This window comes from Xanthobacter variabilis (assembly GCF_043831965.2).
Lineage (GTDB): Bacteria > Pseudomonadota > Alphaproteobacteria > Rhizobiales > Xanthobacteraceae > Xanthobacter.
Window position 1 is genome coordinate 959567 of sequence record NZ_CM195533.1, and the last position, 230184, is coordinate 1189750.

192 protein-coding genes, 3 tRNA genes and 1 pseudogene (2 of these 196 only partly in view) are annotated in these 230184 nt (G+C 67.5%); 112 read left to right on the plus strand and 84 right to left on the minus strand.

Translation table 11 applies throughout. From position 1 onward, the window contains the following. The 11 genes from trmB to V5F26_RS04235 all read right to left on the minus strand — a co-directional run. A protein-coding gene (gene trmB / locus V5F26_RS04185) for a tRNA (guanine(46)-N(7))-methyltransferase TrmB (RefSeq protein WP_394947847.1) crosses the window boundary here: on the minus strand, positions 1–116 show its 5' end (the start). It extends 595 nt beyond the left edge of the window; only the first 116 of its 711 coding nucleotides appear in the window; it begins with the start codon at positions 114–116; its stop codon lies beyond the left edge, outside the window. 235 nt (positions 117–351) lie between these two features. Next, entirely contained in the window at positions 352–1545 is a 1194-nt protein-coding gene (gene metK / locus V5F26_RS04190; protein ID WP_234052806.1) for a methionine adenosyltransferase, read from the minus strand. Between the two features lie 105 nt (positions 1546–1650). Next, entirely contained in the window at positions 1651–2058 is a 408-nt protein-coding gene (locus V5F26_RS04195) for a helix-turn-helix domain-containing protein (RefSeq protein WP_234052805.1), read from the minus strand. Positions 2059–2156: 98 nt separating this feature from the next. Then, positions 2157–3872, minus strand: coding sequence for an apolipoprotein N-acyltransferase (gene lnt / locus V5F26_RS04200; RefSeq protein WP_394947846.1), 1716 nt, complete (start codon positions 3870–3872; stop codon positions 2157–2159). 23 nt (positions 3873–3895) lie between these two features. Further along, positions 3896–4870: a hemolysin family protein gene (locus V5F26_RS04205; protein WP_234052803.1), complete on the minus strand. Its 975-nt coding sequence runs from the start codon at positions 4868–4870 to the stop codon at positions 3896–3898. A 15-nt stretch (positions 4871–4885) separates the two neighbouring features. After that, a complete protein-coding gene (gene ybeY / locus V5F26_RS04210) occupies positions 4886–5422 on the minus strand; it encodes an rRNA maturation RNase YbeY (protein WP_234052802.1) in 537 nt (178 codons plus the stop codon). A 3-nt stretch (positions 5423–5425) separates the two neighbouring features. Continuing rightward, the gene (locus tag V5F26_RS04215; RefSeq protein WP_509210538.1) at positions 5426–6511 is read right to left on the minus strand and encodes a PhoH family protein; all 1086 of its coding nucleotides are present in this window, start codon (positions 6509–6511) and stop codon (positions 5426–5428) included. 3 nt (positions 6512–6514) lie between these two features. Further along, complete coding sequence (miaB, locus tag V5F26_RS04220) at positions 6515–7903, minus strand: tRNA (N6-isopentenyl adenosine(37)-C2)-methylthiotransferase MiaB (protein WP_394947845.1); 1389 nt, start codon at positions 7901–7903, stop codon at positions 6515–6517. A 163-nt stretch (positions 7904–8066) separates the two neighbouring features. Next, complete coding sequence (gene cobT, locus V5F26_RS04225; RefSeq protein ID WP_234052800.1) at positions 8067–9092, minus strand: nicotinate-nucleotide--dimethylbenzimidazole phosphoribosyltransferase; 1026 nt, start codon at positions 9090–9092, stop codon at positions 8067–8069. A 149-nt stretch (positions 9093–9241) separates the two neighbouring features. Continuing rightward, the gene (locus V5F26_RS04230; RefSeq protein WP_370640751.1) at positions 9242–9748 is read right to left on the minus strand and encodes a PadR family transcriptional regulator; all 507 of its coding nucleotides are present in this window, start codon (positions 9746–9748) and stop codon (positions 9242–9244) included. Between the two features lie 883 nt (positions 9749–10631). Further along, on the minus strand, positions 10632–11741 hold the full coding sequence (locus V5F26_RS04235; protein WP_394947844.1) for a DUF2778 domain-containing protein: 1110 nt from the start codon (positions 11739–11741) through the stop codon (positions 10632–10634). 932 nt (positions 11742–12673) lie between these two features. Here V5F26_RS04235 and V5F26_RS04240 point away from each other — a divergent pair. The 8 genes and pseudogenes from V5F26_RS04240 to V5F26_RS04275 form a co-directional block, all read left to right on the plus strand. Continuing rightward, positions 12674–13594: an AAA family ATPase gene (locus V5F26_RS04240; RefSeq protein ID WP_234052877.1), complete on the plus strand. Its 921-nt coding sequence runs from the start codon at positions 12674–12676 to the stop codon at positions 13592–13594. A gap of 24 nt (positions 13595–13618) precedes the next feature. Then, the gene (locus V5F26_RS04245; RefSeq protein ID WP_394947843.1) at positions 13619–14626 is read left to right on the plus strand and encodes a DUF58 domain-containing protein; all 1008 of its coding nucleotides are present in this window, start codon (positions 13619–13621) and stop codon (positions 14624–14626) included. Further along, the gene (locus tag V5F26_RS04250; protein ID WP_394947842.1) at positions 14626–15135 is read left to right on the plus strand and encodes a DUF4381 domain-containing protein; all 510 of its coding nucleotides are present in this window, start codon (positions 14626–14628) and stop codon (positions 15133–15135) included. The genes V5F26_RS04245 and V5F26_RS04250 overlap by 1 nt, the downstream gene beginning before the upstream one ends. Then, positions 15132–16151 carry a vWA domain-containing protein gene (locus tag V5F26_RS04255; RefSeq protein WP_394947841.1) on the plus strand — a complete coding sequence of 340 codons (1020 nt, stop codon included), beginning with the start codon at positions 15132–15134 and terminating at the stop codon, positions 16149–16151. Before V5F26_RS04250 ends, V5F26_RS04255 begins: the two co-directional genes overlap by 4 nt. Next, positions 16148–18352, plus strand: a complete 2205-nt coding sequence (locus tag V5F26_RS04260) for a VWA domain-containing protein (RefSeq protein WP_394947840.1) — start codon at positions 16148–16150, stop codon at positions 18350–18352. Before V5F26_RS04255 ends, V5F26_RS04260 begins: the two co-directional genes overlap by 4 nt. Further along, on the plus strand, positions 18339–20111 hold the full coding sequence (locus V5F26_RS04265) for a BatD family protein (protein ID WP_394947839.1): 1773 nt from the start codon (positions 18339–18341) through the stop codon (positions 20109–20111). Before V5F26_RS04260 ends, V5F26_RS04265 begins: the two co-directional genes overlap by 14 nt. Before the next feature lie 83 nt (positions 20112–20194). Next, positions 20195–20509 (plus strand): hypothetical protein, encoded by a 315-nt coding sequence (locus V5F26_RS04270; protein ID WP_394947838.1) that lies wholly within the window; start codon positions 20195–20197, stop codon positions 20507–20509. Between the two features lie 265 nt (positions 20510–20774). Further along, positions 20775–21014: pseudogene (locus V5F26_RS04275) on the plus strand (type I restriction endonuclease); the annotation flags it as partial. Positions 21015–21827: 813 nt separating this feature from the next. Here the strand turns inward: V5F26_RS04275 and V5F26_RS04280 are convergent. The 5 genes from V5F26_RS04280 to fabI form a co-directional block, all read right to left on the minus strand. Continuing rightward, positions 21828–22526 (minus strand): 3-oxoacid CoA-transferase subunit B, encoded by a 699-nt coding sequence (locus V5F26_RS04280; RefSeq protein ID WP_394947836.1) that lies wholly within the window; start codon positions 22524–22526, stop codon positions 21828–21830. Then, complete coding sequence (locus V5F26_RS04285; protein ID WP_234052791.1) at positions 22526–23179, minus strand: CoA transferase subunit A; 654 nt, start codon at positions 23177–23179, stop codon at positions 22526–22528. Before V5F26_RS04285 ends, V5F26_RS04280 begins: the two co-directional genes overlap by 1 nt. A gap of 57 nt (positions 23180–23236) precedes the next feature. After that, the gene (locus V5F26_RS04290; RefSeq protein ID WP_394947835.1) at positions 23237–24448 is read right to left on the minus strand and encodes an acetate/propionate family kinase; all 1212 of its coding nucleotides are present in this window, start codon (positions 24446–24448) and stop codon (positions 23237–23239) included. Positions 24449–24450: 2 nt separating this feature from the next. Next, positions 24451–25848: a bifunctional enoyl-CoA hydratase/phosphate acetyltransferase gene (locus V5F26_RS04295; RefSeq protein ID WP_394058315.1), complete on the minus strand. Its 1398-nt coding sequence runs from the start codon at positions 25846–25848 to the stop codon at positions 24451–24453. A 107-nt stretch (positions 25849–25955) separates the two neighbouring features. After that, positions 25956–26720: an enoyl-ACP reductase FabI gene (fabI, locus tag V5F26_RS04300; protein ID WP_234052789.1), complete on the minus strand. Its 765-nt coding sequence runs from the start codon at positions 26718–26720 to the stop codon at positions 25956–25958. A gap of 324 nt (positions 26721–27044) precedes the next feature. Between fabI and V5F26_RS04305 the strand changes: the two genes are divergently transcribed. Further along, the gene (locus tag V5F26_RS04305; protein ID WP_394947834.1) at positions 27045–27809 is read left to right on the plus strand and encodes an SDR family NAD(P)-dependent oxidoreductase; all 765 of its coding nucleotides are present in this window, start codon (positions 27045–27047) and stop codon (positions 27807–27809) included. 321 nt (positions 27810–28130) lie between these two features. Further along, positions 28131–28206: transfer RNA gene (locus V5F26_RS04310), tRNA-Lys, on the plus strand. Between the two features lie 367 nt (positions 28207–28573). Here the strand turns inward: V5F26_RS04310 and V5F26_RS04315 are convergent. The 11 genes from V5F26_RS04315 to V5F26_RS04365 form a co-directional block, all read right to left on the minus strand. Further along, positions 28574–29434 (minus strand): PAN domain-containing protein, encoded by an 861-nt coding sequence (locus V5F26_RS04315; protein ID WP_394947833.1) that lies wholly within the window; start codon positions 29432–29434, stop codon positions 28574–28576. Beyond that, complete coding sequence (locus V5F26_RS04320; RefSeq protein WP_394947832.1) at positions 29434–30999, minus strand: formylglycine-generating enzyme family protein; 1566 nt, start codon at positions 30997–30999, stop codon at positions 29434–29436. The genes V5F26_RS04315 and V5F26_RS04320 overlap by 1 nt, the downstream gene beginning before the upstream one ends. Further along, on the minus strand, positions 30996–32177 hold the full coding sequence (locus V5F26_RS04325) for an ABC transporter permease family protein (protein ID WP_394947831.1): 1182 nt from the start codon (positions 32175–32177) through the stop codon (positions 30996–30998). The genes V5F26_RS04320 and V5F26_RS04325 overlap by 4 nt, the downstream gene beginning before the upstream one ends. After that, the gene (locus V5F26_RS04330) at positions 32174–32983 is read right to left on the minus strand and encodes an ATP-binding cassette domain-containing protein (protein WP_394947830.1); all 810 of its coding nucleotides are present in this window, start codon (positions 32981–32983) and stop codon (positions 32174–32176) included. Before V5F26_RS04330 ends, V5F26_RS04325 begins: the two co-directional genes overlap by 4 nt. A gap of 69 nt (positions 32984–33052) precedes the next feature. Continuing rightward, positions 33053–34999 (minus strand): vWA domain-containing protein, encoded by a 1947-nt coding sequence (locus V5F26_RS04335; RefSeq protein WP_394947829.1) that lies wholly within the window; start codon positions 34997–34999, stop codon positions 33053–33055. Next, on the minus strand, positions 34996–36075 hold the full coding sequence (locus tag V5F26_RS04340) for a hypothetical protein (RefSeq protein WP_394947828.1): 1080 nt from the start codon (positions 36073–36075) through the stop codon (positions 34996–34998). The genes V5F26_RS04335 and V5F26_RS04340 overlap by 4 nt, the downstream gene beginning before the upstream one ends. Before the next feature lies 1 nt (position 36076). Further along, positions 36077–38806, minus strand: coding sequence for a virulence factor SrfC family protein (locus tag V5F26_RS04345; RefSeq protein ID WP_394947827.1), 2730 nt, complete (start codon positions 38804–38806; stop codon positions 36077–36079). 8 nt (positions 38807–38814) lie between these two features. Further along, a complete protein-coding gene (locus V5F26_RS04350) occupies positions 38815–41913 on the minus strand; it encodes a virulence factor SrfB (protein ID WP_509210539.1) in 3099 nt (1032 codons plus the stop codon). Positions 41914–41937: 24 nt separating this feature from the next. Then, entirely contained in the window at positions 41938–43278 is a 1341-nt protein-coding gene (locus V5F26_RS04355) for a hypothetical protein (protein ID WP_394947825.1), read from the minus strand. After that, a complete protein-coding gene (locus tag V5F26_RS04360; RefSeq protein ID WP_394947824.1) occupies positions 43275–45236 on the minus strand; it encodes a trypsin-like peptidase domain-containing protein in 1962 nt (653 codons plus the stop codon). Before V5F26_RS04360 ends, V5F26_RS04355 begins: the two co-directional genes overlap by 4 nt. Positions 45237–45552: 316 nt before the next feature. Further along, positions 45553–46656, minus strand: coding sequence for a peptidoglycan-binding domain-containing protein (locus V5F26_RS04365; protein WP_394947823.1), 1104 nt, complete (start codon positions 46654–46656; stop codon positions 45553–45555). 327 nt (positions 46657–46983) lie between these two features. Between V5F26_RS04365 and V5F26_RS04370 the strand changes: the two genes are divergently transcribed. Both V5F26_RS04370 and V5F26_RS04375 read left to right on the plus strand, forming a co-directional pair. Next, entirely contained in the window at positions 46984–47661 is a 678-nt protein-coding gene (locus V5F26_RS04370) for a response regulator (protein WP_234052776.1), read from the plus strand. Further along, positions 47658–49031 (plus strand): sensor histidine kinase, encoded by a 1374-nt coding sequence (locus V5F26_RS04375; protein ID WP_394058297.1) that lies wholly within the window; start codon positions 47658–47660, stop codon positions 49029–49031. Before V5F26_RS04370 ends, V5F26_RS04375 begins: the two co-directional genes overlap by 4 nt. A 9-nt stretch (positions 49032–49040) precedes the next feature. Here V5F26_RS04375 and V5F26_RS04380 read toward each other — a convergent pair whose 3' ends face one another. Genes V5F26_RS04380 through V5F26_RS04405 form a run of 6 tightly spaced genes read right to left on the minus strand, consistent with a single transcriptional unit; the run spans position 49041 to position 53942 of the window. Continuing rightward, positions 49041–49736, minus strand: a complete 696-nt coding sequence (locus V5F26_RS04380; RefSeq protein ID WP_394947822.1) for a class I SAM-dependent methyltransferase — start codon at positions 49734–49736, stop codon at positions 49041–49043. After that, entirely contained in the window at positions 49733–50410 is a 678-nt protein-coding gene (locus V5F26_RS04385) for a tetratricopeptide repeat protein (protein WP_394058294.1), read from the minus strand. The genes V5F26_RS04380 and V5F26_RS04385 overlap by 4 nt, the downstream gene beginning before the upstream one ends. A gap of 48 nt (positions 50411–50458) precedes the next feature. After that, positions 50459–51229, minus strand: coding sequence for an SDR family NAD(P)-dependent oxidoreductase (locus V5F26_RS04390; RefSeq protein ID WP_394947821.1), 771 nt, complete (start codon positions 51227–51229; stop codon positions 50459–50461). Next, positions 51219–51887, minus strand: a complete 669-nt coding sequence (locus V5F26_RS04395; RefSeq protein ID WP_394947820.1) for an iron-containing redox enzyme family protein — start codon at positions 51885–51887, stop codon at positions 51219–51221. The genes V5F26_RS04390 and V5F26_RS04395 overlap by 11 nt, the downstream gene beginning before the upstream one ends. Beyond that, positions 51884–53359 (minus strand): AMP-binding protein, encoded by a 1476-nt coding sequence (locus tag V5F26_RS04400; RefSeq protein WP_394947819.1) that lies wholly within the window; start codon positions 53357–53359, stop codon positions 51884–51886. The genes V5F26_RS04395 and V5F26_RS04400 overlap by 4 nt, the downstream gene beginning before the upstream one ends. Continuing rightward, positions 53343–53942 carry a thermostable hemolysin gene (locus V5F26_RS04405; RefSeq protein ID WP_394058287.1) on the minus strand — a complete coding sequence of 200 codons (600 nt, stop codon included), beginning with the start codon at positions 53940–53942 and terminating at the stop codon, positions 53343–53345. Before V5F26_RS04405 ends, V5F26_RS04400 begins: the two co-directional genes overlap by 17 nt. Before the next feature lie 307 nt (positions 53943–54249). Between V5F26_RS04405 and V5F26_RS04410 the strand changes: the two genes are divergently transcribed. The 4 genes from V5F26_RS04410 (at position 54250) to V5F26_RS04425 (ending at position 65752) form a co-directional block, all read left to right on the plus strand. Then, positions 54250–56283: a sensor histidine kinase gene (locus tag V5F26_RS04410; protein WP_394947818.1), complete on the plus strand. Its 2034-nt coding sequence runs from the start codon at positions 54250–54252 to the stop codon at positions 56281–56283. 153 nt (positions 56284–56436) lie between these two features. Next, complete coding sequence (locus tag V5F26_RS04415) at positions 56437–57186, plus strand: response regulator transcription factor (RefSeq protein ID WP_394947817.1); 750 nt, start codon at positions 56437–56439, stop codon at positions 57184–57186. A gap of 544 nt (positions 57187–57730) precedes the next feature. Further along, positions 57731–64447 (plus strand): autotransporter outer membrane beta-barrel domain-containing protein, encoded by a 6717-nt coding sequence (locus tag V5F26_RS04420; RefSeq protein WP_394947816.1) that lies wholly within the window; start codon positions 57731–57733, stop codon positions 64445–64447. A 126-nt stretch (positions 64448–64573) separates the two neighbouring features. Beyond that, complete coding sequence (locus tag V5F26_RS04425; RefSeq protein ID WP_394947815.1) at positions 64574–65752, plus strand: TIGR03032 family protein; 1179 nt, start codon at positions 64574–64576, stop codon at positions 65750–65752. A 53-nt stretch (positions 65753–65805) separates the two neighbouring features. On the opposite strand, the gene V5F26_RS04430 is transcribed toward V5F26_RS04425, so the two are convergent. Then, complete coding sequence (locus V5F26_RS04430) at positions 65806–66903, minus strand: GGDEF domain-containing protein (protein ID WP_394947814.1); 1098 nt, start codon at positions 66901–66903, stop codon at positions 65806–65808. 661 nt (positions 66904–67564) lie between these two features. Between V5F26_RS04430 and V5F26_RS04435 the strand changes: the two genes are divergently transcribed. Next, positions 67565–68116: a hypothetical protein gene (locus V5F26_RS04435; RefSeq protein ID WP_394947813.1), complete on the plus strand. Its 552-nt coding sequence runs from the start codon at positions 67565–67567 to the stop codon at positions 68114–68116. Positions 68117–68287: 171 nt separating this feature from the next. Here the strand turns inward: V5F26_RS04435 and V5F26_RS04440 are convergent, their stop codons facing one another. Further along, complete coding sequence (locus tag V5F26_RS04440; protein WP_394947812.1) at positions 68288–71542, minus strand: UvrD-helicase domain-containing protein; 3255 nt, start codon at positions 71540–71542, stop codon at positions 68288–68290. Then, on the minus strand, positions 71532–74204 hold the full coding sequence (locus V5F26_RS04445; protein ID WP_394947811.1) for a PD-(D/E)XK nuclease family protein: 2673 nt from the start codon (positions 74202–74204) through the stop codon (positions 71532–71534). The genes V5F26_RS04440 and V5F26_RS04445 overlap by 11 nt, the downstream gene beginning before the upstream one ends. Before the next feature lie 577 nt (positions 74205–74781). Between V5F26_RS04445 and V5F26_RS04450 the strand changes: the two genes are divergently transcribed. Then, a complete protein-coding gene (locus V5F26_RS04450; RefSeq protein WP_394947810.1) occupies positions 74782–75807 on the plus strand; it encodes a helix-turn-helix transcriptional regulator in 1026 nt (341 codons plus the stop codon). Positions 75808–75818: 11 nt separating this feature from the next. Here V5F26_RS04450 and V5F26_RS04455 read toward each other — a convergent pair whose 3' ends face one another. Then, positions 75819–77771 (minus strand): AAA family ATPase, encoded by a 1953-nt coding sequence (locus V5F26_RS04455; protein WP_394947809.1) that lies wholly within the window; start codon positions 77769–77771, stop codon positions 75819–75821. 842 nt (positions 77772–78613) lie between these two features. Between V5F26_RS04455 and V5F26_RS04460 the strand changes: the two genes are divergently transcribed. The 11 genes from V5F26_RS04460 to V5F26_RS04510 all read left to right on the plus strand — a co-directional run bounded on the left by V5F26_RS04460 (position 78614) and on the right by V5F26_RS04510 (position 91395). Further along, the gene (locus V5F26_RS04460) at positions 78614–79132 is read left to right on the plus strand and encodes a hypothetical protein (RefSeq protein WP_394058268.1); all 519 of its coding nucleotides are present in this window, start codon (positions 78614–78616) and stop codon (positions 79130–79132) included. Positions 79133–79670: 538 nt separating this feature from the next. Continuing rightward, positions 79671–81287: an arylsulfatase gene (locus V5F26_RS04465; protein ID WP_370640753.1), complete on the plus strand. Its 1617-nt coding sequence runs from the start codon at positions 79671–79673 to the stop codon at positions 81285–81287. Positions 81288–81384: 97 nt separating this feature from the next. Next, the gene (locus V5F26_RS04470; protein ID WP_394947808.1) at positions 81385–83934 is read left to right on the plus strand and encodes a fused MFS/spermidine synthase; all 2550 of its coding nucleotides are present in this window, start codon (positions 81385–81387) and stop codon (positions 83932–83934) included. Beyond that, positions 83931–84908, plus strand: coding sequence for an AAA family ATPase (locus V5F26_RS04475; RefSeq protein ID WP_394947807.1), 978 nt, complete (start codon positions 83931–83933; stop codon positions 84906–84908). Before V5F26_RS04470 ends, V5F26_RS04475 begins: the two co-directional genes overlap by 4 nt. Before the next feature lie 113 nt (positions 84909–85021). Next, positions 85022–86008 (plus strand): DUF58 domain-containing protein, encoded by a 987-nt coding sequence (locus tag V5F26_RS04480; protein ID WP_394058264.1) that lies wholly within the window; start codon positions 85022–85024, stop codon positions 86006–86008. Then, entirely contained in the window at positions 86001–86531 is a 531-nt protein-coding gene (locus V5F26_RS04485; protein WP_394058263.1) for a DUF4381 domain-containing protein, read from the plus strand. The genes V5F26_RS04480 and V5F26_RS04485 overlap by 8 nt, the downstream gene beginning before the upstream one ends. Next, positions 86528–87520 carry a vWA domain-containing protein gene (locus V5F26_RS04490; protein WP_394947806.1) on the plus strand — a complete coding sequence of 331 codons (993 nt, stop codon included), beginning with the start codon at positions 86528–86530 and terminating at the stop codon, positions 87518–87520. The genes V5F26_RS04485 and V5F26_RS04490 overlap by 4 nt, the downstream gene beginning before the upstream one ends. Next, positions 87513–89048 carry a VWA domain-containing protein gene (locus tag V5F26_RS04495; protein WP_394947805.1) on the plus strand — a complete coding sequence of 512 codons (1536 nt, stop codon included), beginning with the start codon at positions 87513–87515 and terminating at the stop codon, positions 89046–89048. Before V5F26_RS04490 ends, V5F26_RS04495 begins: the two co-directional genes overlap by 8 nt. Before the next feature lie 137 nt (positions 89049–89185). Further along, on the plus strand, positions 89186–90490 hold the full coding sequence (locus tag V5F26_RS04500) for a BatD family protein (protein ID WP_394947804.1): 1305 nt from the start codon (positions 89186–89188) through the stop codon (positions 90488–90490). A gap of 360 nt (positions 90491–90850) precedes the next feature. Continuing rightward, positions 90851–91066: a hypothetical protein gene (locus V5F26_RS04505; RefSeq protein WP_394947803.1), complete on the plus strand. Its 216-nt coding sequence runs from the start codon at positions 90851–90853 to the stop codon at positions 91064–91066. Between the two features lie 17 nt (positions 91067–91083). Further along, entirely contained in the window at positions 91084–91395 is a 312-nt protein-coding gene (locus V5F26_RS04510; protein ID WP_394947802.1) for a hypothetical protein, read from the plus strand. A gap of 503 nt (positions 91396–91898) precedes the next feature. Here the strand turns inward: V5F26_RS04510 and V5F26_RS04515 are convergent. Then, on the minus strand, positions 91899–92624 hold the full coding sequence (locus V5F26_RS04515) for a hypothetical protein (protein WP_394947801.1): 726 nt from the start codon (positions 92622–92624) through the stop codon (positions 91899–91901). A 55-nt stretch (positions 92625–92679) separates the two neighbouring features. Continuing rightward, on the minus strand, positions 92680–93513 hold the full coding sequence (locus V5F26_RS04520) for a restriction endonuclease (protein WP_394947800.1): 834 nt from the start codon (positions 93511–93513) through the stop codon (positions 92680–92682). 881 nt (positions 93514–94394) lie between these two features. On the opposite strand from V5F26_RS04520, the gene V5F26_RS04525 reads away from it, so the two are divergent. Further along, positions 94395–95642: a site-specific integrase gene (locus V5F26_RS04525; protein ID WP_394947799.1), complete on the plus strand. Its 1248-nt coding sequence runs from the start codon at positions 94395–94397 to the stop codon at positions 95640–95642. Between the two features lie 126 nt (positions 95643–95768). Here the strand turns inward: V5F26_RS04525 and V5F26_RS04530 are convergent, their stop codons facing one another. Next, entirely contained in the window at positions 95769–96215 is a 447-nt protein-coding gene (locus V5F26_RS04530) for a hypothetical protein (RefSeq protein ID WP_394947798.1), read from the minus strand. Positions 96216–96268: 53 nt separating this feature from the next. Between V5F26_RS04530 and V5F26_RS04535 the strand changes: the two genes are divergently transcribed. Next, positions 96269–96388, plus strand: coding sequence for a helix-turn-helix domain-containing protein (locus V5F26_RS04535; protein ID WP_394947797.1), 120 nt, complete (start codon positions 96269–96271; stop codon positions 96386–96388). A 334-nt stretch (positions 96389–96722) separates the two neighbouring features. Then, positions 96723–97346, plus strand: a complete 624-nt coding sequence (locus V5F26_RS04540) for a DUF4760 domain-containing protein (RefSeq protein WP_394947796.1) — start codon at positions 96723–96725, stop codon at positions 97344–97346. A gap of 50 nt (positions 97347–97396) precedes the next feature. Here the strand turns inward: V5F26_RS04540 and V5F26_RS04545 are convergent, their stop codons facing one another. Next, complete coding sequence (locus V5F26_RS04545; RefSeq protein ID WP_394947795.1) at positions 97397–97591, minus strand: hypothetical protein; 195 nt, start codon at positions 97589–97591, stop codon at positions 97397–97399. Then, positions 97588–97833 (minus strand): helix-turn-helix domain-containing protein, encoded by a 246-nt coding sequence (locus V5F26_RS04550; RefSeq protein ID WP_509210540.1) that lies wholly within the window; start codon positions 97831–97833, stop codon positions 97588–97590. Before V5F26_RS04550 ends, V5F26_RS04545 begins: the two co-directional genes overlap by 4 nt. A 120-nt stretch (positions 97834–97953) precedes the next feature. On the opposite strand from V5F26_RS04550, the gene V5F26_RS04555 reads away from it, so the two are divergent. The 16 genes from V5F26_RS04555 to V5F26_RS04630 all read left to right on the plus strand — a co-directional run bounded on the left by V5F26_RS04555 (position 97954) and on the right by V5F26_RS04630 (position 109752). Further along, positions 97954–98478, plus strand: coding sequence for a hypothetical protein (locus tag V5F26_RS04555; protein ID WP_394947794.1), 525 nt, complete (start codon positions 97954–97956; stop codon positions 98476–98478). Next, positions 98478–98735 (plus strand): hypothetical protein, encoded by a 258-nt coding sequence (locus tag V5F26_RS04560; RefSeq protein WP_394947793.1) that lies wholly within the window; start codon positions 98478–98480, stop codon positions 98733–98735. The genes V5F26_RS04555 and V5F26_RS04560 overlap by 1 nt, the downstream gene beginning before the upstream one ends. Positions 98736–98967: 232 nt before the next feature. Then, a complete protein-coding gene (locus tag V5F26_RS04565) occupies positions 98968–99738 on the plus strand; it encodes a hypothetical protein (RefSeq protein WP_394947792.1) in 771 nt (256 codons plus the stop codon). 12 nt (positions 99739–99750) lie between these two features. Beyond that, a complete protein-coding gene (locus tag V5F26_RS04570) occupies positions 99751–100038 on the plus strand; it encodes a hypothetical protein (protein WP_394947791.1) in 288 nt (95 codons plus the stop codon). Between the two features lie 4 nt (positions 100039–100042). Beyond that, a complete protein-coding gene (locus V5F26_RS04575) occupies positions 100043–100249 on the plus strand; it encodes a hypothetical protein (RefSeq protein ID WP_394947790.1) in 207 nt (68 codons plus the stop codon). Next, complete coding sequence (locus V5F26_RS04580; RefSeq protein ID WP_394947789.1) at positions 100246–100533, plus strand: hypothetical protein; 288 nt, start codon at positions 100246–100248, stop codon at positions 100531–100533. Before V5F26_RS04575 ends, V5F26_RS04580 begins: the two co-directional genes overlap by 4 nt. Then, on the plus strand, positions 100533–101777 hold the full coding sequence (locus tag V5F26_RS04585; protein WP_394947788.1) for a DUF927 domain-containing protein: 1245 nt from the start codon (positions 100533–100535) through the stop codon (positions 101775–101777). Before V5F26_RS04580 ends, V5F26_RS04585 begins: the two co-directional genes overlap by 1 nt. Beyond that, entirely contained in the window at positions 101770–103131 is a 1362-nt protein-coding gene (locus V5F26_RS04590) for a DUF927 domain-containing protein (RefSeq protein WP_394947787.1), read from the plus strand. The genes V5F26_RS04585 and V5F26_RS04590 overlap by 8 nt, the downstream gene beginning before the upstream one ends. Next, positions 103131–103424 carry a hypothetical protein gene (locus V5F26_RS04595; RefSeq protein WP_394947786.1) on the plus strand — a complete coding sequence of 98 codons (294 nt, stop codon included), beginning with the start codon at positions 103131–103133 and terminating at the stop codon, positions 103422–103424. Before V5F26_RS04590 ends, V5F26_RS04595 begins: the two co-directional genes overlap by 1 nt. A gap of 93 nt (positions 103425–103517) precedes the next feature. Further along, on the plus strand, positions 103518–104726 hold the full coding sequence (locus V5F26_RS04600; protein WP_394947785.1) for a phage portal protein: 1209 nt from the start codon (positions 103518–103520) through the stop codon (positions 104724–104726). Beyond that, the gene (locus tag V5F26_RS04605; RefSeq protein ID WP_394947784.1) at positions 104723–105073 is read left to right on the plus strand and encodes a phage head closure protein; all 351 of its coding nucleotides are present in this window, start codon (positions 104723–104725) and stop codon (positions 105071–105073) included. The genes V5F26_RS04600 and V5F26_RS04605 overlap by 4 nt, the downstream gene beginning before the upstream one ends. Beyond that, a complete protein-coding gene (locus tag V5F26_RS04610) occupies positions 105073–106674 on the plus strand; it encodes a phage major capsid protein (protein ID WP_394947783.1) in 1602 nt (533 codons plus the stop codon). Before V5F26_RS04605 ends, V5F26_RS04610 begins: the two co-directional genes overlap by 1 nt. 315 nt (positions 106675–106989) lie before the next feature. Next, positions 106990–107289: a head-tail connector protein gene (locus tag V5F26_RS04615; RefSeq protein ID WP_394947782.1), complete on the plus strand. Its 300-nt coding sequence runs from the start codon at positions 106990–106992 to the stop codon at positions 107287–107289. 65 nt (positions 107290–107354) lie between these two features. Next, positions 107355–107645, plus strand: a complete 291-nt coding sequence (locus V5F26_RS04620; protein WP_394947781.1) for an endonuclease — start codon at positions 107355–107357, stop codon at positions 107643–107645. Between the two features lie 102 nt (positions 107646–107747). Further along, positions 107748–108155, plus strand: a complete 408-nt coding sequence (locus V5F26_RS04625) for a P27 family phage terminase small subunit (RefSeq protein ID WP_394947780.1) — start codon at positions 107748–107750, stop codon at positions 108153–108155. After that, positions 108127–109752 carry a terminase large subunit gene (locus V5F26_RS04630; protein ID WP_394947779.1) on the plus strand — a complete coding sequence of 542 codons (1626 nt, stop codon included), beginning with the start codon at positions 108127–108129 and terminating at the stop codon, positions 109750–109752. The genes V5F26_RS04625 and V5F26_RS04630 overlap by 29 nt, the downstream gene beginning before the upstream one ends. A gap of 101 nt (positions 109753–109853) precedes the next feature. On the opposite strand, the gene V5F26_RS04635 is transcribed toward V5F26_RS04630, so the two are convergent. Then, a tRNA-Ser gene (locus V5F26_RS04635) sits at positions 109854–109943 on the minus strand. A gap of 246 nt (positions 109944–110189) precedes the next feature. Here V5F26_RS04635 and V5F26_RS04640 point away from each other — a divergent pair. The 5 genes from V5F26_RS04640 to V5F26_RS04660 all read left to right on the plus strand — a co-directional run bounded on the left by V5F26_RS04640 (position 110190) and on the right by V5F26_RS04660 (position 116372). Further along, positions 110190–110885, plus strand: coding sequence for a GntR family transcriptional regulator (locus V5F26_RS04640; RefSeq protein ID WP_394947778.1), 696 nt, complete (start codon positions 110190–110192; stop codon positions 110883–110885). A gap of 177 nt (positions 110886–111062) precedes the next feature. Beyond that, positions 111063–112673, plus strand: coding sequence for an ABC transporter substrate-binding protein (locus V5F26_RS04645; RefSeq protein ID WP_394947777.1), 1611 nt, complete (start codon positions 111063–111065; stop codon positions 112671–112673). Between the two features lie 58 nt (positions 112674–112731). Beyond that, positions 112732–113757, plus strand: coding sequence for an ABC transporter permease (locus V5F26_RS04650; RefSeq protein WP_394947776.1), 1026 nt, complete (start codon positions 112732–112734; stop codon positions 113755–113757). Between the two features lie 5 nt (positions 113758–113762). After that, a complete protein-coding gene (locus V5F26_RS04655) occupies positions 113763–114650 on the plus strand; it encodes an ABC transporter permease (protein ID WP_394058246.1) in 888 nt (295 codons plus the stop codon). A 57-nt stretch (positions 114651–114707) separates the two neighbouring features. Further along, positions 114708–116372, plus strand: a complete 1665-nt coding sequence (locus tag V5F26_RS04660; protein WP_394058244.1) for a dipeptide ABC transporter ATP-binding protein — start codon at positions 114708–114710, stop codon at positions 116370–116372. 63 nt (positions 116373–116435) lie between these two features. Here V5F26_RS04660 and V5F26_RS04665 read toward each other — a convergent pair whose 3' ends face one another. The 7 genes from V5F26_RS04665 to V5F26_RS04695 all read right to left on the minus strand — a co-directional run bounded on the left by V5F26_RS04665 (position 116436) and on the right by V5F26_RS04695 (position 126228). Further along, on the minus strand, positions 116436–118283 hold the full coding sequence (locus V5F26_RS04665) for an aminopeptidase P family protein (RefSeq protein WP_234052678.1): 1848 nt from the start codon (positions 118281–118283) through the stop codon (positions 116436–116438). A 263-nt stretch (positions 118284–118546) separates the two neighbouring features. Beyond that, positions 118547–119584 (minus strand): hydantoinase/oxoprolinase family protein, encoded by a 1038-nt coding sequence (locus V5F26_RS04670; RefSeq protein ID WP_234052677.1) that lies wholly within the window; start codon positions 119582–119584, stop codon positions 118547–118549. Next, positions 119581–120546 (minus strand): ATP-grasp domain-containing protein, encoded by a 966-nt coding sequence (locus V5F26_RS04675; protein ID WP_394947775.1) that lies wholly within the window; start codon positions 120544–120546, stop codon positions 119581–119583. The genes V5F26_RS04670 and V5F26_RS04675 overlap by 4 nt, the downstream gene beginning before the upstream one ends. Before the next feature lie 10 nt (positions 120547–120556). Beyond that, positions 120557–121471, minus strand: coding sequence for a RimK family alpha-L-glutamate ligase (locus V5F26_RS04680; protein ID WP_394947774.1), 915 nt, complete (start codon positions 121469–121471; stop codon positions 120557–120559). Between the two features lie 9 nt (positions 121472–121480). Beyond that, positions 121481–122464 carry a methenyltetrahydromethanopterin cyclohydrolase gene (gene mch / locus V5F26_RS04685; RefSeq protein WP_394058238.1) on the minus strand — a complete coding sequence of 328 codons (984 nt, stop codon included), beginning with the start codon at positions 122462–122464 and terminating at the stop codon, positions 121481–121483. 172 nt (positions 122465–122636) lie between these two features. Beyond that, on the minus strand, positions 122637–123530 hold the full coding sequence (locus V5F26_RS04690) for an NAD(P)-dependent methylenetetrahydromethanopterin dehydrogenase (RefSeq protein ID WP_394058237.1): 894 nt from the start codon (positions 123528–123530) through the stop codon (positions 122637–122639). Positions 123531–123765: 235 nt separating this feature from the next. After that, positions 123766–126228 carry a TonB-dependent receptor gene (locus tag V5F26_RS04695; RefSeq protein WP_394947773.1) on the minus strand — a complete coding sequence of 821 codons (2463 nt, stop codon included), beginning with the start codon at positions 126226–126228 and terminating at the stop codon, positions 123766–123768. A 304-nt stretch (positions 126229–126532) separates the two neighbouring features. Here V5F26_RS04695 and V5F26_RS04700 point away from each other — a divergent pair, with 304 nt between their 5' ends. The 9 genes from V5F26_RS04700 to V5F26_RS04740 all read left to right on the plus strand — a co-directional run bounded on the left by V5F26_RS04700 (position 126533) and on the right by V5F26_RS04740 (position 135591). Beyond that, complete coding sequence (locus V5F26_RS04700) at positions 126533–127540, plus strand: ABC transporter substrate-binding protein (protein WP_394947772.1); 1008 nt, start codon at positions 126533–126535, stop codon at positions 127538–127540. Continuing rightward, positions 127537–128301, plus strand: coding sequence for an ABC transporter permease (locus V5F26_RS04705; protein WP_234052670.1), 765 nt, complete (start codon positions 127537–127539; stop codon positions 128299–128301). The genes V5F26_RS04700 and V5F26_RS04705 overlap by 4 nt, the downstream gene beginning before the upstream one ends. Then, a complete protein-coding gene (locus tag V5F26_RS04710; protein ID WP_394058229.1) occupies positions 128270–129013 on the plus strand; it encodes an ABC transporter ATP-binding protein in 744 nt (247 codons plus the stop codon). The genes V5F26_RS04705 and V5F26_RS04710 overlap by 32 nt, the downstream gene beginning before the upstream one ends. A 214-nt stretch (positions 129014–129227) precedes the next feature. Then, positions 129228–130205 (plus strand): quinoprotein relay system zinc metallohydrolase 2, encoded by a 978-nt coding sequence (locus tag V5F26_RS04715; RefSeq protein ID WP_394947771.1) that lies wholly within the window; start codon positions 129228–129230, stop codon positions 130203–130205. A 424-nt stretch (positions 130206–130629) separates the two neighbouring features. Then, complete coding sequence (xoxF5, locus tag V5F26_RS04720; protein WP_370640758.1) at positions 130630–132375, plus strand: lanthanide-dependent methanol dehydrogenase XoxF5; 1746 nt, start codon at positions 130630–130632, stop codon at positions 132373–132375. 186 nt (positions 132376–132561) lie between these two features. Next, positions 132562–133107, plus strand: coding sequence for a c-type cytochrome, methanol metabolism-related (locus V5F26_RS04725; protein ID WP_394947880.1), 546 nt, complete (start codon positions 132562–132564; stop codon positions 133105–133107). Beyond that, entirely contained in the window at positions 133076–133987 is a 912-nt protein-coding gene (locus V5F26_RS04730; RefSeq protein WP_394947770.1) for a substrate-binding domain-containing protein, read from the plus strand. The genes V5F26_RS04725 and V5F26_RS04730 overlap by 32 nt, the downstream gene beginning before the upstream one ends. Then, on the plus strand, positions 133984–134610 hold the full coding sequence (locus V5F26_RS04735) for a PQQ-dependent catabolism-associated CXXCW motif protein (protein ID WP_394947769.1): 627 nt from the start codon (positions 133984–133986) through the stop codon (positions 134608–134610). The genes V5F26_RS04730 and V5F26_RS04735 overlap by 4 nt, the downstream gene beginning before the upstream one ends. Before the next feature lie 144 nt (positions 134611–134754). Further along, positions 134755–135591 carry a quinoprotein dehydrogenase-associated SoxYZ-like carrier gene (locus tag V5F26_RS04740; protein ID WP_394947768.1) on the plus strand — a complete coding sequence of 279 codons (837 nt, stop codon included), beginning with the start codon at positions 134755–134757 and terminating at the stop codon, positions 135589–135591. Positions 135592–135746: 155 nt separating this feature from the next. Here V5F26_RS04740 and V5F26_RS04745 read toward each other — a convergent pair whose 3' ends face one another. From V5F26_RS04745 to pedA1, 5 genes are all read right to left on the minus strand, one after another. Beyond that, positions 135747–136385 (minus strand): hypothetical protein, encoded by a 639-nt coding sequence (locus V5F26_RS04745; RefSeq protein ID WP_394947767.1) that lies wholly within the window; start codon positions 136383–136385, stop codon positions 135747–135749. 49 nt (positions 136386–136434) lie between these two features. Then, the gene (gene pedC, locus V5F26_RS04750; RefSeq protein ID WP_394947766.1) at positions 136435–137289 is read right to left on the minus strand and encodes a lanthanide ABC transporter permease protein PedC; all 855 of its coding nucleotides are present in this window, start codon (positions 137287–137289) and stop codon (positions 136435–136437) included. After that, positions 137286–138038, minus strand: coding sequence for a lanthanide ABC transporter ATP-binding protein PedB/LutE (gene pedB / locus V5F26_RS04755; RefSeq protein WP_394947765.1), 753 nt, complete (start codon positions 138036–138038; stop codon positions 137286–137288). The genes pedC and pedB overlap by 4 nt, the downstream gene beginning before the upstream one ends. Positions 138039–138060: 22 nt before the next feature. Then, positions 138061–139059, minus strand: a complete 999-nt coding sequence (locus V5F26_RS04760; RefSeq protein WP_394058218.1) for a YVTN family beta-propeller repeat protein — start codon at positions 139057–139059, stop codon at positions 138061–138063. Between the two features lie 84 nt (positions 139060–139143). Next, complete coding sequence (gene pedA1 / locus V5F26_RS04765; RefSeq protein WP_394947879.1) at positions 139144–140361, minus strand: lanthanide ABC transporter ABC transporter substrate-binding protein PedA1; 1218 nt, start codon at positions 140359–140361, stop codon at positions 139144–139146. Positions 140362–140657: 296 nt separating this feature from the next. On the opposite strand from pedA1, the gene V5F26_RS04770 reads away from it, so the two are divergent. Genes V5F26_RS04770 through V5F26_RS04780 form a run of 3 tightly spaced genes read left to right on the plus strand, consistent with a single transcriptional unit; the run spans position 140658 to position 142674 of the window. After that, a complete protein-coding gene (locus V5F26_RS04770) occupies positions 140658–141095 on the plus strand; it encodes a DUF3280 domain-containing protein (protein ID WP_394947764.1) in 438 nt (145 codons plus the stop codon). A 59-nt stretch (positions 141096–141154) separates the two neighbouring features. Continuing rightward, positions 141155–141694 (plus strand): SRPBCC family protein, encoded by a 540-nt coding sequence (locus tag V5F26_RS04775; RefSeq protein ID WP_234052656.1) that lies wholly within the window; start codon positions 141155–141157, stop codon positions 141692–141694. Positions 141695–141717: 23 nt separating this feature from the next. Continuing rightward, positions 141718–142674, plus strand: coding sequence for a beta-propeller fold lactonase family protein (locus V5F26_RS04780; protein WP_394947878.1), 957 nt, complete (start codon positions 141718–141720; stop codon positions 142672–142674). Between the two features lie 860 nt (positions 142675–143534). Here V5F26_RS04780 and fae read toward each other — a convergent pair. Together fae and V5F26_RS04790 are read right to left on the minus strand one after the other, a co-directional pair. After that, positions 143535–144041 carry a formaldehyde-activating enzyme gene (gene fae / locus V5F26_RS04785; protein WP_394059588.1) on the minus strand — a complete coding sequence of 169 codons (507 nt, stop codon included), beginning with the start codon at positions 144039–144041 and terminating at the stop codon, positions 143535–143537. A 327-nt stretch (positions 144042–144368) separates the two neighbouring features. Next, positions 144369–144566, minus strand: coding sequence for a DUF1674 domain-containing protein (locus V5F26_RS04790; RefSeq protein WP_394946826.1), 198 nt, complete (start codon positions 144564–144566; stop codon positions 144369–144371). A 131-nt stretch (positions 144567–144697) separates the two neighbouring features. On the opposite strand from V5F26_RS04790, the gene secB reads away from it, so the two are divergent. From secB to V5F26_RS04865, 15 genes are all read left to right on the plus strand, one after another. Next, the gene (secB, locus tag V5F26_RS04795; RefSeq protein WP_234053297.1) at positions 144698–145180 is read left to right on the plus strand and encodes a protein-export chaperone SecB; all 483 of its coding nucleotides are present in this window, start codon (positions 144698–144700) and stop codon (positions 145178–145180) included. Positions 145181–145346: 166 nt separating this feature from the next. Beyond that, a complete protein-coding gene (locus V5F26_RS04800; RefSeq protein WP_394946827.1) occupies positions 145347–146939 on the plus strand; it encodes a sensor histidine kinase in 1593 nt (530 codons plus the stop codon). After that, on the plus strand, positions 146936–147637 hold the full coding sequence (locus tag V5F26_RS04805; protein ID WP_394057415.1) for a response regulator transcription factor: 702 nt from the start codon (positions 146936–146938) through the stop codon (positions 147635–147637). Before V5F26_RS04800 ends, V5F26_RS04805 begins: the two co-directional genes overlap by 4 nt. Before the next feature lie 254 nt (positions 147638–147891). Further along, a complete protein-coding gene (gene pqqA / locus V5F26_RS04810) occupies positions 147892–147969 on the plus strand; it encodes a pyrroloquinoline quinone precursor peptide PqqA (RefSeq protein ID WP_370640776.1) in 78 nt (25 codons plus the stop codon). Between the two features lie 162 nt (positions 147970–148131). Further along, positions 148132–149031, plus strand: a complete 900-nt coding sequence (pqqB, locus tag V5F26_RS04815) for a pyrroloquinoline quinone biosynthesis protein PqqB (protein ID WP_394946828.1) — start codon at positions 148132–148134, stop codon at positions 149029–149031. Between the two features lie 14 nt (positions 149032–149045). Continuing rightward, entirely contained in the window at positions 149046–149843 is a 798-nt protein-coding gene (gene pqqC / locus V5F26_RS04820; RefSeq protein WP_394947086.1) for a pyrroloquinoline-quinone synthase PqqC, read from the plus strand. After that, positions 149840–150115, plus strand: a complete 276-nt coding sequence (gene pqqD / locus V5F26_RS04825; protein ID WP_394946829.1) for a pyrroloquinoline quinone biosynthesis peptide chaperone PqqD — start codon at positions 149840–149842, stop codon at positions 150113–150115. The genes pqqC and pqqD overlap by 4 nt, the downstream gene beginning before the upstream one ends. Before the next feature lie 29 nt (positions 150116–150144). Next, the gene (gene pqqE, locus V5F26_RS04830) at positions 150145–151296 is read left to right on the plus strand and encodes a pyrroloquinoline quinone biosynthesis protein PqqE (RefSeq protein WP_394947087.1); all 1152 of its coding nucleotides are present in this window, start codon (positions 150145–150147) and stop codon (positions 151294–151296) included. Further along, positions 151296–151994: a hypothetical protein gene (locus tag V5F26_RS04835; protein ID WP_394946830.1), complete on the plus strand. Its 699-nt coding sequence runs from the start codon at positions 151296–151298 to the stop codon at positions 151992–151994. Before pqqE ends, V5F26_RS04835 begins: the two co-directional genes overlap by 1 nt. Beyond that, positions 151975–152322 (plus strand): hypothetical protein, encoded by a 348-nt coding sequence (locus V5F26_RS04840; RefSeq protein ID WP_234053304.1) that lies wholly within the window; start codon positions 151975–151977, stop codon positions 152320–152322. Before V5F26_RS04835 ends, V5F26_RS04840 begins: the two co-directional genes overlap by 20 nt. 366 nt (positions 152323–152688) lie before the next feature. After that, a complete protein-coding gene (locus V5F26_RS04845) occupies positions 152689–153996 on the plus strand; it encodes a formylmethanofuran dehydrogenase (RefSeq protein ID WP_394946831.1) in 1308 nt (435 codons plus the stop codon). Further along, entirely contained in the window at positions 153993–155660 is a 1668-nt protein-coding gene (locus V5F26_RS04850; RefSeq protein ID WP_394946832.1) for a formylmethanofuran dehydrogenase subunit A, read from the plus strand. The genes V5F26_RS04845 and V5F26_RS04850 overlap by 4 nt, the downstream gene beginning before the upstream one ends. Beyond that, positions 155657–156592 (plus strand): formylmethanofuran--tetrahydromethanopterin N-formyltransferase, encoded by a 936-nt coding sequence (gene fhcD, locus V5F26_RS04855; protein ID WP_394057405.1) that lies wholly within the window; start codon positions 155657–155659, stop codon positions 156590–156592. Before V5F26_RS04850 ends, fhcD begins: the two co-directional genes overlap by 4 nt. Continuing rightward, positions 156589–157395 (plus strand): formylmethanofuran dehydrogenase subunit C, encoded by an 807-nt coding sequence (locus V5F26_RS04860; RefSeq protein ID WP_234053308.1) that lies wholly within the window; start codon positions 156589–156591, stop codon positions 157393–157395. Before fhcD ends, V5F26_RS04860 begins: the two co-directional genes overlap by 4 nt. 57 nt (positions 157396–157452) lie before the next feature. Then, a complete protein-coding gene (locus tag V5F26_RS04865) occupies positions 157453–157908 on the plus strand; it encodes a c-type cytochrome (RefSeq protein WP_394057403.1) in 456 nt (151 codons plus the stop codon). Between the two features lie 522 nt (positions 157909–158430). On the opposite strand, the gene argH is transcribed toward V5F26_RS04865, so the two are convergent. Further along, on the minus strand, positions 158431–159816 hold the full coding sequence (argH, locus tag V5F26_RS04870) for an argininosuccinate lyase (RefSeq protein WP_394057401.1): 1386 nt from the start codon (positions 159814–159816) through the stop codon (positions 158431–158433). Between the two features lie 15 nt (positions 159817–159831). Here argH and tlpA point away from each other — a divergent pair, with 15 nt between their 5' ends. From tlpA to V5F26_RS04895, 5 genes are all read left to right on the plus strand, one after another. Further along, positions 159832–160644: a thiol:disulfide interchange protein TlpA gene (gene tlpA, locus V5F26_RS04875; protein WP_394946833.1), complete on the plus strand. Its 813-nt coding sequence runs from the start codon at positions 159832–159834 to the stop codon at positions 160642–160644. Between the two features lie 324 nt (positions 160645–160968). After that, positions 160969–162168, plus strand: a complete 1200-nt coding sequence (gene wecB, locus V5F26_RS04880; protein WP_394946834.1) for a non-hydrolyzing UDP-N-acetylglucosamine 2-epimerase — start codon at positions 160969–160971, stop codon at positions 162166–162168. A 64-nt stretch (positions 162169–162232) separates the two neighbouring features. After that, the gene (locus tag V5F26_RS04885; RefSeq protein WP_394059739.1) at positions 162233–164386 is read left to right on the plus strand and encodes a hypothetical protein; all 2154 of its coding nucleotides are present in this window, start codon (positions 162233–162235) and stop codon (positions 164384–164386) included. Between the two features lie 19 nt (positions 164387–164405). After that, positions 164406–166520, plus strand: a complete 2115-nt coding sequence (locus tag V5F26_RS04890) for a glycosyl transferase family protein (protein WP_394057393.1) — start codon at positions 164406–164408, stop codon at positions 166518–166520. A 147-nt stretch (positions 166521–166667) separates the two neighbouring features. Beyond that, the gene (locus V5F26_RS04895) at positions 166668–167525 is read left to right on the plus strand and encodes an alpha-amylase family protein (protein WP_394057391.1); all 858 of its coding nucleotides are present in this window, start codon (positions 166668–166670) and stop codon (positions 167523–167525) included. 17 nt (positions 167526–167542) lie between these two features. Here the strand turns inward: V5F26_RS04895 and V5F26_RS04900 are convergent, their stop codons facing one another. The 5 genes from V5F26_RS04900 to V5F26_RS04920 form a co-directional block, all read right to left on the minus strand. Beyond that, entirely contained in the window at positions 167543–168460 is a 918-nt protein-coding gene (locus tag V5F26_RS04900; protein ID WP_394947088.1) for a hydroxymethylglutaryl-CoA lyase, read from the minus strand. Then, positions 168460–170466 (minus strand): acetyl/propionyl/methylcrotonyl-CoA carboxylase subunit alpha, encoded by a 2007-nt coding sequence (locus V5F26_RS04905; RefSeq protein ID WP_394946835.1) that lies wholly within the window; start codon positions 170464–170466, stop codon positions 168460–168462. The genes V5F26_RS04900 and V5F26_RS04905 overlap by 1 nt, the downstream gene beginning before the upstream one ends. After that, the gene (locus tag V5F26_RS04910; protein WP_394946836.1) at positions 170463–171263 is read right to left on the minus strand and encodes an enoyl-CoA hydratase/isomerase family protein; all 801 of its coding nucleotides are present in this window, start codon (positions 171261–171263) and stop codon (positions 170463–170465) included. The genes V5F26_RS04905 and V5F26_RS04910 overlap by 4 nt, the downstream gene beginning before the upstream one ends. A 226-nt stretch (positions 171264–171489) precedes the next feature. Further along, positions 171490–173097, minus strand: a complete 1608-nt coding sequence (locus V5F26_RS04915; RefSeq protein ID WP_394946837.1) for a carboxyl transferase domain-containing protein — start codon at positions 173095–173097, stop codon at positions 171490–171492. A gap of 315 nt (positions 173098–173412) precedes the next feature. Beyond that, a complete protein-coding gene (locus V5F26_RS04920; RefSeq protein ID WP_394946838.1) occupies positions 173413–174150 on the minus strand; it encodes a TetR/AcrR family transcriptional regulator in 738 nt (245 codons plus the stop codon). Positions 174151–174459: 309 nt separating this feature from the next. Between V5F26_RS04920 and V5F26_RS04925 the strand changes: the two genes are divergently transcribed. From V5F26_RS04925 to V5F26_RS04955, 7 genes are all read left to right on the plus strand, one after another. After that, complete coding sequence (locus V5F26_RS04925) at positions 174460–175311, plus strand: ABC transporter ATP-binding protein (RefSeq protein WP_394057382.1); 852 nt, start codon at positions 174460–174462, stop codon at positions 175309–175311. Between the two features lie 8 nt (positions 175312–175319). Then, positions 175320–177284 carry a long-chain fatty acid--CoA ligase gene (locus tag V5F26_RS04930; RefSeq protein WP_394946839.1) on the plus strand — a complete coding sequence of 655 codons (1965 nt, stop codon included), beginning with the start codon at positions 175320–175322 and terminating at the stop codon, positions 177282–177284. 127 nt (positions 177285–177411) lie between these two features. Continuing rightward, the gene (locus V5F26_RS04935) at positions 177412–178305 is read left to right on the plus strand and encodes a branched-chain amino acid ABC transporter permease (protein WP_234053321.1); all 894 of its coding nucleotides are present in this window, start codon (positions 177412–177414) and stop codon (positions 178303–178305) included. Positions 178306–178309: 4 nt separating this feature from the next. Next, positions 178310–179380: a branched-chain amino acid ABC transporter permease gene (locus V5F26_RS04940; protein WP_234053322.1), complete on the plus strand. Its 1071-nt coding sequence runs from the start codon at positions 178310–178312 to the stop codon at positions 179378–179380. 60 nt (positions 179381–179440) lie between these two features. Continuing rightward, complete coding sequence (locus V5F26_RS04945) at positions 179441–180730, plus strand: ABC transporter substrate-binding protein (RefSeq protein ID WP_370640771.1); 1290 nt, start codon at positions 179441–179443, stop codon at positions 180728–180730. 63 nt (positions 180731–180793) lie between these two features. Next, the gene (locus tag V5F26_RS04950) at positions 180794–181633 is read left to right on the plus strand and encodes an ABC transporter ATP-binding protein (RefSeq protein ID WP_234053323.1); all 840 of its coding nucleotides are present in this window, start codon (positions 180794–180796) and stop codon (positions 181631–181633) included. 53 nt (positions 181634–181686) lie between these two features. Next, positions 181687–182931 (plus strand): phenylacetate--CoA ligase family protein, encoded by a 1245-nt coding sequence (locus V5F26_RS04955; RefSeq protein ID WP_394946840.1) that lies wholly within the window; start codon positions 181687–181689, stop codon positions 182929–182931. 24 nt (positions 182932–182955) lie between these two features. Here V5F26_RS04955 and hemH read toward each other — a convergent pair whose 3' ends face one another. From hemH to cpdR, 3 genes are all read right to left on the minus strand, one after another. Continuing rightward, a complete protein-coding gene (gene hemH / locus V5F26_RS04960) occupies positions 182956–184008 on the minus strand; it encodes a ferrochelatase (protein ID WP_394946841.1) in 1053 nt (350 codons plus the stop codon). A 117-nt stretch (positions 184009–184125) separates the two neighbouring features. Continuing rightward, positions 184126–184200, minus strand: a tRNA-Val gene (locus V5F26_RS04965). A 160-nt stretch (positions 184201–184360) separates the two neighbouring features. Continuing rightward, positions 184361–184723, minus strand: a complete 363-nt coding sequence (gene cpdR / locus V5F26_RS04970) for a cell cycle two-component system response regulator CpdR (RefSeq protein WP_370640772.1) — start codon at positions 184721–184723, stop codon at positions 184361–184363. Between the two features lie 187 nt (positions 184724–184910). Between cpdR and V5F26_RS04975 the strand changes: the two genes are divergently transcribed. After that, positions 184911–185798, plus strand: coding sequence for an N-formylglutamate amidohydrolase (locus V5F26_RS04975; protein ID WP_394946842.1), 888 nt, complete (start codon positions 184911–184913; stop codon positions 185796–185798). A gap of 1166 nt (positions 185799–186964) precedes the next feature. After that, positions 186965–187747 (plus strand): histidinol-phosphatase, encoded by a 783-nt coding sequence (gene hisN / locus V5F26_RS04980; protein WP_234053327.1) that lies wholly within the window; start codon positions 186965–186967, stop codon positions 187745–187747. 12 nt (positions 187748–187759) lie between these two features. On the opposite strand, the gene V5F26_RS04985 is transcribed toward hisN, so the two are convergent. Then, the gene (locus V5F26_RS04985; RefSeq protein ID WP_394946843.1) at positions 187760–188704 is read right to left on the minus strand and encodes an alpha/beta fold hydrolase; all 945 of its coding nucleotides are present in this window, start codon (positions 188702–188704) and stop codon (positions 187760–187762) included. Between the two features lie 143 nt (positions 188705–188847). Next, positions 188848–189252 carry a hypothetical protein gene (locus V5F26_RS04990; RefSeq protein WP_394057368.1) on the minus strand — a complete coding sequence of 135 codons (405 nt, stop codon included), beginning with the start codon at positions 189250–189252 and terminating at the stop codon, positions 188848–188850. Positions 189253–189498: 246 nt separating this feature from the next. Here V5F26_RS04990 and V5F26_RS04995 point away from each other — a divergent pair, with 246 nt between their 5' ends. The 7 genes from V5F26_RS04995 to V5F26_RS05025 all read left to right on the plus strand — a co-directional run bounded on the left by V5F26_RS04995 (position 189499) and on the right by V5F26_RS05025 (position 198975). Next, positions 189499–189978 (plus strand): Hsp20 family protein, encoded by a 480-nt coding sequence (locus V5F26_RS04995; RefSeq protein ID WP_394057366.1) that lies wholly within the window; start codon positions 189499–189501, stop codon positions 189976–189978. A 149-nt stretch (positions 189979–190127) separates the two neighbouring features. Further along, positions 190128–191114 (plus strand): phosphoglycerate dehydrogenase, encoded by a 987-nt coding sequence (locus tag V5F26_RS05000; protein WP_394946844.1) that lies wholly within the window; start codon positions 190128–190130, stop codon positions 191112–191114. A gap of 111 nt (positions 191115–191225) precedes the next feature. Then, positions 191226–192068 (plus strand): amino acid ABC transporter ATP-binding protein, encoded by an 843-nt coding sequence (locus tag V5F26_RS05005; protein WP_394946845.1) that lies wholly within the window; start codon positions 191226–191228, stop codon positions 192066–192068. 41 nt (positions 192069–192109) lie between these two features. Next, positions 192110–193699 carry an ABC transporter substrate-binding protein/permease gene (locus tag V5F26_RS05010; RefSeq protein ID WP_394057362.1) on the plus strand — a complete coding sequence of 530 codons (1590 nt, stop codon included), beginning with the start codon at positions 192110–192112 and terminating at the stop codon, positions 193697–193699. Positions 193700–193757: 58 nt separating this feature from the next. Further along, positions 193758–194417 (plus strand): TetR/AcrR family transcriptional regulator, encoded by a 660-nt coding sequence (locus V5F26_RS05015; protein ID WP_394946846.1) that lies wholly within the window; start codon positions 193758–193760, stop codon positions 194415–194417. Positions 194418–194605: 188 nt separating this feature from the next. Continuing rightward, the gene (locus tag V5F26_RS05020; protein ID WP_394946847.1) at positions 194606–195814 is read left to right on the plus strand and encodes an efflux RND transporter periplasmic adaptor subunit; all 1209 of its coding nucleotides are present in this window, start codon (positions 194606–194608) and stop codon (positions 195812–195814) included. 71 nt (positions 195815–195885) lie between these two features. Beyond that, the gene (locus tag V5F26_RS05025; protein WP_394947089.1) at positions 195886–198975 is read left to right on the plus strand and encodes an efflux RND transporter permease subunit; all 3090 of its coding nucleotides are present in this window, start codon (positions 195886–195888) and stop codon (positions 198973–198975) included. Positions 198976–199077: 102 nt separating this feature from the next. Here V5F26_RS05025 and V5F26_RS05030 read toward each other — a convergent pair whose 3' ends face one another. Then, positions 199078–199653 carry an HdeD family acid-resistance protein gene (locus V5F26_RS05030; protein ID WP_234053335.1) on the minus strand — a complete coding sequence of 192 codons (576 nt, stop codon included), beginning with the start codon at positions 199651–199653 and terminating at the stop codon, positions 199078–199080. 527 nt (positions 199654–200180) lie between these two features. Continuing rightward, the gene (locus V5F26_RS05035; protein ID WP_394057355.1) at positions 200181–201317 is read right to left on the minus strand and encodes a L,D-transpeptidase family protein; all 1137 of its coding nucleotides are present in this window, start codon (positions 201315–201317) and stop codon (positions 200181–200183) included. Positions 201318–201569: 252 nt separating this feature from the next. Between V5F26_RS05035 and V5F26_RS05040 the strand changes: the two genes are divergently transcribed. From V5F26_RS05040 to metH, 3 genes are all read left to right on the plus strand, one after another. Beyond that, positions 201570–202619, plus strand: coding sequence for an ArsR/SmtB family transcription factor (locus V5F26_RS05040; RefSeq protein ID WP_394946848.1), 1050 nt, complete (start codon positions 201570–201572; stop codon positions 202617–202619). Beyond that, complete coding sequence (gene metF / locus V5F26_RS05045; protein WP_394946849.1) at positions 202619–203587, plus strand: methylenetetrahydrofolate reductase [NAD(P)H]; 969 nt, start codon at positions 202619–202621, stop codon at positions 203585–203587. Before V5F26_RS05040 ends, metF begins: the two co-directional genes overlap by 1 nt. A gap of 114 nt (positions 203588–203701) precedes the next feature. Further along, on the plus strand, positions 203702–207430 hold the full coding sequence (gene metH / locus V5F26_RS05050) for a methionine synthase (RefSeq protein ID WP_394946850.1): 3729 nt from the start codon (positions 203702–203704) through the stop codon (positions 207428–207430). On the opposite strand, the gene V5F26_RS05055 is transcribed toward metH, so the two are convergent. Then, a complete protein-coding gene (locus V5F26_RS05055) occupies positions 207393–207929 on the minus strand; it encodes a methyltransferase family protein (protein ID WP_394946851.1) in 537 nt (178 codons plus the stop codon). The genes metH and V5F26_RS05055 overlap by 38 nt on opposite strands. A 211-nt stretch (positions 207930–208140) precedes the next feature. On the opposite strand from V5F26_RS05055, the gene V5F26_RS05060 reads away from it, so the two are divergent. From V5F26_RS05060 to V5F26_RS05070, 3 genes are read left to right on the plus strand one after another with little or no spacing between them, the layout of a single operon-like run. Beyond that, complete coding sequence (locus tag V5F26_RS05060) at positions 208141–208668, plus strand: YeeE/YedE thiosulfate transporter family protein (protein WP_234053341.1); 528 nt, start codon at positions 208141–208143, stop codon at positions 208666–208668. 24 nt (positions 208669–208692) lie between these two features. Further along, positions 208693–209319 (plus strand): YeeE/YedE thiosulfate transporter family protein, encoded by a 627-nt coding sequence (locus tag V5F26_RS05065; protein ID WP_394946852.1) that lies wholly within the window; start codon positions 208693–208695, stop codon positions 209317–209319. Positions 209320–209324: 5 nt separating this feature from the next. Further along, on the plus strand, positions 209325–210494 hold the full coding sequence (locus V5F26_RS05070; RefSeq protein ID WP_394946853.1) for an NAD(P)/FAD-dependent oxidoreductase: 1170 nt from the start codon (positions 209325–209327) through the stop codon (positions 210492–210494). On the opposite strand, the gene rsmA is transcribed toward V5F26_RS05070, so the two are convergent. The 8 genes from rsmA to V5F26_RS05110 form a co-directional block, all read right to left on the minus strand. Then, a complete protein-coding gene (rsmA, locus tag V5F26_RS05075) occupies positions 210472–211359 on the minus strand; it encodes a 16S rRNA (adenine(1518)-N(6)/adenine(1519)-N(6))-dimethyltransferase RsmA (protein WP_234053344.1) in 888 nt (295 codons plus the stop codon). The genes V5F26_RS05070 and rsmA overlap by 23 nt on opposite strands. Then, positions 211356–212393: a 4-hydroxythreonine-4-phosphate dehydrogenase PdxA gene (gene pdxA, locus V5F26_RS05080; protein ID WP_394946854.1), complete on the minus strand. Its 1038-nt coding sequence runs from the start codon at positions 212391–212393 to the stop codon at positions 211356–211358. Before pdxA ends, rsmA begins: the two co-directional genes overlap by 4 nt. Further along, positions 212393–213313: a peptidylprolyl isomerase gene (locus V5F26_RS05085; protein WP_234053346.1), complete on the minus strand. Its 921-nt coding sequence runs from the start codon at positions 213311–213313 to the stop codon at positions 212393–212395. The genes pdxA and V5F26_RS05085 overlap by 1 nt, the downstream gene beginning before the upstream one ends. A 284-nt stretch (positions 213314–213597) precedes the next feature. Next, complete coding sequence (locus V5F26_RS05090) at positions 213598–216075, minus strand: LPS-assembly protein LptD (RefSeq protein ID WP_394057339.1); 2478 nt, start codon at positions 216073–216075, stop codon at positions 213598–213600. A gap of 80 nt (positions 216076–216155) precedes the next feature. After that, entirely contained in the window at positions 216156–217247 is a 1092-nt protein-coding gene (gene lptG, locus V5F26_RS05095; RefSeq protein WP_234053348.1) for an LPS export ABC transporter permease LptG, read from the minus strand. Positions 217248–217266: 19 nt separating this feature from the next. Then, entirely contained in the window at positions 217267–218424 is a 1158-nt protein-coding gene (gene lptF / locus V5F26_RS05100) for an LPS export ABC transporter permease LptF (protein ID WP_234053349.1), read from the minus strand. Positions 218425–218569: 145 nt separating this feature from the next. After that, a complete protein-coding gene (locus tag V5F26_RS05105; RefSeq protein WP_234053350.1) occupies positions 218570–218935 on the minus strand; it encodes an ArsC family reductase in 366 nt (121 codons plus the stop codon). A 40-nt stretch (positions 218936–218975) separates the two neighbouring features. Next, entirely contained in the window at positions 218976–219656 is a 681-nt protein-coding gene (locus V5F26_RS05110; RefSeq protein ID WP_234053351.1) for a TetR/AcrR family transcriptional regulator, read from the minus strand. 702 nt (positions 219657–220358) lie between these two features. On the opposite strand from V5F26_RS05110, the gene V5F26_RS05115 reads away from it, so the two are divergent. The 3 genes from V5F26_RS05115 (at position 220359) to V5F26_RS05125 (ending at position 222604) form a co-directional block, all read left to right on the plus strand. Further along, positions 220359–221333 carry a lipid kinase gene (locus V5F26_RS05115; protein WP_394946855.1) on the plus strand — a complete coding sequence of 325 codons (975 nt, stop codon included), beginning with the start codon at positions 220359–220361 and terminating at the stop codon, positions 221331–221333. Beyond that, the gene (locus tag V5F26_RS05120) at positions 221333–222073 is read left to right on the plus strand and encodes a TerC family protein (RefSeq protein ID WP_234053353.1); all 741 of its coding nucleotides are present in this window, start codon (positions 221333–221335) and stop codon (positions 222071–222073) included. Before V5F26_RS05115 ends, V5F26_RS05120 begins: the two co-directional genes overlap by 1 nt. Before the next feature lie 135 nt (positions 222074–222208). Then, positions 222209–222604 (plus strand): hypothetical protein, encoded by a 396-nt coding sequence (locus tag V5F26_RS05125; protein WP_394946856.1) that lies wholly within the window; start codon positions 222209–222211, stop codon positions 222602–222604. Between the two features lie 57 nt (positions 222605–222661). Here the strand turns inward: V5F26_RS05125 and V5F26_RS05130 are convergent, their stop codons facing one another. From V5F26_RS05130 to V5F26_RS05140, 3 genes are all read right to left on the minus strand, one after another. Then, positions 222662–223954: an NAD(P)/FAD-dependent oxidoreductase gene (locus V5F26_RS05130; RefSeq protein WP_394946857.1), complete on the minus strand. Its 1293-nt coding sequence runs from the start codon at positions 223952–223954 to the stop codon at positions 222662–222664. Positions 223955–223992: 38 nt separating this feature from the next. Next, entirely contained in the window at positions 223993–225396 is a 1404-nt protein-coding gene (locus tag V5F26_RS05135; RefSeq protein ID WP_234053356.1) for a glutamine synthetase family protein, read from the minus strand. 327 nt (positions 225397–225723) lie between these two features. Next, positions 225724–226569, minus strand: coding sequence for a DUF3108 domain-containing protein (locus tag V5F26_RS05140; protein ID WP_234053357.1), 846 nt, complete (start codon positions 226567–226569; stop codon positions 225724–225726). Positions 226570–226946: 377 nt separating this feature from the next. Here V5F26_RS05140 and infC point away from each other — a divergent pair, with 377 nt between their 5' ends. Beyond that, positions 226947–227471 carry a translation initiation factor IF-3 gene (gene infC / locus V5F26_RS05145; RefSeq protein ID WP_234053358.1) on the plus strand — a complete coding sequence of 175 codons (525 nt, stop codon included), beginning with the start codon at positions 226947–226949 and terminating at the stop codon, positions 227469–227471. A gap of 606 nt (positions 227472–228077) precedes the next feature. Here the strand turns inward: infC and V5F26_RS05150 are convergent. After that, positions 228078–228737 carry a BA14K family protein gene (locus tag V5F26_RS05150; RefSeq protein ID WP_394946858.1) on the minus strand — a complete coding sequence of 220 codons (660 nt, stop codon included), beginning with the start codon at positions 228735–228737 and terminating at the stop codon, positions 228078–228080. A gap of 209 nt (positions 228738–228946) precedes the next feature. Here V5F26_RS05150 and V5F26_RS05155 point away from each other — a divergent pair, with 209 nt between their 5' ends. Continuing rightward, positions 228947–229441: a BA14K family protein gene (locus V5F26_RS05155; RefSeq protein WP_234053360.1), complete on the plus strand. Its 495-nt coding sequence runs from the start codon at positions 228947–228949 to the stop codon at positions 229439–229441. 48 nt (positions 229442–229489) lie between these two features. On the opposite strand, the gene V5F26_RS05160 is transcribed toward V5F26_RS05155, so the two are convergent. Then, positions 229490–230184: the 3' portion of a phosphoenolpyruvate carboxykinase gene (locus tag V5F26_RS05160; RefSeq protein ID WP_394057325.1), read on the minus strand. Its footprint extends 919 nt past the window's final position; only the last 695 of its 1614 coding nucleotides appear in the window; its start codon lies off the right edge, out of view — the gene reads right to left on this strand; it ends in the stop codon at positions 229490–229492.

A 230184-nucleotide genomic window follows, 5' to 3' on the forward strand; every position in this document is an offset into this window, starting at 1 on the left:
AGGCGGCCCATGGCGTCCTGCTGGGTCGCGCGCAGGGCCTTGCCGATGCGGCGTCCATAGAAGGCGCCGGGGCTCAAGGGGTCGGCGGCGGAGGGGCGGATATTGGGATTGGCCAAGCTGGAGCACTCGTCATGCCGCAGGGCATGGAAGTTTGCGAGGATGCCCGCGGAGCCTCCGTTCGCGACTCCACAAGCGGTCAGGGTTGAAAATAGCACCGCGCCGGTTTCGTTCCCGATGCCTGGGTAGGGCGTTGTGGGGAAGGCGCAACCGCCGGGCTGAAAAGCACATGGCCGGGATGGACCCGGCCATGACACGTTTGGCATCGCGCGCCTGTCACCAGACGCTTCGCGCTCAGGCGAAGGCAGACTTCAGGGCGTCCACGATGTCGGTCTTCTCCCAGGAGAAGCCGCCATCGGCCTCCGGCGGGCGACCGAAATGGCCGTAGGCCGCGGTGCGCGCATAGATGGGCTTGCACAGGCCGAAATGCTCGCGGATGCCCCGCGGACGCAGATTGACCGCCTCGCGCAGAACCGTCTCCAGCTTGGCCTCGTCCACCTGCCCGGTGCCGTGCAGGTCCACATAGACCGCCAGCGGGTCCGACACGCCGATGGCGTAGGCGAGCTGGATGGTGGCGCGATCGGCAAGGCCGGCGGCAACCACGTTTTTCGCCAGGTAGCGCGCGGCATAGGCGGCGGAGCGGTCAACCTTGGTGGGATCCTTGCCGGAGAAGGCGCCGCCGCCATGGGGCGCCGCGCCGCCGTAGGTGTCCACGATGATCTTGCGGCCGGTCAGGCCAGTATCGCCATCAGGCCCGCCGATCACGAACTTGCCGGTGGGATTGACGTGCCACACCGTGTCCTTGGAGATCCAGCCATCGGGCAGGGTCGCGCGGATGTAGGGTTCGACGATGGCGCGCACGTCCTGAGAGGACAGGTGCTCATCCAGGTGCTGGGTGGAGAGCACGATCTGCGTCACGCCGGCGGGCTTGCCGTTCTCGTAGCGCACGGTGACCTGGCTCTTGGCATCCGGGCCCAGCGCGGTGGTGGCACCCGAATGGCGCGCTTCCGCCAGGGTCTTCAGGATCTTGTGGGCGTAATAGATGGGAGCGGGCATCAGCTCCGGGGTCTCACGCACGGCGTAGCCGAACATGATGCCCTGGTCGCCGGCGCCTTCGTCCTTGTTGCCGGCGATGTCCACGCCCTGGGCGATGTCGGCCGACTGGGAGTGCAGCACCACGTCGATGTCGGCGGTCTGCCAGTGGAAGCCGGCCTGCTCGTAGCCGATGTCGCGGATGGCAAGGCGCGCCACATGGGCGATCAGGTCATGGGTGATGGAGGCCGGGCCGCGGGTTTCGCCGGCAATCACCACCTTGTTCGTGGTCGCGAGGGTCTCGCAGGCGACACGGACCTGGGTGGGATCAAAGCCTTCCGCTTCGGCAGTTCGGAAGAACGTATCCACCACCTCATCGGAGATGCGGTCGCACACCTTGTCCGGATGGCCTTCGGAGACGGATTCACTTGTGAACAGGTAGGATTGACGCGCCATGTTTCGGCCTTTCTTGCGCCCGCACCGCGTTACGGGTGTTGCTTTTCGCAACGCGGCGGGGTGCGGTCAAGATCACCGAGGGAACAGCGTTCGTCAAATCGAACGTCAGCCTTCCGCCTCGCCAGCGATGGCGATGACGAGATCCACGATGCGGCGACGAACGCGGGCATCCTGGATGCGCATGAAGTTGCGGGTAAGGGCAAGTCCATCCGAAGTGGCGAGAAAGTCCGACACGTAAGCGGGGGACTGGGCCTCCGCAAAACCGTCGGGTTCCGGCCCCACGGTGGGAGCTCCCTCGAAAAAGAACGCCACGGGCACGCCCAGCACTATGGAGATCTGCTGCAATCGGCTCGCCCCGATGCGGTTGGTCCCCTTTTCGTACTTCTGAATCTGCTGAAACGTGATGCCGAGGTGCTCACCCAGTTTCTCTTGGCTCATGCTGATCATCATGCGACGCATGCGTACACGTGAGCCAACATGCTTATCGATAGGGTTCGGCGCCTTCTTGGCCATGGTCTCTCCGGCTATGTCGGAAAAGAGTATTGTTACTTCGCGATGCGAAGGCTGCCCTGATTGAGCGCGAACATAGGCATACAACGGGTGAGCGTCGATCAACTTTTGCGTGTAATACGCCTCGCAAGAGGTAATAGCGCAAGGAGAAGACTGAAAAATTGCACCCAAAACAGGAACGATCCTGCATGCAGTGCAGCAAGGGGAACCGTTTCCAGCGGTTGGGGCAACGGCCCGTCCACCACCACCCGCTCGCCCAGTGCTCCGTATGCGACGATTCGCCCCACTGGGTCGACGATGGCGGAAATGCCCGTATTGGCTGCGCGTACCAGAGGCAGGCCTTCCTCAACCGCGCGCAACCTTGCCTGGACAAAGTGCTGGTAGGGTCCCGGCGTGGTGCCGAACCATGCATCATTGGTCAGATTCAGCAGCAGACGTGGTCTTTTGCCTTCCGGAATCACGTTTCCAGGAAAGATAATTTCATAACATACCAGCGGCGCTGCGAGGGGCAGGCCGGGGACCTCCAGCGCCCGCAGCGACGCCGCGGAGGAAAATCCGCCGCGCACACGCGTGAGTTGTTCTATTCCTAAGCTCTCCAGGACATCCTGGAACGGCAAGTATTCACCGAACGGAACGAGGTGGGACTTGTCGGTGCTCAGCAAGACGTTCCCGTCATGGTCGATCACGCGGACAGAATTGAAGAAGGGCGAATGCTGGCCCCTGGGCGGGGCGCCATAACGCACGGCGCCGGTCACCAGCGTGACATTCTGCGGCAGGGTGGCTGCAATCGCCGCGCCGGCCCACGGCTCGCGTTCATAGATGAAGGGCAGGGCGCTTTCGGGCCAGATCAGCACGCTCACGTCCTTCAGTCCGCCCGGATAGGTGGGCGAGGCCTCCGCGCTCTGCTGCAGGTAGCTCGCGAAGATCTCCTCGCGGCGTCCGTAGTTGAATTTCTGGTCCTGCGGCAGGGCCGGCTGCATGATCCGCAGATGCGCATCCGCGACAAAGCGGCTGGGGTTGGCGTTGAGGCGCGCCTCGCCCCACACGGCGGCACCCGCGATCACCAGCGCCGCCGCGGCGATGCCCATGAGGTTCCGGCGCCCGCCAGCAAGGCCAAGAACAGGTGTCGACAGCAGCAGCAGGGCGAAGAAGGTGAGCCCGTAAACGCCGATGAGCGACGCGCTCTGCATCAGCGGCAAGGATTGCGCGAAGGCGTAGCCGAACGTGTTCCAGGGAAACCCGGTGAGCACGTGGCCTCGCAGCCATTCGGCAGCTGTGAACGCGAAGGCGAACGCAAACAGCCGCAGCGGCCCGTGCGACCACAGCAACCGGGCCACGACCGCGCCGAACGCGGTGAACAGGCCGAGCCCGGCCGGCATGGCGAGCACCGCGAATGGCAGCAACCAGGCGAACACGTCCGCTTCCACCAGGAAGGCGGCGCCGATCCACCACAGGGAGGCCAGGAAATAGCCGAAGCCGAATGCCCACCCCACGGCGGCGGCCGTCCGCAGGCGCGCCCATGGACCGCCCTGAATGCCGTCAATCATCAACACCAGGGCCGGGAAGGCGAGGGCGAGCACGGGCCACAGCCCGAACGGCGGCATGGCCAGGGCGCCGCTGGCCCCGGCGGCCATCGCCGCCAGCAGGCGCCGCCAACCGCTCAGGTCGCGCAGGCTCCGCAGGCGTTCGGCAAGACGCCCGCGCCAGCTGCGCGCGCGAGGTGACCCCAGAGGCGCGGCCGTAGAGGTGGATGTCATGGGAGACCCTGAATGGGCCGCAGGCGCGGCGTGGAAGCCGGCGGCGATGGCTTCAGCCAACCCCGCCGGGCTGCCGCCGCCGGTTATGCCTCTCCGGCGGCGACGGTGTCTTCAGTGCCGCTCGATTTTGGCGGCGGAATGATGCGGAGCTTCTTCACCCGGCGCGGGTCGGCCTCCACCACTTCCAGTTGGTACTGCCCGGGCAGGGTGATGACCTCTCCCGTTTCGGGAACGCGCGCAGCCAGGCGCACCGCCAGGCCGCCCATGCTGTCGACCTCCTCCAGCTCGTCTTCCGAGGCGAAGCCGGGGCCCAGGACCTCGACGATGGATTCAAGCGGGGCACGGGCATCGACCAGATAGCTGCCGTCCTCCTGGGCTTCCAGAAGGCTCTCGGCGGCCTCGTCGTGCTCGTCCTCGATCTCGCCGACAATCTCCTCCACCACGTCCTCGATGGAGACGAGGCCGTCAGTGCCACCATATTCGTCGATGACGAGGGCGAGGTGGGTGCGCGCGGCCTGCATGGACACCAGCAGGTCCACCGCCGGCATGGAGGGCGGCACATAGAGCAGGCGGCGGGTGAGGCCGGCCTCTTCCAGGGTGCTGTCGAGATCGACACTGGACAGGTCCAGCTTGGCGCCGGGCGGGCTCGAGGTGATGCCGCTGGCCAGGAAGCCGATCAGGTCGCGCAGATGCACCATGCCCACCGGATCGTCCAGTGTGTCGTCATAGACCACCAGCCGGGAATGGGCATCTGAGACGAACACCTTCAGGAGCTCGCCCAGGGAAATGTCCTTGCGCACGGCGACGATCTCGGCGCGGGGCACCATGATGTCGCCGATGCCCACTTCCTTCAGGTGAAGGATGTTGCGCAGCATCTTGCGCTCAGCGGGCGTGAATTCGCTCTCCTCCCCGGGTGCGCTCGACGCGTCCAGCACCTCCGTCAGGTCAGTGCGGAGCGAACCGTGCGGTCGGAACGTGCCGAGGAGGGCACGCAATCGATCGAGAAAACTTTGCGGCTCCGAGGAGCTGGTCTCGGTCGGTTGGTCGGTATTGGCCATGGCCTCTCTTCAGCTTCAGCCACCGTCCTGCGGCAGGCGATAGGGATCATCGATCCCAAGCCCGGCGAGGATCTGGCGCTCCAAGCCCTCCATTTCTTCTGCTTCGTCGTCTTCGAGGTGATCATACCCTAGCAAATGCAGGGTCCCATGCACCACCAGATGGGTGAGATGGTGCGCGATGGGCTTTTGTTCCAGCTCCGCCTCGCGCTTCAGCGTTTCATAGGCAACGATCACGTCGCCTAGGGGCTGGGCGGCCTCGTCAAGGTCCTCCGGCAGCTCGGGTGCCGGGAAGGAGAGCACGTTGGTGGCCTTGTCGATCTCGCGCCACTCGCGGTTCAGCACCTGGATGTGGGCGTCGTCGGTGAGGGTGATGCTCATTTCCGCCGGGGAAGGCACTTCCTCACTCACGGCCGCGAGGGCCGCCAGCGCGGCGCCCACGGCGATGCTCTCGGCGTCGGGCAGCTCGGACCAGAGGGCGGCTTCCACCTGCACGTCAATTTCGATGGCGTCGGGGGGCAGGGCTGCGGCCGTGAGCGTGGTGTCGTCCGGCATGGCTCAGCCCTCCGCGCGCAGGCTGCGCTGCGCGCCCGCCTGTTCATAGGCGGCGACGATACGCCCCACCAGCTCATGGCGCACCACGTCCTCGGCCTTGAAGGTGCACACGCCCACCCCTTCCACATTGCCGAGCAGGCCCACCGCCTCGGCAAGGCCCGAGGTTTGGGCGCCGGGCAGGTCGGTCTGGCTGGGATCGCCGGTGACGATCATGTGGGAGTTCTCACCCAGGCGGGTCAGGAACATCTTCATCTGCATGGAGGTGGCGTTCTGTGCCTCGTCCAGGATGACGGCGGCGTTGGAGAGCGTGCGCCCGCGCATGAAGGCGAGCGGCGCGATCTCGATCTCGCCCGATTGCAGCGCCCGCTCCACGAACGGCCGGTCCATCAGATCATAGAGCGCGTCATAGATGGGGCGCAGATAGGGGTCCACCTTGTCCTTCATGTCGCCGGGCAGGAAGCCGAGCCGCTCGCCCGCCTCCACCGCCGGCCGCGACAGGATGATGCGGTCCACCATGCGGCGTTCCAGGAGGTGCACCGCATAGGCCACCGCGAGCCAGGTCTTGCCGGTGCCCGCCGGGCCCACGCCGAACACCAGGGTATGCCGCTTGAGCGCGCGGATATAGGCATCCTGCGCGGGCGTGCGGGCGCGCACCGGGCGGCGGCGCAGCTGGATCTCGTCAAAGGTCTGGCGCTGGGCGGCGGGGTCGAAATCGAACAGCGAGCCCTGGGACGTGACCTCGCGAATCGCTCCGTCCACATCGCCCTGGGAGATGTCGCGGCCCTTCTTCAGGGCGTCGTAGAGGTGCTCCAGAACCGCTCTGGCCTGTTCGCAGCCTTCCTGGCCCCCTTCGAGGGTCACGTGGTTGCCGCGCGAATCCGCCTTAACGCCCAGCTTGCGCTCAAGCAAAGCGAGGTTGCGGCCATAATGGCCGAAGAGCTGGGTCGCCAGCCGGTTGTCATCGAAGGCGAGCACCACATGGGTGGGGGTCTCGTCTTCCCTCAGGGCCCAGGGGGCGGTCACCGCCGCGCGGGCGGGGCCGGGCGCGGGTCGGTCCGGACGATCACGGTCGCTGCCGGGTCTGCGCAAGCTTCAGGCCTCCAAAGGCGCCAGGCTGTCGGTGGGGGCGCGGGAAGGGGCGACGCCCTCGCAACGCCCGGCGAGGCTGTTGGGCCCCACGTCGGTGATGGTGACGGTGATGATGTCGCCGATGCGGGCTGGCGGATCATTCACAACCACACTCTGGAGATAGGGCGAGCGGCCGATGAGCTGGCCCGCCTGCCGCCCGGGCTTCTCCAGCAGAATATCGAAGGTGCGGCCCGCGCACGCCGCGTCGAAGGCGGCCTTGGAGGCCTCCAGCTCCTTCTGGAGCACGGCGAGCCGCTCGCTCTTCACCTCTTCCGGCACCTGGGCGTCGCGGTCGGCGGCGGGGGTTCCGGGGCGGGGGCTGTATTTGAAGGAATAGGCGCTGGCGAAACCGATGCGCCGCACCAGTTCCATGGTGTCCTCGAAATCGGCATCGGTCTCGCCCGGGAAGCCGACGATGAAATCCGAGGACAAGGCCAGGTCCGGCCGCGCGGCGCGCATCTTCTCGATGATGGCGAAATAGTCCTCGCGCCCGTGCTTGCGGTTCATGGCCGCAAGAATGCGATCAGAGCCGGACTGCACCGGCAGGTGCAGATAGGGCATCAGCTGCGGCAGATCGCGATGGGCGGAAATCAACCCATCGTCCATGTCGCGCGGGTGAGAGGTGGTGTAGCGCAGGCGGGCGAGCCCATCGATGTGCGCCAGCCGCTCCAGCAGGCGGGCCAGCCCGTAGGTGGACCCGTCCTCCCCCTCGCCATGGAAGGCGTTGACGTTCTGGCCGATGAGGGTGATCTCGCGTACGCCCTGGTCCACCAGCCGGGCCGCCTCGTCGAGGATGCGGGCCACCGGGCGCGACATCTCGGCGCCGCGCGTATAGGGCACCACGCAGAAGGTGCAGAACTTGTCGCAGCCCTCCTGCACCGTCACGAACGCGGCCGGCCCGCGGGAGCGGGTGGCGGCCAGAGTGGGCGCGGGCAGGTGGTTGAACTTGTCCTCCACCGGGAATTCGGTGTCCACCATGCGCTTGCCGGTCTTGGCCTCGGCCAGGAGCTCGGGCAGGCGGTGGTAGCTTTGGGGGCCCACCACGAGGTCCACCACCGGCGCGCGGCGCATGATCTCGGCACCCTCGGCCTGGGCGACGCAGCCGGCCACCGCGATCATGGTGTCGCTGCCCGCCTCCTGCTTGGCTTTGCGCAGGCGGCCCAGCTCCGAATAGACCTTCTCTGCGGCCTTCTCGCGGATGTGGCAGGTGTTGAGGATGACGAGGTCGGCGTCGGCCGGGTCCTGGGTCTCCTCATAGCCTTCGCGCGCCAAAGTGTCCGCCATACGCTGCGAGTCGTAGACGTTCATCTGGCACCCGAAGGATTTCACATAAAGCTTGCGGGGCTTCTGCATTGTCGCGTGTTCTGCCGGGTCAAGTCATCGCACATGGGCGCGACGTGATCGTGACGCCGGATCGGTTCGCCCCCTGGTTGACGTTGGATGGAATGATCCTACCGGCAAACAGGGGGTTTGGGAACTGCGGACCTGAGGGGCGAGGGCGGTGATCAGCGCGCGATCACTCCTCGCCGGAAACGCCGGCTTCCGCGAAGGTGGCCATGCCGCGATGGCAGGCCACCGCTGCCTTCACCACGCCAATGGCTAGTGCCGCGCCGGAGCCTTCCCCGAGCCGCATGCCGAGATCGAGGATGGGCTTCAGGCCCAGCCGGTCCAGCACCGCACGGTGGGCCTTCTCCGCCGACACGTGGCCAGCCAGGCAGTGGTCGAGGGTGGTAGGGTCGATGGCGTGGAGCACGGCGGCGGCGGCGGTCACCACATAGCCGTCGAGGATCACCGGCACCTTCTCGTGCCGGGCCGCGAGAATGGCGCCCGCCATGGCCGCGATCTCGCGCCCGCCGAGCCGGCGCAGCAGTTCGAGCGGGTCCTTCAGGTGGTCCTTGTGCAGGGCCACCGCCTCGCGCACCACCTCGATCTTGCGGGCCAGCACCTCGCCGGTGGAGCCGGTGCCCGCGCCCACCCACTCCTCGGCCGTCCCGCCATAAAGACCATGGCAGATGGCGGCCGCGATGGTGGTGTTGCCGATGCCCATCTCGCCCAGGCACAGCAGGTCCGAGCCGCCGGCGATGGCCTCCATGCCGAATGCCATGGTGGCGGCGCAGGCCTTCTCGTCCAGCGCCGCCTCGCGGCTGATGTCGGGGGTGGGAAAATCAAGGGCGAGGTCAAAGACGCGCAAGCCGGCGTCGAACGTGGCGCAGATCTGGTTCACGGCGGCCTTGCCGGCGGTGAAGGTGTCCAGCATCTGCCGGGTCACCGCGCCCGGATAGGGCGACACGCCGCGATCGGCCACGCCGTGGGTGGCGGCAAACACCGCCACCATGGGCCGGTTGACCTGCGGCATGGAATTGCCCTGCCAGGTCGCCACATGGATGGCGATCTCCTCCAGCCGGCCCAGCGCGCCCGGCGGCTTCACCAGCTCGCCCTGGCGCTTCAGCGCCGCGCCGCGGGCCCCCTCGTCGGGGCCGGGCATGGTGGCGATGAGGGCGCGGATGTCGTCGAAGGGAAGGCCGGTCTCGGGAGGATACATGGAAGGGTCCAGGAGCAGCGCGCGGAAAAAAGCGGGGCGCGGAACCGCGCGAACATGCGCGCTCAATAAAGCCCCGCGCGCCACATCGCAAATGGCGCGCGGGGCGTTTCACGGGCGGGGAGCCGGAGCAGCCGGCTCCGGACCCCGCGTCAGGCCTCGCGAATGTCGTTGGCGGCGCGGGCCAGGATCTCAACGATGCGGGTTTCCGCCGAGCGGCTTTGCCCCAGCTTCTGCTGGGCCACGTCCCGCAGGTTCTCCACCGCCGCTTCCACCAGGCGGGGAAGCTCGGCGCCGCCATTGGGGCCGTTCTCGCTCCAGCCCATCCACTTGCGCACGCGGCTCATCTTCTCGCCGAGCTGGGACAGCCGGGCCAGGATGGCGTCGGCGAAGTCGCGGTTCTGGTCGAGATAGGCGGTGCCTTCCTCGGTGATGGAATAGAGCTTCTTGGCCCCGTCCGGCGTCGCGGTCACGTAGCCCGCCTCCTCCAGGAAGGTAAGAGTGGGATAAACCACGCCCGGGCTCGGGGAATACCAGCCGCCGGTCTTCTCCTCGATCACCTTGATGATCTCATAGCCGTGGCGCGGCTGCTCGGCGATGAGCGCGAGCGCCAGAACCTTCAGGTCGCCATGGGCGAGCATGCGGCCGATGCGGAACATATCGCCGCCTCCGCCGCCCCCACGCCCCCGGCCGCCGCGCGGCCCGCGCATCTCACCCCGGTCGCCCATGTCGGCGAAACGCGCTTCGGCAAAATGGTCCTCACCAAAGCGGCGGCCTTCTCGATGGGATCTGCATCCAAACATTTTTAGACTCCTAAGATGTATCTTCCGATATGATCTGAGCCGTTTGTATCTTTAGATATATCTCGCGTCAAGCGTTCACGACCCGCCCGCGCCCAAAATCCGGCGCCTGCCCACCAGCCTGAGCCGGATAATTTTGATTTTATTAAATAATCTCGCCCCGATTGCCCGACGCCAGCTGCCGGGCTCGGGCACACCCGCCGGTCGCAACAGCGCCGCGGCGGGGATGAAATTGCCGGCCGCCGCGCCTGGCGAGGCTGCTGCCAGGCGCAAAGGGGCGCCACGTGCCGCAGTTCGTGCTGACGGGGAGAGCGGGGGGCGAAGCATTGGGGGCGGGGCCGGGCAGCGCGTTGGCGGGCAACGCTTTGAACACCGGTGCTTCGCAGCCGGAAAGCCGTCCAGCCGCCTTCTCAAGCCCAAGGAGGAGTGAGGACGCGCCTCCGGCCAGCTATCATGTCTTGGGTGTGGCTCGCCTTCGGAGCACGACCGTGTCACCCGCGATCGAGGGACCGGCGCGAGATCGCGGAACGCATGCGTGTGCGCCATGCGCCGGTATCCGCGTTCGGCAGCGCTTGACGGACGGCGCATCTCGCCCGCACCTGCGGCGCGGATGAGATGCTGCAGCGTATTGATCTTATGTGCGTTTCTGGCGCGAACCGTGCCCACGCCACTCGCAAACACGCAGCGGCGGACGCGCCTCAGACGCAGGACGCGCGGAGAGAATGCGGGTGCCGCGCCGCGCCTATTGGGCCGGCGTTTCGTTCTGCTGCTTGGGCAGGAGCCAGGAGAGCAGGTTCGGCGCGGGCTTCTGGCTGTTGGGCAGGCGCGCGACCACCACGATCTTCTTCAACTCGCCACGGCGATAGGCGGCCAGCACCTTCTCGTGGTCCTTCACCGAGACGCAGCCGTTGGAATCCCCGCGCGGTCCCATCATGAAGGGGTGCACCAGGAAGCCGTCGCGGCCGTACATCTTGCCGCCACCCACCGGTGACATGCGCAGCGTTTCCACCCCGTGGAACAGGGCTTCACGCGGGCGCAGGGTATAGACGTTGGGCGGCGTGGGGCCGCGCATCTTCAGCGCAACCTGGCGAATGTCGTCCATGGCCTCGCCGTAGCCGGAATGGGCCTCCAGCTTCTCGCCATTGGGCATGTAGAGGATACGGCCCTCGATATCGTACAGCGCGAAGCCGCTGCCCGGCGTGGGCAGGGGCACCTCCTGGGCGGCCGAACTTGGCGCGGAGGGCGCCTGCGGCGCGGGCTCGGCCGGCCGGCTTGCCGGCGGCGGCGCCACTGACGGCACGTCTGTGGGCGTGAGGGATGCAAGCTGGCGGCGGCCCCGCAGCAGGGGATTGCCCAGGGGCAGCGGCACCGCGCGCGGCTCCACCTCCGGCAGGCGTCCGGCCATCAGCGGATTGCGCGAGGGCGTCGGCACACTCTCAATGATGATGGCGGCAATGCGCGCATCGCGGTCGGGATTGGAGCTCACCGCTCCGCCAGCCATCGCAAAGCCCTGCGGCGCCATGGCGAGGCGGGGGCTCAAGATCCAATAGGAATCCACCGCCAGCGAGCCCGATGCGGGCAGACGATCGGTCCGGCTCATGGTGTCGGCGGCGCTGGCGAGGTTGAAGCTGCGCGGCCCGGTGCTCAGGGTGGTTCCCGTTACCGGCGCGGGAATGCGGTCGAGACTCGGGGCCGGTCCGCTCGGGCCGAAGCCGGTCGTGGCCGCGATCGCCGCGGCGCCAACCACCGAAAAGCCCAGCAGACCCGCCGCCACGAAATGGGGCGCGCGCCACCGCCGGCGCGGTTCCGTATCGTCAAAATACGGGTCTGTTGTGTAGTCCGGTTCCGCCATGACCCTCGATGCTCGAAACGCTGCCTCGTTTTGCTGCCGGTCCCGGTCTTCCGGGTACCCGTCATTCATGCCGGGATGGTTCAGGTCAGCCGTCTCGAAGGCGGCCTCGCCGGAAGCCTCCGCAGATTGCGGTCCGTTGTTCTGACGCCAGCCCACGATCACCACACCCGATCCGCTCGGACGCCCGCCGAATCTCGTGATGCTCTTCCCTCGGGCCAGGGAAGGGCCGTGCGCCTGAAGTCCTGCCGCAATGCGGCGGGCCGCTTCGACGTTTCGACCGGAACCCTAGGCCGGTTTCGTAACCAATGTCTTTACGGGCACCGGAACAGATTGAAAAGGCAAGATTAAGGTGCGATGGCGGCGGTCCTTGGCCGGTCCCGCTTCCGGCGCTGGGAACCGGCTACCAGCCGTGCCGCGCGGCCTGTGGCATTGCACCATCTGGTTAACGTGACGCAAGGTCATCCCCGCACGCCTCCGCTGCCTTGAGGGCTGGCTCCGCTCCCAGGGCGAGTCATACACGCCCGCCTGTCGCCGAAAGCTGCCTTCAGCTTCACAACTGGGTGTGCGCGTGCGCCTCCACAAGGCGTTCTCCCCCGCGGTAACCGTCCCGGAAGCAGCAGGGCGCCGCGGGGAAGTGCGCGGCCATGCGGGTTTGCGGCATGGGCTTGGGCCCGTGCGGGCGGCCCATGCGTACTCTTGCCGCAGGGGGGGTGCGCAGCCATGCCGTGCCCCTTTTCACGCGCGAAGTATGACGAACACAACGATGCGTATTGCGCCGCACTGGCGCTATAAGGTCCCATCAGACGGCCCGAACTGGAACCGACCCCGCGATGTCCTCGACCCCCGAAGCCGCTTTCGACATCAGTGCCCGTGCCGCCGCGAGCCCCGCCGCTCCGGATCTCTCCGGCGCCTTTGCCCGCCTCGCGGACTATATGAACACCGCCATTCTGGGGCAGCCGGCATTCGTGGACCTGCTGCTGGTGGCGGTGCTGGCGGATGGGCACCTTCTGGTGGAAGGCGCGCCGGGCCTTGCCAAGACCAAGGCCATCAAGGCCCTGTCGAAGGCCATCGACTGCGACGAGCAGCGCATCCAGTTCACGCCGGACCTTCTGCCCTCCGACCTCACCGGCACCGACATCTTCCGGCCGGAGGATGGCTCCTTCCGCTTCCAGCCGGGCCCGGTGTTTCACAACTTCATCCTGGCGGACGAGATCAACCGCGCCCCCGCCAAGGTGCAGGCGGCGCTGCTGGAGGCCATGGCCGAGCGGCAGGTGACCGTGGGCGGCGTCACCTATGCCCTGCCCAAGCTGTTCCTGGTGATGGCCACCCAGAACCCCATCGAGCAGGAGGGCACCTATCCCCTGCCCGAGGCGCAGCTCGACCGGTTCCTGCTGCATGTGAAGATCGACTATCCGAACCTGGAGGCCGAGCGGCGCATCCTGCGCCTGGTGCGCGGGGAGGCGAATGGAGAGACGGTGGGCTTCGGCGAGCCGCTCTCCCAAAGCACCATCTTCGCCGCCCGGCGCGCCGCGCTCTCCACCTATATGTCGGACGCGGTGGAGGAATATCTGCTGCAGTTCGTGTTCGCCACCCGCAACCCCACCCTCTATGGCGACGATCTGGAGGGCTTGGTTTCGTTCGGCGCCAGCCCGCGCGGCTCCATCGCCCTCGACCGCTGCGCCCGCGCCTATGCCTGGCTGCGCGGCCGGGACTTCGTGACGCCCGAGGATGTGCAGGCGGTGGCCAAGCCGGTGCTGCGGCACCGGGTGCTGATGACCTTCGAGGCCGAGGCGGACGGCATGGGCACCGACGATTTCCTGGATGCCCTGATCGCCCGCGTCCCCGTGAGCTGACCTTCGAGAGTTGACTGCCGTCCCATGCCGCAGAGCCCCGCCACACCCGCGACCGATCCCCTTTATGGCCTCGTCGCCAGCCTGGAAGAGCTGGTGGCGGCGCGGCCCGCCGATGGGGTGGGGGGCTTCGCGCCCGGCGGTAAGGTACGTACGCACCAGTTCGGCGGGCACCGCTCCTCTTTCCGCGGGCGCGGCATGGAGTTCGACGAGGTGCGCGCCTACCAGCCCGGCGACGACATCCGCACCATCGACTGGCGGGTGACCGCCCGCACCGGCAAGGCTCACACCAAACTGTTCCAGGAGGAGCGCGAGCGGCCGGTGCTGTTGCTGGTGGATGCGCGGCGCTCCATGCGCTTCGGCACCCGCGACTGCTTCAAGTCGGTGCTGGCGGCGCGGGTGGCGGCGGTGCTCACCTGGGTGGCCATCACCGGTGGCGACCGGGTGGGCGGCGTGGTGCTGACCCCGTTCGAGATCGCCGCTTTCCGGCCCGAACGCAGCCGCCGGCGCATCCTGCATTTCGTGAAGGCAGTGGCGGCGGCCACCGCCGATGGCCTCGGCGCCGAGGGGGAGGAGCCGGAACCTAGCCTGACCGAGGCCCTGGCGCGCCTGCGCAGCGCCGCCCGGCCCGGCACGCTGGTGTTCCTCGCCAGCGATTTCGCGGATTTCGACATGGCCGCGGCGCGGGAGCTGAACCGCCTTTCCCACGCCAGCCAGGTCACGGCCATCTTCACCTACGACCCCTTGGAAGCGCGCCTGCCGCCGCGCGGCAGCTACCGCATCAGCGATGGCGAGGATGTCGCGCGGCTCGACACCGGGCGCGGCGATCTTGTCGCCAGCTATGCCGAGCGGTTCGCGGCGCGGCGGGCGCGCATCGAGCTGTTCGCCCGCCAGCACGGCATGGCCTTCGTGCCGTTGCAGACGGGCCAGGATGCCTCCGACATCCTGCATCCCGAGCGGATTGGCAAGGGGCGGGCTTCGCGGGGCGATGGGGGCGGCACTTCGGGGCGCAAGGCGCACCGGGCGGTGGCCTGATGGCGCAGGATCTCGTTCTGCCGCAGCACGCGCCGGTCACTCTCGATCCGGCGGCGGACCCGCTGGCCACCCTGCGCGACATCCATTTGCCCCACGCCGTGGCCTTCTGGCCGCCGGCGCCGGGCTGGTTCGCTCTGGCCGGCCTGGTGGTGGCCCTGCTGCTGGTCGGCCTGTTCCTCGAATGGCGGCGGCGGCAGACCCTGGCCTATCGCGCCTTGCAGGAATTCAAGGCCACCGCGGGCAGCGGCGACACCCGTGCCGTTGGGGCCGCTGCCGCGATCCTGGTGCGTCGGGTGCTACTGAGCCGGGATCCCCACGCCGCCGCCGCCGCCTTCACCGGCGAGGCCTTCGCGCGTTTCATGGCGGCCGGGCCCAAGGGGATGCCGCCGGAGATCGGCCGTTTCCTGGCCATGGCGCCCTATCTGCCGCCCGGCGCGCCGGAGGCAGATGATGTGGACCGGCGGGCCCTGGTCTCCGCGGTGCGGCGCTGGATCCGGAGCCACGCATGATCACTTTCCAATGGCTCTGGGCGTTTGCCTTCCTGCCGCTGCCCCTGGTCGCCTGGCTGCTGCTGCCGGCCGCCCCCACCCCCAAGGCGGGGGCGCTGAAGGTGCCCTTCTTCCACGAGCTGGAGGATGAGGGGCTGATCGGCGGCCGGGGCCGCCACGGGCGCCTGTGGCGGGTGCTGTCGCTGGCGCTGATCTGGCTGTTGCTGGTGACGGCGGCGGCCCGGCCCACTTATGTGGGCCCGCCCATCGCCGTGCCCGTGGAGGGGCGTGATCTGATGCTGGCGGTGGACCTCTCCGGCTCCATGGCGCGGCAGGATTTCGCCGTGAGCGGCATCCCCATGGACCGCCTGTCGGTGGTGAAGGCGGTGGCCGACGACTTCATTGCCCGCCGCAAGGGCGACCGGGTGGGGCTCATCCTGTTCGGCACGCGGGCCTATGTGCAGGCGCCGCTCACCTTTGACCGCAACGTGGTGCGCGAGCTGCTGGCGGCCTCCAGCATCGGCATGACCGGGCAGGAGACCGCCATCGGCGACGCCATCGGCCTCGCCATCAAGACCCTGCGCAACCGGCCGGACGATCAGCGGGTGCTGATTTTGCTCACCGACGGCGCGAACACCTCGGGCATGCTGGACCCCATCCAGGCGGCTGAGCTGGCGCGGCGGGAGCATGTGAAGATCTACACCATCGGCGTGGGCGCCGACCCGCGCACCATGAATCCCTGGATGCTCAACACGCCCAGCGATCTCGACGAGGACGCCCTGCGCAAGATCGCCACAATTACCGGCGGCCGCTATTTCCGCGCCCGCGACGTGCAGGGCCTCGCCGGCATCTATGCCGACATCGACCGGCTGGAACCGGTGGCGGGTGATCCGCTCTACCTCAACGCCACCCAGGCCCTGTTCCAGTGGCCGCTCGGCGCGGCGTTGCTGCTCTCCCTTCTCACCGGCGCGGCGCTGCTGCTGCCGGCCCGCCCCGCCCGCGCCCCGAAGGCGGTGGCGGAGGAGGCGCGGCCATGAGCGGCATCGCGGCCTTGGGCGATTTCCATTTCCTGCGCCCGCTGTGGCTGCTGGCGCTGCTGCCGGCGGCGGTGCTCGCGCTCATGGGCTGGCGCGCGCTGCGGGCGGGTCGCGACGATTGGCGCGGGCTGGTGGATGCCCACCTTCTGCGCCACCTGGCGGTGCGGGGCGAGAGCGGCGGCCAGCGCGGGCCGCTGCTGCTGTTGCTGGCCGGCTGGGTGCTGGCGAGCCTCGCCATGGCCGGTCCCACCTGGCAGCGTCTGCCGACCCCGGCCCTCGGCCGGCTCGACCCCACGGTGATGGTGCTCAATCTCGGCCGCTCCATGGATGCCACGGACCAGGCGCCGAGCCGTCTCACCGCCGCCCGCCACAAGATGGACGACGTGCTCGGCCGGATGCGCGGCGGGCAGGTGGGGCTCATCGTCTATGCCGATGTCCCATTCGTCGCGGCGCCGCTCACCGAGGACGGGCGCATCATCGCCCAGATGCTGCCCGAGCTTGCCACCGACCTGATGCCGGTGGCCGCCAACCGGCCGGACCTCGCCATTCACAAGGCGATGGAGCTGCTGCAGGGGGCGGGCGCGCGGGAAGGCCGCATCGTGCTCGTCACCGATGGCCTGGGGGATGATCCCGACAAGACGCTGGCTGCTGCCGAGGCGGCCGCGAAGGCGGGCTACCGGCTGAGCGTGATCGGCGTCGGCACCGTCACGGGCGCGGCGCTCAAGGGGCCGGACGGCGAGGTGGTGCGCGGCGCCGGCGGTGCCCCCGTGCTCACCCGCATGGACAAGGCCCGCCTGACCCAGCTGGCCGCCGAGGGCCATGGCGCCTTCACGCCGCTGAGCGTGGACGGACGCGACCTCGACGCGGTGCTCGCCTCCGCCATCGACCCGCGCGGCCGCAACCCGGTGCAGGACAGCGGCATGACGGCGGACCAGTGGGCGGACATGGGTCCCTATCTCCTGGTTCTCCTGCTGGTGGTGGCACCGCTGGCCTTCCGGCGCGGCCTCATCCTGGCACTGCTCGGCGCGGTGCTCGCCGCGTCGCACGAGACGGCGCGGGCACAGGATTTCGACCCGCCGCCCTCGGCCGCGGCCCCCGCTTCCGCCCCCGCCGAGAGACCCGCCTTGGCCCCGGCCGGCGACACGCGGTGGGCCGACCTGTGGCGGCGTCCGGACCAGCAGGGCGCGGACGCCTATGCCGCCGGCGATTATGCGGGCGCGGCGACGCGCTTCGAGGATCCGCAATGGAAGGCGAGTGCCCTCTATAAGGCCGGCCGGTACGAGGATGCCGCGTCCGCTTATGGCGGGGTGCCGGGCGGCGACTATAATCGCGGCAATGCGCTGGCCCGCGCCGGCAAGCTGGAGGACGCCATCTCCGCCTATGACGCGGCGCTGAAGGCCGATCCCGCCGACAAGGACGCCCTCTTCAATCGCGATCTGGTGCAGCAGATTCTCAAGCGCCAGAAGGACGAGCAGAAGAAGAACCAATCCGGTGGCGGCGCCGGACAGGGTGGCGGCGGCCAGGGCGGGGGCCAGCAGAACGACCAGAAGTCATCCGGCAAGGGCCAATCCGGTGGCAAGGGCGACAACACGTCCGAGCAGAAGCCGGATTCCGGCAAACAGAACGACGCCAACAAGCAGAACGACGCGAAGCCGAAGGACGGCAACAAGGATCAGGCCAAGCCCGATCAGGGCAAGCAGGACCCGAAGAAACAGGATTCCGGCAAGCAGGAGCAGAACAAGCCGGACGACGGCAAGGGCCAGGGCGAAAAGCCCAATGCCCCCAAGCCCGAATCCAAGCCGGACAGCGGCCAGGATGGCAAGGCGCCCAAGCCCGCGGATCCGTCGCAGGGCGCGCCCAAGCCGCAGCCGCCGGCCGCCCCTCCGCGCCAGCCTTCGGCGCCTGCCCGCCCGGAGCCGCCGAAGGACGAGGGCGCCAATGCGCCCCAGGGCCCTGGCCATCAGCCGGCTGCGCCCAAGCCCGAGCCGGCCCGGCCGGTGGGGCCGGGCTCCGGTGAAGAAGCCGGCAAGGATGATGAGAAGGGGCAGCCCGCCACGGCGCTTCGGCCCATGAGCGAGCAGGATCAGAACAGCGAGCAGGCGCTGCGCATGGTGCCGGACGATCCGGCCGGACTGCTGCGCGCCCGCATCAGGGCCTATTATGGCGGCAATGGCGCAGCGGTGCAGGATGAAGACAATTAGCCGCCTCTCTTTCCTCCTGGCGCTGGCCCTGTGCCTCGCGGGGCCGGCCGAGGCCGCGAGCGTGACGGCCGCGCCGGACCGCTTCGTGGTGCCGGCGGGGGAGACTTTCGATTTCGTGGTGAGCCTGACCGACGGCGAAAGCTGGCAACCGCCGGACGTGAGCGCGCTCACCCGTGATTTCGATATTGTGGACCGGCGCCGCGCCAGCCATGCGGAGATGGTGGACGGCAAGCCCGTGCATGTGGACCAGTGGGTGATGACGCTGCTGCCCAAGCGCACCGGCACCCTCACCCTGCCGTCGCTCGCGGTGGGGGGAATGACCACACCCGCCGCCCAGGTGCAGGTGGTGCCGGCTGCCGCATCCGACCCGGCGGAGACCAGCGAGGAGCCGCTGTTCGTGCGCCTCGAGGCCGCCCGCACCCCCGCCTTCGTGCAGAGTGACGTGCCGGTCACCATTCGTATCTATGACGCCCTGGGCATGCGCGGCGGCGCCATGGAGAAGCCGGTGTCCGACAGCGCCACCTTCACCGCCGAGGGCGGGCAGCGCAGCTATGTGAAGACCATCGGCAAGCGCCGCTACCGGGTCATCGAGCAAAGCTATCTGATGCGGCCGCAGAAGAGCGGCGTCATCACCATTCCCCCGGTCGCGCTCAATGCGGTGGTGCCGGGCTTCAAGGGCAGTTCGGCGGCGTCGGATCTGGCGAACGTCCTGGGGCGTGGCGGCATGTCGGGCCTCGACCGGCTGGGGGAACGCACCCTCACGGTGCAGTCGCAGCCGGTGTCCATCACCGTGCAGCCGCGGCCGGCGGGGGTCACGGGGTGGTTCCTGCCCGCGCGCGGCGTGACCCTTTCCCAGGAATGGTCGATGCCGGTGGATCAGATCAAGGTGGGTGACACGGTGACCCGCACCATCACCGTCGCGGCCAAGGGCGCGAGCCCGAACCAGCTGCCGCCCCTGGAGGCGGCGCCGGTGGAGGGCCTGCGCCAATATGCGGAGGACAGCCGCTCGGACGCCACCCTCATCGATGGCGCATCGGCGGCGGTGCTCACCAAGAGCTTCGCGGTGGTGCCCACGCAGCCGGGACCGGTGACGCTGCCCGCCATCGAGGTGCCGTGGTGGAATCTGGCCACCAATCGAGAGGAAAAGGCTGTATTGCCGGCAGTGACGCTGAATGTGCGCCCCGGCGCCGAGCCGCTGCTGCCCGCAACCCCCACGCCGGCACCCATGGCGACGACCGCGCCGACGCCTCTGGAGGATGCGGCGCGCGAGAGCGTGGGTAGCGGCGATCTGCTCTCCCTGCTGCGGGAGAACCGGCTTGCGGTCAGCCTGGCGGCCGCCCTGGCGGCCGGCGCGGTGGTGACCGGGCTATGGCTGCGCGGCCGGCGGCGCAGCGCGAACACGACTGAGATGAATCCGACAATGGGCGCGGGCCCCGGGCGCCGGCGCCGCGGCCCGTTGCGCCGGGAGGGGCCCGACCGAGAACAGGCCATGGCGAGCCTGGTTTCCGCCTGCCGGAAAGGCGAGGCGCTGGCCGCGCACGAAGCCTATGGCGCGCTGGTGCGGCTGGGCGCCTTCGCTCCGCCGCCGCCGGATCTCGCCGAGGCGGCGGACGCGCTGGCGCGCCATCTCTATCGGGGCGAAGGTCGCTCGTGGAATGGCCGGGCGCTGCTGGCCGCTGTACGCCGGGCAGAGCGGCGTCATGCCCGCGCCAGCCGACCGGCTCGGGGCGCGCGGTTGGCACCCCTCTATCCGCGCTGAGGCGCTGGACCGGATCTTGCTTTGTCTCTCTCCATTGCCGACGCGCGTCACGGGCATTTGCGCGTCCTGCCCTGGAGATTGCCATGCCGCTCGACCTCAACACCGAATGGACCGACGCTGATCTGGCGGGCCTCATCGCCTCCGTCGTGGATGACCGCGACTGGCGCCTGGAGGTGAGCGCCGCTGGCCTCGCCGCCCTCGCCGACAAGACCGCCAACCCCACGGGTGCGGACTATGACGAGGGCCTGCACTGCTATTTCGAGACCTGGATGGCCGGCACGGATTTCGTCGGTCCCTCGGCGGCCGGCGACAGAACGCTGATCGGCAAGCTGGCAACGGCCCTGCGCGCCAACTATCCGACGCTGAAGGCCGACAAGTTCGTCTATGTGGATCTGTGATGTCGCGGTGCAACCCATGGGGTTGCGCGGTGCAGTATGATATTTTTAATTGTATTTCCACCCTGAACACGCTCCCATCACCGCGCAACTGAAGGTTGGCCGTGATGGGAGGGCTGCCATGGACGCGGGGGCGTTATCGGAGTTTCGCGACAAGCTGACCGAGTTCGCCAAGCGGGCGGTCGCGGCTGCGCCGCGCTGCCAGAACGAGGAATCCACCAAGATGTTTCTGGTGGTGCCCATGATTTCGTTCCTGGGCTACGACCATATGGACCCGAATGAGGTCTTCCCCGAGCACCATTGCGACTTCTCGGAGAAGTACAGGAACCGGGTGGATTTCGCGATCTTCAAGGGCGGCGAGCCGGTGATCGCCATCGAGACCAAGCCCGCAAACGCGCCGAGCCTGCGGGATGATCGCGGCCAGCTGCGCAGCTATTTCAATGCCGCGCGCACGGTGAAGATGGGCATTCTCACCGATGGGCTGGTGTGGGAATTCTACGCCGATTCCGACGAGCCCAACATGATGGACGCCAACCCCTTCCTGCGCTTCGACCTGAAGGATGTGGCGCGCGGAAAGGTGGATGATTCGGCGCTGGAGGGGCTGAACAGCCTGGGCAAGGCGGTTTTCGACCCCGACAATATCGGTGCCGAGGCCAAGCGCAAACACATCTACAATTCGGTGCTGACGCAGGTGGCCGCCATCTTCGCCGACCCGCCGGAGGAATTCTCCCGCCCCCTGCTGAAGAAGGCCGGCATCGGCCACATCTCCCAGAAGGCGCTGGAGGAATACCGGCCTGTGATCCAGGGGGCGCTGCGCGAATTCATCAGCCGGCAGATCCTGCATCGGCTCGATTTGCCGAAACCGGCCGCTGCCGCCGCCGCGGTCCAGGATGTGCCCACGGCGCCACCTGCGCCCGAGGCTATCGTGACCACGGAGCGGGAGCTCGCGGTGTTCAACTGGACCCTGCAGCGCCTTGCCTTCCTGGTGCGCGAGGATGCGTTGTTCGCGGAGATCGACGCGGTGGAATATCGCGACTACCAGGGCAAGTTCGTGGTGTTCTACAAGATGGAGCGCAAGGGGCGGCTGTTCGAGTTCGTCGAATCGAAGACCAATCCCGGCTACCGCTTCATCTTTCCCGAAGAGAGCGGGCTCGTTCCCGGCGATGTCACGGTGCAGGGCCTCGCCGAGATCGACGGGCCGCTGCTCGCCATCTTCAAGGCGCGGGTGGGGGCCATCGGCAAGGGGGCCGAGCCGGCGGTGGAACGCTCCGCCCGAAAGGCGGAACAGGCGCCCGTGGGTTCGGGCGCCTGAGAGTAGCCGTCAGTCGAGCTCCATCTCCGGCACATCGTCGGGGATGATAAGCTTGGCCGAGGTGGCGGCGAGAATCTGCTCCACCGACACGCCGGGCCCGCGCTCCAGCAGCACGAGGCCGTCGTCGGTGGGCTTGATGACCGCCATCTCCGTCACCACCAGCGTCACGCGCCGGGCGGCGGTGAGGGGCAGGGTGCATTCGGGCACGATCTTGGGATCGCCCTTGGCCGCATGCACCATGGCGACGATCACCGATTTCGCGCCGGCCACGAGATCCATGGCGCCGCCCATGCCGGGCACCTTCTGGCCGGGCACCATCCAGTTGGCGAGGTAGCCGCGCTCGTCCACCTGCAGGCCGCCCAGCACGGTGAGGTCCAGATGGCCGCCGCGGATGAGGCCGAAGCTCATGGCGCTGTCGATGGAGGCCGCGCCCGGCACGGCGGAGACGAAGCCGCCGCCGGCATCGGTGAGATAGGGGTCTTCCATGCCTTCCGGCGGGTGGGCGCCGAGCCCGATCACGCCGTTTTCCGCCTGGAAGAACACGTCCGAGCCCGGCGACAGGAAGTTGGCGACCAGGCTCGGCAGGCCGATGCCCAGATTCACCAGCATGCCGGGCTTCAGCTCCTGCGCGACGCGGGCGGCGATGATGGATTTGGGGTTCCACTCGGTGGCGGCAGCGCCGGCCGGAGCATGGATCTTATCGTGCATCACGCAGCCCTCGCCAGAAGATGGTCCACCAGCACACCGGGGGTGCGCACCTCGTCGGGCGGGATGACGCCCACGGGCACGATCACGTCCGGCTCGGCGATCACGGTCTTGCCGGCGAGCGCCATGATGGGATTGAAGTTCTGCGCGGTGAGCGAATATTCGAGATTGCCCACATAGTCCGCCTGGCGCGCGCCGATGAGCGCGAAGTCGGCATGAATGGGCTTTTCCAGCAAATAGCGCTTGCCGTCCACCTCGATCACCGGCTTGCCCTCTTCCACGGAGGTGCCGAGGCCGGTGGGGGTGAGCACGCCGCCCAGGCCCATGCCGGCGGCGCGGATGCGCTCTACCAGCGTGCCCTGGGGCACCAGCTCCACCGTGACTTCGCCGGAGATCATCTTCTGCTGGATCTCGGGGTTGAGGCCAATATGGGACATGATGGCGTGCTTCACCGCGCCCGCATGCACCAGCCGGCCGATGCCCTTGGTGGGCAGGCCGGCATCATTGGCGATGATGGTCAGGTCGCGCGCGCCGCGTTCCACCAGCGCCTCGATCAGGCGCAGCGGGCTGCCAACGGCCATGAAGCCGCCGATCATCAGGCTTGCCCCATCGGGGATGAGCGCTGCGGCGGCCTCAGCTTTGATGGCCTTCTTCATGGAGTTTCCTCGTCTCTCGCCGAACCTTGGAAAGGTCGCGGCGTCATCCAGCAATGGTTATTCGGCCGCCTGCGCATGCTGCCGGGCCAGCAGGCTCTTGCAGGCGCGGGCGATCACCAGCTCTTCGTTGGTGGGAATCACCATGATGCGGGCACGGCTGAACTCGGTGGAGATCACGCGGGCGCCCACGTCGTTCTGGTCGTGGTCGAGCTCAAGGCCGATCCAGCTCATGCCCTCGCAGATGCGGCGGCGGATCTTGCGGGAATTCTCGCCGATGCCGCCGCAGAAGATGAGCGCGTCGAGCCCGCCCAGAGCGGCGGCCAGACCGCCGAGCTCGCGGCGGATGCGGAACACGAAATAGTCGATGGCCTCATGGGCCTCCGGAACGTCAGCCGCTTCCAGGGTGCGCATGTCGTTGGAGATGCCCGACATGCCGAGCAGGCCGCTCTTGTAGTAGAAGAGGTCGCGGACCTCATCGATGGTCTTCCCCTCCTGCTGCACCATGTAGAAGATCACGCCGGGGTCGATCTGGCCGCAGCGCGTGCCCATGGGCAGGCCGTCGAGGGCGGTGAAGCCCATGGTGGACGCCACCGAGCGCCCGCCCAGGATGGCGCACATGGAGGCGCCATTGCCCAGGTGCGCCACCACCACGCGCCCGTCATGCAGCAGTGGGGCGATGCGCTGCAACTCACCGGTGATGTATTCGTAGGAGAGGCCGTGGAAGCCGTAGCGGCGCACGCCCTTGTCGTAATATTCGCGCGGCAGGGCGAAGGTATCGTTCACCTTGGGGTGGGCGCGGTGAAAGGCGGTGTCGAAGCATGCCACCTGCAGCGCCTCGGGGAAGGCGGCCTTGGCGGCCTCGACCCCGGCCAGATTGTGCGGCTGGTGGATGGGCGCGAAGGGCGAAAGCTCGCGCATCTCCTGCATCACCGCATCGGTGATCACCACCGGGGCGGAGAAATGCGGGCCGCCATGCACCACGCGGTGGCCCACGACGCAGGCCCGCGCTTCCGGATACTGGGCCCGCAGCACGCCCAGGGCGGTGGCGAGCGCGCTCGTGTGGTCGGATGCCTCGGAGGCGGAAAGCTCGCGGGACATGGCCGGCGTGGCCGGCGAGAGGGTGGCCTTCAGCTTCGGCTTGCCGCCGATGCTGTCCACCTGGCCGACCGCCATCAGGGTCGGTTCCGCGGTGCCTTCCGCGATGTCGTAAAGGCTGAACTTCAGCGAGGAAGAGCCGGCGTTCAGCGTCAGCGCGACGGGACGCGTCATGGTCACGCTCCCTCTTTCTCGGCCGCCATACGGGCCTGATGGACCACCGCCACCGCGCAGGAGGCGAGGCGGGCCTTCTCGCCATCGGCGCGGGAGGTGAGGATGATCGGCACCTTGGCGCCCATGACCAGGCCGGCGGCCTCGGCGTGGGAAATGAAGGTGAGCTGCTTGGCCAGCATGTTGCCGGCGTCCAGGTCGGGCACCACCAGCACCTCGGCGCTGCCCGCCACCGGCGAGCGGATGCCCTTGATGCGGGCGGCGGTGATGTCCACGGCATTGTCCATGGCCAGCGGCCCGTCCACAAGCCCGCCGGTGATCTGGCCGCGCTCGGCCATCTTGGAGAGCAAGGCGGCATCCACCGAGGAGGCGATGGCCGGGTTCACCGTCTCCACCGCCGAAAGCACGCCCACCTTGGGCGTCTCGATGCCCAGCGAGATGGCAAGGTCGATGGCGTTCTGGCAGATGTCCACCTTGGTGAGCAAATCGGGCGCGATGTTGATCGCGGCGTCGGTCACCAGCAGCGGGTGGGAGAGCCCGGGCACGTCCATGACGAAGATGTGGGTGAAGCGCCGGCCGATGCGCAGGCCCCGCTCCTTGCGCAGGGCCGCCTTCAGCAGCTCGTCGGTGTGCAGGTGGCCCTTCATGAGGGCCTGGGCGCGGCCGTCCACCACCACGTCCACCGCGGTGTTGGCGGCAGCGGCGTTCTCCGGCATGTCGATGATCTCGATGCCGTCGAGGCTCAGGCCCAGGGTCTTGGCGGCCGCCTCCATCTTGCGGGCGCTGCCCACCAGGATGGGGGTGATGAGCTTTTCGCGCATGGCCAGAAGGGCGCCGCCGAGGGAGGCAGGCTCTTCCGGCGCCACCACGGCCACCGACAAGGGCGGCAGGGTTTCGGCCCGCTCCAGCAGGGCGTCGAAGTGGCGATGGCGCTGCACGATGAGGCCGGGCAGCTCCTGTTCCTCATAGGTGAACTTGGCGCGCGGCGCCTCGACCACCGCTTCGCCTTCCAGCAGCAGGGCGTCGTCGCTCACGCGCCGGACCTCGGTGGAGAGGCGCACGGAGCCGTCCAGCGCCTTGTCGAGCACGGTCACCTTGGCATTCAGCTCGTCGCCGGCGGAGGCGCGGGCGTGGAAGCGGAACATCTGGGTGCGATAGAGCGTGCCGGGACCAGGCAGCACATTGCCGAGCACCGCGGAAATCAGCGAGCCCACCCACATGGAGGGGGCCACCACCACGTCTTCCTTGCCGTCGTGGTCGATGTCCTGGTTCGGCAAGTGCATCGGGTTGTGGTTGCCGGAGACGTTGGCAAAGACGATCAGGTCGTCAGTGGTGCAGGAGCGGCGCAGCTCGGCGCTATCGCCCGGCTTGAGCTCGTCAAAGGTCTTGTTTTCGCGCATCATGCGGTGGAACCTTACCTTGGAGTTGTCCGGGAGGGAATCCAGCTTCCCATGCCTGGCGCGGGTGTACCCACGAAAACGGATGAGGCGAATGCGCGCGGGCGGCGCCTTTAGCCGATGATGCTGTAGCCGCCGTCGATGAGGTGAACGCCGCCGGTCACGTTGGCGGCCTCGCGGCTGGCGAGGAAGGCGGCGTAGGCGCCCACGTCCTCGATGGTGGCCAGAAGGTGGGTCGGGGCGCGCTCGGCGGCCAGCTCCAGCAGTTCGTCGAACTCGGCGATGCCCGAGGCGGCCCGGGTCTTCAGCGGCCCGGGCGAGAGGGCGTGCACGGAGATGCGCTTCTCGCCCAGCTCGGCGGCCGCGTACCGCACCGAGGCCTCAAGGGCCGCCTTCACGGGACCCATGATGTTGTAATTCTCGACCACCTTCTCGGAACCGTAGAAGGAGACGGTCATGCAGGTGCCGCCGGCGGGCATCAGCGGTTCGGCCCGCCGCACCATGCGCAGGAAGGAGTGCACCGACACATCCATGGCCATGGCGAAGCCCTGACGGGAAGAATCCACCACCCGCCCGTGCAGGTCCTCCCGCGGGCAGAAGGCGATGGAGTGCAGAACCGTGTCCAGCCGGCCCCATTTTTCGGCGATGGTCGCGTAGACCTGATCCATCTGCGCGTCGTCGGTCACGTCCAGGGGCAGAATCAGCTCAGCGCCGAGGGATTCGGCCAGCGGGCGCACATGCGGCTCGGCCTTCGGGTTGAGATAGGTGATGGCGAGGTCCGCACCCTGCTCGCGGAAAGCCTTGGCGCAGCCCCAGGCGATGGATTGATCATTCGCCACGCCCACGACGAGAGCCTTTTGACCCGCCAGTGAAAACATGAGAGCACCTCTCCCCAATCGCTGTGCGCCAGCCGAACGCCTAGAGCAAATCCACTGCAAATCGATGACGGCGCTGCAGCATACTCAATTACGGAATTGTGCGTAGCACAAAATTCGCGAAAGCTTGAACGTCGGCGGATTGCTCATGGCGCGCGAAGAAGAAGCGCGCGCGGCATGGGGATATGTCCATGGCCACACTCGCGCCGCCAGCCGGCAGCCCGGGGCGCGCCGAAAGCTTGTCGCGGCCCGCCACCTCGATTAAAAAAACGAGCGCTCGCTCAGAAAACAAGACGGCGGGCGGGTGGTGATGTCAGGGAGGCGGTCATGGGGTTTCAGGTATCGCTGGATCAGCGCGTGGTTTTGGTCACCGGTGCCTCGCAGGGGCTGGGCGCCTTTTTTGCCGGGGAGCTGGCGAAGGCGGGGGCCCGGGTGGCGCTGGGTGCCCGCAACCTGGAGGCGTGTGGCGCGCTCGCCGCTCGGATCGCGCAGGCCGGCGGCACCGCCCTGCCGGTGGCGCTCGACGTGACCGATCCGCGCTCGGTGGAAGCGGGCATGGAGGCGGTGGTCGCGTCCTTCGGGCGGCTGGACGTGCTGGTCAACAATGCCGGCGTCACCGCCACCGTTCCGCTGCTCGACATGAGCGAGGAGAGTTGGGATCGCATTGTCGACACCAATCTCAAGGGCGCCTTCCTCACCGCTCAGGCGGCGGCCCGGCACATGAAAGGGCAGGGGGAGGGTGTCATCGTGAATGTGGCTTCCATTCTCGGCCACCGGGTGGCGGGGCAGGTGGCCGCCTACGCGGCATCGAAGGCGGGGCTGGTGCAGCTTACCCGCTCCATGGCGCTGGAATGGGCGCGCTTCGGCATCCGCGCCAATGCGCTCTGCCCCGGCTATGTGGAAACGGACATCAACCGCGACTTCTTCGCCACCGAGGCCGGCCAGGCCTTGGTGAAGCGCATTCCCAGCCGGCGGCTGGGCCGGCTTGAGGATCTGTCCGGGCCGCTGCTGTTCCTCTGCTCGGAGGCGGCCGCCTACATGAACGGCACCTCGCTGGTGGTGGACGGCGGTCACCTCGTCTCCTCCCTGTAGCGTCTCCCGGGAGGGGCGCCCGCATTTCCGCATGCTCTGGCGCTGCCTGCGGTGCGCGGGAGGAGCGGGCCGAGGGGTCATGAAAGCGCTCGAGTGGGTGTGGTCCCGTTCCGGCGGCCCGGTGCGCGGCGCCCTGCGCCGTCGGGCTTCCCGAGGCACTGGCGCGGCCGGGAGTGTGGCGCCGGTCGTCCGGTAGGGGTGAAAGTGGGGTTGAGTTATCCCCAGGCGGATTTTCCGGTTTGTCCATTTTTCGAATGAAAGGGGTTGCCAGCCCCCGGGTGGTTTGTTACACGGACCACCTCTTCCGGGGCAACTCGGAACGGGCGCATAGCTCAGTTGGTAGAGCAGCTGACTCTTAATCAGCGGGTCCAAGGTTCGAGCCCTTGTGCGCCCACCACTCTCTCCCCGAGAGCCGGTGGAATTCCCCAAGATAAACTCCGCATGGCGGGCTGCGTTCAGGCGCAAGCCGGTCGGTTGCGGGCGTGAGCGGTCAATCCCGCTCTGGTCTCCGGGACCGTACCGTCCGCGCGACGGGGCTGACCCTCGTTTCGTGCCCCTGGGCATGCTCCGAATGATTGATTCAACGCGTCTTCTTCATGCGAGCTGGCTTCCATCTCGCGTCAGCACGCCCCGAAATCGGTCGTCCTCCTGCGGTCATGCTGCAGGCGGCCGTGGGGCGTGCCCCCGGCTCGTAAGCGCGGAGGCGGTGGTGACGGGCTCGTGGCCCGTGTTCCTCCGAAAGCCATGGCGGATGCGGGGGCCTCTCAGCGCTTGATGCCGCTGACCACGTTCCGGCTCGGCCGCGCACCCTGCGCCCGGCTTTTGAGAACGCAAGTGGTGAGGCCCCTGTAGTAAGAGAACATGCGGCAGAGGGGGTCCCGCTTACAGGCGCCGACGCAGGCTGGCAGGGAGATGCTGTCCAGCGTGTTGTAGTCGGCGCCGCGATCCGTATCGTTGGAATATTCCAGTCCCACGTCGATCCGCCGAAAGATGGGAGGGTTGGGCGTGGGTTGGGTGTCGTTCTGAACGCGCGGCTTTTCAACACGCGCTGTCAGCAGGGGCACGGCGGCGAGGGCTCCGGAATTCACTTTGCCGTTTGGCATCCGCGTGGTGGCAGTGGACCAGAGGGTGCAGGCGCGGTTGGTGATCTCGAAAGAGTAGGCCGTACAGCGCTGGGTCGCATCGCATCGCAGCTGGCAGGTGTCGGTGCTGTCGGCCGCACCGCGTGAGAGCGGGCTCCCCGCGAGGATCATGTTGGGATAGGGCACGTACTGGCGCCGGGCGCGCAGCTGCTCCAGGCGCCCGGCCACCTGCCGGGCACAGGCCAGATCGCCGTGGCGGACGATGAAGTCCTGCAGCACGTTGGCGTCGGTGGCCGCCAGGGCCTGCCGGCAGGCGAGATCGTTCTTCAAGTCCTGCAAGCGCTGGCGCACGGAAGCCGCGCCGTCCTCCAGCTGGAAGCAGGCGAGATAGCGTTCGCACGCGGCCGGGTCGTTGGAGGAGAGGGCCTTCGCGCGCCACGCGCTCTCGTTTGCGGCGGAACAGGTCTGCGCCCCGGCCGGGAGGGCCATGGTGGCGAGCAGCAACAGCGCCGCCAGCAGCAGCCGTGTGGTGGGAAAGCGCATCACGGCTCCCTCCCGAACCGGTTGAGCAAATCCTGGCGGCTGAAGGTCTGGTTCCCGCGTGCGACGTCCGCGGCGATGGACCCGCCGAGCAGGGCGGCATCTGCGATCCTCTCGAAGCCGCGCTGCTTCAGCGCGCCGGACGTGGCCCGCGCCTGGTCGGTAATGGTCTGTGGCAAGAAGAGGTTGGCCGCCAGGACGATGGTGTCGGCCGCGAACGGCACGAGGCCGTACATCCTGTGCGCGTCCTGTTCATTCTCGTCGGCGAGCCCCTTGGCCTGGCTGGTATTGCCGCGCCTGAGCAGGTCCTGGCGCAGCCCCTCGCGGTGGTCGATCCGCCGTTTCAGCTCGCGAATGTCCTGAATGGTGGCGCCGAGGTTGGTGAGGAGGGCGCCCAGCAGCTGCTTTTGCTGCTCGCGGTCGCCAGCGGCCTGGCTGCGAACCGCCCGCTCCACCGAGGCGAGTGCGTTCAGCATCTGGAGGTCGGAGACGGATTCGCGCACCTTGGCGATGATGGCGAGGGGCGCGTCACCGCCCGGGGTCCGGCTTTCGCCCTGTCGCAACCATTCACGTTGCAGCGCGTCGCTGGCACGGGCGGGCACGGCTGGGCCCGCCAGGACGAGCCGGAAGCCGGTGTTGGGCAGGCGGCGCTCATCGCCGCTCTCGGGGTCGAACAGGGTGTCCTCCTCCCGTCCGGACGAGGAGGCGAAGGCCGGGTCGTGCTGGAACGAGCCACCCTTGAGAATGACGCCGCCGGCGAGGCCGTGCAGCCGTCCGGCCCGGTTGAGCCGGAACGGCTCGAACATCATCTCCGCCAGATTGCCATAGATGTCATAGAGCTTGAGGGGATTGGGGTCGCGGGTGCCGATGGGGTTGACGTCCGTCGCGCTCATGGGGTCGTTGACCCAGGCATAGTTGACGAGTGGCCCCTGCATGGGGAAGCGCTCGGCCTGGAAATCGGCCACCGAGACCGCGAGGCCGCCCCGCGCCGCGAATTCCCATTCCGTCTCCGTGGGCAGCCGTGCGAAGGCCTTCGGCGTGCCGGTCTCGCGGCTCAGCTGCTCGTTGGCGTTGCGGATGAGGTGGGAGGTGAGGCGCCGGGCGAAATTCTCCGCGTCATACCAACTCACCCGCGCGGCCGGCATGATGTCGTCGTCAGGCGCGCGGGCGCAGCCCTCGGTCATGAGCGATCTGTACTGGGCCAGTGTCACCTCATACTTGCCGATGAGGTAGAAGCGGCGGCGCCCCTGCTGGAAATTACCGGCGACGAAGTCGTTGCGCAGATAATTGAGATAGGCCGCCTCGCGGGCCGGGGAACCGAGGCGGATGGGCGTGTCGGCCAAAACATCGTTTGCCCCGCCCGCGCCTTCGCTGGTCACCACCTGCCGGAACACGATCTTCTGGTCGCAGGGCAGAGGGAAGATGACGTCGCCCGCCGCCGGCCTCGGGTTCCATCCATCGTCCGCCGCCGCCGGCTGCGCTGCGAGGAGGCCGAGGGCGAGCAGGACCCATGGGCCGATAGGCAGGCGATGCCGTGGGCACGGCGTGGCGCGGCGGGATGAGGTCATGCGAGGGACTCCGCCAGGGCCTCGGAGGGCACGATCGACCGGATCTGAAAGGTCTGGGTGAGCGCCACCAGCAGCGCGGTGATGAGCGAGGCTGCGGCCACGATCGCGAGCGATACCGGCTCCAAGCGGCAGATGTCGCCGCTGGTGCCCTCGATGCGGTAGAAATGGTTCAGCGCGAAGGAGGCGGCGCCGGCGAACAGCAGCGCGCCGGCGATCCCGGCGGCGGTCACCGCGACCGCCTGCACCAGCGGAAAGGCGAGCAGCGCGCGCCCCGGCATCCCCATCAGCCGCAGCAGGGCGAGGGAGGGGCGCGCCTGGCGCACCGTGGCCTGGATCATCGCCCAGAGGGACACGAGATAGCCCACGATGCCGCTCACGCAAACGATGGCGAATACGCCGGTCATGATGGCCTCGAGGTTCCGCACCCAGGCGATGTTCTCGGCGGCGCTGCCGGTCCGGAAGCCGCGCTGGGCGATGCGCCGCTCCAGGGGGGCGACGGCGTCGAGGTCGCGCGCATAAAGGCGCAGGCTGTCAAAGGTGCGGGGCGCGGTTGCGGACGCCTGGCCCTCGTCCAGGCCGTCCGAGAAGCGCGCCATGGTGACGAGCCGCCCCTCGCTGACGAGCGCCCGGCTGCCGCCCAGCGCGGCCCGGGGCAGGACTGCGGCCACCCGCATGTCCATGGCGAGCTCATGGGCGCTGTCATCGCGGTAGATGGCGGCCTGGATCATGTCCCCCACCTTGGCCCCGAGCTTCTCCGCGAGCGGTTCGGACAGGGCGATGTCGTTGTCGCCGAGGGGCGGGGCGCCGGCGGGCAGCAGCGGCTCGCCCGCGGCGGAGGGCAGCCAGTCGGCGTCCACATATTCCCGGCTCTGGGGCGAGCGGCGCATCTCGGCCGAGGCGACGATGCTGCGCGGGGCGCCGGCGGCGAAGCCGGTTTCCGGCCATGCGCGAATGGCGGCGAGCTCGGCTTCCGAGATCGTCCGGTAGCCGCTGACGCTCACCGCCAGAATGGAGGGGTCTGCCCGCAGCTTGTCGAGCAGGCCCTCGATCACCCCCAGCTTCAGCCCATAGAGCACCAGCAGGGGCGTGAGGACGGCCGCCAGGGTGACGGCCCCCAGGACATTGGTGAGGATCGAGTGGTGCAGGGCCCGGATGGCCAGTGCGAGCGCGCGGATCATGGCTGCTCCTCCAGGGCCTGCGGCAGGGAGGGGCGCGGGCCGGCGTCTTCGTCCGCGCCACGGATGAGGGTGCGCGAGGTGCTGCCCGTTCCGGAGCCCTCCATCCTTAGCAGGCGCAGCCCGAAGCGCTCCACGTAGGTGGTGTCATGGGTGATGATGAGCACCGCCGCCGCTGCCGCGCGCGCATAGTCCACGAGCAGGCGCAGGACAGTGTCCGCCGTGGTTTCATCCAAGGCACTGGTGGGCTCGTCGGCAAACACCAGAGGTGGCCGGTGGGCCAGCGCGCGGGCGATGCAGACCCGCTGGCGTTGTCCGCCCGACAGCTTGGACGGATAGCTTTTCGCGAGGCTGGAGATCTGCAGCCGTTCCATGAGGCGGCCGACCTCCTCGCTGTCGCGGGTGCCGGCGATGTCCTGCGACACGCGGATGTTCTCGGCCGCGGTGAGGAAGGGCAGCAGGCGGCTGGTCTGCGCGATGTAGCCGAACAGGCGTCCGCGCAGGGCGGCGATGGCCGCCCGCCGTCGGGCGGCCATCAGTGCGGAAACATCGATGTCGCGGCCGCCGTCGCGCACCCGCATGCGCGCGGTTTCGACGCCCTCGGGGGGCGCTGCCAGGGAGAGCATTTCCAGCGCAGTGGTCTTGCCGATGCCGGTGGGCCCGCACAGCGCATAGGCGATGCCCGGATCCAGGCGAATGTCGCTGAGCACGATATGTGTCGCGCGCTCGCGGTCGGACAGGCGGCGCCGCGCCCATTCCACGCTGAGCAGCGGCGCGGAGGCTGGCAGGAGCGCAGAGGGGGCGGTCATCGCGGGATGCTCACGGCAGCAGGGAGATGGCAAGCGGGGAGGTGGCAAGCGGGGAGGTGGCAAGCGTGGTCATGGCAGCAAAGTCATGGGCACGATGGTGACGCTCTCGCCGGGAGGGGCCCCGGGGGCGAGCGCATGCCAGCGGGTGCTGTCCTGGTGGAGGCCATCCAGCGCCCGGAGCTTGGACTTCAGCGCGTCGGTCAACTGGCGCTCCCGCTCCGGCGACATGTTGCGGAAGTCTTCCATGGTGAGATTGATCACCTGGCTGTTGTAGGGAAGGTCCTGCAAGTATTCGCCGAGCAGAGCGCCGAGCGTGCCGGCGCTCTGCACCGCCTCGGGGCGCCGCGCCGCGAGGGCGACGGACTCGCGGAGCTGGCGAAAGAAGTCGCCGCGACTGGATCGCATGGGATCGGTGGCGATATCGACGGCCCGCTTGATGACGTCGCGGAGGGCTGCCAACTCGTTCTTCGACATCAGCAGATAGGGCGTCACCGGCAGCGCCATGCGGTCCGCCGGGTCACGATCGGTGAGCCAGCCCTCGAACACGGGTGGGGCGGCCGTGGAGGTGCGGCTGCCGAGATAGGCGAGCTGCATGGCCAGGCCGACCCGCCCCGCCGTGCCGGAAATATCCGCGCCGCGGCCCGCGCGCGCCTGTTGCAGGCGCCCGTCCATGGCGCCCTTCACCATGAGTTCGAGTTCGTTGGCCAGGGCGTCGATCTGCCGGGCAAAGGCCTGTTGTTCGCCGCCCTCGATGGGAAAATAAAGCGGGGTTTCGGCGTAGAAGGAGAGCTGGCGATAGGCGTTCTCCGCGCTGGCGTGGTCGGCACGGCCGGGTGGCGTCTTCAGGTGCAGCGTGAACAGGGCGAGCTGGTGCTGGCGCTCCAGCATGGTCTGGAGCTCGCGGGGGGCGAGGGCGCCTTTCAGGGCGTCCGCGTCGGCCGGGCGCGGCCCGGCATCGGTGATGAGGATGATGTAGCGGCCGCCGAAGGGCGCCCAGTTCATCTGCTCCATGGCGGTGGCCACGCCGCCGATGGAATCCTCCGTGAAGCCGTCGCTGCTGACGTGGGCCGCTTGGACCTGCCGGATCGCGTCCAGGAAGCGGTCGGCGGTGGAAGTCTCACTGAGCGGCAGGAAGACGCGGGTCACGTAATCGAGCTGCGGCACGATCCGCGTGCTGTCGCGAAAGGCCACCAGGCCGAACCGGAAGCGGTCGGCCTGCGGGCTGCCGGCGATGCGATCGCGCAGCCGCCGGATGGCGGCCTGAACCTCGTCAATGTAGGGCTGCATGGACTGCGTGGTGTCGATGACGAAGGTGATGCCGATCTTGAAGTCGCGCAGCGCGTCCTCCGCGCCCATGTCGGCCCGGGACGCCTGCGCGCGCTCCGACACCGAGGCAATGCGCAGCAGCTTGGCGGCGGGGTTGCCGGGAAGGCGGATCCGCCGCGCTTCCAGAATGGGCAGGATGTAGAATTCGCGGGTGATATCCACGAACCGCGACGGTGCGATGGAGATGACCGGACTGCCCGGCGGAAGTGTGCGCTGGTCCGCCTGCTGGCGCAGCTCGGTGAGGCGGGCGGCGATGTCGGGCGTGGCGTAGGTCTGCTCCAGCGCGTCGGACGTATTGAAGATGAGGCTGCGGGCCCCGTCCGCCGGATTGTTGAAGCCGAGGACGATGGACTGGCGCCATTCGATGGCCTTGTCAGCGGGAATCCAGCCTTCGCTGCCCCCCTGCAGGGTGCGGCCTACCTCCAGATAGCCTGCGCCGGCCTCGTTCGAGCGGCCATAGACATAGAGGATGCTGAAGGCGGGCAGCAGCTCGCTCGGCCGGCCGGCGCCGGGCGCGGTGGTCAGCGGGGTATCGGGGCGGGTGAGAACCCGCTGATAGAGCGAGGTCTTTCCCGGAACTGGAAGCGGCTCACGCGCGTGCGCAGCCGGCCCGCCTCCAAAAGCTGCCGCTACGGCCATCACGAGACCGGCCAAGGCCGATGGAAATGCGCGAATGCGGATGGCGCTCATCGGCGAACCTCGGGAGTGCAGAAGCTGGCGAAATCAAAGGATGCGAAGGCCTCATCGCGGCTTCGCTCCGGATCGGACGCAGCGCGGCACAAGGCGCGCAGGCTGTCCTGGGCCGCAGGGTCGCCCCGCTGGCTCAGCTCCAGATAGTAGATGGCGGCGCTGGCGGCGTCGGGCCTCAGGCGGCCGTGGTCGGCTGCGTTTGGATCGTACCAGCGGGCGAGCTGGAGGGCGGCCGCGGCTCCACCCCTGTCGGCGGACAGGGTGAGGGCCTTGAACGCGATTTCGTCTTCGCCCGTGCCCATGGCTTCGCGCGCGAGAGTGTAAAGCTCGTCCGCGTGGCCGCCCTGCCGGCTGTAGCTCTCATAGCGCTCCTGGAAGGTGGCGGTGGTGTCCGCCAGCGGGAGCATCTGCGTGGCGAACAGGACGCACAGCACCACGATCGCCGCGAGGCCCGTCAATGCCAGCATGCCGCGCCGGCTCCGCCACCAGGCGCGCTGCCGGGGTGGCGGGGGCGCCGCCGCCGCGTGGTCAGGCTCCGGCCCCAATGAGGGGGCGGATGCCTCGGGCTCCGGCGACGCCGGGGCGTCCGTGGGGGCATCCATGGGGGCATCCTTGGGGGCGCCCACGGGGCCGCTCGCGGGCGCAGCCTCGCCCGGGGCGGCCGTGTCCCTCCTGGCTGCGAAGGGCGCCGGCGGGACCGGTGCCGGCCCCGCGCCCGTGGTCGTGAGGGGGGTGATGGCGACGGCGGCTCCATGGCTCACCTCGGGCCAGAAGTGCCGTTCCTCGATGCCGGCGCCGGGCACCTTGATCAGCACGTCCATTTCAAGGGACAGGTGCTGTGTCACCTGGGGCCCGAACAGCCATTCCTGCGCACCGTCGATGGCGCGGACACGGGACGCCTCAATGAGGCATTCGGCGGACTGCCAGCCGGCCGGGCCGAGATGGGGCGTGTCCGCATAGCCGCGGCGGGTGATGGACAAAAGCGGCGCCAGGCCTGCCGGCGGCGCGCTGATGGTGATTGCCGCCCAGCCGGGGGGCAGGCTCTGGTCTTCGCGGATGGTCAGGCGTCGCGTCACGTCAGCCTCGCTGCGCGCTCGGGGCGCCGAGGCGGCGCACATGGTCGAGGATGCTGCCGAGGGCGGCGTTACGGGTGATGTCGATGTCGAGCCCGTCCTGGGACTTGGCGTTGTCCTCCACCACGGCGTGGAAGCCGTACATCCAGAACGACAATGCGTCGTACTCCTGATGTCCGGGGGGCAGGGCCAGCTCGCGGGCGCAATTGGCGGCCGCCGGCCGGGTGAAGAGGGGCACCTGTTGGCCATCGCCATTGGGGGCCAGGGGGCGTGCCGCGGGGGCCGCCTCGCCGAACCGGAAATGGGTGACGAAGCCATTGATGGTGGTGGCGCAGGCGAAGGCCGCTTTTTCCAGCACCGTGTCCGCGCTCTCGCTGATGTTGCCGGCGAGGCGCTCCATGGCCGCGGCCACCGCGTCCTCAAGGCCGGTGCGGCGGGCGGTGGCGGTCAGCTCGTTCACCAGCTCACGCGCCATCCTGGGGTCGCCGCGGAAGTATTGACCGAGCGCATCGCTCTCGCTGGCGGCACGCAGGCCATTGATCCAGAATTCCACGGCGGCGCGCGCCAGCATGGCGGGGATGGACCGACCCGCGCCAGCCGGCCGGCCGTTCGCCCCCGTGCCGTGCGCCGGGTTCGCTGCCGGGTGGCCGGGGCGCGGGGGCAGGCCCGGCATGGGGGGAAGCCCGGGCAGGGGGGGAAGCCCGGGCGTCGGCCGTGGAATCGCGGGCGGGTGGGGCGGCTCGGCGGTGCTGGCCGCGGTGGTGTGCTCCGGGGCCTTGGAGCGGCGGGTATAAGCGCTGTACAGCACCTCGGAGAACAGGTGCTCGGAGCACAGCAGCGCCGTGAGCAGGTCGCCGAAGCGCGCCTCCTGGAAGAGCTGGCCCACATGGGTCAGGATCTGCTGGGCCACCGCCCGGCGCTCCTCCAGCCGCTTTTCCACATCGGTGCTGACATGGAAGCGGCCGACCAGGTCGAGAAGCTGTTCGCACAGGGTTTCGAACCGCGCGGCGACCTGCTGTTGCTTCAGCTCCGGCCGGCAGATGGGCTCCAGGCGCTCGGCCAGATAGCTGACACCGCCGTCATTGGGTCGCAGCCCCTCGTCGAAGGCGCGGCCGGGATCGGCGAAATAGCGCCGCACGCTTGGCACGTTGAGGTAGCCGGCCCGCAGCCGCTCCACGTACTCCGCCCGGTCCGCCCGCAGGCCGATCTCCCGGCGCCGGTCGTCATATTGCATGATCGATTCCGCCGGATAGCTGGGATTGCGGAACCAGAAGACATTGGTGAACGCGGCGCCGGGCACCCAATTGTTGGGCCAATCGTGCGCCTTGGCGAAGAAGCCTTCGATGGAGGAGGACAGGCGGCCCTTGAAGCGGTCGCCGGGATCGGCCAGCTCCTCGCCGGCCTTGTCCACGAAATGGGTGTCGAACCAGGTGAGAACCAGGAACAGGGCCACCGCCTTGCCGGCGCGCTTCTGCGGGGTGGAGCCGTGGGTCATGGAGATCCAGCGGTCGATCATGTCCGGAAGGTCGGTGACCTCCTGGGTGGAGGGCTTGATGCACAGGAGCATGGTGGTCAGCTCCTGCTCGGCCACGTAGCGGTCGAACAGGTAGGCCACCTTGCCGCGCAGGAAGGTTTCCTTCAGCGGGTTGCGGCTCTCGTCAGCCAGGAATTCCGCAAGGTCCAGCCGCTGGCGCGCGCGGGCGCCGGGGAAGTCCAGCAGGTCGGTGTGTTCCAGGAACGGCCAGGGGCGGCTCGTCATGGTGATGTGCAGCTCGGCCACCAGCGCCGTCACCACCGGGCGCGGCAGCGTGATCGGCGTGCCGCGGGCGGAGGTGATGCGCAAGTCCTGCTGGCCCGGCCGGCCGAGCCCCGCCAGGGTCTGCACATCGATGATGCTCTCGCTGCGCGGCAGCAGCGCATCCATGGGGCAATAGGCTTCGGCCGCGAAGCCAAGACGCGCCAGCGCCCCCACCAGCTCGCGATAGACGGCGGTAAACTGCGGCAGCCCGCCCCACAGGAAGGCGAACAGCTCCGCCCGGTCGGCGAGGCTGAGGCGCGGGGCGAGCTCGGCGAGCTCGTCCCATAGGCTGCGCAAGCCCTCGAGGGCGCGGGCCCCCTCGAAACTGCGCTCGAAATAGTCCTGGATGTCCCAGATGTCTTCCGTCGTCAGGCGATTGTCGTCCGGCGCGGCCGGCTGGCGGCGGGCCTCGGCGGCCGCCAAGGCTGCGCGAATGGCCTCGGTGTCCGGCACCGGGCCCTTGCCTGGGGCGCTGTCGAGGAAGGCGGAATTGCCGAGGATCTTGATGATGTCGGCCTCGGACAGCAGCCGCAGACAGACCGGGAAGCCCTCGGGCGTGGTGCGGGGACGACAGGAAAAGCGCGTGACGACGCCGGTGGATTCCCGCTCGCCGCCGGGATTGATCTCCTTCAGGAAATCGATGGGCTCGGCCTGTCCGGCGAAGCTGGCCCGGAGCGATTGCCCGGTGCCGCTCGCCAGCACCGAGACGAGGTAGGACTTGCCCGCCTGGCTGGGCCCGAAGATGCCGACGCAGGCTGGCCGGTCGACCGCGCGGTCGAGCTTCGCCACCTCGGTCACCAGCCGGCGCAGGCCCTTCTCCGCCCCCCCGCGCTCCGGGCCGAGCACGCGCTCGTTTCCAGGATCTTTCACCCAGGCGATGGCCTGCCTCGCTTCGTCGAGGAGCTGCCCGCACTCGGAATGCCAATCGTGCTGCATCACCACACCTAAGCGATCTTGAGGATGCCGGAATCGAGCCAGTAGGTCCCGTCCGTATCCGGTGGCGAGGTATCGAGCTTCAGCTCCATGAGGGCGGTCACGGATCGGTCCTGGGCGTCGGTCGCCTCCTCGATCATGAATTCCTCGCGGGTGGCCTCGCTCTTCAGCAGGGCAAGGGCGGAGGCGTCGGGCTCCACCTCCACCGGCTTGCGGGCGATGATCACCTGGATGGGCGGGGCGAGCTTGATCCTCTCGCTGGGGATCATGCGCAGCCGGTAGAGCGGGGCCGCCACCCAGTCTTCGCGCGCAAGCTGGCGGTAGCCGATGCGAAGGGGCGAGTGATAGGTGAAGGTGAAGCCTTCCTCGCCGCTGGGCTTTTCATCGAGCTCGATGTCGGAGAAATAGATCTTCTCCGTTTTGATCATGCCATCGGTCTCCATCTCGCCGATGAAACGGGCGGTGGAGCGCATGACGATGCCGGAGGTGTAGAGCGTGAAGTTGACAAGCTGGCCCGAGGCCAGGGTCAGCAGCATGCCGCCCACCACGGCCGTGGTCTTGGGATCGCTGATGACGCTCTGGGCCGCGCGCCGGAATGGATACCAGTTGCCCACCCGGTAGTCGGCGATGGCCACCACCCGGTCCACCGTGACGGCGTGGTGGTTGCGGAACAGCCGCACCAGGCCGGGCTGGCAGGAGGGGCGGCCGGTCAGCAGCACCACATCGGCTTCCAGCTTGTAGATGGCGTCGGCGATGTTCCTGAAGATGGTGTCGAAAGTGGCGCGGATGCAGTCATCCAGGGCCTGGAAGTCGAGGGCGACGGGCACATCCGCGAGGCTGAAGCCCACCGCTCCGCGCCGGCGCACATCGGTTTCCAGATAGGCCAGGATCGGGTTGCCGGGCTGAAGCAGCGGCTCCAGCGGCGGAAAGAAATCGGCGAAGCGCCGCGTTTCCGGCACCAGCGCGGGGCCCGCGGCATTCTCCGCCGCCTCCAGGACGGCAAGGGCCACCGGACGCAGCAGCCCCTGCACGAACTGCCGGCGCAAGTGCTTGTCCGCCTCCGACATGCCGGGGCTGTCGTCGGAGAAGCGGTCGCGCAGGAGGTTGCGGGCATAAGCCAGGCCGCAGGCCGTGAGCTGCACCTCTATTGCGGACATCACCAGCCGCTCGATGACCAGTCGCACCAGGTCGTCGCCGGCGCGCCGGAACCCCTCGCGGAAGTTCTGCACGGGGATGAGCGCGCGGTTGTCCACCTGGTGATAGGTCGTCACCATGACGTCCGTGGTGCCGCCGCCAATATCCACGCTGGCAATTCTGAGGCTTTTCTCGGGGCGTTCGGAGATCACCTTGCCGTCCTGGTCCAGCCGTGGCCGCTCCCGCCCCAGCACCTCGAACAGGCGCTGGATGTCGCCGCCGAGCTTCTGCGTGACCTCGCCATAGAGATAGACGAGGTGGACCGAGCTGGCCTCGTCCCAGAAGGTGTGCAGCACCGGCGGCTTGGGGGCGCCGGGTACCTCGGCGGTCCAACCCATCAGCGACCACAGCAGCTTGATGGCCGCCTCCGTGCGCGAGCGGATGATGCGCTGCTCCTGCACCGGGGTGGCGGAAGGAATGGTCATCACGATGGAGCGCAGCCGGCGCGGCGTGTCCTTTTCCCGGTCCTTGCGGCGGGTGCCGGGATTGTTGATCATCATCAGCGCCTGGCTGATGATCTCCACCAGCATGAAGGTGAAGAAGGACGAGCGGGAAAAGCGCAGCATCTCCGCACTGTCGCGATCGGCGGCGCGCACGTTCAGGCCGTATTTCTTCCGGTCGTCTTCCAGCTGGTCGAGAACATCTCCGCGATTGTTCACATAGCGGTAGATGGATCGTTCGATGAGGGGATGGATGTCCGGTCCGTGTCCCTCGGCATTGCGGAATTGCCAGCTCTGCGGCACCGGGTCCACATCCCACAGATAGCGCTTGGGGGAGGACAGGCCGGTGGTGGCCTCGGTGCCTTCCGACTGGCTGCGATAGCGTGCCGCCTCCGGGCCGAGCCGCACCAGGCTCGGCCAGAAGAAGGCGCGGCTGCGACCGGAGCGCTTGGCGAAATCCTCGGCGCCGAACTCTGCGTGCACCAGCTCCACCTTGCTCTCAAACGGGTCGCGATAGGCGAGGATGGGGTTGCCGAGGTCGCGCAGCTCCAGCACCAGGGAGCGGTTGAGATCGACGCCCTGGTCGTTGGGAAAGCTCTGAATGAGCAGCCCGCAGGTACGGCTGTTGCCGACGTCGAGCACCAGGTCCACGTCGATGGGCGCCACCCGCGGGTCGCGGCTCACCGTGTCCACCAGCGTCACCCGCGCGGGGCGTGTCACCTCGCCCAGATAGCCCAGGAAGGTCATGTAGGCGGCCACGTGCTCCAGCACGTGGGGAAAGTCATCCGGCCGCAGGTCGCGGTGGGGAAACTGCCGCTGGCGGGCGTCGCGGAAGATCTCCTTCAGCCAGGCGACGAGCCAGGCCTGGCTGTCCACGGCGGGCGTGCCTGGCCCCTGCGGAAAGGTTTCGTTCTTGAGAAAGCCGGCGATGTCGCGCGGGCGATGCACGAAGCGGAAGGCCTCGCTCTGCACCGCGTCTGTGGGGCTGATGCCGAGATAGGGGCGGCCGGGCACCTCGTTCACCAAGGTGGTGTCGAAGGCGAACACGGCGCGGTGGGTGAACTCGGTGTCGCCATGGGTCTTGCGGGTTTCCACCACCCGCACCCGCACCCAGTCCACCGGCCCGTTGGCATAGGTCTCGTTGCCGAGCGCGTCCCGCCCGGGCTGGATCTTCAGGAACGGAACCGGCACCCATCGGTTGAGGAAAACCTCGATGGCGCGGGTCTTGGAGAGGGAATAGGCGTCGTCCCCGTCGCGTTCGTCGATGGGCGGCTCCGCACTGGGCTGGAATTCGTTCCAGTTGGGCAGGAGCGTGGCTTCAATGGACCCATCGGCGGCCGGCGGCTGCGGCCGTTCGATGAATGCGCGCGAGAATTGTCCCGAACCCTGGAGGTCGAAGCCATATTCGACAAACTGGATCCCGCTCTGCGGGATGAGGGTGAGAGCTTCGACCCCGTTCATCGTCCGGTTGAGCACAGTGTGGACCTCTTCATGGCCGTGTCAGCGGGCATGCTTCAGCTCCGTGACGGGTAGCAGTTGGTTGGGTTCCGTGAGCTGGCCTTCGATCTCGCGAATCTGTTCGCCCTCGCGCACCCTCAGGCGGAAGGGAACGGGCATGTTCGGCTCGCGCTTGCGGTAGAGCTTGACGTAGATCGGATAGGTTCCGCCCTCGCTCAGGCCGTTCTGGAAGGTGATGTTCTCCACCGGGCGGGTGGTCAGGTTCTCGGGCGTGTCGTTGCGGTCCACGTCGAGCGAGCCCCCGCAGTGCTGCCGCTCGCCGCGCGCGAAATGGATGAGCGGCCCCCTGGGGCATTTGATCATCAGGTCGAGATCGTCGGTCCCGTCCCAGATCAGGGTGACCTGAACCTGGCCGCGCCGGTCGATGCGCTGCTCGAAATCCTGGGAACGTGGAGCGGTAGGAGGCGAAGCGGCGGGTGCGGCGCAAGCCTGGCGGCGCGTTGCCACCTGCTCCCGCAGCACCGCCAGCTCGCGATCGAGGGAGAGGCGCGCGACCCGGCTGCCGCAGGCGCCGGCCGGGGAGAAGCCGAAGGCGAAGGTGCCGAACGGCGTGCGCAGGCCGCAGGCCGGAACCAGATAGCCGACGATCAGCCCGAACAGCACCAGCGCCGCCAGCAACAGCAGCAGCGAGGCGAGGAAGCCGCGACTCCAGAGCCCGGCGCCGGCCACCCGCGTGAAAATGGCGGTGCGGCTCGACGGCGGTGCGGCTGTCTGCGCGTCGGCGGCGTGGGGCGTCTCGTTCCGGGCCTGCGGCCGGGAGGAGTCCGCCGGCGGCGTCTGAGGTGTCTGCTCGGGTCGCGGGGAAGGCGCGTCCGCGAGGGTGTTCGGCCGCGGTGCCTGTGGCGCGGCGCCGGGCGCGGCCATGTGGAAGTCCGGGGGCACATCGCTTTCGTGCGCCTGGTGCCCCCACGCCACCAGAACGGGCTTCAGCTTCCCCGCGGTATCAAGTGCGAAGAGGTCCGCGGCGTCGGGATGGAGCGTGGCGTTGCGCAGGGCGATGGCGGCGGCGCTGCGGCCGCCGGGCTGGCCCGCGATCTCGTCCGCCTTGGCGCGGATCTCCGCCAGCAGGCGCTCCGCCTCCGCCCCCACCGCCTGCGCCTGGTCCGGGGGCAGTGAGGACAGCGGCCGCGCGATGCCGTCTTCCTCCACATACCAGTCGATACCGCTGCCGTCGCGCAGCGGAACCGGGTCCGCGAACAGGGCGGCGTGCGCCGGCGTGAGGTGGGCCTTCAGCAGGGCGGCCAGCCGCGCGTGGGAGCGTTCGCCCTCAGAGCCGACCGGCTGCATGCGGGCGAGGGGCGTCGAGACGATGAAGGTGCTCATTGCGGGCCGCTCCCTTGCGGCGCCCCGGCTCCGTTGGCTGTTGCCGGCAGGGCGGCGGGCGGGGTGCCGGCATGGGCCGTGCCGGCGGGTGCCGGTGGGGCGGCGGCGGGCGCGCAGGGCGTGGGCTCTACCTGTGGCTCGAAGCCGTTCTGCCGGAGGAAGGCGACGGCGTCGGTCGCGCTCAGGGCGTAATTGAGCCGGAGCGAGTTTTCCGCATCGGTGCGCACGAAGGTGTTGATGCCCACGATGCGCCCGCAGGAATCCACTAGCGGCCCGCCGCTATTACCCTGTGAGATGGTGGCGGAATGGGCGATGAGGGTGGTGCCGGTGGCACCGGCCTGCTTGGCGGTGATCTCGCCCCGGGTGAGGGCGAGCTGCAGATCCGAAATGCGTTCCGCATCGCCGTCGCGGAAGGCGGCGATGAAGCTCGGATCGCTGGAGATAACGAATGAGGGGAAGCCCGCGGCCACCACGCCGTCGAGCCGCTCGGCGGCGGTGCTGAAGGCCACGGCGGGCGCCTCCACCGGCCGCGACAGCTCCAGCAGGGCAAAATCCTGGGTGGAGATGTCGGAAGAGGCGGAACGTGCCACCACCCGGGCGGGGACGATGGCGGCCAGATGCTGGTTGGTGGCCATCACCTGGCCGGAAATGCCCTCCACCACATGGAAATTGGTGAGCACGTGACGCGGTCCCAAAAGGATGCCGCTGCCCATGGCGACACCGTCGGCGGTGTTGCCGATGAGGAAAACCGTGCTCTGGTCCAGCCGCTGCACCAGCGACGCGCCCGGCGGCACCGGGCTCGCGGGCGGCTGCGGTGCGGCGTCGGCGGGGGCCGGGTTTGGATGGTTCGGAGTGTCCGCCACGCCGGAGCGCGGTCCGCTCCGCTCCGTGCGCGGGGTCGCGGGTGCCGCTGGCGCTGGCGCGCCGTTGGCGGCCGGGGCGCGCTGCTCGGGAGTGATTGCGGAGCCGGCGCGGGGCGCGGGCGTGTCGATACGCGGGGGTGTGAGGGGCGGCGCGCCCGTCTGCGGCGTCGACGGTGCGATCTCGCCCGCCGAGCCGGACGGCACGTCCTGCATGGCGCAGACATCTCCCCTGAGGGCGCCATGGAGCCGGCGGATCTCATCGGTGAGGCCGGCCTCCGCGGCAGGTTGACCTTGTCCCGCCGTCAGGCTTTCCGCGACAGGATAGATGAGATTGCCCGGCCATAGAATGTAGGCCAGGAAAAGCGCCAGGAAGATCACGAAGGCCAGCATCGGGGCGAGGGGACCCGACCACCAGCGCGGGCGTTCGTCGACGGCGACGACCACCGGCTCCCTGAAAGTGTCCGCCGCCTCCCGCGCCGCCGCGCCAAGGGGGGCCTGCGCGACGCGCAAGGTTTCCTGTGGTGAGGAAGGCTGGGCCTCCATGGCGACGGCGGCTGGGGGCGTGCCGTCGAGCTGGTCGGCAGTTGGGGGCGCGGCTTCCGGCGCACGGGTTTCGAGGAAACCGGGTGGCAGCAAGGGGGCCAGCGCCGCCCCGGCCTCGCCCCCGCTCAGATGACCCCAGCGGGTGAGGGCCACATCCTCGCCATTGAAGAAAATATCATTCTCGTCCGGCACGTTGAGCGCCAGCCGCAGCAGCGCCAGGATGGCCGGGTCGGGGACGTCCGCGAGGGCTTGAAGGCGTTCGGCTAGCATCTGGCGCGCGCCGGCGCGCTCGTGTTCGGAAAGTTCGCCGAACGGGCGGAACGCGCCGCCGCGATCGGTGTACCAGGTCACCAGGGTGAGGTTGCGCGCGGCGCTGAACCGGACTTCCGGAATGGCGAAGAAACCCGCCAGCTCACCGCCGCGATAGTCGCCCAGATAGTCGAACAGGCGGCCGAACTGCGCCAGAACCGCCTGCCCGTCGTAATGCGCGACCTCCTGCGGCCCGAACGCGGTGGAGGCGAGAACGGAGATCTGCCCGCTCGCCTTCACCATGACGCACCTGTTCGCGGGTGCGCGCCGCGCGCCGCCGTGGCGCTCCGGAACGCGCGCCGACGGGCCGCCCCGGTGCTCCATGCCCACACGCACGGCGCGGCGATGCGCCGGTCGCCCGACCTTGATGCCTTCCTGTCGCTCACCGGTGCCCCCGCGATCCTGCCTGAATGCCCCACGCGTTTCCGCCTCGATCCGCCCACCCGTCTCCGCGATCCGGCGCGCCGAATGTCGTCATGAGATTGCGGGGGACCATGGCCTCAGGGCCCTGATCCGGCGGCGCGGTCCCCAGGGCCGTGCCGCGTCCATGGCCGCAGCGTCAGAAGCGAATGTCGTTGACGGCCGAGGCCGCATTGGCGGCTGGCGGTTGCAACGGGCGTCCAGAGAACAGGGCCAGCGAGATCTGGTCCACCCGCTCGCCAATCGGCACGCTGATGGCGGCGAAGGTGTCGCAGACGCTGGCAAGAGCCAGGGTCTGCTCGCCGGGGCCGCCATTGGCGGCGTCCCGCGTGAAGGAGCCCATGCCGGCGCGCACGACGGGCAGCGCCTGCTGGCGGCAGGCTTCGCCGGACGCGAGCAGGGTGTCTGGCGCGTCCACCAGCGCGGCGTAGCGCTCGCGCATGCGGTTGACGACGCCGCCGCGCTCGGCTGCGATCTTCAGGCGCACGGTGCGCATCACCAGGTAGGCGGAGGCCTCCGGTGCGCCGGAGAGGGCCACCAGCACGGTGTCGGACATGGTGTCCGTGGCCATGCTGCACGACACGGTGGAGCCCTGCTCGCGGCAGTCACTGAAGCCGGCCTGCGACAGCTTCGCCCGGATGTCGCTCCGGCTGTCCAGCGGGCGGATGCCGAACACGTCGAGGTCGGGCATGACGCGCTCAGGCGTTCCGAAGGAGACGTGCCCGGGGACGGAAGCCGCCGTGGTCGACGCCGAGAGCACTGGCGCGGACGGTGCATCCTGAGCGGGTGGAAGCGGCGCGGCCTGCTGCACAGGCAGCGGGGTCGCGCTGGTCGTCACCTTCAGCGTCTCATATTGCTCGGCGGTCATTTCCCCGGTCTGGGGGTGGCCGAGGCTCATCTGAAACGCGCGGATGGCGGCGCGGGTCTGGCTGCCGGCAACGCCGTCGGGCGTTCCGGCGTCGAACTCCAGGGTGTTGAGGCGGGCCTGGATATCGGCCACCCGCTCACGCTCCGCGGCCGCGCGCTGGCGCGCCGCCTGGTCCTCGGCCGAGGGCTGCTGGCGGCGCGGTGCGCTGGCCGGCGCGCGCTGGCGTGCTGGCGCCTGATACTGTGGCTGCGGCGGGTGAGCGAGCCCGTGCAGCACCGCGCCGCCGATGATGCCCGCGCCGATGCCAAGCAGAACGTCCCGCGATCCCGCCTCGGCGGAGTTTGCCACCATCATGGTGGAGAGGAGGATTGCCACCCCCGAAAAGCCACGCCGCCCCATGTTCCTGCACACCCGATCATGGCCAATACCCGCAATGATTGTGCAATGGCTAATACGCGCGATCAAGTTGTTTATTTTTCGTTACGTCGCCGCGCGAGCCTCCTGAGAGGCCGCCAAGAGGCAACCGCTGGCGCCGGCGGCCCGTGCCTGCGCTCCGGCCATGGCGCCTCTTGCGCGCATGCCGCCAAGCGCACCGGATAATTTTATCGATGTTGATCAGGTCTCCCCGGCAATCTGGCGCGGGGGAAGCGCGATTCCGCCACAATTATATTTCTGAAGTGGCGAGCTCATCGAGTTTCATTGATGCGATTGCTGCTGGTCGAAGACAACAGGCACTTGAATCTTCTGGTCGCCGGCGCGCTGCGCGGGGCGGGTTTTACCGTCGACGCCGTGAGTAATGTTTCCGATGGGGAAGCTGCGATAGCGGTCGCGACCTACGATGCGGTGGTGCTGGATCTCGGCCTTCCGGACCGCGATGGCATGGAACTGCTGGAGATCGCCCGGCAGCGCGGCGTGTCGACGCCCATTCTGCTTTTGACGGCACGCGACGATGCGTCCTCGGTTGTGGCCGGCCTGAATGGCGGCGCAGATGACTATCTGCGCAAGCCGTTTGACATGGATGAGCTGATCGCGCGGGTGCGAGCCCTGCTGCGGCGGCCGCGCGCCGCGGTCAGCCCGGTGCTGCACGAAGGCAATGTGGAGCTGGACGCGGCGGCGCGGCGCGTGCGCATTGGCAGCAGCGTGCTCGACTTGAGCCGCCGCGAAACCGCCGCCCTGGAACTGCTGATGCGGCGGGCGGGTACCGTCATTTCAAAGCCGGCGCTGGAGGACACGCTGTATGGGTTCGGCGAGGAAGTGAGCTCCAACGCCATCGAGGTGCTTATTCATCGTCTGCGCCGCAAGCTCGCCAGCATCGGCGCCGACGTTGAGATCCACACCCTGCGGGGCATCGGCTATCTGCTGGCGGGGCGGCAGGCGTGAGGCGCGTTTTCCGCGGCCTGTTCGGGCGTCTGATGCTGGGCATGATCGCGGTCAGCGTGCTGGCGGTCTGCATCACCGCCGTCTTCCTTTACATCCGCTTCGACGCCATCAACACGCGCTTTCGCGAGGGCACGCTGCACAGCTTCGCCGTGAGCATCGCCAAGGACGTGCACCTTGCTAAGGACGTGCACATGGCGGGAGGCGAGGTGGTGGCCACGATCCGCCAGTCCACGACCCGGCGGATGAACCAGGAAGGGGGCCACTTCATCGTCCTCGGCCCCAGTGGCGCACGCCTCGCCGGCTCCGCCGACACCCGTGAGGCGCTCATGCCGGTGGAGGACGTGGAGGAGCATTATTTCGAGCTGCCCAGGGGCAATTCGCCGGAAACGCTCTATGGCGTCTCGCTGCGGCTCGATGGCTTTTCGCCACCGGCTTATGTGCAGGTGGCCTTTCCCAGCAGCGATGTGGTGTTCGATTCAGTGCTGGAGGAGTTCCTGCAGGACATCGCCTGGCTCTGGATTCCGTTCATGCTGCTGATGCTCGGCACCAATCTCCTGGTGGCCCGCCTCGCGCTGCGCCCCCTGGAGCAGACCGTCACCGAGGCCGAGGCGATCCAGCCGGGCGGGGTTTCCGTCGCCCTGAGCGAAAAGGGGCTGCCCGACGATGTGCTGGCCTTGGTGCGGGCGGTGAACCTGGCACTGGAGCGCCTGCGCGAGGGCTATCGCGCCCAGGAGGAGTTTTCCGGCGACATGGCGCATGAGCTGCGCACGCCGCTGGCGGTCATGAAGGCGCAGCTCGCGGTGGTGGATGCGCCCTATGCGCGGGTGCTCGAACGCGAGCTGGCGGGCATGGAACGGCTGGTGGAACAGCTTCTGGACCGGGTGCGCCTCGGCCGCTTCCGCATCGAGCCCGGCGATGAGGTGGACCTTCGGGAGGTGACGCGGGAGGCGGCCGCCTTCCTGGCGCCGCGGGTGATCGCGCGGGGTCGGCACATCGAGGTTCTCGCCGGCGCTGAGCCGGTGATCGTGCCCGGCGGCCGCGACGATCTGTTCCGGGCCGTCCGCAACCTTGCGGAAAACGCGCTGGAGCATGCCCCCGAAAACAGTCTCATCACCTTGGAGGTCACCCCGCGACCGGCCATCCGGGTGATTGATCGCGGGCCCGGCTTTCCCTGCCCGCTGCTGGATGCCGAGGGGCGGCGGCGCCGGCTGGTGCGCAGCGATCGGCGCGAGGGGGTGGGGCTCGGCCTCGCCATCGTCGAGCGCACCATGCAGGTGCACGGCGGCCGCCTGGAGCTCACCAACCCCGCGACCGGCGGCGCCTGCGCGGAGATGATCTTCACCGCCCTTGCGCCGGGCCATGGGGCGTGAGGCGGCGCCTCAATCTTCCGGCCGCCGCGCGATCGCGACCAGCCCCTTCATGCCGAACGGCAGCGCGAGCGGCCGCACACTGACGGCCGATGGCGGGAAGCCGTTCACCAGCAGGCGACGCAGGTCGTCTTCATCATATGTCACATGGGTTTGCGGTCCGGCGAAGGGCCAGCGGGCCATGGTGGCGCGATCGGTGACATACAGAACCGCGCGCCCGCCGGGCCTCAGCACGCGGGCAATCTCGCTGACCGCCCGGCCGGCCGGGTCGAAGAAGTAGGCGACATTGACGGCAAGCACCCGATCGAAGCTCCCATCCGCCCAGGGCAGGTGGCGGAAGTCACCGGCCGCGAGGGACACCCGGCCACCGGCGATGGCCTCGGCATTGCGGGCGCGGGCGAGCTCCAGCATGGCCTGCGAGCCCTCCAGGCCCGCCACATGGCCGCGCGTCACCCGCCGGGCCAGCTCCGCGAGCCCGGCCCCGGGGCCGAAGCCGATCTCCAGCACCCGGTGGTCCGGATAGGGCCCGAGCGCGGCGATGGCGTGGCGGTACGGCCGGGCATTGATGCGGGCCATGAGGCGGCCCGTGAGCGCGCCCCACGGGCCTTCCGGATGGGCGAGCTGGGCGCCGAGCCGGTGCCACAGGCTCCGGTCCGGATCGAGCGCCGCCGTCGGCGCTGCCGGGGCGCCGGGTTCGGGACGGGTCATAGCTTGGCCTTGATGGTGTCGAGCTTCTCGCGGATCACGAGGCGGCGGTTTTCATCCCACAGCGGCCGGTCCGGATGGGTGGGGATGGCGAGGGCATGGGTGAAGGCTTCGCGCGCCTTCGCGTATTCGCCCTGGCTCAGCAGGAAGTCGCCGTAGAAGTACCAGGCGTCCAGGCCGTTGGGGGCGGCCGCAGTGGCCTGCTCCAGCAGGTGGCGGGCCTTCGCCTTGTCGCCGAACGCCACCGGGAAGCTGGGCACGCGATAATAGAGCACGCCGAGGCTGGTGGGGGCGCCGGCCTCCAGTGCGTCCGGGTTCATCTTGTAGGCCTTCTCCAGCGTGTCGCGGGCGCGCGTCGCCAGCGACAAAGCGGAAATGGGATTGACCATGGACGCCCGCTCGCTGGTCACGACGCCATCCCAGATGAGCGCCTCCACCCGGTCCGGATACTTGGCGGCGAGGGCGTCGGCCTCGGTGCCGAGGGCGTTCATCTGCTCGGTCTGCTTGTCGCCCTCGGGCACCGTGAACTTGATGGTCTCCCATTTGATCTGGAGCTGCTTCACCTGGGCGCCCAGGGCATCGTCCGCCTGGGCGGCGGTGGTCCAGGCGGCGGGGGCGGCCAGCAGCATAAGGGCGGTGAGGCCGGCGTGAAGCCGGGTGTGCGAAGAGGTTCGCATGGATCTTGTCCTTGGAATGAAGTGGGGGAGGATGTCCGGGCGGCCGTCTCAGGCGGCGGCCGTGCGGGACAGGGCGCGGTCGATGAGCTTGGGGGCGAGGCGCTGGACCAGCACGAACAGGCGTTCGGCGCCCGGCGGATAGGTTTCGTCCCGCTCCCGTTCCACCGCACGCCAGATGCCGGCGGCGACCCGCTCCGGCGCGTCGAGGGTCATGCCCGTGGCAGCGATGAGCCCGTCGAAGGCGGAGGCGGCATCAGTGCGGGTGGCGCGCGGCGCCGCATAGGTGACACCGATGCCGAGCCCCTTCCATTCCCGCCGCAGGGCGCTGGAAAAGCCCCGCAGCGCGAACTTGGAGGCGGAATAGGCGGCAAAGCCGGGATAGGCGATGTCGCCGAACATGGAGCCCACATTCACCACCCGTGCCGGCCGCGCGGCGGCGAGCAGGGGCGCCAGTTCCCGCGTCAGGGCGATGGGCGCGGTCACATTGGTGTGGAACAGCGTGTCCAGCGCCGCATCGCCCACCTGCTCCACGGGGCCGCCCTCCACCACGCCGGCATTGTTCACCAGCACGTCGAGGCCGCCCCATTCAGCATCAATGCTCGCGGCGATGCGGGCGCGATCGGCGGCGCAGGTGATGTCGGCGGGGATCAGGAGCGGCGGCGTCGCGCCCGGCAGGGCGGCGGCGGTGTCCCGCAGCGCGGCGGGCCGGCGGCCGCACAGGGCCACGTCCATTCCGCGCCGGGCCGCTTCCTCCGCCAGGGCCCGGCCGATGCCCGAGCCGCCGCCGGTGATGAGGACGCGCTTGCCTTCAAGCCGCATGGCTCAGCTCCACGCCGGCGCCGAGATCGCGGAAGATGTCGCCGTAGAGGCGATAGAACATTTTCGAGTGATCGATGATGATGTCTTCGATGACCGGATCGTTGAAGCTGTCCACCAGGGTGCGGAAAAAGGCGACATGCTCCTGGTCGAGGCTGCCATGGGTTGTGAGGTAGGAAAAGCCGCCTTGCCCGCCGGCGCCGAACTGGCGCTGGAGAATATCCGCCAGCCGGTCGGCAAGGCGCACCGACATGCCTTCCAGCACATGGACCGAACCCAGCATGGCATAAGGGCTCACATGCTCGATGGCGTGATAGGCGAAGGCGACCATGATGCGGCAGGCCGGCCCCGGTGGGCCGTTGCGCACCGCCTGCGCATCGCCCCCCATGGCGGCGATGTCGTCGAGGATCCAGGCTTCGTGCCCGCGCTCCTCCTCCATGTATTCCAGCAGGGCGGCCTGGTAGCGCCCGTCGGTGGTGCGGGCGGCGGCGAGCGCCAGCAGGGGGAAGGTGTGCTTCACATGGTGGTAGGCCTCGGTCAGGAAGGCGACGTAAAGGTCGCGCGACCCGCCGGAGGTAAGCGCCTGCTGCACCAGGGGAATGGAGAGGAAGCGCTCACGCTCGGGCGCGGTTGCCTCAAGAAGACGGTCGTGGAAGCTCATGGTTCGACACAGCTCTCGGCAGGGGTGGGAGAGGAAGAGGCGGCCCCCGCGCGCTGAAGCAGCGCGCGGGCGATGGCGCGGCGGATGCGGCCGTTATCGGTGAGGAGCCCGCATGCGCGCGCCTCGGAGAGGTCCAGCACCGCGACGCGCACGGGGCGGGCATAAGCGGGCAGGGCCGCGCAGCTTTCGGCAAGGCGCGCCACCCGGCCATGGGGCGGGGCCGCGGCGAACCAGCCGGCGGCGGCCGGGGTGGGGACGATAAGGGCCGCAAGCTGGCCCTCCGCCTCGCCCACCGCGCAGGCGGCGATGCCGGGATCGTCGAGGATGGCGGTTTCCACCCATTCGGGGCTGACGTTGCGCCCGTTGGCGGTGACGATGAGATTATCCTTGCGGCCGTGCACCATGAGATTGCCGTGCGCGTCGAAGGCGCCCAGGTCGCCGGTGGCCCAGGGGCGCGCCGCACCGCCGCCGCCCAGATAGCCATCGGTGACGGAGGGACCCTCCACCAGGATCTCGCCATCGCGCACCGTGACGGTGAGGCCGGGCAGGGGCGTGCCCACGGTGCCCGCCGCGCGCAGGCCGGGCCGGTTCACGGCGACCACCGAGCAGCATTCGGAAAGGCCGTAGCCTTCATGGACGGGAATGCCGAGCCGCCAGGCCGCATCCGCCAAGCGCGGCGGCACCGGCGCGCCGCCGGCGGCCACGAAGCGCAGGCTGTCCGGAGCCCGGGCGCCGGTGGCCAGGAGTTCCCCCGCCCATACCCGCAGCAGCTCGGGCACCACCACGCTGGTGGTGGGGCGGTGGGCGGCGAAGGCGGCGGCGATGCCGCGCGGGGCGCCCCGCGCCACTCGGTCGGACAGGGCGGTGTCGAAGTGGGTTCGCCCGCCCACCAGGGCCGGCACGAAGACCGCGCACAGGTTTTCCAGCAGCAGCGACAGCGGCAGCACCGAAAGATAGGAGTCCGCTTCCCGCGCGCCGATGGCGGTGGCGAGGGCCGCCGCCTCCCAGCCGAGCTGGCCGCTCTCGTGCCGCACGCCCTTCGGCCGGCCGCTGCTGCCGGACGTATAGATGACCGCGCCGAAGCCCTCGCGGAACACCGGCTCGTCCCCCTCGTCCCCGGTGATGGCGACGGTGCGTGCCGGAAGCCCGGCGGGCGCCCCATCCCCGGTCGTCAGCACCAGCTCGATGCCGGCATCGTGGATCACATGGTCGAGCTGCTGCGGGCTGAAGAAGGGCGGCAGCGGCACCGCGATGCGTCCGGCGGCGACGCAGGCGAGCTGGGCTACCGCCCATTCCCGCCCATTGGGCAGCAGCAGGCCGACCACGCGCGCCCCATCGGGCAGGCTCGCGGCGAGCCTGGCGGCATTGGCCAGGAGGCAGGAGCGCGTGAGCGTGCCCCGCTCATCGGAAAAGGCGATCTTGTGCGGGTCGCGACGGGCGAGCCCCGTCACCGCCTCAAGGAAGGAGCGCATGGGACACCGCCGGCTGCGAGGGCCCCGTGGCCAGGGAGAAGGACGCGCGCGCCACGCGGGCGCCGCAGACACCGAACACCTTGGGTTCGGTCTCGTAATAGCGGCCCCAGGCCTCGGCGCCGGGGATGCGCGCGGGGTCCGCGTCGGCGAGCTGAATGGGAGCGAGGTGCCGGCGCTGTACCAGCAAGGCGAGCCGCCGGGTGAGCGTGAAGAAACACCATGACAGGCCGTTGCTGGCGCCGAAGGCGATGATGTCGTCGATGAAGGTGGAGAGCTCGCGCGGGGAGCGGCTCGCCAGGGTCGTCACCTCGAACACGTCCTCGCGCTGGACCCGCTGGCCGGCGGCGCGGGAAAGCGCGGCTTCCACCGGCTCGTCCAGGTAGCGCTCGGAGAAGAAGCCGTCGCCGGGCAGCCTCAGGCCGGCGGCGCAGTGGATCTCGCCATCCGCCCCGGTGCAACAGAGGAGCTGGCGGGCGAAGCGCGCGATGCGCGCGTCATATTGGCGGCCATAAATGTTCTGAATGAAGGCTTCCACGTCGACGCGGTCGGCGTCGTCGGGCTCCGCGATGTGCACGAATCTCATTTCCGCTCGTCCTGCCGTGAGGAACGAGCGGACCTTGCAAAGCTGAGCTTACAGGCCGCTTACGGGCACACGGTGCGCGCGGGGAGATTGTTGGGCCACTTTGTGGCACCGCTCCCGGTTGTCGGCCGGCACGGCTATGCAGCCCGCCGCGTCCATGCGAAAGGGTCGCTCCACCCGGAGCGGCGCCGGACACCCGGTTTGGGCGCGATCAGGTGAAGGGCGAGGTGAAGAGACCGGCGAGGGCGCGCGGCTCTCGCGGTCACAGACGGGGGATGGGATGGTGCCAGCGGTGGGCCGGAGCGGCGCTGTGAGAGGGCTGCTGGTCCTGCTGGGCCTTCTCTGGCTGTGCGGGCTTTGCGCCGCCGCCGAAGGACCCGCCCCGCTGGTGTTGAGCGATGCGCAATCCACCTTCTCCCTGGAAGGCCATCTGGCGGCGTTTCACGATGTGGGCGGCGAGATGGACCTTGCGGCGGTGGAAGCCGCGGCCGCCGCCGGTGCCTTCGAGCCGGTCGCCGGCGCCTTCAATCCAGGCGTCGACAATGCTGGCGCCTGGTGGCTGCGGTTCGAGCTGCGCGCCACCGGGCAGGGGGGTGGGCAAAGGGGCGGGGCCTGGTGGCTCGCGGTGGATGCCCATCCGCTGACGGGGGAGGTGGATGCGCTGGTGCCGGTGGCCGGAGCGGATGGGCGGACGGCCCATGCGTGGCGCATGTCTGGCACCGACCGGCCGGTGGCGGCACGTGACCTGCCGGTATCGCTGTTCGTGTTCCGCATGGATCTGCCGGCCGATGAAGGCCAGGTGGTCTATGTGCGTCTCGCCGGCAGCCGCACCATTCGGGCGCAGGTGCAGGTGTCGCGCCTGCCGGAGCTGGTCGGCGGTATCGTATCCGTCACCACGGTGCTGTCGGCGCTGCTGGGGGCGGCCGCGCTGCTGGCCGTGGCGGCGGCGGTGGTGGGCGCGTGGCTGCGGGAGCGCACGCTGGTGCTGCTCGGCGTCAGCACCGGCCTGATGACGGGGCTGCAGGTGGTCATCAACGGCCTTGCCCTGCAGCTTCTGTCCGGCTTTTCGCCGACCGTCGTCTATACCCTGCACGGGGCGCTGCTGTATCTCACCGCCTGTTCCATGATCGTCACCATCATGGCCATCTTCCGCGGCTTCAGGCAGATGCCGTGGACGCGGCGCTTCATGCAGGGGTTCCTGGCCTTCTGCCTGGTGGGGCTGGTTCTGGCGCCGTTCGGGCAGCACGCGCAATTGCTGCCGGTGCTGCTGGTGCTCTCGCTTGTGTTCTGCGCGCTGACGATCCTCGCCTCCTACCGCCGGATGCGCGCGGGGGAGACGGCGGGCCTTTGGTATTTCATCGGCTTTTCCGTCTACAATGTGGGGCTCATGGCCTATGCGGGCCGGGTGCTGGGCCTGTTGCCCCTGACGGCGCTGAGCGCCTGGGTGTTCCCGGCCTTGGTGCTGGGGCAGATCCTCGCCATCTTCATCGGCATCGCCGTCGCCATGCAGGGCAGCCAGAAAACCCGCAGGGAGCTGGAGCACCGCCTGCTCGTGACCTCGCAGCGGAACGAGAAGGTGCTGGAAGCGGCGGTGGACGCGCGCACCCTGGCCCTGCGCGAAGAGAATGCCGCCCGCAAGGAGGCGGAGCGGGCGCTGCGCCAGGCCCTGCGCGAGCAGCGCAACCTGGTGTCCATGGTGAGCCACGAATTCCGAACGCCGCTCGCCACCATCGGCGCGGCGGTCCATGTGATCCGCGAGGGGGAGAGCCCGCTCGGCGGAATGCAGGCGCGTGAGCTGGGCAAGATCGGCCGGGCCGCCACCCGCCTGGGCGGCCTCATCGACACCTTCCTGGCGGAGGAGTGGTTCGACCGGGCCGCGCTGCAGCTCAATGTGCGCCGGGTGGACCTCCGGGCCCTGCTGGCGGAGGTGGCGGCCGATGCGCGGACCGAGGATGAGCGCACCATCGCCGTCAGTGGCCCCCGCGACCTGCCGGCGCTGGTCGATCCCCTGTTGCTGCGGCTGGCGGTGGGCAATCTCGTGAGCAATGCGCTGAAATACAGTTCCGGGCGGGTGGAGATCGGGTATCGCGCGGGCGGGGGAGCCATCGAGATCCGTGTTGCCGATGAGGGGCAGGGGGTGGATCCGGCGGAGCGCGAGGCGATCTTCGAGCGCTATTATCGCTCGGCCTCCCATGCCGCCTTGCCGGGCGCGGGGCTGGGGCTGTTCATCGTCCGCCAGGTCGCGACCCTGCATGGCGGCAGCGCGCGGGTGGAGGACGGCGCGCCGGGCAGCGCCTTCGTCATCACCCTTCCGGAACGCCCTGACGCGCCATCCCCCGGCTAGGGCCGGATGTATGTCCGCGTGAGGAAAACGCGTCCGCTCGATCGGTTGGCGCATTCCCCCGTCGCCTGGAATGGGGAATGGTCGGGAGCCGGTTCCAGGGTGCCCTGAGCGGGGGCGGGCGTGGCGCCGGGACAAAGGAGTGGACCGCATCCGATGACAGTGGCAGACGCGAAGAGACGCCTGGAGGATCCGAACGCTGCGATCCGCGTGATCGTGGTGGAGGACGATGCGGACCTCTGCGAGAGCCTTGCCGCCTATCTGCGGCTGGCGGGCATGGAGGTGCGGGCCACGGGCAGCGCCGGCGGTCTTGAGCGGGCGCTCGAGGCGGCGCCGGCCGATGTGGTGGTGCTGGACATCAACCTGCCCGGCGAGACCGGCTTTGCCGCCCTCGAGCGGCTGCATCTGAACCGCCGCGCCGGCATCGTCATGCTCACCGGCCGCTCGGCGCGCCAGGACCGGCTCACGGGCCTCTCGCTGGGGGCCGACCACTATCTGGTGAAGCCGTTCGACATGACCGAGCTGGCACTCGTCATCCGCAACCTCCACGCCCGGCTGGAGCGCCTGGAGCGCCCGGCGAGCTGGTCCTTCGATCCCGAGCGCTGGGTGCTGACCAGCCCGGCCGGCCGCATGGTGACCCTGAGCCCCCTCGAATGCAGCCTGATCCGTCGGCTGATGGACTCGCCCGGCTGCCCGGTCAGCCGCGACGACCTCGCCGCGGCCGTGCAGGACACCCAGGAGGGGCCAACGGTGCGCGCCGCCCACCTGGAAGTTCTGATCTTCCGCCTCCGGCGCAAAGTGGAGAAGGGGTGCGGCTGCGACCTGCCGATCCAATCCGTGCGCGGCTATGGCTATGTCTTCATGCACGACGCCCCGTGCGACCCATCGGTGCGCCCCGGCGGATGAAGCCTTGCCGCCGGAGCCGCGATCTCCCGGCCGCTATACCTGCGGTGGAACACCGCGCGTGGGTCGCATATCGATATATGTAATTTTATGTAATTACACTTCATTTCGACAATGGAATCGCATCTCGATTCCGGAATAACGGGCGACAACCCGCAAATGTCTCCGATTGTCCCAGCAGATAGGCCGCATTAAGTCGCTGAAGATTCGCGCATTCCCTAAATGTAATTGACAGGGCTCCTCCCGGTTGCCCTATTGAAGCCGCAAGGGCACCCGCTTGGGCGCGGCTCTGGGGGCGAAGACTGTCAGGGCAGTCGGGGTCTGCCGTTTGGCGGTTGCCCTTGCATGGTTCGTTCGGCCTTGGGGAGCGGATCGGGGGGCGTCCTGCGGCGCCGGACGGGGAGAGCCCGAAGCTCCACCGGAGCTTGGGGTGCGCGGTCGTCTTTGCTTCGATCCACGGTCTTCAGGAGCATCTCGATCCTGCGGAGCGCCCTGCGGCGTTTCCACATGGCCGAGCGGGTTCATGCCAGGGGGGAGGCTTGACCTGATGATGGTCCGGGAGACGAAGAGCGTGGTTGCGGGCGGGGACGATTTCCGCGCGCCCGTGGAGACAGGCTGCAAGACGGAAGCGAACGTCGCGACCGATCGAAACGGCAAGCGTGCGCGTCATGTGGCGCGCCTCGCCACCACGCTGATGTTCCAGTCCACGGCGCTGGCCACCAGCCTCGTCGGCCTGCCGGTGCTGCTGCCGACCTATTCGCGGGCCTATGGCCAGGCGAGTTGCAGCCCTTCCGTGGCGACCATCACCACCAATTATGATGCCTCCACCAAGAGCATCACATGCACCATCCCCTCGGGGGCGGTGACGCAATCGCAATACGCCTATGCCGGCGTCTACACCTGGTACGATAATTCCAGCCCGCACATCAGCCAGCCGGGTCTGTCGATCAACATCATCAACTCCGCGACCATCGACGTCAGCTCGGGCACGCCGACGGTCAACATGATTGACCCGACGGCCACCGGCCTGCCGCGCATGGCCAGCACCCAGTTCAACGGGGTTGCCGTCTATTCCCGCGGCAACGACACCACCGGTTCCGGCAAGAACGTTTCGGGCGGCGACGGGGGCACCCTCGTCATCACCAATTACGGCGCCATCACCAACGCTCCGGGTGCCGGCATCCAGGCCTATTCCCTGGGCGGCACTGGCTCCACCGCCAGCTCGGCGGGCACGGGCGGCGCGGGCGGGTCCATCGTGATCTCGTCGTTCGCCCCGGTCAGCGCGGAATCGTTCGGTATCGTCGCCATATCGCGGGGCGGCCATGGCGGCGCGGCGAGCCTGACCACCGAAAGTTCGGCCTCGGGCGGCAATAGCGGCACGGTGCAGATCGTCGTCACCGGTTCCGTCGCGTCTACAGAAAGGGGCGCCGGCGTCCTCGCCGCCTCGTATGGCGGTGATGGCGGGCGCACGGGAAATTACGGCGGCGGCGGCAATGCCGACGGGGTGCAGGTGATGGTGGGCACGCGGGAGACGGGGTTCTCCGGCTCGATCGCCACCAATGCACCCAACAGCCTTGGGGGAAATCTCTCGGCGCGGTCCATCAGCACCGGCGCGGCCATCTCCGCCGTTGCCTATGGCGGCGACGCCTATCGCGATGATGGCGGCAATGCAGGCCAGGTCGCGGTGACCCTCTATGGCACTTCCACCGCCCAGCTTGTCACCGCCGGGAAAAACTCGGCCGGCATCTATGCCCTGAGCTATGGCGGGCGCGGCAACGGCGAGGACAACAAGGGCGGCAGCAGCGACGGTGTGACGGTGACGACCGTCGGAAGCGGGCAGATCACCACACAGGGCGCCTATTCCTCGGGCATCGTGGCTGTCTCCCTGGGCGGGCTTGGCCAGAGCAAGCAGACCAGCGCCGATAAGAACACCGCGATAGGCGGGCAGGCAGGCGCGGTCTCCGTGACCAACGTCATGTCCATCTCCACCTCGGGAACCCAGTCGTCGGGCGTCTTCGCCCTCTCGGCGGGGGCCGGTGGCGGGCTCTACAACAACAGCTCCAGCGGCAGCTTTACCTGGGGCGACCAGAACGCCAATTCCGATGCGGGCGCCGACGTCACCGTGATCAATCATGGCGTCATCCGCACTTATGGCGTGGATTCCCACGGCATCCTGGCCCAATCCGTCGGCGGCGGTGGCGGCGCGCTCAGCTCCAGCGGCGCCATCGCCCTCAATGCCAATGGCACCGTTGAGACGAACAATTACGGCCAGTCCAGCACCCAGCAGGGCGTGGGCGGGCAGAGCGCCAACATCTATGGCGGCACCGTCACCGTCACCAACACCGCGGCCATCTCCACTTTCGGCGGCTATGCGGCGGGCACCGTCACCAACAATCTCGCCTGGGCCGGCGCGTCCCGTTATGCGGACGTGGGCGGCAGCATCGCCATTCTCGCCCAGTCCATCGGCGGCGGTGGCGGCACCAATATGGGTGTGGGCGCCTCCGGCCTGTTCGGCGGCGGCGGCTCCGCGGGCGCGGGCAGCCCCGGCGGCACCGTTTATGTGAGCAATTCGGGAACGCTGACCACCCTGGGTTCGGAAGCCCACGGCATCGTCGCCCAGTCCATCGGCGGCGGCGGCGGCGCGGGGCGCAACAAGCACGGCCTGTTCTTCGCCGTGGGCGGCAATGGCGGCCCCGGTGGCGCCGGCGGTGAGGCGACGGTGGTCAATTCGGGCACCGTGGTCGTCAGTGGGGATTATGCCTCGGGCGTCATCGTCCAGTCGGTGGGCGGCGGCGGCGGCGCGGGCGGCAAGGCCACCACCTGGGGCGGCGCGCTCTCGGTGGCGAAGGGCGGCTCCGGCGGCAGCGGTGGCGCGGGCGGAACCGCCTATGCCCATCTGACGGCGGACAGCGCCATCACCACCCGGGGCACCAATGGCAGCGCCGTGCTGGTGCAGTCCATCGGCGGCGGTGGCGGCACGGGCGGCGCCGCCAAGGCCACTTCGGCCAGCATCGGCATCGGCATCTCCCTCGCCTTCGGCGGGACCGGTGGCGGTGGCGGCGCGGGTGGCGGAGCCAAAGCCGTCAATGCCGGCGCCATCACCACCTATGGCGCGGATGCGGCGGCCATTACGGTGCAGTCCATCGGCGGCGGTGGTGGCGCCGGCGGCACGGCCACCGCCAAGTCGCTGGTGGCGGGCGTTCCCATCGATGAATCGGGCAATACCCTCTCGGTGGCGCTCAGCTTCTCCCATGGCGGCACGGGCGGTGATGGCGGCAATGGCGCCATGGCCACGGCCAGCAACGTGGCAGGCGGGACCATCACCACCCATGCCGACGGCTCGGTGGGCATGCTGGTCCAGACCATTGGCGGCGGCGGCGGCGCGGGCGGCGATTCCTACGCCAATGCGTCGGCGGGCGTGTTGCAGAAGATGGTGAACTACGCCACCGGAGCGTCCGACCCGGAAAGCTTTGATTTCTCGGTGACTGTCACGCTGGGCGGGGGCGGCGGCGGCGGTGGTTCGGGCGCCAGCGCCAGCGCCTATAACAATGGTTCGATCACCACATCGGGCCTGTTTTCCGACGGCATCATGCTGCAGTCCATCGGCGGCGGCGGCGGCAATGCCACCACCGGCAACGGCAAGAGCACGGCGGCGGACGGCAAGGTTTCGGCCTCGCTCTCCATTGGCCTTGGCGCCCTGGGCGGCAGTGGCGGCACCGGCGGTGATGTCTATGCCGGCAATGGCACCACCGGCACCATCGCCACGTCCGGCAACAATTCACGCGGCATGCTGGTTCAGTCCATCGGTGGCGGTGGCGGTACCGCCGGCGGGGGTGGCGGCACCGCGGCGGGCACCGTGGGCGTGAGCATCGGCCTTGGCGCACAAGGCTCGGATGGCGGCTCGGGCGGCCGCCTCCAGGTCTGGAATGCCGGGTCCATCGTCACGTCCGGCGACTGGTCGGACGGCATTCTGGCCCAGTCGGTGGGCGGCGGCGGCGGCATGGCGGGGGCGGGGGATTCCTCCATCACCGTTCCCACCCCCAGCACCATCACCAATTACCTGCCCTCCGGCGACACGGCGGCGCAGACCTCCGAGCTTGCGATCACGGCGGGCGAGAGCGGTGGCGATGGCGGTAATGGCGGCGAGGTGATCGTCGGCCGCACCGCACGGGCCTATTCGGGCGCCGCCGGCAGCGATGTCGTCGTGTCCGGAAGCATCGCGACCTCCGGCATCCTGTCCAACGGCATCACGGCCCAGTCCATCGGCGGCGGCGGCGGCGCGGCGGCGGTCTCCACCGGTTCCTCGGCGGGCAGTTCGTCGGGGCCGTTCTATGCCGGGCTGTCGCTGGGCGCCTCGGGCGGTTCCGGGGGCGGTGGCGGGATTGTCGAGGTCTATGCCGGCAACATCACCACCACCGGCTTCGCCTCCAGCGGAGTGGTGGCCCAGTCCATCGGCGGCGGCGGTGGCACCGGCGCGGTGTCGGGCTTTGCCGTGCCCTCCATCAAGCTCAATATCGGCGGCAGCTCCACCCAGGCGTCCACCGGCATCGGCGGGGATGTCACCGTCTCCACCCTGGTGGGCACAATGATCCAGACGGCGGGTGACGATGCCTTCGGCGTGGTGGCCCAGTCCATCGGCGGCGGCGGCGGCTTCGCGGCCATCGCCCAGGGCAATGCCTCCGCGGCCAGCGGGGCCGGCTATGAGAAGGCGCTGAAGGCGACGCTGGGCGGCATCACCACCAATAGCGGCAGCACCGGCGACGCCGGTACCGTGACCGTCGACGTGCAAGGCTCCATCCAAACCTCCGGCGCGCGGGCGAGCGGCGTTCTGGCGCAATCCATCGGTGGCGGTGGCGGCGCGCTCAGCGTGCCTTCGGCGCTCATCGACGAAGTGGTGTTCCAGCATGCCGACGGGCAGGCGGGCGCGGCCTATGCCGTGGGCGTCTCCCTTGGCGAGGGCGCCGGCATCGTCACCAGTGGCGACGGCGCCTTCGGCATCCTGGCCCAGTCCATTGGCGGCGGCGGCGGCATCATTGCCGACACCTCGCAGGCCATCGTCGCCAATGCGGGGAGCAGCACGGCGTTCACCTATGCGTCCGGCCAGGCGGCGGCGGGGGGCGATCCCTCGGTGTCGATCGCGCTCGCGTCGGGCAGCCGCATCGTCACCACGGGCAGCAATGCCCACGGCATCTTCGCCCAGGCCTTCTCGGGCGGCGGTGGCCTGATCCAGGCGGCCAACGGCACTACCTATGCCGGCCCCCTCAACCGCAATGGCGGCAGCACCGGCACCATCGACGTCACCGTGGGCGGGACCATCGCGGTTTCCGGCGAAGGGTCGTGGGGTATCTGGGCCCAGAGCGGCCTCGGTACCAGCTATGTCACGGTGCAGGATGGCGGCCATGTGCTCGCCCTCGGCGAGAGCGCGGGCGGCATCTACAGCGCTTCCGCGACCGGCATCGTGAAGGTGGAGGCGGGCGGCTCCCTCTCGGTGGAGGCGGCCGATGCCTATGCGGTCCGGTCCGGAGGGCTGGCGGAAACCGTCACCGTCGCCAATTTCGGCCGAATTCGCGGCAATATCGATCTTGCGGCGAGCGGTGCCACCGAGGTGAAGAATGCCGGCGCCGCGACGGTCGTCACAGGCAGCGTCGCCAATGTGGGGGTGTTCAACAATTACGGCAGCATTGATGTCGGCGGCGTCGGGCACATCACCACGACCACCTTCTCCAATGACCTTGCGGGCCTCGCGACTCCGGTCACCACCGCGGCGGAATCCGAGGCCAGCTGCGCCAGCTGGGGCTGCCAGACCCTGACCTATTTCAGCGGTGTGACGCCGCAGACCTGGAGCTCTCCCACCACCGGCAGCAATGGCGGTGTCATCGCCCATGTGGACGTGGACATGGCGAAGGGGCGCTCGGACCAGTTCATCGTGAATGGCAACCTCTCGGGCGCCTTCGCCGTGACGTTGGCTCCGACCTCCCTGCTGCCGGGACACACGGTCGACCTGTTCCAGGTGAAGGGCAGCAACGATGCCACCGTCACCGTGCTGCCGACCCTCCTCTACCAGTTCACCACGCCCACCTTGCAGTCGAATGGCTGGTATGGCTTCTCGGTCGCCAGCGCCAACTTCACGCCAGCCGGCTGGAGCACCTCCAGCACCAATGCCACCAAGGCGGCAGAGGGCCTCAACTCGGCCTGGGTGGCATCCGCCAATGGCGGGGCGGGCCTGACCTCCGCCACCGAGATCGACCTCGGCGCGGTGTTCGGCCTGTTCTATGCGGCGACGCCCACCAGTTATGAAACCCTGCTGTCCAAGCTCTATTCGGCCACCTCCCTGGTGCCGTTGGCGACGGCGTCTGAAAATGCCGTGTCGGTGGCCTCCAGCGTGCTGAGCTGCCCGGACTTCGTGCCTGGCTCAGTGCTGCTGGAGGAGGGAAGCTGCGTGTGGGGTCGCGCCCTCGGCGGCACCATGGACCGCAGCTCCACCGCCAGCATGTCCGGCTTCTCCGGCTCGGGCGCGGGGCTGCAGACGGGCGCGCAGAAGGAGTTTGCCGATGACTGGTTCCTGGGCGGAACCATCGGCTATCTCGCCAACTGGTACGAGGGCGACAGCCGGGCGGAAACCCTGAACACCACCACCGCCTTCGGCGCCATCGCGCTCAAGCATCAGATCGGGCCGTGGCTGTTCGCCCTCGCGGGTGGCGGCGGCTACAGCTGGGGCGAATCCACGCGCACCATCTCGGCCGGCTCCCTGTTCGCGCAGGCGGAAGGCACGCCGGATTCAGGCTTCGCCTTCGGTCGCTTCCGCGCCAGCTACCAGTTCCTGTTCGGCGACAGCTTCTATGCCAAGCCGATCGTGGATCTGGACGTGATCGGGGTGAGGCAGCGGGCCTATACCGAGACCGGGGCCGGCGCCCTCAACCTGATGGTGGACAGCGCCAGCTCCGTCGTCTTCGGGGTCACCCCCGCCATCGAGTTCGGCGCCCGCGCGGAGCTTGCCCCGGGGCTGGTCGTGCGGCCCTATCTCGACCTGGGCGTGAGCTTCTTCTCGAGCGGCGAGTGGACCTCAAGGGCGCGCTTTGCCGGAACGCCGGGCATGATGCCCTTCGAGACCACCTATCCCATCGCCGATACGGTGGGCCGGATGCTCGCGGGCGTCGACCTCTATGGCGCCAACGGCTTGGAAATGAAGGTACAGTACGGCGCCAACATCGCTGACGACTACTTCAGCCAGAGCGGCTCCCTGCGCTTTGGCTACAAGTTCTAGGGGCGTTTTCCTCGCGCGCCCTGGTCTCCAGCTCGCGTGACGACACTCCAGGAAACCGCTTCAGGAAACCGCACGACGCGGAAGGCCGGCTTGCCCGGCCTTCTCCACCCGAGGGACATCGCAACCTTGACGACAGATTCCCACGACACGCCGCAAGCCGCGGTGCCGGCTGCCGGCGAAACCTCTGCGGATGCGCCGGCCCCCCTGGCGCAGGCGGATGCCCCCGCCGCCCAGGAGATCGCCACCCGCATCACGTGTTCGCGCGGGTTGCCGCAATGGCTGGCGCTGCACAATTGCTCGCTCGCCGTCACCTCCTACCAGACCGGCCAGCTCTTCCTGGTGGGGGTGCTGCAGAATGGGGCGCTGTCCATTCACCAGCGCAATTTCGTGCGCGCCATGGGCCTCATCGGTGATGGACAGACGCTGCTTCTGGCCGGCCTCGCGCAGGTCTGGCGCTTTGAGAACGTGCTGGCGCCGAACGAGCGGGCGAATGAGCATTTCGACCGGCTGTATGTGCCCCGACGCGGCCAGACCGTGTCCGATCTCGATGTGCACGAGCTCGGCATCGATACAGGCGGGCGGCTGATCTTCGTCAACACCAAGTATTCCTGCCTCGCCACCGACAGCGCGGTGCACAGTTTCAAGCCGGTGTGGCGGCCGCCCTTCATTTCCCGCCTGGCGCCGGAGGATCGCTGCCACCTCAACGGCCTGGCCATGGAAGAGGGCGTGCCGCGCTACGTCACCGCCGTGTCCACCACCGATATCGTGGACGGCTGGCGCGACCGGCGCCGCGACGGCGGCGTGATCGTGGAGATCGCCACCGACGAGATCGTGGCGGAAGGTCTCTCCATGCCCCATTCGCCGCGACTGCATGAGGGTGCGTTGTGGTTCCTGGATTCCGGGAACGGCTATCTCACCCGGCTGGACCTTCAGAGCCGGGAGCGGGCGCGGGTGGCCTTTTGCCCCGGCTTTCTGCGCGGGCTGTCCTTTCACGATGGCCACGCGGTGGTCGGCCTCTCTTTGGCGCGGCGGGAAGGCGTGTTCTCGGGCCTCGCCTTGCAGGATGAGCTGGAGCGGCGCGGCGCATCCGCCTGGTGCGGGGTTCAGATCATCGACACGCGCCATGGCGACATCGTGGAATGGCTGCGGCTGGAAGGCGGGGTGCGCGAGCTGTTCGATGTGCGGGTGCTGCCCGGAGTGCGCTGCCCCATGGCGCTGCCCACCTTCGGCCCGGAACTGGCGAGCTTCATCACCATCGAGGCCCCCGACCGGCCCCTGAGCGAGCGCGGGTGGAACCCGGCCTGAGCGGTGGACGATGAGGGGGCGGCCGCTGCCCGGTCCGCGCGCTCGCGCAAAGCCTAATCGACGCAGACCCGATTTCGCCCCTGCATCTTGGCCTGGTAGAGCGCGTGGTCGGCACGGCCGAGCAATTCGTCCAGCAGCGTTTCCTCGGGCCGGAGGGTAGCGACACCCACGCTCACGGTGACCGCCGGCAGCCCTTGCGGGGTGGAGGTGGCGACGGCGTGGCGCAGCCGTTGGGCGATGATTTCCGCATCCGTGCGGTTCGTGTCGGGAAGCAGCACCGCGAACTCCTCGCCGCCGATGCGCGCGAGCACCGTGCCCTCGCGCAGGTGCTTGCGCGCCACCTCGGCGAACTGCTGGAGAACGCGGTCCCCCGTGGAATGGCCATAGGTGTCGTTGACGCGCTTGAAGAGATCAAGGTCGATCATCAGGATCGAGACGGCCTGTCGGTGCGGATGGCTGGCGGCTGCGAGCGTGCCTTGTGCCATGTCCATGAAATAGCGCCGGTTGAACAGGCCGGTCAGCCCGTCATGCGCCGCAAGGTCGCCGAGCCGGGCGCTGTATTCTCCCACGTTGCGCACCAGCGGCCGGAAGATCAGCAGGGCCTCGAGCACCAGGGCGAGCAGCAGCCCGCCCAAGAGGGCTTTCTGCACCCGCCGCAGCTGTTCGATATGGCGTGTGGCCTGGTGCTCGAACAGCGTCACGGCGCCGTCGAGGGCCTGCAGAAGGGACTCTCGCGCGGCACCCTGGATTTCCCCATAGGCTTCTGGCGAGCCGTTGCCCGTGAACTCCCGCGCCGCCGCGATGTAGCTGCGCACCGCGGGATCGAGGGCATTGGGGCCTTCGAAATAATATCCGCGCATCTCCTTCGGCAGGGGATGGATGATGCCCAGGTCGTTGCCGTCGATCAGGGCGGCATGGGAACGCGCCATCAGGGCAATGCTCTGATGCAGCGGCTCCCGGCTCATTTCGTCGCCGTTCTTCAGGTGGTTCGAGAGCAGGGCAATGCGCTGCGACAGCATCCGCTGCCGCCCGGCGACGTTGATGATGGTGGCGGAGTCGCGCTGATCGAGGATCACCCGATCAAGCAGCAGGTGGACCGCCGTGGTGAGGAGGCCGATAACCAGGAGGCCGAAGGCATAGGCAAGCGTCATCCTGCGCGCGAGCCGTCCGTCGACCTGGGCCCTTCGCACCGGCGACCGACTGAATTCCACGCCACGCTCTCCCGGGTATCAATGTGGGCGGAAGTGGCCGGGCTCACATGAGGCCGCCGCGATCATCCCCCCGCGCCCCGTGGGCGCTGAAGATGGCGGCGGAGCTGTCCACTCTCGGAAGTGGCGAGCTCACAACGCACGTTTCTACCGTTATTGCGCAGCATTAGTCTGGTCAATGTTAACCCTGGCGTGCGCTAGGCCGCATTGCCAGCCCTGGTTTGCGCCGGATCGGCCATCGCGGTGAGCGCTGCCGGATCGAAGCCTGACGCCTCCCCGCGCCGGCTGTCCCCCGCCGTCCTGCCTCCTGGTTCGGCGGTAGGGTCCGGTCCAACGGACGACCGAAACTGACGCAGTGCAGGTGCATCAATTCAATCCGGAACGACCATGGGGCATCCCTTCACCGGCTCGCGCCGGGTCGATACGGGCCGCGCGATGGTGCAAACCGGCCCGCGGGGGCGACTATTTTGCCCCGAAGCCCCGGTGCCAGGTATCAATTCCCGGATGAGATCGAGACGGTATGGTGGTTACATAGTGCTGTTTCCCGATGCCGGATCCACTCACGTCGCATCCCCTTCGCGCCCCCGAACACGAGCACCCCGCGATGACCACCAAGCCACAGACGAGCGCGGCCCCGCTCCCCTCCGCCGAGGCGGCGGGCGGTGTGGATGGCGCCAGTGCCTGCGTCGGCATCTTCTGGTTCGTGATGCAGGCCGGCCATCCCGAGCTTCTCACCTGCCAGACGCCATGGCCCGATGCGGAGGACTATGGCGACTTCAAAACCGAAGCGATGGCCCATTACGATTTCTGGTCCGGGCTGAGGAAGAGGCTGAAGCTTACGGGCGAGTACGAGGACTGGCCCCGTGGGCGCGTGGTCTACCACGTGCGTGATGAGGTCTTCACCGCCTATATCGACCGGCAACTGGCGGGCGATGCGTTTCGCGCGGCGATCATCGAGGCCTTCCACTTGCCGCCCGAACGGACCCGCTTCGCCTTTGACGCCCATTACAGCGGCGGGTCAGGCTCACCGGCCGAGCCTGACCCGCCGCGAGCGGGAAGGGGGGAGCGAACGCTCGGATGCCGGGATGCCTGCAAGCCACCGGGCGCCATGGCGCCGGCGCCCGGTGCCCGCTTGGCGCGTGGCCTGAGGGCGTGACCGGGGCGATGGCCGATGCCCGGCGCCTTCGGCACCACCAGGGGGCCTCGACTCAGCCATTCTCGCCTTTGGGTCCCCGTCTCGTTGCGACCAGGGGCGTTGGCGCTGTTCCGTCCATTCTCGCTTGGAGACGCCCGGGTGTGGAGTACAGCCCGGGCGCGCGGCGGTCACTCATCGGGGAGGGCGGACGGTTTCCAGGCAAGTATCCAGGGGCTCCACGGCGGCGTCGGGTGCAGAGCCCTGGAGCTCGGCGAAGCTGATCATCCCCGCGGTGACCCAATGGATGGCGACCAGCACCGGCCCTCGGCGCGGATCGAGAGCGCGAAGGCCGGCGACATAGGCCGAGAGCTGGGGCCAGTGGCGCCGGAAGCCAGCCTCGAAATCCCGATCCGCATCGCTCTTGTGGTCGATAAGGGCGAGGCCGGCCTCGCCCTCGGCCAGAAGATCGAGGGTGGCGGAAAGTTGCGCTCCGCCGGCAAGGGTCGCCTCCATCGGAACCTCGGTGGTGATCCGCGCATAGCCGCGCGCGGCAAGCCAGGCGCGCAGTGCCTGTGCGCGACCCGCCAGGATCTGCGCATCCTCCGGCACGAGGCCGAGATGGGAGGGAAGACGCGGCGCGATGTCTGGGCGCGTCAGCAGCAGACGCAGGGCTTCGTGGAGCGCGGTGCCACATGCCGCCGCGGAGGTCCATGACCGTTCGCCCGGCTGCCATTCGGCCGCGTCCAGCAGCTGCGTTTCGAGCTTATCCGGCGCGGCGACGAGCGATGCGGGCAGCTGCGAGGGCACGAGCCGTGCGGGACCGGCGTCCGCCCGCGCAGCGCATGGCGCCACGGCGCGGCGGCCGAGGCGCGGCAAAGTCGGCACGGGCACCGGGCGCGGCGTGTCGAACTCGGGTGGAATCGTCTTTCCGCAGAAGGAAACCCTTGCGGAATGGCGCTTCCCGCCGATCGCGATCGCGCCCGCCTCGACGCTCATGTGGCAGCGCGTGGCCAGGAGGGCGGCTGCGGAGAAGCACGGCTCATCGGGCTGGATCAACGCCTTTTGCACGGCGGCTGCCGGCCATTCGAGCACCAGCGTGTCGCGCGCGCGGGTGAGCGCCACATAGGCGAGGCGACGGGCTGTGGCCTCAGCCTGCGGCGCCTGCGCCGCGAAGAAGCGGTCTGCGACCGCGGGGGCGGCGAAGGCGGGGGAGAAATGCAGCCGCGTGCGCTCGATCAGGCGGTCGAGGTCGGAAAAGTCGGAGCAGACGCTGGAAAGCGCGCCGGTGCGTGGGTCGAACCCATGGTCGAGGCCGGCCACGGCGACCACCGGCCATTCCCGGCCCTTGGAGGCGTGCCAGGTGACCACCTCGATGCCCTCGGCCTTCCGGCCGGTGGGATCGGCATGCCGATTGAACCCGCGCTCGCCGATCTGGGACGCCAGCCAGCCGAGGAAGACCTTGGCGCCGGAGCCGTGGAAGCCGGCCGCCGCGCGCATGTCCCGATGGGTCGCGAGGAAGGCGTCGGCCTCCGCTTCCAGCCGGATGAGGTCGGCGCGGGCCTCCCCGGGCTCCTCCTGGACCTCGCAGAAATCCCTCAGCCGGGCGGCCGCGATCACCTCGCCCAGCAGGGCGCGCACGGTGCGCCGCGGCGCATCTTCCGCAAGGGCACGCAAGTTGTCGAGAGCGGGGTGGGTGAGGTCTTCGGTGTCGATGAGCTGGCGCAGGGCGGCCTCAAGCGGCACCCGCGGCGGACCGAGCACCAGGAAGCACAGCGCGGCGTGGAGATCCTGCGGGTCGTCCGCAACCTCCAGCGCGTGGCAGGCCGCCTGAACGATGGCGCTGCTCCACCATCCGTTCCGGTTCACCTGAACCGGCAGGCCGAGCGCGCGCAGGGTGTCCGCATAGGCGGCGCACTGGGTGTTGGTGGGGCACAGGACGGCGATGTCCCCCGGCCGCAGGGCTCGCGCCTCGCCCGTGTGACGATCGGTGATGCGCGTATCGGCGCGGGCCAGCATGGCGGCGATGTGGGCCGCGAGGTGGTGCGGTGGCCGTACCTCGCTCCGCCCCCTGCGCGGGGCTTCGGTGACCACCACCTCGAGCGCGCTGCTGGAAGATTGCGCGCGCGTCGGTGCCAGTGGGTCATAGGCCTCCGGAAACAGGCCCGCCCCCAGGTCGTTCACAAAGGCCATGATGCGCGGATCGGACCGCCAGTTGCGGTCGAGGGGCTTGACCTGGTCCGCGAAGACGCCCGCGATGGCGCCCATCAGCCGTGCATCCGCCCCTTGGAAGCCCATGATGGCCTGCTTCATGTCACCCACCAGGATGGTGCGTGGCGCGTGGCGGGCGAGCGACCAGACGAGGTCGAACTGGATGGGGTTGGTGTCCTGGAACTCGTCGACGATCACGCAGTCGATCTCGTCGAGCACGGCATTGCGGACCTCCGGCCTCTCCCGCAGCAGGCGTGCGGCGTCGGCCACCATGTCCGCGAAGTCGATGACGCCCAGCTCCCGCTTGCGCGCCCCGTAGCGGGACAGGATCTGCTGGGCGCCGCCGACGAGGGCGCGCAGATGCTGGCAGGCATCGTCCAGCGGGCCGGGATGGCTCTCGAGCGCGGTGGCCGCGTCCATGACGGCCTGCGCCAGCACGTCATAGCCATCGGGGGTCGCGGAGCCGCGCTTGCTCTGGCGCAGGGCGCCGAGACGGGCCCAAAGCGCCCAGTCTTGGTCGAGACGCGTGCGTCCCCTGGCGTCGCAGAGGGCGCGATGGTCGCCTCGGAACGCGTCGCGGGCAGTGGCGCTCGTTGCCAGTCCGGCGAGGCTGTCCGGGAACGTGGCCAGCAGCGCCGTCACCGCGGCGTGCAGGCGTGCCGCCAGAGATCCGCCATCCGGCTCCACCGCGCCGTGGATGGCGCGGATCGCGGCCTCGGCCTCCCCGGCAAGGGCGGGATCCAGGCCGCGCGGGCCGAGATGGCCAAGCAGCGTCACCATGTCGAGCACCCGGGCGCGGAACGCCTCCTCGGCGCTGCCGCCGCCCCAGCCCGCCGCATAGCCGTGGCGTTTCAGATCGCCGGAGATGTCCTCCAGCGCGTCGGCATGGGCGAGGGCCCGGCGGATGAGCAGGTCGCGCTCGGCATCCGAGATGAGGCGCGGCGCTGGGGATGCGCCGGCCGCGAAGGCATGTTCGGTGACGAGTCTCAATCCCAGGCCGTGAATGGTGGACACATAGGCGCGCTCCACCGCCAGCGCTCCCTCCATGTGGCCGGCGGCCACGAGGCTCGCGCGGATGCGCTGGCGCAGCTCGGCGGCGCCGGCCTCAGTGAAGGTCACGGCCAGGATGCGCTCGGGCCGCACCTGGCCGCTCTTCACCCAGTCGAGCAGCTGGGTCTGGATGTGGTGGGTCTTGCCGGCGCCGGCGCCCGCCGGGACAATGCGCAGTTCAGGCGTCATCGCGGTCCGTCCTGGCACTGTTGCGCACGAAGGCAGAGACCAGAGGGCTTTCCTCCAGGGCGTAGGGCTTCACGCCGCCTTTGGCCATGTCTTCGAGCATGCTCCACTCCGGCAGGTTGAGCCGTCCGCCCGCCAGTGCCCGCAGCTCCGTGGCCAGCCGCGCGAGGGCCTCCGCGCCGATATCGGCATCGATCATCTCGACGCCGGGGACGGTATGGGTCGGCGCCGAGCCGTGGAGCAGCAGCGTGCCGTCCCGCGTGGTGTGGTAGGCGACGGCGATGGGCTGGCTGCCCGTGAGCCCCTTCGTTTCCAGTTCCGGATTGCCGGCGGACTGCTGCGCGAGCGCGCGATAAATCTCCACCTGCACGTCCCAGCCATTTTCCATGCGCCGGCGCCGCGCGGCGGCACCGCTGGTTTTATGGTCCACGATCACGAGGCCGCCGTCGGGCAGGCGTAGCACGCTGTCGACGAAGCCGCGGCACGGGATGCCCAGCACCTCGCCGCCCAGCGGCAGCTCATTGCCCAGGACCTGCGCGCCGAGGGCGGCCAGCATCCGGCGCCAGGCCATGAGCGCCGTGGTGAATTCAGCCGCGAGGCGGCGGCGCTCCACCATCCAGGGCGCGGCCATGAGGAATGGCGCAATATCCCGCACCGCGTCGGCCAGCAGCGCCGGAAGGCGGGTCTCAATCTCGGCCTCTTCGGGCAGAGCGTTCCCGGCGGGAAAGAGCTCTTCCGCCATCCGATGAAAAAGGCTGCCGATGGTGAGCACATCCAGCCCCTCCGGTTCCCAGGCCCGCGCGGCGATGCCGAGCTCGTTCAGCAGCCAGGCCAGCGGGCTCACCAGCAACCGGTCGAGCCGGCTTGGAGACTGGCTGCGCATGTGGCCTTCACCATCCTGGCGCAGTCGCAGCAGGTTCCGGCCGAGATCGAGCGCCGTGGGTACGGCGAGAGGGGCGAGCGGCAGGCCTTTGGTCTCCGGCGCGCGGGGCAGGGCCTCATCCCCGCCATCGCCTGACAGGTCGACGATCAATCGCTCCGGCTCCTCGCACCCGTTGAAGCAGCGCGCGAGGAGGCAGAGACTCGCGGCGGGCGCCAGCGGCGCGCCAGCCGGATCGCGATAGGGCACGAAGACGGTCAGGCTGTGGGACACGGCCATGAGCTGGCGGCGGAAGATGTCGAGCCGGCGGGACAGGGTCGCCTGCCGGCTTGGCAGGACGAGGCCGCAAGCCTTGCGGATCAGCTCGATCTCGCTGTCGAGAAACACCGGGCCGATGCCAGGCGATGCGGGAAATGCTCCTTCGGCAAAGCCGAGCAGCATCAGGTGCCGCACCGGACGATCAGGGGGCGTGCCATCGACACAGACGGTGACCGCATCGAGCAGGGCTGGCCCGTCCGCCTCAGCCTTGGCCTCTGCGACCTCAATGCGGCCGGTCAGTTCGTCCCATGCGATCTCGGCGGCGGGAGAGGCGGCGCGCAGGATGCCCACCAGCTCGCTGACACGCTGCGCGAGTTCCGCCACGTCCTCGGCCACCTCGGCATCGGTGGACAGAAGGCGGGGCAATCCTTCCATCAGCTGGGCCAGGTCATGGGCACGCGTGGGCCGCTCCGCCAGCAGGGCCAGCAGCGCGTGGCCCCGGCGATCCAAAGGTGCCAGCCGGGACAGCAGACTTGCTCCCTCCATCGCCGCCTGCGACAGCCTGCGCCCCACCTCGGCCGGCCAGGGCATGAGGGCGAGGCGCAGCAGGGAGGCCCGGGCCATCACGGGGGCCGAGGGGCGCAGGCAGGTGAGGACATGCAGCAGGCATTCGCCCGCGAGGTCCCGCGCATCCTGACCCGCCGGGAGGGCCGAGAGCGGCAGCCCCGCCCGGGCGAACGCCTCACGCACGAAGGGCACGTAAGTGGGACGGGATGGCAGGAGCAGGCCGATGCCGGATGGGGAGAGGTCCGGCTCGGCATCCAGCAGCCGCTGGGCGAGGCTCGCGGCCACATGGGCTTCGGCCTCCGCATCCCGCAGGCCGAACACCCGCACGCCCAGGTCACGCGTGACGCGGTGCGCCTGAGGTGACAGCAGCGCCGCCTGAAGGTGGCGCAGCGCCGTCCCCGGTGCTCCATGGCAAGCATCCCGTGCCGCGCGCAGTGCCGCCCGGCGATCCGCGATATCCGCCGGCAGGCCATGACGGGCGATGAGTGCTTCGATCACGGCGGTCTCGATCGCGCTCAGGCTCGTATCGTGCGGATCATGGATCACATGGAGGGGGTCGAGAATGTCGTCCGCCCGCGCCTCGATCACCGCGCGCAGGATCGCGAGCTCCGGGGGCAGCAGGTCGCCCAGCGCGTTCCACAGGTCGAGCAGGGCCGAGAGATGGCGATGGGCGCGGCGCTGCGGATCGAGCGCGCGCACATCCACTGCGTCCGGGCGCAGCGTGGCCGTTCCCATCATCACGTCACGAAGGGCGCGCTCCACAACCCGCGCGGTCTCGCCCGGCGCCACCGCAAAGCTGCCCGCCCATGGGCCGAAGCCGAGATGGGGCCGGAGGGCATCCGTGAAGCTGGTATCAGGGGCGGGCGGCAGCAGGTAGGAGCGCGCCAGCAGCGGCAGCGTGAGGGGCACGTCGCCGGGCAGGATGGCGCCCGCAGGCCGCGCCCGAACCGTCTCGAACATCACCTGTCTCCTCGCCACTCTCCTCGCCAGCGTCGGGCTGTCCCAGGCCTGGCGGGGCCGCGGCGAAAACCGCGGCCAGCTTCCTCCTGCCTCAGGATGCCCCGCTGCCCGACAGATTTGGTCGCAACGCGACGTTGCCGGCCGAGAATCTTCACGGCCAAAAAGCTTTCGCTGTCATGCGCCCTTGGCGCTGTGCGCGGGTATGCACCAGAAGGTTGTCGCAGCGCCAGCTTGGCCTTGAAGTCGGGTTCAGCCCATGGATACCCTGCCGGCGGCAGGAGGCGGCAGGAGGCGGCAGGAGGCGGCAGGAGGCGGCAGGAGGCGGCAGGAGGCGGCAGGAGGCGGCAGGAGGCGGCAGGAGGCGGCAGGAGGCGGCAGGAGGCGGCAGGAGGCGGCAGGAGGCGGCAGGAGGCGGCAGGAGGCGGCAGGAGGCGGCAGGAGGCGGCAGGAGGCGGCAGGAGGCGGCAGGAGGCGGCAGGAGGCGGCAGGAGGCGGCAGGAGGCGGCAGGAGGCGGCAGGAGGCGGCAGGAGGCGGCAGGAGGCGGCAGGAGGCGGCAGGAGGCGGCAGGAGGCGGCGATGGGAAATGATCCGATCAGGCTCGAGAAGGTGGCCAGCCTGCTGCGGTTGGCGCTTCGGCTCGCGGGTTCCCGGGAGGGGCTCACGCTGGACGAGATCGCTGGTGCCTTCCGCGTCAGCCGCCGCACGGCCGAGCGCATGCGGGACACGGTGCGGGACCTGTTCCCCGGTTTCGATCAGCGGCACGATGGGCCCCAGCTGCGCTTCTTCATTCAGGGCGGCCTTGCCCCGTTTCTCACCGCGCCCACGGCGGTGGAGCTGGCCGAGCTGGAAGGACAGGTGCGGGCCCTGGAGCAGGCCGGGCACAGCGAGCGCGCGGCCGCGCTCACCCGTCTGGCGGACAAGGTGAAGGCGGCGCTCCGCGACAGCCGCAAGGCGCGCACGGCCACCGACCTTGAAGCCTTGCGCCGCGCGGAAGCGATCGCCCGGCAGGTGGGGCCGCGCGCCATCTGCGATGCCGGCACGCTCGACCTGTTGCGCGAGGCGCTCCTGGCGCTGCGCAAGGTGCGTTTCAGCTACCCGTCGCCGGGGCCCGCCGCGTCCATTGCGCGGGTCGTGGTACCGTACGGCCTGTTGTTCGGCCGCAACGCCTATCTGGTCGGCCAGCAGGAGAAGCACAGCCAGCCGGTGCTGTGGCGTCTCGATCGCATGACGGATCTGGAGATCGTCGACGAGGCGGCGCCGGTGCCTGTGGATTTCGACCTTGACGCTTATGCGGCCCGCTCTTTCGGCACCTTCCAGGAGGAGCCCGCCCATGTGGTGCTGCGCTTTCTTCCCGCCGCGGCCGCGGAAGCGCGGCGAACGGTGTTCCATCCCAGCCAGCGGCTGCTGGATCTTGACGACGGAGGGGTCGAGGTGAGCTTCACCGCCGGCGGCCTGCTGGAGATGGCGCACCACCTGTTCACCTGGGGCGACAATGTGGAAATCCTTGCTCCCGAAGCCCTCCGGCGCCTCATGATCGGAGAGCTGGAACGGGCGCTCGCGCGGCATCGGGGCCAGGATCCGCGCCCGACGCCGCCGGTCTGACGGCCGAGCCCTCAGGCGGTGCGAAAGCCGATGGGGCGGGCCTTGCCCTCCGGCTTGGCAGCCACTTCAGCCATGAGCTCCCCGGCCAGCGCATCGGGATCGGCAAGGCCGAGCACCGCGGCCCTGCTGGCCACGACCGCGAAGTCCCCCGCTGTCAGCCGCTCCTCGCGCGCGAGCCGCGCGGGCGCCTCGAGACCGAAGAAGCGGCGGAAGGCGAGCTGGATCTGTCCCCATGCCATGGGCAGGAAGCAGACCTTGAACAGAAACCGGCGGGCCGTCGCCGGGTCCAGGCTGTCGGCGAAGTTCGTGGTGCAGGCGAACGGCAGGGGGTGGCGCTCCATCCAGGTGAGCATCTCGTTCACCTGCGTGATTTCCCAGCTGCGCGCGGCTTTCGCACGGTCCTGCAGCAGGGAATCCGCCTCGTCGAAGATGAGGAACGCGCGCCGGGCCTCGGCCTCCCGGAAGGCCGCGGCGATGCGCGCCTCGCTCTCGCCGACGAACGGCCGCAGAAGATCGCTGGCGCGCAGCTCCATCACCTCCAGGCCCATGCGGTTGGCGAGGTGGCGGGCGAAGGCGCTCTTGCCCGTCCCCGGCATGCCGGTGAAGCAGAAGGACAGCTTCTGCCGTCCGCTGGCGAGAACCCGGTCCGCAAGCTGCCTGAGGTCGCGGTCCGCCCGCGACAGGTCCTCTTCGAACGGAGCCGGCTCCGCCTGCGGATGCGGGGCGCAACCCTCCATGACCTCCAGGATGGAAGAGGCCGAGCGGATCGCCGTTCGCGCGCCGCCCCCACACAGGCGGGCGGCGCGGATGCCGTGATCGAGAATTGCGGCCGCGGCCGGCAGGCCGGCGATCTGCGCCAGCTCCAGCTGCGGCAGGTCGAAGCCCTGGCGCAGCGCGATCCGCTCGATCATGCGCTGGCGCTGGGGCCGGCCCGGCGCCCGGAAATGCAGGGCGAAGCTCATGCGCCGGAGCACCGCCGGGCCGAGGATTTCGGGATGGTTGGAGATCCACAGCGTCGGCAGCGGGCTGCCGGCGACCAGGCGATTCATGAACACTTTCGCACCCTGCCGGTTGGCGCCCGCGGCGTCGTCGACGCCGACGAACAGGTCATCAGCCTCGTCCACCACCAGCAGGACATCATGGACACTGGCCGCAAGGCGCTGGCCCATGGTGAGGGCGGCAACGCGGCTCTCCCGGTCCGGCTCTTCGCCGGCCTTGTCCGCCTCGCCCACGAACAGCGCCTTCAGGCCCAGCCGCTCGGCGACCGCGCAGGCGAACTCGGTCTTGCCCGTGCCGGGCGCCCCATGGAGCAGAATGTTGACGCCCTTTTCCCGCGCGGCGAGGCCTTCGCGCACGAGATCGCAGGCCAGCTCCGCATCGGTGCCGAGATGCTCGAAGTCGGCCCAGTCGAGGTGCGTGCGGCGGGGCTGTCCCAGCAGCATCGCGCGGGCGCGGTCGGCCGTCAGGCGGGGCTCGGTCATCAGGGCGAAGGTGGTGTCCGAGATCATGAAGTCGCCGTCGTGGGCATCCCTTACCAGGCCGAAGACCCTGAGGCCGCCATGCGCCTTCAGGGCACCCCGGATCCTGGCGCTGGCAAGGCCCAGTGGCGCGCGCATGAAATGGCAGCTGACCAGCTGGGGCGTGTACTCGTGCAGATCCTCATTGCTGAGATTGCCGGCCAGCGCCCGGAAGAGCTGGCGCGGGGCTTCACTCACCGAGGCGCGGACCAGCAGGCCAAGGACCGCGCTTTCCGTGGCGTTCAATCCGACGAGGGCGGCAATCCAGCGCAACCGCCGCTCGATGGAGGAAAGACCTTGCGGCAGCGCAACGGGGTGCCGGCGGCGCAGGTCTGCGCGCAGGATCTCCCCGAGCCGCTCCGAGGGTTCGGGGGCCGCCGATTTCGAGGCCTTCCAGTGGGGTGACATGAGCTCCGCCAGGTCGCGCTCTGATGTCAGGCGGGCCATCCGGGCGCCGTGGCCCGGGCCCATATCCGGCGCGCTCTCTTCGATCCCGGCCACCGCTTGCACCAATCCGGAGGCGGCCGAGTGGAGCCTGATCCATTGGGGCAGTTGGGAGGTGCGCCAGAGCGACTCCCAAACGCCACCGTGCGAGGCGGCAAGATTCACCAGATACGAGCGCAGGACCGCGCGTTCATAGGGGTGCATCATTCATCTCCTGCAAAAAGGTCCGAACGCCGCAGCATCGCCGCGGGCGTGGATGAGGGAGGGCGGGACGCCGAGCGACGGCGGGCCGGCCGCCCCCTGGCGCGAGCTGCCCGGCCTCGGCCGCCGGCGCGGCCTCCCTCAAACGGGAACCTGTCGCGGGCTGTGAATTGCCCCTTCCGCGACGAAATATTTCTCCCTGGATATGTCTGCCTTGCGCCCAGCCCCGCCCCGTCGGGCCGCTTCCCAGGGCGCGCAGTGCGGTAGGGATGGACGGCATGTCGGTTTCGGCCGCATCGTCCCGGCCCGGATTGGCGGGGCCGCCTGCATGGGCCTGCGACCGGTTCTGACACTTGCGCGCGACATCCCGATCATCACCCAATGGCGCGCCAATCCAGGATCACCTCATGACTCCACCCAGCCTTCAGCCTGCCCCTGCCTTGCCACCCCTCGGTCGGGCCCGCTCCATCGAGGCGTTTCCGGATGCCATTGCGCGAGGGCTTTCGGAGCTGCGCCGGCAGCCTGTCGCCTATGACCTGCGGCTTCGGTGGATTGGCGGGGCGCTGCCGCCATGGGCCGATCCGGAGCCGGATACTCAGGCGTCAGCCCGCTGGTCTCTTCTCGTTGTCGAGAATGGGGCGGCGTTGCGCGATCTGCCGGCGGGCGCGCTTGTTTGCGCCGATGCCACCTGGCGCATCGCGCTGTTGCCCGAGGACGAGGGGGATGCCGGCACGCTCTCGCCCCTTGGCGCGTTTCATCTCGTCCTGCGCTGCCCCGGGGAGGAGCTGAGCTTCATTGCCGAGGACCTTGCTCATTTCCTGCTGCGGTCCGGAGTGATTGGCAGCGATGAGCACGACTTGACGACCGGCTGCATGGGCATGGCGGAGGGCCGGCACGTGGATGCGCGCGCCCGATGCATGCCCGGCAAGGGGCGGGATGCCGCACGGGCGCTTCGGCTGTCATTGGATGGGGACGGGGCGCGCGGTTCGCGGGTGCCCTGGATGGTGATGGGGCAGTTCATCCGCGCGGATGAGTCATGGAGCCTCGCGGAGGTGGATGATGCCGCGCATGCATTGGCGGAGGGCGTCGATGGGCCGCATCTGCTGAAATGCCTGCCCGATGCCCCCCGAACCGAGCTCCTGGTCATCACACCGGCACGCTGACGCGGTGCGCTGCCGGGGCACCGTGCCCTGCTGCGGCAGTCATTGCCGTCACCACGGCGAGCCGGGCGAAGCCTGCGGATTGGTCGCACCCATCGCCAAAGAGCGGGCAGGGTGGCTGCTACGCCAGCGGCGGGAAGATGGACCCTGGACGCGGCGTCACCGGCGAGCCCAAACGGTGGTCCGGGTGCTTGATTCAGCCTTGGCTTGGAGATCTGCACCAGCCTTGTCGCCCGCCAGAGGGGCATCGGCGCGCCACGTCGCGGGACCACGGTGCCGCCTTGTCAGCCGACTTCGTTTCTCACAATTAAAACGTGTGAACTCCGCCGCTTAGGGTAAAGTGCTTCGCAATGCCGCCTGGGGGCGGTGCATGGCGGCGCGTCGATTCGGACCGTTGGTTCCGCAAGCGTCGCGACGGAAGATGACGAGGAGGCCTCACATGAGTGGCGACCTTGAAATACAAGGTGTTTGCGGCGTCACTGCGGCCCCGCCGCCTGCCCGGCGGCGATGGGCAACGGTACTAAGTGCACGGGGCGGCGCGATGTTGGCCGCGGTGCTCGCGTTCGCGGGCATGGCTGCGGGCGTCTCGACCCGCGCTGAGGCGCAGGAAACGGCGACAAGGCCGAACATTCTCGTCATTTTCGGCGACGATGTGGGCCAGTCGAACGTCAGCGCCTATACCCACGGCATCGTCGGCTACAAGACGCCGAACATCGACCGGATCGCCAATGAAGGTATGATGTTCACGGACTATTATGCCGAGAACAGCTGCACCGCCGGCCGGGCGACCTTCATCACGGGCCAGTCCGCCTTCCGCACGGGCCTCACGAAGGTCGGCGTTCCGGGGTCGTCCGTCGGCCTTCAGGATCGTGATGTGACCCTGGCGCAGGCGCTCAAGCCGCTGGGCTATGCCACTGGCCAGTTCGGCAAGAATCACCTGGGCGACCAGGATCGCTTCCTGCCGACGAATCACGGCTTCGACGAGTTCTTCGGCAATCTCTACCACCTGAACGCCGAAGAGGAGCCGGAACGCCCCTATTGGATGAGCAACAACCCGGCCTTCATCAAATCCTATAATCCGCGCGGCGTGATCAAATCGTCGGCGGACGGGAAGATTGAAGATACCGGTCCGCTCACCGTCAAGCGCATGGAGACGATTGACGACGAGACCACCGAGGCGGCCATCGATTTCATGACGCGGCAGGTGAAGGCGAAGCGCCCCTTCTTCACCTGGATGAACTTCACCCGGATGCACATCTTCACCCATGTCCGCGAGTCCTATCGGGGCAAGGGTGGCCTCGGCCCGCGCGGCAATGAATATGCCGACGGCATGTGGGAGATGGACCAGGATGTGGGCAAGCTGCTGAAGGCGCTCGACGATCTGGGCGTCGCAGACAACACCATCGTCATCTTCACCACCGACAACGGGCCGAATTTCTTCACCTGGCCCGATGCCGCGACCTCGCCCTTCCGCAGCGAGAAGGACTCCAACTGGGAGGGCGCCTTCCGCGTGCCGGCCTTGGTGCGCTGGCCCGGCAAGATCAAGCCGGGGGAGGTTTCCAACGGCATGTTCTCGGGCCTGGACTGGTTCCCCACGCTCATGGCGGCGGTGGGTGACACCACCATCAAGGAACGCCTGCTGAAGGGAACGAAGATCGGCGACAAGACCTTCAAGGTGCACCTGGACGGTTACAATCAGCTGCCGCTCCTGACCGGGCAGACCGACAAGTCCGCCCGCACCGAGTTCTACTATTTTGACGACGACGGTGAGCTCGTGGCCATGCGCTATGACAACGTGCTGCCGGGCGCCACCAATCCCATGGCGTGGAAGATCGTCTTCTGTGAGCAGACGGCGCAGGGCGGGTTCCAGATCTGGCGCCAGCCCTTCACCTGCCTGCGCACCCCGAAGATCTACAACCTGCGCATGGATCCCTATGAGCGCGGCGACATTGGTCCCACCACCACCTACGACAAGTGGAACGTGGACAATGTCTACCTGATCTTTGAGGGCATCCGGCGCGGGACGGACTTCCTGCAGACCTTCGTGGAGTATCCGCCGAGCCAGATGCCCGCCTCCTTCTCCATCGACCAGGCGGTGCAGCAGCTCAAGAGCGAGCTGGCGAAGCAGCAGGCGCAGAAGCCGCAAGAAAAGAAGTAAAACGCGGAAAGCGTAACGCCACATCGCCGGCCGCCGAAGATGCGGCCGGCGATGTCAAAACGTCCCGAGGCTGAAGCCCATTGGTGTTGCACCCCTGATGTCTCATCGCTCCCGCGCGCGCCTTTCCGCACAAAGGGAAGAAGACGCCACAAAGGCGCGGGCGCGCGCCACGGCCCTTGCGTCCGGCCTGCTGTTCGTATCCGGCGCGGCGGCCCTGGTCTATCAGGTGCTCTGGGCCAAGCAGCTCTCGCTGGTGGTCGGGGTCGACATTCATGCGATCACCATTGCGGTCAGCGCATTCTTTGCGGGGCTCGGATTCGGCGGGGTGGTGATTGGCCGCTTCGCGGATGCTGTCGGCCGGCCGCTGCGGTTTTATGCGGGCCTGGAGCTGGGCATCGCCGTAGCCGGCATCGCCGCCACCTGGCTCCTCGCGCACATCGCCCCCCTGTTCGCCACACTGGAGGCGCAGCAGCCCGCACTCGCCTGGCTGATGCTGTTTGCGATCGTCGCGACTCCACCTTTCCTGATGGGCGGAACGCTGCCGGTGCTCGCGCGCGCCATCGCGCCCCGCGGCAGCGAGATCGCGACGGCAACGGGGCGCCTCTACGCCGCCAATACCGCCGGCGCCATCGTCGGCGCCCTGGGGGCGACCTTCCTGATCATTCCGGGCGTCGGCGTGCAGGGGACGGCGCTTGTAGCGGCTCTCGCCAATGTTGCCGCGGCAGTTGGGGGTCTTACGCTGCGGCAGTCGCGCGAGCAGGTGCCGAAGGCGCCGGATGCCACGGGCACCGTGGGGCATTCGGGCGGGCGACTGGCACTCATCCTCTATGCGGTGGCTGGTGGCATCGCGCTGGGGTATGAGGTGGTGTGGTCGCAGGCGATCGTGCAATTTCTGAGCACCCGCGTCTTCGCGTTCTCCATCGTCCTCGCCACCTATCTCGTCGGCCTCGCCCTGGGCGCGTTTGTGTGCACGCGTTTTGTCGATCGCTTGCGCAATCCATGGAACGCCTTTGCCGTGCTCATTGCCGGCGCCGGGCTTGTCGGCCTTGGAACGATCTCGGCCCTCGGCAGCTGGGTCGCGGTGGCGCAGACCGCCCTTGAGGCCATCGTGTTCAACTGGACGGGCAGCGAGCTTGCGGGCATGAGCGCCCGGTTCGCGGTCGCAGCCGCATGGGTCGTCCTTCCCCCGACCCTGCTCCTTGGCGCGGCCTTTCCCGTCGCGATCCGGCTGGTGGCGCAGGAAAGCCGCGTCGGTCGCGATGTGGGCGCCGCCATCGGCCTGAATACCATCGGTGGCCTTGTCGGCGTCGCGGTCGCGGGCCTCGTGCTCGTGCCTGGCCTTGGCCTCATCAAGACCATGGCGGCCTTGGCGCTGGCGGCCGCTGCGCTCGGATTGGTGGCCCTCGTGGCCGGGCAGCGGCGGTTCCCCGCGACCGTGAGAAGGCGCCCTGCGATCGTGATGGCCGTGATCGTGATGGCGACGGTCGCGCTTTCGGTCATGACGCCGTCGAGCCGGCTCGGCGACCTGCTCGCTCAGTCGCGCCGGGGCGCGCTGGTGACCTATGACGAGAGCTGGGGCGGCACGGTGGCCGTGCTGGAGCAGGGACGGGGCGAGCAGCATTTCCGGCGGCTCTACATTCAGGGCGTGTCGAACTCCGGCGATGCCATGCCGTCGCTGCGCTACATGCGGCTCCAGGCGCTGCTGCCGTTGATCCTGCACGTGGGCGAGCCGCGCTCGGCCCTGGTGATCGGGCTCGGAACCGGCATCACGGCCGGCGCCCTGCTGCGCTTTCCCAGCCTTGAAAAGACGGTGGTGGCGGAGCTGCTTCCGGCGGTCCTGAAGGCCGCACCGGATTTCGTGGGCAATTATGGCGCCGCCATAGATCCCCGTCTCGACATTCGCCTCCGTGACGGTCGCCGCGAACTGCTGGCGAGCGCGACGCAATATGATGTCATCACCCTGGAGCCGCCACCGCCAGCCGCTGCGGGAGTGGTGAATCTCTATTCCACCGACTTTTATCGCCTCGCCCGCGCGCGCCTGCGGCCCCAGGGCCTCATGGCCCAGTGGCTGCCGCTCGGCACGCAGAATGACGAGGATACGCGCTCCCTGGTGCGCAGCTTCCTGGATGCCTTTCCCCACGCCTCGCTGTGGACCACGGACATCCATGAAATGCTGCTGATCGGCTCCGACGCGCCCGTGCCGCTGGACGTGCCGAGCATCATCCGGCGGTTCGATCAGCCGCAGGTGGCGCATGCGCTGAAAGAGGTGGGCATTGCCAGCCCCGCCGCCCTTCTCGCCACCTGGGTCACCGATCGGGCGGGCCTGGAGCGCTATGCCGGCGATGCTCCGGCCGTCACGGACGATGATCCGCGTATCGAATATTCAAGCTGGGTCCGCCCGGGCGAGTTCGCGCGCGTGCTGCCCCAATTGCTGGCCTTGTACACGCCGCCGCCCCTTGAGGGCGCTGATGCGGCCTTCCGGGCTGCGGTGGCCGTGGAGAACGAACGTCTGCTGGCCTTCTACGCCGCCGCGCTGAGCGCCCAGGCGGGCGAGCGCGAGAGCTGGGCGCGCAACATCGCCCGGGTGATGCGCGAGGATGGTCAAAATCCCTATTACCTCTGGTTTGTTGGGGGGGCGCGCCAATGAGCGCAACGCGTGAGGCAATTCTCGAATTGAAGGCTCGCATCGGCAAGCTGGTGCTCGGCCAGGACCATCTGGTGGAGAGCATGCTGATCGGCCTTCTGGCCAACGGGAACATTCTGCTGGAGAGCCTGCCGGGCCTCGCCAAGACCCGGGCGGTCAAGGCCCTGGCGAAGAATCTCGCCGCGGACCTCTCGCGAATCCAGTTCACGCCCGATCTTTTGCCCTCCGACGTGACCGGCGCGGAAATCTATGTGCAGACCGACAAAGGCGGCCAGTTCACCTTCCAGAGGGGGCCGATCTTCGCCAATCTGCTCCTGGCCGACGAGATCAACCGCGCCCCCGCCAAGGTGCAATCCGCGCTGCTGGAGGCCATGGAAGAGCGGCAGGTGACCGTTGCCGGCAAGACCTACAGGCTGCCCGAGCTGTTCATGGTTCTGGCGACGGAAAACCCCATCGAGCAGGAGGGCACCTATCCCCTGCCCGAGGCCCAGCTGGACCGCTTCCTGATGCAGGTGGTCATCACCTATCCGGACGAGGCGGTGGAAGGCGAGATCATCACGCTCAACCGCGCCGAGAATGCGCACAAGGCAAAGGACAAAGGCCCAGAGCCGGAGCCGATCCCGCAACAGGCGGTCTTCGACGCGCGCGGCGAGATCGACGACATTTTCGTATCCGACGCGGCGCAGAAATACATGGTCGACCTGATCTTCGCGACCCGCTTTCCGGACCGCTACGGAGATGCCTTGGGCAAGCTGATCCAGGTGGGGGCAAGCCCGCGCGGCTCGCTGGCCCTCGACCGGTGCGCCCGGGTGCGGGCCTGGCTCGATGGCGAGACCTTCGTCACGCCCGACCACATCCGCACCGTGCTGCATGATTGCCTGCGGCATCGGATCATCCTGAGCTACGAGGCCATGTCGGAGGGGGTGAGCGTGGACCAGGCTCTGGACAAGATCGTCGCGCAGGTCGCGTCGGTCTAGAGCATTTTCCGTTCGCATTGCCTCACGTCAAATGCTCTAGGCTTTTGTATTAACGCGTTTTCTTCACGCGAACCGGTCTCCGCTTCGCTCGAAAACGCTCTAAGGAGCCCGTTATGGCAGAAGCGAGCGCCACGGCGGTTGAAGGGGTCTATGTGGATCTCCAGGAGCTGATCGCGCTGGAGCAGCGCGGCCGGCGCGTGTCCTTCCTGCCGCGGCAGCCCGTCCACAGCCTGCTTGCCGGCCGCTATGCATCGCGCATGCGCGGGCGCGGCCTCAATTTCGAGGAGATCCGCGACTATCGCCCCGGCGACGATGTGCGCTCCATCGACTGGAAAGTGACCGCGCGGCTGCGCAAGCCCCATGTCCGCGTCTTCAATGAGGAGCGCGACCGCCAGGGCCTCCTCGTCATCGACCAGCGGCTGTCCATGTTCTTCGGCAGCCGGCTCGCCATGAAATCGGTCACGGCGGCGCAGGCCGGCGCCATCTGCGCCTGGCGCATTCTCGCCGCTGGCGACCGCATCGGCGGCCTCGTCTTCAACGACACCGACATGGAGGAGGTGCGCCCGGAGCGTGCACGCCACACGGTCCTGCACCTGCTCAGCCAGATCGTCGCCCGCAACCAGATGCTGGGCGTCGGCCGGGGGATCGTCTCCCATCCGGACATGCTCAATCGCGCGCTGGACCGGGTGCGGCGGCTCGCTCCGCACGATGCGACGGTGATCGTCATCAGCGATTTCGACGGGGCGGATGAGGCCACCCATGACATCATCGCCGATCTTTCGCGGCACAACAGCGTTATCGCGCTGCTGGTGCACGACCCGCTGCAAAGCGAGCTGCCCGCCAGCGCGCGCATGACGGTGACCGACGGCGAATTGCAGATCGTCCTCGAGGTGGGCCGGGAAAGTGTCCGCAAGAATATCCGGGAGGTGACCGAGGCGCGGCTTCGCAGCGTGTTCGCCTGGACGCGGGAGCTGGGCGTGCCGGTGCTGCCCCTGAGCGCCGCGGAGGAGACCGCAAGGCAGATCCAGAAGCTGATCGGGCAGTTGCCCGCCCTCAACGGGCGGAGCGAGCCCCCGGTGCTGGGAGGCGCGCTTGGCTGATCCTGTGGCTACCCCTTCGGCACCCGTTGCGGCTGCCCCGCAAGTGGTCGATCCCGTCGCCGGGCTCGTCGACATTCCGTTGCCGGCGCCGGTCAGCCTGTGGCCCCAGACCTGGCCGGCGCGCATCCTGCTGGTGGTTGTGCTGCTGGGCCTTGCCGTCGGCACGGTCCGCGTGATCCACCATTGGCGCGTCAATCGCTATCGCCGCCAGGCCCTGTCCGAGCTCAGGGGCATCGAGGCCCGCGCGGGCAGCCTGACGCCAGCAGATCTCGCCCGCGCGCTGGCCTCGCTGCTGCGGCGCACAGCCCTCGCCGCCTTTCCACGCGACGAGGTGGCCGCTCTTTCCGGGGCGGCCTGGCTCGCCTTTCTCGACCGGACCGATACGGCGCGCGCCTTCTCCCAGGGGCCGGGGCGTGCCCTTGAAATTTCCGCCTATGGGCCGACCGCGGGCAGCGATGCAAAGGGGCAGATCCAGGCGGTGCGGGCGTGGATCCGCGGCCACCGGCGGGGGGCTCGCCCATGATCGAATTCGCGTGGCCCTGGGCCTTTTTGGCGCTGCCCTTGCCCATCTTCGCATGGTGGCTGCTGCCGCCCTATCGCGAGCAGCGCGCCTCGGTGCAGATCCCCTTCTTCGCCAAGGTGGCCGAAGCCACCGGCCAGACCCCGCAGAAAGGCGCGGTGCTGGTGCGCCGGCTGGCGCTGCAGATGATCGTGGCCTCGCTCATGTGGGTGCTCATCATCATCGCGCTGGCGCAGCCGCAACGGGTCGGCGAGCCCATCCGCCACGACATCTCGGCGCGTGACATGATGCTGGCCATCGACATTTCCGGCTCCATGGACCAGGTGGATTTCCAGACCGCAGACAAGAAGATGATCCAGCGCCTCGCGGGGGTGAAGCAGGTGGTCAATGCCTTCATCGCCCGCCGCAAGGGTGATCGCATCGGCCTGATCCTGTTCGGCACCAAGGCCTATATCCAGTGCCCGTTCACCCAGGACCTCGCCACCATTCAGGCGCTCTTGAACCAGACCGAGGTGGGCATGGCGGGTCAGCAGACCGCCATCGGCGATGCCATCGGGCTCTCGATCAAGGCATTTGAGGCCAGCAAGGCGCAGCAGAAGATGCTGATCCTGCTGACGGACGGCAATGACACAGCCAGCCGCGTGCCGCCCGCCCATGCCGCCCAGATCGCGCGCGAGCACGGTCTCGTCATCTACACCATCGGTGTGGGCGACCCCGACGCCACCGGCGAGAACCGGGTGGACTTCCAGACGCTGCAGGCCGTGGCCGCGGCGACGGGTGGCCAGTTTTTCAGGGCGGAGAACGGCGCCGATCTCGAACGCATCTACGCGGACATCGACCGGCTCGCACCGGTCAAGCTGCAGACGCAGACCTGGCGGCCGAAGCTTCCGCTCTATCAATGGCCGCTCGGCGCGGCGGCCCTGCTCGGCATCGGGGCATGGCTCGTCTTGCTGCTGCGCAGTTGGATGGCAAGGCGGGCGCAGCATGCTTGAACAGGCCGTCGCCCATTTCCATCTGCTGCGGCCCTGGTGGCTCCTGGCCCTCGTGCCCGTCGCGCTGATCCTGCTGGCCCTGCTGCGCCGCGAGCAGGACGACCTGAAATGGACCGCGGCCATCGCGCCCAGGCTCTTGAAATACATGACGGTGATGCCCGATCGGCGCTGGCATGTCCGCCCCGTGTGGCTGGTCGCCCTGGTGCTGAGCTTGGCCATCCTCGCTTTGTCCGGCCCCACCTGGCGGCGCGAGCTGCCGCCTTTCGTGGAGGACAAGGCGCCGCTGATGATCGCCCTCGACGTCTCCGGCTCCATGGGCGAAACGGATATCGCGCCATCGCGCCTGGAGCGCGGCAAGCAGAAGATCCGCGATCTTCTGGCGGCGCGAGGCCGCGCGCGCAGCGGCCTCATCGCCTTTGCCGGCACGGCCCATCTCGTCATGCCGCTGACCGATGACCCGCGCGTGATCGAGCCCTTCCTCGCCGCCCTCTCGCCCGGGCTGATGCCGGTGCCGGGCAAGGTGCCGGTGGCGGCGGTGGAGCTCGCGGCGCAGGCGCTGGCGGGCGACACCTTTGCCGGCACCATCCTCATCGTGTCCGATGACCTGGGCAAGGCCACTGCCGCCGACATCAACCGCGCCGCCGGCCGCAATGATGTGCTGATGCTGGCCGTCGCGCCGCCCGACAAAGTGCACAGCCCCATCGGGACGATTGAGGTCAGCGTGGATTCGAGCGATATCCAGGCACTCGAGCGGCGTGTCGACAGCCATTTCGAGAATGCGCAGGCCGAGCAGATCGGCGCGCGCTGGCGGGATGAGGGCTTCTGGCTGCTGCTGCCCATCGCGGCCTTGAGCGCGTTGTGGTTCCGCCGGGGCGTCACGGTGCCATGGATCCTGCTACTGCTTCTTCTCCAGCCGGTGCCGGGCCATGCGCAGACGGCGCAGCCGCTCTCCGATCTCACGAGCCTGTTCCTGACGCCGGACCAGCGGGGGCAAATCGCATTTGATCGCGGGGATTATCACCGCGCCGCGACCCTTTTCAGCGATCCCATGCGGCGCGGCATCGCCGCCTATCGGGCCTATGATTTCATCGCGGCGGCCGAGGCCTTCCGCAAGGTCGATACGGTTGAAGGGCGTTTCGCGCTGGGCAATGCGGAGGCGCAGAACCACGCCTATGAAAAGGCGATCAAGCTTTACCAGGAGGTTCTGGCCCAGCAGCCTGACAATGCCGCCGCGAAAACCAACCTTGCCATCGTTACCGCAGCCTATGAGGCTGCCGAGGCCAAGCGCCGGCAGCAGGAACAAAGCGAGCCGGAGCAGCCCGGCCTTCCCCCGGACGAAACCAAGGTGGACAAGCAGCAGAAAGGCGGCCAGCGCATGCAGGTGACGCCGGAAAGCCTGACGACCCCCGGTGCGGCGGCAGCCTGGATGCGGGCGGTTGAGACCACCCCGGCGGATTTTCTGAAGCTGAAATTCGCCATCCAGGCGAATTCCGATCAACCACCGGCCGGAACGGGGGCCCAGAAATGAAAGGCACGCCTGCGGCCCTTGCCGGCCTTCTGGCCCGGACCCTTCTGGCCTTTGCGCTCCTGTCCGCGGCCGTGCCGGCCACGGCGCAGCCCGGCGCGCCACCGCCGGCCGCGCCCGAACAGGCCACCCCCCAGCCCATGGTGCGCGCCACCCTGACGCCGGCCCAGGTCGTGGTCGGGCAGGCTGCCACGCTGGTTGTCGAGGTGCTCGCCCCGAACTACATGACCAAGCCCCCGGTGTTGCCCGATTTCCAGGTGGCCAATGCCATCACCCGCGCCGGGCCGACCATGAATTTTTCGGAGCGGCAGGCGGATGCCACCTATGCCGGCATCCGCTACACCCTGTTGATCACACCGCAGGAGCCCGGGGCCTACGCCATGACCGGCCAGGCCATCACCCTCACCTATGCGAACGATCCGCCCAAGACCCGGGTGGCGAAGGTGGCTGTGCCCGCAGCCCATTTTGAGGCGATCATCCCCGCTGCGGCGCGCGCGCTCCACCCGTTCATTTCAGGCGCCGGCCTGAGCCTGAGCCAGGATCTCCAGCGCTCATCGCCCGCCCTGAAGATCGGCGACAGCGTGACCCGCGTCGTGACGATCCAGGCGGAGGGCACTCCGGCGATCCTGCTGCCGCCGACAAGCTTCGCCCCAATCGCCGGGACCAGGGTTTATCCGGGCCAGCCCGAGCTGAGCGAAGGGGTGGACGAGAACTCGGGCGTGCTGAAATCCACGCGCACCGACCGCGCGGTGTACATGCTGGAGGGGGCCGGCACGCTGACCCTGCCGGCGATCGAAATTGCATGGTGGGATGTCGCGGCTGAGAAGATCCAGCATGCGCAACTTGAGCCGCAGACCTTCGCCGTGGCTGGCGATGCCTCCACCCTTGGCGGCGCTCTCCCGCACGGCGGCCTTTCCGCGCCGCGAAGAGCCCTCCTCGCCATTCTGGAACACTGGCCGCTGTTGATCCTGGTCATTGGCGGAACCGCGGCCTTGGTTTGGCTGACGCCGCCGGTGGTGCGAAGCCTGGGGCACCGTGTGAGGCATCTCCGCGAGACCTATCGGCAATCCGAAGCCTTCGCCTTCCGTGAGCTGAGCCGCATCGCTGCCGGCGATGATCCGCGGGAGATCTATCGCGCATTTCTGCTCTGGCTCTCGCGGTTCGAGCCGGCCGCGCCCGAGCACACCGTAAGGGCGCTGAATTCCTGGGCGGGGGATAGGATCCTGGCGCAGGAGATTGCCGCGCTTGAACGTCAGCTCTTCGCCGCAGAGCCCGAAGCGAGCCGGTGGTCCGGCGCGTCTTTACTGCAGGCGATCAAGTCAACGCGGCGCAAGGCGAAGCTTCAGCACCCGAACAGGACGCGGACTTATTCGCTGCCCGGTGACATCAATCCAGAGCTTCCCAATGCCGTGCGCCAGGGCGTGTCGCGCCCGGTGGCAAGGTAATGGGGCGTGATGATCGCCTCGATGTCGCGGCTCACGCACAGGCTGCCGTTTCGCGTGGCCGGGCTGCCGGAGGGCAAGACGCCGGCACTCAGGCTAAGCACCGCCGACGCTGCCTGCATGGTGTCTAAGTCGAGGGTGCCCAACTTAAAATGGCCCGCCCAGAAGCGCCTCATAAGTAATTCTGGCCGCAGTGGTTAATTGTAGCCGATTAAACACTTTATGTCCGGACATTTGAGCCCCCTTGCGCCAGGACCTGGCGTATTCGTCTCATTTGAATGGGATCCATTCTGGCGGAATGCTCTCGGGAGTCTCCCCGTCCGTTCCTCCCCGCGCCGGCGTCCTTCCCGCCGTGCCCGCTTCATGAGCGGGCGGCTTGCGCCTATCGCGGGCAGTGCAAACGCATCCGCCCATGCGGTGCTGATCCACCTTGCGCAGGGTTCGGGCCTGCCGACCCATCCCGCCTCCTGCGCTGTGTGCGGCGCCGCCGACTGGCATGTGTGCGTGCGCGATGCCGGCGGGCGCACCCTGCACGCGCGGTGCTGGAAGGCGGAACGGATCGCGCGTGAGAGCAAGTGATAGCCGGAGGTCGCGCAATGAAGTTGATACAGGCCAATGCCCGGGTGCCGGCGGATGGTCGTCCGGTGCTGTTGAAAGCCGCTGCCATGATGCGGGCCGGTCAGTCCTTCACGGCAAAACTGGAGGCATCTCTTGCCGGTGAGGAGCCCGGGGCAACATGGCGGAATGAAATGGCCGCCATGAGCGCCCGCATCGCATCGGTCGAAGCGGCGGTGCTTCGGAAAACTCCGGTTTCCCGTGCCTTGAACCCGCCGACATCCGCCAATGAGGTTGTGCGGTATGAAGCTGTGAATGGCGTCCATGCACAAGCCGAGACCTCACCAAGCTAGCCGATGCGGTGGTGCAACCGGTGGATTGGCAGGCGCGCGCGGCGTCCGCCACCTTGTTCACGGGCACTGGCAAAGGCCGGAAGCTGACACCGGCAGGCGAAGCCCTTTTCCGCGACATGATGGACGCGGGGGCCGGAGCGCCGGAGATGGCCCGCACACTGGGCATGGCTCCGCAATCAAATCACTACCGAATGAAGAAAAGGCGTGGCGGATTGCGGGTCCGGCTTTGATTTTCCGGTGAGTTTCGAGATGCCCTTACGCGAGGCAACAGCACCGGTGCCTGAGCGCGAGGGGGGTAATTCAACCCAATTCAAATGTCCTTCGCCCGCGCGTGGAGGGTGCGTACTTGGTGCGAACCTTTCGGCCCTTATCCAGGCAGATCTGGCCCGGAATTCGGCAACGAGCAATTGCGACGCGAAGCGGCTGGTGGAAGTCACAAGCGCAGCCGAGCAACCTGGAGACGGGGGCAGTGACGGCGGCGGCGAATGTGGCGTGATGTGGCTCTATTCTCGGTCACATTTGATAAGCTGGATTAGACCGAAGCCGGCGCCGTGCAGTTCCAGATTAGCAGCACCGGACTGGCGGAAAGTGATCGCCCCAGTTGCAGGGCGCGTTGGGTAGTCCTTTACTTGGCACTGGGCGGATATGCTGTACTTTCCGCTGCCCGAGTTGTCGCTCTGTGAGATCTGGCACCGGATCGGGCTAGCCAACATTTCAAACTTGCCGTTTTCGAATGTGGCGACACCAAATCGGCTAAGAGCCGCGATGTCATATCCAGGCTTATCGAACTCTCCTGACCTATAGAGTTCGCAGGCTTTGCGGTCGCGAGCCCAATCGCCGTTAAGGCGAGCGCTGATATCGTTTGGCGCCGCTGCGGTAGGAGAACGCGGCGCATCGCACCTGGATAGCGTTTCGTTCAGCCCGTCAAAATCGACGGCAATTTGCGTCGGAGACTTCTTCTGGACCAGAAAATGACCAATGCTTAACTGGCCTTCAGTTGAGCATGCGAGTGGTGAATACGAACCCACAACGGTATTTTTCCAATCGACGAAAACGCAGTGGCGATCTCCGAGTTGGACGCTGTCGATGTCGACATGAAGCGTTTCAGTGACTGGCAGCTTTCGGCAATTCGTTGACCAAGTCCCCATGATACCTGGGTCACCGGCACCGCGCGCCGCACCCCCGAGCGCCAAGATGGCGCAGATTGCAACTACCGGCCTTCGGATCATGCCGTTCCCCCTCAGGTTGAGGGGCGACGGTACACTTGTTAGCGGATGAGTGGAATCAAAGCCTCGAAAGCTCGTCATGGTGGAGGAGGGCCACGTCATTGGTCGCCGCGAGCTGGCGCGCGGACGCGGTGAAGCCGGACTTCGAGACGACAGCAGCCTGGGTGGCGCCATAATGCACGCGCGCGGCGGCGACCTCCTGAACAGCCTTGTTTCCCACGGCGCCGGCGTAGAATTTGCATTGGATGACGACGGTCTCGGGGCCGCGCCGGGCGATCACGTCCGCCCCTTGGTCGCCGCTGGCTGGGGTCACGGAAACGTCCCAGCCGTGATCTTTCAGGAGATCCCCCACGAAGACCTCGTAATCGAGGCCGTTACGGACTGTCGCTTCCGTGTGGCGGAGGGCTCCATTCGCGATGATGTCATTGCAGCGCTTGTCGACAAGGCCCCGGATATGCGGGGCATAATGAGGTTTCGACGCGATGAACGGTATGCTCGGAATGACGAAATTTATGATGAACTTGTCCAGCTCTTTGTTCCATTTGGCGTAATTGACGAGTCCATATTCGTCCGCGGCTGTGAGTTTTACCTTGTTCCTCGCCAAGGTTGCGTCTCGGTTCTGGTCGCATGCCTTCACGATGGCGGCTTCGATGAGCCGGTACTCTTCATTCGTCTGGGCTCTGCGCATCATCCAGAGCAGGAGGAACAGAACTCCGGCACAGCCGGCTATGATGAGTACGGCTATGCTCCCGTCCCCTCCATCGGGGGCCTTGATCCGCTCCCACATGTGCTTCGCAAAATCCAGCGCGCCGCTCAGCACGCTCGCAACCACAAAAATCACGAAAAGCGCGATGAACCCCTGGGCAGGACTGCCCTTTCGACGCCGCCCCATGGTGCCTCCAAACCAATTGGGCGGGCACCATAACCTAAGCACAATCGGGAGTGGAGCTCGGCCCAAGGTTATATCGAACGGTGCGATAGAGTGCCGACGCCAAAATGGAGTTTCCATCAGGTCGCCTTTTGCGCTCCGAGCGCCTCACTTGACCTTCGTCCCGCGCCTTCTCGGATGCCTTGAATTAAGCTGCGATGACATTTTTGCGAGGCTGTCGTGGACGATAGTTCAATATCGGCGCGCGCCAAGGTCCGGCGCGAACCTCTCCGGCGCACGATCTTGTCGGAACCGGTTAGGGGCATCTGTTAGGGTCCGCCATGCGAACTCTGGTCACCAACAGCGCGATGCGTGTCGGTATCGCCACAGCCAGTCGCTTTAGAGCTTGACGCAGCGGTACCTACAGTGCGCGTCCTGTGCTTTTCATGCGATGCTATGGGCGGCTGCCATGAGCTGCATTTTTGAGGTTTCGCGCCGGCGCGGTGGCGACGTTCCTCGGCCTATCCCATAGGTAACGGGCCGCTCCCCACACTATCGAGTGCCCGAATCGTTCCGACTTGTGCCGGGGCCTTCCTCAAACTATTGGGGGATATTCGTGGGGGGTGCCCGAAAAGCGAAGGGCTATTTTGCAATAAAAATCAAAAAGTTAAATGCTGTAGCTGGCGGAGAGGGGGGGATTCGAACCCCCGATAGACTTGCGCCTATGCCGCATTTCGAGTGACGCTTGTTCCTGTTTCCCCAAGTTGGCTCGGATTGGATCGGGTTAGATAGTACACTGATTTTCAAAGAGTTCCCGTTTTCTCGGATTGGATCAGTGCCGATCCTATTTGCCTCGGTTTGCCGATTCGTGGTGACTTGGCGGCGACATCAACCGGGAAGTCACCATGTCGAAGCTCACGAAGAGGGTGGTGGATGCCACCGTGCCGGACCCCGCCCGCAAGGTGATGGTGTGGGATGCTGAGATGAAGGGCTTCGGCCTGCGGGTGACCCCTGCCGGGGTGAAGTCCTACGTGGTGAGCTACCGCACGCCGCAGGGCATCAAGCGCGAGCTGACCATCGGCAAGCACGGTTCGCCCTGGACCTGCGAACAGGCCCGCGAGAAGGCCCGCCAAGCGCTCTATGACATCGCCAACGGCATCGACCCTCTTGGCGAGAAGGAAGCCGCACGGCAGGCCGTGACGGTGGCTGACCTTGCCGAGGTGTATCTGAAGGAAGGCCCGGCGGCACGGCCGAACAAGAAGCCTCGATCCTGGGAGACGGACGCGGCCTTGCTGAATGCTCATGTGCTCCACCTGCTGGGAAAGAAGCCGGTGAAGGGCCTGACCAGGGCCGACGTGGAGCGCTTCCAAGCGGATGTTGCGGACGGGAAGACGGCGCGGCCCACAGAGGCGAAGAAGGGCCGCAAGAAGGTGCTGGGGGGCAAGGGTGTTGCCGCGCGTGCTACCGCGACCCTGAAGGCCATGCTCAGCTTCGCCCACAATCGCGGGATCATCGCGACCAATCCGGGGGCAGGCGTAAAGCTCTTCAGCCAGCAGAAGCTGGAGCGCTTCCTTTCCGCGAAGGAGGTGGAGGGCCTTGCCGAAGCCATCAACGCCATGGAAGAGGCGTGTGAACTCACGAGCGCCTTCGCCGCCCTGTTTCGTCTCCTGCTGCTCACGGGATGCCGCCGCAGCGAGATCGAGAGCCTTCAATGGGATTGGATCGACTTCAAGCGCGGTCTGATCCGGTTTCCGGACAGCAAGACCGGCGCCAAGGTCACACCCCTGCCGAGGGCAGCGGTGGAGGTGTTGAAGGGCATCCCCCGGCGCAACGCCGACAACTATGTGATCGCCGGCACGCGCGGGAAGTGGGGACGCATCTCCGCAACCCCTGGGGCCTGGCAGCGGGTGCGGGAGCGCGCCGGCCTGACGGGACTTCGCCTTCACGACCTGCGGCACACCTTCGCCTCTTTCGCTGTGGCGGACGGCGCGTCCCTATTCATCGTCGGCAAGGTGCTGGGACACAAGCAGGCCAGCACCACCGAGATTTATGCGCACCTTCAGGATGATCCCTTGAAGGCCGTGGCGGATCGTACCGCCGGCAAGATCGCAGAGGCCATGAAGGGCGGGAAGAAGCGCGAGCCTGAAGGCTGATTTCGTCTCCGGCATCGTTGTTTTCGAGGGGAACAAGGGGAACATGGGGTACAGCGTTGATTTTTCGGGGGCTATTCCTGTTCCCCAAGCTGGGGAACAGTGGGGAACAGTGGGGAACAGGCCCCCTCAGCACACCAGCGTTCCGCCGTTGTCCTGCACCTGGGCTTTCAGCCTGTCCTTGATTGCCCCATCCACCGCGCCAGCAAACACCCGGTTTGCGTAGGTGAGCCCCAAGGCATGGAGCTTCTTGCGGACGGCCGCGCTCGCGCTCTGAGCGAGGCGCACGGCGATGTTCACCTTGCCTGTAGGCGCCGGCGGAAGGCTCTCCAAGGCGGCATGAAGGGCTTCGGCCTTCGCCTCCACCTTGAACAGCGATGCGCCTGCCGTGCGCTGCGCCACGCTCACCAACACGTCGGCAAGGCCCTCCCCGACACGCGTGCGGCTGGCTATCTCCTTCAGCACCGCGTGAACGGGCTCAGGCGCCATCACGTTCAATTGCTTCAGGCCAGCATCCGCGAGCTTCGCCTTGTGGCGCGCCTGACGGGTGGCATTGGTGCTTTCTACGGTGGGCATGGCGTCTCCCTTGCGTTACTAGAACGCGTTACTAGAGACGGATATGGGGAGAGGTGAGCCCTGCGCAAGGCCAGCGGGAGATTGCCCGCCGGCTGCGCGTGTCGCCGCAGACGGTGAACACGTGGCGGAAGAGGCTGCGGGATGAATCGAACAAGGCAATGGCGGTGCGCTGACGACGTCGATGAAAGGGATTGATAGTCTGCCAGCACAATGGTCGGTGAGGCATTTTCGCCACATTTATCCGCTAACCTATGGACAGTTGCGCCATGCTGATGGACTCAGCATGGCAAGCAATTAAGTAAGCTCTGTACATACGTGCGGCAATGTGCGAGCATTGTCGCCGTTTTGTTCTGGGGTCGCCCAGAAAGGGGGTTATGATGGTTCATCTTGGAGAGGGTCACGGTGGCTAGACGCCACGTCGCGACATGTATTAAAGATAGAAGGCCGCCTAGGGTTCAACCTTGGCGGCCTTTTCTGTTTTCGGAGCAATCGGGGGAGGGGCAGCCAATGACGGTCGATGAGTGCTTGGCCGCGCTGAAGCAGGTTGGGAACGGAGGCGTTTGCATAATAAACACCGACTCCGCTTTAAGCACAGCCGTGTCTGTATTTGCAATATTGTCATCAATTGCCATAATTGTTACGGCAATTTTTGCATTTTATCAGCTTAAACATTTGAGGGTTCAGGTCGTAAATAGCAAAGATGGAGTTATACGGCAGATAGACACGACACAGAAGACGGCATTTGAGCAAGTCACAGCGATGAGAGATGGCGGAAGACTCTCTGCGACATTGAATATTTTGATGCACATGCACAGCGATCAAAATTGGCGCGAGAACCGAACAAAATTTATCTCTCTGAGAAACAGCAAGGATGGCCTAAAAAAATTTGCGAATGAAACGTGCGATGAATCTACAATAATCAGATTTCAACTGAACTTTTACGAATTAGTTGCGCTTGGCATTAAAAAGGGAATATTAGACGAGGAGATGTTCAAACTATATTACAGAGGAACTGTCTTAAAAGACTGGAAGGCCTCTCAGGAATTTATAGAAAATGAGAGAGATAAGAGTCACTATAAGGAATATTGGGTGGAGCTTGAAGCGCTTGCAAAGCGCTTTTCCGATTCGTGACTCCATTTAGAATATATTATATACTATTAGCCTCGATTCGACGGGGCTCCTTACTGTTCCTTCCTCAGCCTTGCATCTACTCCCCCATCCGGCTGCTGCCGTGGCGCATAAGGAATGCCGAGGCGTTCGGCCATTTTCTGGACCTGGGTGAACACCTCATCCGTTCGGATTTGCCGGCGCCCCTTGTTGTTGGTGTGGCGACGCTTCTTCGTACCGTCGGGGTAGCGGGCGGGATCGAACATCATGGCGTCGCACCCCTCTCCTTCCTCAGCCTCACCCCCGGCCCCTCGCCATTCTCCGCAACGAAGATCACCCCGGCGGCCTCAAGGGCGCGCTGGAGCACGTTGAGCGTGGCGTTGCGGGGCTCCGATTTGCCGCTTTCAAAGTTGCGGATGGTCGCGTTCCCGACCGTCGCCGCATCAGCCAATTGCTGTTGCGACCAATCGAGAAGAGCGCGGGCGGCTCGACATTGTGCGGGCGTCATCATGTCCGGCAGATAATCACAGGCAAGCGAGAAAAGCCATCACTAGCGAAAATCGCTTGAAATGAGGTCTATTATCCATTACCGCTACGAATAGCGATTAACGCTATTTCTGAGCCCACCCCAATGCCCAAGCAACCGTTGGCGGCAAACGCCACCCCTTTGCCTGCCGTCCGCCCATTCGAGCATCAGCCGGAAATGCGCGCGCTGATGATCCTGCCCAGCATCCCGCCGGGCCACCTGACCTATCTGGTGAAGGACAACGCGTTTTATCCCCATCTGCGCGAAGGCGAGTTCGCGGTTGTGGACCTTTCCGACCACCAACCCGTACCCGGCGAACTGTTCGTGATCGCCTACAATTCCATCTTTGCGGAGAGCGGCAGCAAATTCGAACTCTGCCAGCTCCGGCGGCGCGACGGGTGGACTTTGGACGGGATGCTTCACAATCGGCCGCAGGAAGGGGCCATCGCGGTGGATGTATGGACCGCCAACCACCAGCGCCTTCCATACAGCCGAGAGGAATTTGAAGAATGGCTGCGGTCCGGCCGAATGTCCGTCTCCGAAGGACCGTTCCTGACGGATCACCTCGTGTCAAAGCTGGTGGGGCGTGTGGTCGGCGTGTTCGTGCCGAAGGTCGGGGAGGACCGGTGATGAAGCGCCAGCCCCTCACCCCTGAAGCCCGCATCGCGGCGGCCATCAAGGAAATCAAGTCGGCGCTCGCGGAGATGTACCCCGGCCGCTACATCACCTCGCGCGCCGCAATCCGCGACAATGACGCGAGCATCGCCGTGGGCGCATCGTTCTTCAAGGACGACGTGGCCATGGGTGGCTTTGTCAGCCGCGACTTTCTGGAGCGCCTCGACCGTGGCGAGATCGGTGCCCACGCGGCCAAGGAGGCGGGGGAATGATCCCCGCCCTTATCCTCTTCCGGCACACCCGCTGGTGGCTCTTCATCACCCTGGCAGCGGGGTGCAGCCTGCTTTCCCTTGGGCTCGTGCGCGTGGCGAAATGGGCGGCGCGGAGGGCGCGGGGTGGGTGAAAGACTACAGAATTCAGAATTTATAGATCATCCATTGGCCAACTCCCTAATGGGGGCGACGCCCAATGGCTTGACATCCGCGTCATCGGGTATGACAACCGATGATGATGAAACGCGAGCGGATTCGGGGAATGGCAACTTCTGGCGATCTCATCAAGGCGGTTGCCGAAGTTCTCGGCATTCCCGAGGCCACGGCGACCACCTATTACCGTAGCCTGCGGGAAGGCGGACTTGTAACTAAGGGCGGACGAGGGCCTAGCGCTGCGCGGATGACATCGCGCGATGCCGCTCATCTTCTAATTGCGGTAGGCGGCGCGCGCTTTGAAAAGGACTCAGCTGAGAAAATCGTCCGTGATTTTGCACGCGTAGAGGCCTTCGATAGTGCGCGACGGATGGCCGTTGCCAGCGAAGACAATGAACGCTGGAATAATGCCGACTGGATCGAAGGCGACGGCACCTGGATTTTCGAAGGTTTCGTTATTCCAGAGATGCAGTCCCTGCCATATCGGCATCATTTTGTGGATGCCTTGGTCGCGGTTATCGAGGCGGCAATGGCCGGCACTCTCAAGAATGCGACACGCAGCATTCTCCCGTTAGCTGATTGCTCTCATGGCATTGAGATTTGCTTTTATGGCCCTGAGCCGCACGCGTCTATTAGCATTGACTTCCATACGACAGGAAGCGAGTCCGGAGACTTCCGGTATAGTGAAACCGTCGAATATCAGCTTTCGGATCAAATAGATAAAAACATAAACAATTACGTCTCCGTTAATGAAAAAATGCGGACTGAATATTGTGCTGGTGATTTGGAGATAAAGCGCAGCTTTACATGGAGAACTATATATAAAGTTGCAGATACCATAATTCTATAGCTGGAGGTTACAATGTTTGACGCCGAAAACCCGCCCACCGGCGCGGGAACAATACCGGCTTGCCTGCCGCCTCGCCTCCGCAAGCCTCGTCTCAGCCGCCGCGAGGCCAGCGAATACCTAGACATCGCACACGGCATCACCCGCGCCGTGAGCACCCTGGCGAAGCTCGCGTGTAAAGGCGGCGGCCCGCCCATTGAATATGTCGGCTGCCGTGATCCGCGCTACCCGCGCGCGGGCCTCGACGCCTGGGCCGAAGCCCTCATCTCCCCTCCCGTCCACAGCACCGCAGAAAGGAAGTGAGCCTATGGCCAAAATGAAAACCGCCGCCCCGACTGGCATCGGGAACGGCGGCTCAAGCACTCGGAAAATCTCTACTCGATCCTTGAAGCACAATCCCCACGCCGTGGCAACTGTCATCGCGGTTTTTGATGCCGGGCGCTTCGTCGGTCTTCGCCGTTTCGAGGATCGCGCCGCCGCTCGCGTCGCCATGCGCCAAGGCGTGCTGGGATGATCGACTTCCACCGGATCAACAGCGCCGCGCTTCCCGTGCTGCCCTCGCTGGTGGTCCGGTGGCTGCCGGACGGACGGCGCGAGGGACATGAATGGGTGGCGCGGAACCCCCGCCGGGCGGATCGCACGCTTGGGAGCTTCCGCGTCAACCTCTCGACCGGCCGATGGGCCGACTTCGCGACGGATGATCGCGGCGGCGACGTGGTGTCGCTCGCCGCCTACCTCGCCGGCATCGGCCAAGCCGAGGCGGCGCGGAACATCTCCGACATGCTGGGACTGCGCTGATGGACGCCAACACCATGTTCGCCCCCCTCTCGCCGGAAGAGGCGTCCGCCTCCGAGCGGGCGGCTCCGAAGCGCGGCGAGAAGACACCCATTGTTCCGGTGCCGACGGATGCGCCACCCATGTCGTTCAAGCTCTCGAAGCATGGGGCGCCGTCCTGCGTGTGGCCCTATCACGACACCGAAGGTCGGCTCATGGGCTATGTCTGCCGCTGGGACTTCACCGATGCCGAGGGCAACCCGGCAAAGGAGGTGCTCCCCATCACCTATTGCGACCTGGGGAACGACAAGAGAGCCTGGCGCGCGAAGGGCATCCCCGCTCCCCGTCCGCTCTTCGGCCTGTCGGATATCCTCGCCAGCACCGGCTCCTTGGTGATCGTGACCGAAGGCGAGAAGGCACGCGATGCCGCCGCCGCGCTGTTCCCCGACATGGTGGCGACAACGCCCGCCCATGGCGCCAAGAGCCCGCACCTCACGGACTTCAGCCCGCTCGCCGGCCGAACGGTGGTGATCGCGACCGACAATGACGACGCCGGCCAAGCCTATGGCGACAAGGTGTGCGAGCTGGCGCGCGCTGCTGGCGCTGCGCAAGTGCTCCATTTGCCGCCGGATCGCCTGGGCGCCTGGCGCTGGCAGGACGGCGGAAAGGCGTTGCGCGGCGAAACCTTGCCGGCCGGGTGGGACATTGCCGACGCACTCGAAGAGGGATGGACGGCGGAACGCGTTGCCGAGATGCGCGGCGATCCTGCTTTCCTACCGCTCTATCGCGATGCCGAAGAGCGCGAGACGCTGCGGCGGATCGAGGCCGGCGAGCCCGAGGAACTCACCAAGTGGCCGTTCCGCGTCGTCTCCAATGGCGTCGAAAAGCGGATCGAGAAGGCCGACAAGGAAACCGGGATCGTCACCATCGAATGGCGGTGGTTCTGTTCGCTCCTTGAGGTGTCGGCGGAAACACGAAGCGCGGACGGCGAGGAATGGGGCCGTCTACTGAAGATCACCGACCGCGACAAGCGCGTGAAAGATTGGGCCATGCCCATGGCGATGCTGGCCGGAGACGGCACAGCCTATCGCGAGCGTCTCCTGTCCCTGGGGCTCATCATGGCACCGGGTCGCTTCGCCCGCGATGCTCTGCACGAATACATCTCGACGGCACGCCCCGATACCAAGGCCCGATGCGTCGGGCGCGTCGGCTGGCATGGCGTCGCTTTCACCCTCAGCAACCAGACCGTGGAGCACGCCAATGGGTGAGCGGATCATTCTCCAGACCAACGGTGCGGTGGACCACGCTTTGCGGGAGGCCGGCACCTTGGAGCGCTGGCAAGAGAATATCGGCCGGCACGCGGTGGGCAATTCGCGGCTAGCGCTCGCGCTTTCGACCGCCTTCGCGGCGCCGCTGCTCTATCCTGCCGGCGCGGAGAGCGGAGGCTTTCACTTCCGGGGCGCCTCTTCCACGGGGAAGAGCACGGCGCTGGTGATGGCTGGTTCGGCCTGGGGCGGCGGTGGCATCCGGGGCTATGTGCGCACCTGGCGCGCCACCTCCAACGGGCTCGAAGGCGTCGCGGCCATGCACTGCGACTGCCTGCTGTGCCTGGACGAGATGGGACAGGTGGACGGGCGCGAGGCCGGGCAAATCGCCTACATGCTGGCGAATGGCGTGGGCAAGTCGCGGGCCGGGCGCGATGGTTCAGCGCGGCCCCCGGCCGAATGGCGCCTGCTGTTCCTCTCCAGCGGCGAGTTGAGCCTGTCCGACAAAATCGCGGAGGATGGGCGCGGCCGGAAGGTGGCTGCCGGGCAGCAAGTGCGGATTGTGGACATCCCGGCCGATGCCGGCGCGGGCCTTGGCCTGTTCGAGAACCTGCACGGCTTTCCTTCCGCCGATGCCTTCGCCCGGCACCTGAAGATGGCGGCTGGCGAGCACTATGGCACGCCCACCCGCGCCTTCCTGCAAACGCTGGTGGACAATTTCGACGCCATCGCGCCCACGGTGAAGGGCTATGTGGACGAGTTCATTACCGAGAACTGCCCCAAGACCGCCGATGGGCAGGTGAGCCGCGTTGCCGCCCGCTTCGGACTGGTGGCCGCTGGCGGGGAGATGGCGACCGCTGCCGGTGTCCTGCCCTGGCCCGAGGGTGAGGCGACGCGCGCCGCCGCCCGGTGCTTCCGGGACTGGCTCACTGCGCGGGGCGGTATCGAGCCGGCGGAAGAGACGGAAGCCATCGCGGCCGTGCGCCGCTTCATCGAGCTTCACGGCAATTCGCGCTTCGAGGCCATGGGCGAACTGGCGCCGCGCGACGGCATCGGGGCGCCCATTGACCAACGCATCACAAACCGCGTGGGCTTCCGGCGCCGGGCCGAAGGCGGCGGCATCGAATATCTGGTGCTGCCGGAATCGTGGAAAAGCGAGGTGTGCGCCGGCCTGGACGCGGGAGCGGTGGCGAAGGTGCTGAACGGGCGCGGGCTGCTGGTGGCGGGTGGGGATGGAAAGCCGCAGGTGAAGACGCGGCTTCCAAACTTCGCGAGCCCCGTCCGCTGCTACGTCATCGCGGCCGGCATTCTTGGCGATGCCGAGCCCGCGACCTATGCCGAGCGGGATTTCGGCTGATGCCCGACTTCAGCCGCTTCGCCGTCTTCGCGCGGAAAGGCAGCCCTGTTCTCCTCTGTTCCCCACGTAGGGAACGGATTGGGGAACAGAAAAAGTATATTATTTCCAACGCTGTACCCCATGTTCCACTTGTTCCCCAGGAAAACGACATAGGTGGGGACGAAGCGAGGTGGCGCGATGCCTTCGAGGAGCGCGCGGCCATCCTCGAATATGACGGTGGCTTTTCGCGTTCCGAAGCCGAGCGGCTGGCGCGGATCGAGATTGAGGCGATGCGCAAGACGAGCGGCATCTAATCCAGCCCAATCAAAGCCAATCCAATCAAATTTACTTCCATCATCTTGACATTCTGAAGTTGACGGGACAGGTGCGCGTGCAATCCTTGCCGCATGTTCTCTCGCCTCCGCTCCCTCTTCACGCCCGAGCGTAAATCCCTCGCCACGCCTGATGTGGCGTTGCTGGCGCTTCTTGGCGCGGGCGGCCCGACTGCTGCAGGGGTGAATGTCGGACCTTCCAGCGCCCTCACGGTGCCGGCGGTGGCCTGCGCGGTGCGCGCCATCTCGGAAGCCCCCGCTACCCTCGACGTGAAGGTGATGCGCGGCACCGAAGAGGTGAGCGACCATTCCGTGGCGGGCCTGCTGCGCGGCGATGTGAACGACTGGACCTCGGCTTTCGACTTCCTCCGCGATCTGGTTGCCCAAGCGCTGATCTACGATCAGGGCGGCCTCGCCTGGGTGAATAGAGTGGGCGTCCGTCCCGTGGAGATCCTCCACTATGCGCCCGGCAACCTCACGGCGGAGTATGACCCGCACGGCACGGGTGAGCCCACCTATCGGCTTCAAGGCCAGTTGCTCGCCTCTGGAAGCGTCATCCATCTGCGTTCACCCTTCGGCCGCGCTCCCGTTTCCCTGGCGCGGGAAAGCATCGGCCTTGCCCTCACCCTCGACGCCCATGCGGCGCGGCTGTTCGGCAATGGCGCCCGTCCGTCCGGCGTGCTCTCCCTGAAGGAGCGCGCCACGCCCGAGGCCGTAAAGCGGATCAAGGAAAGCTGGCAGCTCGCCCACGGTGGTGGGAAAAGCGGCGGCACGGCTATTGTGGAAGGCGGCGCCGAATATGCGCCCCTTACCATGACTTCGGTGGATGCTCAGTTCATTGAGCTGCGGCAAGGGGTGATCCTCGACATCGCTCGCGCCTTCCGCGTTCCGCCGCAAATGCTGTTCGACCTCTCGCGCGCCACCTGGTCGAACGCGGAACAGATGGGGCGCGAGTTCCTCACCTACACGCTGGAACCGTGGCTGCGCGCGCTGGAAGGTGCTTTGCGCCGCGCACTGTTCACACCCGAGGAACGCGCCGCCGGCCTGCGCATCATCTTCGACCGGGACGACCTCACCCGCGCCGACATCGGGGCCCGGGCCACGGCCTATTCGAGCCTCATCGCCTCCCGCGTGCTCAACCCCAATGAGGCGCGCGGCTGGGAGGGTCTGCCGCCCTATGCCGGCGGCGATGCCTTCGCGAACCCGAACACCGGCGCCAACCAGGCCGGCGCCTCCGCGCCGCAGGCAGACGGCGGACGCCCGAGCGATGGGGGCGCCCAATGACGACGGCCGGCGACCTTGATCGGCGCATCACATTCCAGGCCCGTGAGCTTCTGCCTGGGGGTGACGGCGCCGGGAACTTCGAAACCGATTGGGTGAGCAAGCTCACGGTGTGGGCGCAGGTCGTGCCGCGCTTTGGCGGAGAGACGGTGATTGCCTCACGCCTGGAGGGCGTGCAGCCGGTGACGATTATCATCCGGTATTCGCCAGCAGCGCGACAAATCACAGCGGCTTGGCGCGCGGCGGATGCGCGCGAGGGGACTATCTACGCGCTCAGTTCCCCCGCGATGGACCCCACCGGGCAGCGCGCTTTCCTGGAAATGCTGGCGACACAGGATGGAGCCGCCTGATGGAACACCTCACCCTTGAAGTGAAATTCGCCAGCGGAGAGGCCGGGCTCGTGTCGGGCTATGCCTCGCTATTCGGTGGCCCCGCCGATCTGGTGCGCGACGTGGTGGCCCCCGGCGCCTTCGGCCGCGACCTCGCCGCCCATGCCGCCCTCGAAACCCTGCCGGCCATGCTGTTCGAGCACAAAGGCGCGCCCATCGGCTCATGGCTGGAGATCGAGGAAGACGAGCTGGGCCTGAAGGTGAAAGGCCAGATCGACCTTTCCACCCCTGCCGGCCGGGACGCTTACGAGCTGGTGCGCAGCGGCGCGGTGGATGGGCTTTCCATCGGCTATCTCGCCATCAAGTCCGAGCGCACGCCGGACGGCATCCGCACCCTTCAGCACATCGAATTGCACGAGATCAGCCTCGTTCGGCGCCCCGCGTCGAGCCGGGCCCGCGTGCTCAGCGTGAAATCGGCCGCAGGCGCGGCGAGCAACGGGAAGACCCCTATGGAAAACGACACCAACACCGCCGACGCCCCCACCATCGACACCCGCGTGGCGGGCCTGGAAGAGAGCGTGGCCGGCATCGACACCCGGCTGAAGGCCGTGGAAGACAAGGTGGGCAGCGTGAAGAGCGTGGCCGACCGGATCGAGGCCAAGCTGAACCGGCCGGGCATCTCGACCAAGAGCGAGGAAGGAGCGCTGGAGGCGAAGGCGTTCAGCTCCTATGTGCGCCGGGGCGATGCGGCCACCGGCCTGGAGATGAAGAACCTCACCCAGGCCAGCAATGGCGGCGGCTACCTCGCACCCACCGAGTTCATCAAGGAGATCGTGAAGGGGCTGGTGGAGGTGTCGCCCATCCGCTCCTATGCCCGTGTCCTGTCCATCTCGGCGGCCGAAGCCAAGATGCCCAAGCGCACCGGCACGCTGACGGCGGCATGGGTGTCCGAGACCGGCGCCCGCCCCTCGACCGAACCGACCTATGGCGAAGTCACGCTGACCCCGCACGAAGCCGCCTGCTATGTGGACGTGAGCAACGCCCTGCTGGAAGACAACGCTTACAACCTCGTTGGGGAGCTGTCGGCGGACTTCGCGGAGGAGTTCGGCCGGCTGGAAGGCGCGGCCTTCGTCTCCGGTGACGGCACCGGCAAGCCGGCGGGGATCCTGGCTGACGCCACCATCACGAAGGTGACCAGCGCCGCCACCGCCCTCACGGCTGACGACCTCATTGACCTGTTCCACGCGCTGCCGGGCTTCTATGCGGCGAACGGCGTGTGGGGCATGAACCGCACCACCATCGGCGCGGTGCGCAAGCTGAAGACCACCGTGGGCGATTACCTGTGGCGCGATGCCATGTCGGAGGGCAACCCGGCCACCATCCTCGGGCGCCCGGTGGTGGAACTGCCCGACATGCCGGACGTGGCGGCCGATGCCCTGCCCATCCTCTTCGGTGACCTGAAGCAGGGCTACCGCATCGTTGACCGGCTCTCCCTCTCGGTGCTGCGCGATCCCTACACCCAGGCCCCCAATGGCCAGACCCGCTTTCATGCCCGGCGCCGCGTCGGCGGTGGCGTGGTGAAGGCGGAGGCCCTGCGCCTGCTGAAGGTGAAGGCGGCGTGACGCGTTTGGGCGCCTGGTATTGAGGGCCTCAAGCGGCCGGCCCAACAGCGAAAAGCCCGCCTCCCTGGCGCCCCCGGTCGCGGCCGGCAAATTCAAGGGTCAAGGCGGGCAAGGTCGCGAGCACCGGCGGTGCGTCCTACGCCGCGAAGGGCTCACCGGGAGGGGCGCGCGTGATGCAGCCCCTCCCAGCTGTTCCCCGTGTTCCCCAAGCGAGGGAACGGTGGGGAACAGAGATATGCCAAGTGAAATCAAGCCTGTACCCCACGTTCCCCGTGTTCCCCTCAGAGACGAGGCACCTGCACTCGGAAAGACACCATGGCCGACACCCTCGATATTCTCCCCCTTGCCGACCTCAAGGCCCATCTGCGGATCGACCATGCCGACGAAGACGCCAGTCTTTCCGACCTAATCGAGACGGCGCGGGGGGGCGTGGAAGGCTGGTGCGGCCCGTTGGACGATTTCACCGATGGCGTCCCCGCGCCGCTGGTCCACGCCATGAAGCTCTATGCCGGGCACCTCTATGAGAACCGCGAGGCGACCATGGCGGGCGACCTGGCTGAAGCGCCCCTGGGCTTCTTCGACCTGATCGACCCGTTTCGCCTGAGGGCCTGCTGATGCCTTGGGCTCCACCGAAGCACTGCCCGCGTGGCCACCCACCCTTCACCGGCTCGCAATGCCCCGTGTGTGCTGCCGAGCGGAAGAAGGCGGCCGATGCCCGCCGCCCCTCCGCGTCCGCCCGTGGCTACACAGAGAAGTGGCGCAAGGCGTCCCGTTCCTGGCTCGCCAGCCCCGGCCGTGACCGCTGCGTGCACTGTGGTGGGCCTGCCGAAATGGTGGATCACCGCATAGCCCCCAAGGGCGGCATGAAGCTGTTCTGGGACACGACCAACTGGCAGCCATCCTGCCGGGCCTGCAACACCCGCAAGGCGATCCGCGAGGAAGGCGGGTTCGGCAATGTGGTATCGAGGTAGGGGTGGAGATCGAGACTTGCGCCCCTGAGCTCCGGACCGGCGGGATCATCTTGCGCGCACTCTCGGGACAAATGGGGTTTTTGGAAAAGGAGTTTCCTCGCCATGAAGGGCCGTAAACCGAAGCTCCAGATCGTGGACGGCAGCAAGGGGGCTGGGCGCTGCCCGCCGCCTCCCGGATTGCTCTGCGCCCACGGGGCTGCGGAATGGAAGCGCACCGCACCGCTCCTTCATGAGCGCGGACATCTCACCGACGACACCCTGGCGACGCTGGAAGGCTACTGCCGGGCCGTGGGCCTCTCGCGCACCTATACCGAGATGATGAATGCCGAAGGCCATGTGCTCCAGACCGACAAGGGGCCGGTGACGCACCCCGCCTTCAAGATGCTCATGGGCGCCATGCGGGAAGCGCGCCTGCTCGCCGCTGAACTCGCGCTGACGCCCCATCGGCGCGGCACCGCCGCCAAGGAAGGGGAAGCCGCCAATGGCTGGGACACCGATCTTCTCGCCTGAGCCTGGGCTCTATCCCGACCCCACCGGCCGGGCGGATCGCATGTGCCGCTTCGTGCGCCGGCTGAAGCTGTGGGAGGGGCGCTTTGCCGGCGAGCCCTTCACCCTGCATCCGTTTCAGGAAGCCATCATCCGCCGCATCTACGGACCCTCGACGGATGCCGGCGCGCGGCTGGTGCGCACCGCCTGTATCTGGATTCCTCGCGGCAACGCCAAGACCACCCTGGCCTCAGCCCTGGCGCTCGCACACTTCATGGGGCCGGAAGCGGAGGCCGGCGGGCAGGTGATCCAGGCGGCGGCCGACCGGGAGAATGCCGGCATCGCCTTCAAGCACTCGTTCGAGATGGTGAAGCAAGATGGCGCCTTGCTCTCCCGCGTCGCGCCCATCGAAAGCCGCAAGACCCTCAACCATCCCGGCACGGCGAGCGTGCTGAAGGCCATCTCGACCGAGGCTTATTCCAAGCACGGCCTGAACGTCTCCTTCTTCCTGGCGGACGAGGTGCATGCGTGGCCGGCATCGGAGGCGCGCAAGCTGTTCAAGGTGGTGACGGATTCCATGGTGAAGCGCGACCAGCCATTGACCATCGTCATCTCGACGGCCGGCGAGGGCACGGGCGGCCTTGCCTCCGATCTGTGGGAGTACAGCCACAAGGTGGCCTCCGGCGAGATCGAAGACCCGACCTTCGCCCCCATCATCTTCGCCGCGCCAGCCGGTGCCGACTGGCGCGATGAAAGCGCCTGGCACAGCGCAAACCCCGCCATTGTCGCCGGCTTCTGCTCGCTGGAAGAGCTGCGCATCAAGGCCCGGCGGATCGAGCACTTCCCGGCTGAGATTGCCGACTTCAAGCGCTTCCACCTCAATCTGTGGCAGGAAGGCGCCGCCGAGCCCTGGCTTGCTCTGGAGGTGTATGACGCGGCCGAACCCATGGCCCCGGCGGAAGAGCTGGAAGGGCGCCCCTGTTGGGTGGGCGTGGACCTCTCCAGCGTGGAAGACCTCACCGCCGTGGTGGCCGTGTTCCCCTCCGCAGGCGAGGACGGGCACGCCCGCTATGACGTGGTGCCCATGTTCTTCCTGCCCGAGGCCGGCCTTGCCCGCAAAGCCGAGCGGGACCGGGCGGATTATCTGAAGTGGAAGGACGCGGGCTTTCTCACCGTGACCGCCGGCAACGTGGTGGATCACAGCGCCATCATTGAACACGTGGTGGCCTTGGGCGAACGCTACGGGGTGCAGGAAGTGGCCATCGACCGATGGAACTCCACCGCCGTGAACACGGCCCTTCAGGAGGAGGGCTTCACCATCAACCAGTTTGGCCAGGGATTCGCCAGCATGGCCGCACCGGTCAAGGAGCTGAAGCGGGCCATCCTCGCCGGGCACTTCCGCCACGGCGGCAATCCCCTCCTGCGCATGTGCTTCGGCAACGTGGTGGCCGAGCGGGACGCGGCGGAGAACGAGAAGTTCACCAAGGAGAAAGCCCGCGAGCGCGGCCGGATCGACGGCGCAGTTGCCGCCGCCATGGCCATCGGCCGTATCCTGGCCACCGACACCGGCACCAGCATCTACGACAGCGACGAGTGGACCCCCGACATGATGGTCATGTGAGGCGGGCCTAAGCTCTGCGCCGGGTGACTTTCTGGTGACTTGGTGATTTTTGAAGCCCCATTTTAGAGGCCGACCACTCGAATCTAAGTCATTGATTTTACTGGCGGAGAGGGGGGGATTCGAACCCCCGATAGACTTGCGCCTATGCCGCATTTCGAGTGCGGTGCATTCGACCACTCTGCCACCTCTCCGCAGAGGTGCGAACGCCGGATACTCCAGCAGAACGCCTTGAGTGGATCGCGCGCTTCTAGCGGACACTGGCCCGTCGTTCAAGATGCTTCCTTGGGTCATCCCAGCCTTTCTGAGCTCGCCTGCTGCTGGTGGCGCGACACACCTCTTGCGCGAGCGCCGTTCGCTCCCGCATCATGGCGCGTCGGCCGTGCAGGGGCCGGCTCAGGTGGCGCCCAAGGCGCGGGTTCAGGGCCGGGTATGTCGTGATGTCGCAAGCGCCTCGTGCGGCGAAGCTGGATGAAAAGCGTGAGCTGATCGTGGATCAGCTGCGCCGCGTGCTCTCCGAAGAGATCGTCACCGGGGTGCTCGGGCCGGGCGTGCGCCTGGATGAACAGTCTTTGGCCGATCGCTTCCAGGTCTCGCGCACGCCCGTGCGGGAGGTTTTGAGCCAGCTCTCGGTGCTCGGTCTGGTGGAGCGCCGGCCGCACCGGGGGGTAGTGGTGCTGCAGCAATCCCAGGAGCGGCTGCTGCAATTGTTCGAGGTGATGGCGGAGCTGGAGGGAGCCTGCGCCCGTTTCGCGGCCGAGCGCATGTCGCCCGAGGAGAAGGCTCTGCTCACGGCCGTGCACGCACAGGCAGCGGCTGTGGCCGAAGCCGAGGATGCGCCGGCCTATGACGAGCTGAATACCCGCTTCCATCGCCTGATCTATGACGGCACGCATAATTCCGCGTTGGTCGAGCTGGCCCTGGATGCGCGCCGGCGCGTTTTTCATTTCCGCCATGCGCAGTTCCGGATCGTCAACCGTGTCCGCAATTCCCACGAGGAGCACTGCCGGGTGGTGACGGCCATCCTCGCCGGGGATGGCGCCGGCGCCTACGAGGCCATGAAAGCGCATATCCTCACCGTGAAGGATGTCTCGTCAGCCATGGTTTCGCGCCCGCCCGTCCGCAGTGTGTCATAGGCAGTCTGCTGGCGGCGGCAGCAAGTGGCGCGAAGATGTGCAATGTGCCCAAGATATGTGCGCCGCGTCATGGCGAAGAATGGTGCTTCCGGAGCTTTGCGGCTGGCACAATCCTTGCTTTGACTGATTGCATGTAATTTTGCATCCAATCAGCTTCATTGCGAAAGGGAGGGCCCCATGCACCGCAGGGAGTTCCTGAAGTCCTCGGCCGCCGTTGTCCTCGGAGCCGGGCTTCTGCCTCTGGCGCGCGTGCTGCCCGCCGCGGCGGCCCCTGCCGACACCATCGTGGTCGCCACCGGCGCCACCATCAACTCGCTGGACCTGCACCGCCAGGGCACCAACCGCGCCAGCTACCAGGTGGCGGTCAATGCCTATGATCGGCTGGTGAAGTTCGGCACGAAGACCATGCCGGACGGCAGCCTCAGCTACGATTCCAGCGTCATCGAGCCCGATCTGGCGGAAAGCTGGACCGTGAGCGACGATGGCAAGGCGATCACCTTCAAGCTGCGCCCCAATGCGGTGTTCGCGGACGGTTCGCCAGTCAGGGCGCAGGACGTGAAGTGGTCTCTCGACCGCGCCGTGAGCCTGGGTGGCTTTCCCACCACCCAGATGAAGGCGGGCTTGCTGGAGAAGCCCGATCAGTTCGAGGTGGTGGACGACAAGACGTTCAAGATCACGCTGCCGCGCTCGTCCAAGCTCACCTTGCCGGACCTGGCAGTGCCGGTGCCCTTCATCATCAATTCCAAGGTGGCCAAGGCTCACGCCACCGCCGAAGACCCGTGGGCGACGGAATATCTCCATCGCAATACCGCCGGCTCCGGCGCCTTCGTGGTGGAGCGGTGGGAGCCTGGTCAGCAGCTCGTTTACGCCCGCAATGACAAGTGGACCTCCGGCAAGCTGCCGCAGGCCAAGCGCGTCATCATGCGTGAAATCCCCTCCGCGGCCACCCGCCGGGCGCTGATCGAGCGCGGTGACGTGGATCTTGTGTTCAACATCCCCTCCAAGGATGCCAAGGAGCTGAAGGAGGCCGGCAAGGCCAAGGTGGTCTCGACCCCCATCGAGAATTGCATCAACGTTCTGGCTTTGAACGAGAATTTCGAGCCGTTCAAGGACAAGCGGGTGCGCCAGGCCATCGCCTATGCGGTGCCCTACGAGGCCATCTTCAAGACCGCCGCCTATGAAACCGGCGTGCCCATGTGGGGCGCGGAGAAGCTCGAGGGCATCGCCTGGCCCCAGCCTTCGACCTATAAGCAGGATCTGGAGAAGGCGAAGGCGCTGTTGGCGGAGGCCGGCTACAAGGACGGCTTCACCGTGCCCTTCTTCATCAATCTCGACCTTGCGTCCTGGATGGAGCCCACCGCGCTTTTGATCCAGGAAAGCCTGGCCAAGATCGGCATCAAGGCGCCCATCGAGAAGATCCCCGGCGCCAACTGGCGCACCGCCGCTTCGGTGGAAAAGCGCCTGCCCATGCATCTCGACGATTTCGGCGGCTGGCTGAACTATCCGGACTATTATTTCTTCTGGGCGTACATGCCGGGCACCATCTTCAACAGCTCGAACTACAACAATCCGGAAGTCATCAAGCTGGTGAACGAGACGCTGGATCTGCCGGTGACCGATCCTGCCTACGCGCCGAACATCAAGAAGGTGATCGACATCGTCTATGACGACGTGCCGCGCATCCCCCTGTGGCAGCCGGCCTTGTCCTCGGCCATGACGCCGAAGATCGGCGGTTATGAATACTGGTTCCACCGCCAGCCCGACGCGCGGCCCCTCACCAAGTCCTGAACCGTTCCGGCCGCCTCGGCGCGGCCGGCTTCCCCTATCTGCAAAAAGGAGCGTGGCGATGACCTCGTCGAGGGGCATGATCGTCCTGAAGCGCCTCGCGCAGGCGATCCCGACACTGTTCGGCGTCATCGTCGTCACCTTCATCCTGACGCGGGCGCTGCCGGGTGATCCGGCGGCCTATTTCGCGGGACCGGCCGCCACGCCGGAATCCATCGCCCAGGTGCGTGCGGCGCTGGGGCTCGACAAGCCGCTGGCCGCGCAATTCCTGCGCTATCTGCAGGATCTGGCCACTGGCGATCTCGGCCAGTCCATCTCCACCGGTCAGACCGTGCTGTCGGATATCGTCACGCGCCTGCCGGCTTCTCTGGAGCTGACCCTGTCGGCGCTGGCGCTTTCGGTGGCCATCGCGGTGCCGCTCGGCATTCTGGCAGCCACCCGCCAGGGCACCTTCATCGATCACCTGTGCCGGGTGGTGGTGACGGCTGGCGTGTCGCTGCCGGTGTTCTTCACCGGGCTCGCTCTGGTCTATGTCTTCTATTATCAGCTGGGCCTTGCCCCGGCGCCCATCGGCCGGCTGGACTTCGCCTATATCTCGCCGCCGCCGGTCACTGGCTTTTTCGTCATCGATGCGCTTCTGGCCGGTGATGCGGAAACGGCGGGTGCGGCCTTTGGCCAGCTGATACTGCCGGCGGTCACGCTGGCCATCTTCACGCTGGCGCCCCTGGCGCGCATGACGCGGGCCGCCATGCTCCAGGTGCTGGGCAGCGACTTCATCCGCACCGCCCGGGCGGCCGGCCTCTCGCGACGGCAGGTTCTGTTCAGCTACGCGTTCCGCAATGCGCTGCTGCCGGTCATCACCACCTTCGGCATGGTCTTTTCCTTCGCCCTCGGCGCCAATGTGCTGGTGGAGAAGGTGTTCGCCTGGCCCGGCATCGGCTCCTACGCGGTCGAGGCGCTGGTGGTGTCGGACTATGCCGCCGTGCAGGGCTTCGTTCTCGTGATGGCGATCCTGTTCGTGGTCGTGAATCTTCTGATCGATCTTTCCTACACGCTGATCGACCCGCGCGTGGGCTTTGACGGATGAGCATCATGGATGGCACCCCACAGACGTCAGCCCCGGCTCCGCGCGCGAGCGGCGGCATCGGCCGGCACATGCTCTATGTGCTGCGCGCCAACCCCATGACGCTGCTGGCCTTCGTGCTGCTGGCGCTATTCCTGGTGGCGGCCGTGCTCGGGCCCGCCATCGTGCCGCACGACCCGCTCGCCACCAATGCCGTCAATGCGCTGAAGCCGCCTTCGCTCAGCCACTGGTTCGGCACCGACGATCTCGGGCGCGACGTATTCTCGCGGGTGGTGGTGGCAAGCCGGCTGGATCTCGCCATCGCCCTGTCGGCGGTGGCGCTGTCCTTCGCCGCGGGCTCGGTGCTGGGGTCGCTCGCGGGCTTCTACGGCGGCTGGACCGATCGTATCGTGTCGCGGGTGCTCGATACGCTGATGGCGTTTCCGCTGTTCGTGCTGGCCATGGGCATCGTGGCGGCGCTGGGCAATTCGGTGGGCAATATCGTGCTCGCCACCGCCATCGTGAACCTGCCTTTCTATGCCCGCCTGAGCCGCACCGAGGTGAACATCCGCCGCGAGGCCGGCTTCGTGCAGGCGGCGCGGCTTTCGGGCCATTCGGACATCTCGGTGCTCGCCACCCAGATCTTCCCCAATGCGCTGCCGCCCATGATGGTGCAGATCTCGCTCAATCTGGGCTGGGCCATCCTGAACGCGGCGGGCCTCTCCTTCATCGGCCTGGGCGTGCGCCCGCCGACGCCGGAATGGGGCATCATGGTGGCCGAGGGCGCCCGCTTCATCGTCTCCGGCGAATGGTGGCTGGCCCTGTTCCCCGGCGCGGCGCTGATGCTGGCCGTATTCACCTTCAACATGCTGGGCGACGGGCTGCGCGACATTGTCGATCCGCGCCAGCGCAGCTGATGCCGAAACCCCCGGGATGGTCCGCCAGCACCGGGACGATGGTATGAGGACAGGCCCATGACCGCCTTCGTGGACGTGCGCGATCTCAGCGTCGATTTCAAGACCCGCAACGGCGTCGTCCATGCGGTGCGCCATGTCAGCTTCACCCTGGAGAAGGGGCGCACCCTGGGGATTGTCGGCGAATCGGGGTCCGGCAAGTCGGTCACCTCCTATTCGCTCATGCGCATTCTCGATGCGGCGGGTGTGATCGCGGGCGGCGGTATCAGCTTCGATGGCGTGGATATCGCCCAGGCGTCCGAGCGCACCATGCGCGACATTCGCGGGCGCGAGATCTCCATGATCTTCCAGAACCCGCGGGCGGCGCTGAACCCCATCCGCAAGGTGGGCCACCAGATTGAGGACGTGCTGCGCCAGCATGTGCAGGCGGACCGCTCCAACGTGCGCGAGAAGGCTATCGAAGCCTTGCGGGCCGTGCGCATCAACAATCCGGAGGAGCGCTACCACTCCTACCCATTCGAGCTGTCCGGCGGCATGTGCCAGCGCATCGTCATCGCGCTGGCGCTGGCCTGCCGGCCGCAGCTGCTCATTGCCGACGAGCCTACCACGGGCCTCGACGTGACCACCCAGAAGGCGGTGATGGACCTGGTGGCCGAGCTGACGCGCGAGCGCGGCATGGCCATGATCCTCATCACCCACGATCTGGGGCTGGCGGCGGCCTATTGCGACCACCTCATCGTGATGAAGAGCGGCGAAGTGGTGGAAACCGCCCCGGCGCTCGAACTCTTCCGCAACCCGCAGCACGCTTATACGAAGCGTCTGCTGCGGGCGACGCCCCACGGCACCGGCAATGTGCGCGACCTGCTGCCGGAGGACGCGCAGCCGGCCGATGCCCCGCCCGCCCCGGTGCCTGCGGCGGCCGCCACGCCGCTGCTGGAGGTGGAAAACCTGGTGAAGGAATATCCGCTGAAGGCGGATCCCACGGGCGTGTTCCGCGCGGTGGACGGCATTTCCTTCACGGTGGGGCGGGGGGAGAGCGTGGGGCTGGTGGGCGAATCGGGCTGCGGCAAGTCCACCACCTCGGCCATGATCATGCGGTTGCTGGACCCGACCTCCGGCATCATTCGCTTCGACGGTGTGGATGTCGGCGCCGTGTCGGCGGGCAAGTTCGCCTCTTCGCCCTATCGCGGACGCCTGCAGATGGTGTTCCAGGATGCCACGGACAGCCTGAACCCCCGCTTCACCGCCCGTCGGGCCATTGCCGATCCCTTGCTTCGCCTGGGTGCGCGCGGCGATCGACGCAGCATGCCACGGGCGGCCCTCGACGCCCGGGTGGCGGAGCTGGCCGAGTTGTGCGGGCTGCCGGCTCATCTGCTGGATCGCTTCCCCCATCAGCTTTCCGGCGGACAGAAGGCGCGCGTGGGTATCGCCCGCGCCATCGCCGTCTCGCCCGATCTGCTGGTGCTGGACGAGCCCACGGCGGCGCTCGACGTCTCGGTGCAGGCCGTGGTGCTGAACCTGCTGGTGGACCTGAAGGAGAAGCTCGGCATGAGCTACCTCTTCGTGTCCCACGACCTTGCCGTGGTGCGGCTGCTGTGCGACCGCGTCATCGTCATGAAGGGCGGGCGCATCGTGGAGGAGGGGGTCTGCGCCGAGGTGCTGGAGGCGCCGAAGCAGGACTATACGCGCGCCCTCATCGCCGCCATTCCCCACCCGCCGCTCTGAGCTGATGGCGCGGACCCGCGTGCTCGGCGCGCGGGTCCTTGCGTTCTGCGGGCGCCACTTGTCTCAAAGAGGAGCGGTGGCGCGGATGAGCCAGGCGAGGTCATCGCCCGAGAGCAGGGGCGACAGGGCGTTACGCACCAGCCGGTGATAGGCGTCGATGGCGCCGCGTTCCGCCACTGTGATGAGGCTGAGGTCGATCAGCTTGCGATCATAGGGCACCAGCGTGAGCGTGGAGAACCCAAGGCAGGGTTTCTCCGCCCCCGGCACTGAGCGGGCTTCCACCAGCACCAGATTCTCGATGCGGATGCCGTAGCCGCCGGTTTTGTAATAGCCGGGCTCGTTGGAGAGGATCATGCCTTCGGCCAGCGGCACGTGGCCGAGCTGGGAAATGCGGGCCGGCCCTTCGTGCACGGAAAGGCCGGCACCCACGCCGTGGCCGGTGCCGTGGTCGAAATCGAGCCCGGCGGCCCACAGGAACTGGCGCGCGAAGGGGTCGAGCTGGGCGCCGTTGATACCCTTGGGGAATACCGCCAGGGTCAGGGCCAGGTGCCCCTTCAGCACCAGCGTGTAGCGCGCCCGCATTTCTTCCGACGGCATGCCGACGGCGACCGTGCGGGTGATGTCGGTGGTGCCGTCCGGATATTGAGCGCCCGAATCCAGCAGGAACAGCTCGTGCGGGTGGATGGTGCGGTTGGTGGCCCGCGTCACCCGATAATGCACGATCGCCCCGTTCTCGCCGGCGCCGGCAATGGTGGGGAAGGAGATGTCCGAGAGCTCGCCGGTGTCGCGCCGGAAAGTTTCCAGCGCCTCGACCGCGTCGATCTCGGTGAGCCGACCGCTCGGCGCCTCATATTCGAACCAGGCCAGGAACCGCGTCACCGCCACCGCGTCGCGCAGGTGGGCGGCGCGCATGCCGGCGATCTCCGCCGGATTCTTGCAGGCCTTCAGCAGCGCGATGGGGTCCGCCCCCTTGCTCACCGTGCCGCCCGCCGCCTCGATGACCTGCGCGAGGTGCACCGGGGCGGTTGCCTGGTCAACCCGATAGGTCCGGCCCTGGGCGAGGCGGGACAGGGTCGCCTCCAGATCGCCGGTGGTGTGAAGATCCGCGTGGGCCTCCAGCGCCGCGCGCACCTCATGGGTGAGCTTGGCGTGCTCCACGAACAGCTGGGGGCGGCCGCCGGCGGGGACGATGCACCAGGAGAGCGGCAGCGGGGTGTGGTCCACGTCGGCGCCGCGGATGTTGAACAGCCAGGCGGTGCCGTGGGGGTCGGAAATCAGCGCTCCGTCGAGCTTCTGCTCGACCAGCGCCTCCTGCACCCGGCCCAGCTTCGCCGGAACGTCCTCCCCCGCAATGGCGAGATCGAGCAGGCGGATGGGCGCACGCGGCGGTTCTGGCCGGTCGGTCCAGATGGCGTCGAAGGGGTCTTCGGGCACCGGCACCAGGATGCCGCCAGCGGTGGCCACCGCCTTGGCGAAACGCTCGCGCCCGTCAAGGGTGGTGCGCCAGGGGTCGAAGCCCAGGCTCGCGCCCTTGGGCAGATGGGTCTCAAGCCACTTTTCCGGCCGCAGTTCCGCCAGCGGCACCACCGTGAAGGCGCTGGTTTCCACCTGCGCCGGGGCCTGCAGCGTATAGCGGCCGTCCACGAACAGGGCGGCCTTGTCCGCGAGCACGATCAGAAGGCCGGCGGAGCCGGTGAAGCCGGTCAGCCAGGAGAGGCGCTCCTCACAGGGCGGCACATATTCGTTCTGGTGTGCGTCCGCGCGCGGGACCACGTAACCGTCGAGGCCGCGACGGGCCAGCTCGGCCCTGAGGTCGGCCAGCCGGCCGGGACCTGCGGCGCCGTCGGCCAGATCCTCGAAGGTTTGGAACACGGCCTTGAAATGGCGGGGATTTTGATGATGAACGGTCATGAGGCAACGGCTGTTGAACGGGGCTCAGACTAGCCCATGCCTTAGCCTAGGTGCGTCCGCGCCGGACCGCAACGCGGGCGTGGTGGCAAATTCCCATGGACCGCCACAAACCCCACTTTCGAGGAGGGAATGGCGGCCAGATGGGCCACCCCTTGCACCGCCCTCGGGGATCTGCCCGAAGAACGCCGGGAAGCGGGCCTGTCCCGGCTTTTGATGCTTCGCGCGAACGGCCTGAGCGCGGACGACGTTCAGTCTCTCTCGGGCTAAAGCCCCTGGCCACGGGCGATGAGGGCGACCGCGACGGCCGGGGCGCAATCGGCGGCGGCGGCGGCCAGCGCATCATTGGCCGCCAGCAATCGTCCGGCATCGAGATACCAGCGATGGGTGCGCGCGGCGAGCTTGGCCACCAGAAACCGTCCCACCCCCGCGCCCACCAGCGGCACCGCCGGCGGCAGCCGGTGTGCGCTCAGCACCAAAGCAAGCGCGGAGTGCAGACGCTGCACCTGCATTTCCGAGGCATAGGCCGCCAGCGCCTCCGCCTCCGCGAGGGAGCAGGGGCCAAGATCGCGCCCCACCATGCGCAGCAGCCGGCGGGCGCTGGCTTCCCGCGTCTTCGCGCCGCCATCGGCGGCCGGATGCAGATCGGCGTGGGGTGGCAGGTCGCCAGTGAGCCGATGGACATCCGCCATGGTGGCGAAATACTCCATCATCAGCGGCACGTGGGCCCCGCGGAAGGGCAGGGTGGGCCCCAGCGACATCACCGGCGTGCGGGCCACGCCGCAATAGAGGAGCTCCCCGGCGACCATGCGCTGGGAATCCGTGTAGCCGCGACACTTTATTTTTTCGTCGGCAAAATAAAGGATATCGCTGGTGGTGGAGCCGATGTCCACCAGCACGCCCGCGGGCAGCCGCAGAGCGAGCGCCGCGGCGGTGGCATGCCAGTTGGCGGAGGCGATGGTTTCCGCATGGGCCTTGGCCGCGCCCGGGCGCACGAAGCCGTCCGGACCGGCATAGAACAGGGTGTCCGCCCCGAGCCGGGCGGTGATGGCTTCGGTGAGCCCGGCGACGCCGGTGGGTCGGTCGGGCCACAGGTCCGTCAGCTCGCCGGTCATGGTGACCACCGAGGGGGCATCCGGGGCCGGAGGCAGGGCGGCGATGGCGGCATCAAGCCGATCCAGCCCCTGCCACAGCGCGCACGGCGCCATGTCCACGCTCAGCAGGCGGCCGGAGGGGTCCAGCACCGCCCGCTTGAGGTGGGCACCGCCGACATCCCAGCCGAGAAGAAGGCGCGGGCTGTTCATCGCAAGCCCACCTCCACGGGGGTGGCCGAGGGCAGGCGGGGCATGGCCGGCAGCCGCCCATCACGGATGAACTCACGCAGGAACGCGGCTGGGTTGACCGCGAGCGCGCGGTGCAGGCCAGCATAGGAGGTGGTGATGCGCGGGTTCACCTCCACCACCACCGGGCCGGCGGGGGTGAGGATAATGTCGATGCCGATGATGCCGGACAGGCCGGGGAAGGCCGCCACCACCGCCGGCACCAGCCGCGCGATGCGCTCATCCTCGCCCAGGCCGCCCACGGTGAGGCCGGAGAGGCTGAGCACGCCCTCGGCTTCGGTGAGGTGCTGGCGGTTGACGGTGAGCAGGGTCGCTCCCTCCGGCCGCACCAGGATGGAGAGGCTGGCGGGCGTGCCTTCCACGAACGGCTGGATCACCAGGCCATCGTCGCGGGGGGCATCGGCCTGGCTGGCCCAGCGGCGGGTGTTCTCGCAGCCGGCGCCGTCATCGGGCTTCGTCACCACCGGGCCGCCGAGCTCGGCGGGCGGGTGGGCGGCGGGAAAGGTCGGGATGTGGGGCAGGCCGAGGCTGGCGAGGCGATGGGCGGTGGCAAGCTTGCTGGAGCAGGTTTCCACCGCCGCGAGATCGCTGGCCACCACGTGCTCGCACTTCTCCTTCATCAGCCGGACGAGGCGCGCCAGCAGGCCGTGGGTTTCGGGTGCCACCGGCCACACCACGTCCGCCTGGGCGGCAAGCTCGGCCCAGACCGCCCAGGGGTCCGCGCCGGCAGAGATGGGGATGGAGGACTCCTGCGGCGCGGGCAGGCGATCGTCATGGGCGAGCAGGAGGCTGCCCACGCCCGGCAACGATTCGATGTCCGCCATGAGGGCGTCGCGCATGCGGGTGCCTTCGGGCACCAGGGTCTCGGGCAGCTCCTGGCCGCGGAGCCCCCCGGCGGTGACGAACTCGCAGATGAAGACGCGCATGAGGAATCCTTCAGGCCGGCACCTTCCGCGCGGCGCACAGATGGGCCGCCAATGGTTCCGCCATATTCCGCCCCGTCGCGTCGTACAAGCCTCGCCAGGCCGGCATGGAGTTCACTTCGAGGACAAGAAGCTGCCCACCGGCCCCGCAGATGATGTCCACGCCGGCATAATCGGCGCCCACTGCGGCGGCGGCGCGCACCGCGAGATCCGCCAGCACCCCTTCGGGCGCCACCGGTACGCCGATGGCACCCTGGTGGATATTGGTGATCCAGGAGGTTCCCCGCCGGGCCATGGCCGCCACCGCCGTGCCACCGACGACGAACACGCGGAAATCCTCGTGCAGGGCGTCATCAGGGTCGTCGGGCCCGGTCTTGGCATGGGCGGCGGCCACGAAGTCCTGGAGGTAATAGACGCAGCCCACCTCCTCCTCGGGCGGCAGCGCGCCGCCGCGCGGCAGGCGGGCCAGGCCGCGGCCCTGGGCGCCGAACATGGGTTTCAGCACGCTGTCGCCGGGCGCGGAATCCACCAGCATCTGGGCGCTGGCGCGGTCCTCCAGCACCAGGGTGCGTGGGGTGGGCAGGCCGGCATGGGCGAGCAGGAAGGTGGTGGCGCTCTTGTCCACGCAGCGCTCGATGGCGCGGGCGTCGTTCATCACCGGCACGCCAAGCTCGCGCAGAGCATGGAGCACGCCCAGCCGCAGCGTCACCTGCTCCAGCGTGCCATTGGGCACGGAGCGCACGAAACAGGCGGCGGGCAGCTCGTCACCGAAGCCGGGCAGTAGCAGGCCGTGGGCGGTTTCCCCCACGGCGAAGCCGCAGCTCTTCAGCGACACCACCTGTGCGGTGCGGCCCTGGGCGGTGATGGCGGACAGGAGCGAGCGGGTGTGCCAATCCACCCGCTCGGCGAAAATGAGAAGGTCGGACACCGGATCGCCTCACGCTCCGAACGAACGCGAGATGAGAACGGGGTCGAACCCGCCCGCGGTGAAGCTGGCGCCGTGCTCCACCGCCGTCACCGTGACGCGGGCCGGGGAGAACAGCAGCGGATCCACCTTGTAGAAATCGCATTCATAGCCGGCGAACACCTCGCCGAAGGGGCGGCCGTAATCACGCGAGGCGGAGGAGGGCAGGCGCTTGGCGAGGTCCTGCGCCGCCTCGATGGTGCCGCGCACGTAAAGCTGGACGTCGCCGCCATAGAGAACGGCATCGTTGGTGCGGCCCATGGCGGTGAGAAAATCCGGCGAGGGAGGCGCCACCGGCGCGCTGCCGACGCCGTCCACGATGTGATCGAGCGGGAAGTGGATGGCGTGGGCCTTGTGCAACGCCACCTCGAGCACCCGCGCCACGATCTGCACCGTTCCGGCGAGGGAGGACGTGGGCGTGAGGATGAGGGTGATCTTCTCCGGTGCCACGTTGGAGCGGGTGGCGATCTCGGCCACCACCGCCTCGGGCGGGACCACAGAGGTTTCCAGCACCAAAGTGGTATCGTGGCTCTGCTCACGGAAGCCGAGCTCGCCATAGAGCTCCTCCACCGCCGCCACCGCGCGGCCGGGGCCCGAGCCCAGGGCGAAGAAGTCGCCCGATGCCAGGCTCCAGCCCGCATACTGGCTACCGAGGCAGGCGAGAACCGGATTGCAGGTGGAAACACTCACCAGCGTGCCCCAGGGCGTGAAGCGGGAGCTGGGAACGAACGCCACTTTGCCCAGGCCGCCGAGGCAGATCTCGGCGATGCGCCGGCCCGCTTCGAGCCCACCGGGCACGTTGATGCCCGCATCGACGATGCGGCAGCCCAGCGGGCCGGGGGACACCGCGATGCGCAGGGCGTCCGCATCGGCGATAAGCGCATCCACGAGCGGGCGCACGCTGGCGGCGAGGCTCGGCTGGCGAAGGCCGGCGGTGGCGGGAGACTGGAGGTTCATGACCATCCCCATTGGAAGCCGGAACGCCGTTTCAGGTGAAGCGTGCCCGCTGGGGGCCTGGCCTGGAACGGTCCGAAAATGCCCCCGCGCGGCCGGTTGGGAAACCATGCCGCTGGCGGGCGGAAGATGACGCGCGAGAGGCCGCGGATGGGGTGCATCCGGCGGCCATCCATCAGGCCTTCAGCGTGCGGGCCAGCTCAAAGACCATCTTCAGATCGACGAAGAGCGGCTCTGTGGTCACGCGCATCTTCTTCAGGATCTCGTGCTGCACCGCATATTTCAGGTTGCCGATGGCGAGCGCGCCGATGCCCACCCCGTGGGGCAGCACGGCGGCGGCATCATGGGCGCCGATGCCGGCGATGCCGGCGGGCGGAACGGCGTTGACATCGGCGGCCACCAGGAGCTGCTCGGCGGCCTGAAGGTGCGCGGGGGTGAGGATTTCGACGCCCGCCTTGCCGGTGGCCAGGATGACTTCCGCGGCCGGCACCAGCTTCGCCTTCTCCGGGTCCGTGACGGCGGCGGCGCAGGCCAGATCGACGCCGAAGCGGCGCTTGAAGTCAGCGGCCTTGGCTTCCACAAGCTCGATCTCGCGGTGGCTCACCAGGGTGACCTTGGCGCCGGCCTCCGCCGCGATGACGGCGGCGATGGAGCCCACCACGCCGGTGGCGCCGTAAATCTGTACCTTGGCGCCCTTCAGCCCGTCGGGCCGCACCTTCAGCAGCGCTTGCTCCACCTTGGCGATCATGGCGGCTGCGGTGGTGAAGGAGCCGGCCGGATCCGGGAAGATGGAGATCTCGAAGGGCGGGAAGATCGCCGCTTTGGCTTCCGCCGCCATGTCGAGGGCGAGGGCCGCGTCCTTGCCGCCGATGAACAGGCCGGTGCGCGGCGCCGCCTGGGGTGGGCGGGAAAACATCATGTCCTGCGTCAGGTCCCGCACTTCCTCCAGGGCGACCCGCGAATAGGGCGTGATCACCGTGTAGCCCGCATCCACCGCCATGTTCACGTCGAACGGGCTGGCATGGTTGAGCGGGGTGATGATGTGCAGAATGGGGGCGGATTCCGCCATGGACGCAGCTCCGTGCAGAAGGGAAACATAAGCGGGTGGCCGCGCCTTTGACCGCTGAAGGGGCTTCATCGCTGAAGGTGATTCATCGGTCGCGACGCCGCGGTTGTTTCCCCGCACGCAATCATTACGGTTCGACTTTTGACTGAAGGCCGCCCATTGCGCAAGGGTCTTTATGGGCGGCCCGATCTACCTTCGCGCCGCAAGATTTTGCTGCTTTGCGAAAGAAGGCGCGCGTTCAGAACGTTGCCTTCAGGCCGGCATAGGCGGACAGCGGCTGGCCGAGGGTCTGCATCTGCGGATTGCTGAGCCCGAGATAGGCCGTGTCGAAATAGGTGCCGTAAGTGGCGTAGGACTCGTTGAACAGATTGTTGATGAGCCCGAAGATCTGCACGTTCTGCGTCACCTGGTAGGTGGTGCGGATATTGGCGACCCAATAGCCCGGCAGCTTGGCGTTCTGGTTCGCCTCGTCGCCCACATAGTATTGGCTCGACGCGGCGATGATGTCGCCGCCCACCATCCACTTGGGGGTAATCATGTAGTCGGCGCCGACTTTCAGCGTCTGCTGGGGAATGCCCGGCATGGTGTCGCCGGAGGTCACATACACCTCGCCGTCCACGGCGCGGGGATTGTTGGGCGAGGCGAGCCAGCCATTGAACTGGAAGGTGGCGTCGATATAGGCGTAGTTGGCGTAGAGCTTCCACGGCCCGTTGATGTACTGGAACCCGGCCTCGAAGCCCTGGCGGCGGGTGGAAGGCACGTTGGTGTAGTAGCCGTAGCCGGTCTGCTCGCTGGCGAGGGCGATGATGTCGTCGTCGCTGTCCACCCGGTAGATGCCGAGCTTCCAGTTGATGTCGCCGTCGAACAGCTTGCCGCTGCCGCGCAGGCCCGCCTCATAGGTGTGCGACACCACCTGCTCCAGCGGCGGGTCGGCCACCAGCGAATTTTCCAGCATGCACGGGCGATTGGGGTCGGCGCAGTTCAGCTCCAGCGGGGTCGGGGCGCGGTTGGATTCCGAATAGCCCACATAGGCGGTGGAGTTGGGCGTGAGCTTGTAGGTGATGCCCACCAGCGGATTGATGCGCGAGAAGGTGTAGTCGCCGTTGAGCTGAGGCGAGGTGCCGGTGACATCGTTCATGCTGATGTCGGCGATATTGAGCCGCGCGCCAATGGTGAGGGTGGCGCGGTCGGTCATGTCGAAGGCGTTGGTGGCGTAGAGGCCGTAATAGGTGGTGGTCGCGTCCAGGTTCACCGGGGTGTAGAAGGCCTGGTATTCCTCAGGCAGCGCGTAATTGGGCAGGTTGGTGAGGTAGATGCCGGTGCCCGCCACCCCAAGCGTCGCCAGGTTGGTGATGCCGAGCTCGGTGCTCGACTTGAAATTGACCGTGCTGTGGTCGACGCTGCCGCCGACGACGAAATAGTTGTCGTGGCCGAGCAGCTTATCGGTGCTCACCGCCTGCACGGAGCCGCCGGCGGTGGTGGTGTCGGTCCAGGTGCGGTTGATCACCCCATAGAGCGCGCTGTCCGGCAGGTCGGCGAAGGGAATGGTGCTGCCGTTCTGGCTATAGAGCACCATCTGGCTGCGGAAGGCGGCGTACATGGGGTTCGTGGCCGGCGTGCCGCCGCCGGGCGGGCCGTTGAAGTCGTCGGCGTCGAGGCACATTTTCGTGTCGCCGACCGTGGGGTTCCAGGTGTTGGAACACTCGTCGAGCTCGGCGTCGTTGCCGTCCACGTGGGCTTGCTTGAACCGCCGCAGATAGACATTGCCCTGGAGCTGCCAGGTGTCGGTCAGGTCATAGCGGCCGTTGAGGGCCAGAAGGCCCATCTTGTTGTCGGTGGTCTGCGGCCATGTGTAAACGGAGGTGTCGTCCACCGCCAGCATCTCGACCGGGGTGGGGCCCACCACGCCGAGGGAGTTGCTGGCGCCGGAGGCGATGAGGTGCACTTCCGCCTTGTCGCCCTTCCAGCCGAAATCGGTGTAGATGCGCGCCAGTTCCGAGGGGGAGTGCTGGCGCCAGCCATCATCGCGCACCGCGTCGGCGGCGATGTAGAAGCCGAAGCCGTCCTTCTCGCCGCCATATTGCAGCGAGCCGCCGATCTGCCCGAACGAGCCGCCCTGCAGGGACCCCTCAAAGCCGTGGAAGTTGAAGCCGTTCTTCATCTGGAGCGAGACGGCGCCGCCCAAAGCATTGAGGCCGAACACCGGATTGTTGGAGAATACGTCCGCCTGGTTGATGGCGACCTCGGGAATGAGGTCCCAGTTCACCGTGTCGCCGAAGGCTTCGTTCACGCGGATGCCGTTCTGGTAAACGGCGATGCCCTGCGGGGTGCCCTGGAGCGGAGAGGCGGCAAAGCCCCGGAAGCGGAAGTCCTGGAAGAAGGCGTTGCCCTGCACGTCGGTGGTGTTGGCGCTGGGCGTGTACTGGAACAGGGCGTCGGTGGTGGAGAAGGAGAACAGCCGGTTGAACTGCTCCGAGGAGATGACCGTCACCGCGCCCGGCACCTTGTCTGCGTCGATGCCGGTTCCCGAGAGGGGCGTGGTGTCCACCACGTTCACCGTGGGCAGGTCGATGGTGCTTTCAGCCGCGGCCGGGGCGGATTGCGCGGCGGCAGGCGCCGCCATCATCAGGGCTGCCGGCAGCGCCGCTCCCGCAAGGCCGAGGGCCACCGCAATGGCGTGCCAGGACGTTTCCCCCCTCATGTCGGTGCGCTCCCCCTGTCGCTTCCTCGTACCCCGCTTTGTTCGCCGCATGGCGCCGGGGGCATGTTCGTGGTGAGGTCGGCCCATTGATCATGGTGTCCGAAAACCTCTTGTTGCGGAAACATAGGGAAACATCGGTGTCAGTCAATATTTGGCATTCATAAGAGGGTTTTCGGATTTCTAAGAGAAAGATGAGAATCCCGTCATTCTGGACAGTGGCTGTAAAACTCTTCAGACTGCCGCCATCAATCCAGCCCGTCCCGGCTTGCGGGTGGGAATGGAACAAGAATGAAGGGGAGGCTCGATGCTCACGCGCCGCGCAATGCTGGCGGTCATGGGGGGTGCGCTCCAGGCCGGCTTGGTAATGGGCGGTGCGCGTGCGGCGGAGCAGTCCATTCGTCTCAGCATTCTCCAGTTCGGCACCGCGGCGTGGGAGCTCGCCGCCATGGCGGCGCTCGGTTTCGATGCCGCCCATGGCCTCGTTCTGGAAACACGCCGCGCGGCGAACAATGATGCTGGTCGGCTGGCCTTTCTGGCCGGGGCGGTGGATGGCGTGGTCAGCGACCTGTTGTGGGCGGCGCGGTTGAAGGTGGAGGGGCGGGATCTCGTCTACCTGCCCTTCTCGGCGGCGGAGGGGGCTGTCATGGTGCCGGCCGGCTCGGCGCTGAAGGGCCTGCCCGATCTCACGGGTGTGCGCCTTGGAGTCGCCGGCGGGCCGCTCGACAAGAGCTGGCTGCTGCTGCAGGCCGAGGCGCGGCGCAGTGCCGGCCTGGATCTGGCCCGCTCCGCGCGCCTCTCCTTTGGCGCTCCCCCATTGCTGGCGGCCAAGCTGGAGCAGGGGGAGCTTGATGCGGCCCTGCTCTATTGGACCTTCGGGGCGCGGCTGGAGGCCAAGGGCTTCCGGCGCCTCGTCACCATGGACGCGGTCCTGGCGGCACTCGGCATCACGCCGCCGCCGGCTCTGGTGGGCTACGTGTTCCATGGCGCCTTCGCGCGCCAGCGCCCGGCGGTGCTGGCCGCTTTCGCCGCAGCCTCGCGCGAGACCAAGGCGGCACTGGCGGGCGCGGGCCCCGCGGCCGAAAAGGGATGGGCCGCCGCCCGCGCGGTGATGGCGGCCGGCGACGAGGCCACCTTCGAGGCCCTGCGGCGCGGCTTCATCGCCGGTATTCCCCGCCAGCCGGTGGCGGCGGAAGCGGCTGCCGCGACACGGCTCGTGTCGGTACTCGCGGCGCAGGGGGGCAGCGAGCTCATCGGACCGCTGCGCGCACTGCCGGACGATTTCTATTGGCCGCGTGGAGACGGCGCATTGTGACGCGCGCGCTGGCTGTCCGCATTGCCGTGAAGGCATTGTCCCTGGCCGTTCTCGTGGCGGCGTGGCAGGTCGCCTCCGCATTCGCCCACAGCCCGGCGTTGCCGCAGCCTCTGGCGGTGCTCGCCTTCGTGACGCGGGAGGCGGTGAGTGGCGATCTTCTCTTCAATCTCGGGGCTACGCTGGCGCGGGTGGCGGCGGCGTTCGTCATCGCCATGGCGGTGGGTGTGGCGCTGGGCATCGCCTTCGGCCGGCGCCGGGGGCTCGATCAGGCATTCGACCCCTGGCTGGTGCTGCTGCTCAACACGCCGGCGCTGGTGGTCACCGTGCTGTGTTACATCTGGCTGGGACTGACCGAGGCGGCGGCCGTGCTCGCGGTGGCGCTCAACAAGATCCCCAACGTCACGGTATTGCTGCGGGAGGGCACGCGCGCCCTTTCGCCCGATCTCGATGAGATGGCGAGCGCTTTTCGCCTGTCCTTCTGGGACCGGATGCGCCATGTGGTGCTGCCGCAGCTCGAGCCTTATGTGGCCGGCGCGGCGCGCTCGGGCCTCGCTCTGGTGTGGAAGATCGTGCTGGTGGTGGAGCTGCTCGGGCGGCCGAACGGGGTGGGCTATGCCATCTCCGTCTATTTCCAGCTGTTCGATGTCACTGCCGTGCTCGGCTATTCCCTCGCCTTCATGGCCGTGATGCTGGCCGTGGAATATTTCGTGCTGCAACCGTTTGAAGCCCATGCCCGCCGCTGGCGCCCCGCTACTCATTGACGCCCACATCGCCTCCAAGCGCCACACCAGCCCCGATGGCACCGCCGTCGAGGTGGTGAGGGGGCTGGACCTGCGCCTGGCGCGTGGTGAGTTCGTGTGCCTGATCGGCCCTTCGGGCTGTGGCAAGACCACCAGCCTGCGCATCCTCACCGGGCTCGACCGGCACTTTGAGGGGCGGGTGACGCCCGATCCGAAAGGCCTCGCCATCGGCATCGTGTTTCAGGAGCCGCGTTTGTTGCCCTGGCGCACGGTGGAGGACAACATCCGCCTCACCTTGCCCAAGCCGCTGCGGCGGCAGGGGCTTGGCCCGATTCTGGAGGCTTTCGGTCTCGCTGCCCATGCCGCGAGCTATCCTGGCGCGTTGTCTCTGGGGCTGGCGCGGCGGGTGGCGCTGGCGCGGGCGGTGGCCGGGCGGCCCGAGCTGCTGGTGCTGGACGAGCCCTTCGTGTCGCTGGATGCACGCGCCGCATCGGAGCTGCGCCGCCACGTGCTGCTGGCCGCGCAGGAGACCGGCGCGGCGGTGCTGATGGTGACCCACGATGTGCGGGAGGCGCTGGCGCTTGCGGATCGGCTGGTGCTGCTGGGCGAACACCCCGCCCGCGCCGTGGGCGAGCAAGTGCTGGACCGGCCACGCGAGCTGCGCACGCCGGAGTGGATCGAACAGCAGCGCGCCGCGCTGGCGGAGCTCCACCCGATGCTGAAAGGGGCATAGCGGCCGCATTCGCAACGGTGTGGAACCGGGGCTGCCCGCCGATGCGCCGACGGCTAGGAGCCATGGAGGCCGCTTGCGCAGCCACAGGCCTGAAAACGCGCTGGCGCGGGCATCCCGCATCCGCCAGCATGACCCGCGCCGACCGCGCCCGGCCCGCCCGACCTTCGGTGGGGGCGGGGACACAAAAGCGGCGGCGCCAGGACGGGAGGAAACCATGGCGGGTGCGATGCCGCGGCGCGCGGCAAACTTCATTCTATGGCTCATGTCGTTGCTCACGGCCCTCTGGGCGCTGTCCGCAGCTGGCGCGCGGGCGGCCGTGCAGCAGACGGCGGCCGTACCGCTTTCGGTGGTGGAGGTGGCGCCCGGGGTGTTCGTGCATCAGGCGCCCTATGCCCTCGCGCTGCCGCGCAATCTGGGCTTTGTCGGCAATGCCGGATTCATCATCGGCCGCGACGCGGTGGCGGTGGTAGACACGGGCGGATCGTTCAAGGCAGGCGCGGCGCTGAAGGCGGCGATCCGCGCCCGTACCGATTTGCCGATTCGCTATGTCATCAATACCCACATGCACCCCGACCACGTGCTGGGCGATGCTGCCTTCATGGGCCCCGGCGTGACCTTCATCGGCCATCACAATCTGCCCGAAGCCCTTGCCGCGCGCGCGGAAAGCTATCTGGAGGCAACCCGCAGGCTGGTGGGCGAGGAGGGGGCTGCCGGCACCCGCGTGGTGCTGCCGGACGAGACCGTCACCAAGCCCATGACCATCGATCTGGGTGCGCGGCCCTTGCTGCTGGAGGCCTGGCCCACCGCCCACACCGCCACCGACCTCACCGTGTTCGACGAGACCACAGGCACCTGGTTCCTCGGTGACCTGCTCTTTCTCGGCCATGTGCCGGCGCTGGATGGAAAGGCGCTCGGCTGGATCGCGCTGCTCGACGAGCTGAAGCGGCGTCCGGCGGCGCGGGTGGTGCCCGGACATGGCCCAGCCTCCCAGCCCTGGCCGCAGGCGGCCGAGCCGACCGAGCGCTATCTCAACCGGCTGGTGGCCGATGTGCGACGGCTGGTGCGCGACGGCGGAACCATGAGCGATGCCGCACGCTCGGCCGGCCGCGCGGAGGCGCCGGACTGGGAGCTGTTCGACGATTTCAACGCCCGCAACGCCACCGCCGCTTTTCATGAGCTGGAGTGGGAGTGAGGGCGCTCGGGCTGACCTTGGGGAGCTGGAGCGGGGCTTTTTGCGCTGCGGTAGAAGAAAAGAAGTTTACTTCGCAGGTGCAATATAGAAGGAGCCTATCGCTCCACAATTGGTGTATTGCGTCCGAGAGGAACTTTGCTTACGTTCCTCACAGCTTCGGCTTCAACGGTACCGCGCGGGGAACGCGGTATTGATTCGCAGGCCTGCGGGACACCTTGTGACCGCAAGGCTTCAGGGCATCACGCCGGTCGTGACACGCTGCCGAAGTAGATGGAGTCCCCCAAAGGCGAAAACAACGCTCAGTGCGTTACCCGTTCCACGTGATGTGGCCGCGGGCGCGCATCCATCGGAGGAAACCCAGATGAGGCGAGTTGTGATGGTGACCGCCGTGGCGGCGTGCAGCGCTTTTTTCGGCGCGCGGGCCATGGCCAATGAAGGCGTCCTGAAGCTGACGCAGGACCCGAACCAGTGGGTGCTGCAGACGGGTGATTATGCCAACACCCGCCATTCCAAGCTGAAGCAGATCAATGCCGACAACGTCGGCAAGCTGCAGGCGGCGTGGACCTTCTCCACCGGCGTGCTGCGCGGCCACGAGGGCTCGCCGCTGGTGGTGGGTGACACGATGTACGTGCACACGCCCTTCCCGAATATCGTCTATGCCCTTGATCTCAATAATGAAGGGCGGATCATCTGGAAGTATGAGCCCAAGCAGGATCCGAACGTCATTCCGGTGATGTGCTGCGACACGGTCAATCGCGGCCTGGCTTATGCCGACGGCAAGATCTTCCTTCACCAGGCCGACACCAAGGTGGTGGCGCTCGACGCCAAGACCGGCAAGGTGCTGTGGTCGGCCGTGAACGGCGACCCGAAGAAGGGCGAGACCAACACCGCCACCGTGATGCCGGTGGGCGACAAGCTGCTGGTGGGCATTTCGGGCGGCGAGTTCGGCGTGCGCTGCCACATGACCGCCTATGACATGAACAGCGGCAAGCAGGTCTGGCGCGCCTATTCCATGGGCCCGGACAATGAAATTCTGTTCGACCCCGAGAAGACCACGTCCCTCGGCAAGCCGGTGGGCAAGGATTCGTCCCTGAAAACCTGGCAGGGCGACCAGTGGAAGATCGGCGGCGGTTGCACCTGGGGCTGGTATTCTTACGATCCGGACACCAAGACCGTCTATTACGGCTCCGGCAATCCTTCCACCTGGAACCCGGCGCAGCGCCCCGGCGACAACAAGTGGTCCATGACCATTTTCGCCCGCGATGCCGACAGCGGCATGGCCAAGTGGGTCTACCAGATGACGCCCCACGACCAGTGGGACTATGACGGCATCAACGAGATGATCCTCGTCGACCAGGAGATCGACGGCAAGAAGCGCCCGCTCCTCGTTCACTTCGACCGCAACGGTTTCGCCTACACGCTTGATCGCAAGACCGGCGAAGTGCTGCTGGCCGAGAAGTATGATCCGGCGGTGAACTGGGCCACCAAGGTGGATCTGGACAAGAACAGCCCGACCTATGGGCGTCCGCTGGTGGTCGAGAAATATTCGACGCAGGCCAATGGCGAGGACGTGAACACCACCGGCGTGTGCCCGGCGGCACTCGGCACCAAGGACCAGCAGCCCGCCTCCTTCTCGCCCCAGACCGGCCTGTTCTATGTGCCCACCAACCATGTGTGCATGGACTATGAGCCCTTCCATGTGAGCTACACGCCCGGCCAGCCTTATGTCGGCGCCACGCTCTCCATGTTCCCGGCTCCGAACAGCCATGGCGGCATGGGCAACTTCATCGCGTGGGACGCCCGCAAGGGCAAGATCGTGTGGTCCAACCCCGAGCAGTTCTCGGTGTGGTCCGGCGCTCTGTCCACCGATGGCGGCATCGTCTTCTACGGCACGCTTGAAGGCTACCTGAAGGCGGTGGACGCCAAGACCGGTAAGGAACTGTACCGGTTCAAGACCCCCTCGGGCATCATCGGCAACGTGATGACCTACACCCACAAGGGCAAGCAGTACGTGGCGGTGCTCTCGGGCGTCGGCGGCTGGGCGGGCATCGGCCTGGCGGCCGGCCTGACCGATCCCAATGCGGGTCTGGGCGCGGTGGGCGGCTATTCCGCCCTCAGCAACTACACCGCACTTGGCGGCCAGCTCACGGTGTTCGCGCTGCCGGATTGATCCGGCAGGCAATCCCCGAGCCTTGGCTCGACGCCGGCACGGCTCCCTCCCGTGCCGGCGTCTCTCGAGATCGTCTGAAGGCGCAGGCTCCTTGAGCCCCTAGACGTGGCCAAGCGCCGCGATCGGGGGCCTGCACCTCGTCCCCGTCTTCGTGCCTGGAGAGAGCGTGTGTTTTCCTCTGCCCTTATGAAGCGCGCCGGCGCACTTGCTATTGCCGCGGCCCTGCTGCCGCTCAGCGCCGCTGTCGCGCCCTCGCCGTCCTTTGCCGAAACCCAGACTTTCAGCAAGCAGGGTGATCCCACCCCCGTGAAGGATGAGGACGGCAAGTATTTCGACAAGAACGGCGCCCCGACCTACAAGATTCAGCCGGATGGAACCGTGGATTGGTTCACCTATTCCGGCTACCGCCGGTACCACGCCGAATGCCACGTTTGCCATGGCCCGGACGGCATGGGGTCCACCTATGCGCCGGCCCTCATCGACTCGCTGAAGACCCTCGATTTCGATCACTTCCAGGAAGTGGTGGTGGGCGGCCGGCAAAACGTGGGAGGTGGCAATGAGAAGGTCATGCCGTCCTTTGGACTCAACAAGAACGTCATGTGCTACCTCGACGACATCTATGTCTATCTGCGTGCCCGCTCCGACGGCGCCCTCGGACGCGCCCGCCCCGCCAAGCGCGAGAACAAGTCTCCGGCGACCAATGAAGCCGAGAAAGCCTGCCTCGGCGAGTGAGGGGTTCGCCCATCTCATCGCCTCCCTGGGCACGGCGGGGCTTGCGGCCATCCTGTTGCTGAGCTCGACGGGGGCCAACGGCCAGACCATTCCCAGCTCGGTGTCGGCGGACGCATTGCGAGTGTGCGCCGACCCCGCCAACATGCCCTTCATCAACCGTAAGGGGGAGGGCTTCGAAAACCGTATCGCCGAGATCGTGGCGGACGAGCTCAAGGTTCCCGTGCGCTATTACTACATGCCGCAGGGCCCCGGCTTCGTGCGCAACAGTCTCGGCAAACGGCTGTGTGATGTGGTGATCGGCTATGCCGCCGGGGCCGACCCGGTGTTGCATACGAACCCCTATTACGAGTCCGTCTATACGCTCGTGGTGAAGACCGGAGGGCCGCTCGACGGCGTGGACCGGCTGTCCGATCCCCGCGTGAAGAGCGCGCGCCTCGGGCTGGTGGCGGGCACGCCGCCGGCGGACCACCTGCTGGAGCTGGGGCTGCTCGGTTCCGCCAAGACCTATTCGCTTCTGGTGGATCGGCGGTTCGATTCCCCGCCGGAGCAGATGCTGGCCGACCTGGCGAAGGGTGACATCGACGGCGCGCTGTTGTGGGGGCCGACCGCCGGCTATTTCGCCGGTCACACGAGCGCGCCGCTCAAGGTGGTGCCGCTGGTGCATGAGGCGGAGCGGCCGCCGCTGGCCTATCGCATTACGATGGGTGTGCGGCCCACCGACCACGAGTGGAAGCAGACGCTGAACCAGGTGCTGCGCAAGCGCGCCGGTGACATTGAAGCGGTGCTGCTCAGCTACGGCGTCCCGCTGCTGGACGACGACGACCAGCTCATCACCGCCGCTGTGCCGGCCAAGGTCGGCGGAGGGAGTTCCGCCCAATGATCGGCCCGCGCGGGGGGGTGAAGGGAGGGGCACGGCGGCTTGCGGGCATGGGGCTACTCGCGGCCCTGGTGCTGCTCGGTCCTGGTGGCCCTGCGGCCCGCGGGGCGGAGCCGGCCCTCGACGCTGACCTGGCGGTGGCCGAGCCGTCCGATTATCGCTTCGAGCCCTATCGCGCGCCGACCCCGGCCACTCTCGCCGGCGCCCAGGTGCTCTCCACGGCCCAGGCGGAGGCCCTGTGGCGGGCGAAGGGGGCTGTGTTCGTGGATGTGCTGCCGCGCCCGCCGCGCCCCGCCAACCTGCCGGCGGGAACGCTGTGGCGCGATTTGCCCCACGACAGCATCCCCGGCTCGGCTTGGCTGCCCAATGTGGGCTTCGGCGCCCTCGATGGGGCAAGCCAGCGCTATTTCGAGGATGGTCTGACGGCGCTGACGGGCGGTGATCGCCATCGGCTCGTGGTGTTGTTCTGCCTCAAGGATTGCTGGATGTCGTGGAACGCCGCCAAGCGGGCGCTTGCGGGCGGCTATGACCGGGTCGCCTGGTTTCCCGAAGGCGTGGACGGCTGGAAGGCCGCCGGCCTGCCCCTGGAGCGGCTGGAGCCCTGGCAGCCGGGCCCCGCGCGGTAATTGCACCCCGAGGCTCCGGTCGCGGTGGATGCGGCTTGGGGCGGCGCCGCCGATCGCGGTGGATCCATCATGGGCGTGTGCGCGTTCAGATCTTGAATGCTGCCGAGCGGCCGAAAGAGCCTCCGGCGCCAATGGGAGGATGGCATGATGGAAAACGTGTTGCGGCCGCGCCGTGCGTGGGGGCTGCCCCTCATCGCGTTGACGCTTCTGGCGGCGCCGGTGGCGCGGGCCGCCGAGGCCGATGGGCCCGCTGCGGTGGTCGAGCCGAAGGAGACGACGTGGAGCGCCATCGCGCCCGATATTTTCCCCGAGCAGGTGGTGGGAGATGCCGAGGGGGTGGTGGCCTTGGCCGCGCCGACCCGGGCGGAGGATGCGGCGCTAGTGCCGCTCACGGTGTCCCTTTCCCTGCCGCCGGGTGATCCGCGTAGCTTCAAGGGGGTGACGGTCGTCATCGACGAAAATCCGTCGCCGGTGGCCGGTCGCTTCAGTTTTGGCGACGGGCAGAAGGACTTCGCCCTGTCGCTGCGCACGCGGGTGAATTCTTATTCCTATGTGCGGGCCATCGCGGAAACCAATGACGGCAAACTGCATATGGCCAAGGCCTATGTGAAGGCGGCCGGTGGCTGCTCGGCCCCGGCCACCAAGGACACGGCCGACTCCATCGCCCATCTCGGCGACATCCGCTTCCGCTCGTTTGCGGACGCGGGCAAGAACGAGGCTCAGGTGCAGATCCGCCACCCCAATTTCTCTGGCCTCCAGATGGATGAGGCGACGCGCGGCTACACGCCCGCTTGGTTCGTCCGCGAGGTGAAGATCACCCAGGGCGGTCACCTGCTGCTGGGCATGGAGGGCGGCATTTCCATCAGCGAGGACCCCACCTTCCGCTTCAGCTACAAGGCGTCCGCCGAGCCGGTGACGGTGCGGGCGGAAGATACGGAAGGAAAGGTCTTCACACGCACGTTCCCCGGCGGCGGAAGCTGAGCGGGGGGGAACGGCGCGCGGTCTTCAAGGCAAGGGGCCCGCAGATGGGCCCCTTTGCATATCGAGTGCTGCATGATGGCGGCGGAATGCCCGAAAGTATTTGATACTATGCGCGTTTATTCCGCACACCGCCTGCTGTCGCGCCCGAGCGCGCTCTAAAGCCGCTCCTGGATCTGGCGGCCGATCTCGAAGACCCGCTGTTCCAGCAGCACCGGCGTTTCGCAGACATAGGCCAGGGAGTGCGAGCGCTCCTCGAAGATGCGGGTATCCCAGTTCAGCTTCTCTTCCAGCTCCTTGGTCTCGCGGGTGTCGGCGGCCTCGGGGGAATCCTTGGCCTTGCTGAGGGCGTCGCCCTCCTCGCGCAGGCGTTCGGCCAGGCGCTGCTGGCCGCGGGCGTAGCGGGTGATGCCACCGACGATCTTGCCGCGCTCCAGGCTGACGATCTCATAGACCCCGGCGAAAACCCGGACCAGGCGCGTTTTCGCCTCGGGCCCGGTTTCCTTGACGAACGCGTCGAGCAGGGGGGCCACCTGGTCGAGGGGCGTGCGGCGCGAGGCGAGCTTCACCGCCAGGGTGGCGGCGTCCTGGTCGTCGGTCCAGGGGCCGGCGGAGGCAAGGTCGGGACCGCTCCACACCGCGCCGAGGCTGATGTCCGGCGTGCGCCGCTGCGGGCAGGGCCAGTCCGGATCGCCCTTCGGCTGCGCCAACGCGGGGCCAGCCGCCGCCAGCAGCAGGGCGACGACAAGGGGGCCGCGGCATCGGCGATGGAGCAAGGACGGGAATGCGCTCTTCATGGCTGGCGAGCCTCCGGGCATGGCGCCTGAGTGCGGAACATGGGGATTTTCACGATGCCTCGCCCTTGGGCCCGCCGCGCAGGCCCATCAGCCCCCGCCCGGGATCGTAGGCGATCACCGCGAGGGCAAAGAAGACGAGGGTGGTGCCCGCCACCACCGCGCACGCGACGGGGTTGAACGCCCCATAGAGCGCGAACCGGGCCAGCTCCACCGCGTGGGTGAAGGGGTTGATGAGGCAGGCCACATAGAGCGCCTCGCTCGCGTCGCGGACCCGCCACAGGGGGTAGAGGGCGGACGAGGCGAAGAACATGGGAAAGATGACGAAGTTCATCACGCTGGCGAAATTCTCCAGCTGCCGCACCAGCGAGGAGATGACGAGCCCGATGGCGCCCAGCATGAAGCCGGAAAGGATGAAGGCCGGCAGCGCCAGCACATAGCCATAAAGGGGAATCTCGACGCCCCACAGGAACGCCACGGCCAGGAACACATAGACCTGCACCAGCGACACCACGACCCCGGCGATGAGCTTGGAGAACAGCAGCCACCAGCGCGGAAACGGGCTCGTGAGCAACACCCGCATGGAGCCCACCTCCCGGTCATAGACCATGGAGAGGGAGGACTGCATGCCGTTGAACAGCTGGATCATCACCGCCAGGCCCGGCGTGACATAGACCTCGTACAGCACATAGGTGTCGTAGGGCGGGATGATGGAGATACCGAGCGCGCTGCGGAAGCCGGCCGCGAAGATGAACAGCCACAGGAGCGGCCGCACCAGCGCCGACAGGAAGCGTTCCTTCTGCTGCACGAAGCGCAGCAGTTCCCGCCACACGATGCCGGAAAGGCAGATGGCATAGCCCCTGGCCCCGAGAGGTCGCGGCGGCGTTGCAAAAGGGCTGCCACTCATGCCGCCGCGTCCTCGTCGGGCTCGGTCAGGGCGCGGAACGCCGCTTCCAGGGAAGCGCTGCCCGCCGCCAGCGCCGCGGCCTCGCCGGCGGCGATGATACGGCCCTGGTGCAGCACATGGACCTGGTCGGTGGCTTCGATTTCGTCGAAGATGTGGGTCGCCCACAGCACGGCGAGCCCCGTTTCCCGCACCAGCTCGCGCACCAGCGCTACGATGCCCCGCCGGGAGGCGAGGTCGAGGCCCACGGTGGCCTCGTCCAGCAGCAGCAGGCGGGGCCGGTGCAGCAGGGCGCGGGCGATCTCGACCCGCCGGGCCTGACCGCCGGAGAGCGTGCGCACCTTGTCATTGCCGCGCTCCGCCAGCCCCACCAAAGCGAGCAGTTCGCTGATTCTCAGCGTCAGCGCCCGCCCCGCCAGCCCATGCAGGGCGGCGTGATAGGCGAGGTTCTGGCGTACCGTGAGATCAAGATCGAGGGTGCGATTCTGGAACACGACCCCCAGTTCTGACAGAGCAGCGGAGGGCGCGCGCGACAGATCGTGGCCGAAGATGCGCACCGCGCCGACCCGGCACGCATAAAGCCGCGTCACCAGGGAGAACAGGGTGGTCTTACCCGCCCCATTGGGGCCGAGCAGGGCCACGAAATGGCCCTGGGGCACCTCCAGCGACACGTCGTCCAGCGCCTGGCGGCGGCCGAAGCTGTGGCTCACGCCCGCGACCTGAAGCGCCGGAACCGGCCTCGTCTCATCCATGAGGGGATCTCTCCGGCTCGGCCTATTGCGGCGCCACCACGACGCCCCACGGGGCGCCGCCCACCTTGATGGACTTCACCACCTTGCGGTTGGGCACGTCGATGACGGAGACGTCGTTGGAATTGCCGTTGGTGGTGAAGAGCTGCTTCTCGTCGGGGGAGAAAGCCAGCTGCCACACCCTTTGGCCCACCAGCAGATAGTCCACCACCTCGAAGGTTTCGGCGTTCACCACGGCGACGTGATTGGCCGGGCCCAAGGCCACGAAGGCGGTCTTGCCGTCGGAAGTCACGCGCACGCCCACGGGCTGGATGGTCTCCTTCGAGATGCCGGGGATCTTGAAGGTGATCTTCTTGATGATCTGATGGGTCGCCGGATCGATCACCGAGACCGAGCCGCCAACTTCCGCAGAGACGAACAGCTTCTTGCCGTCGCGGGTGAATTCGGCGAAGCGCGGGCGCGCGTCCACCAGCACGTTGGCGACGATCTTGAAGCTTTCGGTGTCGATGAAATGGGCCATGTTGGTGGTTTCGGAGGTGGCCACCAGGATCTTGCCATCCGGGCTCACGGCCATGCCTTCCGGCTCGGTGCCCACCGGCACCTGGGCGATGACCTTGTTCTTCTCCACGTCGAGCACGGTGACCTGGTTGTCATCCTCATTGGCGATGTAGAGCGGGTTGCCCGAGGGGTGCAGGGCGAACAGCTCCGGGTCGGGGCCCGACTTCAGCTTGCGCAGCACCTTGAGGCTCACCGGATCGATCACCTGCACCGAATGGTCGTCGCTGGCGCACAGATAGATGGCCTTGCCGTCCGGGCTCATGATGATGCCACGCGGGCGGCGGCCCACCTTGGCGGTCTTGGTGACGGCGAGCGTGTCGGTGTCGATGGCGGTGATGGAATTGCCGCGCTCGTTGGAGACATAGGCCATGCCGGCCTCCGCCGCCCCGGCCGCGAACAGCGCGAGCGAGCCCGTCAGCACGGCGCAGAGGGTGCGCGGCGAGGGCAGCGGGCGAAAGGCGGTCATCTGGGTCCTCCCGGTCTTCGGCGCGTCTTGCGCGCGCCGTTGTAGCGTTGCGGGGCCGTTGGCGCGGCCCTGGAAAGCGTCAGCCTAGTTCAGGTGGCATTTGGATTCGGGCTCGTCGAAGCCGAGCGTGTCGAGGGGCGTGCGCTGGTGCAGGAAGCCGTCTTCCGGCGCCACGGAAACCACGCCCATGGGCTGGGCGATCAGGAGCGGCTGGCGCACCTGTTGGTCCCACGGGCGCACGGAAAGGGGCACGCCCTTGAAGGCGGCGATACTGAAATCCGGTGAGCGCAGATAGGCCGCCATGGCGGCGGGATCGTCGCCCTTGGTGCGGGTCGCGGCCTCGCCCACCATGCGCACGGCGAGCCACGCCTGATAATCGGTGGGCCGCATGGTGCGGTTGGTGCCGCGCAAGAAGCGGTTCTGAAGCTGGGCCGAACCCCAGGCGTCCTGTGCCTGATGCCAGGTGGAGGCCGTCAGCCCCTGGGTGCCCACCACCAGCCGCGGCTCGGCCGTGCGATAGGGGATGTAATTGCCGAAATCACCGGCTTCGTCCGCCACCACCAGCACGTCCGCATCGACGCCGCGGGTGAACACCAGCGCGTCGGATTTGGTGATGCTGTCGGAGCGCTCGCGGGCGAGGGGGCCGAAGGTCCAGGGCTTTTCCGCCACCACCTTGAGGCCGAACTTGCGGGCGGAGCGCTTCACCGCCTCCGCATAGGCCTTGTCGCCGTCATTGGGGCCCACCACCAGGAACAGGCGGCTCCAGCGCTTGGTGGCCAGGAACTGGGTGAGAGCATCGGCCAGCATGGCGCGGCTGGGCGCCACGTGGAACACATCCGCCCGGCACTGCTCGGCCCGCAGGCCGTCATCCAGCGCGCCCACATTGAACACGATGGCGCCCAGCGGCTTCACCGCGTCCGCCACGGCCAGCAGCTCGTCCGCCGGCAGGTTCACGATGAGGAGGCGATTGCCGCCTTCCACCAGCGCCTTGGCGGCGGCCACCGGGTCGTCGCCCTCGGCCAGGGAGGTGGTGTTCAAGGTGAAATGCTGGCCGGTGAAGGTGCCGGTGGAATTGTTGTCCTTGATGGCGAGGGCCGCGCCCGCCACCGCATCGTCCTCCGGCACGGCGGCCAGATCATAGAGCGGGGGCGGCGGCACCTCGCGGGTGAGGAGGCCGATGGGAACCTCCAGCACCGCCGGCGCGGCCGTGGCCGGATTGGTGGGCTGGGCCTGAGCCGTCTGAACCGGCAGCGCGATTCCCGCCAGCGCGAGCCCCGCGACAGCCAGCCTCCCGACCGTCATGCCCGCGCGGGCCGCCGCCGTCGTGGCGGCGAGAAGCTGTGCGCGCAGGCTGGACATCAGATCATCACCATGCCGGTTCCATCTCGGGACGCAGATCTAGGCATCATCGCTCGCCGGGCGCAACCGGATATATCTAAGGAAAGAATAAGATGTTCCCATCTTGCCGCCGGGCGCTGGACTGTGACACGCTGCGCCGCGTTCAGGTGGATATGATGAAAAGCTCGACGTTTCTTGCCGCAACGGCACTGTTTCTCTTGCTCCCGGCGGCCGCGTCGGCGGCGGCGGTGAAGACGGCGATGTTCGGATTCGAGTTCTTCGACGACACGCTGGACACGCGCCCGCAGGTGCTGGCCGCTCAGGCTGAGCGGCTCCGCCTGGTTAATGCGGAGCTCCAGGCCCTTTTGGCGAAATCCGGCGACATGACCTTCGTGGATCTGACGCCGGAGGCGGCCCGGATCGCCGATCTTCAGCCCTTCTTCAAATGCAATGGCTGCGAGCGGGATATCGCCCGCGATGCCGGGGCGAAGCTTGAGGTGGTCGGGGTCATCCGCAAGATTTCCAGCCTCATCCTGTCGTTCGTGCTGGAAGTGCGTGAGACGGGGGAGGATGGCCGCGTCGTGCGCGCGGGGCAGGTGGATATTCGCGGCAATACGGACGAATCCTGGCTGCATGGCGTGCGTTATCTGGTGAAGAACCGCATCCTGGCGCCGGGACAGGTGCCGCTCGCCCCCTGATCATGGGGTGGCGCAAGAATAAGCGTTGCAATCGAAGTCGTTAGGGAAGGATACGCTTGATGAGACATGTTTTGACCGCCGCGCTCGCGGGCGCGCTGGTGCTGTCGCCGCTGGTGGCCGAGGCCCATGGTCCCACCCGCAAGAAGGTGACCGAGAGCGTGGAGATCAATGCGCCGGCAGCCAAGGTGTGGGCCGCGATCGGCAATTTCCAGGACATGAGCTGGCATCCGGCCATCACCGGCAGCACCGGCCAGGGCGGCAACGCCATCGACGCCACGCGCAAGCTCACGCTCACGGGCGGCGGCACCATCGACGAGGTGCTCTACAAATACGAGCCCGAGAAGATGAGCTATTCCTACCGCATCAATGCCGTGGACGTGAAAGTCCTGCCGGTGACCAATTATTCTTCCACCATCACCGTGGAACCCATCGACGCCACCCACACCAAGGTCGAGTGGAAGGGCGCCTTCTATCGCGGCTATCCCAACAATGACCCGCCGCCGGAACTCAATGACGACGCGGCGGTGGCGGCCGTGACCGCGGTCTATCGCGGCGGGCTCGACGCGCTGAAGGCCAAGCTGGAGAAGGGGCCGTCGTGAGGCGGCTCGCGACCGGCCTGCCCATGGTCTTCGCCGCCGCGCTGCTTGTCGGCGCGGCGGCCCGGGCGGAGGAAGCCTTCGTGACGGAGCAGCCCGCCAACCGCGTGGCGGTGCTGGACCTTTCCGTGGCCGGCGCAGGCAAGGGCAGCGAGCGCAAGGCGCTCATGGCGCAGATTCCGGTGCCGGGCGAGCCGGCCGGCATCGCGGTCACCCGTGATGGACGGCGCGCTTATGTGACGAGCCCTGAGGACAAGGCCGTTACGGTTATCGACGCGGCCACTCGCAAGGTGCTGGCCCGCTGGCCGGTGGGCGGAGGGCCACTGGGCATCGCCGTCGCGCCGGCGGGCGCGCCGGTGTTCGTGGCGGACTGGTATGCCAGGCGCCTCCTGGTCATCGACCCCGATGCGCCGCAGACCCACCGCGAGGCGGAGACCGGCGCCTCGCCCTCCGGGGTGGCGGTGACGCCGGATGGGGCGTTCGTGCTTACCGCCGATCGCGATGACGATACGGTTTCCGTGATCGAGACGACGGGCCTCAAGCGGGTGGCGGTGATTCCCGTCGGCACGCGGCCGTTCGGCGTCACCATCGATGCGGATGGGCGGCGCGCCTACACGGCGAATGTGGGGTCCAACGACGTGTCCATCATCGACCTTGCCGAGCGCAAGGTGGTGGCCACGGTGAAGGTGGGCGAGCGGCCCTATGGGGTTGCGCTGGCCCGCGGCCGTGCCTTCGTCACCAACCAGTATGGCGGCACGGTGAGTGTGTTCGACCTGGCCAGCCTGAAGGATCTGGGACGCATCGGCGTGGGTGATTATCCCGAGGGGATCGCCGCCAGCGGCGATGGCGGCCGGGTCTATGTGGCCAACTGGTTCGACAACTCGCTCTCGGTGATCGACACGGACAGCCTCAAGGAAGTCGCGACCCTGCCCTTGGGCGATGGGCCGCGCGCCTTCGGCGCCTTCATACGCCACGTGGACTGAGCGCGGGTGTCGGTGCGCGCTGGCCGGCGGCGCGTGCGTGCGGCCTCAGTCTGCGCGGGCCGACAGCGGCCCCAGGCCGGCGCCGCTGTCTCCTCTTTCTCCCATTCAAGGGGGAGCCGGGGAGCTTGTAGCCGGATCGTGCAGGAAACGAGTGCTGGAAGCCCCCATGGGCTGTGAGGGCGCGCCTTCCGCCGCCAACCTCGCACGCGCTTTGCCTCCGCCTCCGCCGCCCGCGTAAGCGCTGGCATTCTCGGCGGTCCAGAGCGCTTTCTCCTAACGGATGTCGGCTCGCGCGCATAAAACGCGTGAACTCGACGAGCCAGAGCACGCCTTCAATCCCGTCAACAAGGAAAGGAGTTCGGAGCCATCGCCATTCGGCGCGGGTGGCGCGGCTTATGCCGGACCACCCCGCGAGGTGTACCGGATGCTCCAGGTGTTCCGGGCCTTCCCGACGGAGCGGCGCCCTTTCCTGCTTGCGGGGAAAGGGCGGTGAAGCATTGGTGTTATTGGCCCGGCGGCGAGGCAAAGGACAAGGCCTCGGAGCGCCAGGAACCCGCGACGCGTTGAGGGGCCATCTGCTGCGCCACCCGGGCCGTCCGGGTGGCTCCCTTCCTCAGGGCGTGGGAGCGTGAGCGCGCCCCTGGCCCAGCCTTGGGATGTGAAGGTCCAGCGATCCCACGCCGTGGTTTTGGGCCCACCGCGCGGCACCGGTCTGCCTGAACGCACATCGCCGCCGACCCGTGAGGGTGGCGGCGATGGCTTTCGCGATGAGGTCAACGACCCAGGAAGATGGCGGCCAACCGCTGGAGCAGTCCCTTCGGCAGTGGCGAAGGCTCGCTCTGCCCAGGGTGGTCTCCTTCCTAGGCCTGGAAGGGATGCTTGACTGCGTCGCGCTTTTCGGTGGCTTCCTTTGCGGAGGGCTCACCCTTGACGGCGCGGGCGATGGCGAGCTTGGTGGCCTCGTAGTTGTAGGACTGGATCTTGGCGTCGTCGGCCGCTTCCCAGTGGATGAACACGCCCACGCAGATGTAGAGGTCGTCGGCCTCTTCCATGGGGATGATGCCCTCGGCCACCGCGTCCTGCACCGCCTTGGCGACGCCGTGCTGGGCCGGGCCGAACATCTGCACCGCCTGGCGCGCGTCCTTGATGGTCACCTTGTTGAACATCACCGTGTTCGGCTTGCACGCCAGGTTCGGCGCGATCACCGCCAGGAGGCTGGTGAAGCCATCCTTGTTGTTGGTCAGGCTGGTGCAGAAGGCGGTTTCCGCCGCGCTGCCGCGCGGGCCGATGAGCAGATCGATGTGCGCGACTTCGTTGCCGTCGCCCACCAGAGCCTCACCCACCATCACCTTGTCGATCTTCGCCATTGGTCTCGTCCTCCCAAAAATCTCACCGGGTGCTGTTCTTGTGCAGCCTCACGCTGAACCCCAAGGCGCGCCTTGAAACAAGAAACGCCTTGAAAAACGGCGCGCCTCGGAACCCAAGGAAAACCTCGAAACAACGAACACCCGGCAGGGGACGACCGCTTCCGGAAAGTCTCGGATAGCGGTCGGCTGCCGCTTACCCTTGTTTCAGCGCCCGGCTCCCTGCCGAGCCGGTTCACCGGATAGCGTCGCGGAGCCTACTCGACCCGCATGAAGCCAGCAAGACGCCGCGAAGGGGGTGGGCAAGCTCTTTTTTGCTCGCCTGCCGGATCAAAAATCGCTGGCGATACCGCCCACTTCCCAGTCGCCGTAGCGCACGGGCTCGGGTCCCTTGCGCCCGTTGATCTCCTTCGGCGGCTCCCTGCGTTCGGCGTCGGTGGCGGCGCGGCGGGTCTCGGCTTCCGCAAGGGCGCGCTTGGCCGCGTCGCTCAGGGGCTTGCGGGGCGCTTCAGGGGTCTCGTCGGCCATCGGTCTTCTCCTTGATCGGCGCTGCGCGCGGGTGCGGCGCCCTCAGCCTTGCACGGCGGCTGTAAAGCGTGGTAGCGGACCGCGCGCCTTCGGGCTCACTCTATCAAAGCCTTCAACATATGGAGATGCGCATGGCGACGCAGAATGGCGGCCCCACCCAGAACCCGGCGCCGTCGCTGAACGTGCTCGCGCAGTACACCAAGGATTTCTCGTTCGAGAATCCCAATGCGCCGCGCTCCCTCGCCGCTCCTCCGGCCCAGCCCGATGTGAACATCCAGATCCAGGTCAATGCCAAGCCCGGCGGCAATGGCGACTTCGAGGTGGAGCTCAAGATCGAGGGCGGTGCCAAGGTCGGTGCCGACACGCTGTTCGCGTTCGAGCTGAACTATGCCGGTGTGTTCCGCGTGCAGGGCATTCCCGAGCAGAGCCTGCAGCCGGTGGTGCTCATCGAGTGCCCGCGCATCCTCTTCCCGTTCGCCCGGCAGATCATCGCCGACGCGGTGCGCAATGGCGGCTTCCCGCCCCTGATGATCGACCCGGTGGACTTCGCCGCCCTCTATCAGCAGCGCATGCAGGCCGAGGCACAGAAGCTCTCGACCTCCGGTCAGGCCTGAGTCCAAGCCTGAGCTTTGCCGTGCGCAGTGCCCGGGCGGCTTGACGCCGGCGGGCACTGCTTCCACGCTGCGGTTCTGGGCCGGCGCCCGGAACGGCGCGTGACGCCGTTTCAAAGGCGCGGCCGTCGTGGAGCCGCGCCTTCGTTTCATGCCGCGCCGACGTTTCATGGGGTCCATCCGCTTCAAGCTCGGAGCGCTCATCGCCGCCGTCGCGACCTTCGCGGTTCTGGCGGCGGCCGGCGTCGTGCTGGCCGTGGGCGCCACCGACCAGGCGCTTGAAGCCGCCATCGCCGCCCAGAGGCGGCTCGATCTGCTCACCGAGGCATCCGCCCGCCTGTCCGAGTTCGGCATCACCGCCGTGGCCGATGCCAGCCACCCCACGGCCGACCGCGACCGCGTGTCGAGCGCCCGTGACCGGGTGGTCTCGGTGTTGGATACCGTGGCCTCCGAATCGCCCGAGGACCTGTCGGCGGCAGAGGTGACGACCCAGGGGCGCGCCCGGCTCATGGCCCATCTGAAGGCGGATTTTGCCGTGCTCGACCGGCAGATCGGCCTCGCCCTCTCCGATCGTGATCCGGTGCGGCGTTCCGATGCCGTGCGCGGTGCCCTCAACGCCTTCGCGGCCTCCGCCGGACCGCTGCTCTCGGTGCTGGTGGAAAGCGAGCGCCGGGGGGTGGTGAATGCCCGCGAGGAGGCGCGGGCTCTGTCCACGCGCCTGCGCCTGGGCGCCATCGGCCTCTCGGTGCTGGTGCTGGCGGCGGCATTGATGCTGCATCGCACCCTGGCCCGCCCCCTGCTCGACCGGCTGCGGCAGATCGACAAGGCGGCGGGCGCGATCGGCTCCGGCGTGCTGGACACGCGCCTCGCCATCGGCTCGCGGGACGAGCTGGGCCTGCTGATGGCGAAGTTCAACCGCATGGCCGAGCGGCTGGCGCGCCGCGCCCGCAAGGTGGCGGACGACCGGGCCGTGCTGGAGCGCACCATTACGGAGCGCACCGCCGACCTCACCGCCGCCAATGCGCGCCTTGCCGCCATCGATGCCTCGCGGCGGCGTTTCTTCACCGATGTGAGCCATGAGCTGCGCACGCCGCTGACGGTCATCATCGGGGAATGCGACGTAACCCAGCGAGCGGCCTCGATTCCCGAGGATCTCACCCGCAGCGTGCTGGCCACCATCCGCAAACGGGCGGCGCGGCTGCACCGGCGGGTGGAGGACCTGCTGCGGGTGGCGCGCTCCGAAAGCGGCGAGATCGAGCTGGTGTTCCAGGATGTGCCGCTGCGCCCGCTGCTGGAAGAGGCCGCCCTCAGCTTCGAGGTGCCGGCCCGCCGCCAGCGGGTGCAGCTGGCCCTGGAGGCGGAGGAGCCGGGTCCCCTGGTGCATGCGGATCGCGAATGGCTGCGCCAGGTGGTGGAAGGGCTCATGGACAATGCACTCCGCCACGGCGCGCCCCTGACCCGCATCACCGTGCGCCAGAGCTGCGAGGCGGACGGCGTGCGCATCGTGGTGGAGGATGATGGGCGCGGCGTCGCCCCGGAGCAGCGGGCCGGGCTGTTCGAGCGGTTCGCGCGCGGATCCAGTGAGCATTCGGGCTTCGGCATCGGCCTTGCTCTTGCGGAATGGGTGGTGAGGCAGCACGGTGGGCGCATCACTTTGGAAGACAATATCGACGGGGGCGGTTCGCGCGCGGGTCTGCGCGCCGTGATCACGCTGCCGCTGCCCGACGCGGAACGCCGCGCGGGCGAAGAGGAGACGCCATGAACATCCTGGTGGTGGAGGACGACAGCGATATCGGTGCCATGCTGAGCCGGGGGCTCAACGCCGAGGGCTTCGACGTGGAGGTGGCCACCAGCGCCGAGGCCGCGCTGGAAGCCGCCCGAGCCTGCAATCCCTGCGCCGTGGTGCTGGATATCATGCTGCCGGACGGCTCGGGCATCGATGTGTGCCGGGCCCTGCGTCAGGCCGGGCATTCCGGCCCCATCCTGTTCCTGAGCGCCAAGGACGAGGTGGCCGACCGGGCCGAGGGCCTGGGCGCGGGCGCGGACGACTACATCGTGAAGCCGTTCGAGTTTGACGAGCTGGTGGCGCGGCTGCGCGCCCACCTCATGCACCGTCTCGGCGGCGCGCAGGACAAGCGCCTCAATGCCGGCCGCCTGGTGCTGGACCTGTCCACCCGTCAGGTTCTGTTCGGCGAGATCCATGTGCGTCTCACCGAGCGGGAGGCCGACCTTCTGGGATTGCTGATGGCGACCCCGAACCGGCCGGTGGCGCGCGGCGACATCTTCGATCGCCTGTGGGCGAGCCAAGGCGGCGCTTCCCTCAATGTGGTGGACGTCTATGTGGGCTATCTGCGGAACAAGCTGGCGCCGGTGAGCCGGGCCGGCGGGCCCCAGGTGGCCACCGTGCGCGGCCGCGGCTTCATGCTGGATCTGGCCGGAACGGGCACCGGCCCGCATTGATCCTCCGGTGCGTCCGCTGCGGCCTTGTTGCTCGAATGGTGCGGTTTCAGCTGAATTGTGCGGTGCCGCAAAAGCTGTTTCACGGCTGTGGTGCGATTTTTTCCCGAACGTCAGGCGAAAAATCCACTTGCGTGGCGGACGAGGCGTGCCAATATTTGGTCTGACTGTAGTGTATTTGCATTACAGTTTGGTTCTTATGATTTTCTTATGAAAATCAGGAACTCAATACGAACCCAGCATGAGGAGGAATTGAGATGCGTTGGCAGAAGCCTCAGGTGTGCGAAGTCTGCGTTGGCATGGAAGTCACTGCCTATCTGCCGGCCGACTTCTGAAGCCGGGTGCCGGCTCCATGTGAGAGCCGGCCTCGGGAGGTCCGCGCGGCGTCGGGGCGTATCGTTCCCGGCGCTGATCGAAGATCTCGATCTGGTCTGATCCCCGCGCGGGCTTGCATCCGGGAACGGGCGGGCAGCGCAGCAAGGGCGACACCCTTCATCATGCAAGCCATCGTTCTCGGCTCTGCGGCCGGCGGCGGTGTTCCCCAGTGGAACTGCCGCTGCCCCGTCTGCAGCCTTGCCTGGGCGGGTGATCCGAGGGTCGCTCCTCGCACCCAATCGTCATTGGCCGTGTCCGGAGACGGCGTCCATTGGCTGTTGCTGAACGCATCCCCGGACCTGAGGGCGCAGATCGCGGCCACCCGGGCGCTGCATCCACGGCTGGGCGAGCGGCATTCGCCTATTTCCGCCGTGGTGGTGACCAATGGCGATGTGGATCACATCGCCGGCCTGCTCACTTTACGTGAATCGCAGCCCTTCACCCTGTTCGGCACGGTGGAAACGCTCGCCATGGTGAGCGGCAACCCGGTGTTCTCGGTGGTCAACGAGGCGTTCGTGCCCCGCAATACGGTGGTGCTGGGCGAGCCGTTCTCGCCCTTGCCCGAGTTGACGCTGGAACTGTTTGCGGTGCCTGGCAAGGTGCCCCTGTGGCAGGAGGATGAGCGGCTCGTCATCGGCGCCGAAACCGGCGGCACGGTGGGGGTCACCATTACATCCGGCGACAAGCGGCTGGTCTACATTCCGGGCTGCGCCGCCATCACTGACACGGTGCGCGAGCGCATCGCTGGAGCAGACCTCATCCTGTTCGACGGCACGCTTTACCGCGACGACGAAATGATTTCCGCCGGCACAGGCGTCAAGACGGGTGCGCGCATGGGCCACCTCTCCATGTCCGGCGCTGACGGCACCATTGCCTTGCTGGCGGATGTTCCCGCCGCGCGGCGGGTGTTCATCCACATCAACAACACCAATCCGGCGCTGATCGAGGATTCTCCCGAGCGCCAGGCGGTGGAGGCGGCGGGCTGGCTCGTCGCCCGCGATGGAATGGAGTTCGCGCTGTGACCGTGCATCTCGACATCAATCGCGAGCCGCTGCCCGCACCCACCGATGCCCCCTATACGCCCGAGGGGCTGGAAGCGGCCCTGCGCGCGGTGGGCGCGCGGCGCTATCACAATCTGCACCCCTTCCATAAGCTCCTGCATTCCGGCCAGCTCAATCAGGATCAGGTGCGGGCCTGGGCGCTGAACCGCTATTGCTACCAGTCCGCCATTCCGCGCAAGGATGCGGCCCTGATGAGCCGCTGCGAGGATCGCGAGCTGCGCCGCGAATGGCTGCACCGCATCACCGACCATGACGGCTATGGCGAGGATCTGGGCGGCATCGAGCGCTGGCTGGTGCTCACCGATGGGCTCGGCCTCGACCGTGATTACGTGATCTCCAAGGACGGCGCGCTGCCGGCCACCAAGTTCGCGGTGGAAGCCTATGTGCGCTTCGTGGCCGACCACACGTTGCTGGAGGCGGTAGCCTCCTCGCTCACCGAGCTGTTCGCGCCGGGCATCCATGCCGAGCGTATTTCGGGCATGCTGGAGCATTACGACTTCATCAACGAGAAGGTTGTCGCCTATTTCCGCCGCCGGCTGGACCAGGCGCCCAAGGATGCGGACTTCGCCCTGGAATATGTGAAGGCCAATGCCCGCACGGTGGAGCAGCAGAAGGCCGTCATCCGCGCCTTGACCTTCAAGACCGAAGTCTTGTGGTCTCAGCTCGATGCCCTTTACTTCGCTTACGTGGAGCCGGGCTGGCCGGCGCCGGGCGCGTGGGTTCCCGGCGTGGGGCTCGACGTGGGGCTCGACGTGGGGCTGGCGACGGCATGATCGCCGCCGAGACCGATGTGCCCCGCCTGCCGCGCGGGGTGAAGCTGAAATATGATGCGGTGCGCGAGCGCCATGTGCTGCTCGCCCCCGAACGGGCCTTCGACATTGATGCCATCGCGGCCGCCGTGCTGGCGCTGGTGGATGGTGAGCGCACCTGCGCCGAGATCGTGGATGCGCTCGCCCTGCAATATGACGAAAAGCGGGAGGTGATCGCCGGCGACGTGCTCGCCATGATCGGCGATCTCATCACCCGCCGGGTGATCGAGCGATGACCGACAGCAGCCAGAACGCGTCCGTGGACGTGGTCGAGCCACAGGGCAAGCCGCGCCAGAAGCCCGCCGTGGGCCATCCCATCGGCCTTCTGGCGGAACTGACCCATCGCTGCCCGCTGCGCTGCCCCTATTGCTCCAACCCCCTGGAGCTGGAGCGCCGCGACGCGGAGCTGGACACCGCCACCTGGAAACGGGTGCTGAGCGAAGCGGCTGCCCTGGGCGTGCTGCACATCCACCTGTCCGGCGGCGAGCCCACAGCCCGCCCCGATCTCGTGGAGCTGACCCGCCATTGCGCGGAAGAGGGGCTCTACACCAATCTCATCACCTCTGGCATCGGCCGCGCGCCGGGCATGATCGATGCGCTGTTCGATGCCGGCCTCGACCATGTGCAGCTCTCCGTGCAGGGCGCGACCGCCGAGACCGGCGACCGCATCGGCGGCTATAAGGGCGGTCATGAGGCCAAGCTCACCTTCGCCCACAAGGTGGTGGAGCTGGGCCTGCCGCTGACGCTCAATGCAGTGATCCATCGCGGCAACATCCACGAGGTGGAAGCCATCATCGCGCTGGCCGTGGAGTTGAAGGCGAAGCGGCTGGAGGTGGCGCACACCCAATATTACGGCTGGGCCTATGCCAACCGGGCGGCGTTGATGCCGGCCCGGCCCGATGTGGATCGCTCCATCGCTCTGGTGGAAGAGGCGCGCCGGCGGCTGGAAGGCGTGCTCGTCATCGACATGGTGATCCCCGATTACTATGCGCGCTATCCCAAGCCCTGCACCGGCGGCTGGGGCCGCAAGACGCTGAACGTGACGCCCACCGGCAAGGTGCTGCCCTGCCACGCGGCAGAGAGCATTCCGGGGCTGGAATTCTGGAATGTGCGCGAGCACGCTCTGGGCGACATCTGGCGCTCCAATCCCGCCTTCAACGCCTATCGCGGCACCGACTGGATGCCCGAGCCCTGCCGCAGCTGCGAGCGGCGGGAGATGGATTTCGGCGGCTGCCGCTGCCAGGCCATGGCGCTCCTGGGGGATGCCTCCGCAACCGACCCGGCCTGTTCCAAGTCGCCTTTCCACGCGCGCATGGAGGCCCTCGCCACGGCGGAGGCCGGCGGGGCGGCGCCCGATTACATCTATCGCACCATCGGCGGCGCGCCTGAGCCGCGCGAGGCGGAGACCCACCTGTGATGACCCCATCCTTCCGGCCGCTTGCCCTCGCGGCCCTTCTCGCCTGTGCGCTGACACTGCCCGCCCGGGCGCAAGAGGCCGCTGCCGCCGCCCCGCCGGCCGCCGCCACGCTGCTGTTCGATACGCCGCAGCTGGAGGCGGCCCAGCCGGGGAGCACCCTGGTCTATCGGTACAGCCGCAAGGTCGCCGATCCGGAGCTGGGGCCGTCTTATGACGACACCATCAAGATCAAGGTGGAGGCGGCGGGGGCGAGCGCGCCCAAGGACGCCCGCTCGCTGACGGTGGATCTCTTCGGCCCGGAGAGGCACCGCGCGGCCGGGCCGTTCGAGGATGTGACCGGCAACCCGGTGATGATTCTCTTCCTTGAAAATCATCTGGCCGATCTGTCGGCGAAGCTCCTGGGCAATCCGCGCTACTTCAAGAACGGCATTCGCGCGGCCCTGCGCGACAATGCGGAGGTGACGCCGGCCGACTTCACGGTGGGCGGGCGCGCCTATAAGGGCTGGCGGGTGAAGGTGGCCCCCTTCGTCGCCGACCCCAATGCCAAGAAAATGCGCGGTCTCGAAACGCTCAGCTACGAATTCGACGTGGCCCCCGATCTGCCGGGTGAGATCGTGCGCATCGCGATCACCGCCGATGCCAAAGGCGGCGGCCGCTTGTGGGAGGAGGCTCTGACCTATGATCCGCAAGGTTCTTGAGGGTGCGGTGCTGGCGCTGGCCCTGGCCGGCCCGGCCCACGCCGCGGAGGTGAACGACTATCCCACCGATGCGCGCGTCGATTACGTGATCGGCTGCATGGGCGCCAATGGCGAGACGCGGGAGGCGATGACGCGGTGCTCCTGCTCCGTCGATACCCTGGCGTCCATCCTGCCCTATGACCGCTATGTGGAAGCGGAAACCATCCTTTCCATGCGCCAGGGCGTGGGGCGGGCTGCTACCGTGTTCCGCAATGTGAAAATGTACGATGACATTGTCGCCGACCTGCGCCGCGCCCAAGCGGAAGCCGAGGTGCGGTGCTTCAAGTGATGGCATGACCCGCGAGCCTCACTTGCGGGCCATGCCGCTTCTGCGGCGCACAACAATTGCTCGCGGGTGCGGCATAGGTGATGGGTTTTCAAGCCGTGATCGCCTGTGTTAGCTTCCGCTCCCAAGAACAGACGCATGGCGCACGGGGCCATTCCTTTAGAGGAACAGAACCTCGAAGCGCACTGCAACGACAAGCGGGCAACCGCCGCGGCGTCTTGATCGGGTCCTCTTCTCCCATCCAAGGCAGTGCCATGGCCGATGATTGCCTCGCTGTTTTCACAGCACTCCTTCGCCAAGAGCCTCCGCATGGAGCCGGTGCCGCCGCGTGCTGCCCGGCCTCCCTCGCGCTGTTCGCACGGTGACATCATGACAAGTGACGACGTGACCCGCGACGGCGCGGAGCGCATCGTGACGGACGTGGTCTGCGCATTCTGCGGGCTCGGCTGTGACGATCTGGAAGTGGCTGTCCGCGGGCGATCCATTCGCCCCGTGAAAGCCTGTGCCGAGGCCGGCCGCCTCCTGGCCCGTACCGATGCCGCGCCGCCCGCGCCCCGCATCCAGGGGCGCGAGGCGAGCCTTGCCGAAGCGGCGGAGGCCGCCGCGCGGCTGCTCAAGGCGAGCCAGGCGACCGCCATCACCGGCCTTGGTGCCGATCTGGACGGCCTGCGCGGCCTGTTCGATCTCGCCGTGACCGCCGGTGCCAGCTTCGACCATGCCGCGTCCGAGGGGCTGTTCGCCAATCTGGAGCGCCTGTCGCGCCGCGGCTGGATCAGCTCGACCCTCGCCGAGGTGCGCAACCACTGCGACCTGATGGTGGTGTTCGGCGCCGATCCCGATCTCAGCTATCATCGCTTCTTCGACCGCGCCGCTCCGGCTGGCGGAGAGGCCGGGGCCGCGCCGCTGTTCGTGGAGGGCGCGCGCCGGGTGGCCATCGTCGGCGACATTCTGTCGGACGCCACCCGCCGGACCCTGGCGCGCCATGAGCTCACGGAAGTCGTGGTGCCCCCGGCCGAGGTGGCGCTGGCCGCCCGCGGGCTGGCGGCCCTCGTCGCCGGACGAGATATTGCCGGCATTCCCGCCCTTGAAGGGGCGGTGAGGGAGGGGCTGAAGGCCCTGGCCGAGGCGCTCAAGGCCGCCCGCTATTCGGTTTTCGTGTGGAACGCCGCGACGCTGAGCCCGCGCGACACCGCCAGCGTGGCGGAATCCGCCGCCGCAATGGTGGATGCGCTGAGCGTGACCACCCGTTCCGTGGTGTTTCCCCTGGGTGGACGCGACAACATCACCGGCGCCCATCAGATGGCGCTGTGGCGCTTCGGCTATCCGCTGCGCACCGTCGTGGGCGGCGGGGTTTCGCGCCATGTGCCGGAGCTTTATTCTACCGCCGCCGCGCTCAAGGATGCGGATCTGGTGCTGCACGCCTCAAGCTTCCGGCCCGATGCGCCGCCAGAGTTCGGGCGCGGCCCGGTGATCGCTCTCGCCCATCCCGACACGGTGTTCGCCCGCGAGCCCGATGTGTTCATCCCGGTTGGCACGCCCGGCGTGGACCATGCCGGCCAGGTGTTCCGCATGGATTCCGTGGTGTGCCTGCCGCTGGAGGCGCTGCGCGCGGCGGAGCTGCCGAGCCTTGCTGACGCGGCCTCGGCCATTCTCGAAAGCCTCAGGAGGGCGGCATGACCACGCGCATTACCGGCGGGCGGGTGTTCGACCCCGCCAACGGCGTCGTGGACGTCATCCGCGACATCGTCATCGAGGACGGCCGCATCGTGGCCGCGGAAGGCCCGGCCAAGTCCAGCGACGACGTCATCAATGCGTCCGGCTGCGTGGTGCTGGCGGGCGGCATCGATCTCCACTCCCACATTGCCGGCGGCAAGGTGAATCTCGGCCGCCTGCTGATGAACGAGGACCGGGCGAAGTTTCCCGAGCCGTTCGGTGGCGTCATGTGCGGCTGTGGCGGCGGCCGGGTGGCACCCACCACCCATGCCACCGGCTGCCGCTATTCGGAAATGGGCTACACCGCCGCGTTTGAGCCGGCGATGGTGGGGGCCAATGCCCGCCACGCCCATCTGGAGATGGCGGACATTCCCAACCTCGACACCGGCGGTTTCCTGGTGCTGGGCAATGACGACTTCCTGCTCCGCATGATCGCGCAGGGCGAAGGCCAGCAGGCGGTGAACGATTATGTGGCCTGGATGCTCAAGGCCACTCAGTGCTGCGCCATCAAGATCGTCAATCCGGGCGGCATCAACGCCTTCAAGTTCAACGGCCGGATGCTCGATTTCGACGAGGAGGGGCCCCATTACGGCCTCACCCCGCGCCGCATCCTCAACACCCTGCAGCGGGCGGTGACGGAACTGGGCGTGCCCCATCCCATCCATCTGCACGGCTGCAATCTGGGTGTGCCGGGCAATGTGAAGACCACGCTCGCCACCATCGGCGCCACCGAGGGCTGGCCGCTCCACCTCACCCACATCCAGTTCCATTCCTATGGCACGGAGGGCGACCGCAAATTCTCCTCCGGCGCGGTGGAGATCGCGGAGGCGGTGAACGCCAACCCGCACATCTCCATCGATGTGGGCCAGATCATGTTCGGCCAGACGGTGACCGTCTCGGGCGATCTGATGTCCCAGTACCGCAACCACGGCATCGCCGATCCCAAGAAGTGGATCGGCATGGATATCGAGATGGATGCCGGCTGCGGCGTGGTGCCGTTCGCCTATCGCGACACCTCGTTCGTGAACGCGCTGCAATGGGCCATCGGGTTGGAGCTGTTCCTGCTGGTGGAGGACCCCTGGCGGGTCTACCTCACCACCGACCATCCCAATGGTGGGCCGTTCACCTCCTATCCCCACCTGATCCGGCTCCTGATGGACAAGCCGTTCCGTGATGCGCAGCTGGAGCGCATCCACAAGGCGGCCCGCTCCCACACGCGCCTGGCCGAAATCTCCCGCGAATACACGCTGGAAGAGATCGCCATCATGACCCGCGCGGCGCCCGCCCGCACCCTGGGCCTGAAGGATCGCGGCCATCTCGGCGCCGGCGCCCGCGCCGACGTGGTGCTCTACCGGGAGGACAACGACCGCGAGGCGATGTTCGCCACCCCGCGCCTGGTGCTGAAGGATGGCGACATCGTGGTCCGCGACGGTGCCGTTGTGGCGCTCAAGAAGGGCCGCACCTTCGCCGTTCATCCCCCGTCCGATCCGCTGATGGACAAGCGCCTGGAGCGCTGGTTCGACGAGGCGGTGGGCATGAAGTCCAAGCACTACCAGATCGCCGACCACGAGATTCGCGGCGGCGAGGGCCCCGAGGTGGTGGAAAGCACGCCGGAGACCTCACGATGATCCTCAACGGCGTCGAAATCCGCGAAAGCTTCGCGGAAGCCTTCCCCATGGCGGGCACCCGCCTCATCATCACCGCCGACACGCCGCGTTGGGCGCGCACGGCCGCTGCCAGCATGACCGGGTTCGCCACCTCGGTCATCGGCTGCGGCTGCGAGGCCGCCATCGAGCGCGAGCTGGCCCCCAGCGAGACCCCTGACGGGCGGCCGGGCGTGAGCGTTCTCATCTTCGCCATGTCCTTGAAGGACCTGAAGAAGGTGGTGCCGCTCCGGGTCGGCCAATGCGTGCTCACCTCGCCCACCTCCGCCTGCTATGCGGGGCTGGAGGGCGGGCCGGCCATCCCGCTCGGCCGGGCCCTGCGCTATTTTGCGGACGGGCACCAGATGGCCAAGAAGATCGGCGACCAGCGCATCTGGCGCGTGCCAGTGATGGAGGGCGAGTTCGTCTGCGACGAAATCTCCGGCTCCGTCACCTCCGCAGTGGGCGGCGGCAATTTCCTGATCCTGGCCCGCAGCCGTGCGGCGGCGCTGGCCGCGGCCGAGGCGGCGGTGGACGCCATGGGGCAGGTGGAAGGCGCGGTGATGCCCTTCCCCGGCGGCGTGGTGCGCTCGGGCTCGAAGGTGGGCTCCAAATATGCGGGCCTCATTGCCTCCACCAACGATGCCTATTGCCCGACCCTGCGCGGGGTGGTGCCCTCCGCCCTACCGCCGGAGGTGGGGAGCGTCATGGAGATCGTCATTGACGGCCTCGGCGAGAAGGAAGTGGCCGACAGCATGCGCGCCGGCATCGCCGCCGTGTGCGAGCTGGGCGCCGATGCGGGGGTGGTGGCCATCGATGCCGGCAATTATGGCGGCAATCTTGGGCCTTTCCATTTCAAGCTCCGCGAGCTGATGGCGAGCGCGGGCGGCACGGCCAGCTCGGGGGATTTGGCATGACCGGCTATCGTCTGAAGCTTACGGCCCCCTTGGAGGCGCGGCTTGATTTCTCGGGCGTCACGCCGGCGGCGCTGGCGGGTCTCGGCCTGGATGGCGTGGCGCGCAAGGAGGTGCTGCTCGGCACCCGGCGGGTGTTGCTGGGCGACCTGTTCGAGGTGAGCGAAGCCGCCTCGGAAGCCCTGGTGGTCAGCGGCGATCCGCGTCTCGACTTCGTGGCGGCGGATCTTGCCGATGGCGAGATCCTGGTTGAAGGCCCGGTGGGCGTGCTCGCTGGCGCGCGCATGTCCGGTGGCCGGCTGGTGGTGCGGGGCGATGCGGGCGAGAGCCTGGCCGCCGGCCTCACGGGCGGGCGAATCGAGGTTTCGGGTGCGGCCGGCGCGCGGCTGGGCTGCGCCTTGCCGGGCGAGCGGCTCGGCATGCGCGGGGGCATGGTTTCGGTGGCCGGCGATGTCGGGGCGGGCCTCGGCGAACGGCTGCGCGGCGGGCTCGTGCTCGTGGGTGGAAATGCCGGAGCGGGCGCCGCCAACGACCTCATCGCGGGCACCATCGCTGTGGCCGGCCGGCTGGGGCCGGACGCCGGGCGTGGCATGCGCCGCGGCACGCTGATTTTGGCCCAGACGCCGGAGCCGCCGGCTCCGGGATTCGTGGATACCGGAAGCCACGATCTGGTGGCGCTGCTGCTTCTGGCGCGGCGCGTGCCGGCCCTGGCGGACCTGTTCGGCGGCGGCCTTTCCGGCCGCGCGCAACGGCTCGCGGGCAATCGCCTGGTGGGCGGTGAGGGGGAAATCCTGCTGCTGCAGTGAGCGGCGGCGCACACACAATACGAGTCGGCGGAAAGCCGGCCCAAAGGAGGAAGCCTGATGAGAGTTCTGGTTGCGAGTACCCTGGCCCTGCTCGCCCTCACCGGTGCGGCCGCGGCCGAAGAGGCGCCGGCCACCGCGGCCAAGACCGAGGTGGCGTCCGCCGCTCCGGTCGCGGTGGCGGGTGACCCGGAGAAGGGTGCCGTCGTTTTCAAGAAGTGCATGGCCTGCCACGCCATCGGCCCGGGCGCCAAGACCAAGGTCGGCCCGCCGCTGAACGGCATCGTGGGCGCCCACTGGGCCCATTTCGCCGGCTATCCCTATTCGGAAGAGATCAAGGAAGGCGCCACCGCCGGCAAGGTGTGGGAACCCGCCCTGCTCGAGGAATGGGTGACCAACCCGAAGACCCTCGCGCCGAAGACCAAGATGGCCTTCGCCGGTGTCAAGAGCGCCGAAGAGCGCGCGAACCTGATCGCCTTCCTCGCCCAATACAATGCGGAAGGCGAGAAGAAGTAGGGTCTGACGCTCCCGCGCGCGCATGGATTCTGCCTGGAGCGGGGTTCCGGGTGGAGCGATATGGGCGGGCGCCGTCTGCTTCGCGATGAGAAGCGGCGGCGTCGCGGCCGAAGGGAACCGGCCTGCCGGCGCGCTCCTGCTGCTGCTGCCGGCGGCCTTTGCCGGGCGTTGGGGCGCTCGCCTTTGTCATGAAACAGGGAGATGCCCTGGATCATCGAAGCTTTGCGTGTTCTTCACGCAAACCGGTGTCCGCCTTGCCTGAAACCGCTCCGGCCGCGCGCGGCTGCCGGGCGGCGTGCTGAAAGCGCCGATCCCTGCGCTGCGGCCTTATGGCTCAAAGATGCGCACCGGGTGAAATGCCCACGCGGCACGGGGGTGTCGCGTGAAAAACTCAGGCGGCGAAATCTTCATTTCGCCGCCCTTTCTTTGTCTCCGTGCAGCTCGGCCGAGGCGGCATGTGTTTCATGTGAAACACATTCTTAACCACGCCTCTTCACCGGGCGATGCCGCCACCGGCGCGGCTCATTCCCCGTTGAGCAGCTTCAGCCAGCGCTCAGCCTGGGTGCGCACCTGGCTGGGAGCCGTGCCGCCATAGCTGACGCGGCTGTTCACCGAGCATTCAACCGACAGCACGGAATAGACGTCGTCATTGATGCGCGCATCGACCGCCTTCATGTCGGCCAGTGGCACGTCTTCGAGGGCCAGCCCCTTCTCGGCGGCGATGCCGACGATGCGCCCGGTGATGTGGTGCGCCTCGCGGAAGGGGATATTGAGGGCACGCACCAGCCAGTCGGCAAGATCCGTGGCGGTGGAATAGCCCTGGCCGGCGGCCGCCTTCATGCGCTCGGCATCGGGCGTGAGGTCACGCACCATGCCGGCGCTGGCGGCGACGACGAGGGAGAGGGCGGATAGGGCGTCGAAGGCGCCTTCCTTGTCTTCCTGCATGTCCTTGGCATAGGCCAAAGGCAGGCCCTTCATGACCACCAGGATGCCGGTGAGCGCGCCGATGATGCGCCCCGCCTTGGCGCGCACCAGCTCGGCGGCGTCGGGATTGCGCTTCTGCGGCATGATGGACGAGCCGGTGGTGAACGCGTCGGAGAGCTTCACCAGGCCGAAGGACGGCGACGTCCAGATCACCACCTCTTCCGCAAAGCGCGAGAGGTGCACGGCGCAGATGGAGGCGGCCGAAAGGGTCTCCATCACGAAGTCGCGGTCGGAGACGGCGTCCAGCGAGTTGGCGGTCGGCCGGGCGAAGCCGAGCGCGGAGGCGGTGGCCTCCCGGTCGATGGGGAAGGAGGTGCCGGCCAGCGCCGCCGAGCCCAGCGGGCACTCGTTGAGGCGGGCGCGGGCATCCTTCAGGCGGGAGCGATCGCGCGCCGTCATCTCCACATAGGCCATGAGATGGTGGCCGAAGGTGACGGGCTGGGCGGTCTGCAGATGGGTGAAGCCGGGCATCACCGTCGCCGCATTGGCCAGCGCCTTCTCGGCCAGCGCCTTCTGCAGATCGGCGAGCTGGGCGTCGAGGGCGTCGATGGTGTCGCGCACATAGAGGCGGAAGTCCGTGGCCACCTGATCATTGCGCGAGCGGGCGGTGTGGAGCCGCCCGGCGGAGGCGCCGATCAGCTCGGCGAGGCGCGATTCCACGTTCATGTGGATGTCTTCGAGCTCGCGGCGGAAGGTAAAGCGCCCCGCTTCAATCTCTGACAGGATCGTGTCTAGACCGTCCTGGATCTTCTGGGCATCTTCGGGCGCGATGATGCCCTGGGCGGCCAGCATGGCCGCATGGGCCTTGGAGCCGGCGATGTCCTGCGCGTAAAGACGTTGATCGAAGCCGATGGAGGCGTTGATCTCCTCCATGATGGCGTCGGGAGCGGAGGTGAACCGCCCGCCCCACATCTTGTTGCTCATGACGGACCTCCGGTGATGACCAATTCCGAACAGCCGCGCCCGCAGACCGATCCCAAGCACCGGGCCGGGGCATGGGACGATTTGGAAGGCGGCGAACGCCGCGGCAAGCGGCACGTGTCTTTGAACCCCACCATCGCCCAAGTGGCCCTGGGCGTGGTGATCGGCGCCACCATCGGCGCGCTCGCCGTATACGGGATGAACCGCCTTTCCGGCAATGTTTCGCAGCACGAAACGACAACGACATCTTCCGCCCCTGGGGTTGCCCCGGTGGCCACAGGCGGTGACGGCGCGTGCGCGGCCTCCGTGGCCAGGGCGAAGGCTCTGGAGCCGTTCGCCAAGGGGGACATTGCCGCGCTCAAGCTCGCCACGGCACCCAAGGCCTTGCCCAACCTGTCGTTTCAGGATGCCGCCGGAAAGCCGGTGACGCTCGCCGATTTCAAGGGGCGGGTGCTGCTGGTCAATCTGTGGGCCACCTGGTGCGTGCCCTGCCGCAAGGAAATGCCGGAGCTGGATCACCTGGAAGGCGCCCTTGGCGGGCCAGACTTCCAGGTGGTGGCCATCAATCTCGATACGCGCGACCCCGATAAGCCGGCCGCCTTCCTGAAAGAGATCGGGGTTTCGCACCTGACCAATTTCGCCGATCCCAAGGGGCAGAGCTTCCAGGCGCTGCGCGCGGTGGGCCGTGGCTTCGGCCTGCCCACCACGTTGCTGGTGGACCGGGAGGGCTGCGAGCTGGGCTTTCTGGCGGGGCCCGCGGCCTGGGGCGGCGCGGATGCCCAGGCCCTTGTGAAGGCCGCCACCGGCGCCGGAGCGGCACCACACGGCTAAGCTGCCTTCTTGTTTTCGAAGTTGTGAACGTGCGCGCCACATCCCGCGGGAATGGCGGCGCGGCCGCGCGTCGTAAACCTTTGATAAGCCTTAATTTGCCGTTAGGGAAATACCTACGCTCGCTTTAAGGCTTCGGCAGAACCGCTCGTGTCAACGTGAGAGACCGGCCGCCATAATGGTAATCCGGTATAGTGCGATATTAGCCATAGATTCAGGCTTTGCTTGCGTCACGGGGCTTTTAGCGACACACAAGAAGGTGGGTATCTAGGTCTTGACATCCCGGTGTCTGGTTCCTGGCCCCCCTCGAATCAGCGGTGCGGTCCTTTGAAGATTCTGTCCATTTTCGGCACGCGGCCCGAAGCGATCAAGATGGCCCCGCTGGTGCAGGCGCTGGCGTGCGAAGCGGGCCTGACCTCGCTTGTCTGCGTGACTGGCCAGCATCGGGAGATGCTGGACCAGGTGCTGCGCCTGTTCGACATCCGTCCCGATTTCGATCTGAAGCTGATGGCGCAGAATCAGGGGCTGAACGCTCTGGCCTCGGCCGCGCTGGCCGCCCTCGATCCCGTCCTTGATGAGGTGAAGCCCGATCGCGTGCTGGTGCACGGCGACACCACCACCGCCATGGCCGCCAGCCTCGCCGCCTTCCACCGCCGCATTCCGGTGGGCCATGTGGAAGCGGGCCTGCGCACCTATCACCTCGACCAGCCTTTTCCCGAGGAGATGAACCGCCGCGTGGTGGATGTGGTGAGCGACCTTCTGTTCGCGCCCACCGGCCGTTCGCGCGCCAATCTGGAGAATGAGCGGCTCGAGGGCGAGATTCTCGTCACCGGTAACACGGTCATCGACGCGCTCCAGGCGACCCAGGCGCGCATTGCGGCGGATCCCGCCCTCGCGGCTGAGCTCGACGCGCCGCTCGCCATGCTCGACCCCGGCAAGCGCATCATCCTCGTCACCGGCCATCGCCGGGAGAATTTCGGCGACGGTTTCCAGAATATCTGCCGGGCGCTGGCGGACCTTTCCACCCGATCCGACGTGGAGATCGTCTATCCCGTCCACCTCAATCCCAATGTGCGCGGCCCGGTGCACGAGTCCCTCGCGGGCCGGCCCAACGTGCACCTGGTGGCCCCCCTCGACTATCTGCCGTTCCAGCGCCTGATGCAGCGCGCCGACCTGGTGCTGACCGATTCCGGCGGTGTGCAGGAGGAGGCGCCGGCGCTCGGCAAGCCGGTGCTGGTCATGCGCGACGTCACCGAGCGTCCGGAGGCCGTGGAGGCCGGCACGGTGCAGCTCGTGGGCACGCGCCGGAACGCCATCGTGGATGCGGTGGCCGCCCTGCTCGACGACGCTGGCGCCTATGCGCGCTTCGCCAACCGCATCAACCCCTACGGCGACGGCAAGGCCTGCCGCCGCATCGTGGACCGCATCTGCGGGCGATCCGTCACGGAGTTTTCGCCCGAGATTTCGTCGCTGTCGCAAAGCCCCCGGGCCGAGCGTCCGCATTCAACCGCCATCGTGAGAGATTGACATGACACCTCATCCCGCACGTCGCGCGGCTTGCGCAATTCCGGCCGGCTTGGTCGCCCTGACCTTGCTCGCGACATCGGCCTTTGCACAATCCGCAGATCCCTTAGCCTCTGCCCTTCAGGAGCGCATCCAGGACCGTCTCATCACCCGCGAGGTGACGCTGACGGACCTGGGCGTGGATGCTCCCGTCGTGTTCCAGGGGATGGATGCGCGGCGCGATCTCTACATCCCGGTGCCGGCGGGCGTTCCGCTCAGCAATCCCCATTTCATGGTGAATGCCGACTATCTGCGTGGCGACGGGGGTCGTACCACGATGGTGGTGTCGGTGGACGGCAACCCGTTGTTCTCCCGCCAGCTGGAAGGTGAGAACGGCAGCGTCAACACCACCATCGACGTGCCCGGGACGCCGCGTCCCACCGGCTTCATGCGCTTCGGCGTCGCCTGGTCGTCGGTGGTCAGCCAGGATCTGTGCGCCGACGAGCGGGCTATCGGCAACGTGCTGAAGCTGATGCCCACCAGCCGCTTCGTCTATTCCTATGACGCGAGCCACGTGCACGACCTGTCCACGGCCTGGAGCGCCATGCCCGGCACCGGATCGGTGCTGGTGGCGGGCGGCACCCTGGCCAAGGAGAGCTTCGATACCGCCTGGCGGCTCGGCCTTGCGGTGGAGACCGCCGGCAAGCGCATCAAGGTGAAGACCCTGCCCAATCTGGGCGACGAGGTGGACGTGTCCGGCCTCGACGTGCCGGATTCCCTGCGGGTGGTGGCTCCGTTCTCCAACTTCGTGGGCGCCAACACCTATCGCATCCGCGATCTTGCGGAAGTGGGCGCGCTGCTGCTGCTGCCATCCTCGCCCCTCGGCGCGGACATCGTGGTGGCCGATCCCACTTTGCTCAGCCAGGTGCGCAGCGCCCTCGAGGCCCTCGCGGCCCGGCTGGGTGGCCCCAACATGGCGCTGTTCAACGAATGGCGCAGCAAGGCGGCGAGCCTCGGCGGCGCGGTCGTGGCCAATGACGAGCTGAGCCTGCAGACCCTCGCCGGCCGTCCGGTGATCGCGGTCGGCCCCAGCGCCGGCCCCAAGGCGGCGCAGCTGTTCGACAGCTTCTGGCGCGGCTCCATCTCCGCTGGCACCGTCACCGTGCGCTCGGTGGACGCCCAGCCGACCCCACGTGATTCCATTCCGCTCTCGACCTTCGGCAATGCCGCCGGCAATCTCGACGTGCTGGCCCGTGGCGACTGGACGGTGAATTTCGACCTTGCCTCGGCCACCGCAGGCGCCTCGCTGCCGAGCCGCCTGAACTTGGACGTGGCGGCCGCGCCCGGCGCTTCCACCACCGATCCGGTGGTGGCCGTGTTCCTCAATGACGTCCTGCTCGCGGCCAAGCGCCTCGACGCCAATGGCCGTCCCGAGCACCTCTCGGCGGCGATCCCGACCTATGCGCTCGGGGCCACCAACGCCCTGCGCGTGACCTTCCAGCGCCAGCCGGTTTCCGACCGTTGCCGCGAGACGCCCCAGGCGTTCCCGGTGCAGGTGCTGCCCTCGTCCAATCTCGAGCTCGGTGGTTCCGTCTCCGGCGCCGACTTCCTGGGCGTGATCTCGGCCATGTCCGGCGGCGGCCGCGTGGTGGTGCCGGACAATTATCTGGCGACCGCCAGCTCCAGCGTGGTGCGCGTGGTGCGCGCCGCGGCGGCGGCGGGCGTGCCGGCCGGCACCTCCAGCACCCTGGAAGTCAGCCCCACCGGCGTGCCGTTCCGCGTCACCGGCTCCTTCCTCGCCCTCGACGTGCCCGCCCAGGGCGCCGACCTGAAGGCGAAGGTGGAAGGCGACCGCGTGATCGTCGGCAGCAATGAGAGCGCCCGCATCCTCGACATCACCGGCCTCAAGAACGTGGCCCTGGTGCAGGCCGTGCGCGCCGAAGGCAGCCGCGGCATCCTGTGGCAGTCCATCGGCCCGACGCCCATGACGCCCCGCAAGGCGGTGCGCCTGTCGCGCGGCGACGTGGCCATCGTGGGCGTGGACGGCACCCTCATCGAGCTGTCCGCCTCGGGCGCCGAGGCCGGCACCGTGCGCGTCACCGAGACCGAGGGCGCCGTGGCCACCCTGCAGCGCCTGTGGCAGAACTCCGCCGAATGGGGCCTGCCCCTGGGCGTGGGTGCCGCCGCACTGTTCTTCCTGCTGCTGATGCGCGCGTCCTACGTGCGTCGCCGGGGCAACTGAGCATCGGGGGATTGCCGCGATGTCTCTCTACTGGCCCTACCTGCTCGCCGACTTCATCCTCCTCGTGGAGTATGCGTCGGCGGTGGTGGCGGTCCTGATCCTGCTCTCCTCCATCGACGACCTGTTCGTCGATGCGTGGTACTGGACGCGGCGGGTGTACCGGCGGTTCGCCATCGAGCCGTTCATTCGCCCGCTGTCGGCCCAGGCCCTGTATCAGAAGGACGAGCAGCCGCTCGCCATCATGATCCCGGCCTGGCAGGAATCGGACGTGATCGCCGCCATGATCGAGAATCTGGTGAGCACTCTCGATTACCGGCGCTACATGATCTTCGTTGGGACCTATCCCAACGATCCCGCCACCATTTCGGAAGTGGAGCGCATGCGCCGGCGCTACAAGCAGCTGGTGCGGGTGGAGCTGCGCAATGCCGGCCCCACCAACAAGGCGGACTGCCTGAACACGGTGGTGCGCGCCATCTTCCAGCACGAGCAGATGAGCGGCACCGAGTTCGCCGGCTTCATCCTGCATGACAGCGAGGACGTGCTGCATCCCCTGGAGCTGCGCTTCTTCAACTATCTCCTGCCGCGCAAGGACCTGATCCAGGTGCCGGTGGTGTCGCTGGAACGCCACTGGTCGGAAATGGTGGCCGGCATCTACATGGACGAGTTCGCCGAATGGCACGCCAAGGACCTCGTGGTCCGCGAGAGCGTGGCGGGCGAAGTGCCGTCGGCGGGCGTGGGCACCTGCTTCTCCCGCCGGGCGGTGCTGCATCTGCGGTCCCACGACGAGGGCGAGGTGTTCAACACCGCGAGCCTCACCGAGGACTATGACATCAGCGCGCGCCTGAAAGAGGCGCACATGCAGGCCATCATCGCCCGGTTCCCTGTGGAATACCGGGTGAAGCGCGAGACCCTCTTCGGCTTCGGCCACGACAAGGAGATCCGCCTCTCGATGCCCCTGTGCGTGCGCGAGTTCTTTCCGGACACCTTCCGCACCTCTTACCGGCAGAAGGCCCGATGGGCGCTGGGCATCGCGTTTCAGGGCTGGCAGCACCGCGGCTGGCAGGGCTCCCTTGCGTCCAAATACTTCCTGATGCGCGATCGCAAGGGCATCATCACGTCCATCGTGACGGTGATCGCCTATGTTCTGGCGGTGATGTTCCTGCTGATCTATTTCGGCCGCGAACTCGGCATCATCCCGGAACGCTATCCTTCCATCCTCGCGACCGAAGGCTGGCTGCTGATGGTGCTGGTGGCCAATGCGGTGGCGTTCGCATTGCGTCTGATCCAGCGCTTCCACTTCGTCTCGGCTATTTACGGCTGGGAGCAGGGGCTGATGTCCATCCCCCGCGTGGTGATGGGCAACTTCGTGAACTTCGCGGCCACCTTGAGGGCCTGGAAGCTGTTCCTGGGGCACATCTTCCTCGGTCGGCGCATCGTCTGGGACAAGACCATGCACGACTTCCCGGAGAACGATGCCTTCGCCCACCGCCGCCAGCGGCTGGGCGAGCTGCTGATGGTGTGGCAGGCGGTGCTCCCCGAGCACCTGGAAGAGGCGCTGGCGCTGCAGAAGGGCCAGCAGCAGCCCCTCGGCCGCATCCTGGTCTCCAAGGGCTGGCTGGACGACGAGACGCTGGCGGAAGCCATCGCCTACCAGTCCAACATGCCGCGGACCCATGTCACCGAAGACATGGTCCGGGAGTTCCACGATCTGCTGCCGGTGGACTTGATGGTGCGCTACCGGGTGATCCCGGTGGGGCGGGACGAGGCCGGCCGCCTGGTGGTGGCGGTGTCCTCGCCCCTTACCGACAAGGCGCTGGAGGACGTGCGCGTCGCCATCGGCGACCTGCCGGTGCAGCGTGTCGCCCGCGAGAGCGAGATCAATGACGGCCTGCGCCTCGTGCGTGGCACCGGCCGGGGCTTCGAGGGGGCACAGTCGCCGCCTCTGCTCGGCGATCTCCTGCTCGAGAAGGGGCTCATGCAGCGCGAAGCGTTCGAGGCGGCCATGGAGCACTATCGCCCCGACGTGGACGGCCGCATCGGCGAGTACCTCGTGCGTTGCGGAATCGTGACGCCCGAGGCGCTGGCGGAGACCATGAAGGAGCAGCAGCGCCGCCTGATGCTGGTTCCGGCCTGACATCGCGGCCCCGGGCGGGCCGTTACGAGAGCAAACAGCGGCGGCCGGCCTCCGGTCGCCGCTTTCGTGTGAACGGGCGGCCGGCTCTGGTGAGGGGCGCCCGCGCGCCGGACCCGGCGGCTGCGAGCGGGGAGGGAGAAGGGGGCGATGATCAATCGACGTACCGCATTGATCGTGGGGGCGGGCGCCGTCGGTGCGCTCGGCCTGCTGGGCATCGATCGCGTGCTGCGAGAGCGGGAAGCGGCCCCGGAAGCGCTCATCGACGGCATCGTCTGGCAGCTTCATGCCGGCTCCCTCGATCCCTATGGGGAGTGGGAACGGCTGGGCGCGCGCTCCCTGCTGCTGCAATGGATCGTGTTGAACGGCGTCGCCTTCGTTCCCGGCCTCGGCATCGAGACCATCGCCGATCCGCCCAACTGGACGCGCATTTCCCGGGAGCCCTGGGCGCGCTCCATCATCGTCGGGCTGGCGAGCCTCGCCAATGAGCCGGAGGCGCGGCGCAACGTGGCCGCGCTGGTGGACCTGTCCGCCCGGGTGGCGGAAAAGCCGCTGCCGTTCCGCGCGTCCGGCTACTATTTCCCGGTGGAAGCGGACCCCACCTGGGCCGATGCACCCAAGATGGGGGCGCTGCTCTCCGCCTTGCCGCGTCCGTTGTGGGTGAGCGCCTACGACAACAGCAATATCGGCGCGGCGCCGTTCGCGGACTGGATCGACAGCTGGCTGCCCAAGGATGTGGGTCTGTTCTTCCAGGACGGGGTGGGGCTCTACATGCGCACGCCCCAATCCGCCCGCCAATATGGGGAAGCGCTCATCGCCAAGCTCGGTGTAGAGCGCTTCCGCATGATCCTGGAGGCCTTCCGCCCCGCCGGCGGCGACAAGATGCGCCCCGCCACGCTGGAAGAGATCCGCCCGCAGATCGAGGCCTATCGCGGGCTCGACACTTTCGTATTCGAGGCGCCGACCTATCTCGACCGCAAGCTCATCAACGCGCTGACGCGACGCTGAGTCCCCTCGGCCCGCCGTCAGCTTCCGACGGCGGGCAGCTTGGCGGCCAGTGCCTGGGCCACGCGGGAGGTGGGAGCCCGCCCCAGCGCGGCGGTGATGGCCCGCCCGGCGGCGGCGAGGCGGTCGAGATCCACCCCGGTCTCCACGCCCAGGCCATCCAGCATGTAGACCAGATCCTCGGTGGCGAGGTTGCCGGAAGCACCCTTGGCATAGGGGCAGCCGCCGAGGCCTGCGACCGAGGCATCCACCGTCGCGATGCCGAGATCGAGGCAGGCGAGCACATTGGCCAGCGCCTGCCCATAGGTGTCGTGAAAATGCAGTGCCGTGCGGGTGACGCCGATATGGTCCGCCACCGCCTTGGCCATGGCCTTGGCCCGGTCTGGGGTGCCCACGCCGATGGTGTCGCCGAGGGAGACCTCGTAGCAGCCCATGGCCATGAGGGCTTCCGCCACCTCCACCACCTTGGCCACCGGCACCTCGCCCTGATAGGGGCAGCCGAGCACGCAGCTGACATAGCCCCGCACCGCGACGCCGCGCGCCCGCGCCAGGTCCAGCACCGGGGCGAAGCGGGCCAGGCTCTCGGCGATGGAGCAATTGATGTTCTTTTGGCTGAACGCCTCTGAGGCGGCGGCGAACACCGCCACCTCGTCCACTCCCGCCGCGAGCGCCAGCTCCAGCCCCTTCAGATTGGGCGTGAGCACCGGATAGCGCACGCCCTCGCGCCGTATGATGCGGGCGAGCACATCGGCCGTGTCGGCCATTTGCGGCACCCATTTGGGCGAGACGAACGAGCCGGCCTCAATGGCCTTGAGCCCCGCATCGGCCAGGGCGTCGATGAGCGCCACCTTGGCCTCGAGGGGCACCACTCCGGGTTCGTTCTGGAGCCCGTCGCGCGGGCCCATCTCGACGATGCGGACGGATGAGGAGCGGGCCATCATGCGTCCTCCAGCACGAGCAGCTCGGCGCCCTCGTCCACCAGGTCGCCCACGGCGAAGTTGAGGGCCTTGATACGCCCGTCGCGCGGGGCGGCGACGGTGTGTTCCATCTTCATGGCCTCGACCACCACCAGGGGCGCGCCCTTGGCCACCTCCTGGCCGGCTTCCACCGCGATGCGGATGATGGTGCCCGGCATGGGCGCCACCAGCCGGCCGGCAGTGCCGGTGGCGGCGAGGGAGGCAAGGCGCGGATCGATGAATTCCACCTGGAATTCCCCGCCGCGCGCGAACACGGTGAGCAGGTTGCCGGTGCGGATTACCCGGGCGGAAAGCTTCACCCCGTCGAGCCGCGCCTCGAGGCGCCCATCGGCGTCGGCATCGCCCTCGACCATCATGTGGCCGCCGGGCAGGTCCAGGGCGAAGCCATGGGCCTTGAAGTGGGCGCGCACCACCGTGCGGCCCTCCAGATGCGGGTCCTGGAAGGTGAGGTCCACATGGGCGTCGCGATTGAGTCGCCAGCCCGGCGCGCGGCCCCATGGCGACCAGGGATCGGCCGCGTCCACTGCCTCCGCCGACTGGCGCGCCTCCTCCTTCAGGATGGCGAGGGTGGCCAGGGCCAGCACCGCGTCGCTCGCGGGCTGGGGGGCGGGGAGAAGGTCGCCCTGATGGCGGGCGATGAAGTTGGTGTCCAGCTCCGCCGCAGCGAAGGCCGGATGACTGGCGATGGCCTTCAGGAACACCCGGTTGGTGGCCAGGCCCACCACTTCGGTGGCCGCCAGCGCCGCCTGGAGCCGGCCCACCGACTCGGAGCGATCCGCGCCGGCCACGATGATTTTCGCGATCATGGGATCGTAATGGATGGATACGGTGTCGCCCGCCCGCACCCCGGTATCGACCCGTGTGCCCGGCACATGGGCCGGCAGCACCAGATGGTCGAGGGTGCCGACCTGGGGCAGGAAGTCCCGCGCCGGATCCTCCGCATAAAGGCGCACCTCGATGGCGTGGCCCTTCAGCGGGATCTCATTCTGGGAGAGGGGGAGGGGGGCGCCCTCGGCCACCCGCAGCTGCCACTCCACCAGATCCTGGCCGGTGATGGCCTCGGTGACCGGATGCTCCACCTGGAGGCGGGTATTCATCTCCATGAAATAGAAGGCGTCGCCTTCGGCGATGAATTCCACCGTGCCGGCACCCACATAGCCCACCGCCTTGGCCGCATCCACCGCCGCCTGGCCCATGGCGGCCCGGCGCTCGGGCGTCATGCCGGGGGCGGGGGCCTCCTCCACCACCTTCTGGTGGCGACGCTGGATGGAGCAGTCGCGCTCATGCAGGTAAACGGCATTGCCATGGGTGTCGGCGAATACCTGCACCTCGATGTGGCGCGGAGTAGTGAGGTATTTTTCCACCAGAACCCGGTCATCACCGAAGGCGCTCTTGGCCTCGCGCTTTGCCGAGGCGAGGGCTTCGGGGAACTCGTCCGCCGCGCGCACCACCTTCATGCCCTTGCCGCCGCCGCCGGCGGACGCCTTGATGAGCACGGGAAAGCCGATGCGATCCGCTTCGCGGGCGAGCAAAGCGGGGTCCTGGTCCTCGCCATGATAGCCGGGCACTAGCGGCACGCCGGCTTTTTCCATGAGCGCCTTGGCCGCGCTCTTGGAGCCCATGGCGCGAATGGCGGAGGCCGGCGGCCCCACGAACACGATGCCGGCTTTCTCGCAGGCGTCCGCGAATTCCGCATTCTCGGACAAAAAGCCATAGCCGGGATGGATGGCATCGGCGCCGCTCTTGCGGGCCGCATCCAGAATGGCCTCGATGCGCAGATAGCTTTCCCGCGCCGGGGCGGGGCCGATGGGATAGGCCTCGTCCGCCACCGCCACATGGAGGGCGTCGGCATCGGCCTGGGAATAGACGGCCACGGTGTTCAGCCCCAAGGCCTTGGCGGTGCGCATGACGCGGACCGCGATCTCGCCCCGGTTGGCGACGAGCAGGGTGCGGATCGGCCGGCTCATGAGGTTTCCCCGTTCCTGTTATGGGTCTGATCCCACTGTGCTTTTCTCTTTTCAAGGAAGGCCGAGACGCCTTCCTTGCCGTCGGCGCTGGCGCGGATGTCGGCGATGCGGCGGGCGGTGTCGGCCACCACTTCGTCGTCCACGGGGCGGTCCACGGCGCGGATCAGGTCCTTGGTGGCGCCGAGCGCGGCGGGGCTTGCGGCCTTCAGCGCCGAAAGGTGGCGGGCGATGGCGGCATCGAGATCTTCGGCCGGCACCACTTCGTGCACCAGCCCCAAGGCTAGCGCGGTGGTGGCGGAGAAGCGCTCGGCCGTGAGGAAATAGCGCCGCGCCTGCCGCGCGCCCATGGCCCGAACCAGATAAGGGCTGATGACCGCCGGGATGAGGCCAATGCGCACTTCCGTGACCGCGAATTCCGCCTCCGGCACCGCCACCACGATGTCGCTCGCCGCGATGAGGCCGGTGGCTCCGGCGAAGGCGGAAGCGTGCACCCGCACCAAAGTGGGCTTGGGGCAGAGGTCGATGGTGCGCATGAGCGCGGCGAGCTTCCTCGCATCCTCCAGATTCTCCCCGTGGGAGTAGGAGGCCATGCGGCGCATCCAGTTGAGGTCGCCGCCGGCGCAGAAGCTCTTGCCTTCCGCCTTCAGCAGAATGGCCCACACGGCGGGATCGGCGATGGCCTCCTCATAGGCGCCGGTGAGGGCGGCGATGAGGGCATCGTCGAAGGCATTGCGCACCTCCGGCCGGTTGAGGGTGAGGACGCGCACGCCGTCCTGCGTGGTGGTGAGGAGACTCATGGGATCCTCATGGAGAAGTTACGCCGGGCCTCACAGCGCTCCGCTATGCCCTCTCCCGTTTGCGGGAGAGGGGGGCGAAAAGCGGGTTCCGGGCGGAAGAATGGGGCGGGTCCGCACCGCGGCGCGCCACCGGTCGAGGGGATGAACGGGCCGGCGGGGCTCGTCCATTCCCCAGCCCTCTCCCGCAAGCGGGAGAGGGGGTGCGTCGCATGAGCGGGGAGCGGCATCACATGCGGAACACGCCGAAGCGCGTCTCCTGCTCGGGGGCGTTGAGGGCCGCGGACAAGGCCAGCGCCAGCACCATGCGGGTGTCGGCGGGGTCGATCACTCCGTCGTCCCACAGGCGGGCGGAGGAGTAATAGGGATGCCCCTGGCGCTCATATTGGGCGCGGATGGGGGCCTTGAACGCCTCTTCCTCCTCGCCCGACCAGGCGCCTCCGCGCGCCTCGATGCCGTCACGCTTCACCTGGGCGAGCACGTTGGCTGCCTGCTCGCCGCCCATCACCGAGATGCGGGCATTGGGCCACATCCACAGGAAGCGCGGGTCGAAGGCGCGCCCGCACATGCCGTAATTGCCGGCGCCGAAGGAATTGCCGATGACCACCGTGAATTTCGGCACGCTGGCGCAGGACACGGCGGTGACGAACTTGGCACCATCCTTGGCGATGCCGCCGCTCTCATATTTCCGGCCCACCATGAAGCCGGTGATGTTCTGCAGGAACACCAGGGGAATATTGCGCTGCGCGCATAATTCCACGAAATGCGCGCCCTTCAGCGCGCTTTCCGAGAAGAGAATTCCGTTATTGGCGATGATGCCCACCGGATAGCCGAAGATGCGGGCAAAGCCGGTGACCAGGGTCTGCCCGTAAAGCGGCTTGAACTCGTCGAACTCGGACCCGTCCACGATGCGGGCGATGATCTGGCGGACATCAAACGGCTGCTTGGGGTCGGCCGAAACGATGCCGTAGATTTCCCTGGCATCGTAAAGGGGCGCGCGCGGCTCGCGGATGTCGAGGCTGTGGGCCTTGGTGCGGTTGAGGTCCGCCACGATGGAGCGGGCGATGCCCAGAGCGTGGGCGTCATTCTCCGCCATGTGGTCGGCCACGCCCGAGGTACGGGTGTGCACGTCCGCCCCGCCCAGCTCCTCGGCGGTGACCACCTCCCCGGTGGCGGCCTTCACCAGAGGCGGGCCGCCCAGGAAGATGGTGGCCTGGTTCTTCACCATGATGGACTGGTCGGCCATGGCCGGCACATAGGCGCCGCCCGCGGTGCAGGAGCCCATCACCACCGCGATCTGGGCGATGCCCTCCGCGGACATGTTGGCCTGATTGAAGAAGATGCGGCCGAAATGCTCGCGATCGGGAAAGACATCGTCCTGGTTCGGCAGGTTGGCGCCGCCGGAATCCACCAGATAGATGCAGGGCAGGTGGTTTTCCCGGGCGATGGTCTGGGCGCGCAGGTGCTTCTTGACCGTTATGGGGTAATAGGTGCCGCCTTTTACGGTGGCATCATTGGCCACGATGACGCATTCGCGCCCTGAGACGCGGCCGATGCCGGTGATGATGCCGGCGGCCGGCACCTCGTCCTCATACATGCCGAAGGCCGCGAGCTGGGAAAGCTCCAGGAACGGCGAGCCGGTGTCGAGCAGGGTGCGGATGCGGTCGCGCGGGAGCAGCTTGCCGCGCTTCAGATGCCGTTCGCGGGCAATCTCGCCCCCGCCTTCGGACACGTGCTCGACCTTCGCGCGCAAGTCGGCGACGGATTGCTCCAGCGTCTGCCTGTTGCGTCGGAATGCGTCGGAGCGGCGGTCGACCGCATCCTCGATGATCGCCATGGGCGGCCTCGTCTTCAGGGCGCATCTGCGCTGCCGGGTTGAGGGACGGACGGCGCGCGACGGCACCCTTCCGGCGCGGCTGAGAGCCGGCCTTCGAGCGGCGCAGATGGCGTTTCCTCCCTGCCGATCACTGTCGGCTTGGAAACGATCGTACGTTTTTTTCCGAGGGGTGCAAGAGGTTTTGGCGGGCCTCATGCAGGAACCCGGCAATGCGCCTGGTAAAACCCCGTGACCTCAAGCCAGGACGTGCGTTTTCCGGGCTCCGCGTCTGCTGGCCGAGGCGCACGCCCCGCCATCAGATCCGGCGGGCAGGCGTCACTGGCTGGCCGCGGGCGCGCCGACAGGCTTGGCGGCGGCCTCGGCGGAAGGCTTGGCCTTGCCACGCGGCTTGCGCATGGGCGAATCACCCGCCTCCACGGGCGCGGCGGCCAGAGCTTGCGGCGCCGCCGACAAGGTCCCTTCGGCCCCACTCACGCCGCCGACGACCAGACCCGTATAGATGTCGACCAGATCATCTTGCGATAGGCGGCCGCCGGGGCGGTACCACATGCAGATGCCGGTGAGCATGGAGATGATGGCGTAGGTGGCCACCTTCGGCTCGCTCACCTGGAATACGCCGGCCTCGGCGCCCTGGCGCAGGATTTCCTCCAGCAGCCCTTCATAGCGGTGGCGCTGGGCGATGATGACGGCGCGGTGCTCCTCCTCGAGGGAGCGAATCTCCATGTTGGCGATGAAGACGTGAGCCATGCGCGTCATGTGGTAGCGCAGGTGGAAGGCGGCGAAGGTTTTCAGCCGGGCCATGGGATCGGTGAGGCCGGCAAGGTCCGCCTCCGCCTTCGAAAGCAGATCCTCCATGTGCTCTCGGACGATGTCGAACAGGAGATTTTGCTTGTTTTCGAAATATTTATAGAGCGAGCCGGACTGCAGGCCCACCTCGGCGGCAAGCTGGCGCAGGCTCATGGCCTCGTAGCCGTGCTTATAGATGAGCTTCACGCCCGCCTGGCGGATCGCCTCGGCGGTGCGGGTGCCGTTGGAACCGATGGTGCGCGCCATGGCCTTCAAACATTGTGCGGCCGGGCGCCCCGGCCGGGGGAATGACAGATCACGCAGATGCGCGAGCCCGCCTCGATCATGCCTGATAGACTGGGCGGAGCTTCGAAGCGATGCAAGTTCATCCTGCGACATGAAATGCCGCTTGACCAGAATAAAAAAGAACGCTTGATTGTTTCTCACCAAGCCTGACGTAACGATCGGGCACCTGCGCCGAGCCAGCCGCCGAGCAAAAATGCGAAGCGGGGGCGCAAGATAACGGGGGAAAGGGCGCAAAGACCCGATTCTCCCGGCACATAGGGAGGATCGAGCTTGAGCACCACATCGGTGGTTCCGCAAGCTGTTGCGGACGTGCGCGCGCTTCTGAGCGTCGAAAACATCTCCTTGCGCTTCGGCGGCCTCAAGGCCCTGACCGATGTGAGCTTCCATGTGAAGCCGGGGGAATTGTTCTCCATCATCGGCCCCAACGGCGCCGGCAAGACGTCCATGCTGAACTGCATCTCGGGCCGCTATACCCCAAGCGACGGCCGCGTGGTGTTCGATGGCAAGGACGTGACCCGGCTGAAGCCGAACCGGCGTGCCACCATCGGCATCGGCCGCACCTTCCAGAATCTGGCGCTGTTCAGCCACATGAGCGTGCTGGACAACATCATGGTGGGGCGCCACCATCTTCTGAAGAACAACCTGTTCTCCGGCGCGCTCTACTGGTTCGGCGGCGCACAGAAGGAAGAGCTGGAGCATCGCCACAAGGTGGAGGAAGTGATCGACTTCCTCGACATCCAGCATGTGCGCAAGGCCACCGCCGGCACCCTCTCTTATGGCCTGCGCAAGCGGGTGGAGCTGGCGCGCGCCGTGGCGCTGGAGCCCAAGCTCATCCTTCTTGATGAGCCCATGGCCGGCATGAACCTGGAAGAAAAGGAGGACATGGCCCGCTACATCGTTGATCTCAACGAGGAATGGGGCATGACCATCATCATGATCGAGCACGACATGGGGGTGGTGATGGACATCTCGCACCGCGTGATGGTGCTGGATTTCGGCAAGAAGCTGGTGGAGGGCGAGCCCGCGGACGTGCTGGCTGATCCCCATGTGCGCAAGGCCTATCTCGGCGAGGAAGATCCTCTGCTGGAAGACGAGTCCGTTCCCACCGCTCTGTCCGCGTGAGAGACGCCATGACCACCGCCGTGAACAGCCCTGCCCAAGGCCGCGCCTACGATTGGCCCGACGTGACGCAGTACGACACCTTTCCAAAGCTCCTCGCCCGCAACGCCGCCAAGCATCCCGACGACATCTGGCTCCGGGAGAAGGATCTCGGCATCTGGATTTCCTACACTTGGAAAGAGGTGGCGGACCGGGTGGAGGCCATCACTCTCGGCCTTGAGAGCCTGGGCGTGCGCCGCGGCGACGTGGTGGCCCTGCTGGGCGACAACCGCCCCGAATGGCTAATGGGCGAGATCGCCAGCCATGCGCTGGGTGGCATGAGCCTCGGCATCTATCGCGACGCGCTGGCGGACGAGGTGGCCTATCTCGTCACCTATGCGGACGTCGCCGTGGTGTTCGCCGAGGATGAAGAGCAGGTGGACAAGCTTTTGTCTCTCGAAGACAACATTCCCACCGTGCGCCACATCGTCTATTCCGATCCGCGCGGCATCCGCAAATATGATGACCCCCGCCTGATCTCGCTGAAAGCTCTGGAAGAGCGCGGGCGGGCGGTGGCGGCCAAGGATCCCAACCGCTACGCGCGGTTCGTCTCGGTGGGGCAGGGGTCGGACGTGTCCATTTTGTGCACCACGTCCGGCACCACGTCCCATCCCAAGCTCGCGATGCTCTCCGCCGGCAGGCTCCTGAAGCATTGTCGCGCATATTTGGACATGGATCCACGCGGGCCGAAGGACGAATACGTCAGTGTTCTTCAGATGCCGTGGATCATGGAGCAGATCTACGCTTTCGGCCAGGCGCTCATCTCCCGCATGAAGGTGAACTTCGTGGAGGAGCCGGAGACGCTGATGGCGGATATGCGCGAGATCGGACCCTCCTTCGTGCTGTTCGCTCCGCGTGTGTGGGAACAGATCGCAGCCGATGTGCGCTCGCGCATGATGGATTCTTCGCGCTTCAAGCGCGCCATGTTCGATTTCGGCATGAAGCTTGGCCTCAAGGCGCTGGACGAGGGCAAGCGCTCGCCGCTGGCCGACTTCCTCCTGTTTCGCGCGCTGCGCGATCGCCTGGGCTTCACGCATCTGAAGTCGGCCGCCACCGGGGGAGCGGCGCTGGGGCCGGATACTTTCCGCTTCTTCCTGGCGCTGGGCGTGCCGATGCGCCAGCTCTATGGACAGACTGAGACCCTGGGCGCCTATACCTTGCATCATGCGGACGATGTGGACTTCGACACGGTCGGTGTGCCGTTCGAGGGCGTGGAGATCCGTATCGACGACCCCGATCCCAATGGGCTTGGCGAAGTGGTGACCCGTCACGAAAACATGTTCACCGGCTATTTCCGCAACGAGGCGGAAACCGCAAAATCTTTCGCGGAACAAGGCTGGATGCGCACCGGCGACGCTGGGTACTTCAACAATAAGGGCCATCTCGTGGTCATCGACCGCGTGCGCGACATGGCAAAGACCTCCCATGGAGATCGCTTCTCTCCGCAGTATATTGAGAACAAGCTGAAGTTCTCGCCTTACGTGGCCGAGGCCGTGGTGCTGGGTGACGGGCGCGACAGTCTGGCGGCGCTGGTCTGCATCCGTTTCTCGATCGTCTCGAAATGGGCCGAGAAGAACCGCATCGCCTTCACGACTTATACCGATCTCTCTTCGAAGCCGGAAGTCATTGCGCTGCTGCGGAAGGAAGTGGAGCAGGTGAACGCGACACTGGCGGAGAAGCAGCGCATCGGCCGCTTCCTCCTGCTCTACAAGGAGCTGGATGCGGATGATGGCGAGCTCACCCGCACCCGCAAGGTGCGCCGCGGCGTCATCAATGAGCGCTATGGCACGATCATCGACGCCATGTATGCGGGCGACCGCGTGATCGACGTGGACACAACCATCACCTTCCAGGACGGCACCAAGCAGCGGGTGAAGACCAAGCTCGACGTGATCGACCTCGGTGCGGCGGGAGCCGGCGCGCGGAGGGCCGCGTGATGGCCGCGTCTGAACGCGCTCGCGCCCCCCGTCGCAGAGTTCCCGCAACCGACGCATCGCCGCGCCGGCCCAGCCCCCTCCCAACCCTCCCCCGCAGGCGGGAGAGGGCTCTTGCGGAGTTCAACTGATGCAATCCCAGCTTCTTCTTCAGCTCATTATCAATGGCCTCATCATCGGTACGCTTTATGGCGTGGTGGGCATGTGCTTCGTGCTCATCTACAAGGCCTCGCAGGTGGTGAACTTCGCCCAGGGCGAGTTTCTGCTGATCGGCGCCTGGACCTGCTGGTGGCTGCTCACCGCCTGGAACATCCCCTTCTTCTGGGGTTTCCTCATCGCGGTCGTCTTCATGATGGCCTTCGGCATGGCGGTGCAAATGGTTATTCTGCGCCCGCTCATCGGTGAGCCCATCATCTCGGTGATCATGGTCACCATCGGCATGTCCATCTTCTTCCAGGCGCTGATGAAGTGGATGTTCGGCACGTTCGCCCAGCCGTTCCCGCCCATCTTCCCGGTGGAGAAGGTGGATGTGCTCGGCCTGCAGGTGCAGACGGCCTATCTCATGTCCACGGGCGTGAGCCTCGCGATCATGGCTGGCTTTGCCTGGTTCTTTAAGTATTCGAAGATGGGGCTTGCCATGCGGGCCACCGCCTTCTCGCAGCAGGTTGCGCAGTCCCTGGGCATCTCGGTGCGACAGGTGTTCGCGCTCTCCTGGGGCATCTCGGCTTCGGTCTCGGCCATTGCCGGCGTCGTGGTGGGCATCGTGAATGGCGTGTCCTCGGCCTTGTCCTACTTCGGCATCAAGGTGTTCCCGGCAGTCATCCTGGGCGGCCTCGACAGCATCTTTGGTGCGGTGGTGGGCGGTCTCATCGTGGGCCTTTTGGAAAACCTCGGCCAATACGTGGACAGCCAGTTCCTCAAATGGGGAAATCTCTACGAGATCATTCCCTTCTATGCCCTCATCATCATTCTCATGATCAAGCCTTACGGCCTGTTCGGCACCCGCGACATCGAGAGGGTTTGATCCCATGGCCATCGACACCATGCGTCCGTGCGGCGACTACCGCACCAGCTACAAGGCCGACCAGACCATCTTCCAGACGCGCCTCACCATGCTCATCTGCGTGGCGGCCGTCGTGGCCCTGTGCTTCGCGCCTTTCTTCTTCTCCCGCTACGTTCTGAGCCTGTTCATCCAGATCGGCTATCTGGGCATCGCGGCCCTGGGGCTCAACATTCTGGTGGGCTTTTCTGGCCAGATCTCCATCGGCCACGCCGTGTTCTTCGGCTTCGGCGGCTTTGCCTCCGCCTATCTGGCGGACAAGGGCGTGCCGGTGCCGCTCGCCATCGTGCTGGCGGGCATGTGGACCACGGTCGTGGGGCTCATCTTCGGCCTGCCGGCGGCCCGGGTGAAGGGGCTCTACCTCGCCATCGCGACGCTCGCCGCGCAATTCATTCTGCAGGACTTCTTCGTCCGCGCGGAATGGTTCACCGGCGGCACCCACGGTGCCATGGCCGCGCCGTTCACCCTGTTCGGGTACGATCTGTCGAGTGATGACAAATACTTCTACGTGGTGCTGTTCTTCGTGGTCATCATGTATCTTGGTGCCACCAATCTTATGCGCTCGCGGGATGGGCGGGCGCTGATCGCGGTGCGCGACCATTATCTGTCCGCCGAAATGATGGGCGTGAACCTCGCCAAGTATCGCACCATGGCGTTCGGCATCTCCTCCTTCTATGCCGGTATCGGTGGCGCGCTCTATGCCCACTATGTGGGGTTCATGTCGGTGGAAGGGCTGGATATTCTCTTCTCCATCCAGTTCCTGGGCATGATCATTATCGGCGGGCTGGGCTCCATCATGGGCTCGCTCATGGGTACCATCTTCATGGTGCTGCTGCCGGAAGCCACGGGCTGGCTCGCCTCCGCGCTCTCCGGCAGCGCCATCGACCAGATGCTGCACTTGAAGGACGGCATCACCTATCTGCGTGAGATGCTGATCGGCGCCGCCATCATCCTGTTCCTGATCTTCGAACCCGATGGGCTGGCCCATCGCTGGCGCCAGATCAAGGCGTATTGGAAGCTTTATCCGTTCTCGTTCTGACGGGACAAATATAAAGACGGCGAAAATTGCCGCTTCATGGGAAACGCCAAGGAGACCACAATGAAGAAGACGAAAGTTGCCGCCCTCTCGCTCGTCTCGACACTGGCGCTCGGCTGTGCCGCGCCGGCCATGGCCCAGAGCATCAATATCGGCCATCTCGCCGACTATTCCGGCGGCACTTCCGACGTGGGCCAGCCCTATGGCCAGGGCATCCAGGACACCATCGCCTGGATCGACGCCAATGGCGGGGTGAACGGCAAGAAGATCAATTCGGACTTCAACGAATACGGCTACCAGGTGCCGCGCGCGCTCGCCGCCTTCAAGAAGTGGGTGGGCTCGGACAAGGTGGTGGCCATCCAGGGCTGGGGCACCGCCGACACCGAGGCTCTGGTGGCCATGGTGACCAAGGAGCAGATCCCCTATTATTCCGGCTCCTATTCCGCCTCCCTCACCGATCCCACCGGCAAGGCCAACGAGCACTCGACCCGCTCGGCGCCGTTCAACTTCTTCTACGGCCCGTCTTATTCCGACGCCGCGCGCGCCATGGTGAAGTGGGCTGCCGATGACTGGAAGGCGAAGGGCAAGCCCGGCAAGCCCAAGTGGGTGCACATGGGTGCCAACCACCCCTATCCCAATTCGCCGAAGGCGGCGGCCGAGGCCTATGCCAAGGAGCTGGGCTTCGAGGTGCTGGACCCCATCACCTTTGCCCTCACGCCCGGTGACTACACGCCCCAGTGCCTGACGCTGAAGCAGTCCGGCGCCAATTACGCCTATCTCGGCAACACCGCCGGCTCGAACATCTCGGTGCTGAAGGCCTGCAAGACGGCGGGCGTGGACGTGCAGTTCCTCGGCAATGTGTGGGGCATGGACGAGAACGCCATGAAGGCGGCGGGCGAAGCCGCCAATGGCGTGGTGTTCCCGGTGCGCACCGCCACCACCTGGGCGGGCGATGCGCCCGGCCTCGCGACGGTGAAGGAGATTTCCAAGATCTCCGATCCCTCGGGCAACACCTATCGCCCCGTGCACTACCTCACCGCCGTGTGCACGGCCCTCTACATGAAGGAAGCCATGGATTGGGCGGACAAGAATGGCGGCGTGACCGGCGTGAAGATCCGCGACGGCATGTACCAGAAGAAGGATTGGGTGCCGAAGGGCATGGAAGGCGTGTGCGTGCCGTCCACCTGGTCGGCCACTGATCACCGTCCCACCACCACCGTGGAGCTGTACCGCGCCGTGGTGAAGGGCCCGACCGATGCCTCGGTGACGGACCTCATCAAGAGCGGCACCATCAAGCTGGAAAAGGTCGCCACCGTCGACCTGCCGCGCAAGGCCGAACTGCAGGGCTGGTGAGCCGGCGGGCGCCGCTCGCGAGCGGCGCCCCTCCCTTCTCATCGACAGATTCCGGAGACCGTCATGGCCGAGGCCGCATTGAAGCTTGAACCGGTGGCCGATATCGGCGCCGCGCCCCTTTTGTCCGTCGACAATATCGAGGTGGTCTATAACGACGTCATCCTCGTGCTGCGTGGCCTTTCGCTGAAGGTCCCGCAGGGCCAGATCGTGGCGCTTCTGGGCTCCAACGGCGCCGGCAAGTCCACTACGCTGAAGGCTATTTCCGGCCTGCTCAAGACCGAGGATGGGGAGATCACCCGTGGCGAGGTGAACTTCCTGGGCGAGAAGATCAACGGCATCGAGCCGGACAAGATCGTGCGGCGCGGCATCTTCCAGGTCATGGAAGGGCGCCGGATCATCGCCGACATGACGGTGCTCGAAAATCTGCGCCTCGGCGCCTTCACCCGGCACGACAATGAGGTGAAGAGCGACATCGAGCGCGTCTATGAATACTTCCCGCGCCTCAGGGAACGCACGGGCCTTGCCGGCTATCTCTCCGGCGGCGAGCAGCAGATGCTGGCCATCGGCCGCGCCATGATGGCCCGCCCCAAGCTCATCCTGATGGACGAGCCCTCCATGGGCCTTTCGCCGCTGATGGTGAAGGAGGTGTTCGCCATCATCAAGCGGCTCAATGCGGAATGGGGCGTCACCATCCTGCTGGTGGAGCAGAACGCCCGCGTGGCGCTCTCCATCGCGGACTACGGCTACATCATGGAGCAGGGCAAGATCGTGCTCGACGGGTCGGCGGAGATGCTGCAGACCAATGAGGACGTGAAGGAATTCTACCTGGGCCAGGGTGGCGGCGAGGAGCGCAAGAGCTTCAAGAACCTGAAAAGCTTCAAGCGCCGCAAACGCTGGCTGTGAGGCAAGGGCAGCCGCCGCAGCGTCCGTTTCCAACCGTTTCAACAGGCCGAGCGATGACCGATCCGAACCGCTATTACGACGCCAGCGAAACCCGCGCTCCCGAGGCGCGCGAGCAGGCGCTGATGGCCGCGCTGGCGGCCCAGGTGGCCCATGCCAAGGGCAAGTCGGCCTATTTCGCGGAGCTGTTCAAGGCGGTGGAACCGGGCGCGGTGACCAGCCGGCGGGCGCTCGCCCAATTGCCCGTCACCCGCAAGTCGGACCTGCTGGAAATCCAGCCGAAGAGCCTGCCTTTCGGCGGGCTCAATGCGGTGGCGCCGGGCAAGCTGGCGCGCATCTTCATGTCGCCGGGGCCCATCTATGATCCGGAAGGGCACGGCCCGGATTTCTGGCGCTTCGCCCGCGCGCTCCACGCGGCGGGCTTCCGCGCCGGGGAGATCGTGCACAATTCCTTCTCCTACCACCTCACCCCGGCCGGCTCCATGATCGAGGGCGGCGCCCATGCGCTCGGCTGCGCCGTGGTGCCGGCCGGCGTGGGGCAGACGGACCTGCAATTGCGCGCCATCGCCGACCTCCGTCCGGACGGGTATGGCGGCACGCCCTCCTTCCTGAAAATCCTGCTGGAGAAGGCGCAGGAGACCGGCACCGACATCTCCTCCATCAAGAAGGCGCTGGTGACGGGCGAGGCCTTCCTGCCGCCGCACCGGGCGGAGCTGAAGGCGGCCGGCATCGTCGCCCGCCAATGCTACGGCACCGCCGATCTCGGCCTTGTCGCCTATGAGAGCGAGGCCGAGGAGGGGATGATCGTCGACGAGGGGTGCCTGGTGGAGATCCTGCGCCCGGGTACGGGCGATCCGGTGGAGGCCGAGGGCGAAGTGGGCGAGGTGGTGGTCACCCTGTTCGATGTCGATTACCCGTTGGTGCGCTTCGCCACCGGTGATCTTTCGGCGGTGCTGCCGGGCGTCAGTCCCTGCGGGCGCACCAATGTGCGGCTGAAGGGGTGGATGGGCCGGGCAGACCAAGTGACGAAGATTCGCGGCATGTTCGTGCACCCCGTGCAGGTGAGCGCGGCGGTGAAGAAGCACCCGGCGGTCGCCAAGGCGCGCCTGGTGGTGGACCGCATCGGCGATGCCGACGACATGCTGTTGGAAGTCGAGGTTGCGGACGCTAGTGCGCTCTCCCAGGACATGCTGTTGGACGACCTGCGCGCCACCACCAAGCTGCGTGGCCGGCTCGCGCTTGTTCAGCCCGGAACCCTGCCGGCGGATGCCAAGACCATCGAGGACCGCCGCCCCGTGTGAGGGCGGCGCGGGCGGCGGCCGGCCTCAGGCCTGGACCCAGCCGCCGAGCTCGCGCATCGCCACCCGTTGCAGCACCCGCATGCCGGCGGGGCTGTCATTGAGGCAGGGGATGGCGGCGAATTGCTCGCCCCCATGGCTGAGGAAGATGTGGCGATTCTCCACGCCGATTTCCTCGAGCGTCTCCAGGCAGTCCGCCACGAAGCCCGGATTGAACACGGCGATCCGCTTGACGCCGCTCTCGGCGAGGGCTTTCACGGTCGCGTCCGTGTAGGGCTGAAGCCACTCTTCCCGCCCGAATCGCGACTGGAAGGTGAGCCGCAGCCGCTCCTCCCCCATGCCGAGCCGGGCGCGCAGCAGTCGGGCCGTCTTGGCGCACTGGCAGGAATAGGGGTCGCCCTTCAGGTGGTAGGATTTGGGGATGCCGTGGAAGGAGGCGAGAATCACCTGCGGCTCGAAATCGAGCGCCGCCAGGTGGCGCTCCAGATCCTCGGCCAGGGCGTCGATATAGACCGGATCGTCGTGCCAAGGCGGGGCGATGCGCACCGCCGGCTGCCAGCGCATGGCCTTGAGCGCGTCGAACGCCTTGTCGGCCACGGTGGCGGTGGTGGCGGCGGCGTATTGGGGATAGAGCGGCACGATCAGGATGCGCTCGCACCCCGCCTGCTGCAGGGCGCCGAGCCGCGCGGCGATGGCCGGTTCGCCATAGCGCATGGCGAAATCCACGATGATACGCGAATCACCCTCGGCGAGCATGGCGCCAAGCTTTTCCGCCTGGGCGCGGGTGATGGTGAGCAGCGGCCCCTCGTGGCGCTCGGTGTTCCAGATCTTGGCATAGTCGCGCCCCTTCGCCTTGGGCCGCGTGGTGAGGATGATGGCATTGAGCACGAAGGCCCAGACCAACGGGTTCACCTCGATCACCCGCCGATCCGAGAGGAATTCCTTCAGATAGCGGCGCATGGACCAATAATCGGTGCCCGAGGGCGTGCCGAGATTGACGATGAGCACGCCGATGCGGCCGAACGCGATTTCGGGATGATCGGAAGGAAGGGCGGACGGGGGTTGAGACAGGCTCGTCATCGGGTCACCTCCAGCGCATCGGCGGCGGAGCGCGGCCAAGCCATCCGGAAACCAACCGTCCGGACAACAATTTGCCCGGACGAGACGTCCAAAGTGGGGGAACCATCCGGGAAGGAATGGTGGGCGCGACAGGGATCGAACCTGTGACCCCTACGATGTCAACGTAGTGCTCTCCCGCTGAGCTACGCGCCCCACCGACAGGAAGCGCCTCTATATCGGCTCATGGAGCCGGAGGCAAGGCGCTGTTTGCGGTTTTTGAGCGAAGCGTGTGCAGGTCCGCTCAAAATCGTCCTATGGCCTGACATCCTTGAGCATTTTCGCGCGGTTCGCGCGGAAAGGCTCAAGGGTGAGGTCAGGCGGCCGCCAGCATCTTGCCCACTTCGCTGACGAGATCCCGCAGATGGAAGGGCTTGGAGAGCACCTTGGCCTCTGCGGGGGTGTCGCCGTCGGCATTGAGCGCCACGGCGGCGAAGCCGGTGATGAACATCACCTTCAGGTCGGGATCGAGCTCGGTGGCGCGGCGCGCCAGCTCGATACCGTCCATCTCCGGCATCACGATGTCGGTGAGGAGGAGCTCGAACGGCTCCTCGCGCATCCGCTCATAGGCGGATTTGCCGTTGTCGTAGGAAGCCACCGAATAGCCGGCATTCTGCAGGGCCTTCACCAGAAAGCGCCGCATGTCATTGTCGTCTTCGGCGAGCAGGATCTTGGACACGCCGTTTCCCCTGATCAATCGTAAGCCGAAAGTCCCGCCGTCATGGCTGGAACCCCATGAGAGTGTCTGGCCCAAACGGGTAAATTCGGAGTGAAAGTGCCGCGCCCCCTTCACAAGACCCCCTCGCGGCGGGCATCATGAAGGCGGAACAAGCATTTAGAAACCTTCCGGAGTCCTGCGGCGCACGATGACTGCCTGCCTCGCCGAAACCATAGATCCCGCATTTGAGATCCTGGGGCTCGAGGCCGCCGCCGGGCCGTTTGTCTTCAACTCCCCCCATTCGGGCCGCATCTACCCCACGAGCTTCGTGGCGCAGACACGGCTGGACTTTGCCACACTGCGCCGTTCCGAGGACAGCTTCGTGGACGAATTATTCGAGGACGTGGTGAACGCGGGTGCGCCGCTGATGCGGGCGCTGTTTCCGCGCTCCTTCCTCGATCTCAATCGCGAGCCCTATGAGCTCGACCCGCGCATGTTCGAGGGGCGGCTGCCGCCTTATGCCAACACGCGCTCGGTGCGGGTGGCCGGCGGGCTCGGCACCATCGCCCGCGTGGTGGGCGACGCGCAGGAAATCTATCCGGCCCGGCTCACCGTGGCGGAGGGGCTGGAGCGGATCGAGGCCTTCTACAAGCCCTATCACCAGACCCTGCGGCGCCTCATCATGGAGACGCAGCGGCGGTTCGGGCTGGTGGTGCTGGTGGACTGCCATTCCATGCCCTCCACCTCCATCCGTGACGAGAGCCTGAGGGCGGACTTCGTGCTCGGCGATCGCTACGGCACCAGCTGCGGCTGCGTCGTCACCCAGGCGCTGGAGCATGAGCTGTCGCGGGCCGGCTACCGGGTGCTGCGCAACAAGCCCTATGCGGGCGGCTACATCACCGAGCACTATGGCAACCCTTCCGCCGGCCTGCACGCGGTGCAGATCGAGATCAATCGCGCCCTCTACATGGATGAGGCGCGTTACGAGCGCGGGGTGAGCTTCGACCGCGTCCGGACGGACATTCGCGTTGCAATGGACCGCGTCTTCACCCAAGTGCTCACCGCACTGGATGTGCCCCGCGCCGCTGCCGAGTAGGTCCGGGGCCCGCTTGGCCCTTGAAACCGTTGGCTTCACGACGCACGCGTGACGAGGCTCTGCAAATTTGCAAATGGTGCCTTGCGTTTTCTGAATGGCAGATATACGAATTTGACCCGGTTGGTTGACCGGACCGGGTGGCCGGGGCGACTTTCGTCGCACCTTTGGTGTACCGAAGAATTCCGGCGGCCACGCGAATCAGGCTGAAATGGCCGGATTGCCGCATTTGAGCGCGCTTGCATTCCCCGTAGGGGCGAGCGGCCGGAATGTGGGATGTTTTGGAAGGACCGCCGGTCGGCGGAAAATCCCCGGATCGCAGAAGCGAGGGGAAGGCCAGCCGCAAAGGCAGGCCCAAAAAGAAAGGGGCCGTCCGCATAGGCGAACGGCCCAAGTCTAGGGAGGAAACGCCCAAGGAGGGCAGCGACAGAGCGACGCCAATCGCCATGTCGCAATGCACAAATAGCCGAGTGCAGTGCCAAAAATCAAGTGCCCGTTTGTCGCATCTGCGTAATTTTCAATATGTAACTGATTTTGTTGGAGATTTTTATATCATCCGCGACCCGCGGGTGAGTGGCCGGCCGTGCCGGAAAACGTCATCACAGCTGAAGCGTGGTCGAATCGCAGGGGCCTGGCCTGCCTGTCGGCGGGCGCATGCGTTCGCGGTGAGAATGGCGGCGCGGGAGTGGGTGGCGTTTCCGGCGAATGGCTCATTCAGAGCCCAAAAAAGAAAGGGGCCGCTTACCCATGGGGAGCGGCCCAAGTCTAGGGAGGAAACGCCCAAGGAGGGCAGCGGCATCGCAATCGGCAATGCCGCGCTGCACCAATATGTGAGTCTTCCCGGTCCGCATCAAGATTGTCGGTCGCGGATAGTTTAGGCAGCTACGGGCCTGTCAAAGCCTTGCTGGCATACGCTTCTCACGCTCCTGCCCATTCCTTGATCCAAAACGCCCGCAGGCTGTGCATGCAAACGCGCCATTTTGCCTTTCCTGGTGACTGTCCGCCTGGACGCAAACGCGGCAATTGAGGGTGGTGGGGCGCGGGCGGGCTTGATCCGGCTGCTCTTCCGCTGCATCTCCATGGACGTTGCGGGTGCGCCGACGGCGCGCCGTCCTTTGCCCGCGCGAGGTCATCTTGCCGGGCGTGTTCCTGTTCGGAGTGTGGAAGCCATGACCGCCGTCGCCATCGACGATTTCGTCCATAAGCTCGCGACGGTGTCGGGGGAGGCGATCCTGCCCTTTTTCCGCACCTCTCTCGGGGTGGAGGACAAGAGCCGGGGCAAGGCGTTCGACCCCGTCACGGAGGCGGACCGCGCGGCCGAGCAGGTGATGCGCCGGCTGATTCGCGAGACCTTTCCGAGCCACGGCATCATCGGCGAGGAGTTCGACAACCTGGCGACCGACGCGCCCTATGTCTGGGCGCTCGACCCCATTGACGGCACCAAGTCCTTCATCGCCGGCCTGCCCGCCTGGGGCACGCTGATCGGCCTGCTGAAGGAGGGTGATCCGGTCTATGGCATGATGCACCAGCCCTTCATCAAGGAGCGCTTCTTCGGGGATGGCGCGGTGGCGCGCTATAGCGGGCCGGCGGGTGAGCGGGTGCTGGCGGTGCGCGATTGCCAGCGTATCGAGGACGCCATGCTGTTCACCACCAGCCCACGCCTGATGAACGAGGCCGATCGCGGCGCCTTCGGCAAGGTCGAGGAGCGGGTGCGCCTCTCGCGCTATGGCGGCGACTGCTATGTCTATTGCATGCTGGCGGCGGGCCTGGTGGATCTGGTCATCGAGACCGAGCTCAAGGACCACGACATCGTGGCCCTCATCCCCATCATCGAGGGCGCCGGCGGCATCGTCACCAGCTGGGAAGGCGGCTCGCCGGCCAAGGGGGGGCGTGTGGTGGCGGCGGGCAGCCGCGCCGTCCACGAGCAGGCACTGGCCATTCTGACCGCCTGAGCGGACGGGGAATCAGAGCGCCGGCGTGCCGGGAATGAAGGCGTCGAAGGCCGCCCAGAACTGGGCGCGGAAGAAATCGCGCTCCATCATGATTTCGTGCTTCGCCGCCGGCACCACCACCTGGGCGCCGGCGATGAGGCGGGTGGCCAGATGCTCGATGGCCAGGTTGGACACCAGCCGTTCCCCGCCGGCGGCCACCATCAGCAGCGGCTGGCGGATCTGTGGGACGAGTTCGGGATCGGCAAGCTGGTCCATGGCGCGAAAGGCGGCGTAAAGCCAACCATTGGTGGGCGCTCCGATGCCGAGTTGCGGCGCCGCGCGCACGATCTCCGCGGTCCTTGCATAGCGCTCGGGATCGGAATTCACCGGATTGCGCTCGAACGGCACCTCGGTGATGGGCCGGGCGCGGCCGCCGGGCACGAAGGCCCGCGCGAAGCCGGCATAGGCCAGAACCGTCACCAGCGTCCGCACCAGCCGCGGGGCGGGGATCACGTCGATCTTGAGCATGGGCGCGACCAGCACCATGCGGTCGAACCAGCGCCGGCCCGCCAAAGTGGACTGGAGCAGGATGGTGCCGCCCATGGAATGGGCGAGGGCGAAATGGGGCGCCGGACAATCCGGCAGCAGCACCTCGCGCGCGAAGGCCTCAAGGTCGAGCTGGTAGTCCGCGAAGCGCCGCACATGGCCCTTGCGCGGGTTGCGTACCAGCCGCTGGGAACCGCCTTGGCCGCGCCAATCCAGGATGGCGACGGCGAAGCCCCGGGCCCGGAGCTCCCGCACCACCTCGAAGTATTTCTCGATGAACTCGCCCCGGCCGGTGAAAAGGGCCACGGTGCCCCTGAGTCCGCTGTCCGGCATCCAGCGCGCATAGCGCAGACGCACCCCATCGGCGGCGGTGATCTCGCCGGTAACAGCCCCTTCCGGGGTCGGATTGTTCGGAATCGAGAACAGGTCCATCGGGCCTCTGATCAGGCTGCGGCGGGCACGCCGGTTCCGGGAGGGTTATACCGAAGGCCCGATTATACCAAGGCCGCGATGATACCCCGAGATCGTGACTTTGCCTCTGCTTTCCAGGCGCGGAACGATCCGGTCCGGAGCCGTCAGGGGCCGGGCATCACGTCGTCGGGGGCCTGGGCGAGCACCGCAAAGCCTGTAATCTCCCCGGTGGCGGTGTCCACCACCAGCCGCAGGCGTTCGCGTCGGGGGCTGGTGGCCTCGCACAGCAGGCTGCGCCCGCGCCAGCGCAGCGGCTGGACCTGAGAGAAGCCGCGCGCCTCCATCGCCGCCATCACGGTCGCCACGTCGAGCCCATGCTGGCCCATCGGAAGGGGCGCCTCGAGATGGGAATAGACATGGCGTTGCGCCAGCGGAGGCTGGGCCACGGCGAGGGGCAGCAAAATGGGGTCCAGCTGCGCCGCCATGGGCGGGTGGAGCTGGAGCAGCGCCGGCCCCGCCGCCATGGTGATCAGCATCAGCACCGGCAGCCGCCTGAGGATGCACCACATTTCCGGCCCGTCCCTCTCCGCGGTGGCACCAAGGGTTACGCCTTTCGAGGTAGCCAATATAAATCACGCTCTTGAACATGAGGCGGCAGCCGCATTCATCTGGCGTTCATGGGCCGCCCGTGGGTCGGGGGCTTGACGGCCTGAAAGTGTATTCCCACATCAGCGAAGGTGCCGGTCATGATGACGGCACCACAACCGGGCCCGGCTTCGGCGGGCCCTGCATGTCGCTTCGAAGGAGGATATGCCATGCGTACGTTTGATCTGTCCCCGCTGTATCGCAATACTGTCGGCTTCGACCGTCTGTTCTCGCTCCTCGACTCCGTCGGTGGCGTGGATACGGCCCAATCCTATCCGCCCTACAATATTGAGCGCACCGGTGAGAACGCCTATCGCATCACCGTCGCCGTCGCGGGCTTTACCGAGCCCGAGCTCAGCATCGAGGTGAAGGAAAACACCCTGACGCTGAAGGGCGAGAAGAAATCCGGCGAGCAGGAGGAAAACGCCCAGGTGCTCTATCGCGGCATCGCCGCGCGCGCCTTCGAACGGCGTTTCCAGCTTGCGGACCATGTGGAGGTGAAGGGCGCCGTCCTTGAGAATGGGCTGCTGCACGTGGATCTCGTGCGCAACATTCCCGAGGCCAAGAAGCCCCGGCTCATCCCCATCAACACCCAGGCCGCTGCCCCCCGGTCCCTTGAGGGCGTGGTGGAGGCCCCCAAGGCGGCGTGAGGCGCGCGTGGCCTGAGGCGGCCCGCTTCGGGTGATTGACGACATTGCGGCGGCGCATCCAGCGCCGCCGTTTTTATTTGCCCGCTCTTGATCGGCGCCGCGGAACGGTCGAGGAAGGTGCGTCAGCCGCCCTGAAGGAACATCCCATCGTGGCCTCTCCGCGCAAGGTTCTCGTCACCACCCGCCTGTTCGATGACACCGCCGCCCATTATCTCGCCGAGCGAGGGCTTGAGGTGGTGCGTTCGGGCCTCGCCCCCGATGCTCTCGACACCGACATTGCCGATGCGGAGCTGGATCGCCTGCTGGAGGGCGCCGGCGGCTGGATCGTCGGCATGCGGGCGGTGACGCGCGAGGTGCTGGCCCGCCATCCGCAGCTCAAGGTCATTGCCCGGCGGGGCGTCGGCTATGAGCGGGTGGATGCGGCGGCGGCCGAGGAGCTGGGCCGGGTGGTGACCATCGCCGCCGGGGCCAATGACGCCGCGGTGGCGGACCATACGATGGCGCTGATGCTCGCGGTGCTGCGCCGCCTGCGCGAGAGCCAGGAGCGCCTTTCCGCCGGCGACTGGCGGGTGGTGAGCGGCGCGGATCTCTATGGCAAGACGGTGGGGCTGGTGGGCTTCGGCCGCATCGCCCGGCAGGTCGCCCGCCGGCTGCACGGCTTCGACGTGCGGGTGCTGGTGGAGACGCCGCGGCCGGATTTTTCCGTGACATCGGTTACTTACGCGACCCTGCCGGAATTGCTCGCGGCCAGTGACGTGGTGAGCCTGCATGCCCCCCTCACCGCGGCGACGCGCCACCTCCTCAATGGCGACACCTTTGCCCTCATGAAGCCCGGCGCGGTGGTGGTGAACACTTCCCGCGGCGGGCTGGTGGATGATGCCGCGCTGCTGGAGGCACTGCGGGCGGGCCGGCTGGGCGGCGCCGGCCTCGACGTGTTCGAGGCGGAGGGGGATCCGGCGCTGCGGCCGGTGGCCGACGCGCTCATTGCCCGGCCGGACGTGGTGGCGAGCGCCCATGCGGCGGGCTCCAGCCGCGAGGCGCTGGCGCGGGGCAACCTCATCTCCGCCCATTGCGTGGCTTCGGTGCTGGCCGGGGAGGATATGCCCGCCGGCTGCGTGGTCGCGGACGGGCGCTGAACGGGGCGCGGGCGCCGTCCCGCGTGTCACGGCGCTGTCATCGCTTGCCGGTACCCCCTGGCCGATCATGGAAGTGGCGCCTTCCGCCACGGCCGGCCGGGGGGCAGGATCATGGAAGCGCAAAGCGCGGGGGTGCAGGGGGCGGCGCCGGCGGGTGAGCCCGGGTCGGGCGGAGCGCCCATCGTGCGGGTCGAGGATGTGCGGAAGTCCTACGGTCCGGTGGACATCCTCAAGGGCGTGAGCTTCCAGATCGAGGAGGGGGACCTTGTCTCCATCATCGGGCCCTCGGGCTGCGGGAAGTCGACCCTGCTGCGCTGCCTGAATGGCCTGGAAAGCCTGGATACAGGGGTGATCGACATCTGCGGCGTGGCGCTGAAGCGCACGCCCGGCGGGAAGGCGGGAGCGAAACCCGGCGCCAATGCCGAGGCTGAATTCGCCCACGCGGCCCATCTGCTGCGCAAGAATGTCGGCATGGTGTTCCAGAGCTTCAACCTGTTTCCGCACAAGACGCTGCTGGAAAACGTGATGCTCGCCCCCATGGTAGTTAAGGGCACGGCCAAGGCGGAGGCGGAGGCCAATGCCGAGCGCCTGCTGCAGAAGGTGGGCCTGGGCGAGCGGCTGGACCACTATCCCATCGACCTTTCCGGCGGCCAGCAGCAGCGCGGCGCCATCGCCCGCGCGCTCGCCATGGCGCCCAAGGTGATGCTCTATGACGAACCCACCTCGGCCCTTGATCCCGGCCTCGTGGACGAGGTTCTGGACGTGATGAAGGAGCTGGACCGCGAGGGCATGACCCAGATCGTGGTGACCCACGAAATGCGCTTCGCCCGCGATGCCTCCGACTACATCATCTACATGGAGAAGGGGGAGATCGTCGAAATCTCGGACGAGGACGAGATGTTCACGAACCCCAAGGACCCGCGCACGCGCCAGTTTCTGCGCCGGTTCCTGTGATGCGCCTCGCCTTCGCTCTTCGCACCCGCCTGGGGTCCGCCATGCCATCCGCCGCGCCGCATTGCCGTTCCTCGCGTCTCGCCGGCCTTTGGGCCGCGCTGCTTCTCAGCTTCTGGGCCCTTGCCTTCGGCGCCGCCGCGCGGGCCGAAACGCCGGCGGCAGCGTCGGCGGCGAGCGCCTCCAAGCCCTCCGGCCCGCCGCTGCGCTATGGCGGCGACGGCACCTCGGGCGCGCCATACATCTTCAAGGATCCGGCCGATCCCAGCCGCACCGTCGGCTTCGAGGTCGACATCATGGATGAGATCGGCCGCCATCTCGGCCGGCCCGTGGTGTTCGTCCAGAACGACTGGAGCAACCTGATCCCCGGCCTCGATGCCGGCCTCTACGATGTCGCCCTGAGCGGGCTTGAGATCACGGCCGCGCACCAGGCCGCGGCGGACTTTTCCATTCCCTACTATACAACCTTCGGTCAGATCGTGATCCGAAGGGGCGAGATGCCGGTGGACGGACTCGCGGACCTCAAGGGCAAGAGCGTCGGCACCCTCAAGTCCAGCCAGATGGAATATGTGCTCAAACAGGCCGGCGGCATCGACGTGCGCTCCTATGATGAGGAGATCGACGCCTATTCGGACCTGAAGCTGAAGCGCATCGATGCGACCGTGATGGATTTCCCCATCGCCGTCTATTACGCCCAGCCGGACCGGGAGCTGCAATTCACCGGCCCGCCCATCGGCCGTATCGCCTACGGCATCGCGCTGAAGAAGGGGGCTCATCCCGAGCTTCTGGCGCAGATCAACACCGCGCTGTCGCAGATGTCGGTGGATGGCAGCCTGCACGCCATCCTGGATTCCTGGGCGCTGTGGTCGCCGGTGATGGCGCAGGTGACGGGCGACGCCAAGCCCATGATCGCCCAGCCCGTGAATTACGAGCACTTCGTGGAGGCGACCCAGCCTTCCGGCTGGCGCGCGCAGCTCGATCGCTATGCCCGCTTCCTGCCGCAGCTCGGCTGGGCGGCGCTGATGACGATGGAGATCTCCATTCTGTCCATGGTCCTGGCGGTGGGCCTGGGCGCGGCGCTGGCGCTGGCGCGGGTCTATGGCGGCACCGTGCTCGACCGCCTGGCCCAGATCTATATCGAGGTGGTGCGTGGCACGCCGCTGCTGATCCAGGTGCTGTTCATCTATTACGGCCTGCCGAAGATCGGTCTGCAGCTCGACCCGTTCGTGGCCGGTGTGCTGGCGCTGGGGCTGAACTACGCAGCCTATGAGGCGGAAAACTACCGCGCCGGCCTGCTGGCCGTGCCGCGCCACCAGATGGAAGCGGCGGTGGCGCTGAACATGACCGAGCGCCAGGCGTTGAGGAATGTCATCATTCCCCAGGCCGCGCGCATGGTGCTGCCGCCCACCACCAACGACTTCATCTCCCTCATCAAGGATTCGTCCCTGGTGTCGGTGATCTCCCTGGTGGAGCTGACCAAGACCTACGAGCAGATCTCCACCACCTATTACGATTATTTCGGAACCGGTATTCTGGTGGCGGCCATCTACCTGCTGCTCGGCCTGCCCTTCGTGCGGCTCGCCCACTGGGCCGAGAAGCATGTGAGCCGAGGCATGACGCGCTCCAGCCATTAAGGTCTGACGCGGCGGGGCCGGCGACCATGCGAGCTTGCGATCTGACGACTGATGATTTATGAAAATCGTCAGCTCTTCGGAGGCGCAGTTGAACGTCAAGGCCAGGGAAACGGCTGAGGAAACCCGCGAGCGCATCACGCGCGTGGCGGAGGATCTGTTTCGCCGCATGGGTTTCGCCAAGACGGCGGTGGCTGACATCGCCGCCGAGCTTGGCATGTCGCCGGCCAATGTCTACCGCTTCTTTCCCTCGAAGACCGCCATTGTCGCCACCATCTGCCAGCGCTGCCTCAGCGAGATCGATCGTGAGATGGCGGCCATCGCAGCCGGGCCGGGCACGCCGCAGGCGCGCATTGCCGGCATTTATCTGGCCATCCTGCGCTATCACAAGGCGAATTTCCTGGCCGAGCGGCGCGTGCATGACATGGTGCTGGTGGCCATCGAGAACAATTGGGAGAACATCGAGGCCCACAAGGAACGGATCCGCGCCGGGGTCGCCCAGGTCCTGGAGGACGGCATCCGCCAAGGGGTCTTCGAGCCGCACGACCCGCAGGTGGTCAGCGGGCTGATCCTGGGTGCGATGGTGCGTTACTGCCATCCCGTGCTGGTGGCCCAGAATATCGACGAGGATCTCGAGGCGAGCGTCAATGCGACCGTGGCCTTCCTGCTGCGGAGCATTGAGCTGAAGCGCTCGCCGATGGAGCCGGGCGTTTCGGAGTAAGCGGGGAGCGCGTCGCACGAAGAAGGCGCGTCAACCCGATGCGGGGAGCGTCGTCCGCGCGCCGTGGCGAACGGAAAACGGCTCCGGCGGTGCGTGAGGGAAGGGGCGGCCTTTCTCGCGCATTTTGTGACGATTATTGAAAGTCATCAGCGTTGAACCTTAAACCTTCACTCATCAGGGCCGGTGTCATGGCACACTTTTTCCGCCGTCTGTCGTTGCCGACGCTGCTGCCCGCGGGCGGCGCCGCAGGCCATCCGGCCTTCGCTTCCGTCCTTGCCCGGCGCGCTGTTCCGCTTGCTGCCGCGCTGACGCTTTGCGCGGTGCTCGCCGGCTGCGGTGAGCCTGCGCCCGCGCAAACCGAGGCCGCCCCGGCCCGCCCGGTCCAGGTCACATCGGTGCAGTTGCGCCCGCGCGAGGCGGAAAAGACCTTCGTGGGCGTGGTCCGCGCCCGGCGCGAGATCGACCTCGCCTTCCGGGTGGGCGGCAAGGTGGTTCAGCGCAAGGTGGAGGTGGGCGACCGGGTGGTGCCGGGCGACCTCATTGCCCGCATCGACCGCGAGGACCTGAAGCTGGAGCTGGAAAGCGCCCGCGCCGAGCTTGCCGCCGCCACCGCCAACCTTGCCCAGACCTCCGCCGAGGATGGGCGCTATCGGTCCCTGACCGCCAAGGGCGTCGCCTCCAACGCCGAGCTGGACCGCAAGGCTCTGGCCAAGGAAGAGGCCGTCGGCCGCCTGGAGCGCGCCAAGCGCGCGCTGGAGCTGGCGGAGAACCGCCTATCCTATGCCGATCTGTTGTCGGATACGGCTGGCGTGGTGGTGTCCACTTCGGCCGAGCCGGGGCAGGTGGTGTCCTCCGGTCAGACCATCGTGCGGGTGGCGCGGCTGGATGAGAAGGAAGCGCTGGTGGCCCTGCCGGAAACGGCCCTTGCCGCCGCCCGCACCGCGGGTGCCAGCGTGACGCTCTGGGCCGATCCCGACCGCCGGATCACCGCCCACCTGCGTGAGCTTTCGCCCCAGGCCGACCCGGTCTCACGCACCTATGCCGCCCGCTTCACCCTGGACGGCGCCGACGAGACGGTGGCCCTGGGCATGACCGCCACCGTGACGCTGGCTCCGAAGGACGGGGTGATGGTGGCGCGCCTGCCCCTGTCCTCGGTCTTCGACAAGGGCCACGGCACCCATGTGTTTGTGGTGGACGAGGCGACCCACACGCTGGCGGCGCGGCCGGTCGAGGTGGTCGGCTACACCGAGGATTCCGCATTGATTTCCAAGGGGGTGAACCAGAACGACAAGGTCGTGACCCTGGGCGTGCAGACCCTGGAGCCGGGCCAGAGCGTGCGCACCGTGCCCGTCAAGGGCGAGGCCACCGGCTCCATCCGCGCGGAGGCGAAGCCGTGAGCGCGAACCTCGAAACCCCGCCCGTGGAAACCCCGCCCGTTCATGGCCCCACGCCCGAGGAGCAGAAGGCGCTGGACAGCCCCTTTAACCTCTCGCGCTTCGCCATCACCCACCGGGCGCTGACCCTGTTTGCCATCATCCTCCTGGGGGCGGCGGGCTTCTATTCCTATCTCAATCTTGGCCGCGCGGAGGATCCCTCCTTCACCATCAAGGTGATGGTCATCTCAGCCGCCTGGCCGGGCGCCACGGCGTCCGAGATGCAGTCCCAGGTGGCCGACCCCATCGAGAAGAAGCTGCAGACCCTGCCGCACCTCGACCGGGTGGAGAGCTATTCGCGGCCCGGTGTCAGCTTCGTCCAGGTCTATCTGGCCGACACCACGCCGCCGTCCGCCGTGAAGGACCTGTGGTACCAGGTGCGCAAGAAGGTGGGCGACATCCGGGGCGACCTGCCCCAGGGCGTGGTGGGTCCCAGCTTCAACGACGAATATGGCGACGTCTATTCCGCCCTCTACATGCTGAGCGGCGATGGCGTGCCCCCCGCGGAGCTGAAGCGGCAGGCGGAGCTGATCCGCCAGCGGCTGCTGCGTGTGCCGGACGTGGAGAAGGTGGACCTCATCGGCGAGCGGCCCGAGCGCATCTATATCGAGTTCTCCCACGCGCGCCTGGCCACTTTGGGTATCACCCCCACCCAGATCTTCGACAGCGTGGCGCGGCAGAATGCGGTGGTGGCCGGCGGCGCCGTGGACACCAAGGCCGATCGCATCAATCTGCGCCTCACCGGTGCCTTCACCGGAGCCGAGGCCATCGCGGAAGTGCCCATCAATGCGGGCGGCGCTTTGGTGCGGCTGGGCGACATCGCCACAGTGCGGCGGGGCTATGAGGACCCGCCCTCCTACCTCATCCGCCAGCATGGGCGCCCGGCACTGGGCATCGGCGTCTCCATGGCCCAGGGCGCCAACATCCTCACCTTGGGCGAGGAGCTGAAGGGCGCCATGGCGGAGGCCATGACCGAGCTGCCGGTGGGCATCGACGTGGTTCAGGTGGCGGACCAGCCCCACATTGTGGGCGAGTCCGTGGGCGAGTTCCTGAAGACCTTCGCGGAAGCGCTCGTCATCGTGCTGGTGGTGAGCTTCCTGTCCCTGGGCTTCCGGTCCGGTATCGTGGTGGCGCTGTCGGTGCCGCTGGTGCTCGCCATCGTGTTCCTGGTGATGTTCGCCTCCGGCATGGACCTTCACCGCATCACGCTCGGCGCGCTCATCATCGCCCTGGGGTTGCTGGTGGATGACGCCATCATCGCCATCGAGATGATGGTGGTGAAGATGGAGGAGGGCTGGGACCGCCTCTCCGCCGCCAGCTTCGCCTGGACCTCCACCGCCTTTCCCATGCTCACCGGCACGCTGGTGACGGCGGCGGGCTTCCTGCCCGTGGGCTTCGCGCGCTCTTCCTCCGGCGAATATGCCGGCGGCATCTTCTGGGTGGTCGGCATCGCGCTGGTGGCGTCGTGGTTCGTCGCGGTGCTGTTCACGCCCTATCTCGGCACGGTCATCCTGCCGGACATGCGGGGCAAGCACGCGGCCCATGAGCTGCGGGATGGCCGGCTCTACCGCGTGCTGCGCGCCATGCTCGAGACGTGCCTGAGGCACCGTTTCATGGTCATCGGCGCCACGGTGGGGCTATTCGTGCTGGCAGTGGTGGGCTTCGGCTTCGTGCAGCAGCAGTTCTTCCCCACCTCCACACGCACCGAGCTGTTTCTGGAAATGCGGCTGCCGGAGGGGTCCTCCATCGAGGCTACCCAGAGCACGGCCAAGAAGGCGGAAGCACTGGTGGGGGAGGATGAGGGCATCCTTTCTTCCACCACCTATATCGGCCAGGGAGCGCCGCGCTTCTGGCTCGGCCTCAATCCGGTGCTGCCCAATCCCAATTTCGCGCAAATCGTCATCGTGACGAAGGACCTGGAGGCGCGCGAGCGCATCAAGGCGCGGCTCGACAAGGCGGTGGCCGAGGGCGCCCTCTCCGAGGCGCGGGTGCGGGTGGACCGCTTCGTGTTCGGCCCGCCGGTGGGCTTTCCGGTGCAGTTCCGCGTGGTGGGGCCGGACCCGCTGATGGTGCGTGACATCGCCGAGAAGGTGCGCCTTATCATGGCGTCAGATCCCGCCATTATCGAGCCGCATCTCAATTGGGGCGAGCAGGTGAAGTCCATCACCCTGTCCGTGGACCAGGACCGGGCGCGGGCGCTGGGCACCACCCCGCGCGACCTTGCGGAGACGCTCCAGACCCTGCTTTCCGGCTATACGGTCACGCAGTATCGCGAGGGCAATCTGCTCATCGGCGTGGTGGCGCGCGCGGTGCCGGAAGAGCGGGTGGACCTGGAGCGGCTCGGCGCCCTCACGGTGACCAATCGCAACGGGGTGGCGGTGCCCCTCGGACAGGTGGCGCGCATCGCCTATGCCAGCGAGGAGCCCATCCTGTGGCGCCGCGACCGCGACCTGGTGCTGACCGTGCGCGGCGATGTGAAGGACGGCGTGCAGCCGCCCGACGTCACCCTGCGCCTGCTGCCCAAGCTGAAGGCGCTGAAGGCGTCCCTGCCGGCCGGCTACCGCATCGAGACCGGTGGTTCCATCGAGGAGAGCGCCAAGGCCAACAAGTCGCTGGCGGCGGTGTTTCCCATCATGATCATCGTGATGCTCACCATCCTGATGATCCAGCTGCAGAGCTTCTCTCGCCTGGCGCTGGTGATCGCCACCGCGCCGCTGGGGCTGATCGGTGCCTCCACCGCGCTGCTGGTGACGCACCAGCCGTTCGGCTTCGTGGCGCTGCTGGGGCTTATCGCGCTGGCGGGCATGATCATGCGCAACACGGTGATCCTGGTGGACCAGATCGACCACGACATCGCCGCCGGGGCGACACCCCATCGCGCCATTGTCGAGGCCACCCTGCGCCGCGCGCGGCCAGTGGTGCTCACGGCCATGGCGGCGGTGCTGGGCATGATTCCGCTGGCGGAGAGCGTGTTCTGGGGGCCCATGGCCATCACCATCATGGGCGGCCTGCTGGTGGCCACCGCGCTGACGCTGCTGGTGGTGCCGGCCCTCTACGCCACCTGGTTCCGGGTGAAGGTGACGGACGATCTTCCTTCCGCCGGGTTGCCTCATCCGGCGGAATGAGGAACCGGCGCCGCGGCCGCTACCGCCGGCGCCGGTTTCCTTCATGGGCACGGCCCCCGGTTCCGGGAACCGGGGGCCGTGCCGCGTTCAGGTCGTGTGCATTCAGGCGCGCTTCTCGCGCAGGGCCAGGCCGAAGAAGACGGTGCCGACGCCGTTGACGATGAGGTCGATGCCCAGGAACAGGCCGAGGATGTAAAGCGAGTTCACCGGCCACTGGGCGATGATGATGGCGCCCAGCAGCAACGTGATGAAGCCGGAGAAGACAATCCAGCCCCAGCCGCCGCCCGCGCGCGAGCCGAAGCCGGCGGCGATGCGGAAGATGCCTTCCACCGCCAGCGCCACGCCGATGAGCAGGGTGAAGATGCCCGCGCCCAGGGCTGGGTTGTACATGATGAGGCCGCCGGCCACGACATAGAGCAGGCCCGCCAGCAGCCAGTAGAAGAACTGGCCCCAGCCCTGCACCCGGAAGGCGTGGATGACCTGGATGACGCCACCCACCAGGATGAGTGCGCCCACATAGATGGTGACGCCGAGGGTGAACAGCAGCACATGGCCGAGCGCGATGAGACCCAGCACCACGAAGGCGATGCCGAGGGCAACGAACCAGCCCCAATTGGCCCGGATGGCGTGCAGGCGGTCGGCGACCGCGGACGCCGGAGTGGATGCAGGCATTGTCATGTTACCGTCTCCAGATGGGAGCTTGTGAGCATCGCGCAGGTGAGCTCCTGTCGTCCCCACGATCATACAGGAGGAAAGCGCGCCACAGAATGTGGCTAAAGTGTGCGAGCTATACCATGACGTGCGCGATCCGCGAGGGAAAGAACGCAGAGCATCGCGGCGCGGGCCACGGCCTGATTGCGTATACGGTTGGAGATGTCGCCGGCGCCTGTCCTTGCGCGCCCTCCCGACGCAAGAGCCGATCAATCTCTATCGGGCGCTCTCGCCTGCCGCTAGGAGGGGCGGGCCAGCTGCTTCGGTTCCGCCCGTGGCTGGCGCCGCTGTGTTTTCAAGGCCATGTGCCTGCGCCGTTTCCTTCTCGGGAAAGGTTGCCCGCTTCACTTGATGAGCCGTCTGGGGCGGCCTTTGCCCACGGCCCGCAGGGGTGGGCGGATCATGACGCATCGGGCGTGAAAAAGAGCCGCGCGCAAAAGCAAAAGGCGCGCCGGTGAGGGCGCGCCTTTTGCTTTTCGGGGCAGATGAGCGGGTCAGTGACCGGCGCTGGCGGAAGGTGTGCCGGCTGCGTTCGCCTGAACCGTGGGAGAGGACGGCTTGGGCAGGATCACCACCTTGGTGCCCACATTCGCGCGGTCGAACAGGTCTTCCACATCGTTGTTGAGCATGCGGATGCAGCCGGACGACACGAACTTGCCGATGGTCTGGGGCTCGTTGGTGCCGTGGATGCGGTAGATGGTGCCGCCCAGATAGAGGGCGCGAGCGCCCATTGGGTTACCGGGTCCGCCGGCCATGAAGCGCGGCAGATAGGGCTGGCGCTGGATCATCTCCGTCGGCGGGCGCCAATCGGGCCATTCCGCCTTGCGGGAGATGCGCTCGGTACCGGACCAGGTGAAGCCTTCGCGGCCCACGCCGATGCCATAGCGCACGGCCTTGCCGCCGCCGAGGACATAGTAAAGGTAGGTGTTCGGCGTATCGATGATGATGGTGCCGGCCGGCTGGGTGGTCACATAATCCACGGTCTGGCGGCGGAAGCGATCCGGAACCGGTTCGGCGGGATCCACGTCCTCGATACGGGGGCCGGAGGGGGCCTCCTGGGTGCCGGGCACCACAGCGGCGTTGGGGCTATACACCCCCGCCGGCGGCGTGACTGCGGCGGAAGCCTGATTGCCATAGCCATAACCGGGCGACTGCTGTCCGGCGCCGCTGCGATAGGCGGGCTGACCATAAGGCGGCTGGGGATAGGAAACAGAGGCCTGCTCGGACGTCGTCGCCGAGGGCGCCTGTCCATAGCCGGACTGAGTCGCCCCGGACTGCTGGTAGGGCGACTGCTGGTAGCTCGCCTGCGGATAAGCGGGCTGCTGATAGGTCGTGGCGTTCGCCTGGCCGCCATAGGACGGCGCCTGCTGATACCCGCTGGGCGGGGCGACCTCGGAGCGCTCGACTTCGCCGCCAGCCGCGGAGGGCGTGCGGGCGTAAGGATCGCTGTATCCGGGAGGGGCTGCATTATAGCTGCCGCTGACCGAGCCGGGAGGAACGGTGCCGGTCTCGTCCCCCGCTCCGTACTGGCTGGTGCCGTAACCGGAATTGTACGCGCCCTGCGCAAAGGCCGGCACGGTGAAAAGCGACGCCCCGAAGGTGGCGAGGAGGAGTTTCTGGCGCAACGTCATGAGATTGGAGTTAACCCTGAAACGTGACGAAATTGGAAACGGGCGAGAATAATTTTTCGACACGTTGAGGCTGAGGTTGTACGCCCGGCATTGCCCCGCGCGACGTCAGGCACGACCCTCGAAGTCCGCATGTACCCCGCCTCCGTCCCCGGAGCAACGCGCGCAGCTGCAACGCCGCATATCGTGATCGGTATGGCTTGCGCGGGCCTCTCACTCTTGAAATGACGACGCAAGAGATATAAAGATATCTTTATGTCTCATCCCGAGAGCGCCGCGCGCCTGTCCTTTCCCGCCCTGCTGGAAGCCTTGAAGGCCGGCGGGGAGGATACGCGTCTGCGCCTTCTTTCGGTGCTGGGAGAGGCGGAGCTGACGGTGTCGGACCTGACGGAGATCATGGGCCAGTCGCAGCCGCGCATCTCCCGCCATCTGAAGCTGCTGGCGGAGGCGGGGCTGCTGGAGCGGCATCGCGAGGCGAGCTGGATCTTCTATCGCCGCACCAATGAAGGTCCCCTGGGCCGGGTTGCCACGCGCCTGCTCGATCTGCTTGATCCGGACGACCCCGTGCTCGCGCGTGACCGCGAGCGGCTGGAGGCGGTACGGGCGGCTCGCGCCGCCGCGGCCCAGGGCTATTTCGCCAGCCATGCCCGTGAATGGGATGAGATCCGCAAGCTGCATGTGCCCGAGGCGGCGGTGGAAGCGGCGGTGCGGAACGTTCTGGCGGATGCACCGGCCCGCTCGCTGCTGGACCTGGGTACCGGCACCGGGCGCATGCTTGAATTGTTCGCGGGCGACATCGAGCGGGGCCTCGGCCTTGATCTGTCGCCGGAAATGCTGGCGGTGGCGCGCACCAATCTGGAGCGCGCCGGCATCCGCCATTGCCTGCTGCGGCAGGGCGATGCGTATGCGGTGCCGGCGCCGCGTGATTCGTTCGACGCTGTCATCGTGCATCAGGTGCTGCACTATCTGGACGACGCGGGCCGCGCGCTCATGGAGGCGGCGCGGGTGCTGAAGCCAGGCGGGCGGCTGCTGGTGGTGGATTTCGCGCCCCATGATCTTGAATTTCTGCGAGAGGCCCACGCCCACCGGCGTCTCGGCTTCGCGCGCGAGACGGTGGAAGGCTGGCTGACCCAGGCGGGCCTGCAGCCGGAGCGCTTCGAAATGCTGGCGCCCGAGCATGGGCGTGAGGAAGGGCTGACGGTCTCCCTGTGGCTGGCGCGCGATCCGCGCGTGGCGGCGGGGGGCACCGAGGCTGAGCAGGCTGCATCGCCCGAAGCGGGCGCGGCCGACAGGGAGGTGGCGTGATGAGCGGGCAGCCGGGGATCCTCGCAGGGGCCGAGCACGTGCGGGCGAGCCGGGAGATGGGGCGGGCGCCCGTTTCCGTTTCCTTCGAGTTCTTTCCGCCCAAGACCGAGGAGATGGAGAAGACCCTGTGGGCCTCCATCGGCCGGCTGGCGCCGCTCCGTCCGGAATTCGTCTCAGTGACCTATGGCGCCGGCGGCTCCACGCGCGAGCGCACCCACGCCACCGTGGCGCGCATCGTGAAGGAGACGGACCTTGCCCCGGCGGCCCACCTCACCTGCGTCAACGCCACCCGCGAGGAAGTGGATGCGGTGATCCGCTCCTATGGCGAAGCGGGCGTGAAGCACATCGTCGCCCTGCGCGGCGACCCGCCCGCGGGCGTCGGCACCCACTATGAGCCCACGCCGGGCGGCTATGCCTATGCGGCGGACCTCGTCGCCGGCATCAAGCGCATCGGCGATTTCGAGGTGTCGGTTTCCGCCTATCCGGAAAAGCATCCGGAAAGCCCGTCCATCGAGGCGGATATCGACGTGCTGAAGGCCAAGGTGGATGCGGGCGCCACCCGCGCCATCACCCAGTTCTTCTTCGAGAACGACGTCTATTTCCGCTATCTGGACAGGGTGCGGGCGCGCGGCATCGACATTCCCATCGTGCCAGGCCTGTTGCCGGTGACCAATTTCAAGCAGGCCTCGAACTTCGCCACCCGCACGGGGGCGAGCGTGCCGGCCTGGCTGCTCAAGCGGTTCGAGGGGCTGGATGACGATCCCGAGACCCGCAAGCTCATTGCCGCCGCGGTGGCGGCCGAGCAGGTGACCGACCTCGTTGATCGGGGTGTCACGGACATCCACTTCTATACGCTGAACCGCGCCGACCTTGTTTATGCCATCTGCCACCTGCTGGGTCTGCGGCCCCAGCCGGCGCAGGGCGCGGCACAGGGGGCAGCGGCCGGAGCGCAAGCGCTCGCTGTCTGAGATTTCCGGACCGGCGCCGGGCCTGACGGCTCCGGCGCCGGTCCCCCGCACATTTCCCTTTTTCCGAACGAGGCGGCCTTCGGGCCATGCCCCGAGCCTCAAAGAGCCCCAATCATGTCCGCCACCGCTGCCAATGATGTCTTCGCCGCTTTGACCGCCGCCGCGCGGGAACGCATCCTGGTGTTGGACGGCGCCATGGGCACCATGATTCAGGCCCTGAAGCTGGACGAGGCGGGCTATCGCGGCGCGCGCTTCAAGGACTGGCCGCGCGACGTGCGCGGCAACAACGATCTGTTGAGCCTCACCCAGCCCGACGCGGTGCGGGAGATCCACCTCAAATATTTCCGCGCCGGCGCCGATATCGTCGAGACCAACACCTTTTCCGGCACCTCCATCGCCCAGGCCGATTATGGCATGGAGGCCATCGTCTATGAGCTGAACTTCGAGAGCGCCCGCCTCGCCAAGGAGGCGGCGGTGCTGGCTGAGAAGGAGGATGGTCGCCGCCGCTTCGTGGCCGGCGCCTTCGGCCCCACCAACCGCACCGCCTCCATCTCGCCGGACGTGAACGATCCCGGCTTCCGGGCCGTGACCTTCGATGATCTCGCCACCGCCTATGGCGAGCAGGCGCGCGGCCTCATCGCCGGCGGGGCGGACATCCTGCTGGTGGAGACCATCTTCGACACCCTGAACGCCAAGGCGGCTTTGTTCGCCATCGAGGGGCTGTTCGACGAGCTCGGCATCCGCCTGCCGGTGATGATCTCCGGTACCATCACGGACCTGTCGGGCCGCACCCTCTCGGGCCAGACCCCTTCCGCCTTCTGGTATTCCCTGCGCCACGCGCAGCCGTTCTCCATCGGCCTCAACTGCGCGCTGGGCGCCAAGGAGATGCGGGCCCATATCGCGGAGATCGGCCGGGTGGCCGACACCTTCGTGTGCGCCTATCCCAATGCCGGCCTGCCCAATGAGTTCGGCCTCTATGACGAGAGCCCCGAGGCCATGGCGGCCCTGGTGGGCGAGTTCGCCACCTCCGGTCTCGTGAACGTGGTGGGCGGCTGCTGCGGCACCACGCCGGACCACATCCGGGCCATTGCCGGCGCGGTGAAGGGCATCAAGCCCCGCGTCGTGCCCGAGCTGGAGCCACGCCTGCGCCTGTCGGGCCTGGAGCCGTTCGAGCTGACGCGTGAGATCCCGTTCGTGAATGTGGGCGAGCGCACCAACGTCACCGGCTCGGCGCGCTTCAGGAAGCTCATCACCAATGGCGACTTCCCCGCCGCCCTGGCCGTTGCGCGCGACCAGGTGGAAAGCGGCGCCCAGGTGATCGACATCAACATGGACGAGGGCCTGCTCGACAGCGAGGCCGCCATGGTCACCTTCCTCAACCTCGTGGCCTCGGAACCCGACATCGCCCGCGTGCCGGTGATGGTGGACAGTTCCAAGTGGGACATCATCGAGGCGGGGCTGAAGCGCCTGCAGGGCAAGGGCATCGTCAATTCCATCTCCCTCAAGGAGGGGGAGGAGGCGTTCCGGGAAAAGGCGCGGCTGGTGCGCCGCTATGGCGCCGCCGTGGTGGTGATGGCCTTCGACGAGGACGGCCAGGCCGACACCTATGAGCGCAAGACCAGCATCTGCAAGCGCGCCTATGACATCCTGACGGGCATGGGTTTCCCGCCCGAGGACATCATCTTCGATCCCAACATCTTCGCGGTGGCCACCGGCATCGAGGAGCATTCGGGCTATGGCGTCGCCTTCATCGAGGCGACCCGCTGGATCCGGCAGGGCCTGCCTTACGCCCATGTGTCGGGCGGCGTCTCGAACCTGTCCTTCTCGTTCCGCGGCAACGAGCCGGTGCGCGAGGCCATGCACGCGGTGTTCCTCTATCATGCCATCCAGGCGGGCATGGATATGGGCATCGTCAATGCCGGCCAGCTCGCCGTTTATGACGAGATCGAGCCGGCCTTGCGGGAGGCCTGCGAGGACGTGGTGCTGAACCGCCGCGCCGACGCCACCGAGCGGTTGCTCGCCATGGCCGAGGGCTTCAAGGGCCAGGGCAAGGAGAAGAAGGAAGCCGACCTCACCTGGCGCACCTGGCCGGTGGAGAAGCGGCTGGAGCACGCGCTGGTCAACGGCATCACCGATTATGTGGAGGCCGACACCGAGGAGGCCCGCGCCAAGGCCGAGCGGCCTCTGCACGTGATCGAGGGCCCGCTGATGGCGGGCATGAACGTGGTGGGCGACCTGTTCGGCGCCGGCAAGATGTTCCTGCCCCAGGTGGTGAAGTCGGCCCGCGTGATGAAGCAGGCGGTGGCCTATCTCATGCCCTTCATGGAGAAGGAAAAGGCGGAGATGGGCCTTTCCGCCTCCTCCGCCGCCGGCAAGATCCTGATGGCGACCGTGAAGGGCGATGTCCACGACATCGGCAAGAACATCGTGGGCGTGGTGCTCCAGTGCAATAATTACGAGGTCATCGACCTCGGCGTGATGGTGCCCACGGCCAGGATCCTGGAAACCGCGAAGGCGGAGAAGGTGGACGTGATCGGCCTTTCCGGCCTCATCACCCCATCCCTGGACGAGATGGTGAACGTGGCTTCCGAGATGGAGCGCGAGGGCTTTTCCGTGCCCCTGCTCATCGGCGGCGCCACCACCTCGCGGGTCCACACCGCGGTGAAGATCTCGCCCCAATATGAGCGCGGGCAGGCGGTCTACGTCACCGATGCCAGCCGCGCGGTGGGCGTTGTCTCCAACCTGCTCAATGCCGAGACGCGCGGATCCTACGTCGCCGACATTCGCGCCGAATACCAGAAGCTGGCCGATGCCCATGCCCGCGCCGATGCCGCCAAGCAGCGCGTGCCTTTGGCCAAGGCGCGCGAGAACGGCCTGAAGCTGGACTTCTCCAATTATGTGCCGCCCAAGCCGAAGATCGTCGGCGCCGAGGTGTTCGAGGATTACGATCTCGCCGACCTCGTGCCCTATATCGACTGGACGCCCTTCTTCCAGTCCTGGGAGCTGACGGGGCGCTATCCGGCCATCCTTCAGGACCCGGTGGTGGGCGAGCCGGCCCGGGCGCTGTTCAACGATGCCCAGGTGATGCTGAAGAAGATGGTGGAGGAAAAGTGGGTCACCGCCCGCGCCGTCATCGGCTTCTGGCCGGCGAATTCGGTGGGCGACGACATCGTGCTGTTCCGCGACGACAGCCGCGCCAATCCGCTCACCACCCTGCACACCCTGCGCCAGCAGCTGGCGAAGCGGGAGGGGCGGTTCAACCTCGCCCTCGCCGACTTCGTGGCGCCCATGGAAAGCGGCGTGGCTGATTATGTGGGCGGCTTCGCGGTGACCGCCGGCATCGGCGAGGACGAGCGGGTGGAGGCCTTCAAGGCCGCGCATGATGACTATTCAGCCATCATGCTGAAGGCGTTGTGCGACCGCCTCGCGGAGGCTTTCGCTGAGCGCATGCACCAGCTCGTACGCACCAAATATTGGGGCTATGCGCCGGATGAGGCGCTCTCCAACGACGAACTGATTGCCGAGACCTATCGCGGCATCCGCCCGGCGCCGGGCTATCCGGCCCAGCCCGATCACACCGAGAAGGGCACGCTGTTCTCGCTGCTGCACGCCACCGACGCGGTGGGCATCCGCCTGACGGAGAGCTTCGCCATGTGGCCGGGGGCGGCGGTGTCGGGGCTTTATTTCGCCCACCCGGAGGCCGCCTATTTCGGCGTCGGCCGCATCGAGCGCGATCAGGTGGAGGATTACGCCGCCCGCAAGGAATGGACGGTGGCGGAAGCCGAGAAGTGGCTCGCCCCCATCCTCAATTACGACCCCGCCCGTCAGGCGGCGGCGGAGTGATGGGGCCGATCCAGCGCGGCACCCGCGCCGCATAGGTGGCAAAGGCCGGGCCGAACTTCGCCGCGAGGTGCCTTTCCTCGCGGCGGGCGGCCAGATGATCGGTGGCGAGGGCGGCAAGGAGCGCCGCCCCTATCAGCCATCCATTGAAAAAGGCGAGCCCCAGCCCCGCCACCAGTAGCGTGTTGCCCAGATAGATGGGGTTGCGCGAGAGCGCGAACGGGCCGTTCGTGACCAGATGGTCGGCGCCCCGGTTCGGCAGCACGTTGGTGTGGGCGCGATAGAGGGTGAAGATCGCCGACAGGTCGAGCCCCAGGCCGAGGGCCGCCACCAGCGCCCCCGCAATGCGCACCGGCAACCCCGCCAGCGCCGAGGGCCAGCCCAGCGGCGCCAGCCAGCCAAGACCCAGGCCGGCCACCAGCGCGGCGCCGTAGATCAGCGGCGGCCATGGCACCCGGTTCGGGCGCAGCGCGGTTTGATCAGGCTTCAGTTTCTCAGCCATGCCGTTGCCTCCTGCTTTGCCCCCCGGCGGGCGGTGGTCGCGCGACCCATGACGATGTCCCCCATTTGCGGCGGGCCGTCACGGGGGGCATCGCCATTCTGCCCTTGCGAAAACATTCAAAACATATAATTTCATATGATTGAATGTATATCGTCGGGACCGTGGCCGGCCGCAACCCCGGCATCGTCCGTGTCCCGCAGGGAGAAACCCCATGCGTGCCTGTTCCCTCAAGCAGAAGGCGTGGTCGCCATATCTGGCCGGCATCATCATCGGCCTGCTGCAGGTTCCCGCCTTCCTCCTCATCTCTACGGCCCTCGGGGCCTCGTCATCCTATGTGACGGTGGGGGGATACATCGCGTCCCTGTTCGATCCTTCCATTGTTGAGATCGATTATGTGGCCAAGCACGTGGCGGCCACGGGCAAGAACTGGTGGCAGGTGGCCCTGGTGGCCGGCGTCGCCATCGGCGCCTTCATTTCCATGAAGCTTTCGGGCGCCAAGCGGAAGGCCGTCTCCCCCATCTGGAGCCGGGCCCTCGGCACTTCCAGCCGGCCGGTGCGCTATGCGGTGGCCTTCGGCGCCGGCTTCCTGATGCTGTTTGGCGCTCGCGTGGCCGATGGCTGCACCTCCGGCCACGGTTTGTCCGGCATGGCGCAGATGGCGGTGTCGTCCACCATCGCCGTGGCCTTCATGTTCGTGGGTGGCATCGCCACCGCCTTCCTCGTCCTGCGCCGCATCTGAACGCGCCCGCCAAGGAGAACTCACATGTCTGTTTTTCCGGCCGTTCTCATCGGTCTTGCCATGGGCATCGTGTTCGGCTTCGCCTTCGAGAAGGCGCGGGTGTTCGAGCCGGGCATGATCGTGGGGCAGATGCAGTTCCGCAACTTCACCATGCTCAAGGTGTTCCTCACGGCGGTCGCCACCGGCGCGGTGGTGCTGGCGGTGCTGCACGGCTTCGGCCTCATCAAGCTGTCGCCCAAGCCCACTTTCTATGCGGCCGACGTGCTCGGCGGCTTGGCGCTGGGCGCGGGCATCACTTTGGCGGGCGCCTGCCCCGGCACCATCCTGGCGCAGATCGGCGCCGGCTATCGCGATGCGTTCTTCACCCTGCTGGGCGGCCTCGCCGGCGCGGTGGCCTTCAGCTATGCCGACCCGATGCTGACGCCCCTCCTGTTCACCGGCGGGCCGGGCAAGATCACCTTCATGGACCTCACCGGCGTATCGTACACGGCGCTCGCCATCGGCCTTGCGGTGGTGCTGGCGGTGGTTCTGGTGCTCCTGGAGCGCTGGCGTCCCTGGCGCGCCGATCTGGGCGCCGACGTGGATGGTGATTTCGGCGCGGCCGATACGACGACGGCCGCCAATGTGACGCGTCTCAAGGCGGCGGAGTGATGGCCATGAACGCCAATGCTCCGAACGCTGGCCCGGAGGGCGACCGCCACATCGTCATTCTGGGGGCGGGGTTTGCCGCCCTCACCGCCGTGCGTGAGCTGCGGCGGCAGAACGTGACCGCGCGCATCACCGTGGTTTCGCCCTCCGACGAGCTGATCTACGCGCCGAGCCTCATCTGGATCCCCGCGGGCCTGCGCAAGGGGGACGACCTGAGGGTGCCGCTGGCCGGCTTCTTCGCGCGCCACAAGGTGACGCATGTCAAGGCGCGGGTGGAAGGCGTCACCCATGGCGGGCGCATCGTGGAGACCTCCCAGGGGCCGGTCGCCAACGATCTGCTGCTCATCGCCACCGGCGGGCGCTATATCCGCAAGCTGCCGGGCATCGAGAACGCCATCATTCCCTGTGAGGGCATCGCAGCTGCGGAGGCGGCCCGCGATCGCGTCGCGGCCCTGGAGCAGGGCACGGTGGCCATCGGCTTCGGCGGCAATCCCAACGAGCCGGCGGCGGTGCGCGGCGGGCCCATGTTCGAGTTCCTGTTCGGTCTCGACACGCTGCTGCGCCGCCAGGGCCGGCGGGACAAGATCGAGCTGGTCTTTTTCAACCCGTCGAAGGAGCCGGGGCAGCGCCTCGGCCCCAAGGCGGTGGGGGCGCTCTTGAAGCAGATGGAGCAGCGCGGCATCAAGACCCACCTCGGCCACAAGATGGCGCGCTTCGCGCCCGACCGGGTGGTGACCGAAGGCGGCGAGTTCCCCGCCGACGTCATCCTCTTCATGCCCGGCCTCACGGGCCCCGTCTGGCTCGACAAGAGCGACCTGCCCAAATCGCCCGGCGGCTTCGTCCAGGCGAGCGAGACCTGCGCCGTGCCGGGTCTCCAGCGGGTTTATGTGGCGGGCGATTCAGGCTCCTTCCCAGGGCCGGACTGGATGCCCAAGCAGGCGCACCAGGCGGATCTCCAGGCGGTGGCGGCGGCCCGCAACATGGCGGCTGAGCTGAAGGGGCTGGCGCCCACGGCGGTGTTCAAGCCGGAGCTGGTGTGCATCGTCGACACCCTCGACGCCGGCATGCTGGTGTTCCGAGACATGAAGCGCAACCTTGCCCTGCCGCGCTTCGCCGGCTTCCACCTGCTGAAGAAGATGTTCGAGGCCCACTACCTCAAGGCGTATCGAGCTGCGTGAGCGGCCCCCAGGGCACGTTGCCCCGGCCCTGCGCATACGCATTGGCCAAGGCAACGAAGCCTTGAACATCGATCTCCTCCGCCCGCGCGGTCTCGGCCACGCCGGCGGCGGCAAGCAGGGGGAAGGGGTCCACCCCCAGCGACTTCAGGCTCTGCCGCAGCATCTTGCGGCGCTGGCCGAAAGCGGCTTCCGTCACCCGTTCCAGGGACGAGAGGGCGCAGGGCAGAGGCTCGGCACGGGGCACCAGATGCACCACCGAGGACGTGACCTTGGGCGGTGGCACGAAGGCGGACGGCGCCACATCGAAGGCAATGCGCGCGGTGGTGCGCCAGCCGGCGAGCACCGCCAGCCGCCCATAGACCTTCGAGCCCGGCGCCGCCACGATGCGCTCGGCCACCTCCTTCTGGAACATCAGCGTCAGCGAGCCGAACCAGGGCGGCCAGGGGTCCGTGGAGAGCCAGCCCACCAGCAGCAGGGTGGCGACATTATAGGGCAGGTTCGCCACCACCCGCGCGGGACCCTCGCCGATGAGGGGGCGCACATCCACCTTCAGGGCATCGCCCTGGATGACCTCCAGGCGGCCCGGATAATGCTCCGAAATCTCCGCCAGGGCGCCGAGGCAGCGCGGGTCGCGCTCGATGGCGATCACCTTCTTCGCCCCGAGCGCCAGCAGCGCCCGGGTGAGGCCGCCGGGGCCGGGGCCCACTTCCACCACCGTTACGTCCTCCAGCGGCCCGGAGGCGCGGGCGATGCGGCCGGTGAGGTTGAGGTCCAGCAGGAAGTTCTGGCCCAGGGACTTCTGGGCGGACAGGCCATGGCGGCGGATGACATCGCGCAGCGGCGGCAGGTCGTCGAGGGCACTCACGCGGAATGGGCTTTCTGGAAAAGGGCTTCGTTCTCGGCAAGGCGGTGGGCAAGCCGCAGCGCCGCCATCAGGCTGGCCGGATTGGCGCGGCCGGTGCCGGCAATGTCGAACGCCGTGCCGTGGTCGGGTGAGGTGCGGATGAAGGGCAGGCCCAGCGTCACGTTCACCCCGTCATGGAACGCCAGGGTCTTGGCTGGGATGAGCACCTGGTCGTGATACATGCCCACCACGACGTCATAGCCGGCGCGGGCCTCGGGATGGAACAGCGTGTCGGCCGGCAGCGGGCCGCGCGCATCGATGCCCTCGGCCTTGAGCCGGGCGACCGCCGGGCGCACCACCTCCTCGTCCTCGCGGCCGAGGGTGCCGCTTTCCCCCGCATGGGGGTTGAGACCGGCGAAGGCGATGCGCGGCGCCGACAGGCCGAACCGCCGGCGCAGATCGCCGGCGAGGATGCGCCCCGTGTCGAGCAGCAGATCGATGGTGACGAGCTCCGGCACCTGCTTCAGGGGCACATGGATGGTGGCCGGCACCACCGCCAGCAGCGGCGACCAGATCATCATCACGGCGCGGGGCGGCTCACCGGCCGCTCCTTCCCCTGCGCGGGCGGCGAGATATTCGGTGTGGCCGGGAAAGGGAAAGCCGGCGGCGTACATCACTGATTTCGCGAGGGGACACGTGACCATGGCCGCGGCGGAACCGGCGCGCACCAGATCGACAGCCGCGTCGAGGCTCGCCTGCACGGCGGCGGCGCTCGTGGCGTCGGGAACACCGGGAGCGGCGGTCGCCCGTGGGCCGGTGGGCACGACGGGCAGTGCGTCGGGAAACGCCTCCGCGGCCTGGGTGGGCGCGCAGGCGGCGATGGGCACGTTCAGCCCCAGCAGGCGTGCGCGGGCGGCGAGGAGCTCGGGATCGCCGGCCACGAAGAAGGTGGGCAACTGGTCCCGGGCGCACCACGCCTTCAGGGCCAACTCGGGGCCGACGCCGGCCGGCTCTCCGGCGGTCAGTACCAGAGGGGGCAAGGCCGGGCTGCTCATCAGCGGCGATATTGGATGAGGGCGCTCTTGCGCAGCTCGTCCAGCAGCTTCTTGGAGGCGGAGTTGAATTGCTTGTTGGACAGCTCGTCCTTGATCTCGCGCTTCTGCGAGCTCTCGCCGCGCACCTGCCGCTTGTCGCACACCGCGAAGGTTTCCACGCCGGACTGGCTGACTTCCGGCGGGGTCAGTTTCCCCACGGCGGTCTGGTCGAGAATCTTCTGCAGGTTCGGCGGCATGTCGGACGACAGGCGCAGCACCTGCGGGCGGACCACCACCTCCCGGAGTGACTTGGCGGCGGCAAGGCCGCTTTCGCAACCGTTGAAGCGGGAGCGGAAGGCGTTCGCCTCCTGCAGGCGGGCGCCATAATTGTTGGAGTTACGGGGCACCACAAAGATGATCGGATACAGCACGTACTCGGTGGAGACGAGGCTGGTCTCGCCCCGGCGCTGAAGGGCGGCCGCGATGTCGGCATCGCGAATCATCACGTTGCCGGAGCGGCTGCGCACATACTGGCTCCAGATGTAATCGGCGGCGAGCTTGGTCTTGAACGCCTGCGCGTCAAGGCCCGCCTGGGCCAGGCCCTGGGTGAGCTGTTCCGGCGTGCGGCCGGAGCGCTCGGCCACCGACGCATACATGCGGTCGATGTCCTTTTGCTCGATATCCGATTGCAGCTTGCGCGCCTGCTGGATCTTCAGCCGGTCGTCGATGACCTCCTGCAGGGCCTCCTTGGCGGAGATGCTCTTCTTGTCGAGAAGAGAATGCAGGCGCTGGCGCTGGGTGACGTCATAGGAGGTGATCGGCTCGCCGTTCACCATCACCACGATCTGCTGGGCGCGCGCGGAAAGGCCGGAGCCCAGGACGGCAGCCAGCAGGCTGAATGCGAAGACGATCGCAGAGGCGAGGCGGGGAGGAATGCGCATGGTCCTTTCCGAAGCACGGCGTGCGATGACGTCGGGCTGAAACGCAGAAAATGAGCCAGTGGCACCCTTCCGGCGTTTTGCCGTTGTCTCCAGGTCGTGTGGCGGCAATGGGGCCGGGCGCAGGCCCTGGAGGCCGGGTGCGCCACCATCCGCTGCCACCGGCGAAGGCCCGCCTCTCGCCGGGCCATGCCGGGCGGCCGGTCACACCGGACACCCGCGCGGATACGAAAGTCGCATCCACACGACAAATCTAGCCGTAAGCCGCGGCCCGCTCAAGGCGCAGACTACTGCTGAACACCCGCGTCGGACGAGGAAGACGACCCAAAGGATGTCGAGAACCCACCCTCGCCCAGCGTGCGCAGGCCAATGCGGAACATCACCTTGTTCACCGGATCGCCGCCGGGGCCATTGATGGTGTAGTCGGTGATGTAGTTGAGCGCGAGGCTGAAGCAGTCGTCGATATAGCTGAGGCCGACCAGCGTGTAGTCGAAGTCAGACTGCGCGACATTGTAGCGCACGCCACCGGACACGGTCCAATTGTCCGTCAACTTGTACGCGGCGGTTGTGTAGACGCCCTCGCGCATGTCGTAGTAACCGAGCAGCGGCTGCGGCTCGTAGCGACCATAGGTGACCGACACGCCGAGCCGGTCGACAGAGGCGCGGCCCTGAAGTTCGAACCGCTGCAGCGACATGTTGTCGTTGTCAAAGCGGAAGCGAGAGATGAATTCCAGATTCTTGGTGGGCGAGTAGCCCACCCGCGCGATGTAGTCCGACGCGTTGGTCTCAAGGCCGGACTCAAGGCCCGTATTCGCCATGTCGCCATAGGCGAAGGAGTTCTTGCCGAACAGGTTGTAGGACTGACCCACCAAGGCACTCAGGGTGCCGAAGCCGCGGATATTGGCCGCATAGCTCACGCCCACATTCGCGCGGCTGCCGCCCTCGACCCGGTCATAGCCCGAGTACTTGTTGATCTCGAACAGGTTCGTGTCGTCGAACACGAGGCTCTGCGCGTCCTCATTGGGGAAGGCGCCGATATCCGTTTCGTTCGGGCGGATGATGATCTGAGCCCGCGGCTCAATGGTCTGCGTACCCCAGCTTTCCACGGAGATGAAGGGATAGCGGTAGTCGAGGCCGATCGCCGGCATGGCGCGGATGAGGTCCTCGCTTCCCGACTGCAGCGGGTTCTGGCCGGGATAGGTCGGGCCGTACATGTAGCTGTAGGGGAGGGGATCGATGTTCACCGAAGCCACGTCCACCCGAGCGGTCACGAACGGCGTCCACATCTGGCCCCAGGAGTCCGTGACGGTGCGCTTCCAGTAGAGCTCGGCGGACAGGCGCGTATAGTCGCCCGGCGCGCCGCGCAGCAGGCACTGCTCCGGATTAGGATTGGCCAGGGTGCACGAGCCTGTCGGTATGCCGGTGGCGCCGGGGCTGGACCACAAGTCGGACATGCCGATGAAGTCGGCCTGGTCGCGCGTCAGGCTGGTGAGGTTCACCTTGACGCCCGACTCTCCGCCCCAGAGCGGCTTATCGAACACCTTGGAATAGTTCAGTGTTCCGACGATCGGGATACGGTTCTGGTCGTCGGTGACCGACATGCCCAGGAAGTACAGGCCGCGCACGTCGAAATAGGAGCGGTCCCCCTGGCCGGTGAGGTACACGGTCGAGGTCTTCGTCGTGGTGGCGTCACCGATCAGATTGTAGTCGCGCAGGAAGGTGCGGTCCGACGCCAGCGTGCCATCCCAGCCGAAGGTCCAGAACTGGTTGATGGCGAAATTACCGGTGGTCTCGATGGCCCCGCGGTTGTCGCGATAACCCGGCAGATAGTCCGGAAGGCCGGTCGTGACATTGGTGGTGACGAACGCTTCCTTGTCCTGCTGCATGATGCCGGCGGCGCGGATCGTGTAGCTGCCATTGATCAGGCGCTGGCGCCACTCGCCCTGCATCAGAACACCCTGCTTGGTGGTGATGGTGGGGGTCAGCGTCAGGTCGCGATCGGGCGCGATGTTCCAGAAGAACGGCGTGCCCACCGCGTAGCCAATCTGGCTCGAGGAGAAGAACTCCGGCATCAGGAAGCCGGTCTTGCGCTTCACCGTCGGGTCCGGCGACGACAGATACGGGAAATAGGCCACCGGCATTCCGAAGAATTCAACCGTGGCGTTCTCGTAATAGATCATCCGCTCGTCTTGGTTGTGGATGATCCGCTTGGCCTTGATCTGCCACAGGGGCGGCCGGGTGGGGTCGTCGCGGCAGGGTTCGCAGGCGGTGTAGACGCCATTCTGGAAGACAGTGACGTTGCCTTCCGTCCGGTCCGCGCGGGCGGCGGCGAAATGGGTCTGGTCCGGGGTGTCCAGCCGGAGCGAGTCGATGAAGCCTTGCTTGAAATCCTGGGTCAGCTCCAGGTTTTCGGCGGTGACAACCTTGCCGTCCTTGTCCTTCAGACGGACGTTGCCGATGGCGCGTACCTGATTGGCCTTGCGGTCCAGCACCACGCGGTTCGCCTCGAGGGTGGCGCCGTCATAGTAGATCTGGACGTTGCCGACCGCGGCCACCGTCTCCTTCTGGAAGTCGTATTCCATCTGGTCGGCCGTCACCAGCATCTTCTGGTTCGGGTCGAGCTTATGGTTCGGCAGCACGTTGCTGCCGAAGGCGGCGGGAGTCGTGCCGCCGGTGCCGGTGGAAGCCGGGTGCGCGCCTGCCTGCTGCGCTGCGGCAATGCCGGCGGCGGAGGGCAGGGCGAGAAGGAGGAAGCCCAGGAGCATGGACGCACCGACCCGGCGCCCGCGAGCCCACAGGCCGCGGGGGGTGCTTGTGCGTGCTGCGATGGGGTGCGAGGCGACCCTCATCCGTCCTCCCGATGCAACAGAATAAGAGCCCCCATAACGATTCCCGCCACTGCTGGAAACCATGCTGCAGCAACAGGATGAACGATTCCTGCCTCACCGAGATCTTCGGCGAGCTTGGTCCCCACATAAAGCAGAAACCCCGCGGCCACGCCACCGAGAATCGTCTGTCCCACACCGCCGAAGCGGAACACGCGCAGGCCCACCACTGCGGCGATCAGCACCATTGCGACCAGCAGAAGTGGCCGTGCCAAAAGGCTTTGGAACTGAAGCCGATACCGCGCCGCGCCAAAGCCGGCATGTTCCGCACTGCGAATAGCAGCGGGCAGTTGCCAAAAAGGCACGGTCTCGGGAGCGATCAGGCTTTCCAGCACCTGGCCGGGGTCGAGGTGGGTCGCGATCAGGTAGGTGTCGAACTGCTGAAGGTCTTGGCCCGGCACGAGAACCCGGGCATTGCGCAGCACCCAGGCGCCGTCGCCGAGGGTGGCGGTGGGGGCCTCCACCCGCTCGATCAGCTTGCCGTCGTTTCCGAATTCGTAAACCACGACGGAAGAAAGAACGCGCCCGCCCTGGGATGAAGCCGCCGCCTGGATGATCGCCTGGCCATCGACACTCTGCTGGCGCACCCAGAAATCCTGCTTGCCGCCGGCGGCAAGCGCCGCCGATGAGCCGAACATGCGGCTTTCCATCTCATTGGCGCGTTCCTTGAACTCGGCCGAGATGGGGTTGAACACGCAGGTGGCGAACACGCCGATGAGGAAGGCGATGATGACGGCCGGGGCAATGAACTGCCAGGCCGAAAGGCCCACCGCGCGCGCCACCACCAGCTCAAGGCTCCGCGACAGCAGGACGAAGGTGGCGATGGCACCGAACAGCACCGCGAACGGCAGCAGCTGCTCGGTAAAGGCGGGGGCGCGGTAGAGGGTGACGAGGGCCACCATGGTGGTGGTCACGTCGTCATGGTCGGCGGTGCGGCGCGCCATCTCCAGGAAGTCGACCAGCATGATGAGGCCGACGCAGCCGAAGAAGATGAGCGCCACGGCCGAGGCGAAGCGCCGCCCGAAATAGAGGCCGAGAGTGGGGCCGATCATGGTGTCACACTCATTGGCGTCACGCCGCCTTGCCGCGGGCCAGCCGCTGCCTCAACCCTTCCGCGAAGGCGGAAAGGGCGCGCGGCGGCGACAGCTGGACGCGATCGCTCAGCAGCAGCGCGCACAGGGCAACCACCACAATCGGAAAGATGTAGATGAGCACCACCGCCGCCTGCTGGGTGCGCAGCTGGCCGGCAATGGCGAAATTGCCGATCTGCACCATCGCCATGGCCGGGATGATGGCCATCAGCGCCGCGCCGCGACTCTGCCGCGTGGTGCGCGGGCGCGCCAGGGCGGCGGCGGCGATGGCGAAATAGGCGAGCGGATAGAGCCCCGCCGACAGGCGCTTGTGCAGCTCCTCCCGGAAACGGCCGGGCTGGGTAAATTGGTAGAGATCGTTGGCCGGCGGATTGAGCACATAAGCCAGCGGCCGCTCGGCTGGCCGGATGGCCTGGCCCTGCGTGTTCGGCGCCAGCGACGACAGGTCGAAGGCGTAGCGCTGGAACTCCACCACCGAGGTGCTGTTGCTCTTCTCCCCGCCGCGGCGGTGGATGGAGCCGTTTTCAAGGACCAGGAAGGTACCGGCGTCGCTGTCCACGATCTGGCCGCGGTCGGCGAGATAGGTGGTGATGTCCTTGTCGCGGCCGTCATGAATGAAGATGCCGCTCATCACGCCATTGGCGGCGCGCTCGCGCACATGGAAGACGAGGCCTGGCGTCAGGGTGATGAAGCGCCCGGGCTGGGCCACGAACGAGACCACGTCCGCGCGCACCTTCGTCACCTGGTCGCGGAAAATCCTGAGGCTGGACGGCACGACGAACAGGGCCAGCAGCGAGCAGAAGGCCGAGACCAGCAAAGCGAGGATGACGAGCGCCCGCAGCACCCGCCACGGGCTCATGCCGGAGGCGGCCATCACCACGATCTCGCTGTCTCCGTTGAGCTTCAGCAAGGTGTAGGCGGTGGCGATGAACAGGGCGGCCGGGGCGATCACCAGCACCAGGGTGGGCATGGTCAGGCTGGTGATGGCGACAAAGGCCAGAATCGTCTGGCCCTGGCTGGTCACAAGGTCCAGCTGCCGCAGGGCCTGGGTCGACCAGATCATGCCGGCGAGCACCACCACCACCCCCAGGAAGGCGATGGCAGCCGTTGAGAAGATGTAGCGGTCGATACGGCCCATCAATCATCGATCCACTGCGCGGAGCCGCTCGTCGCTGGCCGGAGGCTGTTCGGGCGCACTGGATATCCGCAAGCGGCGGAACGCGCAATTCGTGCCGCATGGGGAAGGCCGGCAGCCTCGGCCGGCATGGGGTGACAGCCGGCTGTCACAGGCTTTTTCCGTCGAAGGCGGCGGCATAGGCCTCGGGCTTGAAGCCCACCAGGAGCGTTTCGCCCATCTCCAGGACGGGGCGCTTGATCATGGAGGGTTGGGCCAGCATCAGGGCAATGGCCTTTTCGGCGTCGAGGTCGGCGCGCTCGGCCTCCGGCAGCTTGCGGAAAGTGGTGCCGGAGCGGTTGAGCAAGGTGGTCCAGCCGGCCTTCTCCACCCAGCCGGAGAGCCGGGCGCGGCCGATGCCCTGGGTCTTGTAATCATGAAAGGCATAGGCGACGCCGTGGCCGTCGAGCCAAATGCGGGCCTTCTTCATCGTGTCGCAGGCCTTGATGCCGTAGAGCGTCACTGCGTCGGACATGGATCGCATCCCGTTGGCTGGTGGCGGGGGGAGCAGATGCTCAGCGCTTGGCGCCGTAAGCGCACATGAACACGTGGACAGCCCCCTTCACGACCTTTTCGGTGTGCGCGGGGTCGGGTGATTCGGCGTTGCCCATGAGGATGGGCACGGTGATGCCGTCCTTGCACAAGGAGAGGAACTGGCTGGCGGCCTGCTCCACATCGTCGATCTCAAGCGCCCCTTGCTCCACCTTGGCGGCCAGAAAGACGCCAAGTCGGCGGATGCCCTGGCAGGGGCCGGCCTCGAAGAAGCGGTAGCTGATCTCCGGGAACTTGCTGCCGATGGCGATCACGGTGCGCAGGGTGGCCATGTGCTCCGGCCGGATCAGCGCCGCGATGAAGGAATAGCCCACGGTGGTGAGCACCTTCTCCACGTCCGGCTCGTTGCTGTCGAGCACGAACATGCGCTCGGCGGTCTCGTTGCATTCGCTGGAGACGAGAGCCGCGAACAGGTCTTCCTTGTTCTGGAAGTAGACGTAAAGCGTGCCCTTGGACACGCCGGCCGCCCGCGCGATGTCGCCCATGCTGGCGGCGTCGAAGCCGCGTTCCAGGAACACTTCCCGCGCGCCGGACAGAATCTGCTGGCGCTTTTCGGGGTCCTGGCCGGCCGCGGGCGCACCCTCGCGATGATCGCAGACGGGAACTGCCGCCGGGTCTAGGGGCATGGGGTCAAACGTCGTCACCTGGGCATCCTCTCCTCTCGCCTTCGTTTTGTGCCATCCGGTGCGGTGCGCGCAAGCCGGCCGTCCGGCCTAGGGGCCGGGGAATAGGGCGGCGCGCGGCGCGGCACGGAACATCGGGACGAGACGAGGGCCTCGGCGAGCCGGACAGGGGCGGAAAAACTTCTGGGGAAGATGTCCGACCGAACCGTTCGGTTCCCTCTTGCCATACCCAAGGGGGTGGGCTATGTCAAAGGTGTTCGACCGAACCGTTCGGTCAGCCCGCTGGCTCCGCAACCCATCGGCTGATCGGGCTGAGGGAGGAGAGCATCGCCCCCGCTCTCCTCCCTCCCTTCACTTCCGGTCATTTTCCCCCATTCCTGACTTTCCCGCCTAGTCGCGTGCCGGCCTTGGTCCGGCGTGCGCTGCAGCGTTGCCGGCGGCGTCGATTCGCGATGGTGCGACATTCCGCCACGTCCGTGTGGACTTGGTGCGGTGCGCGGCGGCCTTACCTTAGGCGCACCGATCCGGGCCCCTCTGGCGCGGCCTTTGGGCCGCGTGATGTCGGATCATCGTGTGTGGTGGGGAAGCCGCCGGTCCTGTCGTCAGGCCGCCGCGCGCCCATGGCACGCAGCGCCGATGAACGCGACCAGGATCGAGGCCCCCTTCGCTCATGCCACCCTTTTCCCTTTTCTTTCGCCTGTCCGCTCCCAAGACGGTGCGGCGATGACCGCGCCACATCGGGCGACGGCCCCCCGCCGCGCGCTCCTGCTCATCAATCCCGGCGCCCGCCGTGGCGGGATGGCGCTCGACGATGCGCGCGCCGTTCTCCAGGCTGGCGGCATCCTGGTGAGCGAGCATCCATGGCCGGCGCACGCGGCCGCCCGCGAGCTCAGCACCATCATCCGGCACCAGGCTGAAACGGTTGATCTGGTGATCGTGGGTGGCGGGGATGGCACCTTGAACGCGGCGGCGCGGGGCCTGTTCGACACCCAGCTTCCGCTGGGCGTGCTGCCTTTGGGCACGGCCAACGATTTCGCCCGCACCCTCTCCATTCCCACCGATCCGGTGGCGGCGGCCCGCCTCATCGTTTCCGGGGCGCCGCGCGCGGTGGATCTGGGGGAGGTCAATGGCCATCCCTTCCTCAATGTGTCCAGCATCGGCTTCAGCGCCGATCTCGCCCGCGCCCTGACGGCCGACGCCAAGAAGCGCTTCGGCGTGCTGGGCTATGGCGTCGTGGCGGCCCGCCTGCTGTGGCAGTCGCGCCTGTTCACCGCCTTCATCGAGCATGATGGCGCGGTGGAGACGGTGCGCACGCTCCAGGTTTCGGTGGGCAATGGCCGCTATTACGGCGGTGGCATGGCGGTGGAGGCCTCCGCCAGCGCCGACGACGGGCGGCTCGATTTCTACAGCCTGGAGGTGGACCACTGGTGGCGCCTGCTGGCGCTGCTGCCGAGCCTGCGCCGCGGCACCCAGGGCCAGTGGAGCGATGTGCGCGCGTTTCGCACCACCGAGGTGGTGGTGCGCACCAGCCGTCCGCGCCCGGTCAACACCGATGGCGAGCTGGTCACCTTCACGCCGGCCGCGTTCCGGGTGTGGCCGGGCGCCATCCGCGTCTATGCACCCCCGCCCGAGGCGGGCGCTCCGCGCCCCGATTCCAATTATTCCGCCGTCTCTTCTTCGCCCCAAGGTGTTTCGTAATGGACTATCTGTTGCAGCTTGCCGCCGATCCCGCAGCCTGGGTGGCGCTCGTCACGCTGATCGCCATGGAGGTGGTGCTCGGCGTCGACAATCTCATCTTCATTTCGATCCTGACCAACAAGCTGCCGGCCGAATACCGGGCCAAGGCGCGGCGCATCGGCATCGGGCTCGCGCTCATCCTGCGGCTGGGGCTGCTGGGCACGGTGGCCATCATCGTCACCCTTACGGCCCCGGTCTTCACCGTGTTCGGTCACGGCTTCTCCTGGCGGGACATGATCCTGGTGGCCGGCGGCCTGTTCCTGGTGTGGAAAGCCACCAAGGAAATTCACCACAACGTCGATCCGCACCCCAATGACGATGTGTTCGAGGCCAAGGTCACGGTGGGCTTTGTTTCCGCCATCGTGCAGATCCTGATGCTCGACCTGGTCTTTTCCATCGACAGCATCATCACCGCGGTGGGCATGACCGAGCACATCCCGATCATGATCATCGCCGTCATCGTGGCGGTCACCTGCATGCTGCTCGCCGCCGATCCGCTGGCGAAGTTCATCGAGGCCAACCCCACGGTGGTGATGCTGGCGCTCGGCTTCCTCATCATGATCGGCATGACGCTGATCGCGGACGGCTTCGGCGCCCACGTGCCCAAGGGCTACGTCTACGCCGCCATGGGCTTCTCGGCGGCCATCGAGGGCCTGAACATGCTGGCGCGGCGGCGGCGCGAAAAGGCCGGCCACGGCTGACGCGGCACGCGCGGCTTCCCTTTCGTTCGCCCCCTTGCGGGGCGGGCGGGGGTGGGCTCTAACAGGGTAGTGCCCGTCGCGGTTCGCGCGCCGGCGCCCGGTTGCGGGACAGCGCTTCAGATTCGAGGATCGGCCATGGGACCCTTCATCGTGCGTTTGCTCACCTTCGTCGGCTTGCCGCTCAAGGCGGCGGCGCTGAAGGCGCTGCTGTTCGCCAGCCTCGCGTTGGGGCTCGTGGCCGGTGGCCTGCCGGCCCATGCGCAGGCCTGCCTGGAGCAGATCGTCACCGTGCAGCAGCAGCTCAAGGCCAAGTTCCCGCCGCCCACGCAGCCGCCGGCCCAGGCGCAGAGCATCGGCGCCCAGGACGCCCAGCAGCCGACGCCGGGCTCGCTGGCGGCGGCCGGCCTCACCGGTCCCGACACGGGTGCCTATGGCGCGCTGAACCAGGCCATGAACCTTCAGGCCGCCGGCGATGAGGCCGGGTGCCTGAAGGCCCTGCAGGAAGCCCGCAAGCTCGGCGGCCTGAACTGAGAATGGCGCGGCCGCACCGGCGCGAACCCTTTCGGGTTCCGCCGTCGGCCGGCGGTCTCAAAGCTTGTCGCGCAGGGCGTAATAGCTGAGGCCAGCCACCAGCAGCGGATAGCGCAGCAGCGTACCGCCCGGAAAGCCTGGAACCGGCAGCCGGCCCAACAGGTCGAAGCGTTCCAGCTGGCCCTGCACCGCCTCCGCCAGGATCTTTCCGAACAGCGGCGCGAGCGCCACCCCGTGGCCGGAATAGGCGGCCGACACCAGCACATGGTCCGACAGGCGCCGCACGAAAGGCAGGCGCGTCAGCGTGATGCCGAGCACGCCACCCCAGCCGTAATCAATGCGCACATCGGCGAGCTGGGGGAAGATGCGGAGCATGAAGGGCCGCACGAAATCAGGGATATTGTCGCGCAGGTTCCGCCGATAGCTCTCACCGCCGCCGAACAGCAGCCGGCCATCCGGAGAAAGGCGGAAATAGTTCACCACGAACTTGCTGTCTGCCACCGCCGCATCATTGGCGATGATGCGGCGCGCCCGCTCGCCCAGCGGCTCGGTCGCGGCAATGTAGTTGCAGATGGACATCACGTGGGTGTCGACCTGCCGGTTGAGCCCGTCCATGAGCCCGTTGCCACATTCGAGCAGGAAACGGGCCTTTACCGTCGCGCCGCTTTCGGTGGTGACGGTGACGCCGCCGCCCGAATCCACGGCGCCCGTCACGCGGGTCAGCTCGTGAAGGCGCACCCCGGCCCGCTGCGCTGCGCCCGCCAGGCCCAGGGCGAAATTGAGGGGGTGCAGGTGGCCGCCACCATGGTCGAACACGCCGCCATAATAGGCCGGCGAGCCCACCAGGGCGCGCATCTGCTCCCGGTCCAGGGGCTCGATGGCCTCGTAGCCGTAGGTGTCGCGCAGATGGGCGGCGTAAGCGTGGCTCTCGGCCACGTAATGGGGCTTGTGATCGGCCAGGATGAGGCCGTCCTTCAGGTCGCAATCGATGCCGTGGCGGGCGACGAGGTCGCGCACCAGCGCCTTCGATTCCTCGGCCAGCGCCCACAACTTGCGCGCATCGTCGAGCCCGACGGCCGCCTCCAGGAAATCCTGGTGGCGGCGCTGGCCGGAGTGGATCTGCCCGCCATTGCGCCCCGATGCGCCGGAGCCCACCCGCGAGGCCTCCAGCAGCACCACCTTGAAGCCGGCTTCCGCCAGATGCAGCGCCGCTGAAAGGCCGGTATAGCCGCCCCCCAGCACGCACACGTCCGCTTCCGCCTCCCCGATCAGGGAGGGGAAGTCGGGCATGGGGTTGGCGGTTGCCACATACCATGAGTCGGGATGCGCCATGGGCCGGGGAGATGCCATGTCCTGCTCCGTTTGGGGTGTGCGGGGCCTTGGGGGCCTCACACGTTCAGCAGCAGGTATTCGCGCTCCCACGGCGAGATTACGCGCATGAAGGTCTCGAACTCGGCCTGCTTCACCGCCGCATAGGTGGTGGCGAAGCGCCGGCCGAGCACCTCGGCGATGGGCTCGCAATCCTCGAACGCGGCCACCGCTTCCAGAAGCCCGCGGGGCAGCTCGAAGTCGAGATTCTTGGCGTCGCTCTCGATGGGATCGGTGGCGCGCAGCCCTTCCATGATGCCGAGATAGCCGCAGGCCAGCGAGGCGGCGATGACGAGATAGGGGTTGGCGTCGGACGACGGCACCCGGTTCTCCAACCGCCGCGCCTCGGGCGAGGAGGGGGGCACGCGCAGGCCGGCGGTGCGGTTGTCATAGCCCCATTGCAGGTTGATGGGGGCCATGGAATCGCGGGTGAGCCGGCGATACGAGTTCACGTAAGGTGCCAGGATGCTCATCACCGCCGGCAGGTATTTCTGGTGGCCGGCGATGAAGGAGAAGAATTCCGGCGTCGGGTCGCCCTTCTCGTCGGAGAAGATGTTGCGGCCGGTATTGATGTCCACCACCGACTGGTGGATGTGCATGGCGCTGCCCGGCTCGTTGGCGATGGGCTTGGCCATGAAGGTGGCGTAGATCTTGTGGGCGAGCGCCGCCTCGCGGATGGTGCGCTTGAACAGGAACACCTGATCCGCCAGCGCCAGCGGGTCGCCGTGGCGCAGGTTGATTTCCATCTGCGCGGCGCCGTCCTCGTGGATCAGCGTATCGATTTCCAGGCCCTGGGCCTCGGAATAATCGTAGATGTCCTCGAACAGGGCGTCGAACTCGTTCACCGCCTGGATGGAATAGGACTGGCGGCCGATCTCGGGCCGTCCGGAGCGGCCCACCGGCGGCTTCAGCGGATAGTCGGGATCGGTGTTGGGCTCCACCAGATAGAACTCGATCTCCGGCGCCACGACAGGCTTCCAGCCCTTGGCGGCATAGAGATTGACGATGTGGCGCAGCACATGGCGCGGGGCGATCTCAACCGGCCGCCCGTCGCGATGGAAGGCGTCGTGGATCATCTGCGCGGTGGGGTCCTGCGCCCACGGCACCGAGCACAACGTGGTCAGATCGGGCTGAAGCACGAGATCGCTGTCCGCGACCACGGAATCGACCAGCCCCTCATAGGCGGGATATTCGCCGGAAATGGTCTGAAGGAAGACGGAGAGCGGCAGGTTCATCACCGGAGAGGTGAGGAACTTGGACACCGGCATGATCTTGCCGCGGGCGACGCCGGCCAGATCGGGCACGGTGCATTCGATTTCGGTGATCTCCCGCGCCGCCATCCAGGCCTTGGCTTCGGGAAGGGAATTGACGCCGCGCGGCGCATCCGCCGCATGTTTCTCCGCAACCTTGGTGCGTTTCGACATGATGTCCTCTTGCGTGACACGCTCACGCACCCTCAGGGAACACCGGCGGCACGGGGAGTGTCAACGCGGGACCGGCCGGAAAAGCGCATGCACGTTGCGTCGCGGCACGGCCCTGCCACGTGCCGCACCAGATTTCACAATGCCGGGATGTCATTGCGTGGGGGGGGACGGCGGGTGTGCCGTTTCGGTCCGCCGCCAGAACAGGGGCCGAACGAATCGCGACCGAATCGCGCGAGGGGGTCGGTTCGCCTTTCGCCCCCTACTATGGCTAGTGGTCGGCCACCTCGGCTAACCGATTCGCGAACCAGCGGTTTTCGTCGGCGCCCCTCAGGGCTTGGCGGCGCTCACGGGCACCGCGCCGTCATTGGCCTTGGCCTGGAAGCTGGTGGCCTGGAACACCGCGGTACCGATCATGGTGGCCACGGAGACCTTGAACGGTGCCATGAGGCGGGTGCCCTCGATGGGCACCAGCCACACGAACATGTCCTTGTTGTCCTGCATGTATTGGACGGTGTAGCGGCTTGGCCGATGGCCCGCGACCGGCTTGTAGCGCACCCCGCAGACCACGGCCGGGCCCTTGTAGCCGCTGACCTTCACCTGCTCCGTGCGCAGGTAGTTGAGCACGATGTCGTAGCGCTGGCGGCCATCGAACACCGGAACCGCGCGCGCGCAGGCGGCTTCCGAAAGAAGGTTGGTCGGCTCCGGCACATAGACGAAGGCGCCGCTCATGGGATCGATGATGTTCTGGAGCGTGGCGTTGGTCACCGGCACCCGGTCGGGCATGGGCTTGAGCGGCGGCTCCACCTCCATCTCGGCCACGGCCCCGCCGGCCATGGCGAGGCGGGCGCCTTCCTTCTTGCCATCGGCCTCGGCATTGAGGGCATAGACGCGCGGCACCATCCTGGCTTGGGTGAGCATGCCGCGCGCGGCCGCCACCCCCTTGCCCGAGGACACGGCCCGCAGCACGCCGGTGATTTTGCCGGAGCCGGAAATTTCATAGGAATCGTTGCCGGCCTGCACCACAACCGAGGCGCGGCCCAGCTCGACGCCGCCCACGCTCAGCACATATTTGGCGTCGAGCCGGCCGTCGGCGAAGGCGGGCGGGGCGACGACGAGCAGCGCCGCGGCGATCAGGCCGCGAGAGAGATGGGGTGAGAGAACGGCGTCGATCATGGTTTTCACCCTGGCTCCGGCGGCGCCGGGAAGAAGGCAGCCCGGTTCGCGACACGCCCGGGGCACCTGTGTGCAGATGCGGGCCGAACGCGGCTGAACTGTGGCTGGGGGGACTATGCCGTGCGTCGCCGGGAGGCGTCCAGCGGGCCGATGATCGGGGCGGTTGCGGCGGCACCTGCCATCGGGTGCGCGCTAGCGCCGCGAAATCCAGCAAGGTCATTGACTTTCCGCCCGTTTGTCACGATCTTTGGCACCACCCCCGAGCTTTGGGTCACGACGACGGCGGCAGCAAATGAGGCCGCGTCACAGTCGATGACGCCCGCAAGGCTCGCGGAACAGGTTCCATTGCTGAGGAGATCGCAGCCATTCGCCGCCCCATGAGACCCGTCGCGCCGGAGAAGGATGGACCGCGCGTCAATGAGGAAATCCGCATCCGCGAGGTCCAGCTGATCGATCAGGAGGGCCAGAACCGCGGCGTGGTGGCCATCCGCGACGCGCTGACCCTCGCGCAGGAAGCTGGCCTCGACCTCGTGGAGATCGCGCCCAATTCCGCGCCCCCGGTCTGCAAGATTCTGGATTATGGTCGCTTCAAGTACCAGAACCAGAAGAAGGCCTCCGAGGCCCGCAAGAAGCAGAAGGTGGTCGAGGTCAAGGAGATCAAGCTGCGTCCGGGCATCGACGACCACGATTACGACGTGAAGATGCGCGCCATGCTGCGCTTCTTCGAGGAAGGCGACAAGGTGAAGGTCACCCTGCGCTTCCGCGGTCGTGAGATGGCGCACCAGGACATCGGCTACAAGCTCCTTCAGAAGCTGAAGGAGGAGGTCGGCTCCATCGCCAAGGTGGAGGCCGAGCCCATGCTGGAAGGCCGGCAGATGATCATGATCCTCGCGCCGCGCTGAGGCGGACGGATCATCACACGTCCCGTTCATCGCCGGTCAAGGGCCGGCATGGACGGCAAGGCAAAAGGCCCGGAGCGGTTCGCCGCGCCGGGCCTTTTGCGTTTCAGCTGCCGGGCGAAGGCCGCCCCCGTCGCCAGCCGTTTGGCCCCCGCGCACCGGCGCGACCGAAGGCGGATGAGCGTTCACGCCGGGAAAAAGGGGCAAGCCCGCGCGGCGCCTGAGCGAAGGCGTTCTAGGAGCCCGCGTGGCGCTTGAGCGAAGCGATTGAACAACGCGGCGCAGAATCGGCAAAGGGCTTCGCTAAGCTCGCCGCGCTTGAGCGAGGGGATTGCGTAAGCCGGCGTGGCGACCGGGCGCGGGATTGATCAGCCCGCGCGGCGCATCAGCTCAGGAGTTCAGAAACTGGCGCGGGGGAGGGGGCGGGCAGGAGAGAGAAAACGTCCGCCGGGTTTTGGCGCGGACCCCCATCATCTCGCACACGCTATCCGGACGGCTGCGCTTTGGAGACGCCGGCCCGGCATTGGCCGCGGTTCATGTGAGAAACGGCTCGCGCGCGGGTCGAGGCCGGCCGCGAGCCGTGGGGGAGGGGCGGGGAGCCCCTCCGGGTCACGGGCAGGGGTGCTGCAAGCCGTCGTAGCCGGTGAAGGTGCCGGTGCGCGGATTGTAGGAGCGGTAGCGCTGCATGCAGTAGGCCACCGCATCGCCGGCCGGATAGACGGGCTCAGCCGTCGCAGCCGCGGCAGCGCCGAGGGCAAGGCCGCTCATCATGCCGAGGGCGATCCAGGCACCCGAATTGTCATAATAGCCCCAGCCCCAGCCGGGACGCCACCAGCCCCAGCCCGGATACCACCGGCCCGGACCCCAGGCGCCGGGAGGCGGACCCCAACCCGGCCGCGGCGGCGGACCCGGCGGGCGCCAGCCCGGACCCGGCCGCCAACCCGGACGGCCATAGGCGTAACGGGGACCTGCGTAACGGGGGCCGGCATAGCGCGGCGCCGCGTAACGGGGGCCCACATAGCGGCCCGGATACCGCCTCGGAGCCATCGCCGGGCCCCGCACGGGACCCCGGTAGCCGCGGGCGTAGCCGGGGCGCGGACCCGGTCGCGGGCCTCCGCGCCATTCGACCTGTTCGACCGCCGCCCCGTGAATGCGCTGGTCCGCGAGGCCGAGGCGCATGGCCTGGGCTCCGGCGGGCACCGGGGAAAACGAGAGGATGCCGCTTGCCAGCATTGCCGCGGCCAGGGCCACCTTCTTCATCCCGAACATGATATGCACTCCAATCGAGCTCGATCACATTGCCGTTCCATTGTGTCGATTCTTGAACGAAGCGTGAGCGTCGCTGCGTCGACACCAGGGCAAATGCGGCGTGCTGCCCTAATGTTTTTACGCTGATTCACATGGAGGCCTTCAAGCGGCCGTCACCATGGGGCAAAACGGTCGCCGTGTCGCGTTACCTCGACGCGAAGGAGACCATCATGCAGATGCGAGAGCATACGGTCGTTGCCTCCTCCATCGCCCGCAAGGCGATGTCGTGGGTGCTTGCGGCCAGCATCGGCGCCGGCGGCCTTGTCGCTGCCGTGGCCCCGGTGCACGCGCAGGGCCTTGCCGGTGGACTGGCGCCTTTGGGCGATCACGCTGTTGGGCCGACCAAGGTGCAGGCGCCCCCGCCTCCCGGCTGGCGTCGCCCGCCGCCGCGGCCGGGCTGGGGCCGCCCGCCGCCCCCGCCGCGCCATGTGCGCTGGGGAAATCCCTATTGGCACAATGGCGGATGGTATTACCGCGATAATACGGGCGCCTGGATCGCGGCCGGCATTGTCGGCGCGGCCATCGGCGCGGCGGCGGTTTCCGCCGCGCAGCAGCAGCGCGCGCAGCAGGATGCCATTGCCTACTGCATGCAGCGCTACCGCTCCTACAATCCGCGCACCGGCACCTTCACCGGCTACGACGGCTTGCAGCATCCCTGCCCCTGAGGGTGGGGGAGAGGGCGGCGGGCATGGCCCCGCCGCCCGTTCGGCCGCTCACTCGGCGGCGATGCGGACCTGGGGCTGGGCGTCGCGCACGGCGGCGTCCACATGGCTCTCGAACTTCGCGAAATTCTCCTGGAACATGGCCACCAGCCGGCGCGCGGTGGCGTCGAACTCGGCCTTGTCCGCCCAGGTCTTGGCCGGATAGAGCACGTGCGGCTCGATGCCGGGCACGCTGGTGGGCACCTTGAAGCCGAAATAGGGATCGGTGCGGAAGTCCGCATCCTTCAGCGATCCGTCGAGCACGCCGGCGAGCAAGGTGCGCGTGACCTTGATGGGCATGCGCCGGCCGACGCCGTATTTGCCCCCGGTCCAGCCCGTATTCACCAGCCAGCAGTCCACCCCATGGCTGGCGATGAGGTCGCGCAGCAGATTGCCGTAGACCGAGGGGTGGCGCGGCATGAACGGCGCGCCGAAGCAGGTGGAGAAGGTGGCCTCCGGGTCCTTCACCCCCTTTTCCGTGCCGGCCACCTTGGCGGTGTAGCCCGACAGGAAGTGATACATGGCCTCCGCCGGCGTCAGCCGCGCGATGGGCGGCAGCACGCCGAACGCATCGCAGGTGAGCATGATGATGTTCTTTGGGATGCCCGCCTGGCCGGTGGCACTGGCATTGGGGATGAAGGCCAGCGGATAGGCGGCGCGGGTGTTCTCGGTGCGGCTGGCGTCGTCGAAGTCGGGAATGCGGGTGA

Excerpts from the sequence above, each read along its gene's own strand:
- metK (WP_234052806.1), bottom strand. The coding sequence starts at position 1,545 with ATGGCGCGTCAATCCTACCTGTTCACAAGTGAATCCGTCTCCGAAGGC.
- V5F26_RS04195 (WP_234052805.1), bottom strand. The coding sequence starts at position 2,058 with ATGGCCAAGAAGGCGCCGAACCCTATCGATAAGCATGTTGGCTCACGT.
- V5F26_RS04205 (WP_234052803.1), bottom strand. The coding sequence starts at position 4,870 with ATGGCCAATACCGACCAACCGACCGAGACCAGCTCCTCGGAGCCGCAA.
- ybeY (WP_234052802.1), bottom strand. The coding sequence starts at position 5,422 with ATGCCGGACGACACCACGCTCACGGCCGCAGCCCTGCCCCCCGACGCC.
- miaB (WP_394947845.1), bottom strand. The coding sequence starts at position 7,903 with ATGCAGAAGCCCCGCAAGCTTTATGTGAAATCCTTCGGGTGCCAGATG.
- cobT (WP_234052800.1), bottom strand. The coding sequence starts at position 9,092 with ATGTATCCTCCCGAGACCGGCCTTCCCTTCGACGACATCCGCGCCCTC.
- V5F26_RS04230 (WP_370640751.1), bottom strand. The coding sequence starts at position 9,748 with ATGTTCCGCATCGGCCGCATGCTCGCCCATGGCGACCTGAAGGTTCTG.
- V5F26_RS04235 (WP_394947844.1), bottom strand. The coding sequence starts at position 11,741 with ATGGCGGAACCGGACTACACAACAGACCCGTATTTTGACGATACGGAA.
- V5F26_RS04240 (WP_234052877.1), top strand. The coding sequence starts at position 12,674 with ATGAACACCGCCATTCTGGGGCAGCCGGCATTCGTGGACCTGCTGCTG.
- V5F26_RS04245 (WP_394947843.1), top strand. The coding sequence starts at position 13,619 with ATGCCGCAGAGCCCCGCCACACCCGCGACCGATCCCCTTTATGGCCTC.
- V5F26_RS04250 (WP_394947842.1), top strand. The coding sequence starts at position 14,626 with ATGGCGCAGGATCTCGTTCTGCCGCAGCACGCGCCGGTCACTCTCGAT.
- V5F26_RS04255 (WP_394947841.1), top strand. The coding sequence starts at position 15,132 with ATGATCACTTTCCAATGGCTCTGGGCGTTTGCCTTCCTGCCGCTGCCC.
- V5F26_RS04260 (WP_394947840.1), top strand. The coding sequence starts at position 16,148 with ATGAGCGGCATCGCGGCCTTGGGCGATTTCCATTTCCTGCGCCCGCTG.
- V5F26_RS04265 (WP_394947839.1), top strand. The coding sequence starts at position 18,339 with ATGAAGACAATTAGCCGCCTCTCTTTCCTCCTGGCGCTGGCCCTGTGC.
- V5F26_RS04270 (WP_394947838.1), top strand. The coding sequence starts at position 20,195 with ATGCCGCTCGACCTCAACACCGAATGGACCGACGCTGATCTGGCGGGC.
- V5F26_RS04280 (WP_394947836.1), bottom strand. The coding sequence starts at position 22,526 with ATGCACGATAAGATCCATGCTCCGGCCGGCGCTGCCGCCACCGAGTGG.
- V5F26_RS04285 (WP_234052791.1), bottom strand. The coding sequence starts at position 23,179 with ATGAAGAAGGCCATCAAAGCTGAGGCCGCCGCAGCGCTCATCCCCGAT.
- V5F26_RS04290 (WP_394947835.1), bottom strand. The coding sequence starts at position 24,448 with ATGACGCGTCCCGTCGCGCTGACGCTGAACGCCGGCTCTTCCTCGCTG.
- V5F26_RS04295 (WP_394058315.1), bottom strand. The coding sequence starts at position 25,848 with ATGATGCGCGAAAACAAGACCTTTGACGAGCTCAAGCCGGGCGATAGC.
- fabI (WP_234052789.1), bottom strand. The coding sequence starts at position 26,720 with ATGTTTTCACTGGCGGGTCAAAAGGCTCTCGTCGTGGGCGTGGCGAAT.
- V5F26_RS04305 (WP_394947834.1), top strand. The coding sequence starts at position 27,045 with ATGGGGTTTCAGGTATCGCTGGATCAGCGCGTGGTTTTGGTCACCGGT.
- V5F26_RS04315 (WP_394947833.1), bottom strand. The coding sequence starts at position 29,434 with ATGCGCTTTCCCACCACACGGCTGCTGCTGGCGGCGCTGTTGCTGCTC.
- V5F26_RS04320 (WP_394947832.1), bottom strand. The coding sequence starts at position 30,999 with ATGACCTCATCCCGCCGCGCCACGCCGTGCCCACGGCATCGCCTGCCT.
- V5F26_RS04325 (WP_394947831.1), bottom strand. The coding sequence starts at position 32,177 with ATGATCCGCGCGCTCGCACTGGCCATCCGGGCCCTGCACCACTCGATC.
- V5F26_RS04330 (WP_394947830.1), bottom strand. The coding sequence starts at position 32,983 with ATGACCGCCCCCTCTGCGCTCCTGCCAGCCTCCGCGCCGCTGCTCAGC.
- V5F26_RS04335 (WP_394947829.1), bottom strand. The coding sequence starts at position 34,999 with ATGAGCGCCATCCGCATTCGCGCATTTCCATCGGCCTTGGCCGGTCTC.
- V5F26_RS04345 (WP_394947827.1), bottom strand. The coding sequence starts at position 38,806 with ATGCAGCACGATTGGCATTCCGAGTGCGGGCAGCTCCTCGACGAAGCG.
- V5F26_RS04355 (WP_394947825.1), bottom strand. The coding sequence starts at position 43,278 with ATGAGCACCTTCATCGTCTCGACGCCCCTCGCCCGCATGCAGCCGGTC.
- V5F26_RS04360 (WP_394947824.1), bottom strand. The coding sequence starts at position 45,236 with ATGGTGAAGGCGAGCGGGCAGATCTCCGTTCTCGCCTCCACCGCGTTC.
- V5F26_RS04370 (WP_234052776.1), top strand. The coding sequence starts at position 46,984 with ATGCGATTGCTGCTGGTCGAAGACAACAGGCACTTGAATCTTCTGGTC.
- V5F26_RS04380 (WP_394947822.1), bottom strand. The coding sequence starts at position 49,736 with ATGACCCGTCCCGAACCCGGCGCCCCGGCAGCGCCGACGGCGGCGCTC.
- V5F26_RS04385 (WP_394058294.1), bottom strand. The coding sequence starts at position 50,410 with ATGCGAACCTCTTCGCACACCCGGCTTCACGCCGGCCTCACCGCCCTT.
- V5F26_RS04390 (WP_394947821.1), bottom strand. The coding sequence starts at position 51,229 with ATGCGGCTTGAAGGCAAGCGCGTCCTCATCACCGGCGGCGGCTCGGGC.
- V5F26_RS04395 (WP_394947820.1), bottom strand. The coding sequence starts at position 51,887 with ATGAGCTTCCACGACCGTCTTCTTGAGGCAACCGCGCCCGAGCGTGAG.
- V5F26_RS04400 (WP_394947819.1), bottom strand. The coding sequence starts at position 53,359 with ATGCGCTCCTTCCTTGAGGCGGTGACGGGGCTCGCCCGTCGCGACCCG.
- V5F26_RS04405 (WP_394058287.1), bottom strand. The coding sequence starts at position 53,942 with ATGAGATTCGTGCACATCGCGGAGCCCGACGACGCCGACCGCGTCGAC.
- V5F26_RS04415 (WP_394947817.1), top strand. The coding sequence starts at position 56,437 with ATGACAGTGGCAGACGCGAAGAGACGCCTGGAGGATCCGAACGCTGCG.
- V5F26_RS04420 (WP_394947816.1), top strand. The coding sequence starts at position 57,731 with ATGATGGTCCGGGAGACGAAGAGCGTGGTTGCGGGCGGGGACGATTTC.
- V5F26_RS04430 (WP_394947814.1), bottom strand. The coding sequence starts at position 66,903 with ATGACGCTTGCCTATGCCTTCGGCCTCCTGGTTATCGGCCTCCTCACC.
- V5F26_RS04435 (WP_394947813.1), top strand. The coding sequence starts at position 67,565 with ATGACCACCAAGCCACAGACGAGCGCGGCCCCGCTCCCCTCCGCCGAG.
- V5F26_RS04440 (WP_394947812.1), bottom strand. The coding sequence starts at position 71,542 with ATGACGCCTGAACTGCGCATTGTCCCGGCGGGCGCCGGCGCCGGCAAG.
- V5F26_RS04445 (WP_394947811.1), bottom strand. The coding sequence starts at position 74,204 with ATGTTCGAGACGGTTCGGGCGCGGCCTGCGGGCGCCATCCTGCCCGGC.
- V5F26_RS04450 (WP_394947810.1), top strand. The coding sequence starts at position 74,782 with ATGGGAAATGATCCGATCAGGCTCGAGAAGGTGGCCAGCCTGCTGCGG.
- V5F26_RS04455 (WP_394947809.1), bottom strand. The coding sequence starts at position 77,771 with ATGGCCCGCCTGACATCAGAGCGCGACCTGGCGGAGCTCATGTCACCC.
- V5F26_RS04465 (WP_370640753.1), top strand. The coding sequence starts at position 79,671 with ATGTTGGCCGCGGTGCTCGCGTTCGCGGGCATGGCTGCGGGCGTCTCG.
- V5F26_RS04470 (WP_394947808.1), top strand. The coding sequence starts at position 81,385 with ATGTCTCATCGCTCCCGCGCGCGCCTTTCCGCACAAAGGGAAGAAGAC.
- V5F26_RS04475 (WP_394947807.1), top strand. The coding sequence starts at position 83,931 with ATGAGCGCAACGCGTGAGGCAATTCTCGAATTGAAGGCTCGCATCGGC.
- V5F26_RS04480 (WP_394058264.1), top strand. The coding sequence starts at position 85,022 with ATGGCAGAAGCGAGCGCCACGGCGGTTGAAGGGGTCTATGTGGATCTC.
- V5F26_RS04490 (WP_394947806.1), top strand. The coding sequence starts at position 86,528 with ATGATCGAATTCGCGTGGCCCTGGGCCTTTTTGGCGCTGCCCTTGCCC.
- V5F26_RS04495 (WP_394947805.1), top strand. The coding sequence starts at position 87,513 with ATGCTTGAACAGGCCGTCGCCCATTTCCATCTGCTGCGGCCCTGGTGG.
- V5F26_RS04500 (WP_394947804.1), top strand. The coding sequence starts at position 89,186 with ATGGTGCGCGCCACCCTGACGCCGGCCCAGGTCGTGGTCGGGCAGGCT.
- V5F26_RS04505 (WP_394947803.1), top strand. The coding sequence starts at position 90,851 with ATGAGCGGGCGGCTTGCGCCTATCGCGGGCAGTGCAAACGCATCCGCC.
- V5F26_RS04510 (WP_394947802.1), top strand. The coding sequence starts at position 91,084 with ATGAAGTTGATACAGGCCAATGCCCGGGTGCCGGCGGATGGTCGTCCG.
- V5F26_RS04515 (WP_394947801.1), bottom strand. The coding sequence starts at position 92,624 with ATGATCCGAAGGCCGGTAGTTGCAATCTGCGCCATCTTGGCGCTCGGG.
- V5F26_RS04520 (WP_394947800.1), bottom strand. The coding sequence starts at position 93,513 with ATGGGGCGGCGTCGAAAGGGCAGTCCTGCCCAGGGGTTCATCGCGCTT.
- V5F26_RS04525 (WP_394947799.1), top strand. The coding sequence starts at position 94,395 with ATGTCGAAGCTCACGAAGAGGGTGGTGGATGCCACCGTGCCGGACCCC.
- V5F26_RS04530 (WP_394947798.1), bottom strand. The coding sequence starts at position 96,215 with ATGCCCACCGTAGAAAGCACCAATGCCACCCGTCAGGCGCGCCACAAG.
- V5F26_RS04540 (WP_394947796.1), top strand. The coding sequence starts at position 96,723 with ATGACGGTCGATGAGTGCTTGGCCGCGCTGAAGCAGGTTGGGAACGGA.
- V5F26_RS04545 (WP_394947795.1), bottom strand. The coding sequence starts at position 97,591 with ATGATGTTCGATCCCGCCCGCTACCCCGACGGTACGAAGAAGCGTCGC.
- V5F26_RS04550 (WP_509210540.1), bottom strand. The coding sequence starts at position 97,833 with ATGATGACGCCCGCACAATGTCGAGCCGCCCGCGCTCTTCTCGATTGG.
- V5F26_RS04555 (WP_394947794.1), top strand. The coding sequence starts at position 97,954 with ATGCCCAAGCAACCGTTGGCGGCAAACGCCACCCCTTTGCCTGCCGTC.
- V5F26_RS04560 (WP_394947793.1), top strand. The coding sequence starts at position 98,478 with ATGAAGCGCCAGCCCCTCACCCCTGAAGCCCGCATCGCGGCGGCCATC.
- V5F26_RS04565 (WP_394947792.1), top strand. The coding sequence starts at position 98,968 with ATGATGATGAAACGCGAGCGGATTCGGGGAATGGCAACTTCTGGCGAT.
- V5F26_RS04570 (WP_394947791.1), top strand. The coding sequence starts at position 99,751 with ATGTTTGACGCCGAAAACCCGCCCACCGGCGCGGGAACAATACCGGCT.
- V5F26_RS04575 (WP_394947790.1), top strand. The coding sequence starts at position 100,043 with ATGGCCAAAATGAAAACCGCCGCCCCGACTGGCATCGGGAACGGCGGC.
- V5F26_RS04580 (WP_394947789.1), top strand. The coding sequence starts at position 100,246 with ATGATCGACTTCCACCGGATCAACAGCGCCGCGCTTCCCGTGCTGCCC.
- V5F26_RS04585 (WP_394947788.1), top strand. The coding sequence starts at position 100,533 with ATGGACGCCAACACCATGTTCGCCCCCCTCTCGCCGGAAGAGGCGTCC.
- V5F26_RS04590 (WP_394947787.1), top strand. The coding sequence starts at position 101,770 with ATGGGTGAGCGGATCATTCTCCAGACCAACGGTGCGGTGGACCACGCT.
- V5F26_RS04595 (WP_394947786.1), top strand. The coding sequence starts at position 103,131 with ATGCCCGACTTCAGCCGCTTCGCCGTCTTCGCGCGGAAAGGCAGCCCT.
- V5F26_RS04600 (WP_394947785.1), top strand. The coding sequence starts at position 103,518 with ATGTTCTCTCGCCTCCGCTCCCTCTTCACGCCCGAGCGTAAATCCCTC.
- V5F26_RS04605 (WP_394947784.1), top strand. The coding sequence starts at position 104,723 with ATGACGACGGCCGGCGACCTTGATCGGCGCATCACATTCCAGGCCCGT.
- V5F26_RS04610 (WP_394947783.1), top strand. The coding sequence starts at position 105,073 with ATGGAACACCTCACCCTTGAAGTGAAATTCGCCAGCGGAGAGGCCGGG.
- V5F26_RS04615 (WP_394947782.1), top strand. The coding sequence starts at position 106,990 with ATGGCCGACACCCTCGATATTCTCCCCCTTGCCGACCTCAAGGCCCAT.
- V5F26_RS04625 (WP_394947780.1), top strand. The coding sequence starts at position 107,748 with ATGAAGGGCCGTAAACCGAAGCTCCAGATCGTGGACGGCAGCAAGGGG.
- V5F26_RS04630 (WP_394947779.1), top strand. The coding sequence starts at position 108,127 with ATGGCTGGGACACCGATCTTCTCGCCTGAGCCTGGGCTCTATCCCGAC.
- V5F26_RS04640 (WP_394947778.1), top strand. The coding sequence starts at position 110,190 with ATGTCGCAAGCGCCTCGTGCGGCGAAGCTGGATGAAAAGCGTGAGCTG.
- V5F26_RS04645 (WP_394947777.1), top strand. The coding sequence starts at position 111,063 with ATGCACCGCAGGGAGTTCCTGAAGTCCTCGGCCGCCGTTGTCCTCGGA.
- V5F26_RS04650 (WP_394947776.1), top strand. The coding sequence starts at position 112,732 with ATGACCTCGTCGAGGGGCATGATCGTCCTGAAGCGCCTCGCGCAGGCG.
- V5F26_RS04655 (WP_394058246.1), top strand. The coding sequence starts at position 113,763 with ATGGATGGCACCCCACAGACGTCAGCCCCGGCTCCGCGCGCGAGCGGC.
- V5F26_RS04660 (WP_394058244.1), top strand. The coding sequence starts at position 114,708 with ATGACCGCCTTCGTGGACGTGCGCGATCTCAGCGTCGATTTCAAGACC.
- V5F26_RS04665 (WP_234052678.1), bottom strand. The coding sequence starts at position 118,283 with ATGACCGTTCATCATCAAAATCCCCGCCATTTCAAGGCCGTGTTCCAA.
- V5F26_RS04670 (WP_234052677.1), bottom strand. The coding sequence starts at position 119,584 with ATGAACAGCCCGCGCCTTCTTCTCGGCTGGGATGTCGGCGGTGCCCAC.
- V5F26_RS04675 (WP_394947775.1), bottom strand. The coding sequence starts at position 120,546 with ATGCGCGTCTTCATCTGCGAGTTCGTCACCGCCGGGGGGCTCCGCGGC.
- mch (WP_394058238.1), bottom strand. The coding sequence starts at position 122,464 with ATGAACCTCCAGTCTCCCGCCACCGCCGGCCTTCGCCAGCCGAGCCTC.
- V5F26_RS04690 (WP_394058237.1), bottom strand. The coding sequence starts at position 123,530 with ATGGCGGAATCCGCCCCCATTCTGCACATCATCACCCCGCTCAACCAT.
- V5F26_RS04695 (WP_394947773.1), bottom strand. The coding sequence starts at position 126,228 with ATGAGGGGGGAAACGTCCTGGCACGCCATTGCGGTGGCCCTCGGCCTT.
- V5F26_RS04700 (WP_394947772.1), top strand. The coding sequence starts at position 126,533 with ATGCTCACGCGCCGCGCAATGCTGGCGGTCATGGGGGGTGCGCTCCAG.
- V5F26_RS04710 (WP_394058229.1), top strand. The coding sequence starts at position 128,270 with ATGCCCGCCGCTGGCGCCCCGCTACTCATTGACGCCCACATCGCCTCC.
- V5F26_RS04715 (WP_394947771.1), top strand. The coding sequence starts at position 129,228 with ATGGCGGGTGCGATGCCGCGGCGCGCGGCAAACTTCATTCTATGGCTC.
- xoxF5 (WP_370640758.1), top strand. The coding sequence starts at position 130,630 with ATGGCCAATGAAGGCGTCCTGAAGCTGACGCAGGACCCGAACCAGTGG.
- V5F26_RS04725 (WP_394947880.1), top strand. The coding sequence starts at position 132,562 with ATGAAGCGCGCCGGCGCACTTGCTATTGCCGCGGCCCTGCTGCCGCTC.
- V5F26_RS04730 (WP_394947770.1), top strand. The coding sequence starts at position 133,076 with ATGAAGCCGAGAAAGCCTGCCTCGGCGAGTGAGGGGTTCGCCCATCTC.
- V5F26_RS04735 (WP_394947769.1), top strand. The coding sequence starts at position 133,984 with ATGATCGGCCCGCGCGGGGGGGTGAAGGGAGGGGCACGGCGGCTTGCG.
- V5F26_RS04740 (WP_394947768.1), top strand. The coding sequence starts at position 134,755 with ATGATGGAAAACGTGTTGCGGCCGCGCCGTGCGTGGGGGCTGCCCCTC.
- V5F26_RS04745 (WP_394947767.1), bottom strand. The coding sequence starts at position 136,385 with ATGAAGAGCGCATTCCCGTCCTTGCTCCATCGCCGATGCCGCGGCCCC.
- pedC (WP_394947766.1), bottom strand. The coding sequence starts at position 137,289 with ATGAGTGGCAGCCCTTTTGCAACGCCGCCGCGACCTCTCGGGGCCAGG.
- pedB (WP_394947765.1), bottom strand. The coding sequence starts at position 138,038 with ATGGATGAGACGAGGCCGGTTCCGGCGCTTCAGGTCGCGGGCGTGAGC.
- V5F26_RS04760 (WP_394058218.1), bottom strand. The coding sequence starts at position 139,059 with ATGACCGCCTTTCGCCCGCTGCCCTCGCCGCGCACCCTCTGCGCCGTG.
- pedA1 (WP_394947879.1), bottom strand. The coding sequence starts at position 140,361 with ATGACGGTCGGGAGGCTGGCTGTCGCGGGGCTCGCGCTGGCGGGAATC.
- V5F26_RS04770 (WP_394947764.1), top strand. The coding sequence starts at position 140,658 with ATGTTCGGATTCGAGTTCTTCGACGACACGCTGGACACGCGCCCGCAG.
- V5F26_RS04775 (WP_234052656.1), top strand. The coding sequence starts at position 141,155 with ATGAGACATGTTTTGACCGCCGCGCTCGCGGGCGCGCTGGTGCTGTCG.
- V5F26_RS04780 (WP_394947878.1), top strand. The coding sequence starts at position 141,718 with ATGGTCTTCGCCGCCGCGCTGCTTGTCGGCGCGGCGGCCCGGGCGGAG.
- fae (WP_394059588.1), bottom strand. The coding sequence starts at position 144,041 with ATGGCGAAGATCGACAAGGTGATGGTGGGTGAGGCTCTGGTGGGCGAC.
- V5F26_RS04790 (WP_394946826.1), bottom strand. The coding sequence starts at position 144,566 with ATGGCCGACGAGACCCCTGAAGCGCCCCGCAAGCCCCTGAGCGACGCG.
- secB (WP_234053297.1), top strand. The coding sequence starts at position 144,698 with ATGGCGACGCAGAATGGCGGCCCCACCCAGAACCCGGCGCCGTCGCTG.
- V5F26_RS04800 (WP_394946827.1), top strand. The coding sequence starts at position 145,347 with ATGGGGTCCATCCGCTTCAAGCTCGGAGCGCTCATCGCCGCCGTCGCG.
- V5F26_RS04805 (WP_394057415.1), top strand. The coding sequence starts at position 146,936 with ATGAACATCCTGGTGGTGGAGGACGACAGCGATATCGGTGCCATGCTG.
- pqqA (WP_370640776.1), top strand. The coding sequence starts at position 147,892 with ATGCGTTGGCAGAAGCCTCAGGTGTGCGAAGTCTGCGTTGGCATGGAA.
- pqqB (WP_394946828.1), top strand. The coding sequence starts at position 148,132 with ATGCAAGCCATCGTTCTCGGCTCTGCGGCCGGCGGCGGTGTTCCCCAG.
- pqqD (WP_394946829.1), top strand. The coding sequence starts at position 149,840 with ATGATCGCCGCCGAGACCGATGTGCCCCGCCTGCCGCGCGGGGTGAAG.
- V5F26_RS04835 (WP_394946830.1), top strand. The coding sequence starts at position 151,296 with ATGACCCCATCCTTCCGGCCGCTTGCCCTCGCGGCCCTTCTCGCCTGT.
- V5F26_RS04840 (WP_234053304.1), top strand. The coding sequence starts at position 151,975 with ATGATCCGCAAGGTTCTTGAGGGTGCGGTGCTGGCGCTGGCCCTGGCC.
- V5F26_RS04845 (WP_394946831.1), top strand. The coding sequence starts at position 152,689 with ATGACAAGTGACGACGTGACCCGCGACGGCGCGGAGCGCATCGTGACG.
- V5F26_RS04850 (WP_394946832.1), top strand. The coding sequence starts at position 153,993 with ATGACCACGCGCATTACCGGCGGGCGGGTGTTCGACCCCGCCAACGGC.
- fhcD (WP_394057405.1), top strand. The coding sequence starts at position 155,657 with ATGATCCTCAACGGCGTCGAAATCCGCGAAAGCTTCGCGGAAGCCTTC.
- V5F26_RS04860 (WP_234053308.1), top strand. The coding sequence starts at position 156,589 with ATGACCGGCTATCGTCTGAAGCTTACGGCCCCCTTGGAGGCGCGGCTT.
- V5F26_RS04865 (WP_394057403.1), top strand. The coding sequence starts at position 157,453 with ATGAGAGTTCTGGTTGCGAGTACCCTGGCCCTGCTCGCCCTCACCGGT.
- argH (WP_394057401.1), bottom strand. The coding sequence starts at position 159,816 with ATGAGCAACAAGATGTGGGGCGGGCGGTTCACCTCCGCTCCCGACGCC.
- tlpA (WP_394946833.1), top strand. The coding sequence starts at position 159,832 with ATGACCAATTCCGAACAGCCGCGCCCGCAGACCGATCCCAAGCACCGG.
- V5F26_RS04890 (WP_394057393.1), top strand. The coding sequence starts at position 164,406 with ATGTCTCTCTACTGGCCCTACCTGCTCGCCGACTTCATCCTCCTCGTG.
- V5F26_RS04895 (WP_394057391.1), top strand. The coding sequence starts at position 166,668 with ATGATCAATCGACGTACCGCATTGATCGTGGGGGCGGGCGCCGTCGGT.
- V5F26_RS04900 (WP_394947088.1), bottom strand. The coding sequence starts at position 168,460 with ATGGCCCGCTCCTCATCCGTCCGCATCGTCGAGATGGGCCCGCGCGAC.
- V5F26_RS04905 (WP_394946835.1), bottom strand. The coding sequence starts at position 170,466 with ATGAGCCGGCCGATCCGCACCCTGCTCGTCGCCAACCGGGGCGAGATC.
- V5F26_RS04910 (WP_394946836.1), bottom strand. The coding sequence starts at position 171,263 with ATGAGTCTCCTCACCACCACGCAGGACGGCGTGCGCGTCCTCACCCTC.
- V5F26_RS04915 (WP_394946837.1), bottom strand. The coding sequence starts at position 173,097 with ATGGCGATCATCGAGGATGCGGTCGACCGCCGCTCCGACGCATTCCGA.
- V5F26_RS04920 (WP_394946838.1), bottom strand. The coding sequence starts at position 174,150 with ATGGCGCGCACCATCGGTTCCAACGGCACCCGCACCGCCGAGGCGATC.
- V5F26_RS04930 (WP_394946839.1), top strand. The coding sequence starts at position 175,320 with ATGACCACCGCCGTGAACAGCCCTGCCCAAGGCCGCGCCTACGATTGG.
- V5F26_RS04935 (WP_234053321.1), top strand. The coding sequence starts at position 177,412 with ATGCAATCCCAGCTTCTTCTTCAGCTCATTATCAATGGCCTCATCATC.
- V5F26_RS04940 (WP_234053322.1), top strand. The coding sequence starts at position 178,310 with ATGGCCATCGACACCATGCGTCCGTGCGGCGACTACCGCACCAGCTAC.
- V5F26_RS04945 (WP_370640771.1), top strand. The coding sequence starts at position 179,441 with ATGAAGAAGACGAAAGTTGCCGCCCTCTCGCTCGTCTCGACACTGGCG.
- V5F26_RS04950 (WP_234053323.1), top strand. The coding sequence starts at position 180,794 with ATGGCCGAGGCCGCATTGAAGCTTGAACCGGTGGCCGATATCGGCGCC.
- V5F26_RS04955 (WP_394946840.1), top strand. The coding sequence starts at position 181,687 with ATGACCGATCCGAACCGCTATTACGACGCCAGCGAAACCCGCGCTCCC.
- hemH (WP_394946841.1), bottom strand. The coding sequence starts at position 184,008 with ATGACGAGCCTGTCTCAACCCCCGTCCGCCCTTCCTTCCGATCATCCC.
- V5F26_RS04975 (WP_394946842.1), top strand. The coding sequence starts at position 184,911 with ATGACTGCCTGCCTCGCCGAAACCATAGATCCCGCATTTGAGATCCTG.
- hisN (WP_234053327.1), top strand. The coding sequence starts at position 186,965 with ATGACCGCCGTCGCCATCGACGATTTCGTCCATAAGCTCGCGACGGTG.
- V5F26_RS04985 (WP_394946843.1), bottom strand. The coding sequence starts at position 188,704 with ATGGACCTGTTCTCGATTCCGAACAATCCGACCCCGGAAGGGGCTGTT.
- V5F26_RS04990 (WP_394057368.1), bottom strand. The coding sequence starts at position 189,252 with ATGTGGTGCATCCTCAGGCGGCTGCCGGTGCTGATGCTGATCACCATG.
- V5F26_RS04995 (WP_394057366.1), top strand. The coding sequence starts at position 189,499 with ATGCGTACGTTTGATCTGTCCCCGCTGTATCGCAATACTGTCGGCTTC.
- V5F26_RS05005 (WP_394946845.1), top strand. The coding sequence starts at position 191,226 with ATGGAAGCGCAAAGCGCGGGGGTGCAGGGGGCGGCGCCGGCGGGTGAG.
- V5F26_RS05010 (WP_394057362.1), top strand. The coding sequence starts at position 192,110 with ATGCCATCCGCCGCGCCGCATTGCCGTTCCTCGCGTCTCGCCGGCCTT.
- V5F26_RS05015 (WP_394946846.1), top strand. The coding sequence starts at position 193,758 with ATGAAAATCGTCAGCTCTTCGGAGGCGCAGTTGAACGTCAAGGCCAGG.
- V5F26_RS05020 (WP_394946847.1), top strand. The coding sequence starts at position 194,606 with ATGGCACACTTTTTCCGCCGTCTGTCGTTGCCGACGCTGCTGCCCGCG.
- V5F26_RS05030 (WP_234053335.1), bottom strand. The coding sequence starts at position 199,653 with ATGACAATGCCTGCATCCACTCCGGCGTCCGCGGTCGCCGACCGCCTG.
- V5F26_RS05035 (WP_394057355.1), bottom strand. The coding sequence starts at position 201,317 with ATGACGTTGCGCCAGAAACTCCTCCTCGCCACCTTCGGGGCGTCGCTT.
- V5F26_RS05040 (WP_394946848.1), top strand. The coding sequence starts at position 201,570 with ATGTCTCATCCCGAGAGCGCCGCGCGCCTGTCCTTTCCCGCCCTGCTG.
- metF (WP_394946849.1), top strand. The coding sequence starts at position 202,619 with ATGAGCGGGCAGCCGGGGATCCTCGCAGGGGCCGAGCACGTGCGGGCG.
- metH (WP_394946850.1), top strand. The coding sequence starts at position 203,702 with ATGTCCGCCACCGCTGCCAATGATGTCTTCGCCGCTTTGACCGCCGCC.
- V5F26_RS05055 (WP_394946851.1), bottom strand. The coding sequence starts at position 207,929 with ATGGCTGAGAAACTGAAGCCTGATCAAACCGCGCTGCGCCCGAACCGG.
- V5F26_RS05060 (WP_234053341.1), top strand. The coding sequence starts at position 208,141 with ATGCGTGCCTGTTCCCTCAAGCAGAAGGCGTGGTCGCCATATCTGGCC.
- V5F26_RS05065 (WP_394946852.1), top strand. The coding sequence starts at position 208,693 with ATGTCTGTTTTTCCGGCCGTTCTCATCGGTCTTGCCATGGGCATCGTG.
- V5F26_RS05070 (WP_394946853.1), top strand. The coding sequence starts at position 209,325 with ATGAACGCCAATGCTCCGAACGCTGGCCCGGAGGGCGACCGCCACATC.
- pdxA (WP_394946854.1), bottom strand. The coding sequence starts at position 212,393 with ATGAGCAGCCCGGCCTTGCCCCCTCTGGTACTGACCGCCGGAGAGCCG.
- V5F26_RS05085 (WP_234053346.1), bottom strand. The coding sequence starts at position 213,313 with ATGCGCATTCCTCCCCGCCTCGCCTCTGCGATCGTCTTCGCATTCAGC.
- V5F26_RS05090 (WP_394057339.1), bottom strand. The coding sequence starts at position 216,075 with ATGCTCCTGGGCTTCCTCCTTCTCGCCCTGCCCTCCGCCGCCGGCATT.
- lptG (WP_234053348.1), bottom strand. The coding sequence starts at position 217,247 with ATGATCGGCCCCACTCTCGGCCTCTATTTCGGGCGGCGCTTCGCCTCG.
- lptF (WP_234053349.1), bottom strand. The coding sequence starts at position 218,424 with ATGGGCCGTATCGACCGCTACATCTTCTCAACGGCTGCCATCGCCTTC.
- V5F26_RS05105 (WP_234053350.1), bottom strand. The coding sequence starts at position 218,935 with ATGTCCGACGCAGTGACGCTCTACGGCATCAAGGCCTGCGACACGATG.
- V5F26_RS05115 (WP_394946855.1), top strand. The coding sequence starts at position 220,359 with ATGACCGCGCCACATCGGGCGACGGCCCCCCGCCGCGCGCTCCTGCTC.
- V5F26_RS05120 (WP_234053353.1), top strand. The coding sequence starts at position 221,333 with ATGGACTATCTGTTGCAGCTTGCCGCCGATCCCGCAGCCTGGGTGGCG.
- V5F26_RS05125 (WP_394946856.1), top strand. The coding sequence starts at position 222,209 with ATGGGACCCTTCATCGTGCGTTTGCTCACCTTCGTCGGCTTGCCGCTC.
- V5F26_RS05130 (WP_394946857.1), bottom strand. The coding sequence starts at position 223,954 with ATGGCATCTCCCCGGCCCATGGCGCATCCCGACTCATGGTATGTGGCA.
- V5F26_RS05135 (WP_234053356.1), bottom strand. The coding sequence starts at position 225,396 with ATGTCGAAACGCACCAAGGTTGCGGAGAAACATGCGGCGGATGCGCCG.
- V5F26_RS05140 (WP_234053357.1), bottom strand. The coding sequence starts at position 226,569 with ATGATCGACGCCGTTCTCTCACCCCATCTCTCTCGCGGCCTGATCGCC.
- infC (WP_234053358.1), top strand. The coding sequence starts at position 226,947 with ATGAGACCCGTCGCGCCGGAGAAGGATGGACCGCGCGTCAATGAGGAA.
- V5F26_RS05150 (WP_394946858.1), bottom strand. The coding sequence starts at position 228,737 with ATGTTCGGGATGAAGAAGGTGGCCCTGGCCGCGGCAATGCTGGCAAGC.
- V5F26_RS05155 (WP_234053360.1), top strand. The coding sequence starts at position 228,947 with ATGCAGATGCGAGAGCATACGGTCGTTGCCTCCTCCATCGCCCGCAAG.